General features: G+C 72.5%; 173 protein-coding genes and 1 pseudogene (1 of these 174 running past the window's edge). 71 read left to right on the top strand and 103 right to left on the bottom strand.

Translation table 11 applies throughout. The annotated features are described in order from the left end of the window. Positions 1-268: 268 nt before the first annotated feature. The 6 genes from ACLJPY_RS15850 to ACLJPY_RS15825 all read right to left on the bottom strand — a co-directional run bounded on the left by ACLJPY_RS15850 (position 269) and on the right by ACLJPY_RS15825 (position 5,700). Positions 269-613, bottom strand: coding sequence for an RNA polymerase-binding protein RbpA (locus tag ACLJPY_RS15850; RefSeq protein ID WP_410589181.1), 345 nt, complete (start codon positions 611-613; stop codon positions 269-271). Between the two features lie 107 nt (positions 614-720). Continuing rightward, the gene (gene secG, locus ACLJPY_RS15845) at positions 721-951 is read right to left on the bottom strand and encodes a preprotein translocase subunit SecG (protein ID WP_410569940.1); all 231 of its coding nucleotides are present in this window, start codon (positions 949-951) and stop codon (positions 721-723) included. Positions 952-1,081: 130 nt separating this feature from the next. Beyond that, positions 1,082-1,867, bottom strand: a complete 786-nt coding sequence (gene tpiA / locus ACLJPY_RS15840) for a triose-phosphate isomerase (RefSeq protein ID WP_410589179.1) — start codon at positions 1,865-1,867, stop codon at positions 1,082-1,084. Further along, the gene (locus tag ACLJPY_RS15835) at positions 1,867-3,114 is read right to left on the bottom strand and encodes a phosphoglycerate kinase (protein ID WP_410589177.1); all 1,248 of its coding nucleotides are present in this window, start codon (positions 3,112-3,114) and stop codon (positions 1,867-1,869) included. Before ACLJPY_RS15835 ends, tpiA begins: the two co-directional genes overlap by 1 nt. A 5-nt stretch (positions 3,115-3,119) precedes the next feature. After that, positions 3,120-4,124 (bottom strand): type I glyceraldehyde-3-phosphate dehydrogenase, encoded by a 1,005-nt coding sequence (gap, locus tag ACLJPY_RS15830; RefSeq protein ID WP_410589176.1) that lies wholly within the window; start codon positions 4,122-4,124, stop codon positions 3,120-3,122. Positions 4,125-4,518: 394 nt separating this feature from the next. Continuing rightward, a complete protein-coding gene (locus tag ACLJPY_RS15825) occupies positions 4,519-5,700 on the bottom strand; it encodes a winged helix DNA-binding domain-containing protein (RefSeq protein WP_410589174.1) in 1,182 nt (393 codons plus the stop codon). 72 nt (positions 5,701-5,772) lie between these two features. On the opposite strand from ACLJPY_RS15825, the gene ACLJPY_RS15820 reads away from it, so the two are divergent. Next, on the top strand, positions 5,773-6,417 hold the full coding sequence (locus tag ACLJPY_RS15820; protein WP_410589173.1) for a LysE family translocator: 645 nt from the start codon (positions 5,773-5,775) through the stop codon (positions 6,415-6,417). Here the strand turns inward: ACLJPY_RS15820 and ACLJPY_RS15815 are convergent. Next, a complete protein-coding gene (locus ACLJPY_RS15815; RefSeq protein ID WP_410589171.1) occupies positions 6,398-6,742 on the bottom strand; it encodes an ArsR/SmtB family transcription factor in 345 nt (114 codons plus the stop codon). The genes ACLJPY_RS15820 and ACLJPY_RS15815 overlap by 20 nt on opposite strands. Positions 6,743-6,777: 35 nt before the next feature. Here ACLJPY_RS15815 and ACLJPY_RS15810 point away from each other — a divergent pair, with 35 nt between their 5' ends. Next, on the top strand, positions 6,778-7,260 hold the full coding sequence (locus tag ACLJPY_RS15810; RefSeq protein ID WP_410589169.1) for a YybH family protein: 483 nt from the start codon (positions 6,778-6,780) through the stop codon (positions 7,258-7,260). Here ACLJPY_RS15810 and ACLJPY_RS15805 read toward each other — a convergent pair. From ACLJPY_RS15805 to ACLJPY_RS15790, 4 genes are read right to left on the bottom strand one after another with little or no spacing between them, the layout of a single operon-like run. After that, positions 7,257-8,042 (bottom strand): TIGR03620 family F420-dependent LLM class oxidoreductase, encoded by a 786-nt coding sequence (locus ACLJPY_RS15805; protein ID WP_410589167.1) that lies wholly within the window; start codon positions 8,040-8,042, stop codon positions 7,257-7,259. The two genes, ACLJPY_RS15810 and ACLJPY_RS15805, sit on opposite strands and share 4 nt — an antisense overlap. A gap of 38 nt (positions 8,043-8,080) precedes the next feature. After that, complete coding sequence (locus tag ACLJPY_RS15800; RefSeq protein ID WP_410589165.1) at positions 8,081-12,538, bottom strand: hypothetical protein; 4,458 nt, start codon at positions 12,536-12,538, stop codon at positions 8,081-8,083. An 11-nt stretch (positions 12,539-12,549) separates the two neighbouring features. Next, a complete protein-coding gene (locus tag ACLJPY_RS15795) occupies positions 12,550-13,350 on the bottom strand; it encodes a hypothetical protein (RefSeq protein ID WP_003077197.1) in 801 nt (266 codons plus the stop codon). Then, positions 13,350-14,825, bottom strand: a complete 1,476-nt coding sequence (locus tag ACLJPY_RS15790) for a hypothetical protein (protein ID WP_410589164.1) — start codon at positions 14,823-14,825, stop codon at positions 13,350-13,352. Before ACLJPY_RS15790 ends, ACLJPY_RS15795 begins: the two co-directional genes overlap by 1 nt. Positions 14,826-14,943: 118 nt before the next feature. On the opposite strand from ACLJPY_RS15790, the gene ACLJPY_RS15785 reads away from it, so the two are divergent. The 3 genes from ACLJPY_RS15785 (at position 14,944) to ACLJPY_RS15775 (ending at position 19,088) form a co-directional block, all read left to right on the top strand. After that, positions 14,944-15,381 carry a PPOX class F420-dependent oxidoreductase gene (locus ACLJPY_RS15785; RefSeq protein ID WP_410589162.1) on the top strand — a complete coding sequence of 146 codons (438 nt, stop codon included), beginning with the start codon at positions 14,944-14,946 and terminating at the stop codon, positions 15,379-15,381. Between the two features lie 38 nt (positions 15,382-15,419). Continuing rightward, entirely contained in the window at positions 15,420-16,241 is an 822-nt protein-coding gene (locus ACLJPY_RS15780) for a coproporphyrinogen III oxidase (protein ID WP_410589160.1), read from the top strand. Positions 16,242-16,532: 291 nt separating this feature from the next. After that, positions 16,533-19,088 (top strand): PQQ-dependent sugar dehydrogenase, encoded by a 2,556-nt coding sequence (locus ACLJPY_RS15775; protein WP_410589159.1) that lies wholly within the window; start codon positions 16,533-16,535, stop codon positions 19,086-19,088. 72 nt (positions 19,089-19,160) lie between these two features. Here ACLJPY_RS15775 and ACLJPY_RS15770 read toward each other — a convergent pair whose 3' ends face one another. Beyond that, positions 19,161-19,529, bottom strand: a complete 369-nt coding sequence (locus ACLJPY_RS15770) for a hypothetical protein (RefSeq protein WP_410589158.1) — start codon at positions 19,527-19,529, stop codon at positions 19,161-19,163. Between the two features lie 163 nt (positions 19,530-19,692). Between ACLJPY_RS15770 and ACLJPY_RS15765 the strand changes: the two genes are divergently transcribed. Continuing rightward, positions 19,693-20,805: a hypothetical protein gene (locus ACLJPY_RS15765; RefSeq protein WP_410589157.1), complete on the top strand. Its 1,113-nt coding sequence runs from the start codon at positions 19,693-19,695 to the stop codon at positions 20,803-20,805. A gap of 7 nt (positions 20,806-20,812) precedes the next feature. Here ACLJPY_RS15765 and ACLJPY_RS15760 read toward each other — a convergent pair whose 3' ends face one another. Continuing rightward, positions 20,813-21,421 carry a TetR/AcrR family transcriptional regulator gene (locus ACLJPY_RS15760; protein ID WP_410589155.1) on the bottom strand — a complete coding sequence of 203 codons (609 nt, stop codon included), beginning with the start codon at positions 21,419-21,421 and terminating at the stop codon, positions 20,813-20,815. A gap of 70 nt (positions 21,422-21,491) precedes the next feature. Here ACLJPY_RS15760 and ACLJPY_RS15755 point away from each other — a divergent pair, with 70 nt between their 5' ends. Next, positions 21,492-22,364, top strand: a complete 873-nt coding sequence (locus ACLJPY_RS15755; RefSeq protein WP_410589153.1) for a sterol desaturase family protein — start codon at positions 21,492-21,494, stop codon at positions 22,362-22,364. Here the strand turns inward: ACLJPY_RS15755 and ACLJPY_RS15750 are convergent. Beyond that, entirely contained in the window at positions 22,343-23,107 is a 765-nt protein-coding gene (locus ACLJPY_RS15750; protein WP_410589152.1) for a GntR family transcriptional regulator, read from the bottom strand. The two genes, ACLJPY_RS15755 and ACLJPY_RS15750, sit on opposite strands and share 22 nt — an antisense overlap. A 98-nt stretch (positions 23,108-23,205) precedes the next feature. Between ACLJPY_RS15750 and ACLJPY_RS15745 the strand changes: the two genes are divergently transcribed. Then, positions 23,206-23,685: a glycine-rich domain-containing protein gene (locus ACLJPY_RS15745; protein WP_410589150.1), complete on the top strand. Its 480-nt coding sequence runs from the start codon at positions 23,206-23,208 to the stop codon at positions 23,683-23,685. Continuing rightward, positions 23,682-24,536 carry a phosphotransferase family protein gene (locus ACLJPY_RS15740; protein WP_410589149.1) on the top strand — a complete coding sequence of 285 codons (855 nt, stop codon included), beginning with the start codon at positions 23,682-23,684 and terminating at the stop codon, positions 24,534-24,536. The genes ACLJPY_RS15745 and ACLJPY_RS15740 overlap by 4 nt, the downstream gene beginning before the upstream one ends. Before the next feature lies 1 nt (position 24,537). On the opposite strand, the gene ACLJPY_RS15735 is transcribed toward ACLJPY_RS15740, so the two are convergent. The 5 genes from ACLJPY_RS15735 to uvrC form a co-directional block, all read right to left on the bottom strand. Continuing rightward, a complete protein-coding gene (locus tag ACLJPY_RS15735; RefSeq protein WP_410589147.1) occupies positions 24,538-25,566 on the bottom strand; it encodes a glucosyl-3-phosphoglycerate synthase in 1,029 nt (342 codons plus the stop codon). A 224-nt stretch (positions 25,567-25,790) separates the two neighbouring features. After that, positions 25,791-26,783 (bottom strand): DNA-binding protein WhiA, encoded by a 993-nt coding sequence (gene whiA / locus ACLJPY_RS15730; protein ID WP_103354767.1) that lies wholly within the window; start codon positions 26,781-26,783, stop codon positions 25,791-25,793. Next, on the bottom strand, positions 26,774-27,769 hold the full coding sequence (locus ACLJPY_RS15725; RefSeq protein WP_410589233.1) for a gluconeogenesis factor YvcK family protein: 996 nt from the start codon (positions 27,767-27,769) through the stop codon (positions 26,774-26,776). The genes whiA and ACLJPY_RS15725 overlap by 10 nt, the downstream gene beginning before the upstream one ends. Position 27,770: 1 nt before the next feature. Beyond that, positions 27,771-28,628, bottom strand: coding sequence for an RNase adapter RapZ (gene rapZ / locus ACLJPY_RS15720; protein ID WP_003101350.1), 858 nt, complete (start codon positions 28,626-28,628; stop codon positions 27,771-27,773). A gap of 42 nt (positions 28,629-28,670) precedes the next feature. Next, positions 28,671-30,632: an excinuclease ABC subunit UvrC gene (gene uvrC, locus ACLJPY_RS15715; protein ID WP_410589145.1), complete on the bottom strand. Its 1,962-nt coding sequence runs from the start codon at positions 30,630-30,632 to the stop codon at positions 28,671-28,673. A gap of 190 nt (positions 30,633-30,822) precedes the next feature. Between uvrC and ACLJPY_RS15710 the strand changes: the two genes are divergently transcribed. Together ACLJPY_RS15710 and ACLJPY_RS15705 are read left to right on the top strand one after the other, a co-directional pair. Continuing rightward, on the top strand, positions 30,823-31,545 hold the full coding sequence (locus tag ACLJPY_RS15710) for a S1 family peptidase (RefSeq protein WP_410589144.1): 723 nt from the start codon (positions 30,823-30,825) through the stop codon (positions 31,543-31,545). Positions 31,546-31,609: 64 nt separating this feature from the next. Then, on the top strand, positions 31,610-32,386 hold the full coding sequence (locus ACLJPY_RS15705) for an exodeoxyribonuclease III (RefSeq protein WP_410589142.1): 777 nt from the start codon (positions 31,610-31,612) through the stop codon (positions 32,384-32,386). Positions 32,387-32,389: 3 nt separating this feature from the next. Here ACLJPY_RS15705 and ACLJPY_RS15700 read toward each other — a convergent pair whose 3' ends face one another. The 5 genes from ACLJPY_RS15700 to rpe all read right to left on the bottom strand — a co-directional run bounded on the left by ACLJPY_RS15700 (position 32,390) and on the right by rpe (position 36,051). Next, positions 32,390-32,833, bottom strand: coding sequence for a PH domain-containing protein (locus tag ACLJPY_RS15700; protein WP_191314254.1), 444 nt, complete (start codon positions 32,831-32,833; stop codon positions 32,390-32,392). After that, positions 32,830-33,336 carry a 6,7-dimethyl-8-ribityllumazine synthase gene (gene ribH, locus ACLJPY_RS15695; RefSeq protein ID WP_410589140.1) on the bottom strand — a complete coding sequence of 169 codons (507 nt, stop codon included), beginning with the start codon at positions 33,334-33,336 and terminating at the stop codon, positions 32,830-32,832. Before ribH ends, ACLJPY_RS15700 begins: the two co-directional genes overlap by 4 nt. Then, positions 33,333-34,661, bottom strand: coding sequence for a bifunctional 3,4-dihydroxy-2-butanone-4-phosphate synthase/GTP cyclohydrolase II (locus ACLJPY_RS15690; protein WP_410589138.1), 1,329 nt, complete (start codon positions 34,659-34,661; stop codon positions 33,333-33,335). The genes ribH and ACLJPY_RS15690 overlap by 4 nt, the downstream gene beginning before the upstream one ends. Beyond that, a complete protein-coding gene (locus ACLJPY_RS15685; protein WP_410589136.1) occupies positions 34,658-35,287 on the bottom strand; it encodes a riboflavin synthase in 630 nt (209 codons plus the stop codon). Before ACLJPY_RS15685 ends, ACLJPY_RS15690 begins: the two co-directional genes overlap by 4 nt. A 92-nt stretch (positions 35,288-35,379) precedes the next feature. Continuing rightward, positions 35,380-36,051 carry a ribulose-phosphate 3-epimerase gene (gene rpe / locus ACLJPY_RS15680; protein ID WP_410589231.1) on the bottom strand — a complete coding sequence of 224 codons (672 nt, stop codon included), beginning with the start codon at positions 36,049-36,051 and terminating at the stop codon, positions 35,380-35,382. A 122-nt stretch (positions 36,052-36,173) separates the two neighbouring features. On the opposite strand from rpe, the gene ACLJPY_RS15675 reads away from it, so the two are divergent. The 4 genes from ACLJPY_RS15675 (at position 36,174) to ACLJPY_RS15660 (ending at position 40,798) form a co-directional block, all read left to right on the top strand. Continuing rightward, positions 36,174-37,373, top strand: a complete 1,200-nt coding sequence (locus ACLJPY_RS15675; RefSeq protein ID WP_410589134.1) for a sensor histidine kinase — start codon at positions 36,174-36,176, stop codon at positions 37,371-37,373. Continuing rightward, complete coding sequence (locus ACLJPY_RS15670; protein WP_410589133.1) at positions 37,370-38,029, top strand: response regulator; 660 nt, start codon at positions 37,370-37,372, stop codon at positions 38,027-38,029. Before ACLJPY_RS15675 ends, ACLJPY_RS15670 begins: the two co-directional genes overlap by 4 nt. 174 nt (positions 38,030-38,203) lie before the next feature. Beyond that, on the top strand, positions 38,204-39,598 hold the full coding sequence (gene phoA, locus ACLJPY_RS15665; RefSeq protein WP_410589132.1) for an alkaline phosphatase: 1,395 nt from the start codon (positions 38,204-38,206) through the stop codon (positions 39,596-39,598). Positions 39,599-39,700: 102 nt separating this feature from the next. Next, positions 39,701-40,798, top strand: a complete 1,098-nt coding sequence (locus ACLJPY_RS15660; RefSeq protein ID WP_410589130.1) for a serine hydrolase domain-containing protein — start codon at positions 39,701-39,703, stop codon at positions 40,796-40,798. Between the two features lie 139 nt (positions 40,799-40,937). On the opposite strand, the gene ACLJPY_RS15655 is transcribed toward ACLJPY_RS15660, so the two are convergent. The 4 genes from ACLJPY_RS15655 to ggt all read right to left on the bottom strand — a co-directional run bounded on the left by ACLJPY_RS15655 (position 40,938) and on the right by ggt (position 45,872). Further along, positions 40,938-41,435 (bottom strand): flavoprotein, encoded by a 498-nt coding sequence (locus tag ACLJPY_RS15655; RefSeq protein WP_410589128.1) that lies wholly within the window; start codon positions 41,433-41,435, stop codon positions 40,938-40,940. Beyond that, positions 41,432-42,856 carry an RsmB/NOP family class I SAM-dependent RNA methyltransferase gene (locus ACLJPY_RS15650; protein WP_410589126.1) on the bottom strand — a complete coding sequence of 475 codons (1,425 nt, stop codon included), beginning with the start codon at positions 42,854-42,856 and terminating at the stop codon, positions 41,432-41,434. The genes ACLJPY_RS15655 and ACLJPY_RS15650 overlap by 4 nt, the downstream gene beginning before the upstream one ends. After that, complete coding sequence (gene fmt, locus ACLJPY_RS15645; RefSeq protein ID WP_410589125.1) at positions 42,853-43,779, bottom strand: methionyl-tRNA formyltransferase; 927 nt, start codon at positions 43,777-43,779, stop codon at positions 42,853-42,855. Before fmt ends, ACLJPY_RS15650 begins: the two co-directional genes overlap by 4 nt. A gap of 296 nt (positions 43,780-44,075) precedes the next feature. Beyond that, positions 44,076-45,872: a gamma-glutamyltransferase gene (ggt, locus tag ACLJPY_RS15640; protein WP_410589123.1), complete on the bottom strand. Its 1,797-nt coding sequence runs from the start codon at positions 45,870-45,872 to the stop codon at positions 44,076-44,078. Positions 45,873-46,076: 204 nt separating this feature from the next. Here ggt and ACLJPY_RS15635 point away from each other — a divergent pair, with 204 nt between their 5' ends. Further along, positions 46,077-46,886 (top strand): lysozyme, encoded by an 810-nt coding sequence (locus tag ACLJPY_RS15635; RefSeq protein WP_410589121.1) that lies wholly within the window; start codon positions 46,077-46,079, stop codon positions 46,884-46,886. 43 nt (positions 46,887-46,929) lie between these two features. On the opposite strand, the gene ACLJPY_RS15630 is transcribed toward ACLJPY_RS15635, so the two are convergent. Further along, positions 46,930-47,223 (bottom strand): hypothetical protein, encoded by a 294-nt coding sequence (locus ACLJPY_RS15630; RefSeq protein ID WP_410589119.1) that lies wholly within the window; start codon positions 47,221-47,223, stop codon positions 46,930-46,932. Positions 47,224-47,351: 128 nt separating this feature from the next. Between ACLJPY_RS15630 and ACLJPY_RS15625 the strand changes: the two genes are divergently transcribed. Together ACLJPY_RS15625 and ACLJPY_RS15620 are read left to right on the top strand one after the other, a co-directional pair. Then, positions 47,352-48,821: a hypothetical protein gene (locus ACLJPY_RS15625; protein WP_410589117.1), complete on the top strand. Its 1,470-nt coding sequence runs from the start codon at positions 47,352-47,354 to the stop codon at positions 48,819-48,821. Positions 48,822-48,903: 82 nt separating this feature from the next. Beyond that, complete coding sequence (locus ACLJPY_RS15620) at positions 48,904-50,262, top strand: hypothetical protein (RefSeq protein ID WP_410589115.1); 1,359 nt, start codon at positions 48,904-48,906, stop codon at positions 50,260-50,262. Between the two features lie 156 nt (positions 50,263-50,418). Here the strand turns inward: ACLJPY_RS15620 and ACLJPY_RS15615 are convergent, their stop codons facing one another. The 13 genes from ACLJPY_RS15615 to pyrR all read right to left on the bottom strand — a co-directional run bounded on the left by ACLJPY_RS15615 (position 50,419) and on the right by pyrR (position 65,161). Beyond that, positions 50,419-52,509: a primosomal protein N' gene (locus tag ACLJPY_RS15615; RefSeq protein WP_410589113.1), complete on the bottom strand. Its 2,091-nt coding sequence runs from the start codon at positions 52,507-52,509 to the stop codon at positions 50,419-50,421. Between the two features lie 204 nt (positions 52,510-52,713). Continuing rightward, entirely contained in the window at positions 52,714-53,916 is a 1,203-nt protein-coding gene (metK, locus tag ACLJPY_RS15610; protein WP_410589229.1) for a methionine adenosyltransferase, read from the bottom strand. A gap of 93 nt (positions 53,917-54,009) precedes the next feature. After that, complete coding sequence (gene coaBC, locus ACLJPY_RS15605) at positions 54,010-55,230, bottom strand: bifunctional phosphopantothenoylcysteine decarboxylase/phosphopantothenate--cysteine ligase CoaBC (protein WP_410589111.1); 1,221 nt, start codon at positions 55,228-55,230, stop codon at positions 54,010-54,012. Beyond that, the gene (gene rpoZ / locus ACLJPY_RS15600; RefSeq protein ID WP_072480291.1) at positions 55,223-55,492 is read right to left on the bottom strand and encodes a DNA-directed RNA polymerase subunit omega; all 270 of its coding nucleotides are present in this window, start codon (positions 55,490-55,492) and stop codon (positions 55,223-55,225) included. The genes coaBC and rpoZ overlap by 8 nt, the downstream gene beginning before the upstream one ends. Then, positions 55,489-56,142 (bottom strand): guanylate kinase, encoded by a 654-nt coding sequence (gene gmk / locus ACLJPY_RS15595; protein WP_410589109.1) that lies wholly within the window; start codon positions 56,140-56,142, stop codon positions 55,489-55,491. The genes rpoZ and gmk overlap by 4 nt, the downstream gene beginning before the upstream one ends. Then, positions 56,139-56,456, bottom strand: coding sequence for an integration host factor, actinobacterial type (mihF, locus tag ACLJPY_RS15590; protein WP_003096398.1), 318 nt, complete (start codon positions 56,454-56,456; stop codon positions 56,139-56,141). Before mihF ends, gmk begins: the two co-directional genes overlap by 4 nt. A 107-nt stretch (positions 56,457-56,563) precedes the next feature. Next, positions 56,564-57,412 carry an orotidine-5'-phosphate decarboxylase gene (gene pyrF / locus ACLJPY_RS15585; RefSeq protein WP_410589107.1) on the bottom strand — a complete coding sequence of 283 codons (849 nt, stop codon included), beginning with the start codon at positions 57,410-57,412 and terminating at the stop codon, positions 56,564-56,566. Then, the gene (carB, locus tag ACLJPY_RS15580; RefSeq protein WP_410589105.1) at positions 57,409-60,723 is read right to left on the bottom strand and encodes a carbamoyl-phosphate synthase large subunit; all 3,315 of its coding nucleotides are present in this window, start codon (positions 60,721-60,723) and stop codon (positions 57,409-57,411) included. Before carB ends, pyrF begins: the two co-directional genes overlap by 4 nt. Beyond that, complete coding sequence (gene carA / locus ACLJPY_RS15575) at positions 60,723-61,844, bottom strand: glutamine-hydrolyzing carbamoyl-phosphate synthase small subunit (RefSeq protein ID WP_410589103.1); 1,122 nt, start codon at positions 61,842-61,844, stop codon at positions 60,723-60,725. Before carA ends, carB begins: the two co-directional genes overlap by 1 nt. Beyond that, positions 61,841-62,335, bottom strand: a complete 495-nt coding sequence (locus ACLJPY_RS15570) for a transporter (RefSeq protein ID WP_410589102.1) — start codon at positions 62,333-62,335, stop codon at positions 61,841-61,843. The genes carA and ACLJPY_RS15570 overlap by 4 nt, the downstream gene beginning before the upstream one ends. Then, positions 62,335-63,621 (bottom strand): dihydroorotase, encoded by a 1,287-nt coding sequence (locus ACLJPY_RS15565; protein WP_410589100.1) that lies wholly within the window; start codon positions 63,619-63,621, stop codon positions 62,335-62,337. Before ACLJPY_RS15565 ends, ACLJPY_RS15570 begins: the two co-directional genes overlap by 1 nt. Then, a complete protein-coding gene (locus ACLJPY_RS15560; RefSeq protein ID WP_410589098.1) occupies positions 63,618-64,565 on the bottom strand; it encodes an aspartate carbamoyltransferase catalytic subunit in 948 nt (315 codons plus the stop codon). The genes ACLJPY_RS15565 and ACLJPY_RS15560 overlap by 4 nt, the downstream gene beginning before the upstream one ends. Next, on the bottom strand, positions 64,562-65,161 hold the full coding sequence (pyrR, locus tag ACLJPY_RS15555) for a bifunctional pyr operon transcriptional regulator/uracil phosphoribosyltransferase PyrR (protein WP_410589097.1): 600 nt from the start codon (positions 65,159-65,161) through the stop codon (positions 64,562-64,564). The genes ACLJPY_RS15560 and pyrR overlap by 4 nt, the downstream gene beginning before the upstream one ends. Before the next feature lie 248 nt (positions 65,162-65,409). Between pyrR and ACLJPY_RS15550 the strand changes: the two genes are divergently transcribed. Both ACLJPY_RS15550 and ACLJPY_RS15545 read left to right on the top strand, forming a co-directional pair. After that, on the top strand, positions 65,410-65,898 hold the full coding sequence (locus ACLJPY_RS15550) for a transcriptional regulator (RefSeq protein WP_003096372.1): 489 nt from the start codon (positions 65,410-65,412) through the stop codon (positions 65,896-65,898). A gap of 157 nt (positions 65,899-66,055) precedes the next feature. Continuing rightward, positions 66,056-66,454 (top strand): VOC family protein, encoded by a 399-nt coding sequence (locus ACLJPY_RS15545; RefSeq protein WP_410589095.1) that lies wholly within the window; start codon positions 66,056-66,058, stop codon positions 66,452-66,454. Between the two features lie 23 nt (positions 66,455-66,477). Here the strand turns inward: ACLJPY_RS15545 and nusB are convergent, their stop codons facing one another. From nusB to ACLJPY_RS15530, 3 genes are read right to left on the bottom strand one after another with little or no spacing between them, the layout of a single operon-like run. Continuing rightward, entirely contained in the window at positions 66,478-66,933 is a 456-nt protein-coding gene (gene nusB, locus ACLJPY_RS15540) for a transcription antitermination factor NusB (RefSeq protein WP_410589094.1), read from the bottom strand. Next, the gene (gene efp, locus ACLJPY_RS15535; protein ID WP_176176226.1) at positions 66,933-67,496 is read right to left on the bottom strand and encodes an elongation factor P; all 564 of its coding nucleotides are present in this window, start codon (positions 67,494-67,496) and stop codon (positions 66,933-66,935) included. The genes nusB and efp overlap by 1 nt, the downstream gene beginning before the upstream one ends. Positions 67,497-67,542: 46 nt before the next feature. Then, positions 67,543-68,631, bottom strand: a complete 1,089-nt coding sequence (locus ACLJPY_RS15530) for a M24 family metallopeptidase (protein ID WP_410589093.1) — start codon at positions 68,629-68,631, stop codon at positions 67,543-67,545. Between the two features lie 92 nt (positions 68,632-68,723). Between ACLJPY_RS15530 and ACLJPY_RS15525 the strand changes: the two genes are divergently transcribed. After that, positions 68,724-69,113 (top strand): B-4DMT family transporter, encoded by a 390-nt coding sequence (locus tag ACLJPY_RS15525; protein ID WP_410589227.1) that lies wholly within the window; start codon positions 68,724-68,726, stop codon positions 69,111-69,113. Positions 69,114-69,122: 9 nt separating this feature from the next. Here ACLJPY_RS15525 and ACLJPY_RS15520 read toward each other — a convergent pair whose 3' ends face one another. From ACLJPY_RS15520 to ACLJPY_RS15480, 9 genes are all read right to left on the bottom strand, one after another. After that, positions 69,123-70,592 carry a beta-xylosidase gene (locus ACLJPY_RS15520; RefSeq protein ID WP_410589092.1) on the bottom strand — a complete coding sequence of 490 codons (1,470 nt, stop codon included), beginning with the start codon at positions 70,590-70,592 and terminating at the stop codon, positions 69,123-69,125. A 264-nt stretch (positions 70,593-70,856) separates the two neighbouring features. Then, complete coding sequence (locus ACLJPY_RS15515) at positions 70,857-71,765, bottom strand: GNAT family N-acetyltransferase (protein ID WP_410589091.1); 909 nt, start codon at positions 71,763-71,765, stop codon at positions 70,857-70,859. Further along, positions 71,762-72,193, bottom strand: coding sequence for a type II 3-dehydroquinate dehydratase (gene aroQ, locus ACLJPY_RS15510; protein ID WP_410589089.1), 432 nt, complete (start codon positions 72,191-72,193; stop codon positions 71,762-71,764). Before aroQ ends, ACLJPY_RS15515 begins: the two co-directional genes overlap by 4 nt. Next, the gene (gene aroB, locus ACLJPY_RS15505) at positions 72,190-73,293 is read right to left on the bottom strand and encodes a 3-dehydroquinate synthase (RefSeq protein WP_410589088.1); all 1,104 of its coding nucleotides are present in this window, start codon (positions 73,291-73,293) and stop codon (positions 72,190-72,192) included. The genes aroQ and aroB overlap by 4 nt, the downstream gene beginning before the upstream one ends. A gap of 8 nt (positions 73,294-73,301) precedes the next feature. Continuing rightward, positions 73,302-73,826 carry a shikimate kinase gene (locus ACLJPY_RS15500; protein ID WP_410589087.1) on the bottom strand — a complete coding sequence of 175 codons (525 nt, stop codon included), beginning with the start codon at positions 73,824-73,826 and terminating at the stop codon, positions 73,302-73,304. Continuing rightward, entirely contained in the window at positions 73,823-75,010 is a 1,188-nt protein-coding gene (gene aroC, locus ACLJPY_RS15495) for a chorismate synthase (RefSeq protein ID WP_410589085.1), read from the bottom strand. Before aroC ends, ACLJPY_RS15500 begins: the two co-directional genes overlap by 4 nt. Before the next feature lie 576 nt (positions 75,011-75,586). After that, on the bottom strand, positions 75,587-76,231 hold the full coding sequence (locus tag ACLJPY_RS15490; RefSeq protein WP_410589084.1) for an anti-sigma factor family protein: 645 nt from the start codon (positions 76,229-76,231) through the stop codon (positions 75,587-75,589). Continuing rightward, entirely contained in the window at positions 76,228-76,713 is a 486-nt protein-coding gene (locus tag ACLJPY_RS15485; protein ID WP_410589082.1) for a sigma-70 family RNA polymerase sigma factor, read from the bottom strand. The genes ACLJPY_RS15490 and ACLJPY_RS15485 overlap by 4 nt, the downstream gene beginning before the upstream one ends. A gap of 31 nt (positions 76,714-76,744) precedes the next feature. Beyond that, positions 76,745-77,113, bottom strand: coding sequence for a hypothetical protein (locus ACLJPY_RS15480; RefSeq protein ID WP_410589080.1), 369 nt, complete (start codon positions 77,111-77,113; stop codon positions 76,745-76,747). 105 nt (positions 77,114-77,218) lie between these two features. On the opposite strand from ACLJPY_RS15480, the gene ACLJPY_RS15475 reads away from it, so the two are divergent. Further along, positions 77,219-77,656: a ubiquinol-cytochrome c reductase iron-sulfur subunit gene (locus ACLJPY_RS15475; RefSeq protein ID WP_410589079.1), complete on the top strand. Its 438-nt coding sequence runs from the start codon at positions 77,219-77,221 to the stop codon at positions 77,654-77,656. Between the two features lie 69 nt (positions 77,657-77,725). Here the strand turns inward: ACLJPY_RS15475 and ACLJPY_RS15470 are convergent, their stop codons facing one another. Continuing rightward, the gene (locus ACLJPY_RS15470; RefSeq protein WP_410589078.1) at positions 77,726-78,181 is read right to left on the bottom strand and encodes a PTS glucose transporter subunit IIA; all 456 of its coding nucleotides are present in this window, start codon (positions 78,179-78,181) and stop codon (positions 77,726-77,728) included. Beyond that, a complete protein-coding gene (locus ACLJPY_RS15465; RefSeq protein WP_410589226.1) occupies positions 78,178-78,417 on the bottom strand; it encodes a glucose PTS transporter subunit EIIB in 240 nt (79 codons plus the stop codon). The genes ACLJPY_RS15470 and ACLJPY_RS15465 overlap by 4 nt, the downstream gene beginning before the upstream one ends. A gap of 242 nt (positions 78,418-78,659) precedes the next feature. Here ACLJPY_RS15465 and ACLJPY_RS15460 point away from each other — a divergent pair, with 242 nt between their 5' ends. The 4 genes from ACLJPY_RS15460 (at position 78,660) to ACLJPY_RS15445 (ending at position 81,897) form a co-directional block, all read left to right on the top strand. Further along, positions 78,660-79,448, top strand: coding sequence for a GntR family transcriptional regulator (locus ACLJPY_RS15460; RefSeq protein ID WP_410589077.1), 789 nt, complete (start codon positions 78,660-78,662; stop codon positions 79,446-79,448). Next, the gene (locus ACLJPY_RS15455) at positions 79,445-80,683 is read left to right on the top strand and encodes a PTS transporter subunit EIIC (protein WP_410589075.1); all 1,239 of its coding nucleotides are present in this window, start codon (positions 79,445-79,447) and stop codon (positions 80,681-80,683) included. The genes ACLJPY_RS15460 and ACLJPY_RS15455 overlap by 4 nt, the downstream gene beginning before the upstream one ends. A 55-nt stretch (positions 80,684-80,738) precedes the next feature. Continuing rightward, positions 80,739-81,005 carry an HPr family phosphocarrier protein gene (locus ACLJPY_RS15450; RefSeq protein ID WP_043789650.1) on the top strand — a complete coding sequence of 89 codons (267 nt, stop codon included), beginning with the start codon at positions 80,739-80,741 and terminating at the stop codon, positions 81,003-81,005. A 76-nt stretch (positions 81,006-81,081) separates the two neighbouring features. Continuing rightward, positions 81,082-81,897 (top strand): serine hydrolase domain-containing protein, encoded by an 816-nt coding sequence (locus ACLJPY_RS15445; protein ID WP_410589073.1) that lies wholly within the window; start codon positions 81,082-81,084, stop codon positions 81,895-81,897. Positions 81,898-82,146: 249 nt separating this feature from the next. Here ACLJPY_RS15445 and ACLJPY_RS15440 read toward each other — a convergent pair whose 3' ends face one another. Next, the gene (locus tag ACLJPY_RS15440; protein ID WP_410589071.1) at positions 82,147-83,079 is read right to left on the bottom strand and encodes a D-2-hydroxyacid dehydrogenase family protein; all 933 of its coding nucleotides are present in this window, start codon (positions 83,077-83,079) and stop codon (positions 82,147-82,149) included. 112 nt (positions 83,080-83,191) lie between these two features. On the opposite strand from ACLJPY_RS15440, the gene ACLJPY_RS15435 reads away from it, so the two are divergent. Together ACLJPY_RS15435 and ACLJPY_RS15430 are read left to right on the top strand one after the other, a co-directional pair. Beyond that, positions 83,192-83,605 (top strand): hypothetical protein, encoded by a 414-nt coding sequence (locus tag ACLJPY_RS15435; protein WP_410589070.1) that lies wholly within the window; start codon positions 83,192-83,194, stop codon positions 83,603-83,605. 19 nt (positions 83,606-83,624) lie between these two features. Further along, entirely contained in the window at positions 83,625-84,284 is a 660-nt protein-coding gene (locus ACLJPY_RS15430; protein WP_410589068.1) for a TetR family transcriptional regulator, read from the top strand. Between the two features lie 6 nt (positions 84,285-84,290). Here ACLJPY_RS15430 and ACLJPY_RS15425 read toward each other — a convergent pair whose 3' ends face one another. From ACLJPY_RS15425 to ACLJPY_RS15390, 8 genes and pseudogenes are all read right to left on the bottom strand, one after another. Beyond that, the gene (locus tag ACLJPY_RS15425; RefSeq protein WP_410589067.1) at positions 84,291-84,503 is read right to left on the bottom strand and encodes a hypothetical protein; all 213 of its coding nucleotides are present in this window, start codon (positions 84,501-84,503) and stop codon (positions 84,291-84,293) included. A gap of 78 nt (positions 84,504-84,581) precedes the next feature. Next, positions 84,582-85,145, bottom strand: a pseudogene (locus ACLJPY_RS15420) (GrpB family protein); the annotation flags it as partial. Positions 85,146-85,208: 63 nt separating this feature from the next. Continuing rightward, positions 85,209-86,036, bottom strand: a complete 828-nt coding sequence (locus ACLJPY_RS15415; protein ID WP_410589224.1) for a shikimate dehydrogenase — start codon at positions 86,034-86,036, stop codon at positions 85,209-85,211. A gap of 16 nt (positions 86,037-86,052) precedes the next feature. Then, positions 86,053-88,434 (bottom strand): endolytic transglycosylase MltG, encoded by a 2,382-nt coding sequence (mltG, locus tag ACLJPY_RS15410; RefSeq protein ID WP_410589065.1) that lies wholly within the window; start codon positions 88,432-88,434, stop codon positions 86,053-86,055. Continuing rightward, positions 88,431-88,892 carry a Holliday junction resolvase RuvX gene (ruvX, locus tag ACLJPY_RS15405; RefSeq protein WP_360267312.1) on the bottom strand — a complete coding sequence of 154 codons (462 nt, stop codon included), beginning with the start codon at positions 88,890-88,892 and terminating at the stop codon, positions 88,431-88,433. The genes mltG and ruvX overlap by 4 nt, the downstream gene beginning before the upstream one ends. A gap of 31 nt (positions 88,893-88,923) precedes the next feature. Beyond that, positions 88,924-91,584 carry an alanine--tRNA ligase gene (gene alaS, locus ACLJPY_RS15400; protein WP_410589063.1) on the bottom strand — a complete coding sequence of 887 codons (2,661 nt, stop codon included), beginning with the start codon at positions 91,582-91,584 and terminating at the stop codon, positions 88,924-88,926. Positions 91,585-91,661: 77 nt separating this feature from the next. Next, positions 91,662-91,964 carry a hypothetical protein gene (locus tag ACLJPY_RS15395; RefSeq protein WP_410589062.1) on the bottom strand — a complete coding sequence of 101 codons (303 nt, stop codon included), beginning with the start codon at positions 91,962-91,964 and terminating at the stop codon, positions 91,662-91,664. After that, positions 91,961-92,347: a DUF948 domain-containing protein gene (locus tag ACLJPY_RS15390; protein WP_013224580.1), complete on the bottom strand. Its 387-nt coding sequence runs from the start codon at positions 92,345-92,347 to the stop codon at positions 91,961-91,963. The genes ACLJPY_RS15395 and ACLJPY_RS15390 overlap by 4 nt, the downstream gene beginning before the upstream one ends. Before the next feature lie 375 nt (positions 92,348-92,722). Here ACLJPY_RS15390 and ACLJPY_RS15385 point away from each other — a divergent pair, with 375 nt between their 5' ends. Continuing rightward, on the top strand, positions 92,723-92,962 hold the full coding sequence (locus ACLJPY_RS15385) for a hypothetical protein (protein ID WP_410589060.1): 240 nt from the start codon (positions 92,723-92,725) through the stop codon (positions 92,960-92,962). A gap of 40 nt (positions 92,963-93,002) precedes the next feature. On the opposite strand, the gene ACLJPY_RS15380 is transcribed toward ACLJPY_RS15385, so the two are convergent. The 3 genes from ACLJPY_RS15380 to ACLJPY_RS15370 all read right to left on the bottom strand — a co-directional run bounded on the left by ACLJPY_RS15380 (position 93,003) and on the right by ACLJPY_RS15370 (position 95,759). Beyond that, positions 93,003-93,848 (bottom strand): NAD(P)-dependent oxidoreductase, encoded by an 846-nt coding sequence (locus ACLJPY_RS15380; RefSeq protein WP_410589058.1) that lies wholly within the window; start codon positions 93,846-93,848, stop codon positions 93,003-93,005. A gap of 37 nt (positions 93,849-93,885) precedes the next feature. Beyond that, entirely contained in the window at positions 93,886-94,263 is a 378-nt protein-coding gene (locus ACLJPY_RS15375; protein ID WP_410589056.1) for a VOC family protein, read from the bottom strand. Between the two features lie 119 nt (positions 94,264-94,382). Then, on the bottom strand, positions 94,383-95,759 hold the full coding sequence (locus ACLJPY_RS15370; protein ID WP_410589055.1) for a replication-associated recombination protein A: 1,377 nt from the start codon (positions 95,757-95,759) through the stop codon (positions 94,383-94,385). A gap of 141 nt (positions 95,760-95,900) precedes the next feature. Between ACLJPY_RS15370 and ACLJPY_RS15365 the strand changes: the two genes are divergently transcribed. Continuing rightward, on the top strand, positions 95,901-96,596 hold the full coding sequence (locus tag ACLJPY_RS15365) for a TetR/AcrR family transcriptional regulator (protein ID WP_410589054.1): 696 nt from the start codon (positions 95,901-95,903) through the stop codon (positions 96,594-96,596). 30 nt (positions 96,597-96,626) lie between these two features. Beyond that, a complete protein-coding gene (locus tag ACLJPY_RS15360; protein WP_410589053.1) occupies positions 96,627-97,835 on the top strand; it encodes a cytochrome P450 in 1,209 nt (402 codons plus the stop codon). Positions 97,836-97,913: 78 nt separating this feature from the next. Here the strand turns inward: ACLJPY_RS15360 and ACLJPY_RS15355 are convergent, their stop codons facing one another. The 6 genes from ACLJPY_RS15355 to ACLJPY_RS15330 form a co-directional block, all read right to left on the bottom strand. Continuing rightward, on the bottom strand, positions 97,914-98,771 hold the full coding sequence (locus ACLJPY_RS15355) for an SGNH/GDSL hydrolase family protein (RefSeq protein WP_410589051.1): 858 nt from the start codon (positions 98,769-98,771) through the stop codon (positions 97,914-97,916). A gap of 389 nt (positions 98,772-99,160) precedes the next feature. After that, positions 99,161-100,342, bottom strand: a complete 1,182-nt coding sequence (locus ACLJPY_RS15350; RefSeq protein WP_410589049.1) for a phosphotransferase — start codon at positions 100,340-100,342, stop codon at positions 99,161-99,163. Positions 100,343-100,421: 79 nt separating this feature from the next. Next, entirely contained in the window at positions 100,422-101,369 is a 948-nt protein-coding gene (locus ACLJPY_RS15345; RefSeq protein WP_410589048.1) for a DUF389 domain-containing protein, read from the bottom strand. Then, positions 101,369-103,144, bottom strand: coding sequence for an aspartate--tRNA ligase (gene aspS, locus ACLJPY_RS15340; RefSeq protein WP_410589047.1), 1,776 nt, complete (start codon positions 103,142-103,144; stop codon positions 101,369-101,371). Before aspS ends, ACLJPY_RS15345 begins: the two co-directional genes overlap by 1 nt. A gap of 94 nt (positions 103,145-103,238) precedes the next feature. Beyond that, positions 103,239-103,841 carry an organomercurial lyase gene (gene merB / locus ACLJPY_RS15335; RefSeq protein WP_410589045.1) on the bottom strand — a complete coding sequence of 201 codons (603 nt, stop codon included), beginning with the start codon at positions 103,839-103,841 and terminating at the stop codon, positions 103,239-103,241. Between the two features lie 471 nt (positions 103,842-104,312). After that, on the bottom strand, positions 104,313-106,202 hold the full coding sequence (locus ACLJPY_RS15330; protein ID WP_410589044.1) for an intein-containing Rv2578c family radical SAM protein: 1,890 nt from the start codon (positions 106,200-106,202) through the stop codon (positions 104,313-104,315). A gap of 434 nt (positions 106,203-106,636) precedes the next feature. On the opposite strand from ACLJPY_RS15330, the gene ACLJPY_RS15325 reads away from it, so the two are divergent. Further along, positions 106,637-106,960 carry a hypothetical protein gene (locus tag ACLJPY_RS15325; RefSeq protein ID WP_410589043.1) on the top strand — a complete coding sequence of 108 codons (324 nt, stop codon included), beginning with the start codon at positions 106,637-106,639 and terminating at the stop codon, positions 106,958-106,960. Positions 106,961-106,963: 3 nt separating this feature from the next. Here the strand turns inward: ACLJPY_RS15325 and sthA are convergent, their stop codons facing one another. The 5 genes from sthA to ACLJPY_RS15300 all read right to left on the bottom strand — a co-directional run bounded on the left by sthA (position 106,964) and on the right by ACLJPY_RS15300 (position 114,310). Beyond that, positions 106,964-108,373, bottom strand: a complete 1,410-nt coding sequence (gene sthA, locus ACLJPY_RS15320; RefSeq protein ID WP_410589042.1) for a Si-specific NAD(P)(+) transhydrogenase — start codon at positions 108,371-108,373, stop codon at positions 106,964-106,966. An 87-nt stretch (positions 108,374-108,460) separates the two neighbouring features. Continuing rightward, positions 108,461-109,768, bottom strand: coding sequence for a glutamine synthetase (locus tag ACLJPY_RS15315; protein WP_410589041.1), 1,308 nt, complete (start codon positions 109,766-109,768; stop codon positions 108,461-108,463). Continuing rightward, complete coding sequence (locus tag ACLJPY_RS15310; RefSeq protein WP_410589040.1) at positions 109,765-111,495, bottom strand: IucA/IucC family protein; 1,731 nt, start codon at positions 111,493-111,495, stop codon at positions 109,765-109,767. The genes ACLJPY_RS15315 and ACLJPY_RS15310 overlap by 4 nt, the downstream gene beginning before the upstream one ends. Next, positions 111,492-112,769 carry a lysine N(6)-hydroxylase/L-ornithine N(5)-oxygenase family protein gene (locus tag ACLJPY_RS15305; protein ID WP_410589038.1) on the bottom strand — a complete coding sequence of 426 codons (1,278 nt, stop codon included), beginning with the start codon at positions 112,767-112,769 and terminating at the stop codon, positions 111,492-111,494. Before ACLJPY_RS15305 ends, ACLJPY_RS15310 begins: the two co-directional genes overlap by 4 nt. Continuing rightward, positions 112,766-114,310, bottom strand: a complete 1,545-nt coding sequence (locus ACLJPY_RS15300; RefSeq protein ID WP_410589037.1) for a pyridoxal phosphate-dependent decarboxylase family protein — start codon at positions 114,308-114,310, stop codon at positions 112,766-112,768. Before ACLJPY_RS15300 ends, ACLJPY_RS15305 begins: the two co-directional genes overlap by 4 nt. Before the next feature lie 144 nt (positions 114,311-114,454). Between ACLJPY_RS15300 and ACLJPY_RS15295 the strand changes: the two genes are divergently transcribed. Continuing rightward, on the top strand, positions 114,455-114,856 hold the full coding sequence (locus ACLJPY_RS15295; protein ID WP_410589035.1) for a fluoride efflux transporter FluC: 402 nt from the start codon (positions 114,455-114,457) through the stop codon (positions 114,854-114,856). Between the two features lie 58 nt (positions 114,857-114,914). Beyond that, positions 114,915-115,289: a fluoride efflux transporter CrcB gene (gene crcB / locus ACLJPY_RS15290; protein WP_410589033.1), complete on the top strand. Its 375-nt coding sequence runs from the start codon at positions 114,915-114,917 to the stop codon at positions 115,287-115,289. Here the strand turns inward: crcB and ACLJPY_RS15285 are convergent. Genes ACLJPY_RS15285 through ACLJPY_RS15260 form a run of 6 tightly spaced genes read right to left on the bottom strand, consistent with a single transcriptional unit; the run spans position 115,286 to position 120,440 of the window. Next, positions 115,286-115,663: a hypothetical protein gene (locus tag ACLJPY_RS15285; protein ID WP_410589031.1), complete on the bottom strand. Its 378-nt coding sequence runs from the start codon at positions 115,661-115,663 to the stop codon at positions 115,286-115,288. The genes crcB and ACLJPY_RS15285 overlap by 4 nt on opposite strands. A gap of 56 nt (positions 115,664-115,719) precedes the next feature. Continuing rightward, positions 115,720-116,670, bottom strand: a complete 951-nt coding sequence (locus ACLJPY_RS15280) for an LLM class F420-dependent oxidoreductase (RefSeq protein ID WP_410589030.1) — start codon at positions 116,668-116,670, stop codon at positions 115,720-115,722. Continuing rightward, a complete protein-coding gene (locus ACLJPY_RS15275) occupies positions 116,667-118,766 on the bottom strand; it encodes a prolyl oligopeptidase family serine peptidase (protein ID WP_410589029.1) in 2,100 nt (699 codons plus the stop codon). Before ACLJPY_RS15275 ends, ACLJPY_RS15280 begins: the two co-directional genes overlap by 4 nt. Before the next feature lie 20 nt (positions 118,767-118,786). Continuing rightward, positions 118,787-119,638 (bottom strand): PPK2 family polyphosphate kinase, encoded by an 852-nt coding sequence (locus ACLJPY_RS15270; RefSeq protein WP_410589027.1) that lies wholly within the window; start codon positions 119,636-119,638, stop codon positions 118,787-118,789. 17 nt (positions 119,639-119,655) lie between these two features. Continuing rightward, entirely contained in the window at positions 119,656-120,123 is a 468-nt protein-coding gene (locus ACLJPY_RS15265; protein WP_410589025.1) for an SRPBCC family protein, read from the bottom strand. After that, the gene (locus ACLJPY_RS15260) at positions 120,120-120,440 is read right to left on the bottom strand and encodes an ArsR/SmtB family transcription factor (protein WP_410589024.1); all 321 of its coding nucleotides are present in this window, start codon (positions 120,438-120,440) and stop codon (positions 120,120-120,122) included. The genes ACLJPY_RS15265 and ACLJPY_RS15260 overlap by 4 nt, the downstream gene beginning before the upstream one ends. A gap of 144 nt (positions 120,441-120,584) precedes the next feature. On the opposite strand from ACLJPY_RS15260, the gene rocD reads away from it, so the two are divergent. Both rocD and ACLJPY_RS15250 read left to right on the top strand, forming a co-directional pair. Further along, positions 120,585-121,817, top strand: a complete 1,233-nt coding sequence (gene rocD, locus ACLJPY_RS15255) for an ornithine--oxo-acid transaminase (protein ID WP_410589022.1) — start codon at positions 120,585-120,587, stop codon at positions 121,815-121,817. 329 nt (positions 121,818-122,146) lie between these two features. Next, positions 122,147-123,496, top strand: coding sequence for a DUF2252 domain-containing protein (locus tag ACLJPY_RS15250; protein ID WP_410589021.1), 1,350 nt, complete (start codon positions 122,147-122,149; stop codon positions 123,494-123,496). A gap of 34 nt (positions 123,497-123,530) precedes the next feature. Here the strand turns inward: ACLJPY_RS15250 and ACLJPY_RS15245 are convergent, their stop codons facing one another. From ACLJPY_RS15245 to ACLJPY_RS15235, 3 genes are all read right to left on the bottom strand, one after another. Then, a complete protein-coding gene (locus ACLJPY_RS15245; protein WP_410589019.1) occupies positions 123,531-124,301 on the bottom strand; it encodes an ABC transporter permease in 771 nt (256 codons plus the stop codon). Then, the gene (locus ACLJPY_RS15240) at positions 124,298-125,407 is read right to left on the bottom strand and encodes a serine hydrolase domain-containing protein (protein ID WP_410589017.1); all 1,110 of its coding nucleotides are present in this window, start codon (positions 125,405-125,407) and stop codon (positions 124,298-124,300) included. The genes ACLJPY_RS15245 and ACLJPY_RS15240 overlap by 4 nt, the downstream gene beginning before the upstream one ends. A gap of 96 nt (positions 125,408-125,503) precedes the next feature. After that, complete coding sequence (locus ACLJPY_RS15235; protein ID WP_410589015.1) at positions 125,504-126,394, bottom strand: FAD-dependent oxidoreductase; 891 nt, start codon at positions 126,392-126,394, stop codon at positions 125,504-125,506. An 84-nt stretch (positions 126,395-126,478) separates the two neighbouring features. On the opposite strand from ACLJPY_RS15235, the gene ACLJPY_RS15230 reads away from it, so the two are divergent. Next, positions 126,479-127,036: a phosphatase PAP2 family protein gene (locus tag ACLJPY_RS15230; protein WP_410589013.1), complete on the top strand. Its 558-nt coding sequence runs from the start codon at positions 126,479-126,481 to the stop codon at positions 127,034-127,036. Here the strand turns inward: ACLJPY_RS15230 and zapE are convergent. Beyond that, positions 126,990-128,009 carry a cell division protein ZapE gene (zapE, locus tag ACLJPY_RS15225; protein ID WP_410589011.1) on the bottom strand — a complete coding sequence of 340 codons (1,020 nt, stop codon included), beginning with the start codon at positions 128,007-128,009 and terminating at the stop codon, positions 126,990-126,992. The two genes, ACLJPY_RS15230 and zapE, sit on opposite strands and share 47 nt — an antisense overlap. A gap of 89 nt (positions 128,010-128,098) precedes the next feature. Between zapE and ACLJPY_RS15220 the strand changes: the two genes are divergently transcribed. From ACLJPY_RS15220 to ACLJPY_RS15170, 11 genes are all read left to right on the top strand, one after another. Next, on the top strand, positions 128,099-128,839 hold the full coding sequence (locus ACLJPY_RS15220; RefSeq protein ID WP_410589009.1) for a pyrimidine reductase family protein: 741 nt from the start codon (positions 128,099-128,101) through the stop codon (positions 128,837-128,839). Further along, on the top strand, positions 128,836-129,390 hold the full coding sequence (locus ACLJPY_RS15215) for an RNA polymerase sigma factor (RefSeq protein WP_410589007.1): 555 nt from the start codon (positions 128,836-128,838) through the stop codon (positions 129,388-129,390). The genes ACLJPY_RS15220 and ACLJPY_RS15215 overlap by 4 nt, the downstream gene beginning before the upstream one ends. Continuing rightward, a complete protein-coding gene (locus tag ACLJPY_RS15210; RefSeq protein WP_410589005.1) occupies positions 129,390-129,806 on the top strand; it encodes a hypothetical protein in 417 nt (138 codons plus the stop codon). The genes ACLJPY_RS15215 and ACLJPY_RS15210 overlap by 1 nt, the downstream gene beginning before the upstream one ends. Before the next feature lie 82 nt (positions 129,807-129,888). Beyond that, on the top strand, positions 129,889-130,326 hold the full coding sequence (locus ACLJPY_RS15205; RefSeq protein WP_410589003.1) for an Asp23/Gls24 family envelope stress response protein: 438 nt from the start codon (positions 129,889-129,891) through the stop codon (positions 130,324-130,326). After that, complete coding sequence (locus ACLJPY_RS15200; RefSeq protein WP_410589001.1) at positions 130,323-130,526, top strand: hypothetical protein; 204 nt, start codon at positions 130,323-130,325, stop codon at positions 130,524-130,526. Before ACLJPY_RS15205 ends, ACLJPY_RS15200 begins: the two co-directional genes overlap by 4 nt. A gap of 23 nt (positions 130,527-130,549) precedes the next feature. Continuing rightward, entirely contained in the window at positions 130,550-130,726 is a 177-nt protein-coding gene (locus tag ACLJPY_RS15195; RefSeq protein ID WP_013224542.1) for a hypothetical protein, read from the top strand. Next, positions 130,723-131,070 (top strand): hypothetical protein, encoded by a 348-nt coding sequence (locus ACLJPY_RS15190; RefSeq protein WP_410589000.1) that lies wholly within the window; start codon positions 130,723-130,725, stop codon positions 131,068-131,070. The genes ACLJPY_RS15195 and ACLJPY_RS15190 overlap by 4 nt, the downstream gene beginning before the upstream one ends. A 2-nt stretch (positions 131,071-131,072) precedes the next feature. After that, the gene (locus ACLJPY_RS15185) at positions 131,073-131,609 is read left to right on the top strand and encodes a DUF6286 domain-containing protein (protein ID WP_410588999.1); all 537 of its coding nucleotides are present in this window, start codon (positions 131,073-131,075) and stop codon (positions 131,607-131,609) included. Beyond that, positions 131,606-132,205 (top strand): alkaline shock response membrane anchor protein AmaP, encoded by a 600-nt coding sequence (locus tag ACLJPY_RS15180; RefSeq protein WP_410588997.1) that lies wholly within the window; start codon positions 131,606-131,608, stop codon positions 132,203-132,205. The genes ACLJPY_RS15185 and ACLJPY_RS15180 overlap by 4 nt, the downstream gene beginning before the upstream one ends. Positions 132,206-132,232: 27 nt before the next feature. Beyond that, on the top strand, positions 132,233-133,312 hold the full coding sequence (locus ACLJPY_RS15175) for an ATP-dependent DNA ligase (protein WP_410588995.1): 1,080 nt from the start codon (positions 132,233-132,235) through the stop codon (positions 133,310-133,312). A gap of 70 nt (positions 133,313-133,382) precedes the next feature. Beyond that, the gene (locus ACLJPY_RS15170) at positions 133,383-134,930 is read left to right on the top strand and encodes an alpha/beta hydrolase (protein ID WP_410588994.1); all 1,548 of its coding nucleotides are present in this window, start codon (positions 133,383-133,385) and stop codon (positions 134,928-134,930) included. A gap of 129 nt (positions 134,931-135,059) precedes the next feature. Here ACLJPY_RS15170 and ACLJPY_RS15165 read toward each other — a convergent pair whose 3' ends face one another. The 4 genes from ACLJPY_RS15165 to ACLJPY_RS15150 all read right to left on the bottom strand — a co-directional run bounded on the left by ACLJPY_RS15165 (position 135,060) and on the right by ACLJPY_RS15150 (position 137,473). After that, entirely contained in the window at positions 135,060-136,229 is a 1,170-nt protein-coding gene (locus ACLJPY_RS15165) for an RNA polymerase sigma factor (RefSeq protein ID WP_410588993.1), read from the bottom strand. 4 nt (positions 136,230-136,233) lie between these two features. Then, positions 136,234-136,671 carry a VOC family protein gene (locus tag ACLJPY_RS15160; protein WP_410589222.1) on the bottom strand — a complete coding sequence of 146 codons (438 nt, stop codon included), beginning with the start codon at positions 136,669-136,671 and terminating at the stop codon, positions 136,234-136,236. Between the two features lie 11 nt (positions 136,672-136,682). Next, the gene (locus ACLJPY_RS15155; protein WP_410588992.1) at positions 136,683-137,093 is read right to left on the bottom strand and encodes a YciI family protein; all 411 of its coding nucleotides are present in this window, start codon (positions 137,091-137,093) and stop codon (positions 136,683-136,685) included. 137 nt (positions 137,094-137,230) lie between these two features. Further along, positions 137,231-137,473: a DUF2630 family protein gene (locus ACLJPY_RS15150; protein WP_410588990.1), complete on the bottom strand. Its 243-nt coding sequence runs from the start codon at positions 137,471-137,473 to the stop codon at positions 137,231-137,233. An 85-nt stretch (positions 137,474-137,558) separates the two neighbouring features. Here ACLJPY_RS15150 and trxA point away from each other — a divergent pair, with 85 nt between their 5' ends. Next, positions 137,559-137,930, top strand: a complete 372-nt coding sequence (trxA, locus tag ACLJPY_RS15145) for a thioredoxin (protein ID WP_410588989.1) — start codon at positions 137,559-137,561, stop codon at positions 137,928-137,930. A 51-nt stretch (positions 137,931-137,981) separates the two neighbouring features. Here trxA and ACLJPY_RS15140 read toward each other — a convergent pair whose 3' ends face one another. After that, positions 137,982-138,911, bottom strand: coding sequence for a proline dehydrogenase family protein (locus ACLJPY_RS15140; protein WP_410588988.1), 930 nt, complete (start codon positions 138,909-138,911; stop codon positions 137,982-137,984). 13 nt (positions 138,912-138,924) lie between these two features. Next, positions 138,925-140,553, bottom strand: coding sequence for an L-glutamate gamma-semialdehyde dehydrogenase (gene pruA, locus ACLJPY_RS15135; RefSeq protein WP_410588986.1), 1,629 nt, complete (start codon positions 140,551-140,553; stop codon positions 138,925-138,927). A gap of 118 nt (positions 140,554-140,671) precedes the next feature. On the opposite strand from pruA, the gene ACLJPY_RS15130 reads away from it, so the two are divergent. Together ACLJPY_RS15130 and ACLJPY_RS15125 are read left to right on the top strand one after the other, a co-directional pair. Further along, positions 140,672-142,225, top strand: a complete 1,554-nt coding sequence (locus tag ACLJPY_RS15130; RefSeq protein ID WP_410588985.1) for a PucR family transcriptional regulator — start codon at positions 140,672-140,674, stop codon at positions 142,223-142,225. A 19-nt stretch (positions 142,226-142,244) separates the two neighbouring features. Next, positions 142,245-142,901 carry a maleylpyruvate isomerase N-terminal domain-containing protein gene (locus tag ACLJPY_RS15125; protein ID WP_410588984.1) on the top strand — a complete coding sequence of 219 codons (657 nt, stop codon included), beginning with the start codon at positions 142,245-142,247 and terminating at the stop codon, positions 142,899-142,901. A 79-nt stretch (positions 142,902-142,980) separates the two neighbouring features. Here ACLJPY_RS15125 and ACLJPY_RS15120 read toward each other — a convergent pair whose 3' ends face one another. The 3 genes from ACLJPY_RS15120 to ACLJPY_RS15110 all read right to left on the bottom strand — a co-directional run bounded on the left by ACLJPY_RS15120 (position 142,981) and on the right by ACLJPY_RS15110 (position 145,657). Continuing rightward, complete coding sequence (locus tag ACLJPY_RS15120; RefSeq protein ID WP_410588983.1) at positions 142,981-143,973, bottom strand: LLM class flavin-dependent oxidoreductase; 993 nt, start codon at positions 143,971-143,973, stop codon at positions 142,981-142,983. Between the two features lie 36 nt (positions 143,974-144,009). Continuing rightward, entirely contained in the window at positions 144,010-144,402 is a 393-nt protein-coding gene (locus ACLJPY_RS15115; RefSeq protein WP_410588982.1) for a DUF6221 family protein, read from the bottom strand. Between the two features lie 238 nt (positions 144,403-144,640). Next, on the bottom strand, positions 144,641-145,657 hold the full coding sequence (locus ACLJPY_RS15110; RefSeq protein WP_410588981.1) for a DNA polymerase domain-containing protein: 1,017 nt from the start codon (positions 145,655-145,657) through the stop codon (positions 144,641-144,643). Between the two features lie 45 nt (positions 145,658-145,702). On the opposite strand from ACLJPY_RS15110, the gene ACLJPY_RS15105 reads away from it, so the two are divergent. From ACLJPY_RS15105 to ACLJPY_RS15070, 8 genes are all read left to right on the top strand, one after another. Then, positions 145,703-146,365 carry a TVP38/TMEM64 family protein gene (locus tag ACLJPY_RS15105; protein ID WP_410588980.1) on the top strand — a complete coding sequence of 221 codons (663 nt, stop codon included), beginning with the start codon at positions 145,703-145,705 and terminating at the stop codon, positions 146,363-146,365. Between the two features lie 119 nt (positions 146,366-146,484). Then, the gene (locus ACLJPY_RS15100) at positions 146,485-148,158 is read left to right on the top strand and encodes a protein kinase domain-containing protein (protein ID WP_410589220.1); all 1,674 of its coding nucleotides are present in this window, start codon (positions 146,485-146,487) and stop codon (positions 148,156-148,158) included. Between the two features lie 53 nt (positions 148,159-148,211). Continuing rightward, on the top strand, positions 148,212-148,517 hold the full coding sequence (locus ACLJPY_RS15095) for a hypothetical protein (RefSeq protein WP_410569727.1): 306 nt from the start codon (positions 148,212-148,214) through the stop codon (positions 148,515-148,517). A gap of 19 nt (positions 148,518-148,536) precedes the next feature. Next, positions 148,537-148,959, top strand: a complete 423-nt coding sequence (msrB, locus tag ACLJPY_RS15090) for a peptide-methionine (R)-S-oxide reductase MsrB (protein ID WP_410588979.1) — start codon at positions 148,537-148,539, stop codon at positions 148,957-148,959. A gap of 82 nt (positions 148,960-149,041) precedes the next feature. Beyond that, complete coding sequence (locus tag ACLJPY_RS15085; protein ID WP_410588978.1) at positions 149,042-149,950, top strand: TIGR04222 domain-containing membrane protein; 909 nt, start codon at positions 149,042-149,044, stop codon at positions 149,948-149,950. Positions 149,951-150,016: 66 nt separating this feature from the next. After that, a complete protein-coding gene (locus ACLJPY_RS15080; protein ID WP_410588977.1) occupies positions 150,017-150,934 on the top strand; it encodes a TIGR04222 domain-containing membrane protein in 918 nt (305 codons plus the stop codon). After that, positions 150,927-151,727 (top strand): DUF692 domain-containing protein, encoded by an 801-nt coding sequence (locus ACLJPY_RS15075; protein ID WP_410588975.1) that lies wholly within the window; start codon positions 150,927-150,929, stop codon positions 151,725-151,727. The genes ACLJPY_RS15080 and ACLJPY_RS15075 overlap by 8 nt, the downstream gene beginning before the upstream one ends. Beyond that, positions 151,724-152,062, top strand: a complete 339-nt coding sequence (locus ACLJPY_RS15070) for a hypothetical protein (protein WP_410588974.1) — start codon at positions 151,724-151,726, stop codon at positions 152,060-152,062. Before ACLJPY_RS15075 ends, ACLJPY_RS15070 begins: the two co-directional genes overlap by 4 nt. 383 nt (positions 152,063-152,445) lie before the next feature. Here ACLJPY_RS15070 and ACLJPY_RS15065 read toward each other — a convergent pair whose 3' ends face one another. The 4 genes from ACLJPY_RS15065 to hemE form a co-directional block, all read right to left on the bottom strand. Further along, positions 152,446-153,786, bottom strand: coding sequence for a CoA transferase (locus tag ACLJPY_RS15065; RefSeq protein WP_410588973.1), 1,341 nt, complete (start codon positions 153,784-153,786; stop codon positions 152,446-152,448). After that, positions 153,786-154,478: a hydrogen peroxide-dependent heme synthase gene (gene hemQ / locus ACLJPY_RS15060; protein WP_410588971.1), complete on the bottom strand. Its 693-nt coding sequence runs from the start codon at positions 154,476-154,478 to the stop codon at positions 153,786-153,788. Before hemQ ends, ACLJPY_RS15065 begins: the two co-directional genes overlap by 1 nt. Before the next feature lie 504 nt (positions 154,479-154,982). Beyond that, entirely contained in the window at positions 154,983-156,383 is a 1,401-nt protein-coding gene (gene hemG / locus ACLJPY_RS15055; protein ID WP_410588970.1) for a protoporphyrinogen oxidase, read from the bottom strand. Next, a complete protein-coding gene (hemE, locus tag ACLJPY_RS15050) occupies positions 156,380-157,450 on the bottom strand; it encodes a uroporphyrinogen decarboxylase (RefSeq protein ID WP_410588969.1) in 1,071 nt (356 codons plus the stop codon). Before hemE ends, hemG begins: the two co-directional genes overlap by 4 nt. Before the next feature lie 88 nt (positions 157,451-157,538). On the opposite strand from hemE, the gene ACLJPY_RS15045 reads away from it, so the two are divergent. The 4 genes from ACLJPY_RS15045 (at position 157,539) to ACLJPY_RS15030 (ending at position 162,103) form a co-directional block, all read left to right on the top strand. Next, entirely contained in the window at positions 157,539-158,102 is a 564-nt protein-coding gene (locus tag ACLJPY_RS15045; RefSeq protein WP_410588967.1) for a DUF3000 domain-containing protein, read from the top strand. A 735-nt stretch (positions 158,103-158,837) separates the two neighbouring features. Next, complete coding sequence (locus tag ACLJPY_RS15040) at positions 158,838-159,554, top strand: response regulator transcription factor (protein WP_033291604.1); 717 nt, start codon at positions 158,838-158,840, stop codon at positions 159,552-159,554. A 98-nt stretch (positions 159,555-159,652) separates the two neighbouring features. Further along, complete coding sequence (locus tag ACLJPY_RS15035; protein WP_410589218.1) at positions 159,653-160,876, top strand: HRDC domain-containing protein; 1,224 nt, start codon at positions 159,653-159,655, stop codon at positions 160,874-160,876. Between the two features lie 90 nt (positions 160,877-160,966). Further along, positions 160,967-162,103 carry a toll/interleukin-1 receptor domain-containing protein gene (locus tag ACLJPY_RS15030; RefSeq protein ID WP_410588966.1) on the top strand — a complete coding sequence of 379 codons (1,137 nt, stop codon included), beginning with the start codon at positions 160,967-160,969 and terminating at the stop codon, positions 162,101-162,103. Here ACLJPY_RS15030 and ACLJPY_RS15025 read toward each other — a convergent pair. After that, entirely contained in the window at positions 162,100-162,723 is a 624-nt protein-coding gene (locus ACLJPY_RS15025; protein WP_410588964.1) for a TetR/AcrR family transcriptional regulator, read from the bottom strand. The genes ACLJPY_RS15030 and ACLJPY_RS15025 overlap by 4 nt on opposite strands. A 222-nt stretch (positions 162,724-162,945) precedes the next feature. Between ACLJPY_RS15025 and ACLJPY_RS15020 the strand changes: the two genes are divergently transcribed. The 8 genes from ACLJPY_RS15020 to ACLJPY_RS14985 form a co-directional block, all read left to right on the top strand. Beyond that, positions 162,946-164,415, top strand: a complete 1,470-nt coding sequence (locus tag ACLJPY_RS15020; protein WP_410588963.1) for an amino acid permease — start codon at positions 162,946-162,948, stop codon at positions 164,413-164,415. 10 nt (positions 164,416-164,425) lie between these two features. Continuing rightward, a complete protein-coding gene (locus ACLJPY_RS15015; protein WP_410588962.1) occupies positions 164,426-165,259 on the top strand; it encodes an urea amidolyase associated protein UAAP1 in 834 nt (277 codons plus the stop codon). Then, positions 165,256-165,891: an urea amidolyase associated protein UAAP2 gene (locus tag ACLJPY_RS15010; protein WP_410588961.1), complete on the top strand. Its 636-nt coding sequence runs from the start codon at positions 165,256-165,258 to the stop codon at positions 165,889-165,891. The genes ACLJPY_RS15015 and ACLJPY_RS15010 overlap by 4 nt, the downstream gene beginning before the upstream one ends. Beyond that, positions 165,888-169,436 carry an urea carboxylase gene (uca, locus tag ACLJPY_RS15005; protein ID WP_410588959.1) on the top strand — a complete coding sequence of 1,183 codons (3,549 nt, stop codon included), beginning with the start codon at positions 165,888-165,890 and terminating at the stop codon, positions 169,434-169,436. Before ACLJPY_RS15010 ends, uca begins: the two co-directional genes overlap by 4 nt. Further along, entirely contained in the window at positions 169,433-171,034 is a 1,602-nt protein-coding gene (locus tag ACLJPY_RS15000; RefSeq protein ID WP_410588958.1) for an allophanate hydrolase, read from the top strand. Before uca ends, ACLJPY_RS15000 begins: the two co-directional genes overlap by 4 nt. Before the next feature lie 85 nt (positions 171,035-171,119). After that, positions 171,120-171,749: a DUF998 domain-containing protein gene (locus ACLJPY_RS14995; RefSeq protein ID WP_410588957.1), complete on the top strand. Its 630-nt coding sequence runs from the start codon at positions 171,120-171,122 to the stop codon at positions 171,747-171,749. 131 nt (positions 171,750-171,880) lie between these two features. Then, the gene (locus ACLJPY_RS14990) at positions 171,881-173,071 is read left to right on the top strand and encodes a thiolase family protein (protein WP_410589216.1); all 1,191 of its coding nucleotides are present in this window, start codon (positions 171,881-171,883) and stop codon (positions 173,069-173,071) included. Beyond that, positions 173,071-173,664: the beginning of a 3-hydroxyacyl-CoA dehydrogenase NAD-binding domain-containing protein gene (locus ACLJPY_RS14985; protein WP_410588955.1), read on the top strand. Its footprint extends 1,518 nt past the window's final position; 594 of the gene's 2,112 nt are visible here — the first part of the coding sequence; the start codon lies at positions 173,071-173,073; the stop codon falls past the right edge of the window. Before ACLJPY_RS14990 ends, ACLJPY_RS14985 begins: the two co-directional genes overlap by 1 nt.

Below are 173,664 nucleotides of genomic sequence, written 5' to 3'. Positions count from 1 at the left end.
CGAGTTGACCAGCTCGATCGCATCGTGCCGGAACTGCTCCGGATACTTCGACCTGCGAGACACCAGGACATCCTCCCTCCAGACCACCGTCTGGAATCAAGGTGTCCGGCCCCAGGGGGCAACTCCAGGTGATGCCCCTCGGGACACGCGTGGAACCCGCCTGGTCACGCGTGATGCCGTTGCGTGCACGGACGAGGCGGGTTTTGGGCGCGCAGAAAGCCACCTCGAGGGGGTCCGCTTCCCTCGGGGTGGCTTTCGGTGTGGAACGCTAGAGGATTTCCCGGCGCTTGCGCAGGCGGTCGAGCGCCTCCGCCAGGATGGCCTCGCCGTCGGCGTCGCTGCGCCGCTCCTTCACGTAGGCCAGGTGCGTCTTGTACGGCTCGGTCCGGGGCGCGGCCGGCGGGTTCTTCTCGTCCTGCCCGCCCGGGAGCCCGCAGCGGGGGCAGTCCCACTCGTCGGGAATTTCCGCGTCGAGCGAGAACGACGGCCGTGCCTCGTGCCCGTTGGCACACCAGTAGGAGATGCGGCGTCGCGGCGCCGACTCACCCCGTTCCGATTCGCCCGTAGGACCGGCACCCACCCGGGTGCCTCGAATCGCGTTACCGCCAACCATGAATCCTCACACCTAGGAATCGGCGGCGCGCCCCCCAATAGGCACGCCGAATCGCTGCGCCCCGCCGCCTGGACCCGGTCGCGGCCGGCGACGGAACGCCGGACGCCTCACAACTTGAGCAGCAGACCCAGGCCCACGATGCTGATCAGCCAGACCGCGCCCAGCCCCAGGGTGATCCGGTCGAGGTTCTTCTCGGCCACGCTCGACCCGGCCAGGCTCGACTGCATCCCGCCGCCGAACAGCGACGACAGGCCACCGCCCCGGCCACGGTGCAGCAGCACAGCGACCACCAGCAGGACGCTGGAGACGATCAACAGGATTTGCAGGAACAGCTTCATGTCATCCTCTGGGCTCTAGGAGAATGCAGGGGTACGGCATGGTCGTTTCCGACGACCACCACCGTACCCCTGGACTCGTCCACTGCTGTGTGACGGACCGGATACACAGGCTACCCGGTCGTGGCCTCGATCAGGGCAGCGGCCCGCCCGCAGCGAGTGCGCAGAGTTTCGTGAACTCCTCGCCGTCGAGGCTCGCTCCGCCGACCAGGGCACCGTCGATGTTCTCGCAGCCCACCAGTTCGGCGATGTTGCCCGACTTCACCGATCCCCCGTAGAGCACCCGGACGGACGAAGCGACCTCGTCGCCGTACTTCTCCTGGAGGGTGGCGCGGATGGCCTTGCAGACCTCTTCGGCATCCGCGGACGACGCCACCTTGCCGGTGCCGATCGCCCAGACCGGCTCGTACGCGACCACCACGCCGGAGACCTGCTCGGCCTTGAGGCCCTTCAGGCCCTCGATCAGCTGCGTCGTGGTGTGGTGGATGTGCTCGCCGGCCTCGCGGACCTCGAGCTTCTCCCCGATGCAGAGGATCGGCGTGATGCCGTGCTTGAGCGCGGCCTTGACCTTCTTGTTGACCAGTTCGTCGGACTCGGCGTGGTATTCGCGCCGCTCCGAATGCCCGACCGTGACGAACTTGCAGCCCAGCTTGGCCAGCATCGGACCCGAGATGTCGCCGGTGTACGCGCCCGAATCCTGCGGCGCGACGTCCTGCGCGCCGTAGGTCAGCGACAGCTTGTCGCCGTCGACCAGGGTCTGCACGCTGCGGATGTCGGTGAACGGCGGCAGCACCGCCACGTCGACCTTCGCGTAGTACTTCTCCGGCAACGCGAACGCGATCTTCTGGACGAGCGCGATCGCTTCGAGGTGGTTCTGGTTCATCTTCCAGTTGCCGGCGATGAACGGCTTGCGTGCCACTAGTTCGACCCCTCCAGCGCCACGACGCCCGGCAGTTCCTTGCCCTCGAGGTACTCCAGCGAGGCCCCGCCGCCGGTGGAGATGTGCGAGAAGCCGTCCTCGGGCAGGCCCAGCTGCCGCACCGCGGCCGCCGAGTCGCCGCCGCCGACCACGGTGAACGCGTCGCTCTTGACGAGCGCCTCGGCCACGGCGCGGGTGCCGCCGGAGAACGCCTCGAACTCGAACACGCCCATCGGGCCGTTCCAGAACACCGTCTGCGCGTCGGCCAGCTTGCTCGCGAACAGCTCACGCGTCTTCGGGCCGATGTCCAGGCCTTCGCGGTCGGCCGGGATGGCCGTGGCCTCGACGACCTCGTGCTCGGCGTCGGCCGCGAACCCGGTCGCGGCGAGGACGTCGACCGGCAGGACCAGTTCGACGCCGCGCTTCTCGGCCTCGGCGAGGAAGCCCTTCACCTGGTCGAGCTGGTCGGCCTGCAGCAGCGAGTTGCCGACCTCGTGGCCCTGGGCCTTGAGGAAGGTGTACGCCATCCCGCCGCCGATCAGCAGCCGGTCGACCTTGGTGAGGAGGTTCGCGATGACGCCGAGCTTGTCGGACACCTTCGCGCCGCCGAGCACGACCACGTACGGCCGCTTGACGTCGTCGGTCAGCTTCTTCAGCACGTCCAGCTCGGCCAGCACCAGGCCGCCCGCGTACGCCGGCAGCACCGACGCGACCTCGTAGACCGAGGCCTGCTTGCGGTGCACGACGCCGAAGCCGTCGGAGACGAACGCGCCACCCGGGACAAGCGCGCCCAGCTCGGCGGCCAGCTCGGAGCGGTCCACGGCGTCCTTGCTGGTCTCGCGCGCGTCGAAGCGCACGTTCTCCAGCAGGACGACACCGCCGTCGGCGAGGCCGCCGGTCAGCGCCTTCGCGGACTCGCCGACCAGGTCACCGGCCAGCGCGACCTCGGCGCCGAGCAGCTCGGAAAGCCGCTTCGCGACGGGCGCGAGGGTGTACTTCGGGTCCGGCTCGCCCTTCGGGCGGCCGAGGTGCGCGGTGACGACGACCTTCGCGCCCGCGTCGGCGAGCTTCTTGATCGTCGGCAGCGCGGCGCGGACCCGGCCGTCGTCGGTGATGCGGTCAGCGACGGTCGCTTGCGGGCCGGAGCCATCAGCACTGCCGAGCGGGACGTTCAGGTCGGACCGCACGAGCACGTACCGGCCCTGAACGCCCTCGCCCAGCAGGTCGTCGAGGTTCTTGACGCTCATCTGGTTCAGGACAGCTTCGAACCGACGAGCTTGACCAGGTCGGCGAGGCGGTTGGAGTAGCCCCACTCGTTGTCGTACCAGCCGACGACCTTGACCTGGTTGCCGATGACCTTGGTCAGCGGCGCGTCGTAGATGCAGGACGCCGGGTCGGTGACGATGTCCGAGGACACGATCGGGTCGTCCGAGTAGCGCAGGATGCCGGCGAGGGGACCCTCGGCGGCGGCCTTGTAGGCGGCGTTGATCTCCTCGACCGTGGCGGCCTTGGTCAGGGTGACGGTGAGGTCGGTCGCCGAGCCGGTCGGGATCGGGACGCGCAGCGCGTAGCCGTCCAGCTTGCCCTGCAGCTCCGGCAGGACGAGGCCGATGGCCTTGGCGGCACCGGTCGAGGTCGGGACGACGTTCAGGGCGGCGGCGCGGGCGCGGCGCAGGTCCTTGTGCGGGGCGTCCTGCAGGTTCTGGTCCTGGGTGTAGGCGTGGACCGTGGTCATCAGGCCCTGCTCGATGCCGAAGGCGTCGTTGAGGACCTTGGCCAGCGGGCCGAGGCAGTTGGTGGTGCAGGACGCGTTGGAGATGATGACCTGCGAGCCGTCGTACTTGTCGTCGTTGACGCCGAGGACGACGGTCAGGTCCTCGCCCTTGGCGGGCGCGGAGATGATGACCTTCTTGGCGCCGCCGGCGATGTGCGCCTTGGCGGCGTCGGCGTTGGTGAAGAAGCCGGTCGACTCGAGGACGACGTCGACGCCCAGGTCGCCCCAGGGCAGGTTGGCCGGGTCGCGCTCGGCGAGGGCCTTGATGGTCTTGCCGTCGACGACGATGCCCTCGTCGCTGACGCTGACCTCACCCGGGAACCGGCCCAGGATGGAGTCGTACTTCAGCAGGTGGGCCATCGTGGCGACGTCGCCGAGGTCGTTGAACGCGACGACCTCGATGTCGTGGCCGCTGGCCTGCACGGCGCGGAAGAAGTTGCGGCCGATGCGGCCGAAGCCGTTGACACCTACGCGAACGGTCACTGCTGCCACTCCTTTGAGGGTCGGCCGGCACTCCGGCCGTGACTTGCGGGCTCGCGGCCACCCTAGCGTGCGGGCATGCGCGTCCCTGACTGCCCTGACGAGACTTCCACCACTTGGCGAACGGGTCAAGAATCGATTAAGAAGCGAAGCCGCTCCGGAGCGTTTTCACCGGGTGGACCACGGCGGACCGGTGACGGCCGCCGGTTCGGCCGCCGGGACCGGTCCCGGCTGATCAACGCCGGTGCCCCGCGTCCACCGGAGCGATCGGCGGCGGGCGGCGGAGCGGATCTTGAACGATTCAGCCAACTCCCCCCTCCCTGCGGGCGCGGGAGCGGTCCGCGGGACGGCGAGTGAGGTCGATGACTCGACCGATCCAGCGACGCGCTTAGGAGTCTCATCCGGCCAGCTCCCGTTCCAGCGGGGTGCGGAACCGCGGCGTCGCCCGGACCTCGCCGAACCACCGCGCGCACTCCTGCGCCTCCGCCGCCACCATCGCGCGGGTTTCCGCGCCCACGTCCTCCAGCAGCCGGAACACCACCTCGCCCGAGGCGCGCTGGGCCCAGCCGCCGACCACGCGGCCGGACGCCCAGACCGTCGGGCCGATGTTGCCGCTGCGGTCGAACAGGGGCGCCCGGTGCGGGCCGAGGAACCAGTCGCGCTCCTGCCAGCCCATCGGGGTCGGGTCGAGCGCCGGGAGGAACGCCACCCACGGTTCCGGCTCCGGCACCGGCTCGAGATCGTCCGGCAGGACCACCCCGGGCCCGCCGTCCAGGTCGACCTCGACCGGGGCCAAGGCGGCGAGGGCCTGCTTCGCCTGACCCGCCGTCCAGCCCGTCCACCACCGCAGGTCGGACACCGGGGCCGGGCCGTACGCGCGCAGCCACCGGCGGGCCAGCTCCACCCGCGCTCCTTCCGGCTCCCACGCCCGCAGCCCGCCCGGGACCCACTCGTCGAGCGGGTGCCAGACGTATTGCGTGCTGGTCCAGCTGCCGCGAGGCCGGCCACGCACGATGCGGCCGCCCGCGGCCAGCAGGAACAGCACGCGGCTCGTCACGTTGCCGATCGCTTCGTACGGTTTGCCCGCCGCCATCAGCAGCTGCTGACGCAGGCGGGGCTCGTCTTCGCTCAGCTGCTGCGCCGTCGCCGAACCGCGGGCCCGCAGAGCCGCCTCGACCGACGCCTCGACGTCCTTCAGCCACCTGCCGGGCTCGGGCACGTTCTCCGGGTGCCCCTGCTGCCCGAGGTGCTGTTCGAGCAGTTTCCGCTGCTTGACCTCGATGTCCGCGGCGCAGCCCGCCTGCACGAGCGCCGCGGTGTCCAGGTCCGTCACGAACACCGTGCGGCGCATGCCGAGCAGGCGCAGCAGCGAACGCTCGTCGTAGAGGGCGCGCTCGACGTCGGCGATCGCCGGGGCCGCGAGCCGGGCGGACGCCGACAGGTGGACGGTCGCCGGGTCGGTGGCGTGCAGCGCGACGACCCCGGCGACGGCGTCGGTCACCGAGGCCGCGGGCGCGGCCAGGTGGTGGCGGACGGCGAGGCGGGCCCGGCGCTGGTCGGTGCTGATCTTCGGAGGCACCCGGATTTGATACCACCCGGCACCGACAAAAACGCCTGGTTGTGCCGGGCGACCAGGCGATAGCCTCGCGAAATGGTCTCCGGTGCGCACTTCGCGGCCTTCGCCGCCTTGACGTTCCTCATGGTCGTCGTCCCCGGGCCGAGCGTGCTGTTCACCATCAGCCGCGCGCTCACGGTCGGGCGGCGCGACGCGCTGCTCACCGTCGTGGGCAACTCCGCGGGCGTGTACACGCAGGTGGTCGCGGTGGCCTTCGGGCTCGGCGCGCTGGTGACGACGTCGGCGGCGGTGTTCACCGCGATCAAGGTCGCCGGCGCGATCTACCTGGTGTACCTGGGAATCCAGGCCGTGCGGCACCGGCGGCGGCTGACCGACGCGATGGCCGCGAAGGTGCGGGACAAGCCGGGCCGCGTGCCGGCGGTGCTGCGCGACGGCTTCGTCGTCGGCTTCGCGAACCCGAAGTCGATCGTGTTCCTGGCGGCACTGCTGCCCCAGTTCGTCGACCCCGCGGCCGGGTCCGTGCCCGCCCAGATGTTGGTTCTCGGCCTGTGCCTGCCCGCCATCGCGCTGGCCACCGACAGCGCGTGGGCGCTGGTCGCGGGCACCGCCCGCGCGTGGTTCGCGCGCTCGCCGAAGCGCCTGGAGCTGGTGGGCGGCACCGGCGGGCTGGTGATGATCGGCCTGGGCACCACCCTGGCCTTCACCGGCCGGGGTGACTGAGCACCAGGTCGAGCAAGCCGGGGAAGGCCGCGTCGAATTCGGGCCGCCGCAAGCGGTTCAGCCGCCGCGGGCCTTCGTCGCGCTGTTCGATCAGGCCCGCCGCGCGCAGCACGGCGAAGTGGTGGCTGCGGGTCGCCTTGGCCACCGGCAGGTCGAACGTGCCGCAGGCCTTCGTCCACTCCGGCACGGCCGCCAGCTCGCGCAGGATGCTGCGGCGCACCGGGTCGGCGACCGCGGCCAGGGCGTCCTGCAGCGAAACCTGCGCCGGGCGCGCGTGCGTGAGCCCGCGCGCCCGCGCAGTGTTCGATGATTGTCGTACACTCATCAGGTCGACCTCCGTCGAACACTCTAGGAGCAGCCGTGCCGCGACACCTCGACACGACCTTCGGCCCCGACGCGCGCAACCGGCTCGGCGAAGCCACCGAGCCCGGTCGCGAAGGCGCGCTGGCCGCGCTCGAATCGTTCTACTACGCCTTCAACCAGCGCGACCTCGACGTGTTCCGCCGGGTGTGGACGACCGATCCGCTGGCCCAGCTCAACAACCCGCTCGGCGGCATCCTGCGCGGCGGCGAGGCGATCACCGGGCTGTACGAGCGGGTCTTCCACGGTCCCGCCCGCGTCACCGTCACCCTGGGCGACATCGTCGAGTACTCCGGCGACGGCCACGCGGTCTTCGCCGGCCGCGAGACCGGCGAGTACCACGTGACCGAAACCGTCCCCCTCAGCATCCGCACGACGCGCTTCTTCGCCTACGAGAATGGCCGCTGGGTGCAGATCCACCACCACGGCAGCATCGACGACCCCGGCGAGCTCGCCGCGTACCAGCGGGCGATCCGCGGCTAGGCGAGAGCCGTCACCAGCTCCGGCCACCACTCGCGCGGCAGGCCGTCGAGCCGGACGACGACCTGGTCCGCGCCCGCCGCGCGGTACTCCCGCAGCCTCGCGACGACGGCGTCGAAGCCGCCCCACACCGCGACGCCGTCGACGAGCCGGTCCGAGAGGTCCGCGAGGTCGCCGTCGGTGAAGCCCATGCGGCGCAGGTTCGCCGCGTAGCCCGGCAGCCCGGTCAGGAACCGCAGGCCGCCGCCGCGAACGGCGTCCCGCGCCGCCGTGGCGTCCGTTTCCGCGACGACGTTGAGCAGCACGGCGAGCTGCTTGCCGGCGCCCAGGGTTTCCCGGGCCGAGGCGATGTAGTCCGGCGTCACGAGGTAGGGGTACGCGCCCGCCGCGCGGTCGCGGGCCAGCTCGAGCATCCGCGGGCCGAGCGCCGACAGGATCCGGGCGGACGGCGGCACGACGTCCTCGATCTCGTCGAGGTAGTCGCCGAGCGTGGCCAGCGGCCGCGGGCCGTGCGCCCCGCCCAGGCCGACCACGAACCGCCCGGGCGGCAGCTCGGCGTACGCCGAAGCCACGGCCGCCGACGGCACCCGGTCGACCGACAGGATCCCGCTCGCCACCTGGATCCGCGAAGTCCCGCGGACGACTTCGGTGATCCGCGGCAGGTTGTTGCCCTGGCCGCCGGCCAGCCAGAGCGTGTCGTAACCGAGCTCTTCGAGCTCGACGGCCACGGCCGTGTCGGTGTCCAGTGCGGAGTGGGTGGCCCCCAGCGGCCCCAGTTTCGTCATGCGCCCGGCAACTCCGGGCGACGCCGCGTTGTTCCGCCTCAGGCCGTCTGTTCGTCCTCAGCGGAATCCGCTTCTCCGGAAACCCGGGTGAACATCCGGGTCGCCGAGAGGCGCGCGACGCCGTCGGGCTCGCCCAAGTCCTCCAGGGAGTTGCGGATCGTCGAGTCCACCGACAGGTACTTCCGGCCCGCGCGCAGGTCGGCGTCGTTGCGCAGCCGCACGATCAGCGGGAACTCCGACAGCGCGCCCGCGTCGAACAGGCCCGTCGTGTAGATGAGCTGCACGCCCAGCGCCTCGGCGACCGCCCGCTGCAGTTCCAGCAGGTACCCGGCCGACGCGCGGCCGATCGGGTTGTCGAGGAACAGCACGCCCGAGTGCCGGTTGCGGACCTTCCCGCGGTTGTTGGCGCGCAGCGCGGCCAGGGTGCAGTAGAGGATGATCGCCGCGGTGAGCTGCTGGCCGCCCGAAAACACGTCGCGGATCTCCGAGACGCGCTGGCGTTCGGTGCGCAGCACCGAGTCCGGCTTGAGCATGTCGACGCGGAAGCCCTTGGGTGCCGCCGCCCGGACTCCGCGCAGGACCAGGGAAAGCCCGTCGCGCTTGACGTCCCGGCCGTCCGCCGTCTTGCCCACGGCGGCCTCGTCGACGACCTCACCAAGCTTCTCGGTGAGCGCGTTGTCCTCCAGCTCGGTGAAGCGGATGCGGAGGAACTCCTGCCCGGACCAGTCGCCGAGGCCGTCCGGCAGCCGCGAGACCCGCTGCGCGGACCGCAGGGTCCGCAACGCGCCGTCGACCATGCCCTGCAGGCGGGTGATGATGCCGCCGCGGTGCCGGTCGATCTGCGCGAGGTCGTCGGTCAGCGAACGCAGGCGCGGCCGCAGCGCTTCGGCCCACTCGGCGGCGTGCGCCGGGAGCTGGTCGCGCTTGACCGAGATGACCTGCTGGCGCACCGGCGTGCTGAGCTTCTCGAACCGCTTCTCCGTCGCGTACTGCGCGAGCTGGTCCGCGGCCGCGCGCACCCGGCGGTCACCGGCGTCGGCGGCTTCCTGCGCCTGGTTGAAGGTGGCGTTCAGCCGGGCGTGCTGGGCGCGCGCGGTGTCGACGTCGCCGTCGTAGGCCGCCGCGTCCGAGTCGGTCACCAGGTGCGCCATCGACTCGGCGAGCAGCGCGAAACCCGACGCCGAAGTGCGGGCCGACTCCAGGGTGGCTTCCGCCGCGGCCCGGCGTTCCTGCAGCTCTTCCCACTTCCGCGCGGCCGCCGACGCTTCCAGCCCGGCCGCGTCGATCAGCTCCAGGCCGTGCTCGATGTGCCGCGGTTTCTCGCCGTTGACGCCGTTCTGCAGCGGCAGCGCGTCCAGTTCGGCGCGGCGCGTCGAGACGAGCCCGATCGCTTCGGTGCGCTCGTCTTCGAGGCCGTCGACGACCCGGCGGGCGCGGGCCAGTGCGGCCGCGCGGGCCGACGCGTCGGAGCCGTCGGGGGTCTCCAGCAGCTCGGCCGCCCGGGCGCGGACGGCCTCGTCGAGCGACTCGACGGCCGAGCCAGCGGCAGCTTCGGCCGACTCGGCCTGTTCCAGCTCGCTGCGCAGGTCGCTGCCGACCTCCACCTTCGCGTACGCCTCGGAAGCCGACGCGTACGTGCGCCGCAGGGCATCGACCGGCTCCGACGGCACCGGGCCGTCGGCCGCCTCGGCCGCGCCGGGCACTTCGGCGAGTTCGGCGCGCGCGGTCGTCGCCGTCCGGCGGTGGCCGTCGGCGGTGCGCTGCTCCTCCCCCGCCTGCTCGCGCAGCCGCGCGGCCTTGCCCGCCGCGTCGGACGCCTGGAGGTCGGCCCGCTCGGCGATCTCGGTCGCGCGTTCGGCTTCTTCGGTCCACTCGGCGATCCGCGCGCTGCGGACGCCGAGCTCACCGAGCCGCCGGGCCTTCTCCTCGGCTTCCGCGGCGGCCGCCCGCAGTTCCGGGACACGCTCGCGCAGGGCGACGGCCTTCTCGCTCAACCGCGCGAACTCCGCCTCGGCCTGGTCCAGCGCCGTGCGGGCGGTCTCCCGCGCGGTGCGCGCCGCCTGGGCCTGCTCGGCCAGGGTCGCGACGGCGCCGGGCGGGTAGTCCTCGCGCCAGGTCGTCAGCTTCCACGTCAGTGCGCCGTCCGCGGACAGCTTGGCGGCCAGCGCTTCCAGCCGTCGCTGCCGCTCGGTGTGCCGCCGCGCCACGGCTTCCCGCTCGGCGTCGGCGGCTTCTTCGTCGTACATCGCCGGGTTGGGCGGCACGAGGAACTCGACGCCGGGCGCGGACGGCGTCTCGGCCAGCAGCGCCTCCGTCGTCCCGACGGCGATGATCGCGCTGGGCAGCAGCCGCCGCTTGGTAAGCACCTCGCGGGCGCGGGCGGTGTGCGCGGCGTCGTTCAGGAGCACGCCGGACACCAGCTGCGGCAGGCTTTCCAGGACTTCGGCCCGCCGGGCAGCGTCCAATTTGGACAGATACCGCCACCCGGACCACGCCGTGATCCCGGCTTCTTCCAGGGCGTCCAGCGCCGCCTGGACGTCCTCCGGCGGCGGCAGCAGCCCGCCGGACCCCAGCGCGGCCAGGGCCCGCTCGTCGGCGGACTCCTCCATCCGCAGTGCGGTCTGCTCCTTCTCGACGGCCGCGCTCGCCTCGCGCAGCCGCTCCAGCAGCACCGGGAGGTCGCTCTCCAGGTTGACGTCGTCGGCGCCGAGCAGCTCGACCAGGCGGCCTTCGGCGGCGAGGGCGTCGGTCCGGCGGTGGGCGCGGCCGAGGTCCTCGGTGGCGCGTTCCAGGCGGTCCTGGGTGGTGCCGGCGAGCTGGTGGGCCTCGTTCACGGCCCGCTGCGCCGCTTGCAGGTCCGCGCTGACGCGGTCGAGCTCCTGCTCGCGCCGCGTCAGTTCCGAGGAGGCCTGCTCGGCGGCCGTCCGCGCGGCTCGCGAAGCTTCGGCGACGTCGGCGCCGGAGGACAGCAGCCCCGCGCGGACCGCGGCTTGGACCTCTTCGCGCAGCTCGGTGATGCGCGTGGTCAGCCCGCGCGCTTCTGCCCGGCGGGCGGCCGCGAGGTTCGCGGCTTCGTCGCGTTCGGTCTGCGCCTTCTCGGCTTCGGCACGCAACGCGCCCGCGTGCGCTTCGGCCTTGTCGGCCTGCCGCTGGGCGTCCTGCGCCAACGCGTGCAGCCCGCGAGCCAGCGCCGAAGCGGCGTCGTTGCGCGCCGTCAAGGCGGGACGCGCCTTCTCCTCGCGGCTGCCGACGAGTTCGCGCAGGTCCTTCGCCTTGCGGGCGGCGTTCAGGGCGTTGAGCACGGTCGCCGTCTCGCGCCAGGCCTCCGCCTCGGTCTTCGCCGCGGCGAGCTCGGCGTCGACGCGCTTGCGGGCCTCCTGGGCTTCGTCCAGCCGCAGCACCGCGACCAGGCGGCGCAGCTCGGTGACGGCCGCGGCGAGCCGCCGGTGGTCGCCCTCGGCGAGCTTCTCCGCGGACTTGACCTCGGTGACGTGGTCCTCGAGCCCGGACAGCCGCGCGTTCTCGAGCTCGTTGCGCGCGACGACCCGCCCGGCCAGCTCGGCCATGTCGGCCTTCGCGGCATCGGCGATCTTCCGCGACTCCGCGGCAACACCTTCTTCGGCCGCCAGCGGTCCCAGCAGGTCCAGCGCGCCGGCCACGAAGTCGCGCTCCGACAGCAGATCCCCGCGCTGGGCGAGGTTGTGGGCGTAGGTCGCGACGACCTCGGCGAGGTCCTTCGGCTCTTCTTCGGAAATGACCGCGCGCAGCAGGAACTCGACGAAAGCGTCGTCGGTGCCGAACGCGAACGCGTCCGCCGCCTCGCCTTCGCCCGCGTTCATCGCGCGCTGGTACCGGAAGAGCTCGGTGTCGAGGCCGAGGCTGTCCAGCCGGCCGGTCCACTCGTGGTGGCGGCGGGTCCAGGACAGCTCCAGCTCGGGTTCGGCGAGCTGGGCCGCGGTGAGCTTGTCGTGGAAGCCGGACATGGTGAGCAGCCGGCCGTCCTGGGTCATCGGCAGGGAATCGAGCCCCAGCGCGGCGGTCGGGCGGAAGCAGTACCAGGAGTCGACGAGGTTCTCGGAGTCGGCGGACACGACGTGCCCGCGCCACTCCGAGACCTTGCCGGTGATGATCCGGTGGCCGCTTTCGACGTGCAGCCACTCCAGCACGACGTGCGAGACGTCCTTGGCCGCGACGAACTTCTCGAGCACCTTGGTGCTGGTGGTGCCGACGACCTGGCGGCGGCCGGGCAGCATCACCGAGAAGATGAGCTTGATGAGGACCGACTTGCCGCCGCCGTTCTCGAGGAACAGCACGCTCGCCGGCGACGGGCGGCGCAGCTCGGCCGGCCCGGTCGCGTGGATGCCCGCGCTGAACAGCGCGTCCTGCTGCGGCGCGGTGATCTTGGCGCCGACACCGCTGAAGTCGAGCACGACGTCCTGGTAGCGGGCACCCGCCGGGCCCACCGAGTGCAGGCGGACCCGCGAAAGCTCGTACATCGATTCCCCTCTTAAAGCGTGTCCGAGGCCGCCGCGCGCAGCGTGCCCCCGGCGTTCGCGACGGCGACGACGTCGAGTGCGAGCAGGTCGTCGAACGCGGCGTCCGCGGCGAGCTCGCGGACCTGGATCTGGTAGCGCGGGGTGGTCCGGTAGGTGCCGCCCTGCTCGTCGCTCACCGGGACCAGGAAGCCCTGGTCGGCGAGGAAGCGCAGGGCGCGGCTGACCATGCCGCGGGTGGTGTCGGCGGCCAGCCTGCCGTCCTTCGTGGCGGCGGCCGCGGGACGGCGGGCGTAGGCGCGCCACGCCTGTTCGAGCTCGGGCGCGTCGGCCAGGGGGTCGTTGTTGGCCTCGGCGGCCGCGGCGCGTTCGTCGAGCATCCGGGCGGCTTCGCGGACCATCGCGTCGACCTGCTCGACGCTGACGCGGCCGATGTAGGTGTCGTTGGCCAGGTCGTCGGGGCGCGGGTAGCCCAGTGCGGCGGTGGCGAGGTGGATGAGGCCGTGCAGGACCTTCTCCGTCTCGCGGCGTTCGCGGATCTTGGCCTGGCGGGCGTAGGAGTCCATCTTGATCTCGAAGACGGACTCGTCGGTGGCCGCGAGGACCGCACCCGCCTGCTGGTTGACCTCGAGGACCATCAGCCCGAGCCCGGCGGCGACGGCGTGGGTGAGCGCCTTGAACGCGTTGTCCTCGCCGTAGCGGCGGACCAGGTCGCCGTAGACGACGTCACGCGCGGGCAGCTGCTTCGGCCGCATGCCGAAGGCGACCAGCCGGGCCGCGGCTTCGGCGTCCACGCTGCTGTGGGACAGCGCCATTACGCGACTTCCTCTTCTTCGTCGGCCCGCTCGACGGCGGCGGTGGACAGGAGCAGGTCGGCGCCGCCGAAGTCCGGGTCGTCCAGGAGCGTGCCGTCGTCGACGGCGAGCAGGACCGAGCGGTCGCCCTGGCGGCGGGCCGCGCCGATCCCGGGACTGTAGGCGTGGACCGCGCGCAGCGCGACCAGGGCGGCGAGCCCGGGCTGACGGCTCCGGCGGGCTTCTTCGAGCAGGCCGGAGAGCCGTCGCGGCACCTCCGGCAGGTCGAGGAGTTCGTCGGCGGCACGCCAGACGTCGTCGCCGAACTTGTCGGTGACCTCGGCGGGCATGAGCTCCGGCTCGGGGATTTCGCCGACGAGCTGGTCGCGTTCCGGGGCCGGGCGCAGGAGCAGCGAGACGAGGCTGGACAGGGAGGGCACCACGGGCGCCGAGATGCCCGCGACGGCGTGGAAGAAGTGCTCGGCCGGGGCGACGGCATCGGCCAGCGGCAGGCCGAGGGTGGGCACGAGGAGCTGGCCGAAGAGGTCGATCGTGGCGCGTTGCGGCGGGCCGGAGAACTGCTGGCGGTCCTGTTCGGCGCGGAAGACCGCGCCCGCGTCGGCGAGGCGGGACTGCAGGCGGGTGTGGCGGCGGATGCAGTCGCCGACGATGTCGACGAGCTCGGCGGCGCGGCGCTTGCGGTCGAGGTCCTCGGTCTCGTCGCGGGCGGTGGTGATGTTCTTGAGGATGGCGTTCTCGGCGCGGAAGCGGGCTTCGATGTGGCTCAGCGCGCTGTCCAGCAGCTCCGGCACCTCGCGTTCCCAGTCGACCGAGCGGACGTCGCGGCGGGTCGCGTCGAGCTTCGCGCGCAGCGTCTCGCCGTACTGGACGGTCCGGTAGCGGGCCTGTTCGGCGGCGAGCTTGGCGTCGGCGAGCCGGCCGCGGTTGATCAGGTTCTCGAGCTTGACCTCCGCGGCGATCTGCGCGGATTCGACGTCGGTGTCGAGCGCGCCGACCAGGACGTTGATGGCCTCGTCGGTGGCGCGCAGGTAGACCTCGCCGTCCCGGGCGGCCAGCTCGACGAGCAGCTTGAAGTCGAACTGGCGGCGCTGGTAGCCGCCGGGGCCCATCGAGCCGTAGACGCGCCGGAAGCCGCGGTCGGTGGTGCCGACGTTGATCAGGTTGTCCAGCACCCACTTGGCCACCCGGACGTGCTCCTCGGGCATCCGCGACGGCGCCTGCTGCGCGATGAACGGCAGCAGCCGGTCGATGACCTCGTCGTGGCCGGCGCCGGTGTCGAAGTCCATCGCGATGGTGACCTGGTCGATCGTGTGCAGCGCGATCTCGGCCATCTGGTAGACCGTGGCGTCGGCCCAGTCGAGCTTGGCCTTGCGCGCGTCGAGGTCGTGCAGCGGCGCGGTGCAGGCCAGCGCCTTGAGGCGGCGGGTCAGCCCCTCGTCGGCCAGGCCGGTCGTCCCGCTCTCGTCGTCTCGCACAGCAGGCCAGGCTAGTCGGCCACCCTCTGCGCACGCGCGGGTGACTCCATCCATGCCCCCACCACCACCCTCAAAGGTGGCGCTGACGCGCCGCGGTGTTTGCATTAACGTCGCTCACATGCGTGAGATGAGCCGTGACGAATGGTGGCAGTTCGCTTCGGAAGGCACCCGGACGGGGATGTTGGGACTGGTCAGGAAGGACGGCTCGCCCATCGTGACGCCGATCTGGTTCCTGCTGAACGAGGGCCCGGACGGCGACGAGCTGATCTTCACGACCGGCACCGAGACGCTCAAGGGCAAGGCCATCGCCCGCGACGGCCGGATCTCCCTGGCCGTCGAAGACCAGCGGCCGCCGTACTCCTACGTCCAGTTCACCGCCGAGGCGCGGCTGACCCACGACCTGGATGACATGCTCACCTGGGCCACCCGCCTGGGTGCGCGGTACATGGGCGCCGAGCGCGGCGAGGAGTACGGCAAGCGCAACGCCGTCCCCGAGGAATCCCTCGTCCGGGCGACCATCACCAAGGTGATCGCCCGCGCCGACATCGCCGGCTGACCCCGGTTCGCTGGTAATCTGCCCCTGGGGGTGGGGGCATGCCTTCAGGGGACAGACGCGACGCCGTCAAGGCGATCTTCAGCGCGGGCCAGCGGGAGCTGGTCGCCGAACTGGAACGCCTCGACGGCGGGCGCTTCGGCCGGTCCGGGCGCACACGGCTGCTCGAAAACGGTGACGTCTTCGAGCGCGCCGCGGTCAGCGTGACCTTCTCGGACGAGTTCTTCGCGGCCGGCCTGTCGGTCGCGCTGCACCCGCGCAACCCGTACGTCCCGGCGTTCCAGGCGGAGTTCCACTACCGCGAAGCCGCGGACGCGTGGTGGTTCGGCGGCAGCGTCGACCTCCTCCCCTGCTACGGCTTCGCCTCGGACGCCACGCACTTCCACCGCGTGCTGAAGAACCACTGCGACACGCTCGACCCGGCGTTCCACGCCCAGGCGAAACGCGCCTGCGACGACCGCTTCCGGCTCCCGCACCGCGACGAGGCCCGCGGCATCGGCGGCATCCACTTCGACCACCTGCGCCTGCCCGGCCCGGACGGGTGGCGGCGCTCGGCCGCCTTCGCGGCGGCGAGCATCGCCACCGTCGCGCCCGCGTACTTCCCGATCGCGCGGCGGCGCAAGGACGTGCCGTACGGCGAACGCGAGCGGCAGTGGCAGCTCCACCGCCGCGGCCGGTACGTCGAGTTCACGCTCGTCCACGACGCGGCGCGGGCCGACGCGGAAGCGGTCCTGACGGCGCTGCCGCCGTCGGCGCGGTGGCAGTCGGAGTGCACGCCCGAGCCGGGGAGCGCGGAAGCGGAGCTGGCTTCGTTCCTGGTGCCGCGCGACTGGGCGGCCGAAGCCCCCGTGACAGCAGGCTGAACCCAAGCGCCCCAAGGCGGCCTTGGGTGCGTCTGACGCACCCAATGTGGCCTTCGGTGCGTGAGACGCACCGAAGGCCACATTGGGGCGCTCTGGGTGGCGCACTCGTGCCGCTGAGCGGGAAACCGTTGGCACGCCGGGTGAGCCGCCGTGTCGAGTATTGACAGCGCCCGCTCGGAGGGTGTGTGATCTGACCCATAGATAGGAAACTTTCCTAACTATTGCCGCCGGTGGTCCGCCGACCATTCCGCCCCGGTCACCCCCTGTCCCCGACAACGCAGGAGGCTCCCAGTGGCACCCCGTCCACCGTGGCGCGCGGTACTGGCCGGTACCGCCGTCGCGGCGCTCGGCCTCACCGTCGTCAGCCCGGTAACCGCTTTCGCGGCCGACACCGGCTACGAGTCCGAGAACGCCACCATCTCCCAGGGCGCGGTCGAGTCGAACCACGCCGGCTACTCCGGCACCGGGTTCGTCAACTTCGACAACGTCGCCGGCAGCTACGTCGAATACTCCGTGAACGCCGCGCAGGCGGGCACGCACACCCTGACCTTCCGCTACGCCAACGGAACCACCGACAACCGGCCGGTGAAGCTGACCGTCGACGGCGGCGACAAGGGCACCGTCGACTTCCCCGGCACCGGCGCGTGGACGACCTGGAAGACCGTCACCGCGACCGTCCAGCTCACCGCCGGCGTCAACAAGGTCCGCACCACCGCGACCACCGCCAACGGCGGCCCGAACGCCGACAAGCTCACCGACACCTTCACCGCGCCCACCGACGGCGAGCCGCCGTCGCCGCCGTCGAACCTCAAGGCGAGCAACGTCCTCCCCACCGCGGCCACCTTCTCCTGGACCGCCGCGACGGACAACGTCGGCGTCGTCCGCTACGAGATCAACCGCGGCGGCAACACCCTCAAGACCGTCGACGGGAACACCACGAGCGCGACCGTCGACAACCTGACCCCGAACACGGCCTACGACATCTCGGTCGGCGCGTTCGACGCCGCCGGCAACCCGTCGCAGCAGAGCAACGTGGTCACCTTCACCACGCCGCCGAGCAACGACACCACCCCGCCCACCGTGCCGGGCAACCTGCGCACCACGAGTGTCACCGCGAACAGCGTGTCCCTGGCGTGGAACGCGGCCACGGACAACGGCGGCACCATCGCGGGCTACGACGTCTACCAGGGCACCACGAAGGTGGCGACGACGACGTCACTGAGCACGACGGTCACCGACCTGACCCCGAACACCTCCTACACGTTCACGGTCAAGGCGCGCGACCCCGACGGCAACAGCTCGGCGGCCAGCAACGCCGTCACGGCGAAGACGAGCGCTCCGGGCGGCGCCGGGGGCATCCCGGAGTACGACCGGGACATCGCGAAGGTCGACCTCGGCTGGGCGGTGGACTTCCTGCCGAACGGCAACGCGCTGGTGACCGAGCGGGACCGCTTCGAGGTGCTGCTGGTGACGCCGTCCGGGCAGAAGACCACGCTGGGCAAGGTGCCCGGCGCGGTCACGACCAACGGCGAAGGCGGCCTGCTCGGCCTGGCGATCTCGCCGAACTGGGCGGCCGACCACGCGATCTACCTCTACCACACGGCGTCCGGGGACAACCGGATCGTGAAGATGACCTACGACGGCAGCACGCTGTCCTCGACGTCGACGCCGGTGCTGACCGGGATCGCGAAGAACCGCTACCACAACGGCGGGCGGATCAGGTTCGGCCCGGACGGCAAGCTCTACGCCACCGTCGGCGACGCCAAGAACAGCGACAACGCGCAGAACAAGAGCTCGCTCAACGGCAAGGTCCTGCGGCTCAACCCCGACGGCTCGGCACCGGGCGACAACCCGTTCTACGCCACCGGCGGCAACGCCCGGTACGTCTGGAGCTACGGCCACCGCAACCCGCAGGGCCTGGCCTGGGACTCCCGTGGGCAGCTGTGGGCGGCGGAGTTCGGCGAAAGCAGCCAGGACGAGCTCAACCTCATCCAGAAGGGCGGCAACTACGGCTGGCCCAGCTGCGAGGGCACGCAGGGCAGCTGCAGCGGCTTCATCGCCCCGAAGAAGACCTGGCCGACGTCGCAGGCCGGGCCGAGCGGGGTGGAGATCGTCAACGACTGGATCTACATCGCCGGCGTAACCGGTGAGCAGCTGTTCGCGACGCAGATCAACGCCGCCGGCACCGGGGTCGGCACGGTGTCGACGCTGTTCTCCGGCCGCTGGGGCCGGCTGCGCTCGGTGACCAAGACCCCCGACGGCGGGCTCTGGCTGACCTCGACGAACAACGACAAGAACGGCGGCACGCCGTCGGTGCTGGACAACGTGATCGTGCGGCTGAAGTTCCCGGGCGGCAGCGGGTTCAAGCTGACCAGCTCGGCCTTCGCCGACAACGCCACGATCCCCGACAAGTACACCTGCGCCGGCGACGGCACGGCGGGCCAGGACCCGTCGCCGCCGCTGGCGTGGGGTGCCGCCGACGGCGCGAAGGGCTACGCGGTCGTGTTCGCCGACGTCGCGGGCGGCGGCACCAAGCTGCACTGGGCGATCTGGGACGTTCCGGCGGCCACCCGGTCGCTGCCGGAGGGGCTCGGGGCGGGCTACACCGTGCCCGACCAGGGCGGGGCGAAGCAGAAGGCCATGGGCAGCGGGGCGACCGCGCAGCAGTTCTTCGGTCCCTGCCCGGGCGGTTCGAGCCACCCGTACACGTTCACTCTCTACGCCTTGAACACCGCCACGGTCCCCGGCCTGACGCCGTCCTCGACGCTGGCGCAGGTGGAAACGGCGGTCAAGGGCGCGTCGACGGCGAGCGTGGTGCTGCGCGGCAAGTCCGGCGCGGCCGCCTGAAAGCCGCGGCAGGGGTGACCGGAGCGGCGCCGGTCACCCCTGCCGCCCTCACCCGAGCCGGCTCGGCCGGGCTCAGGTCGGTTCGGCGATCCGGCGCAGGTGGGCGTCGACGTCGAAGCCGTGTTCCTCCAGCCGGCGGCGGGCCAGCAGGAGCTCGTCGGCGGTGAACAGCTCGGCGTACTCCTCGCGGAGCATGGTCGCCTCGGAACTGCGGCCGAGCTGGTTCTTCTCCCAGAGCACGGTGAACCCGCCCGCGGTGCCCGCGCCGCGCAGCAGCAGCCGGGCGGCTTCGACGCCGCCGTGCTCGCGGACCATGCGTTCGAACTGCGCGGGCCGGTAGCCGTAATCCTTGGCCAGGACCCGGCACCCGTCGAGCAGATCCTCGGTGAACCGCGCGGCGAGCCGGGGATCGGCCGGGACGGATGCGGCTGGTTCGGGCATGGGGCAACCTCTCGACGCGACGGCTTCCCAGATTAATCGCGAACCGGACCGGTTTCGCTACGCCATCCGAGCAACGAATCTGTGAAGCGCACTCTCCGTGTCGCCGATCCGGGCAAACAGGGCAAACCGAAAACTGTCGGTGGGGCCTGCCATGCTGACCGGCATGCGCACCGCGGTCGACGGCGAGATTCACGTCCACTATGGACAGATTTACGTCCACGACGAGCGCGGCGAGCCGTTCGAGGGCGACCTGGCGGCCTGCTTCACCGGGCAGCGCAACGGGTTGTGCGGGGCCGCCGTGCCCGGCCACCTGTTCCTCATCACCGGCTTGCACACCGGTCAAGTCGGCTTCACCGCCGAAGTGCACTCGTCCGAGCCGCCGGACGGCGGCGGGGAGGACGTCGTCGAGGCGTCCTTCCACGCCGAGGGCCGGACGCAGCTGGTCACCTGGGGTGGCGAGGGCCGGTGGGACCTCGGACTGGCTGCCGGCGACTACCGCGTCCGCTACAGCGGCACGGCGATGGACGCGGGCCGCGAGCGCGACACCCGGCTCGACGGCGAACCCCGGCAGGACAGCTACCTGCTGCAGCTCTGGCCCGCACCACCGGGGCCGGACGTCGTCGTCCGCGAAACGAGTGCGATCGCGGCGTACTGGCACGGGTTCGCGCGGGACTTGCCCCCACCGCCGACCGACGAGGAGCTCGCAGCGCGATGGGAAGCGCGCCGGCGGGCCGAAGAGGAGTCGCGGGCGCAGGCGCGACACGAGCAGCTGCTCCGGGAGTGGGGCGGCGTGCTCCCGGACCCGCCGATCCTCGCCCTGCCGCCGGGTTCGCTGCGGGAGTTCGCGAAGGTCGACCGTGACCTCGTCGGTGCCGCGATCGCCGCCGGTCCGGAGGTCCGGCGCGCGCTCGCCCGCCGGGTGGCCCACCTCGCGTTCGCGCGGGCCGGGCTCGACGGCGTCGGCTGGATCGCCGCGGGCCTGCGGGCGCTTGACGAAGGGAAGGCGTTGCCACCGCCGTTCGACGATGGGTCGGCGGCATGGGACCGGCTGTTGTCCGACCCGGCGGTTCCGCACACGCTGGTGCGCACCCCGGACGGGCGGCACGACAACGCGTTGCAGCAGGCCATGGCGTTCCCGGCGATCTTCGCCGCGACCCGCGAAGACGAGTCGGAGGCACTGGGCCGGGCGTTGTCGGCGGCGAAACACACCTACGGGGACGACCGGTTGTCCGCCGACGTGCGGGCAGCGTTGGCCGAGCTGACCGGGACCGGCTGACCGGGGGTCACCAGCCGAACAGGCCGCCCATGATCCGGGCGCAGCGGGCCGTCATCGCGGCGGCGTCTTCGTCCGGGCGGTCGATCCACCAGCTGATCAGCGAGTCGACCACGCCGGTCCACACCTGCGCGACGGCCTCGATGTCGGCCGGGTCGGCCAGGCCGCGCGAGGTCAGCAGCTGCGTGGCGCCGAGCACGGCGAACGCGTCGAGCCGGCGGCGGTAGTCCGCAGCCGCCGCGGCGATGTCCCCGGTCGACGGCACGGTCGCGTCACGCAGGAGGCGCCACGCGTACCGGTCGTGGTCGAACGTCGTGAAGATCGCCGAAAGCACCTTCAGCGGCATCTGGTCGGGCTCGCCGCCGGCCGCCATGGTCGTCGCGACGCCCTCGGTGAGCCGGCCGCCCGCGCGGTGCAGGCAGGCCAGGTAGAGGCCGTCCTTCGAGCCGAAGTACTGGTACAGCAACGGTTTGGTGACCCCGACCCGGCGCGCGATCTCGACCATGGAGGCGCCCGCGTACCCGGCGCGGCCGAACTCCTCGGTGCCCGCCGCGACGAGCTGGGCCTCGCGCTCCTCGCGAGGCATCCCCTTGGTCCCCACCGGCCTTGACTCCGTCACGGGCCAGAGCCTACCGTGCGTAAAGTGACCCCAGGGTAAGTTACCGTCAGGTCAGATCCGAGGAGGCGACGTGGCCGAGTTCCTTGCGCACCTGCGCGACCCCGTGCTGTTCGCGGTTCCGGTGTTCCTGCTGTTCGTGACGATCGAAATCGTGGCGGTGCACGTCCTCGGCCACGACGACAACGTGCTCGGCTACAGCGTCGCCGACACGCGCACGAGCATGCTGATGGGCACGGTCGCCGTCGGCGTCAACGCGCTGTTCCGGCTGGTGATGCTGGTGGTGTTCGCGGCCCTGTTCGAGCTGGCGCCGGTCCGGCTCGACCCGCGCCACTGGTGGACGTGGGCACTCATGCTGCTCGGCCAGGAACTGGTGTTCTACGACTACCACCGCGCCAGCCACCGCGTGCGGCTGCTGTGGGCCGGGCACCAGGTGCACCACTCCAGCGAGCACTACAACTTCTCGACGGCGCTGCGCCAGAAGTGGACGCCGTACTTCCAGCTGCCGTTCTGGTCGGTGCTGGCGCTGTGCGGCATCCCGCCGTGGCTGATCCTGACCGGGCTGTCGATCGACCTCGTGTACCAGTTCTTCGTGCACACGGAGAAGGTCGGCAAGCTGCCGCGCTGGTTCGAGTACGTGTTCAACACCCCGTCCCACCACCGCGTCCACCACGGCAGCGACCCGGAGTACTTGGACGCGAATTACGGAGGCATCCTGATCATTTGGGACCGGATGTTCGGCAGCTTCGTCCCGGAGGGCAGGCGGCCGACGTACGGGCTGACGAAGAACATCGAGACGTACAACCTGCTGCGGGTGGGCTTCCACGAGTACGGCTCGATCCTGCGCGACCTGCGCGGGGCCCGGACGTGGCGCGAGCGCGCGGGGTACGTGTTCGGGCCGCCCGGCTGGCAGCCCGCCGGTCTTCAGTCAGCGGCCCACTCGTAGGACAGCTGGTAGCGGTCCGCCGCGAGGACCATGTCGTTCATCTCCGCCGGTACGCCGTCCTCGCGGTAGGCCACCCGCGTCACGGTCACGACCGGAACGCCCTCGGCGAGCTGCAGGAGGGAAGCCTCGTCCGGCGTCGGCATTCGCGCACCGACGTGCTCGGTGAACGACGCCAGCCGGTGCCCGGCTTCTTCCAGCCGTGCGTAAGTGCCACCCGGTCCGGTGTCGACCTGCTCGATCGCGGTGCCGCGAGTGAGCTCCCGAGGAAGCCGTGACACCGCGAGCTGGACCACGAGCCCGTCGGCCCGCATCACCCGGTCTCGAACCGTCACTTCCGTTCCGGGTTCGACCGCGAGGTAGCCGGCAACCCGGTCATCAGCGCGCTCGAAGCGAACACTTACATCGGCAGAAGGCGTGAAGCCGCGCGCCGCTGCGTCGGCCATGAAGGCACCACCGGTCCAACGGCGCGCTTCCCTGGAAAGCCGAGAGCGAGCAACTCGCTTGCCGAGACTTGCGGGCTGCCGAACGAAAACCCCACGCCCGTGCTCCGAATTCACCAGCCCCTCGGTTCTGAGGAGGTTGACCGCATCGCGGATCGTCGGCCGTGAGACACCGTACTGTTCGACCAGGTCACGCTCGCTGGGGAGCCGCTCACCGGTGGCCAGCCGGCCGGAGGTGATCCTGTCGCGCAGATCAGCAGCGACTTGCCGGAAGGCAGGGACTCCGCTTCGGCGATCCACCATGCGTCCATCCTTCCACTGGGTAACTCGTCTTGACCAGTTGGCCGCCACCTGCCACCGTACTGGTACTGACGTCCTTACCAGTTGTGCGGGGAGAAGCCATGACCATCGTCGCCGGGACCATCGCTGCCCGATCGCTCATTTCGGGCGAACTGTTCGACCGCCTGACCGATCGGATCGCCGTCACCGACGACCTGCCCCACGCTCTCGCGGAACGGATCGTGGACCAGGCGCTGGCTTTTTTGTGCGCGTGCGCGACCGAGCGGGGTCCGGGCCTGGCACCATCTCCGCTCGTCGACCTCGGATGGCACGCCTTCATCCTGCACACCGAGGAATACACCCGGTTCTGCGATCGGGTCGCCGGACGCTACATCCACCACGTACCCGAACCGGAGCGGGACGTCTCGATCGCGGACCGGCACGCCGACCTGACCCGTGCGATCTCCGCGATAGCGGCGGCCGGGTTCCCGGTCGATCCTGACCTGTGGTCGCTGCGGGCAGCGAACTGCACCAGCGGAGACGACGGGTGTCGCGCGTCCGGCAAGGACGGCAACCAGAACACCGACACGAACGGAAGGTGACGGCTCTGTACGACTGGAGCGGGCTGCCCGCAGCGGTTCGTGACGCGGTGCACGACCGTCTCGGGCCGATCAGCGAAGCTGTGCCGGTAGCGGCGATGCAGAGCGCGAGCGTGGCTTTGACCCTGCGGCGCCCCGGCCGCCCGTCCGTTTTCCTCAAGGGTGTCGAGGGCGTGTCGACCGCGATGCGGTGGCTGCGCAACGAAGCCGAAGTCGCGCCGCTTCTCGGCGGGCTCGCACCGGAGGTGCTGTTCCACCAGGACGTCGGCGAATGGCTGGTCGTCGGGTTCGCCCACGTCGACGGGCGGCCCGCGGCCCTCGAACCGGGGTCACCGGATCTTCCCGCCGTCGCCACCGCCGTGAACCGGATCGGCGCGATCGAGGCGCCTCACCTGCGATCGCTGGCGGAGCGCTGGAAAACCCGTTGGTGGCCGCGTTTGGCCACCGACCGGCCGGAGCTGTCCGGTGCCGATGTGCGCCGGCTCGCCGCCTGGGAGGGGAAAGCGCCCGAGCTGCTGGCCGGAGACTGCCTCCTGCACACCGATCTGCACGCCGGCCAGTTCCTGCTCGGTGCCGCCGGGAGCACCCACGTCGTCGACTGGGGCTGGCCCGCATCCGGGGCGCCGTGGATCGACCCGGCGTTCCTGGTCATCCGGCTCGTCGCCGCCGGTCACCGCCCGGCGGACGCCGAAGCCTGGGCGCGTGCGCACACACGCTGGGCTTCGGCGCCTCCCGGATCCGTGACGGCGTTCGCCGCCGCTGTCGCGGGGCTCTGGACCGGCAAGGCCGCCGCCGAATCCCTGGCCCGGACGGCCCGGGACTACGCGAGCTGGCGGCTGGCGCTCACCCCATGAGCTACGCGGTGTCCTGCAGGGTCCGCTCGTTCTCCGGGCGCAGCGTCACCGGCAGGCTCGCCAGCGGCGGGCGCTGCCGGGACGTCAGGTCGGTCAGCACCAGTTCCCGCTCGACGCCGTCCGCCGACGCGCCGCGCTGGAACTGGGCCAGCATCGTGGCCGGCGGGATGGCCGTGACCAGCCGGTCGTAGCGCTCCAGGCGGTCGAACAGCGTCTGCATGATCTGCCCGGACATCCGGCCGAGCGCCTGCGTGCTCTGGTGCCGGTGCACGCGGTGGCCGAGGTCGACCTGGGCCAGCGCGTCGAGGCCGCGCAGCTCCACCAGGTCGATGAGGTGCCCGATCTCGACGCCGTAGTTCACGACGAACGGGATGCCCTCCAGCACCTCGCGCCGCCCCGCGTACTCGCCGGCCAGGGGCTGGACGAACCCGGACAGCTCCGGCCAGAACATGTTGAGCAGCGGCCGGGCGACCAGCTCCGTGACGCGGCCGCCGCCTTCGGGTTCGCTGCCCGCCGCGCCGTTGAGGGGCCGGTGGTAGAAGCCCTTGACGTAGGCCACGGACGGGTCCGTGAGCAGCGGGCCGAGCAGCCCCGTGACGTAGCTGGTGGTGAAGTCGTAGAGGTCGCCGTCGACGAAGACGACGAGGTCGCCGGTCGTCGCCGCGACCCCCTTCCACAGCGCCTCGCCCTTGCCCTGCAGGCCGTCGAGGGCGGGGAAGACGGCGTCCTGGGCGACCACGCGCGCCCCGGCCGCGGCGGCCACCTCGGCGGTGGCGTCGGTCGAGTGGCTGTCCACGACGAGGATCTCGTCGATCAGCCGGTGGTGTTCCTGCAGCTCTTCGCGGATGGCGGTGACGATCGCACCGACCGTGGCTTCCTCGTTCCGGGCCGGGATGACGACGGAAACGGTGGTGCCGCGTTTGGCCGCGACCAGGTCCTCGGCCGTCCAGTCGCCCGCTTTGCTGCTGCGCCGGGCGAGCCAGGTGCCGACCTCCGGTGACACCTGAAGCCGCGCGTTGTTCGTGCGCATGCCTACCCCTTCCCTCGTTCGGCGTATCCCTCCCGACCGAGGTTCGAGGGCCCGCGTTTCCGCGGCCACTCCCCGGTGCTACCGGGGTGTTACGAGATGGGCCCGGCAGCACCGATCCCGTTAACACGACGACCCGCCGCGAGATCGCGCTGCGGAGGAACAAAACCACTGGGAGAATCGCTCCCCGGCTCTCGGAAACCCCGGCCGCGCGCACCCTGCGGTGGCTACGCGTCCTCTTCCTCCAGCATCTCCGGCGTGACCGCGGACTCGGTGTCCGGGATGTTCAGGTCCTTCGCGCGCTTGTCCGCCATCGCCAGCAGCCGGCGGATGCGGCCCGCCACCGCGTCCTTCGTCATCTGGGGGTCCGACAGCTGGCCCAGCTCCTCCAGGGACGCCTGCCGGTTGGACAGCCGCAGCCGGCCCGCCGCCAGCAGGTGGTCCGGGGCCGTTTCGCCCAGGATCTCCAGCGCCCGCTCCACCCGGGCCGCCGCCGCCACCGCCGCGCGGGCGGAGCGGCGCAGGTTCGCGTCGTCGAAGTTGGCCAGGCGGTTCGCCGTCGCGCGGACCTCGCGGCGCATGCGGCGCTCTTCCCACTGCAGGACGCTCGCGTGCGCGCCCAGGCGGGTCAGCAGCGCGCCGATCGCGTCGCCGTCGCGGACCACCACCCGGTCGGCTCCGCGCACTTCGCGCGACTTCGCCTGGATGCCCATCCGGCGCGCCGCGCCGACCAGGGCCAGCGCCGCCTCCGGACCGGGGCACGTCACCTCGAGCGACGACGAGCGGCCCGGCTCGGTCAGCGACCCGTGGGCGAGGAACGCGCCCCGCCACGCCGCTTCCGCGTCGGCCACGCCGCCGGACACCACGGCCGCCGGCAGCCCGCGCACCGGGCGGCCGCGCTGGTCGATCAGCCCGGTCTGGCGGGCCAGGCCCTCGCCGTCCTTGACCACGCGCACGACGTACCGGGTGCCCTTGCGCAGCCCGCCGCTGGCGGTGATCACGTGGACGTCGGAATGGTGGCCGTACAGCTCGTGGATCTCCTTGCGCAGCCGTCGCGCGACCGAGCCCGTGTCCAGCTCCGCCTCCACGACCACCCGGCCGGCCACGATGTGCAGCCCGCCGGCGAAGCGAAGCAGCGACGCGACCTCCGCCCGGCGCGGCCCGATCTTCGTGATCTCCAGCCGGCTCAGCTCGTCCTTCACCGCGGCGGTCATCGCCATTGCTGCCCCTCCCTGCCTTTCGCTCCTCCCCCGTGCTCCCCGCCGAGACCGAGAGCCTCCCGCATGCACAACGCGAGCGCATCAGGATCATGCCGTCCCGGCACTTCGGGGTCGGCCACCGCCCCCAGGTGCGCCCGGCCGCCGAGCCGCTGGGCCGCGCGCCGGAGATTTGCCGGGTCGGGCACGGAATCGCGGTCCGCGATCACCGCGTCGACCCGCAGATCCGGCGCGTGCTCGAAGAGTACGTCGAGGTGGCGCTCCGGGGAGAATCCCGCGGTTTCCCCCGGCTGGGGGACAAGGTTGAGCACCAGGGCCTTCGTCGCGGCCGTCCGCACCAGCGCGTCGCGCAGCCCGGGCACGAGCAGGTGGGGCAGCACGCTCGTGAACCACGAGCCCGGCCCGAGGAACACGACGTCGGCGTTCAGCACCGCTTCCACGGCTTCCTCGCACGCCAGCGGCGGACGGCCCGCCCGGCCCGGCGAGCGCAGGCTGACGCGGCGCACCTGACCCGGGGTGGTGGCCACCGCGACCTGGCCGCGGATCGTGCGCAGCGCGGCCGGGTCCTCGCTGTCGAGGCCGCTGACCTGGCCCTCGATCTCGAGCGGCTCGGGCGACATCGGCAGCACGCGGCCCGAGACGCCCATCAGCCGGCAGGCTTCGTCGAGCGCCGCGACCGGGTCGCCGAGGACCTCGAAGAGCCCGGCCAGCAGCAGGTTCCCCACCGCGTGGCCGGCCAGTGCGCCGTCGCCGCCGAAGCGGTGCTGGAAGACCTCGGCCCACAGCGTGCCGCCGTCTTCCGCGGCGAAGGCGGCGAACGCCTGCCGCAGGTCGCCGGGCGGCAGCAGGCCGAGTTCGCGCCGCAGCCGTCCGGACGATCCGCCGTCGTCGGCCACGGTCACGACCGCGGTGACGTCGGGGGTCACCCGCCGCACCGCGGACAGCGTGGCGTGCAGTCCGTGGCCGCCGCCGAGGGCGACCGCGCGCACGTTATTCACGACCAAGGTCGCGGTGCACCACCTTCACGGCCATTCCGTCCTCTTTGGACAGACGCTGGGCGAGCTCGACCGACAGCGCCACGCTGCGGTGCTTGCCGCCGGTGCAGCCGACGGCCAGCGTCAGGTACCGCTTGCCCTCGCGCTTGTAGCCGGCGCCGATCAGCCGCAGCAGCTGGTGGTAGCGGTCGAGGAACTCCTCGGCGCCCTCCTGCGAGAGGACGTAGTTGCGGACCTCGCCGTCGAGGCCCGTGTGTTCGCGCAGCTCCGGGATCCAGAACGGGTTCGGCAGGAACCGGACGTCCATCACCAGGTCGGCGTCCATCGGCAGGCCGTACTTGTAGCCGAAGGACAGCACGGTGACCCGGGTCTGCGTGCTGGCTTCCGAGCCGAACGCGTCCTCGATCTTGGCCCGCAGGTCGTGCACCGACAGCGACGACGTGTCGAGCACCAGGTCGGCCTCTTCGCGCAGCGGCTCCAGCAGCGTCCGCTCCGCGGTGATGCCGTCGGCCAGCCGGCCGTCACCCTGCATGGGGTGGCCCCGGCGGACGGCCTCGAAGCGCCGCACCAGCACGGCGTCGGTCGCCTCCAGGAACAGCACGCGCGGCTTGTAGCCCCGGGCGTCGAGGTCCTTGATCACCGAGGCCAGGTCGTCGGTGAACGCGCGCGAGCGCACGTCCATGACGACGGCCACCTTCGTGATCGCGCCGCGCGCCTGCGCGCCCAGCTCGACCATGGTGGCGATCAGCTCCGGGGGCAGGTTGTCGACGACGAACCAGCCCAGGTCCTCCAGGCACTTGGCCGCTGTGCTGCGACCCGCCCCGGACAACCCGGACACGACCGCGACCTCCATGCCGGAGCCGCGGATCTCCTCTTGCGCACTCACTGTGTTTCCCTACTCCCCTGCTCCTGTGCCGTTGCTCGCGCCGGACTCCCCGGCCAGCGCGGCGACCACGGCTTCCGCGGTGCGCCTGCCGAAGCCGGGCACCGCCTCGATCTCTTCGACCCTGGCCTGCTTGAGCTTCTTCACCGAGCCGAAGTGCTTGATCAGCGCGGTGCGGCGAGCCTGCCCCAGCCCGGGCACACTGTCCAATTCGGACGTGATCAGCCGCTTGGAGCGCTTCTCGCGGTGGTAGGCGATGGCGAAGCGGTGGGCCTCGTCCCGCAGGCGCTGCAGCAGGTACAGCCCCTCCGACGTGCGGGGCAGGATCACCGGATCGGGGTCGGCGGGCAGCCAGACCTCCTCCAGCCGCTTGGCCAGACCGATCACGGAGATGTCGGTGATGCCGAGCTCGGCCAGCACGTCCGCGGCCGCCGTGGCCTGCGGGCCGGCACCGTCGACGACCAACAGGTTCGGCGGGTAGGCGAACTTCTTCGGCCGCCCGGTCTCCGGGTCCAGGCCCGGCTTCGACGAGTCCGTTTCCTCGGCGGTTTCCTTGAGGTAGCGGTAGAACCGGCGGCGGACGACTTCGGCGATCGAGGCGACGTCACCCTCCGTGGCCGCCTCCCGCAGCGCGAAGCGCCGGTACTCCGACTTGCGCGCGAGCCCGTCCTCGAACACGACCAGCGACGCCACGACGTCGCTGCCCTGGATGTGGCTGATGTCGATGCACTCGATGCGCAGCGGCGCGGTGTCCAGGGCGAGGAACTCCTGCAGCTCGGTGAGCGCTGCCGAGCGCGCCGTGAGGTCGCCCGCCCGGCGCAGCTTGTGCTGGGTGAACGCCTCCCCGGCGTTGCGCTGCACGGTCTCGGCCAGCGCCTTCTTGTCACCCCGCTGCGGCACCCGCAGCTGCACCCGCGAGCCGCGCAGCCCGGACAGCCACTCCGCGACCGCGTCCGCGTCGGCGGGCAGCTCGGGCACCAGGACCTCGCGCGGGACGACCGGGCCGGAGTCGACGTCGTCGCGGGCGTCGAGCTCGGCTTCGTCGCCGTAGAACTGGGTGAGGAAGTGGTCGACCAGCGCCGGGACGTCCATCTCCTCGGCCTTGTCGATGACCCAGCCGCGCTGGCCGCGGACCCGGCCGCCGCGCACGTGGAAGACCTGGACGGCGGCTTCGAGGTCGTCGTGGGCGAAGGCGACGACGTCGGCGTCCGTGCCGTCGCCGAGCACCACGGCCTGCTTCTCCATGGCGCGGCGCAGCGCGCCGAGGTCGTCGCGCAGCCGGGCGGCGCGCTCGAACTCGAGCTCCTCGGACGCCGCGGCCATCTCGGCTTCGAGGCGCTTGATCATGACGTCGGTCTTGCCGGCCAGGAAGTCGCAGAAGTCCTCGACGATGTCGCGGTGCTCGTCGGCCGAGACGCGGCCCACGCACGGCGCCGAGCACTTGTCGATGTAGCCGAGCAGGCAGGGCCGGCCGATCTGGCCGTGCCGCCGGAACACCCCGGCCGAGCAGGTGCGCGCCGGGAAGACGCGCAGCAGCAGGTCGAGCGTCTCGCGGATGGCCCAGGCGTGCGCGTACGGGCCGAAGTAGCGGACGCCCTTCTTGCGCGGGCCGCGGTAGACGTGCAGCCGCGGGAATTCCTCGTTCAGCGTCACCGCGAGCACCGGGTAGCTCTTGTCGTCGCGGTAGCGGACGTTGAAGCGGGGGTCGAACTCCTTGATCCAGTTGTACTCGAGCTGGAGCGCCTCGACCTCGGTGGTGACGACGGTCCATTCCACGCTCGCCGCCGTCGTCACCATCTGGCGGGTGCGCGGGTGCAGGCCGGAGAGGTCGGCGAAGTAGGAGTTCAGCCGGCTGCGGAGGCTCTTGGCCTTGCCGACGTAGATGACCCGCTTGGTCGCGTCGCGGAATTTGTACACGCCAGGGGCATCCGGGATGCTCCCCGGCGAGGGACGGTAGGTGGTCGGGTCAGCCACCACCCCAGCCTATTTGGCACCACCGACAGTTCTCGCACACCCCCGCCTGCCGGCGGCTTCCGAGCACCTGCTGTCCGATCCGCCGGAAGTCGGGTCTTCGCCCGGTTCCGACCTTCGTCGGTGTCCGCGCCGGTGACGCGGTGGTTACTTTCCGACGGCGATCCGGTCCCCCACCGAAAGGATCACCACCGTGAGCTTCCTCCGCTCCCTCGGCGCCGTCTCCGCGGCCGCCGTCGCCCTCACCCTCGCGGGCGGCGCCGTGGCCTCCGCGGGTGTCCAGCCGAACATCGTCGGCGGCAGCACCGCGCCGACGGTCTCCTGGGGTGCCCAGGTGTACGTCAACACGCCCGGCCGCGACTACCAGGGCTTCAACTGCTCGGGCACGGTCGTCGCCAGCCGCTGGGTGCTGACCGCGGTGCACTGCCTCGACTCCGACGGCTCGGGCATGTACGTCCGGGTCGGCAGCAACACGCTGCTCTCGGGCACGAAGATCGCCGTCGACAACGAGTACCAGTCCCCGAACGGCGACATCGCGCTGCTGCACCTGGCGTCGGCGACGAGCGCGGCGCCGATCTCGCTGGGCAGCTCCGACCCGGCCACCGGCAGCACCAACCAGATCTACGGCTGGGGCCGCACCACCCCGACCGGGCCGCCGGCGACGTCGCTGAAGACGGCGAACGTCCAGGTCACCGGCCGGTCGACGGACGCCTACGGCGGCCGCGCGATCCAGAGCGTCGGCGTCAACGGCTCGGCGTGGAAGGGCGACTCGGGCGGGCCCCAGGTCTCCGGCGGGGTCCAGGTCGGCGTGGCGTCGACGGTGCAGAACCAGAGCGGGTCGAACACGCGCGGCACGAACAACTACGCCAGCGTGGCGGCGAGCCGGTCCTGGATCCGGACGACCGCGGGCGTGTGAGTTCCCGGGGCGGCGCCGCGGCGCCGCCCCGGTTCTGTCGGTGGCCTGTGGGATGCTCGCGGGCATGCGGATCGCCACCTGGAACGTGAACTCCATCGTCCCCCGCCTGCCCCGCGTGCTGGAGTTCCTGGAGGAGACGGCGCCGGACGTGCTGTGCCTGCAGGAGCTGAAGACCACGACGGAGAAGTTCCCGCTGGCCGAGGTCGAGGCGCTGGGGTACGAGGTGGCGGCGTACGGGCTGGGGCGCTGGAACGGCGTCGGGATCGTGTCGCGGGTGGGCCTGTCCGACGTCGTCCGCGGCCTGCCGGGCGAGCCTTCGTTCGAAGGCGCCGCGGAAGCGCGTGCGGTGGGCGCCACCTGCGGGTGCGTGCGGGTGTGGTCGGTGTACGTGCCGAACGGGCGTGAGCCGGACAACCCGCACTACGCGTACAAGCTGGAGTGGCTGTCGTCGCTGCACTCACTGGTGGCTTCGGAGATTTCGTCGGGGCCGTTCGCGGTGCTCGGGGACTTCAACGTGGCCCCGACGGACGCCGACGTCTGGGACATCGCGCTGTTCGCGGAGTCGACGCACGTGACGAAGCCGGAGCGCGACGCCCTCGCCCGGCTGCGGGACCTGGGCTTGTCGGACGTCTTCCCGCGGCCGCTGAAGTACGACCACCCGTTCACCTACTGGGACTACCGGGCCGGGAACTTCCCGAACAACAAGGGCATGCGGATCGACCTGGTGTACGGGAACTCGGCGTTCACCGATGCGGTGACGGATTCCTATGTGGACCGCAACATGCGCAAGGGCAAGGGCCCGTCGGACCACGCCCCGATCGTGGTCGACCTGGACCTCTGAGGCTCAGCCCCCGGTGGCGGCGCGGTGCAGCTTCCGCAGCGCGCGCACCGCCTCCACCGCCCGGTCCCGGTCCACGGCCTGCACCGCCATCACCGCGTGGTACTCGTCGTCCGGCAGCTCCAGCCGCGCCCACGAAGCGCCGTCCGGGAAGCTCACCGACAGCACCTCGCTCCACGCGAACCGCCGCGTGATGAGCACGTTCCGGACCTCGATGCCCTCGGCGTCCGCGCGGACGCGGGCGATCGCGAACAGCATCACCCCGCAGGCCAGCAGGATGCCGATGCCCACCATCGCCGCCTGGTCGGAGCGCTGGAACCGCACGCCCGTGTCGCCGTTGCGCAGCAGCACCGCCACCACGACGAAGACGGCCAGCAGCGCCACCGCGAGCACGCTGCACATGATCATCGCCCGGCGCGGGCGGATCACCAGGGAAGTCGCCACGCTCACTGGAAACCCCGCTCGGTCCACGGCTGGCGCAGGCCCCGCAGCACGTGCGCGGAGTCCAGAGCCGCCACCGTCGCCTCGTAGCCCTTGTCCTCCTTCGACCCCGGCCGCCCCGACCGGTCGACCGCCTGCTCGTGCGTGTCGCACGTCAGGACGCCGTTGCCGACCGGGGTGCTCTCGTCGAGCGCGACCCGGGTCAGGCCCGCCGTCACCGCGTCGCACACGTACTCGAAGTGCGGGGTGCCGCCGCGGATGACCACGCCCAGCGCGACCACCGCGTCGTGGTGACGGGCCAGCGCCTGCGCCACCACCGGGAGCTCGACCGCGCCCGCGACGTGGACGACCGTCGGCTCCTCTTCGAGCTCGGCCTCGCGCGCGGCCACCAGCGCCCGCTCCAGCAGCACGTCGGTGATGTCCGCGTTCCAGCGGGTGGCGACGATGCCGAGCTTCAGCGACTTGCAGTCGGAGAGGTCCAGCTTGGCCTCGGGACGGCCTTCGCCGCTCACAGTGCTCCTCCGTCGGGGTGCTCGGTGCTCGCGCCGACCTGGTCGTAGTGCTCCAGCTGGGCCAGGTCGTGGCCCATCCGGTCGCGCTTGGTCTTCAGGTAGCGCAGGTTCTCCGGGTTCGGCGAGATGGGCAGCGGCACGCGCCCGGTGACGCGCAGGCCGTAGCCCTCGAGGCCGATCCGCTTGGCCGGGTTGTTCGACAGCAGCCGCATGGTGCGGACGCCGAGGTCGCAGAGGATCTGCGCGCCGGTGCCGTAGTCGCGGGCGTCGGCCGGGACGCCGAGCGCGAGGTTCGCGTCGACGGTGTCCGCGCCGTCGTCCTGCAGCTGGTAGGCCTGCAGCTTGTGCAGCAGGCCGATGCCGCGGCCTTCGTGGCCGCGGATGTAGAGCACGACGCCGCGGCCTTCGGCGGCCACCGCTTCCAGCGCCGCCTCCAGCTGCGGGCCGCAGTCGCAGCGCAGCGAGCCGAAGACGTCACCGGTGAGGCACTCGGAGTGGACGCGGACCAGGATGTCCTGGCCGTCGCCGATCTCGCCGTAGACGAAGGCCACGTGCTCGATGCCGTCCAGCAGCGAGTCGTAGCCGACCGCGCGGAACGTGCCCGCGGCCAGCGGGATCCGCGCTTCGGCGACCCGCTCGACCTGCTTCTCGGTGCGACGGCGGTAGGCGATCAGGTCGGCGATGGTGATGATCGCGAGGTCGTGGTCGGCGGCGAAGACCTCGAGCTCGTCGCGGCGGGCCATGTCGCCTTCGTCCTTCTGCGACACGATTTCGCAGAGCACGCCGGCGGGGGCGAGCCCGGCCATCCGGGCCAGGTCGACCGACGCCTCGGTGTGGCCGGGGCGGCGCAGCACGCCGCCCTCCTTGGCCCGCAGCGGCACGACGTGCCCGGGACGGCGGAAGTCCTTCGCCGTGGACGCCGGGTCGGCGAGCAGCCGGATGGTGTGCGCGCGGTCGGCCGCGGAGATGCCGGTGCTGATGCCCTCGGCGGCGTCGACTGTGACGCTGTACGCGGTGCCGCGCGCGTCCTGGTTCGTGTGGTACATCGGCGGCAGGTCCAGCCGGTCCGCTTCGGCCTCGGTCAGCGCCACGCAGACGTACCCCGAGGTGTAGCGGACCATGAAGGCCAGCAGCTCCGGCGTCGCCTTCTCGGCGGCGAAGATGAGGTCGCCCTCGTTTTCGCGGTCTTCGTCGTCGACCACGACGACCGGACGGCCCGCCGCGACGTCCGCGATCGCCCGCTCGATGGCGGCGGCGTCGAACACCGCACCGGCGCCGCAGGGCGTCCAGCCCGTTTCGGGCTCTGCCGCGCTCGTCTCACTCATGACCGCTCCTCCGTGCCGCCGTCCCGATTGTGCATCTGGTCGCGGATATGCGCCTCGGCCAGCTTTTCCACGTACTTCGCGACCACGTCGACCTCGAGGTTGACCAGGTCGCCGGCCTCGCGGCCGCCCAGCGTCGTGGCTTCCAGCGTGGTCGGGATCAGGGCGACCGAGAACTGCTCGCCGGCGATCGCCGCGACCGTCAGCGAGACGCCGTCGACCGCGATCGAGCCCTTTTCGACCACGTACCGGGACAGGTGCTTCGGCAGCGCGAACGCCGTGACGCCGTTCTCGTCGCGGCCGAGGAACACGCCGGTCCCGTCGACGTGGCCCTGCATGATGTGGCCGCCGAGCCGGCCGCCGGCCGGGGTGGCGCGCTCGAGGTTGACGCGGTCGCCGACCGCGACCTTGGCCAGGCTCGACCGCTGCAGCGTCTCGTTGACGACGTCGACGGTGAACTCGCCGCCCGCCACCTCGACGACGGTCAGGCAGACCCCGCTGACCGCGATCGAGTCGCCGTGCCCGGCGTCACTGGTGACCAGCGGCCCGCGTACCCGCAGCCGGGCCGCGTTCGTCAGCTGCTCGACCGCGGTGACTTCGCCGATCTCCTCGACTATGCCGGTGAACACGTGCGCTGCCTCCTAGTGAGCCGGTCGGTGAGCCGGTCCTTCCATCCAACACCCGCCGCGGCCCGGTGGCTTCTCCGGTGCCGCCGCGAGCGTCAGCCGGCCCGGCCGCGGGCCGCCTGCTCGCGCAGCGCGGCGACCGCCTTGCCCGGGTCGGCGGCGCCGTAGACGGCGGATCCGGCCACGAAGCAGTCGACTCCGGCCTCGGCGGCCTGCTCGATCGTGTCGGCGTTGATGCCGCCGTCGATCTCGACGAGCAGCTTCAGGTGCCCGGTGTCGACCAGCCGCCGCGCGGCGCGGACCTTCTCGAGGACGTCGGCGATGAACGACTGGCCGCCGAAGCCCGGCTCGACCGACATGACCAGCAGCGTGTCGTAGTGCTTGAGGGCGTCGAGCCACGGCTCGAGCGCGGTGCCCGGCTTGATCGACAGGCCCGCCTTCGCGCCCGCGGCCCGCAGGTTCTTGGCCAGCGCGACGGGGTCCTTCGCGGCCTCGGCGTGCACGGTGACGTTGTAGGCGCCGGCCTCGGCGTACCCGACCGCCCAGCGGTCCGGGTCGTCGATCATCAGGTGGCAGTCGATCGGCAGGTCGGTGCTGTCGATCAGGGCCTTGGCGACGGGCAGGCCGAGGGTCAGGTTCGGCACGAAGTGCGCGTCCATGACGTCGACGTGGACCCAGTCGGCGCGGTTCTCCCCGGCGCCGGCCACGGCGGCGATCTCCTCGCCGAGCCGGGCGAAGTCCGCCGCGAGGATGCTGGGTGCGATCAAAGGTCGGTCTGCCACGTCCCGAGTGTAGGAGGACGGCGCTAACGGTCGCTAACGGGTTGTGACCAGGATCTGGCTCCCGAGAGGGAGGTCACGGACCACCGGCGCGCCCTAACCTCGGCCGCATGCCCGGATTCCTGACGTCCCTGGCGCGGATCGGCAGCTACCGCAGCCTGCCCTACGCCCTCGCGTGCGCCGTCCTCACGGTGCCCGTGTCCCCGTTCGCGCTCGCCGCGGCGGTCTCCGTCGAAGCCGAGTCCCGCGTGCGGGCCCTGCTCGCGTTACTGGCCCTCGCGGTGCTGATGGGGCTGCTGGGTCTGCTGGGACCGGTCCGGCGGATCGGCATCGGCCTGGCGAACACCCTGCTCGGGACGGCGATCCCGGCCCCGGACGGGCGCCCCGGCGCCCGCTCGCGGCTGCGCTCGGGTCTGTGGCTGGCGCTGCACACGGCGGCCAGCGGCCTGTTGCTCACCGTGCTCGCCTTCCTCGGCCTGGGCCTGCTCGTGCCCGCCGTGTGGCTGACCGGCGGCCAGGACTCGATCAGCCTCTTCTGGGACGACGTCCCGCTCGGGGCGTGGACGGTTCCGTTCGCGGTCGTGCTCCTGTTCGCGGCGCTGGCGCTCGCCGCGGGAGCCACCCGCGGCTTCCGGGCCGGCGCGGCGGCGCTGCTCGGCCCGTCCGGCACCGAACGCGCCGCGCTCGCCGAGCGGCGCTCGGCCGTGCTCGCCCAGCGCAACCGGCTGGCCCGCGAGCTGCACGACTCGATCGGGCACACGCTCACGACGTCGACGATCCAGGCGGCGGCCGCGGCCGAGCTGGTCGAGGCGGACCCGGCCCAGGTCCGGCGCGCACTCGGCACGATCGAAGAAGCGTCCCGGACCGCCCTCGAGGACCTCGACCACGTCCTGGGCCTGCTGCGCGAGGAGCCGGCGGTCAAGGCACCGGCGCGCACGCTGGCCGAAGTCGACGTGCTCGCCGTCCGCGCCCGCGAAGCCGGGCTCGACGTCCGGCTGACCGTCGCCGGGCCGGTCGCCGCGCTGCCCGCGACGGTGTCGCGCGAGGGCTACCGGATCGTCCAGGAGGGCCTGACCAACGCCTTGCGCCACGCCGGCCCCGGCGCGGTCGACGTGCGCGTCGAGGCCGGGCCGGACCGCCTCGGCATCGCGGTCGTCAACGCGCTGCCCGGCGACGGGCCGCGGACCGGGCGGCGCGGGCTGGCCGGGCTCGCCGAGCGCGTCGAAGCGCTGCGCGGGGAGCTCGACGCCGGCCCGGACGGGCAGCAGTGGCGGCTGCGCGCGACCATCCCGCTGCGGGCGGGCACGTGACGCCGTCGGTGCTGCTCGCCGACGACGAGCCGCTGGTCCGCACCGGCCTGCGGGCCCTGCTGGAGCAGCAGGGCCTGCTGGTGGTCGGCGAGGCGGCCGACGGCGGCGAGGTCCTCGAAGCGGTGCGGCGGACCCGCCCGGACGTCGTGCTGATGGACGTCCGGATGCCGCGCGTGGACGGCATCGAAGCCACCCGGCAGGTGCTCGCGGCGCTGGCCGAACCGCCGAAGATCCTCGTCGTCACGACGTTCGACAACGACGACTACGTGCACGAAGCCCTGCTGGCCGGGGCCAGCGGCTTCCTGCTGAAGCGGGCGCGCAAGGAGGAGATCGCGCACGCGGTGCGGACGGTCGCGACCGGCGAGTCGCTGCTGTTCCCGGAGGCGATCCGGCGGCTGGTGAGCGGCCGTCCGGCGGGCGGGAAGCACGCGCGGGCGGCGAAGACGCTCACCCGCCGCGAAGCCGAGGTGCTGCGGCTGATCGCCACCGGACTGTCCAACCAGGACATCGCGGCGGCGCTGGTGATCAGCCTGGAGACGGTGAAGACGCACGTGGGCAACATCTTCGCCAAGCTCGGCGCCGGCAACCGCAGCCAAGCGGTCGTCATCGCGTACGAATCGGGTGTCGTCCGGCCGGGGCACCTCGGCGGTCAATAACCGACGTGCTCCCGGTCACCCGCGGGGAGCCATGAGTTCGGCCAGCGGACACCCGGCCGTCACCTTCAGTCCCTCCGCGGCACACATGCGGGAGGACTAATAGCCCGTGTCCGAAATCCGGGCCGTAACTCCCGAAGTCCCCGAAGTCCCCGAAGTTCGCGAATGAGGAGAAACATGGCTTCGCTGTTCACCGGCCGCCGCCGGTGGCTGGTCGCGGGCGCCCTCGGCGCCGCGCTGGTCGCCGCCGCCCCGGTCGCCCTGGCCACCAACGGCTCCGACAACGCCGACGCGCGTTCGGCCGCCGGCACCGGTGACCGCACCGCCGACGTCCGCGCCGCGGTCCAGGGCGGCCACGCCCGCAACGTCATCCTGTTCATCGGCGACGGCATGGGCCAGTCGGAGATCACCGCCGCCCGCAACTACGAGCGCGGCGCCGCCGGCCGGCTCGCGATGGACGAGCTGCCGCTGACCGGCGACTACACGACCTACGCGGTCGAGCAGAACAACCCGGGCAAGCCGAACTACGTGACCGACTCGGCCGCGTCCGGCACCGGCTGGGCCACCGGCACCAAGACCTACAACGGCGCCATCTCCGTCGACGCCTACGGCAACGACGTCCCGACGATCCTCGAGATCGCCAAGCGCAACGGCCTGCGCACCGGCGACGTCACCACCGCCGAGGTCCAGGACGCGACCCCGGCCGTGCTCGGCTCGCACGTGGTCAACCGCGACTGCAAGGGCCCGGTCGAGACGACCGCGAAGTGCGCGAAGAACGCCAAGGAGAACGGCGGCCTCGGCTCGATCGCCGAGCAGCTGGTGCAGACCCGCCCCGACGTCCTGCTGGGCGGCGGCGCGAAGTACTTCAACCAGCAGGTCACCGCGGGCAAGTTCAAGGGCAAGACCGTCCTCGACCAGGCCAAGGCGGCCGGCTACACCGTCGTCAACAACGCGGCGGACCTGGCGGCGGCGAAGAAGGGCAAGCCGGTCCTCGGCCTGTTCGCCGACGGCAACATGCCGGTGAACTGGAGCGGCCCGGCGGCCGTGCACGGCGGCACCGCGCCCACCCGCTGCGCCCCGAACCCCAAGCTGCCGGCGACCCAGCCGAAGCTGGCCGACCAGACCCGCAAGGCGCTGGAGCTGCTGGACGACCGCCGCAGCGACAAGGGCTTCTTCCTGCAGGTCGAGGGCGCGAGCATCGACAAGCAGGACCACGCGGCCGACCCGTGCGGCCAGATCGGCGAGACGGTCGACTTCGACGCGGCGATCGCGGCGGGCACGGCGTTCGCCCGCAGCCACCCCGACACGCTGGTGCTGGTGACCGCGGACCACGGCCACAGCAGCCAGATCGTCGAGCCCACCGCCACGCCGGGCCTGACCGCGACCCTGATCACCAACGAAGGCGCGAACATGACGCTGGCTTATGGCACCGCGGAAACGGGCGGCTCGCAGTCGCACACGGGTACGCAGGTGCGCATCGCGGGTCTCGGCCCGCAGGCGGCGAACATCGTCGGCCTGACCAACCAGACCGACCTGTTCGGCACCTTGAAGCGGGCGCTGAAGCTGCGCTGAGTGGTGGGGTGCACCCCCGGGTTTTTCCGGTGGTCTCCCCGATACCCCCTGGTGTCCGGTTTCCCTAGCGTGGGCGAGACCGAGACACCAGGGGGTTTTCTCATGCGGAAGTCATTGCGGGCCGTCACGGCCGGCACACTCGTGGCGCTGCTGGCCGCCACCACGGCGGCACCGGCGCTCGCCGCGGGCACGAGCCCGGTCCAGGCGAGCCTGGACGTGCTGACGGCCCAGGACGGCGTGCCGGGCGCGGAGGCGGTCGTCCAGGACGGACGGCGGACCGAGGTCACCCGCAGCGGCAAGGGCGACGTCGTCACCGGAAAACCGTTCCCGCGCAACGGTTCCTTCCGCGTGGGCAGCGTGACGAAGTCGTTCGTGGCGACGGTGGTGCTGCAGCTGGTGGCCGAGGGCCGGGTGCGGCTGGACGCGCCGGTTTCGCGGTACCTGCCGGGCCTGCTGCCGGACGAGCGGATCACCGTCCGGCAGCTGCTGCAGCACACGAGCGGGCTGTACAACTACACGGACGCGCTCGACCTGACCGACCCGGAGGCCCTGCGCCACCGCGGTGCGGAGCCGGCCGAGCTGGTGGCGCTGGCGCTGGCGCACCCGGCGTTGTTCCCACCGGGCACGAAGTGGTCGTACTCGAACACGAACTACATCGTGGCCGGGATGCTCGTGGAACGCGTGACCGGACATCCGCTGGACGCGGAGATCGCCCGCCGCATCACCCGCCCGCTGGGCCTGCACGACACGTACCTCCCCCGCCGCGGCGACGAAGAGCTCCCGGCCCCGCACGCGGTCGGCTACCTGCCGTTCGGCGGGAAACTGGTGGACTTCAGCGACTTCGACGCCACGATCGCCTGGGCGGCGGGCGGCCTGGTCTCCACCCCGGCGGACCTGGACCGGTTCTACGGAGCGTTGCTGGGCGGCCGTCTGCTGCGCCCGGCGGAGCTGGCGGAGATGCGCCGCACGGTCCCGGCGGACCTCGGCGTCCCGGGCGCGGGCTACGGCCTGGGCTTGGGCAGCGTCCCGCTGTCGTGCGGAGTGGTGTGGGGGCACGAAGGGGGCATCATCGGCTTCACGAACTTCGCCGGAGTGGGCCCGAAGGACCGGCGGGCGACGGTGGTGCTGAACGAGAACCCGACCTTGGCGGACACGAACGGCCATCTGATCGCAGCTGTGGATGCGGCGGTCTGTTCTTGATGTCGGCGGCCCGAAACTGTCGGTGGTGGCCGGTAGAGTAGAAGACGGGGGGCGCCCCCGCGGGCCTGGTGCCGTTTCTGCCGTTTCAGCGCACGCGCCTCACGCGCGGCGCAGATCCCGCCCCGCGCAAGTCGCGTCCTCACGGCAGCAGGTCGAGGACCTCGGTCCACGGCCGGCGGACGTCGAGGCGGTGCAGCGTCACCCCGGCACTCGCGAGGGTGTCGAGGTGGCGCTGCCACGCCGGGTGGTGCACCCGGGTGTCGTGGATCTGGTACGCCACCACCATCGTGATCCCGGGCGCGCCCAGCACGTCCCCGAGCACCGTCAACGCCTGGTTGTCCGCGATCCCCAGCGCCAGCTTCGCGACCGAATTCGCCGACGCCGGCGCGAACAGGAACACCGCCGGGTCCGGGTGCGGCCGCGGCTCGCCCGGGAGCCGGGACACGCTGCGGACCGGCAGATCGGTGCACGCCTCGACCTCGGCCAGGCCGCCGGTCGACGTCAGCCAGCGGTGGGCCGTCGGCGTCAGCGTGATCGCCGGGCGCCAGCCGCGTCCGGCCGCCGGGTGGGCCAGCTCGGCGGCGAAGCGGACGTCCAGCCCGCCGCACGAGCTGGCGACCAGCCCGAGGTCGGTCACGGTTTGCGCAGCACGGCGCAGAACATCGCGTCCGTGCCGTGGCGGTGCGGCCACAGCTGGACGTACGGCCCGTCGCCGAGCTCCGGCACACCCGGGAAGAACCCGCGCGCGTCCAGCACCTCGGCCTTCAGCCGCCGCGACGTCTCAGCGAAGACGCCTTCGGTCTCGGCCAGGTGCGGCGAGCAGACGACGTAGGTCAGCGCGCCGCCGGGCCGCAGCAGCTCGTAGGCCGCGGTGAGCAGCTCGCCCTGCAGCTTGGTCAGGTCCGCGACGTCGGACGGCTGACGCCGCCACCGCGCCTCGGGCCGCCGCCGCAGCGCGCCGAGGCCGCTGCACGGCGCGTCGACGAGGATCCGGTCGTAGCCCGGCTCCAGGCCGCTCTCGCGTCCGTCGGCGACGTGCACCTTCACCGGTAACCCGCTCGTCGCCTTCTCGACGAGCTTCGCGCGGTGCGGCGCCTTCTCGACGGCGTCGACGCTGGCCCCGCTGAGCGCGGCCAGCGCGCCGAGCAGCGCGGCCTTGCCGCCGGGGCCGGCGCACAGGTCGAGCCAGCGCTCGTCGGAGCCGTCGAGCGGCACCTTCGTCGCGGCGATCGCGCAGAGCTGGCTGCCCTCGTCCTGGACCGCGGCCAGCCGTTCGCGGACCGGTTCGGCGTCGGCCGGGTCGCCGGCGCCGGCGGGCAGGCGCACGCCGTAGGGCGAGTACGGCGCCGGGTCGCCGCCGGTGATCGCGGCGAGCTCGTCGGCGCTGATCTCGCCGGGCCGAGCGACTAGGTGGACCTCGGGGCGCGCGTCGTCGGCTTCGAGAGCGGCCTTGAGACCGGCGCCCTTGTCACCGAGCGCTTCGGCGAACGACCGCGCGATCCAGCGCGGGTGCGCGGTGCGCAGCGCGTAGGCGCCGATCGGGTCCTTCGCCTCGTCCGGCGCCAGCTCGTCGAGCCACGCGGCTTCGTCCTTTTCGGACACCTTGCGCAAGATGGCGTTCGCGAAACCCGTGGCCCACGAACCGGCTTCGGCGCGCACGAGGTCCACAGTGGACGTCACCGCGGCGTGCTCGGGGATGCGCGTGCGCAGCAGCTGGTAGACGCCGAGGCGCAGCGCGTCGAGCACCGCGGGGTCCGTCTGCTTGAGCGGCCGTTCGGCGCAGGACTCGATGATCGCGTCGAGCAGGCCCTGGGCCCGCGACGTGCCGTACGCGAGTTCGGTGGCCAGCGCCGCGTCGCGGCCGGTGATCCGCCGTTCGCGCAGCAGATCCGGCAGGACGAGGTTGGCGTAGGCGTCCTTCGTCCGGACGGCCGCGAGGACGTCGAACGCGGCCTGCCGGGCCGGGTCCACCTCCGGCGGGCGGCGCGGGCCTTCCTTGCGCGGTGCCGGGCGGCCCCGCTGGGGGCGTGACGGTCGTCGTTCCCTGTGGTCGTTCACCGGAGGCGCTCTCCCTGGTCGATCCTCGTGCCGCGCGCCCAGTCGGTGGCCGCCATCCGTTTCTTGCCGGGTGCCTGGACTTCGCCGAGCTGCAGCGGCTTCGTCGCCGTCCCGACCAGCACCCGTTTGCGCTCGACGACGATCTCGCCCGGCGGCGGGCCGGGTTCGTCGAGCACCGTGACCGGGCCGAGCTTGAACCGCTCGCCGCGGAACTCCGCCCAGGCGCCCGGGTCCGGGGTGACCGAGCGGATCTGCCGGTCGACCGCGGACGCCGGGTCGGCGAAGGACACCCGAGCGTCCTCGACGGTGACCTTCGGCGCGTAGCTGACGCCTTCGGCGGGCTGCTCCCGCGCGACGAGCGTGCCGTCGGCGAGACCGTCCATGGTGGACAGCAGCAGCTTGGCCCCGGATTCCGCGAGCCGCCCGAGCAGTGTGCCGGCGGTGTCGGTGGCGCCGATGGTCTCGGTGACGACGCCGAAGACCGGACCGGCGTCCAGTTCCTTGACGATCCGGAAGGTGGAGGCACCGGTGATCTCGTCGCCGGCGCGGATGGCGGCCTGCACGGGCGCGGCGCCCCGCCACGCGGGCAGCAGCGAGAAGTGCAGGTTCACCCACCCGAGCCGCGGGATGTCGAGGGCGGCCTGCGGCAGCAGCGCCCCGTAGGCGACGACCGGGCAGGCATCCGGCGCGAGCTCGGCGAGCCGCGCGAGGAAGGCCGGATCCCCGGCGCGCGCGGGGGTGAGGACCTCGATGCCGTGGTCATCGGCGAGCGCACCGACGGGCGACCGCAGGACGCGACGGCCGCGCCCGGCCTGCGCATCGGGCCGCGTGACGACGGCAACGACCTCGTGCCGCCCGGATTCGAGCAGGGCACGCAGGGCGGGGACCGCCGGGTCGGGCGTGCCGGCGAAGACGAGCTTCATCGACCCACCCCCGGCGGAAGCGGGGATTCAGGTGGCTGGAACATCGCAGCCGAGTCTAGAAGGCCCGGGTTCGCCGGGCGCGCCCGTGCCCCGATGTGCCGATCTTGGAGGCCGGCGGGGTTGTCCACAGCGGGGTGGTGATGTGGACAACCCGGCCTCGGCGGCCCGCTTTCCCGGCTTTTCGTCGGGCCGCTCCGATAGGCTGGACAAGGGCACGCCCCCCAGGGAGGGCGGGGACCGCTTTCCGGGCCGTGGGCGGTGGCTGGTGCAGCAGACCTGCCCCAGACACCGAGCGTCTACCAGCGCACCGGCCACACCACCTGCGCTGCGCCCGTCCCCCGCCGCACCGGCTCCGCGGCCGCCAGCCAGCGGCCGTCCCTCAAACGCTCCACCCCGGTGGCCGCCCCGATCTCCGCCGGCGCCGTCGAGAACCCCTGGCCGCGGGCCTTCAGGTCCGCCGTCTCCGGCTGGTCCAGGAACGCCTGCTCCACCTGGGCCTGCGCCGAGTTCCGCTGCGACGCCCGCGGGGCCGCGATCGCGGCCTCCAGGGACAGGCCGCGGTCCAGCCGGCCCAGGATCACCTGCAGCACCGTCGTGATGATCGACGCTCCGCCCGGGGAGCCCGTCGCGAAGAACGGGCGGCCGTGGTCGAGCACGATCGTCGGGGCCATCGACGAACGCGGGCGCTTGCCCGGGCCCGGGAGGTTCGGGTCCGGCACGCCCGGCGTCACCGGCGTGAACGAGAAGTCCGTCAGCTCGTTGTTGAGCAGGAACCCGCGGCCCGGCACCACGATGCCGCTGCCGCCCTCCTGCTCGATCGTCAGCGTGTACGCCACGACGTTGCCCCACTTGTCCGCCACCGTCAGGTGCGTCGTGTTCTCACCCTCGTACGGCGTCGGCGCGGCCGTCGCGCCCGCCGCGCACGGTGCCGGGTGGCGGGGGTCGGCCGGGGCGACCGGGCTGGTCGCCGCCTTGTCCTTCGAGATCAGGCACGCCCGCGAGTTCGCGAACCGCTGGCTCAGCAGCTCGCGCGCGGGGACGTCGACGAACGCCGGGTCGCCGATCCAGCGGTTGCGGTCGGCGAACGCGAAGCGGGTCGACTCCAGGAAGTACTGCAGGTAGTCGGCCTTGCTCGCGTGCTTCAGGTCGAAGTTCTCGAGGATGTTCAGCGCCTCGCCGACCGTCAGCCCGCCCGACGACGGCGCCGGCATGCCGTAGACGTCCAGGCCCTCGTAGCGCGCGTGCGTCGGGTCACGTTCGATGGCGCGGTAGGCGGCGATGTCGGCCGCCGTCAGCTTGCCGGGCCGGACGTTCAGCGTCGAGGCCGGGTCGACCGGCGGCTGCTGCACCGTCTTGGCGATGTCCGCGCCGATCGGGCCGCGGTACAGCGCGTCGACGCCGGAGCGCTCCAGCTGCGCGTACGTGCCGGCCAGGTCGGGGTTCCGGAAGACCGTCCCCGGGGCGGGCGGCGCGCCGCCAGGTAGGTACAGCGACCGCGTCGAGGGGAACGCCGAGAAGCGCGCGGCGTTGTTCGCGACCTGCGTCTGGAACGTCTGGTCGACGACGAAGCCGTTGCGCGCGAGGTTCTCGGCCGGCTTCAGCGACTTCGCCAGCGAGCGCGTCCCCCACTTGCGGAGCGCTTCGGCCCAGGTCGCGGGCGTGCCGGGCACGCCGACGCTCAAGCCGCTGGTGACGGCGTCGGCGAACGCGAGCGGCTTGCCGTTCTCGACGAAGAGGTTCTCGTCGGCGGTCTTCGGCGCCGTTTCGCGGCCGTCGAGGGTGTGCACGCGGTGGGTCTTGGCGTCGTAGTAGACGAAGAACCCGCCGCCGCCGATCCCGGCGGAGAACGGGTCGGTGACGCCGAGCGCGGCGGCGACCGCCACGGCCGCGTCGACGGCGTTCCCGCCGTCGCGCAGCACCTGCGTGCCGATCGCGGTGGCGTCGGCGTCGATGCTGGCGACGGCCCCGCCGAAGCCGACGGCGACCGGTGACTTGGGGGTGGGCGTCGCGGCCACGGCCGGCGCGGTCACCCCGGCGGTGAGCGCGGCGGCGACGGCCAGGACGAGCGTGGTGCGGCTCCTGTGCGCGGACATGCGGGCGAGTCTGCCCCCTGCCCGGCCCGGCTACAAGACGCCAACGGGGCCGATACACCCCTATTGTCAGCTTTTCACGTGGTTCGGGGGTTCGGGAAATTAAATCACATGGAGCAGTGACGTTCCGGTATGCGCTGTAACACAATCGTGCGGCGCGGCCTGCACACCGCGCTTCGCGAGGGCAACTGGAAGGAACAACCGAAGATGACTGCACCAAGACGGACGTGGCGCCACCTGCTCGGCGCCGCGCTCACGGTCTCGACCGCCCTGCTGGTCGTGACCGCCGGCACCGCCGGAGCCGCCGGAGCCGCACCGGAGCCGGACAACCACGAGATGGGCGCCTCGATCCGGGCCCACGACGGGGTGGCCCCGGCCGGGCTCGCGCCGGCGTCGGTGGACTCGAGCGTCCCCGGCATCGACGTGAGCTCCTACCAGGGCAACGTCAACTGGGCGTCGTACTGGAGCGCGGGCAAGAAGTTCGCCTACGTCAAGGCGACCGAGGGCACTGGCTACCAGAACGCGTACTTCAGCCAGCAGTACACCGGCTCGTACAACGTCGGCATGATCCGCGGCGCGTACCACTACGGCCGCCCGGACCTCTCGGGCGGCGCGGCGCAGGCGGACTACTTCGTCGCCCACGGCGGCGGCTGGTCGAAGGACGGCAAGACGCTGCCGGGCACGCTCGACATCGAGTGGGGCCCGAACAACGCCTGCTACGGCAAGACGGCGGCGCAGATGGTGGCGTGGATCAAGGCGTTCAGCGACGAGTACCACGCGAAGACGACCCGCTGGCCGGTGATCTACACGGCGACGAGCTGGTGGAGCCAGTGCACCGGCAACACGGGCGACTTCAGCTCGACGAACCCGCTGTGGGTGGCGCGTTATGCGTCTTCGGTGGGGACGCTGCCGTACAACTGGGGCTTCTACACGTTCTGGCAGTACAGCTCCTCGCCGATCGACCAGGACACCTTCAGCGCGGACATCACGCGCCTGAAGGTGCTGGCGACCGGCTGATGCCACGGGCCGGGAGCACGCCTCGCGTGCTCCCGGCTCCCAGTCATCTCGCTGACTCGATCTGCCTGCTCAGCGCCTTCCTGACCTCTTTGAGTTTGCGCTCGTCGAGGGGCGACGGGTATTCCTCCAGAGTGCCGGATACGACCGTGTAGACATGATCGAGATCCACTTTCCACTCCGAATTCACCTCCTGTGCACGCGCCACGAGACATTCCTTGTCGGCCTTGCCGAACTTCGCGGCCAGGACCAACACGACCTCTTTTCCTTTCTGCGAGGTGAACCCGTTGCTTCCGAACGGACAGAGGTAGAAGTGTCCAGACTTCACTGGAGGGGTCATCGTGAGGTTCCTTCCGGCCGAGAACCACCGACGGTAGGTTACTTGGCTGGCTCCGGCTTCCTTTGCTGCGAAACCGGTGCACCCGATCGGCGGCGTTCCCGGCCGGCCCGGCACGCCAGAATCGGGCGATGCCACCGGCTCGGCGCGGACGACGGACCTCGCTCGGCGACGACCGGGAACCCGATCCGTGGCCACGGGTCGAACCGAGTCAGCTCGCGGCCTGGTTGCTCAAGATGTGGCGCCTGTACGGCCACGACGACATCCTGACCGTCCGGCAGCTGGCGACCTTGCTCCGGACGCCGCCCGTGGACAACGCCACCGTCTCCCGCTGGGAGAACTCCCGCGCCACCGTGCCGACGCCGGCCCTGCGCCAGTACGAGCGGCTCTTCGAACTGCCACCGGGCGAGCTGGTGGCCGTGGTCACCGCCCTTCGCCGGGACCGGCCCACGGGTCGCCGGACCGCGCCGCGGTGCGGCGAACTGCTCGAAAAATGCCTCGGCCGCGATCCTGTCTCCGCGGCGGAATGGGCGGACCTGACGGTTTCGGTGACCCAGCCGCGGCGCAAACTCGCCCGGCCGGTGTGGGACACCCTCGTCCACCGCCTGCTCACCGAAATGTGCCTTTCCGTGGGCTGGAGGTATCTGCTCCGGCTTTCCGCGCTGCAACGAGTGCACCGGCACACCGAAGGAGGCGCCGCGCTCGCCGCGGCGACCGAAGAATTCGTCACCGAACCGGCCTGCCAGCTGATCATCGACCCGATCGCCCTGCTCGCGGCGAACCGGGCACCGACGACTTCGCGCCGTCTCCTCCAGCTGCTGCATGAACCGCGCAACGATGCCGAGCAGCTCGGCGCGCTCCTGGCGTGGGCGGCCCGGCCGCCCGGTGCGGCCGACCTGGTTCGCCGTCTGGAAGCCATCTCCCGGGAGCTGTGCGCCGGCGTGTCGACCTCGCTGCCGGTCCGGGAAGCGGCTTCGGACCTCCTCGCGGCGCTGTTCCGGCACCGCCCGAGCGCGCGTTCCGCGCCCCTGGACAGAACCGGAGAGGCGGCATTCGGCCGGTTGCACGCCGCCTTGACCCGGGCGCAGCTCCGGCGGCACGAACACGATCTGCTCGGCCCGCGAATCCTCCGTCAGGCGCTGGCCAGCACCGACAGCGATCTGCGCATCCTCACCGTCAACGTCCTGCACGCATCGCCGTTTCGCGGGCTTCTCGCCGACACCCTCGCGTCGACGCTGACCGGCGGCCACTTGCGGAGCGGCTCGGCGACCCACGGCGTGCTCGTGGACCTGCTGGGCAGCCTCGGCGAGCTTCGGCACCGCCCGGTCGTCGAGAACCTGCTGCGGCGGGGCACGGCGCGGGACGCGGCGGCCGTGGCGCTGGCCCACCTCCCAGGGCGGACGGACCTGCGGCTCTGGCACCACGTGCTCACCGCGCACCCGGCCGGCGGGAGCACCCAGCGAGCCGCGCTCTACGCGGTCGGGATGAAGGGTGACTGCGACGGGCTGCGGCTCCTGCGAGCGCACGCTCCCGGCGTCCGGGCCCGCGCGAACTGGTGGCTACGGCTTCCGGCCGAAGCCACCGCGAGTGCAGCCCTGTGACGCCTCCCGACTTATGCGGGTTCCGTGGGTGACGCGGTCGGCGGAACACTCGACCGCGTCACCCACGACGTGGAGGGAAACCGTGCGCCTGACCGCCCTGCTCCCCCTGCTCACCGCCGTTCCGCTGCTCGCGTTCCCGGCCACGGCCGTGGCCGCCCCCACGCCCGGCTGCTTCGACCCCGCCGCCGCGCTGACCGTCGAGGAACAGCGCCTGACCGCGGCCCTGCCGGCGGGAGGTCCCGCCGTCGGCCCGGAACTCGTCCGGCTGGCGGGGTTCGACCCGCTCGTCGCCGAGGTGAAACGCGATCTGTGCGCGGCACGCACCTCGCGCCGCGCCGCGCGGGTCGTCGCGCAGGCCGGCGAGCGGCTGTGGCGAACCGCCGTCGACCGCGCCCAGGGTCGCCGCCCGGACCTCGGGACGCTCGACCGGTTCGACGACCGGCCGCTGTACTGGGCGCGGCTGCAGCTCAGCAGCGCGATCCGGCAGTGGCGGCCGTCGTTCCCGGCGCCGGACCGGGCTGACCTGCTCAAGGCGTTCGACCGCGGTTCGCGCGGCCTGGACGACGTCCGCTTCCCGCCGGGCCGGACGCGGCGGGTGCTGGTGAGCGGCTTCGACCCCTTCCAGCTCGACGGCTCCGGCGTCCGGATCTCGAACCCGGCCGGGGCGTCCGCCCTGCAGCTGGACGGGCGGGTGCTGGCCACGCCGTCGGGCCCGGCATTGGTGCAGGCGGTGAACTTCCCGGTGGTGTGGGGCTATTTCGACGAAGGCATCGTCGAAGCCGCGTACGGCGAGGCGTTGCGCGACCGCGTGCGGCGGCCGGACGTGATCATGACGATCAGCCAGGGCCGTCCCGGCCGGTTCGACATCGAGCGCTGGGCCGGCGCCTGGCGCGGCGGCTTCCCGGACAACAACAACGCGTCGGTCACCGGCGGCGTCCCGCCCGCGGCGGGCTGGCCGCAGCCGGACGTCCAGTTCATCGAGACGACGCTGCCGTACGCGCGGATGCTTTCGGTGACGGGTGCCTACCCGGTCAACTTCAACCAGGCGTTCTGCGTGTGGCCGGATTCCTCGCAGCCGGGGGCGGGGACGCCGGTGTGCCGGTCGGACGCCCCGGCGCCGGGCGAGATCGCCGCGTCCGGAGGCGGCGGCAACTACCTGTCCAACGAATCGATGTACCGCAGCAACCGGCTGCGCCTCGGCTTGGGCTTGAACTCCCTTCCGGGCGGCCACCTGCACACGCCGGTGCTGGGCCAGCCGACGGCGCCGGAAGCGTTGACGGACAACGATTTCGAGGCCCGTCGGCAGGCGATCGCGGCCGAAGTGGTCTCGCTGGTCACGGCCGCCGCCACCGACGACCGCCCGCCCGCCGCACCACCGCGAGCCGCGGATGCCCCGCGCGCCGCAATGGATTCCCTGCCGGGCACGGTCCTGCCAGGCTGACGCATTGCCCCGCCGATCACGCGTGATGCCTCCCGGATCACGCGAATGCGAACTCGCGCCCGGAAGCATTCAAGCAGCAAGGGGAATCAATCGTGATCGGACGGGCATCTCGCGTGATTGGAGGGGCATCACTCGTGATTGGGAGGGCGACACGAGCTAGATGAGCTCCAGGGGGTCGAGCTGGATGCGGATCGGTTCTGTCGCCTTTTTCGCGTCGCGGCGGGCTGCGGCCGCGTGGATGGCCGCCGCCAGGGTTTTGCCTTCGCTGCGGGACACGCGGACCAGTGCCCGCTCGCGGTCCGCGTTGCCCTCTTCGTCGACTTCGCCGATCGGGACCGGGCCCAGCACCTCGCCGGACTCCGGGAGCGGGAGGTCCGCCAGCAGGCCGGCCACCGCGTCCGGGCTGCCCTCCACGCTCGCCATGCGCATCGCCGGGGGGAAGCCCAGCTCGCGGCGTTCCGCCAGCTCCTGGCCCGCGTGCCACGCCGGGTCCCAGCGGACCAGGGCCTGGACCACCGCCAGGCCCGCCTCGGCGCCGACGATCACCCGGCCGCCCGAAGCGGCGGGACGCACCAACGCCGCCGCTGCCATCCAGCGGCGCAACGTCTCCTCTCCCGCCCGGAGGTCCTGGCGGCCCAGCAACGCCCAGCCGTCGAGCAGCAGCGCCGCGCCGTAGCCGCCTTCGGCGACCGGTTCCGCTCCCGGCGTGCACACCACCAAGGCCGGCTTGCCCGGCACCGTTCCCAGGACCTCCGCCGCGCCGGACGTGCGGACCGGGACGCCCGGGAACGCGCGGCCGAGCTCCTCCGCCGTCCGCTTCGCGCCGACGATCACCGCGCGCAGCCGGACCGAGCCGCACGCCGTGCAGCGGAACGCCGTTTCCGGGACGCCGCACCAGCGGCACGCCGGCGGTTTCGGCTGGCCGTCGAGCGAGCCGCCGGGCAGCGCCAGCGGCCCCGCGCACCGGCGGCAGTGGGCGGGCGTGCGGCAGTTGCCGCAGGCCAGGCCGGGTACGTATCCGCGCCGCGGCACCTGGACCAGCGCCGGGAGGTCCGCCGCGAACGCTTGCCGGGCCGCCTCGAACGCCACCGCCGGCAGGCGCGCGACCCGGGCCGCCTCGTCGCGGGCGACGTCGAAGTCCTCGCCGACCGGCGTGACGCGCGGGGCCGCGGACCGCAGCGTGGCGCGGTCCGCCAGGACCGGCGCCGCCCAGCCGGACTCGACGAGCAGCTGGGCTTCGGCCGTCCGCGCGAACCCGCCGACCAGCAGCGACCCCTTCGCCGCGTGGGCGCGGTCCATCAGGACGTCCCGGACGTGCGGGTACGGCGCGTGCTGGTCGAGGTGCAGGTCGTCGCCGTCGTCCCAGACCGCGAACAGGCCGGGGTCGTGGACCGGCGCGAACATCGCCGCCCGCGTTCCGACGACCACCCGCACCGAGCCGCGCAGCACGGCGAGCCAGCGCCGGTACCGCTCGGCCGGCCCGAGCCCGGCGATCAGCGCCACGACGGCGTCCTCGCCGACGACGTCCGCGCAGGCCGCGTGCACCCGGGTCAGGTCGCGGTGGTCCGGCACCACGAGCACCGCGCCACGCCCCCGGGCGGCCACCGTCCCGGCGGCTTCGGCGAGCCGGCGCGGCCAGTCCTCGCCCGGCAGGGCCTGCCAGACGGCGTTCGCGGGCTTGGCTTCGGCGAGGGCCTCCAGGAACGCGGGACCACGCTGGTAGCGCGCCCACGCGGCGGTGTCCGGTGCCTCCGGGAGAGCCGCGGGCGGCAGCGGCGGCTCGCCTTCGGCCTTGGCGTGCCGCGGCGGGATCGCGAGCCGCAGGACGTCGGAGAGGGTGCCGCCGTAGCGGTCGGCGACCGACCGGCAGACCGCGTGCAGCGACGGCGGCAGCACCGGCTCGGCCGACGTCACCCGGTCGAGGAACGCCAGCTTGCTGCCGTAGTCGCTGGTCTCGCCGCGCTCGATCAGGTAGCCGTCGACCAGCTGCCCGGCGAACCGGACCCGGACGCGGCAGCCGGGCACGGCAGTCTCGTGCAGCTTCTCCGGGACGAGGTAGTCGAAGGTGCGGTCCAGGTGGGCCAGCGGGATGTCGACGACGACGCGGGCGACCGGCCGCTCGGGCGCGGGCGACTGCGCCCCCTTCGGCTTCTCCCCCGGCTTCTTCCGGGCACGCGAGGGGGCCGCCTTCGGCGAAGGCGGCTTCTCCGGGAGCTCCCAGAGGGCGGCGGGCTCGGAACTGCTCACGCCGTGATCTCTACCAGACCCCACCGACAGCCGGACCGGAGAGGCCGCTCGCGTGCCCCGAGGGGCATCACACGTGATTGCCGGGGCATCTCGCGTGATTGGAACGGCATCTCGCGTGCTTGGCGGGGCATCACGCGGAATTGCCCGGCACACGAGGAAGGCCACCCCGGGCGAACCGCGGGGCGGCCTTCACCGGATCGTGCGTCAGCCGCCGGCCGCGGCCTTCAGGGCCTCGGCGCGGGACGTGCTCTCCCAGGGGAGGTCGAGCTCGGGGCGGCCGAAGTGGCCGTACGCCGACGTCGGGGCGTAGATCGGGCGCAGCAGGTCGAGGTCGCGGATGATCGCCGCCGGCCGGAGGTCGAAGACCTCGGTGATGGCCTGCTGGATCTTCGACGGGTCGACCGTCTCGGTGCCGAACGTCTCGACGAACAGGCCGACCGGGGCCGCCTTGCCGATCGCGTAGGCGACCTGGACCTCGGTGCGCTGGGCCAGGCCCGCGGCGACGACGTTCTTGGCCACCCAGCGCATCGCGTACGCGGCGGACCGGTCGACCTTGGACGGGTCCTTGCCCGAGAACGCGCCACCGCCGTGGCGGGCCATGCCGCCGTAGGTGTCGACGATGATCTTGCGGCCGGTCAGGCCGGCGTCGCCCATCGGGCCGCCGATGACGAACCGGCCGGTCGGGTTGACCAGCAGGCGCGCGCCGGAGGTGTCGATGCCCAGGCCCTCGATCTCCGGGCCGACGACGTGCTCCTTGACGTCGACGCTGAGCATGCGCTCGAGGTCGATGCCGTCGGCGTGCTGCGAGGACACCACGACCGTGTCGAGGCGGACCGGCTGGTCGCCGGCGTACTCGATGGTGACCTGCGTCTTGCCGTCCGGACGCAGGTACGGCAGCACGCCGTCCTTGCGGACCGCGGTCAGCCGCTTGGACAGCCGGTGGGCCAGCGCGATCGGCAGCGGCATCAGCTCGGGGGTGTCCGAGCAGGCGTAGCCGAACATCAGGCCCTGGTCGCCGGCACCCTGGCGGTTGATCTCGTCCTCGTCCGACTCCACCCGCGACTCGTACGCGGTGTCGACGCCCTGGGCGATGTCGGGCGACTGCGAGCCGATCGCCACGTTGACGCCGCAGGAGTTGCCGTCGAAGCCCTTGGCGGAGGAGTCGTAGCCGATCTTCAGGATGACGTCGCGGACGATCGTCGGGATGTCGGCGTAGGCCTCGGTGGTCACCTCACCGGCCACGTGCACCTGGCCGGTGGTGATCAGGGTTTCGACCGCGACGCGGCTGCGCGGGTCCTTCGACAGCAGGCCGTCGAGGATCGAATCGCTGATGGCGTCGCAAATCTTGTCGGGGTGCCCTTCGGTCACCGACTCCGAGGTGAACAATCTGCTGCTAGACGCGGTCACGGTGGCCGTCACTTCCTCACCTAGACGTCGGATGCCCCGAAAGTTAGGCACCCCTTACCGATGCAAGCGTACTGACTATCGCTCCAGGGACGGTCAACGCTTCATGAAGCTCACAACAGCGTCCCACACCATGGACGCCAGTTCTGCCTTCTGCGCGAGCGGTAAGGGGTTTTCGGTGGCGTCGGACCCCAGCAACCAGCCCGAATTGTCCTCGGTGCCGAATGCCTTCCCGTCGCCGACGGCGTTGACGACCAGCAGGTCCGCGCCCTTGCGCTTGAGTTTCGCTCGAGCGTGGTCGAGCACGCTGCCGTGCTCGTCGCCGGTTTCCGCGGCGAATCCCACGACCACCTGTCCGGGGCGCCGGTTCTGCACCAGTTCCGCGAGGATGTCGGCGTTGCGGTCGAGCGTGATGACCGGGTCCGGCGCGTCGTCGGACTTCTTGATCTTGTGCTCGGCGCGGTTCGCCGGCCGGAAGTCGGCGACGGCGGCGGCCATCACGACGACGTCCGCGGACCGGGCGGCCGCGTGCACCGCCTGCCGCAGCTCCTCGGCCGTCGAGACGTGCTCGACGGCCGCGCCCGCCGGGTCGGGCAGGGCGACGGTGTGCGCGGCGACCAGCGTGACGTGGGCGCCGCGCTGGGCGGCGACGCGGGCCAGCGCGTACCCCTGCTTGCCCGACGAGCGGTTGCCGAGGTAGCGCACGGGGTCGAGGGGCTCGCGCGTGCCGCCCGCCGAGATCACCACGCGGACGCCTTCGAGGTCGCGCGGGAGGGCGTCCGGGCGGGCCAGCAGCAGCTTGGCCAGGTCGACGATCTCGGCCGGGTTCGCCAGGCGTCCCTTGCCGGTGTCGACGCCGGTCAGGCGGCCGGAGTCCGGCTCGGTGACGACCATCCCGCGCGAACGCAGCAGGGCCACGTTGTCGCGGGTCGCCGGGTGCTCCCACATCTCCGTGTGCATCGCCGGGAAGAAGGCGACCGGGCACCGGGCGGTGAGCAGGGTGTTGGTCAGCAGGTCGTCGGCGAGGCCGTGGGCGGCCTTGGCGAGGAGGTTCGCGGTGGCCGGGACGACCAGGACGAGGTCGGCTTCCTTGCCGACGCGGACGTGCTGGACCTCGGGCACCTCGGTGAACACGCCGGTGTGCACCGGGTGGCCGGAGAGGGCTTCGAACGTCGCCGCGCCGACGAAGTTCAGCGCGGCTTCGGTGGGGACCACGCGGACGTCGTGACCGGATTCGGTCAGCCCGCGCAGCACCTCACAGGCCTTGTAGGCGGCGATCCCGCCGCCCACGCCCAGGACGACGCGGGGTTTACTCACCCTCGGTGTGCTCGAGCAGGCCGCCGTGGATCTCGCGCAGCGCGATCGAGAGCGGCTTCTCGCGCGGGCCCGGCTCGACGAGCGGGCCGACGTACTCGAGCAGACCCTCGCCCAGCTGGGCGTAGTAGTCGTTGATCTGGCGGGCGCGCTTGGCCGAGTAGATCACCAGCGCGTACTTCGAGCTGACCTTCTCGAGCAGGTCGTCGATCGGGGGGTTGGTGATGCCCTCGAGCTCTTCGGTCAAGGCCACTTGGCTGGTCACTCGTGGTGCTCCACATCTTCGGAAGACTGATCAGTAATCAAGTTTAGCAAGTGCTCAGCCGCCTCCCGCACGTCGGCGTTGACGAGGCGGTGGTCGAACTCCCCCGCGGCCGCCAGCTCGCGCTCCGCTTCGGCCAGCCGGGCCTGCACCGCGGCCTCGGTTTCGGTGCCGCGGCCGGTGAGCCTGCCGACCAGTTCGTCCCACGACGGCGGCATCAGCATCACCAGCCGGGCCTCCGGCATGGCCGCGCGGACCTGGCGGGCACCCTGCAGCTCGATCTCCAGGACGGCCGGGCGGCCCTCGGCGAGGGCCTTCTCGACCGGCTCGCGCGGGGTGCCGTAGCAGTTGCCGGCGAACTCGGCCCACTCCAGCAGCCTGCCGTCGGCGACCATCGCGTCGAACTCCGCGCGGTCGACGAAGTGGTAGTGCGCCCCGTCGACTTCACCGGGGCGTGCCTTGCGCGTCGTCACCGAGACGCTGAAGTAGATGTCGGGCTCCAGCTTCCGCAGCTCGCCCACCACACTCGACTTCCCGACCCCCGAAGGCCCCGATACGACGGTGAGCCGGTGCCGGGGGAAGTCCCCCGCCACCGGCTCACCACCGCGGTCGGAACCCGGGTTCACCGGGTAGTCACGACCGGCGCCGTTCACTCGCCGCTGAACTCGGCCAGCAGCGCCTTGCGCTGCCGGTCGCCGAGGCCGCGAAGGCGACGGCTGGGGGCGATCTCCAGTCGTTCCATGGTCTGCTGCGCGCGGACCTTGCCGACGCCCGGGAGGGCCTCGAGCAGAGCCGAAACCTTCATCTTGCCGAGGACTTCGTTCTCCTCGGCCTGCTTCAGCACGTCGACCAGAGTGGTACCGCCCCGCTTCAGCCGCTCCTTCAGCTCAGCACGGATGCGGCGGGCGGCGGCGGCCTTCTCCAGCGCCGCAGCGCGCTGTTCCTCTGTCAGCTGGGGAAGTGCCACGTTTTCCTCCGGTAGTTCTCAAAACTGGGTGGGTGACGCGACGGTACCCACCCGTGAGCACCGGCCACAATGCGGGGGTGCCTGGTGGGACCCGGTTCCGGGCCCTGCTATTGGCCGTTTTCCTGCGGGTCGGCCAGCACTTCGGCGACCCGTTCGACCGCTTGGCGCAAAGCCGCTTGCTCCGGACCGTGCTTCAGGATGTCCCGGGACGACGCGGGCAGCACGCCCGGCAGGGACGCACCGAACAGGGCCCGCAAATCGGCCACCGTGGCTCCCTGGGCCCCGAAACCGGGCGCCAGCACCGGACCGTTCAACCGCGAAAGGTCGAGCTCCCCCGGCGGAACGGTGGCCCCGACGACGACACCCACATCGCCGAGCGGTTCCGCGGCTGCGTTGAGCGCCGCCGCGGAATCGACGATCGCCTGCGCGACCGTGCGCCCGTCGGGCAGCTTCGCGTTCTGCACTTCGGCCGCTTCGGGGTTCGAAGTCCGGGCAAGCACGAAGATGCCGCGGCCCGCCGCGACCGCCGTTTCGGCGCATTGGGCCAAAGAGCCGAACCCCAGGTACGGCGAAACGGTGATCGCGTCCGCGGCGATCGCCGCGCCGTCGGCGACGTACGCGGCGGTGTAGGCACCCATCGTGGACCCGATGTCGCCGCGCTTGACGTCCAGGAGCACCAGCGCGCCGGCTTCGCGGGCGGTCTCGACCACCCGTTCCAGCACCCGGACACCGGCCGCCCCGAAACTTTCGAAGAACGCCGACTGCGGCTTCACGATCGCCGCGCGGGCCGCCAGGACCTCCGTGGCGGACAGCGCGAACCGTTCCAGGCCCGAGACGTCCACCGGGAGGCCCCAGGCCTCGAGCAGGCCGGGGTGGGGGTCGACCCCGGCGCACAGCGGGCCGCGGGCCGCGACGGCCTTCGCCAGCCGCGCCCCGAACCGCTCCCGCCCGCTCACGACTTCGCCTTCAGCGCCGCCTGGAGCTCCTGCAGGGACTTGACCCCGATGTCGCCCCGGATCAGCGCCTCGATGCCGTGCACGGCCGCCGCGGCGCCCTGCACGGTCGTCACGCACGGGATGTCGCGCGACACCGCGGCGGTGCGGATTTCGTAGCCGTCGACGCGCGGGCCGCTGTTGCCGTACGGGGTGTTGATCACCATGTCGACGTCGCCGTTCAGGATGACGTCCACGATGTTCGGCTCGGCTTCGGTCGAGCCCTCGTAGTGCTTGCGCACCACCGTGCACGAGATCCCGTTGCGCCGCAGCACTTCCGCGGTGCCCGAGGTGGCGAGGACCTCGAAGCCGAGGTCCGCCAGCCGCTTCACCGGGAACACCAGCGAACGCTTGTCGCGGTTGGCCACCGAGACGAACACGCGGCCGGACGTCGGCAGCGAACCGTAGGCACCGCTCTGGGACTTCGCGAACGCCTTGCCGAAGGAGACGTCGACGCCCATCACCTCGCCGGTGGACTTCATCTCCGGGCCGAGCAGCGAGTCGACGCCGTGGCCTTCGGGGGTGCGGAAGCGGTGGAAGGGCAGGACCGCTTCCTTGACCGCGACCGGCGAGTCGGCCGGCATCCGCCCGCCGTCGCCCTCGGCCGGCAGGACCCCGCTCGCGCGCAGGTCCTTGATCGTCGAGCCGGTCATGATGAGCGCGGCGGCCTTCGCGAGCGGCACCGCCGTCGCCTTGGACACGAACGGCACCGTCCGCGACGCGCGCGGGTTGGCCTCCAGGACGTACAGGACGTCGTCCTTGAGCGCGTACTGGACGTTCAGCAGCCCGCGCACGCCGACACCGCGGGCGATCGCCTCGGTGGAGCGCCGCACCGCCTGCAGGTCGGTGTGCCCGAGCGTGATCGGCGGCAGCGCGCACGAGCTGTCACCGGAGTGGATCCCGGCTTCCTCGATGTGCTCCATGACGCCGCCGAGGTAGAGCTCCTCGCCGTCGAACAGCGCGTCGACGTCGATTTCGATGGCGTCGTCGAGGAACCGGTCCACCAGCACCGGGTGCTCGGGGTTGATTTCGGTGGCGCGGCTGATGTAGCCGGCCAGGGTTTCCTCGTCGTAGACGATCTCCATGCCGCGGCCGCCGAGCACGTAGGAGGGCCGGACGAGCACCGGGTAGCCGATCTCGTCGGCGATCCGCTTGGCGCCCTCGAACGACGTCGCCGTGCCGTAGCGCGGGGCGGGCAGGCCGGCGTCGGTGAGCACCTCGCCGAACGCGCCGCGGTCCTCGGCCAGGTGGATGGCCTCCGGCGGCGTGCCGACCACCGGGACCCCGGCGTCGGCGAGCTTCTTCGCCAGCCCCAGCGGGGTCTGGCCGCCGAGCTGGACGATGACGCCGGTGACCGTGCCGGACGCCTGCTCGGCGTGCACGACCTCGAGGACGTCCTCGAAGGACAGCGGCTCGAAGTACAGCCGGTCGGACGTGTCGTAGTCGGTGGACACGGTCTCCGGGTTGCAGTTGACCATGACGGCCTCGAACCCGGCCTCCCGCAACGCGATCGCCGCGTGCACGCAGGAGTAGTCGAACTCGATGCCCTGGCCGATCCGGTTCGGGCCGGAGCCGAGGATCAGCACCTTCGGCTTGTCGCTCTGGACGACCACTTCGGACTGGGCGTCCGGGTCGGACTCGTAGGCCGAGTAGTGGTACGGCGTCTTGGCCGCGAACTCGGCCGCGCAGGTGTCGACGGTCTTGAAGACCGGCCGCACGCCGAGGCGGTGGCGCAGGGCGCGGACGCCGTCCTCGCCCGCCAATTCCGGCCGCAGGGCGGCGATCTGGCGGTCCGACAGGCCGGTGCGCTTGGCGCGGCGCAGCAGGTCGCCGTCCAGCACCGGCGCGTCGCGGACCTCGGTGCCCACTTCGCCGATGAGGGCGATCTGGTCGATGAACCACGGGTCGATGCCGGAGGCCTCGTGCACCTGCTCGACGGTGGCGCCGAGCCGCAGCGCACGCTCCACTTCGTACAGCCGGCCTTCCTTCGGCGTGCGCAGCGAGTCCAGAGTGGACTCCAGCGTGACGCCTTCGGGGTCGGGCAGCGTCCAGAAGCCGGTCGCCTTGGTCTCGATGGACCGCATCACCTTGCCGAGCGCCTCGGGGAAGCTGCGGCCGAACGACATCGCTTCGCCGACGCTCTTCATCGTCGTGGTCAGCGTCGGGTCCGCGCCCGGGAACTTCTCGAAGGCGAACCGCGGCATCTTGACGACGACGTAGTCCAAAGTGGGCTCGAACGCCGCCGGCGTCTCGCCGGTGATGTCGTTGCGGATCTCGTCGAGGGTGTAGCCGATGGCGAGCTTCGCGGCGATCTTGGCGATCGGGAAGCCGGTGGCCTTGCTTGCGAGAGCACTGCTCCGGGACACGCGCGGGTTCATCTCGATGACGACCATCCGGCCGTCGGCCGGGTTGATCGCGAACTGGATGTTGCAGCCACCGGTGTCGACGCCGACCTCGCGCAGCACGGCGATGCCGACGTCCCGCATCACCTGGTACTCGCGGTCGGTGAGGGTCATCGTCGGGGCGACGGTGACCGAGTCGCCGGTGTGCACGCCCATCGCGTCGACGTTCTCGATCGAGCAGACGACCACGACGTTGTCGTGCTTGTCGCGCATCAGCTCGAGCTCGTACTCCTTCCAGCCGAGCACGCTCTCCTCGATGAGCACCTCGGTGACGGGAGATTCCGCGAGCCCGGTGGAGGCGAGCCGCTCGAGGTCCTCGGGCGTGTGCGCCATGCCCGAGCCCAGCCCGCCCATGGTGAAGGACGGCCGGATGACGACCGGCAGCCCGAGTTCCTTGACGGTGTCGCGCACTTCGGCCATGTCGTGGCAGACGCGGCTGCGCGGGACCTCGGCGCCGATGGTGCGCACGATGTCCTTGAACTTCTGCCGGTCCTCACCGCGCTGGATGGCGTCGATGTCGGCACCGATCAGCTCGACGCCGTACTTGTCGAGCACGCCGCGCTCGTGCAGCGCGACGGCGCAGTTGAGCGCGGTCTGCCCACCGAGCGTGGCGAGCAGCGCGTCGGGGCGTTCTTCGGCGATGACCTTCTCGACGAAGTCCGGCGTGACCGGCTCGATGTAGGTGGCGTCGGCGAACTCGGGGTCGGTCATGATGGTGGCCGGGTTCGAGTTCACCAGGGAGACGCGCAGGCCTTCGCTGCGCAGCACCCGGCAGGCCTGGGTCCCGGAGTAGTCGAACTCCGCGGCCTGCCCGATCACGATCGGCCCGGAGCCGATCACCAGCACGTGCTGGATGTCCGTCCTCTTCGGCATCAGGCCTTCTTCTCCATCAGCGAAACGAATTCGTCGAACAGGGGTGCCGCGTCGTGGGGGCCGGCTGCGGCTTCGGGGTGGTACTGGACCGAGAACGCCGGGACGTCCAACGCCCGCACGCCCTCCACCGTGTCGTCGTTGGGGCAGTAGTGGCTGATCTGCGCCGCCCCGAAGGGCGACTCGAAGCGCTGCCCCGGCTCGCCTTCGAGGGCGAAGCCGTGGTTCTGCGCCGTGATCGCCACCGACTTCGTCGCCACGTCGATCACCGGGATGTTGATGCCGCGGTGGCCGTAGCGCATCTTGTACGTCCCGAGCCCCAGCGCGCGGCCGAGGACCTGGTTGCCGAAGCAGATGCCGAACAGCGGGATCTCGCGGCTGAGGACCTGCTTGGTCAGCTCGGTCGCGTGCGTCGTCGTGGCCGGGTCGCCCGGGCCGTTCGACAGGAAGACGCCGTCCGGCTCGATCGCCAGCAGCTCCTCCAGCGACGACGTCGAGGGCAGCACGTGCACCTCGATGCCGCGCTTGACCATCTGGCGCGGGGTGTTGGACTTGATGCCCAGGTCCAGCGCCGCCACCCGGAAACGCGGCTCGCCGTCGGGCGAGACCACGTACGGCTGCGGCGTGGTGACCTGGCCGGCCAGGTCCGCGCCTTCCATCTTCGGGCTCGCCAGCACCTCGGCGACCATGTCGTCGACAGTGCCCAGCGCGTCGCCGGAGAACACCCCGGCGCGCATCGCGCCGAGCTCGCGCAGGTGGCGGGTCAGCGAGCGGGTGTCGACCTCGGCGATGCCGACGATCCCCTGGCGCACCAGTTCCTCGTCCAGCGACCGGCGGGAGCGCCAGTTGGACGGCGTGCGCGCGGGGTCGCGGACGACGTAACCGTTGACCCAGATCTTCGAGGACTCGTCGTCCTCGTCGTTCCAGCCGGTGTTGCCGATCTGCGGCGCCGTCTGCACCACGATCTGCCCGTGGTAGGACGGGTCCGTCAGCGTCTCCTGGTAACCGGTCATGCCGGTGCAGAACACCGCCTCGCCGAGGCTCCGCCCCTGCGCGCCGTAGGCGGCGCCGCGGAACACCCGGCCGTCTTCGAGTACCAGTGCGGCCTGAGCGCGCGCGTTCACTGGGCACCTCCCTTGATCCGGATCCGTTCGATCCACTGTGGATAGTCGTCGAGGTCGTCACCCCGGAAGCCGGTGTCGAGTCCGGTGTCGCCGAGCCGCCAGGTGATGACGAGCAGCGCGTCCGTGCCCATCACCTTCCCGGCGATCTTCGTGTCGCGCCGGACGCCGGTGACGGCGTCCCGCGGGATCCAGAAGTCCGGCGCTCCGCCGCGCTCGACGGCGATCCCGCCGTCGTGCAGCCGCCAGACCGCGCTGGTGCGCAGCCCCGCGCCGCGGGTGACGACCCGGTTCTGCCACTCCCCCGCGAACGTCGTGGCGAGGTAGACGCCGGTGGACTCCAACAGCACCGGGCCCGGGTCGTCCGGGACGGCGGGGAACGGCGGCACCTGCACGCTCTGCGAGCGGGCCTTGCGCCGCCAGCCGACGTACATGCCCCAGAGGCAGAGCAGGAAGAAGGCGACGATCGCCAGCACGAGCCAGAAGCGCTCCATCAGCAGATCTTCCCGTCCCGGGCGGTGAGCCGCCCGCGCAGCAGCGTGGCGGTCACCACGCCGGGCAGCCGCATTCCCTCGTACGGGGTGTTGGCCGCGATGCTGGCCAGCTCGGCGCCGTGGACCGTCCACTCCGCGTCCGGGTCGACCAGCGCCAGGTTCGCCGGCTCGCCCACCGCGATCGGCCGGCCGTGGTCGGCCAGGTTGCCGATCTCCGCGGGCCGCTCGCTCAGGACGCGGGCGACGCCCCGCCAGTCGAGCAGGCCGGTGCGGACCATGGTCTCGGTGACGATGGACAGCGCCGTCTGCAGGCCGAGCATGCCCGGCCGGGCGGCGGACCACTCGGTGTCCTTGTCCTGGACCGCGTGCGGGGCGTGGTCGGTGGCGACGCAGTCGATGACCCCCTCGGCCAGCGCCGCGCGCAGCTTCTCGGCGTCGGACTCGGTGCGCAGCGGCGGGTTCACCTTGTTGACCGGGTCGTAGGTGGCCAGCCGCTCGTCGGTCAGCAGCAGGTGGTGCGGGGTGACCTCCGCCGACACCTTCGTGCCGCGGTCCTTGGCCCAGCGCAGCACGTCCGCCGTCCCCGCCGTCGAAACGTGGCAGACGTGCAGCCGCGCGTTCGCGTGCAGCGCGAGGAGGCAGTCGCGGGCCACGATGGACTCCTCCGCCGCGGCGGGCCAGCCGGTGTAGCCGAGCCGGGCCGCGCGCTCACCCTCGTGCGCCTGGGCGCCGACGGTCAGCCGCGGCTCCTCGGCGTGCTGCGCGATGACGACGTCGAGCGCGGTCGAGTACTCCAGCGCCCGGCGCATGAGCAGCGGGTCGGCGACGCAGAGGCCGTCGTCGGAGAACACCTTCACCCGGGCCTGCGACTTCGCCATCGTGCCCAGCTCGGCGAGCTTCTCGCCCTTGAGCCCGACGGTGACCGCGCCGACCGGGTGGACGTCGACCAGGCCGACCTCCTGCCCGCGCCGCCAGACGTGGTCGACGATCACGGCGTTGTCGGCGACCGGGTCGGTGTTGGCCATGGCGAACACCGCGGTGTACCCGCCGAGCGCCGCGGCGGCGGAACCGGTGTCGATCGTCTCGGTGTCTTCGCGGCCGGGTTCGCGCAGGTGGGTGTGCAGGTCGACGAAGCCCGGCAGCAGCACCTGGCCGCTCGCGTCGAGGACTTCGGCGTCTTCGGGAACGTCGACGGCGCCGATCGCGGTGATCACGCCGTCCTCGATGAGGACGTCGACCGGGTCGCCCTCGCCGTACGGGCGGGCGCCCTTGATCACGGTGCTCACGCTGCGGCTCCTTCGCTGGCCAGGAGGTGGTAGAGGACCGCCATGCGCACGTGGACGCCGTTGCGGACCTGCTCGGTGATGGCCGAAGCCGGGGAATCGGCGACCGCCGAAGCGATCTCCATCCCGCGCAGCATCGGGCCGGGGTGCAGCACGACCGCGTGGTCCGGCAGCAGCTTCTGCCGCCGTTCCGAGAGGCCGTACGCGATGGAGTACTCCCGCGCGCTCGGGAAGAAACTCTGCCCCGGGCCCCCGCCAGCCATCCGTTCCGCCTGGACCCGCAGCATCATGACGGCGTCGACCGCGGGCAGCTCGGCGTCCAGATCGTGTGAAACGGTCACCGGCAGGCTCTCGACGCCGTAGGGCAGCAACGTCGGCGGCGCGACCAGCACCACCTCCGCGCCCAGCGCGGAAAGCAGGTGGATGTTCGAGCGGGCGACCCGGCTGTGCAGGACGTCCCCGACGATGGCGATCCGGCGGTCCTTCAGCGAGCCGAGGCGTTCCCGCAGCGTGGCCGCGTCGAGCAGCGCCTGCGTCGGGTGCTCGTGGGTGCCGTCGCCGGCGTTGACCACGGACGTGCCGGGCTCGGCGAGCCACTCCGAGAGCCGCTGGGCGGCGCCGCTGGCCGGGTGCCGGACGATCACGCAGTCGGCGCCCGCGGCGGCCAGGGTCAGCGCGGTGTCGCGAAGGGACTCGCCCTTGTTGACCGAGGAGCTGGCGGCGGAGACGTTGATCACGTCGGCGCTCATCCACTTGCCGGCGATCTCGAACGAGACGCGGGTGCGCGTCGAGTTCTCGTAGAACAGGGTGATCACCGTGCGGCCGCGCAGCGTCGGCAGCTTCTTGACCTCGCGGCCGAGCAGGGTGTGCTTCAGCTCTTCGGCGGTGTCGAGCACGGCCGTGGCCAGCGCCGGGTCCAGGCCGTCGGTGGCGAGCAGGTGTTTCACGAGTCCTCTCCAGAGGCTTCCGATGGGCGCAGCAGGACGGCGTCGCGGCCGTCGATCTCGGCCAGCAGGACCGAGACACCCTCGGTGCGGGCGGTCGGGACGTTCTTGCCCACGTAGTCGGCGCGGATCGGCAGCTCGCGGTGACCGCGGTCGACCAGCACGGCCAGCTGCACCGCGCGGGGGCGGCCGTGATCACGCAGGGCATCGAGCGCGGCCCGGATCGTCCGGCCGGAGAAGAGGACGTCGTCGACCAGGATCACGACCCGGTCGTCGATGCCGTCGGCGGGCAGCTGCGTCTGTTCGAGCGCGCGCGGCGGACGGCGGCGGAGGTCGTCCCGGTAGAGGGTGACGTCGAGGGCGCCGGTGGGCGGGCGGGCCCCGGAGAACTCGCCGATCTTGTCGGCGAGGCGGGCCGCGAGCGGCGTGCCCCGGGACGGGATGCCGAGCAACACGGGCGGGGTAGTGCTCTCCGCACCGTTCGCGGTCTTTTCGATGACCTGATGGGCCATTCGGGCGATCGTGCGCGCGACATCGCCGGCCGTCAGGAGCTCGCGCTCCCCGGCCGAACCAGCCGCGTCACGCGGGCGTGACGACAAACCTGACTCCTTCCCCGCCTCACCGGACGGGTCCTTAAAGGACGTCTGTTCCCCTGCTGGTCGGGGCTTTCCCACCGACAGTAGCAGGCACTTTGCTCAGTCTTCCGGGTGGTGTGGCGTGATTCGCGGCAAGCTTCTGCTTGACCTGGTGACAACAATGCGTAACCATTACTCTGAGTATTCGACTCAGCGAGTCCCCCGGCCCGGTCACCCCGACCGGGAGGGGGTGAAGAACGGAGAACGACCAGATGGGCGATTACGCCAAGGCGCTCGGGGCCAAGCTCCGCGGGATCCGCCAGCAGCAGGGCCTGTCCCTGCACGGGGTCGAGCAGAAGTCCGGTGGGCGCTGGAAGGCCGTCGTCGTCGGCTCGTACGAGCGTGGCGACCGCGCCGTCACCGTGCAGAAGCTGGCCGAGCTGGCCGACTTCTACGGTGTGCCGGTGGTCGAGCTGCTGCCCGAGGGCCGGGTCCCCTCCGGCGCCGAGCCCGCCACCAAGATCGTCATCAACCTGGAGCGCCTGCAGCAGCTGCCGGCCGAGAAGGTGGGCCCGCTGGCCCGCTACGCGGCGACGATCCAGAGCCAGCGCGGCGACTACAACGGCAAGGTGCTCTCGATCCGCACCGAGGACCTGCGGTCCCTGGCGATCATCTACGACATGACCCCGGGCGAGCTGACCGAGCAGCTGATCGACTGGGGTGTCCTGCCCCCGGAGGCCCGTCCTTCCAAGGAGGACTGATCGCCCGATGTGCGGCACCGACGAGGTGAGCGTTCCCCGGTGGGGCACCGGAAACGCTCACTGACTCGTCGGGGGGCTCGTTCGGGGGCGAGCCCTGCTCGCGGAGAGCGCGAGCCGCGCTCACTCCACCGTTTTCCGCGGCGCGTTAGGGTGGCCCATGCCCCTGAGCGCGCACCAAGTCAGAGCTTCGATCGCCGTGTCCGACATTCACCGGGCGGTCGAGTTCTACGAAGGCAAGCTCGGCCTGCAGGCGCTGCAGTCCGGCCCCAGCGCCCACGTCGCGGGCGGCAGCCGGACCTACGGGTCCGGTGGCGGACCGGCCCTGAACGTGTACCAATCCGTGACCGCCGGGAAGAGCCCGGCCACCCTGGCGACCTGGTACGTCGACGACATCGACGAGCTCGTCGACGAACTCACCTCGGCCGGCGTCGAGTTCACCCGCTACGACCAGCTCGAACACGACGCGAAGGGGATCACGGCCCGGGCCGGCGGCGGGCGGATCGCCTGGTTTCAGGACCCGGACGGCAACACCTTCGCCATCGAAGCCGACGTCTGAGCGGGCATGAGTTCCGGCTGCTTCTAGAGAACCGCACGCAGACGGTCGGCGATCGTGCCGATCCGGCCCAGGACGCCGTTGACGAACCGCGGCGAATCGTCCGTGGACAGTTCCTTTGCGAGCCCGACGGCCTCGTCGATCGCGACCGGGTCCGGCACGTCCTCGGCCCACAGCAGCTCGTAGACCCCGATCCGCAGCACCGCCAGGTCGACCTTCGGCATCCGCTCCAGGGTCCAGCCCTGCGCGTGCTCGGCCAGCAGCTCGTCGATCTGCGCTTTGCGGCCGGTCACGCCCTCGACCAGGCTGATCGTGTAGTCCGCGATCGGGTCGACGTCCGTCGCGCCGACCCGGTCGGCCAGCAGCGTCACCGCGTCGGTGTCGCGCTGCACGGCCTCGTACAGCATTTCCACCGCGCGGCGGCGCGCCTGCCTGCGGCTGATCGCACCGCCGCGGTTCGGGTGGGGTTTCGACGTCGGCATCAGCTGGAGACGCGGCCCAGGTAACGGCCGTCGCGGGTGTCGACCTTGATCTTCTCGCCGGTGGACAGGAACAGCGGGACCTGGATCTCCGCGCCGGTCTCCAGCGTCGCCGGCTTGGTGCCGCCGGTGGAGCGGTCGCCCTGCAGGCCCGGGTCGGTGTGCTGGACGACCAGCTCGACCGACGTCGGCAGCTCGACGTACAGCGGCTCGTTCTCGTGCACCGCGACCTGGACCTCGGTGTTCTCGAGCATGTAGTTCGCGTTGTCGCCGACGACCTCGGCCGGGACGGTGATCTGGTCGTAGGTGTCACCGTCCATGAACACGAAGTCCTGGCCCTCCTTGTAGAGGTAGGTCATGTTCCGGCGGTCCACCGTGGCCGTGTCGACCTTCGTGCCCGCGTTGAACGTCTTGTCGACCACCTTGCCGGTGAGCACGTGCTTGAGCGTGGTGCGCACGAAGGCGCCACCCTTGCCCGGCTTGACGTGCTGGAACGCGGTGACGGTCCAGAGCTGGCCGTCCAGGTTGAGGACGAGCCCGTTCTTCAGGTCGTTGGTCGTGGCCACGAGCTTGCAGTCTCCTGTGTCGATCTTCCGGTGTTCGGGGCCGCCGTCAGACGACCACGAGGTTCTTGGTGCTCAGGGTGAGGAGTTCGGGCTCCCCAGCCCGCACGACGAGCGTGTCCTCGATGCGCACGCCACCGCGTCCCGCGAGGTACACGCCGGGTTCGACGGTGACCGCCATACCGGCGGCCAGTGTACCGACGCCCGTCGCGGCGAAGCTGGGCGCCTCGTGGATCTGCAGGCCGACACCGTGCCCGAGGCCGTGCGCGAAGTGCTCGCCGTGCCCCGCGCGCCCGATCACGTCCCGGGCGGCAGCGTCCACACGGGACACTTCGGCGCCCGGCCGGACGGCGTCGACCCCGGCCGCCTGGGCCGCGTGGACGAGGTCGTAGACCTCCCGCTGCCAGTCCGCGGGCTCGCCGAGGACGAAGGTGCGGGTCATGTCGGAGTGGTAACCGTCGACGGTCGCGCCGAAGTCGAGCTTGACGAAGTCACCGCGCTCGAGCTCGGCGTGCGTCGGCTGGTGGTGCGGGATGGCCGAGTGCGCGCCGGCGGCGACGATGGAGGCGAAACTGGGCGCGGACGAGCCGTGCTCCAGCATCCGGTTCTCCAGGTCACGGGCGATTTCCAGCTCGGTCCGCCCCGGCCGGAGGCCACCGGCGGCGACCAGGTCGTCCAGGGCGCGATCGGCGGCGGCGCACGCCTGGCGCAGCGCCTCGATCTCGGCCTCGTCCTTGACTTCGCGCAGCTGCTCGACCAGGCCGGGGGTCCGCTCCAGGGCCACCTGCTTCCGGAGGGCTTCGTAGGTTTCGACGCTGACGTGCTGGCTCTCGAAGCCGAGCCGCCCGTAGGTCTTGGCGTCCTTCGCGGCCTTCGCGACGAGCGCGGCGGCGCTGGCCCGGTCGACGACGGTCTCGAGATCGGGCACCTCGGCGGCCGCCTGGGTCGTGTAGCGGCCGTCGGTGCAGAAGAGCGTCTTGTCGTCCCCGCCGGCGTGGAGCAGCACGGCGGCGTTCGAGCCGGTGAACCCGGTCAGGTAGCGGATGTTCAGCAGATCGGTGACCAGCAGCGCCTCGACACCGGCCCCGGTCAGGAGCCCGCGCAGCGCGGCACGACGTCGTCCATGGGTTTCAGGCACCCGTCCACCCTAGTGCGCGCCGCCGGGGCAACTCGCCGGTAACCTGGCCTACACTCCGCAGGATGAGCGCTTGGGTGACCCGCGGACTCGGCATGGCGCTGCTGCACGGCGTGGCGCTGACGCTGCTGGCCAAGTACGCCGTCTACCACCCGACGGACCAGACGCTGGTGACATCGCTGGCCCTGGCGGTGCTGGTCGGCGCGGCGGCGCTGTGGGCGGCGCTGGACGCGTGGCGCGACCTGCCCGACCGCGGCCGGGCGTGGTTCATCGCGGCGCTGGTCGCGGGGGTGGTGTCCGGGATCCTGTACGTGATCGGCCGCGCGGTGTTCGTGGACCAGACGGGCGTGTCCGAGCTGGGCGGCGCGTTGACCGGCGGCGCGGCGTTCTCGGCGCTGCTGGTGCTGATCCCGGCCGGGCTCGGGTTGTTCGTCGGCGGGCGGATCGGACGGTCTCCGGGTTCGGGCGAGGACCACGCCGGCTGACCGGGCGCCTCAGCCCACCAGCGACGAACCCGGCGGGTAGCCGTCCCACTGAGCCGCCGCCACCGGACGGACCGCCGAACCGTTCGTCAGCACCACCCCGCCGTCGGGAACCGGGCGGCGGTGGCCGTCGAGCACGAACGCGAAGCCGCCGCCCGGGCCCGCCACCGCCTCCGCGCCCGAGCGCAGCCGGGTCGCGAGCGGGAGCGTCGCCAGCGCCGGCGGGGTCCGGTCGAGGACTTCGCCCGCCAGCGTCACCGCCACCGCGCGCCGGTCCACGCGGATCCGCGTGCCCGCCCGGACCAGGTCCATCGTCCGCTCCGGGGAGGGCGCCGTCACGCCGTCGAACGTCGCGGCCACCCGGGCGGGGTCCGCGCACGCCTGGCTGCCCAGCAGGTCCAGGCCGAAGTGCCGCAGGTCGGTGGGAGCGCCGGCGCCGCCGAGCGTGGTCGCGCGCACGACGTCGAACGGCACCCGGTCGCACGGGTCGGCCGACGACAGCGGCGCGTGCCCGTCCGCCCGGCGCACCAGGCCCGGGCCCTCCCGCCACGGCCCGGGGACCACCACGGGCGCGAAGGGGTGCTCGGCGAAGTCCGCGGTCCAGAACGTCAGCGTCGTCCCGCCGTCGGTCTCGTGCGCGACGACGAACGCGGCGAGCGCGCCCACCCACATCAGGTCCGCGCTGAAGCCGTCGACGACCGACCGGGCGCGCGGCGCCGAAGTCGACGCCACCGGCACGAACCCGCCGACGTCGAGGGCCTGGACCCCCGACCCGAACGCCGGGTCGTGCGCGCGGAGCACGAACTGCCCCGCGCCGTTGGTGCCGGCGGCGCGGCCGGTCGTGTCGGTGAACATGAGGTAGAACCAGCCGTCGAGGTAGACGGCCGACGGCTGGCCCGCGCCGTAGACGTTCGCGCGGTGCACGTCGTGCGACGGCCCGAGGATCGGCCGCCCGCCGGCCGCGCGGGTCCAGTGGACGCCGTCGGGGCTGGTGGCGAGCCCGATGGCGTTGCCGAGCGCGTGGTCCCCGGCGGCGCCGGTGTAGTACAGGTAGTAGGTCGAGCCGACGCGCAGCACGGACGGATCGCAGGTGTGCATGCCGTCGAAGTGGCCGGGCGCCCCGGAGAACACCGCGGCCGGGATCCCGCCACCCGGTCCGGTGAACGGCCCGTCCATCGACTGCGCCTGTGCGTAGAGGATGTCGTCCCCGGCCGGCCCGGCTCCGCCGTATTGGCTGCACCACCACATCCGCGTCTGCCCCCGGTCGAGCATCACGGACGGCCCGTAGTTGTAGACGGCATCGGCCCCACCGGCGGCGATGACACCACCACTCGTCCGGGGGTCACCCGACGCGAGCCGGACGTCCGCGGGGCGGGCGGCCATCCCACCCGCGATGGCGGGCTGTCCCCCGGCCGCCTGGGGCTGGGCGTAACCCTCGGTGCAGCCCGCGAGCAGCAGTCCCGCCAGCACACTGGCGAACAAGGCACGAGCGGGTCGCCGACCCCCACGACGAAACGGGTGCACGACACCGGAGTGTAGCGAGCAGTCCCCCGTCCGGGCGGCGGCGCACCTGTTGGGGGTCGTTCGATCGTGGAGCCGACGTGGCGGCCCCGGCCGGCGGTCGGCGGTCGCCGGGGGTCGCCACCTACCGCAGCTGCAACCCGCCGCAGCCGCAGCCCGCGTAGCGCAGCCGATCGCCCAGTGCAGCCGCCGCTCGACCAGCTTGCCGCCACCACCGCACCCGACCTACGCGCCTGCGGGCGGTCCTTCCACCGCAACCAGCTCGACCTCGAACCCGGCCTCGTTCTCCAGGTACGCCGCATAGTGCTCAGTACCACCGGCGTGCGGGTACTCCTCCGCGAACAGCGGCCGCCAGCCGTGGTCCGGCGCGCGGGCCGCCAAGTCGTCGACTCCCGCGCGGGTGCCCACGTGCAGCGCCAGGTGGTTCAGCCCCGGCCGCGTGCGCTCGTGGTTCCTCGCGCTCAGCCCCGGCGATTCCTCGACCACGAGATACGTCCCGCCGAGGCGCCAGCTCACCCCCGCCGGCCAGCGCTGGAACTCGCGCCAGCCCAGCTCGCCCAGCAGCCAGCCCCAGCTGCGCTCGGCTTCGGCCAGGTCCGGCACCCACAGCTCGACGTGGTGCGGCCGCCCGTGCACCGCGGGCAGCGCCACCAGCACGCGGTGCAGGTCGCCGTAGTGCACGCCGCTGCCGACGTCCAGGAAACCCAGGCGCGCGGCCACCTTCCGGCTCGCCGCGTTCCGCTCGTGGACCAACGCCCACACCGCCGGAAGCCCCAGCGTGCCGAGGCCGTGGTCCAGCACCGCGCGCGCCGCCTCGGTGGCCAGCCCCTGGCCCGCGTGCGCGGTCGCGACGTAGTAGCCCAGCTCGGGTACCGCGCCCGGCAGCTCCCCCGAAGGACGCAGGTGCGCGACGCCGACCACGTCGCCGTCGCGCTCGATCACCCAGTGGCCCTGCCCGGCCGGTGCGCGGTAGGCCAACCGGCGGTCCACCACCGCGCTCGCCGCAGCCGGGTCGGACAAGTCCGCGGCGAAGAACCGGCTCATCTCCGGGTCGGCGAACACCCGCACGACGGCTTCGCGGTCGGCCTCGGCCAACGGCCGCAACGTCAGCCGCGCCGTGGTCAGCGAGGTCATCCCGGGTGGGCGGCCAGCCAGCGCAGAGCGAGCGGATAGCCGTCGACACCCAGACCCGCGATCACGGCCGTCGCGATGTCCGACAGCACGCTGTGGTGCCGGAACGCCTCCCGCTTGTGGACGTTCGAGATGTGCAGCTCGATCAGCGGCGCGCTCAGCTGGGCCGCGGCGTCGCGCACCGCGATCGAGTAGTGCGTCCACGCACCCGCGTTGAGGACCACCGGGTGACCGCCGTCGGCCGCTTCGTGCAGCCAGCCGACCAGTTCGCCCTCGAAGTCGGTCTGCCGGACCTCGACCTCGATGCCCAGTTCCTCGCCGGTCTTGACGCACAGCGCCGCGAGGTCGTCGTGCGTGGTCGAGCCGTAGACCGACGGCTCGCGCTTGCCGAGGCGGCCGAGGTTGGGGCCGTTGAACACGAACGCCTTCACAGCAGCACGCTCCCGGACGCCGTCTCCGCCGCGACCGCCGAGTACGCGGCGGCGAGCAGCACCGGGTCCGGGCCTTCGAGCCGGTCGGGCTTGGCGAGGCCGTCGAGGACGACGAACCGCAGCGCGCCGGAGCGCGTCTTCTTGTCGCCCTTCATGGTCTCCAGCAGCTGCGGCAGCGCGTCGGCGTCGTACGTCGTCGGCAGGCCGATGAGCTTCAGCACGGCGGCGTGGCGCTCGGCCGTGGCGTCGTCGAGCCGGCCGGCCAGCCGCGCCAGCTCGGCCGCGAACACCAGGCCGACGCTGACCGCGGCACCGTGCCGCCACCGGTACCGCTCGCGGCGCTCGATGGCGTGGCCGAGGGTGTGGCCGTAATTGAGGATCTCCCGCAGGTCGGACTCGCGCAGGTCGGCGGCGACGACGCCGGCCTTGACCCGGATCGACCGCTCGACCAGCTCGGCCAGCACTTCGCCTGCCGGGTCGAGCGCCGCGGCCGGGTCGGCCTCGATCAGCTCCAGGATCCGCGGATCGGCGATGAAACCGGCCTTGACGACCTCGGCCATCCCGGCGACGAGCTCGTTGCGCGGCAGCGTCTCCAGCGTCGCGAGGTCGACGAACACCGCGCTCGGCTCGTGGAACACCCCGACGAGGTTCTTGCCGGCGTCGGTGTTGATCCCGGTCTTGCCACCGACGGCGGCGTCGACCATGCCCAGCAGCGTCGTCGGCACGTTGACCAGCCGGACCCCGCGCATCCACGTGCCCGCGACGAACCCGGCGAGGTCGGTGACGGCTCCGCCGCCGAGCCCGACGACGGCGCCGCGGCGGTCCAGCCCGATCCGGCCGAGCACCTCCCAGCAGAAGCCCGCGACGGTCAGCGCCTTGCCGTCCTCGGCGTCCGGGATCTCGACGCGGTGGGCGTCGAGGCCCGCGGCGTTGAGCTCGTCGCGGATGGCTTCGGCCGTGGCGGTCAGCGTCGGCGGGTGGATCAGCGCGATCTTCGAGGCGTCGGCCAGGTGCTCGGTGAGGTCGCCGAGCAGGCCGCGCCCGACCACGACGTCGTAGGGCTGGGCGGTGGCGACGGGGATCCGCACCGGGTCTGACACGAAGAAACTCACTCCTTGGCTTCGGCGGGAGCGGCGAGCTCCGCCACGAGGTCCGCGACGATCTCGGAGGGCGTCCGGTCGTCGGTGACGATCTCGACGGTGGCGACCTCGCGGTAGACGGGCACCCGTTCGTCGAGCAGTTTCTTGAAGGTGGCGCGGGGGTTCACCCCGGCCAGCAGCGGCCGCGCACTCGAGAGGCCGGTGCGCTGCACACCCGCCGCGAGGCCGACGTTGAGGAACACGACGGTGTGCTCGGCCAGCCGGGCACGGGTGCCCGGGGTGAGCGGCGCGCCGCCGCCGAGGGAGAGCACGCCCTCGTGCTCGGCGAGCGCCGCGGCGACCGCGTCCGCTTCCAGCGCGCGGAAAGCGGGTTCGCCGTCTTCCGCGAAGATGTCGGAGATGCTGCGCCCGGTGCGCGCGACGACGTCGTCGTCGCTGTCACGGAACGCGACGCCGAGCGCGGCGGCCAGCAGCGGCCCGACCGTGCTCTTGCCCGAGCCGGGCGGCCCGACGATCACCGCACGCGGGCTCACCACCGCTCCTCGAGGGCCTTGAGGTACGCCTCGGCGTTGCGCTTGCTCTCGGCGAGGGAGTCGCCGCCGAACTTCTCGAGCGCGGCGTCGGCGAGGACGAGCGCCACCACCGACTCCAGCACGACCCCGGCGCGGGGCACGGCGCAGACGTCGGACCGCTGGTGGATGGCCACCGCGGGCTCGCCGGTCTTGACGTCCACTGTGGACAGTGCTTTGGGGACGGTCGAGATCGGCTTCATGGCCACGCGCACGCGCAGCGGCTCGCCGTTGGTGATGCCGCCTTCCAGGCCGCCAGCGCGGTTGGACCGGCGCGTGACGCCGACCGGGCCGGAGCCGCGGTCGATCTCGTCGTGCGCCTGGCTGCCCCAGCGGCGTGCGGTCGTGAAGCCGTCGCCGACCTCGACGCCCTTCATCGCCTGGACGCCCATCAGCGCGCCGGCCAGCCGCGCGTCGAGGCGGCGGTCCCAGTGGACGTGCGAGCCGAGGCCCGGCGGGAGGCCGTACGCGAGGACCTCGATGACGCCGCCGACGGTGTCGCCGGCCTTCCGGACGGCGTCGACCTCGGCGACCATGGCGTCGGTGCCTTCCTGGCTGAAGGAGCGCACCGGGCTCTCGTCGACGGCGGCCAGGTCGCCCGGCTGGGGCAGCGGCCCTTCGGGGGCGTCGGCGCCGCCGATCGAGACGACGTGGCTGAGGATTTCGACGCCGAGCAGCTGCTGGAGGAAGTTGCGGGCGACGGTGCCGAGCGCGGTCCGCGACGCCGTCTCGCGGGCGCTGGCGCGTTCGAGGACCGGGCGGGCCTCGTCGAAGCCGTACTTCTGCATGCCGGGCAGGTCGGCGTGGCCGGGGCGGGGCCGGGTGAGCGGTTCGTTGCGCGCGAGGCCTTCGAGGACCTGGGGGTCGACCGGGTCGGCCGCCATGACCTGCTCCCACTTGGGCCACTCGGCGTTCTCGATGTGGACCGCGACCGGGCCGCCCTGGGTGAGGCCGTGGCGCACGCCGCCGAGGAACTCGATGTGGTCGGTCTCGAAGCCCATCCGCGGGCTGCGACCGAAGCCGAGGCGGCGCCGGGCCAGCTGCTCGGTGACGTCGGCGGTGGTGACGGCAACGCCCGCGGGCATCCCTTCGAGCACGGCGGCCAGCGCGGGTCCGTGCGATTCACCTGCGGTGATCCAGCGCAACATGGGCTCAATCCTGTCACGGGCACGGTCCGGGCCGGGACATGCCTCCGGTCATCCGGCACCGGGGAAGAGGCGCACGGGTGGCGCACGGGTGGCGCACGGGTGGTGCGCGGGTGGTGCGCGGGTGGCGGGCCGGTGGCCGCGGTCGCGCCGAGGGCGGTTCGGCGAGGCGAGCGGGTGTCCCCGGAGGGTCGGCCGACGTACCTGGAGGGTCGGCCTGCGTACCTGGAGGGTCGGCCTGCGTACCTGGACGGTCGGCTGGCGTACCTGGAGGGTCGGTTCCCGTACCCGGACGGTCGCGCCCTATCCGAAGGGTCAACCCCGCGTACCCCAGAGGGTCGGTTGCCGCACCGGGACGGTCGGCTGGCGTGCCTGGAGGGTCGGTTCGCGGGATCGTAAGCGCAACTCGCGTGATCGGCGGCGAGACTCACGTGATTGGCGGCGGAACTCGCGTGATTGGGGGCGGAACTCGCGTGATTGGAGGGGCATCTTGCGTGACTGGGCGGGCATCTTGCGGGAGGGGAGGGGCATGAGGGGGTGGCTCATCCGGGGCCCCCTGCGGCCCGGATGAGCCACCGCTCAGAGGGTCAGCCGCAGCAGGGGGAGGCCGTTGCCCGCGCGGATCTCCAGGGCCGCGAGGTCGGACTGCCGCAGCGCCGTGCCGATCGACAGGCGGGCCGTGTCGTCCGGGATCGCCTTCCACGTCGCCAGTTGCGTCTCCGTCCCGGTGCGGGAGATCGCCACCAGGAGGTACTCGCCGCCGCTGTGGCCGCCCGTGTAGCTGCACGACATGTCGACCCGGGTGCCCCAGTCGAACGCCGCCAGGCGGGCGTCCGCGCGGACCGGGAACTGCCCCAGCACCGTCATCGCCACCCCGGGAGGCGGCGAAACGGGCGACGGCGCCGAGGCCACCACCGCCAGCGCCACGCAGGCCGACACCGCCAGCGCGGCCGACGCGGAGGTCACCGCCAGCCGGATCCGGCGGCCGCGCCGCACCCGCCGGAGCACCGACGGCAGCAGGTCGGGCGGGGGCGGGCCGGCGTCGGGCAGCGAAACGGGCGTGTCCACCCTGGCCAGCAGCCCGGGCAGGCCCGCCAGCTCGCGCACCGAAGCCGCGCAGCGGTCGCACGTGCGCAGGTGCTCCTCGAAGCGCTGCCGGTCCTCCGGGGCGAGCGCCCCGAGCACGTACGCGGCGTCGAACGTCGCGAAGGGGTCTTCGCTCACTGGGTCACTCCCCTCTCCTCGAGCACCAGGCGCAGCGCCCGCAACGCGTAGTGCGTGCGCGACTTGACCGTCCCCTCGGCCACCCCGAGCTTCAGCGCCGCGTCCGCCACTGAATAGCCCTGGAAGTAACACAGGACCAGCACCTCGCGGTGCCGTTCCGACAGCTCGGCCAGCGCCTCGGCGACCAGCCAGCCCTGCACCGCGCGGTCGGTGCCGTCGGCGACCGCGCGGTCCGGCGGCCGGTCCGTCGGCACCTCCGACCGCGCCGACGCCGACCGCCAGCCGTCGATGGCGATCCGCCGGGCGACCGTGAACAGCCACGCCCGCGCCGAGCCCTGCGACTGGTCCAGCACCGACGGCGACCGCCAGGCCCGCAGCAGCGTCTCCTGGACGACGTCCTCGGCCCGGATCCGGTCACCCGAGGTCAGGTGCAGCGCGTAGGACCACAGCGCGCCCGCGTGGTCTTCGTGCAGCGCTCGCATGAGCGCCTCTTCGGCGACCTCTCCCACGGACTCAGGCCGCGACCCGGCGCCGGTCCTTCACGAACAGCAGCGCGAGACCGCCCACGATGCAGACCGCCTCCGTGATGACACCCCAGTACTCGGGCTGGCTGTCGAACTGGTCGTGGTTGCCGGCGAACCCGACCGTCGCGGCCAGCACGTACGCGCCGAGCGTCAGCGCGCCGAAACCCGCCGCGCCCAGCGCCGGCAGCCAGTGCCGCCAGGCCAGGACCGCGATCGCCAGCACGAGCCCGGCGATCGCGTCGAGCAGGAACAGCGGGCCCACGATGCCCGGGTAGTCCTCGGTCCACAGGAAGTAGTGCACGCCCGCCGAACCGAGCAGCGCGGCCGCCACGACGATGCGTAGAACCCAACTCACCATGATCGTTCCTCCACTCCACACCCACTCCGGTAGATACACGGAACAGGGGGCGATCCGGTTCACCGGGAATTGAACCGAACGGGTGGCCATCTCGTTGGTATGGGCATGACAGCCGAACTGCACTCCCGCCGCACCGTCCTGTCCACCGGTGCCGCCGTCGCCGGTGCCGCCGTCGGCGCCGTCGCGCTCACCGCCTGCTCTTCGGAGCCGGGCGGCAAATCGGGCACCGCGCAGGCGCCGATCGCCGCCGGGACGCCGCTCGTCGCGCTCGCCGACGTCCCGGTCGGGCAGGCGAAGGCCGCCAAGGCCCCGGACGGTTCCGACGTCATCGTGGCCCGGCCGTCCGAGTCGGCCGCCGCCGCGTTCAGCGCCGTGTGCACGCACCAGGGCTGCACCGTCACCCCGAAGGGTGCCGACCTGATCTGCCCGTGCCACGGTTCGGTGTTCAACGCGCTCACCGGCGAGGTCAAGCAGGGCCCGGCGAAGAAGCCGCTGCCGAGCGTGCCGGTCAAGGTCGAGAACGGGAAGGTCGTCACCGGCTGACGAGCCGGGCGCACGAGAAGGGCCCTTGGGACGACCGTCCACAAGGGCCCTTCATGTGACAGAAGCGGCTCAGGCGTCCCAGGCGAACAACCGCTCGCCCGCGGTGACCGCGCGCTCGGTGTCCAACCCGGACAACACCTCCGCCGAGGCGTCCAGCGCGACGACCGGGACGATCGCCGAATAGCCCGCCGCGGTCACCGCTTCCGGGTCCCAGCTGACGATCGGCTGGCCGGCCCGCACCTGCTCGCCCTTGACGACGTGCAGCGTGAAGCCCTCGCCCTTCTCCTTGACCGTGTCGATGCCCAGGTGGACCAGCACGGCCTGGCCGTCGTCGGTGGCCACGACGTAGGCGTGCGGGTGCAGCGTCGCGACCGTGCCGTCGACCGGCGCGACCGCGTCCGCGCGCCCGCCCGACGGCTGCACCGCGATCCCCGGGCCCACCATGGCCTGCGCGAACACCGGGTCCGGGACCTCGGTGATCGGCACCACGCGCCCGGCGACCGGGCTGAGCACCTCGAGGCTCACAGCAGGTCCTCGATGTCGCTGGCGATCGTGTCCGCCTCCGGCCCGACGATCACCTGCAGAGCCGTCGATCCCAGCTTCACCACGCCCATCGCGCCGGCCTTCTTGAGCGCGCCCTCGTCGACGAGGCTCATGTCCTCGACCTCGCAGCGCAGGCGCGTGATGCAGCCTTCGACCTCGGTGAGATTGTCCGCGCCGCCGAGTGCCGCGAGGATCTTTTCGGGCCTGTCATCCGCCATCGCGGTCTCCTTGATCACTGTTTGTTCCCAACCTGACGCGAACCGCGTGTCCACCTGTACTACGCCGATCGTCGGCATGCACGCCGCCGCGGGCCACGAACGGATAACGGTGGTTGACACCCGTCCGCACGGCGGAGCATCCTGCCCCATCAGATCATTGGTCTAGACCGGAACGTACCAATGTTCCGGGCCGGACGCGAGCACCGGTCCCCGGTGGCGCGAGAACGAGGAGGGTGACGCCGATGAGCGCGGCCGCGCACGTCCCGCCGCCCGACAAGGTTGTCAACGGGCCCACGCCCAAGCACGCCCAGCTGCGGGAAATCCTCCGCCGCACGGTGGAGCGCGAGCTCCCGCCGGGTGCGCCGATCCCGTCCGAACGCGAGCTGGCCCAGCGCTACGGCGTGTCGCGGCTCACGGTCCGGTCGGCGATCGGCAAGCTGGTCGAAGAGGGCCTGCTCGCCCGGGTTCGCGGCAAGGGTACGTTCACCGCGGCCCGGCGGATGGAGCTGCAGCTTTACCTGATGTCGTTCACCGACGACATGCGGAGGCGGGGGCTGACCCCGACGACCGAGGTGGTCTCCGCGGCCACCGAGGTGCCGCCCACCGCCTCGGCACACGCCCTCGGCCTGGCCGAGGGCGCTGCCGCGCACCACCTGGTGCGGCTTCGCCACGCCGACGGCGTGCCGCTGGCCGTCGAGCGCGGCTGGTACCACGCGGGCCGGGCTCCCGGCCTGCTCGGGCTCGACCTGACCCAGTCCATCTACGCGCAGCTGGCCGAGACGTACGGTGTGCGTCCCGACCAGGCGTGGCAGACGGTCTGGGCCGAAGGCGCGGACCGCGAGACGGCCCGGCTGCTCGGCATGCGCGCCGGCAGCCCCCTGCTCGTGTTCCGGCGGGTCTCCAGCGCAGGCGGCGACCCGATCGAAGACATCACGTCCTGGTACCGGGGAGACCACTACCAGGTGACCATGCAAGTGGACCGGACCACCCCGGAACCCGGTCAACCACCCCACTATGGAGGAACCAGATGAGCACCACCACCGCGGAGGGGGCGAAGAAGAGCGGCGGCGGCCTCGCCGGTCTTCAGCGCTTCGGCCGCAGCCTGATGCTGCCGATCGCCACGCTGCCGGCCGCCGGCCTGCTGCTGCGCCTCGGCCAGGACGACCTGCTCGGCAAGGACGGGCTGGGCTGGGACAAGGTCGCCGCGGTGCTCAGCGCGGGCGGCGGCGCGCTGTTCAACTGGCTGCCGCTGCTGTTCGCGGTCGGCATCGCGGTCGGCTTCGCCCGCAAGGGCGACGGCTCGACCGGTGTCGCGGCCGTCGTCGGCTTCTTCGTCTTCACCAGCGTCATCCAGGTCTTCGCGCCGCTGAAGGACCTGCCGGGCTACAAGCCCACCGGCGGGTTCGACCTCGCCCCGATCAAGTGGCCCTACAGCGTGCTCGCCGGCGTCGTCGTCGGCCTGGTCGCCGCCGTGCTGTGGCAGCGCTACCACCGCATCAAGCTGCCCGCCTACCTGGCGTTCTTCGGCGGCCGCCGGTTCGTGCCGATCATCACGGCGCTCACGCTGCTGGTCCTCGGCGTGATCTTCGGCCTGCTGTTCAAGTACGTCAACACGGGCATCGAGAACGTCGGCGACGCGGTCACCGGCGCCCCGGTGGTCGGTGGCGGCATCTACGGCGCGCTGAACCGGCTGCTCATCCCGATCGGTCTCCACCAGCTGATCAACGTGCCGGTGTGGTTCATCTTCAAGGGCGGTGACATCACCAACTTCTTCAACGGCGACCCGAACGCCGGTGCGTTCACCACGGGCTTCTTCCCGGTCTTCATGTTCGCGCTGCCCGCGGCGGCGCTGGCGATCTGGCAGACCGCCCGCCCGGCGCAGAAGAAGATCGTCGGCGGTGTGATGATCTCCGCGGCCCTGACCTCGTTCCTCACCGGTGTCACCGAGCCGATCGAGTTCTCGTTCATGTTCGTCGCGTGGCCGCTGTACATCTTCCACGCGATCATGACCGGGCTTTCGCTGGCGATCGCCAACCTGCTGAACGCGCACCTGAGCTTCTCGTTCTCCGCCGGCGCGATCGACTTCGCCTTGAACTTCAACGCGAAGGCGGCCCACAACGTGTGGATCCTGCTCGTCATGGGCGTGGTCTACGCGATCATCTACTACTTCGTGTTCCGGTTCGCCATCCTCAAGTGGAACCTGCGGACCCCGGGCCGCGAGGACGACTCGATCGAGTCGGACCTCGAGGCGACCGCCGCGAAGTAACATCACCACCGACGGAACGTCCCGCACCGGGACAAGCACTGTGGAGAGGACGAACATGCCGGAGAAACGCGTCGCCGTGGCCAGCAAGGTGGGGCTGCACGCCCGGCCGGCCGCGCTGGTGGCGAAGGCGGCCGCGGCGCAGCCCGTCGCGGTGCAGATCGCCAAGGCCGGCGGGGACCCGGTGGCCGCCGGCAGCGTGCTCAACCTGATGACGCTGGCCGCCGGCTACGGCGACGAGGTCATCATCAGCGCCGAGGGCGAGGGTGCCGAGGAGGCCGTGGAAGCGGTCGCCCAGCTGGTCGCCACCGACCTCGACGCCTGAGGTCGCGAAACCCGCGAAGGCCCCCGCACCGGTCCCCGACACCGGTGCGGGGGCCTTCGTTTCGTAGGGTGGGCGCATGGAGAGCCTGCGCCTGATCGACGAGTGGCCGGTGGACAACGCCGCGACGGCCGTGGTGTCCGCCGACGGGACCGTCCGGGGCCGCCACGGCGACACCGCGCGGGCGTTCCGGCTGGCCTCGGTCACCAAGCCGCTGACCGCCTACGCCGCGCTGATCGCGGTCGAGGAGGGCGTCGTCGAGCTCGACACCCCGGCCGGCCCCGAAGGCTCGACCGTGCGGCACCTGCTGGCCCACACCTCCGGGCTGGCCTTCGACGCGCACAAGGCGATGGCCGCGCCGGGCACCCGGCGGCTGTACTCCAACGCCGGGTTCGAGCAGCTGGCCGACGCGCTGGCCGAGCACTCCGGCATCCCGTTCGCGCAGTACCAGGCCGAGGCGCTGTTCGGCCCGCTCGGCATGACTTCCACCAGCCTCGAAGGGTCGCCCGCGTCCGGTGCGGTGTCCACTGTGGACGACCTGGCCGCGTTCGCCGCCGAGCTGCAGGCCCCGAAGCTGCTGGACCCGGCCACCGTGGCCGAGGCGACGACGGTCGTGTTCCCCGGGCTGTCCGGCGTGCTGCCGGGCTTCGGCCACCAGAAGCCCAACGACTGGGGCCTCGGCTTCGAGCTCCGCGATCACAAGAGCCCGCACTGGACCGGCGCGAAGAGCTCGCCGCGGACGTTCGGCCACTTCGGCCAGTCGGGCACGTTCCTCTGGGTCGACCCGGCCGCGGGAGCGGCCTGCGTCGCGCTCACCGACCGCGCCTTCGGCCCCTGGGCCGCCGAAGTGTGGCCGTCCTACACCGACGCCGTCCTGGCGGAACTGGGCGCGTGAAGCGGGCTTTCCCGTTCCGCTGAACCGGCTGTGGGGGAAAAACCGGGCTCCCGCGCGGTTTCTCACTCACGGCCCGCCGTGGCGGGCCGTTCAGCCGAACGGACCGGCGAGCAGGGTCCAAAGACCCTGCCGCCGCACGGGCCCGGGTGGTGTCATCGAAAGGTGCAGGCCCGCCGCAGGGCCGGTGCGGGGACCTCGGGCCCCGGCGGGCCGCACGCCTTCTTCACCCTCGGCTTCACCGCCTGACCCTCACTCCATGACCCGGATCGGTTGCCCCGCCTGGTAAGCGGCGATGTCCTCGACCGCGTCGCCGTAGAAGATCTCGTAGACCTCGCGCGCGACGAACCCGATGTGCGGCGTCAGGACCGCGTTGTCGAGTGTCCTCAGCGGATGGTCGGCCGGCAGCGGCTCGGTGTCGTAGACGTCCAGCGCGGCCGCGCGGATTTCCTTGCGGCGCAACGCGTTCACCAGCGCCGCTTCGTCGACGATCGGGCCGCGCGAGGTGTTCACCAGCAGCGCCGACGGCTTCATCGCGGCGAGCTCGGCCGCCCCGACCAGGCCACGCGTGCGCTCGCTGAGCACCAGGTGGACGGACAACACGTCCGAGCGCGCGAACAGCTCGTCCTTGGTCACGGCGGTGACGCCGTGGGGGTCGGCCTTCTCCTGCGTCAGATTCTGGCTCCAGGCGATCGTCTCCATCCCGAAGGCCTGCCCGATCTTCGCCGCGCCCGCGCCGAGCCTGCCGAGGCCGAGCAGGCCGAGCGTCTTGCCGTGCAGCATGGTGCCGACGCCCGTCTGCCAGCCGCCTTCGCGCATGGACCGGAACTCCTGCGGCAGGTTCCGCGCCGCCGCGAGGATCAGCGCCCACGTGTGCTCGGCGGTCGGCTGCCCGAGGTAGCCGGTGGCGGACACGACGACGCCGTTGCGCCGGGCGGCCGCCACGTCGATGGCCGCGTTCCGCCGGCCCGTGCTGACCAGCAGCTTCAGGTCGGGGAGGGCGTCGAGCACCTCGGCCGGGAACCGGGTGCGCTCGCGCATCGCGACCACCGCTTCGAAACCCTGCAACTGCTTGACGACGTCGGCCAGCGGCTCGGTGAAGACCGTGATGTCGGCCTGCAGGGAGTCCCAGTCGCCGAAGGTGAGGGCGACGTTCTGGTAGTCGTCGAGGATCGCTATCCGCATGGACGTCACCGTATCCGGGCCGTGGCGCCCCCGCGGCGTGACACCGCTCTCTTGAACGTGTTCAAAAACTCGGCTACGGTCCTCTTGAACACGTTCAAAACTGGAGGGACCCATGGACCCGATCGTCCTCGCCTACGCGCTCTACCTGCTGCTCAGCATCCCGCTGACCGTGCTCGTCGCCCGGACGCTGAGCAAGCACGGCCGCACCTTCCTGACCGAGGTCTTCGCCGACAGCCCCGGCTTGGCCAACGCTGTCAACCAGCTCCTGGTCGTCGGCTTCTACCTGGTCAGCCTCGGCTTCGTGACGCTCTTCCTGACCAGCAACAGCCACGTCGTCACCGCCCGCGAGGTGTTCGAGATGCTGTCGGTCAAGATCGGCACGGTGGCGCTCGTCCTCGGCGTCATGCACCTGTTCAACGTCCTGGTCTTCAACGGCATCCGGCGCCGCCACCTGGCCCCGAAGCCGCTGCCGGTGCCCGTCGGCTACCCGGGCGTGCCGCAGGCCCCGCCCTTCCCGCAGCCCTGACGGCGCTAACGTGCACCGCGTGGCCAAGAGCGAAGAAACGCGGTCCCTGATCGTCGCGACCGCGATGCGGCTGTTCGCCGAGCACGGCTACGACCGCACGACGATGCGCGCGATCGCCGCCGAGGCGGGCGTCTCGGTCGGGAACGCCTACTACTACTTCTCGTCGAAGGAACAGCTGGTTCAGGGCTTCTACGACGAGATGGCCGGGCAGCACCTGGCGGCGGCCCGGCGGCTGCTGGCGGGCGAAACCGGCTTCGCGGCCCGCCTCAAGGCCGTGCTGCTGTGCTGGCTCGACGTCGCCGAGCCCTACCACCGCTTCGGCACGCAGTTCTTCGTCAACGCGGCCGACCCGGAGTCGCCGCTGAGCCCGTTCAGCGACGACTCCTCGGCCGCCCGCGAGGCGTCGATCGGCCTCATGCGCGAGGTCGTCGACGGCTCCGACGTGAAGCTCGACCCCGAACTGCGCGCGCAGCTGCCGGAGCTGCTCTGGCTCTACCAGATGGGCGTGGTGCTGTTCTGGGTCCACGACCGCTCGGCCGGCACGAAACGCAGCCGGCTGCTGGTCGAGCGCAGCGTCCCGCTGCTGGCCCGGCTGGCCGCGCTCTCCCGGCTGCGGGTGTTCCGCCCGGTCAGCCGGGAGATCGCCGGCCTGATCCAGGACCTGGCCAAAAGGGACTGACGCCGGTCAGTCCCGGCGGGAAACCACCTCGGTGGCACCCTTCTTGCTGAACGCGGCCCACAGGTTGAATCCGATGACGGCCACCCCGGCGAGCAGCCACAGCCAGATGAACCCGCCGGACTTGTGCCCGTTGACCAATCCGAAGATGAGGATGGCCACGCCGAAGAGGGCACCGAACACCGCCACCGGTTTCGACGGCTTCACGTTGTAAGAAGACATTCACCCACCCCTGTTCAGTGAAAGTCGGGACTATGGGGTGAATGCCCGGAATCACCCGGCTCCAAACCCGTCCCGCTCGGCCCGGGCGCGGCCGAGGATCGCCTCGACCACCTCCGTCTTCGCGTCGGCGTAGTTCTGGATGTACTTCCACGTCCGCGCGGCCAGTTCACGCTTCTTCGCCGCGTACAGCTCCCGCTCCTCCGGGTGTGAGCGCAAGCGGTCGCGGAAGAGGCGGTAGCGCGGGGTCTGGCCGTTCCCCGGCGAATAGACGTGCAGGTTGATGTTCGTGTCCGGGCCCTTGAAACAGCGGTGCTTCTCCCAGTCCGGCTCCCGGATGGTGAGCCGGTAGCCCGCCGCTTCCAGGTCCGGGACGTAGGCGTCTTCGTCGTCGGAGTCCGGTACCTCGAGGAGGATGTCGACGATCGGCTTGGCGCACAGGCCCGGCACCGAAGTGGAGCCGACGTGCTCCAGCACGAGCACCCGCTCCCCCAGCACGCCCCGGATCCGCTCGGCTTCCCGCTCGAAAAGCGCGGGCCACTGCGGGTCGTAGTCGGCGAGCGTCACGGTCGAGTTGTGCTGCGGCGCTTCGCCGACCCACGCCGCTTGGACTTCTTCGTCGCTCAATGCGTCTTGACCGGTCATTCCGGTGAACTCCCTTCTTTTGGGCAGTCCACCAGGATATCGAAGTCCGGCAACGGGTTTTTTTCAGTCGATCGGCAGGGGCAGCAGGTTCCCGGTCGCTTCGCGCAGCGCGTCGCGCATCGCCGCCCGCGGGGCCGGGCGGCCCGTGAAGTGCTCGGCCTGGCCGAACGCCTGGTGCAGCAGCATGTCCAGGCCCGTCGCCAGCCGGCCGCCGCGCGCCGCCACGGCTTCGGCCAGCGGTGTCGGCCACGGGTGGTAGATGACGTCGAGGACGTGCGCGACCGCCGCGAGCTCGCCCGCGTGCGGGCCGGCCGCGTCCGGCGGGACCGTGTTCACCAGCACCGCCGCGGACGCCAGGGCCGCGAAATCCGTGTCCGCCCACCGAAGGACGTCGACGTCGAGCGCGGCCCGTTTCGCCGCGTCCAGGGTCTCGCCGGCCCGGGCCGGTTCGCGCACGACCAGCCGCACCTCCCGCACGCCGAGGGCGGCGAGCCCGACGACCGCCGCCGCCGCGGTGCCGCCCGCGCCCAGCACCACCGCGGTGTCCCCGGGGGACGGCTCGTAGCCGCCCGCGGCCCGCAGCGCGCCGGTGACGCCCTCGACGTCGGTGCAGTCCGCGAGCCAGCCCCGCGGGGTGCGGACCAGCGTGTTGGCCGCGCCGACGGCGGCCGCCCGCGGCGTCACCTCGTCCGCGTGGTCCAGCGCCGCGCGCTTGCCCGGCATGGTGACCGAAAACCCGGCCCACTCCGGGCCGAGGCCGTCGAGGAAGCCGGGGAGCTCGTCGGCGTCCGTCTCGATCCGCTCGTACGTCCAGCCGGTCAGGCCGAGCGCGGTGAAGGCGGCGCCGTGCAGCACCGGGGACAGCGAGTGCGCCACCGGCTTGCCCAGCACGGCGGCCTTGCGCGGCTCAGAAGACGCCACGTTGCTGAGCCAGCTTGACGTTGGCCTTGTGCTCGTCGAACGAAACCGCGAAGCAGGACAGGCCGTTCTTCTCGCACTTGACGAAGTACAACCAGTCGCCGTCCGGCGGCTTCACCGCCGCCTTGATCGCGTCCGGGCTCGGCACCGCGATCGGCGTCGGGGGGAGGCCGGTGTTCCGGTAGGTGTTGTACGCCCCGGCCCGGTCTCGGTCGCTGTCGTTGGTCGCCAGCGTCGGCCGGTCCAGCACGTAGTTGACCGTGGAGTCCATCTGCAGCCGCATGGCGGGGGTGGCCTTCAGCCGGTTGTAGATGACCCGCGAGAGCTTGGGGAAGTCGGCCTTCACCGCCTCGCGCTCGATGATCGACGCGATGATCAGCGTCTGGTACGGGGTCATGCCCGGACCGGTCGACTGCGGGCCCAGCCCGGCGTTCTGGATCGCCTCGGCCGAGGTGTGCACCAGCTGCCCGAGGATCTCCTGCGCGGTGGACCCCGGCTTGACGTCGTAGACGCCGGGCGCGATCAGGCCCTCCAGCCTGCGGTCCTTGCGGTCGGCCTTGTTCGCGGGCTCGATCGCCCAGTCCGGCACGCCGAGCTGCTTGAGGTCCGCGGTGTCCACGACCTTGCGCAGGTCGTCGGCCGAGACGCAGGTGCTCTTGCCGTTGAGCTGCGCGCACGACGCCTTCGCCATCAGGCTGTACACGCCGGGCGTGACCTTGCCGTCGGGCTGGGTGATGTCGTCGAACTGCGTGTACGGCCGGATTTCCAGCTGGCCGACGCGGGACGCCGCGTCGGTGATCCGGTCGACCGCGCTGGCCCCGGACATGTGCGACTTCATCACGTAGAAGCCGTGCTGGACCCGGGCGAGCTTCGCGTTGCCCTCGCCGGCCTTCACGAACGCCTTGCTGCTGGCGACGATGCCCGCGGTGGTGAGCTTCTGGCCGATCGCCGACGTCGTGTCGCCGTCGTCGACCTGGAACACGACGTCGTCGGTGCCCGCGCCGTCGAAGTCGTCGTAACCGAAGAACTTGTTGAAGCCGTACCAGGCACCGCCCGCCAGCAGGGCGATCACCGCGATCGCGGCGACCCAGCCCAGGGCGCGCTTGCCCTTCTTCCGCGGCTTCTCCGGCTCTTCGTCGTAGTCGTCGTACTCCTCGTCGTACTCGGACTCGTCGTAGCCCTCGTACTCGCCGTACTCGTCGTAGTCCGCGTACTCGTCGTCCTCGGCGAAGAGCTCGGGCTCCTCTTCCGGCGCGCGCGGCGGTTCGGCCGGAGGCAGTGGCGCCAGCGCGGGCATGACGTCGGTGACCGGCTCCTCGCGCACCGGCGGGGCCGGCGGACGGCGGCGGGACTCGGCGCCGGGTTCGGGCACGCCGACGGAACGGTCCCCCGGCTGGGCGGACCGCCGGGGCTCGCGACGGGGGTCGGCGTCGGGCTCGGGAGCCGCCCGTCGCCGTCGCGGATCGGCCGCGTCGGGAGCAGGCCGGCGACGCGCGCCTTCGGCGGATTCGGGGGCCGCGGCTCGGCGGGCGGGTGGCTCGGCGTCGGGTTCGCCGCGGCCGCGGCGGGGCGCCGGTTCGATCCGCTCGGGTGCGGCGCGCCGGGGCAGCCTGTCCTCGGCTTCGTCGGGATCCGGAGCCGCACGCCGCCTGCCCGGCCGGACGTCGGATTCGTCGGGGTCCGGAGCCGCACGCCGCCTGCCCGGCCGGACGTCGGATTCGTCGGGGTCCGGAACCGCGCGACGCCGATCCTCGGCCCGGTCGGGATCCGCAGCCGCCCGCCGTCGACCCGCTCGGGCCTCGGCTTCCTCCGAGTCGGGAACCGCACGACGCCGACCCGGCCGCGCCTCGGCTTCCTCCGGATCCGTAGCCGCACGCCGTCGGCCGGGCCGGACGTCGGCTTCCTCCGGGTCCGGAACCGCGCGACGCCGGTCCTCGGCGTCGTCGGGGGCCGCGCGGCGCCGGCGCGGGGCCGGCTGGTCGATTTCCGAGCCCTCGTCGAGGCCGTGGCGAGCGCGGGCCGCGCGGGCCGGGGCGGCTCGCCGCTCCTGCGGGTCGAGGTCGGCGTCGGCCGGCGGCAGGGTGCCCGGCGGCTCGAGGCGGCGACGGCCGGGCGGTGTGCCGCGGCGCGGGTCGTAGCCCGGCGGATCCTCCCGGCGGGCCCGGCGGGAGGGCTGGGGCAGGTCGTACTCGCCGCTGGGTGCCTGGCCGCGGCGCGGCGGCAGCTCGTGCTGCCCGCTCGGCGTGCGGCGCGGCTCCGCGGCCCGCGGGTCACGCGGGTCGATGCGGCGCGGCGCGGGCCGGGACGGCGGGGTGGCCTCGTCCGGTTCGCGCAGGCGTCGCCGCCCGCGCTCGGGTGGCTGCTCGTTCATCGGTCTCCCTCCCGGGCGCGGTGCGCAGCGACGGCGTCGATCCAGGCCTGCAAGATCTCCACGGCGGCGGCCTGGTCGACCACCGCGCGCTGCTTGCGGCCCTTGACCCCGCGCTGGGAGAGGATGCGGGATGCGGTGACCGTGGTCAGCCGCTCGTCGCCCAGCCGGACCGGCACGGGCGCTATCCGCCCGGCCAGACGCTCAGAATACGCGATGGCCAGCTCGGCCGCCGGGCCCTGGCGGTTGGCCAGCGTTCTCGGCAGGCCCACGATCACCTCGACCACCTCGTGCTCGGTGACGAGGGCGGCCAGCTGGTCCAGATCACTGTCGTCGGTCGCATCGCGGGAGAGGGTAACCAATGGCGACGCCAGCACCGGGGCCGGATCGCTCAGCGCCACGCCGACCCGGACGGATCCGACATCCACGCCTAGCCGGCGGCCCCGGCCCGGATCGCCCACACCGGGACGGTCCGGGCCGCGGTTTCCGCGGTTAACCAATGCCGGCAATCGCCGAGCGGAGAGCGGTGACCGCGTCGGCCGCGCCGGCCGGGTTCGTGCCACCGCCCTGGGCCATGTCGGGCTTGCCGCCGCCCCGGCCGCCGATCTTCTCGGCGAACGACGGCACGAGCTTGCCCGCGGCGATGCCCTTCTCCTGGGCCGCCTTGGTCGTCGCGACGACGAAGCTCAGCTTCTCCCCGGCCGGCGAGAACAGGGCCACCACGCCGGGCCGCGCGCCGAGCCGGCCGCGGATGTCGGAGGCGAGCGCGCGCAGGCCGTTGCCGTCGACGTCCGGGACGACCTCGGCCACGACCGTGACGCCGCCGATCTCCTGCGCCTTGTCGACCAGGGCGCCCGCCGAGCCCAGCACCTGCTGGGTCTTCAGCTGCGCGATTTCCTTCTCGGCGTTCTTCAGCCGGGTCAGTACGTCGTCGATGCGGCCCGGCAGCTGGTCCGACGGCACCTTGAAGGTGTTCGCCAGCTGCGAGACCAGCAGCTGCTCCTTGCGGACGTACTTGAGCGCGTCCGTGCCGACCAGCGCCTCGACGCGGTGCACGCCCGAGCCGATGGAGGCGTCGGAGACCAGCTTGACCAGGCCGAGCTGGCCGATCCGGTCGACGTGCGTGCCACCGCAGAGCTCGCGGGAGTAGTCGCCCATGTCGACCACGCGGACGTCGTTGCCGTACTTCTCGCCGAACAGCGCGACCGCGCCGAGCTCGAGGGCCTTGTCCTTGGTCGTGGTGTAGCTCTGCACCTCGACGTTGGTCTGGAGGTAGTCGTTGACCTCCTCCTCGACCTCGGTCAGCACGTCGGACGACACCGAGCCGGGGGTGGTGAAGTCGAACCGCATCCGGCCCGGGGAGTTCAGCGAACCCGCCTGCGCCGCGCGCTTGCCGTACGCGCCGCGGACGGCCGCGTGCACCAGGTGCGTCGCGGAGTGCGAGCGCTCGATCGAGAGCCGGCGGTGCGTGTCCACCGAGCCGGTGACCTTGGAGTCCAGGCCGATCTCGCCGTCGACGACCTCGACGCGGTGCACGTACAGGCCCGGCACGATCTTCTGGACGTCCAGCACCTTCAGCTCGACGCCGTCGCCGAGCAGCACGCCGGTGTCGGCGACCTGGCCACCGCTCTCGGCGTAGAACGGCGTCCGGTCCAGGACCAGCTCCGCCTTCTTGCCCGCCGAGACGCTGCGGACCGGCTGCCCGTCTTCGAGCAGCGCGACGACCTTGGCCTCGGCCTGCAGGTCGGTGTAGCCGAGGAACTCGGTCTCGCCGTGCTGCTCCAGGACCTTGCGGTACTCGGACAGGTCGCCGTGGCCGGTCTTGCGGGCCGCCGCGTCCGCCTTCGCGCGGGTCCGCTGCTCGTTCATGAGCGTGCGGAAGCCCTCTTCGTCGACGGTCAGGCCCTGCTCGGCCGCCATTTCGAGGGTGAGGTCGATCGGGAAGCCGTAGGTGTCGTGCAGCTGGAACGCCTTGTCGCCGGCCAGCACGTCCCCGCCGCCGCGCTTGGTCTCCTCGGCCGCGAGGTCGAAGATGCGCGAACCGGAGGTGAGGGTCGAGAGGAAGGCCTCCTCCTCGATCCGGACGACCTCGTTGATGCGGTCGAAGCCGGAGACGAGCTCGGGGTAGGTCGGGCCCATCGTGTCGCGCACGACCGCCGCGAACGCCTGCAGCACCGGCTCGTGCACGCCCAGCAGGCGCGAAGAGCGGATGATGCGGCGCAGCAGGCGGCGCAGCACGTAGCCGCGGCCGTCGTTGCCCGGGGTGACGCCGTCGCCGATCAGCATGACGCCGGTGCGGGCGTGGTCGGCGATGACGCGGAAGCGGACGTCGTCGGCGTGGTTGCTGCCGTAGCGGCGGCCGGAGAACTCCTCCGCGCGGCCGATGACCGGGCGCACGAGGTCGGTCTCGTAGACGTTCTCGACGCCCTGCAGGATCGTCGCGACGCGCTCGACGCCCATGCCGGTGTCGATGTTCTTCTTCGGCAGCTCGCCGATCGGCGGGTGGCCCAGCTTGGGGCTCTGCTCGCCGCGGACGTCCTGCATGAAGACGAGGTTCCAGATCTCGATGTAGCGGTCCTCGTCGGCGACCGGGCCGCCCTCGCGGCCGTACGCCGGGCCGCGGTCGTAGTAGATCTCCGAGCACGGGCCGCCGGGACCGGGCACGCCCATGTCCCAGTAGTTGTCCTTGCCGTCGCGGGCCTGGATGCGCTCGCCGGGCAGGCCGGTGAGCTTGCGCCACAGGCCGGCCGCTTCGGAGTCGTCGTTGTAGACCGTCGCCCAGATGCGGTCCGGGTCCAGACCGAAGCCGCCTTCGCTCTGGGGCTTGGTGATCAGCTCCCAGGCCGCCTCGATGGCGCCTTCCTTGAAGTAGTCGCCGAAGGAGAAGTTGCCGGCCATCTGGAAGAACGTGTTGTGCCGGGTGGTCTTGCCGACCTCGTCGATGTCCGGCGTGCGCACGCACTTCTGCACGGAGGTCGCGCGCGGGTACGGCGGCGGCGCCTCACCGAGGAAGTACGGCTTGAACTGCACCATGCCGGCGTTGACGAACAGCAGGTTCGGGTCGTCGAGGATCAGCGGCGCGCTCGGCACGCGCGTGTGGCCGCGGCCTTCGAAATGGCGCAGGAAACGGTCGGTGATTTCGTGTGTGTCCACGGGTCAGTCCTTGTGCTGGTGGTGCAGAACGGGGTCGGCGGCTTGGCTCCGGCGAAGGGGTTCCGGGCAGGCCCGGATCAGCCCTCCGCCCGGCGAGCTCGCCGGACCGGGCGCCGGGAGGCCGCGTGGCGCCCCTCGGCGCGGGGCGCGGTCACGCCCGCCCGCTCCTCGACCATGTCGTGCAACTCCTGCTCCCGCTCGTTCATGCCCGCGCGCACCTCGGCGCCGAACGAACCCACGGCGCCCGCCAGCTCGCGCACGGCGTCCCCCAGGTTCGATGCTAACCCGGCGGGAGTGGCCTGACGAGCGGTTTCGGCGGCCTTGCGGGAGAGCACGACACCGGTGACGACACCGACGCCGAGCCAGAACAGCCGCTTCATTTCCCGGCCTTCCTGGCGGCCTTCAGTGCGCTCTTCTTCTTGCGCGCCTTGATCGCCTTGGACAGCCCGTAGGACAGCGCCGCGGTCTTGACCAGCGGGCCGCCCAGGGTCGCGGTGAACACGGACGCCAGCGCGGAGACGTTGCCGGTGACCGCCTGCGCGTTCGCGGTGATCCCGTCGACCCGCTCGAGCTGGGTGTTGACGTGCGTGATCGTCTCGTTCGCGCCGATCAGCAGCGGGTCGGTGTTGCTGTTGGTGCGCTCGATCGCCTCGGTGGCCGCGTCCAGCGTCTTGCCGAGCTTGATCAGCGGGATCGCCAGCAGGACGACCAGCACCACGAATGCTCCTGCGGCGATCAACGCGGCGATCTGCCCTGCCGACACGGGCCCTCCTCGGTTCAGGGGTCGGGATGCCGCCTGAGGTTACCGCCTGGCCGGGTTCCCGACCGTGTCACCCCGCCGCGCCCGGAAAACCCGGCGATCCGGACCGCGCGGCGGCGGCGGACGGGGTGCCCGCCGCCTTCCGCCGAGGCGGCGTCCGCGGACCGTCCGCGGCGAAACCGTCGGCCTCACCAGGGGCACAACCTGGGGAGCCGGACGAACAAGAAGCTGGCGGGCTCGGCCGTCGTCGGCGCGGCGGTCCTGGCGATCGTGGTGGCGCTGTTCGCGGGCGGCGGTGACGACGCGCCCGCGGCGATCTCCTGCTGGAGACCGACCGGCTGCCGCTCGAGCAGGAGGACCCGGTGAGCGGCCTGCGCCGTGGCCAAGGCCGCCGGCCACGGTGGCTCGGTCGTCGGGCACCCGGCGGTCGTCGACTACGACGCCGAGTGGGACTACACCGAAACCCGCGACGGGAGCCCGCGCCGGGTCACCGTGATCGGCCTCGGCGTCGGCGACCGCCTGATCACGATCCGGTTCGCGGCGCCGCTCGCCGAATCCGACCGCAACCGGGGCGTCCGCGGACCGTCCGCGGCGAAAACTGTCGGTGCCCGCCGGTAGAGTGGAAAACGGGGGGCGCCCCGGCGACCGGCGTCGGTTTTCAGCCCTCCTTGAGCACCGCGCGGTACAGCGCGGCCATGTCTTCGTCCCCGTGCCCGGCCTCGACCGCCGCCTCCAGGTGGGCCAGGGCCGCCTTCGCCCCCGCCACGTCGACGTCTTCACCTGCGGCTTCCACCACCAGGCGGGCGTCCTTCGCCGCCAGGCCCGCCGGGAACGACGGCGGGAACTCGCCCGACAGCATCGCGCCGCCCTTCGCGTGCGCGTAGCCGACGTCCAGGCCGCCGCCCTTGATCGTCTCCAGGAACAGCTGCGGGTCCAGGCCCAGGGCGCGGGCCAGGCCCAGGCTCTCCGCCGTCGCGTTCGTCAGGGCCAGCACCCACGCGTTCATCACCAGCTTCAGCCGGCTGCCGCGGCCGGCCGGCCCCAGCCAGACGGTGCGCATGCCGACCGCGTCGAACACCGGCGTCGCCGCCGGCCGGGACTCCTCCGGGCCCGAGCCCAGCACCAGCAACTGGGCCTGTTCCGCGGGCTGGCGCGTGCCGAGCACCGGCGCGTCGACGAACACCACCCCCGCTTTTTCGGCCATGGCGGCGAGGCGGTCGGTCCACTCGAGACCGACCGTGCTCATCTGCAGCCACAACGTCCCCGAAGCAGGCGAAGCGGCCTCGAAGGCCGAAGCAACCGCGGGGCCGTCGGCGAGCATCGTCACCAGCGTGTCCGCGCCCTCGGCCGCGGCGGACGGCGAATCGGCGACCGCGGCGACGTCGGACAAGGGCTCGGCCTTGGCCCGGGTCCGGTTCCAGACCCGGACGTCGAGGCCCGCCTTGGCGATGTTGGCCGCCATCGGGGCGCCCATGATCCCGGTTCCGAGAAACGCGACAGTCATCCCGCCATCGTGGACCAGGCCCGCCGTGGCCGCGCGCTCAGTAGTCGCCCAGCAGGCAGAACGGGTGGCCCGCCGGATCGGCGTAGACGCGCCAGCCCCGGCCGCCGAGGTCGGGGTCGAGCAGCCGGCCGCCGTGCGCGAGGACGGCGTGGTGCGACTCCCGGAGGTCGTCGACCTCGAAGTCGAGGTGGAACTGCTGCGGGAAGGTCGGGTCGGGCCAGCTCGGCGGCCGGTGGTCCGGTGCCCGCTGGAAACCCAGGACCATGCCGTTCACGTGCAGCGTCGACCAGTCCTCGTCCACGCGCCACCGGGGGTCGGGGCGATCGACCTCGCCGCCGAGCAGAGCCTGGTAGAAGCGGGCGAGCACCAGCGGTTGCGGACAGTCCAGGACGATGCACTGCAGCGTCGCGGGCACGGGCACGCCTCCTGCCGTCGTGGGGCCCTCCCCGGTCCGGGCCACCTGGAAGGGGGAAGTTTACGAACCCCGATGATCTTGCCCACCCCGGCCCGCAACTCCGCGAACGGCGTCCGGCGTCACTGCCCGCGGATCGTCCGCCGCAGCTTGGGGACGCGCTCGGCGAGCGTCCGCTCGGCTCCGCGCTGGCTGGGCTCGTAGTAGTCCCGGCCGACCAGTTCGTCCGGCGGGTACTGCTGCGCCAGCACGCCCTCCGGCACGTCGTGCGGGTACCGGTAGCCCTGCGCGTTGCCCAGCTTCTTCGCGCCCGCGTAGTGCCCGTCCCGCAGGTGCGGCGGCACCGTGCCGGCCAGGCCCGCGCGGACGTCCGCCAGCGCCGCGTCGATGCCCTTGACCACCGCGTTCGACTTCGGCGCCGTCGCCAGGTGCACGGTCGCCTGCGCGAGCGCCAGCCTGCCCTCCGGCATGCCGATGAACTGGACCGCGTGCGCGGCCGCGACCGCCGCCTGCAGCGCCGTCGGGTCGGCCATCCCGATGTCCTCGCTGGCGTGCACGACCAGCCGCCGGGCGAGGAACCGCGGGTCTTCGCCGGCTTCGATCATCCGGGCCAGGTAGTGCAGCGCGGCGTCCACATCGGACCCGCGGATCGACTTGATGAACGCGCTGATCACGTCGTAGTGCTGGTCGCCGTCGCGGTCGTAGCGCACCGCGGCCTTGTCCACAGTGGACTCGACGGTGGCCAGGTCGATCGTCTTCGCCTCGGTGGCCGACGCCGCGTCCGCCGCCGCCTCCAGCGCGGTGAGCGCGCGCCGCGCGTCCCCGCCCGCGAGCCGGACCAGATGGGCCCGCGCGTCCTCGGTCAGCGTCAGCTCGCCGCCCAGGCCGCGCTCGTCGGCCAGCGCGCGTTCGATCAGCTCCGTGATGTCCGCGTCGGTCAGCGGCCGCAGCTGCAGCACCAGCGACCGCGACAGCAGCGGGGACACGACGGAGAACGACGGGTTCTCGGTGGTCGCCGCGACCAGCAGCACCGTGCGGTCCTCGACCGCGCCGAGCAGCGCGTCCTGCTGGGTCTTGGAGAACCGGTGCACCTCGTCGATGAACAGCACGGTGTTCTCGGCGTTGTACTGGCGCCGCCGCCGCGCCTCCTCGATGACGCCGCGCACTTCCTTGACGCCCGCCGAGAGCGCGGACATCGCGACGAACCGGCGCCCGGTCGCGATCGAAACCAGGTTGGCCAGCGTCGTCTTGCCCGTGCCGGGCGGCCCGTAGAGCAGCACCGACGCCGGCGCGGCCCCTTCGACCAGCCGCCGCAGCGGGGCGCCTTCGCGCAGCAGGTGCTGCTGGCCGACGACCTCGTCGAGCGACCGCGGCCGCATCCGCACGGCCAGCGGCGAACTCGCCGGGTCGGCCTGCGGTTCCACGCCCGCGTTCGCCCCCGTGCGCTCCGGCGGCGGCGCGATGTCGGCGTTCACGGTGAAGAGCTCGTCCTGTGCCACACCGATGACGTTAACCGACCCCACCGACAGAACCGCTTGCCCCGGTCCCCACCTCGGCGCTACCGTCGGAGTGACCGGTTGACCGGAATGGCAATCTCGGTCAACCGGTCAAACGCTCAACGAACCCGCAGGTGGAGCCGCATGAGCCATCCCAACCGCGAACGCGCCGACCGGATCCTGGACGCGGCGGGCGAGCTGCTGCTGCGCATGGGGTACCGGAAGGTCGCCGTGGACGACATCGCCCGCGCGGTCGGCATCGGCAAGGGCACGGTCTACCTGCACTGGCGCAACAAGGAACTGCTGTTCAAGGCGCTGCTGATGCGCGAGTCGGCCGATCTGACCGACGAGCTGCTGGCCTCGATCACGGCCGACCCGGCGATGATCCTGCCTCACCGGATGATCCCGGGGTCGTTCCTGATCACCCACCGCCGTCCGCTCGTGATGGCGATGCTGCGCGGCAACGCCGAAATGTTCGGCGCGCTCGGCGACCTCGACCTGCACAAGAAGCAGGACGAGCTGCGCGTGCACTTCGAGGGGGCGATGCTGCGGCACGGGCTGATCCGCTCGGACGTACCGCACCTGAGCTACGCGCTCAGCGCCTCGACCCTCGGCTTCTACCTCGGCGACACGCTTTCGGGCGAATTCGAGGGCATTCCCCTCGACGAGAAGGCGAAGGTGCTCGCCCACGTCATCCGCACCGCGTTCGAGCCGCCCGGCGAGCCCGATCCCGCGGCGGTGGCGGAGGTGGCGGCGGAACTGAGCTCGGCGCTCGAGGAGCTCGTCTCGAGCTACCGGAAGGGGATCTACGCACACGATCCCACCACGGCCTCCGGCTGAGCCGGGGCCACACCGGGGAAAGGGGCGGAAATGACCACCACACTCGCCGACACCTGGGGACTCCACGAGGCCCAGTTCTGGCTGCGGGGGAAACAACCGGAGAAGCGGGTCGAGTTCGCCGCGGAACTGGGGATGTGGAACGTCTACGGGCACCCGGAGATCGAAGCGATCCTCCGCGACCCGGGCACGTTCTCGTCCGACACCACGCGGCTCGTGCCGAAAGACCTGATGCCCGACCCCGGCTACGACATGTCGACGGGCAGCATCCTGCAGCTGGACCCGCCGCTGCACAACAAGATGCGCAAGCTCGTCAGCCGCGCGTTCACGCCGAAGGTGGTGGCGGACCTCGAACCGAGGATCGCGGCGATCACCCGCGAGCTGCTCGACACCGTCCCGGCCGGCGACCGGCTGGAGCTGGTGGCCGACCTGGCCTACCCGCTGCCGGTGATCGTGATCGCCGAGCTGCTCGGGGTGCCCCCGGGCGACCGGCACCTGTTCAAGGGCTGGGTGGACCAGATGTTCGAGTCGTCCGACCAGGTCTCGCTGGTGAAGAAGGACGAAAAGCAGGACGCGGCGATCCGGAAGTCGATGGAGGGCCAGCGGGCGCTCGCCGACTACCTGGGCGTGCACGTCGACGAGCGGCGGAAGAAGCCGCGCGAAGACCTGCTGACGAAACTGGTCGAAGCCGAACTGGACGGCGAACGGCTGTCCCGCTCGGAGGTCGTCAACTTCGCGAACATCCTGCTGCTGGCCGGCCACATCACCACCACGATGCTCCTCGGCAACACGGTGCTGTGCCTCGACGCGCACCCGGGCTGGGACCGGCGGGTGCGCGCGGACCGCTCGCTCGTGCCGCCGGCGATCGAGGAGTCGCTGCGGTACCTCACCCCGTTCGCGGCGGTGGCCCGCACGACCGTGCGGGAGGCGGAGGTCGGCGGGGTGACCGTGCCCGCGGACCAGATGCTGCTGCTGTGGGTGTCGGCGGCCAACCGGGACGAGCGGGTGTTCCGCGACCCGGCGACGTTCGACCCGCTGCGCGAGGAGAACCCGCACCTGGCGTTCGGCCGCGGGATCCACTTCTGCATCGGCGCGCCGCTCGCGCGGCTGGAAGGCCGGGTGGCGCTGGACATCCTGTTCGACCGCCGGCCGGTGCTGCGCACCATCCCGGGTGAGCCGCCGAAGTTCCAGGTCAACCCGAACATGACCGGGGTGCGGGAACTGCCGCTGACGACGGGGTAGGCCGGTGGCGCCCCGGGCGGAAACCCTCGCCCGGGGCGCCCGGCTTGCCCGGTGCAGGTGGCACCCGGTTGCGGCTGTTCAGCGGGTGCGGAACGACTTCCACATGATGACGGCGGCGTAGGGCAGGAACTCGCGGCCGCGGCGCCAGAGCCACGGGATTCCCTTGAGCACCAGCCAGCCCACGTGCCCGGTGGCGCTCGGCTCGACCCCGCCACTGCAGGTGAGGCTCACCGGTTCGGGCACGGCGAACCCGGCGTCGGCGAGCAGCGCGGTGAAGCCGCTCGCGAGCATGCGGTGGCCCAGTTCGGAGGGGTGCAGCCGGTCGACGCTCCAGGAGGTCAGGTCGTAGGCGCCGGGCAGCCGGGCGAGATCGAGGCAGGCCACGCCTTCGCGGGCGACGACTTCGTCGATGGCGGCGTTGAGTTCGGCGACGCGGGCGCTGAGGGCGCGCTTGAGCGACGCCGGGAGGCGGAAGACCTTGCTGTGGTCGTGGAACCGCACGGGCAGCACGGTGGTACCGGCGTCCTTGAGCCGCCGGATGACTTCGGTGAGATCGGCGGCGATGCGGGCGGCGTCGAAGTCCGGCCGCAGCGTGTCGTTCATGCCGGCGACCAGCAGGGCGACATCGGGCCGGTGCGCAAGCGCGGCGGGCACCTGCTGGGTGAGCACGCACCGCATCCGCGCACCGGCGAAGGAGGGATTGAGGTAGCCACCGGCTTCGACCCCGAGCGCGGCGGCGACCAGCGGGCCGACACCCCGCCAGCCACCCCGCCGCGGCAGCGGATCCCCGAGCCCGACGGCGGTGGAGTCACCGAGCACAACGAGGCGGCGGGCAGCCAGCGGCGGAACGACGGCCAGCTGCGCGGGCCGCCGCGGGCCGGGCTCGGGAAGTTCGGGAGTGACATCGACGCTCATCACGGTCACGGTGACGACCATCGGCCACGCAGGCTCACAGGCGGTGAGGTCGAGGTAACGCGATCACGACACCGGGCCTAATTCTTGACACCCACCTCACAGCTGGTGGCTTTTGGGCGCGCCGGATCTGGGCGCCCAGCCGACTCCGGCAGAACATCCGGGAGCCAACATACCTTCCGGGAAGCCCGGCAGAACGCATCCGGGGGCCGACCACCTTCCGGGAAACCCCGGCAGAACGCATCCGCAGGCCGACCACCTTCCGGCCAGACCCCCCTGCCGACCCGATACGCAGCCGAATCAGCGGCCGCCAGGTCGTGTCAAGGCACGCTTTCCCGCCTTGACACGACCTGGCGGCCGCTGAACAATCCGGCGTTCGGGCCGGCGGGAACCCCGGCAGAGATCAACCCGCTTCAGCGAAAAGCCGGGTAGAAAGCCAGGTCGGCATGCGGCCCCAGCCGCGCCGCCAAAGCCGCCGCCACCCGGGCCGCGAACTCCGACACCGCCGCCATCCGGACATACCCCGCGTGCCTCGCCAAATCCCGCCACCAAGTCACGAACGCTGCCTCCCGGCTCACCGGGGGTGCATGGCGGGACAGGTTCAACGAGCCCATCTCTTCGCCCGTGATCAGCCAGACCCGCAGCAGCTCGCTCGACGTCAGGTGCCCGGCGAGGACCTCGTCGTCGGCGAAGGCCGGCCACACCCCGACCACCTCGGCGCGCCAAGCCGCGATCATCGCTTCGCTCATGCCCGCCGGGAGGGCGAGCGCGTCCGGCCAGCCCGCGAACGGCAGCCGCAGGTGGGCCGCGTCGACCAGGGCCGAGCGGACGCAGCCGTTTTCGAAGTCCAGGAACCGCACCCCCTGGCCCGTCACCAGGTTGTTGTCCGGGCTCAGCTCGACCGGGCTGAACGCGCGGAAGCCCGCCGCGCGGGACTGGTCGAGGGCCGCCGTCACCTGGGCGCGCACTTCGTCCGGTACCGGGATGCCCAGGCGCTTGCGGATCAGCGGTGGCACCCGCCCGCACAGCTCATCGACGTCGTCGGAGTCGCCCTTCGCCGGGCCGCCGAGGCGCCGCAGCAGGGCGTTGAAGTCCGCCTCGCGGCCGGCCGTGCTCGCGTGCAGGCGGCCCAGCGAACGGGCCCAGGACAGCAGTGCGCGCTCGGCCGCGCGGGAGTCCCGGGCGTAGAGCTTGTCCTCCAGCGTCGGCGTGCGGCCGAGGTCCTCCAGCACCAGCACGCGGTCGCGGCCGTCGTGGGCCACCAGCTCCGGGCACATCCGCTCGTCCGCGGCCAGCGCCGTGAACAGCTGGTAGCTGACCGCCTCCTGGGCGAACGGGTCGGCGCCGGACTCCGGGCGGTCCGGGTAGTGCTTGATGACGAGCGTGCGCGGCAACGCGAACGACGACACCACCCGCGCGCGGACCACCGTGGCCGGCCCGCTCCCCGCCAGGTCCTCCGGGGCGACCAGGGTGATCGCGCTGCCGAACCGGCGTGAGAGAACGGACTCGCCCGCCGCGACGGCCGCGGCGATGGCGAGCTGCTCGGCTCCTGCCCCGACTCCAGCGTCGCCGGCGGAGGAGGTGTCGACTGTCATTGTCACCGACCCTACTCGTGACTGAGCAACCATGACTACTGACATCCGGACAAAAAAGGGCATCCCACCCGAAGACGAGTCACCCGCGTGAAAGCGGACGCGTTCCCACCCGTGAACGTTGCCCATTCCGGCGCACGATCAACACAATGGCCGCAGCTGCAACGATTCCGAGAAGGTTGACCAGCAGCTGGCCGACGGACTGGAGACACCGGCTCCACTCCCCCGCCACGGCCGCGACGACCGCGTACCCCGCGGCCGGCACCGTGGTCACGGAGATGAACACGCCCACCAGGGCGGCCGACTTCGACGACGTCATGGCGAGCATCCCCGCGGCGCCGGCGAGCATCGCCACGACCAGCGACGGCGCCCCGACGGAGAACACGAAGTCGACTTCGTTGTGCTGCTGCAGCTCGAACGCCTTCTCGCCGAAGACGTCCGTCGCGCGGACGAGCAGCGCGCCGCCGAGCGTGACCAGCATGGCCAGCGGGAAGCCGGCACCGAGGGCGGCCGCGGCCTGCCGGATCAGCTGCCCGTGCCGCAGCACCAGGCCGACCGCGAGCGCGGCCAGCGGTCCGAACTCCGGCCCGACGACCATCGCGCCGACGATCGTCACCGACGAGTCGGTGAGCACACCGACCGCGGCGAGCAGGCAGGCGATGGTGAGGAACGCCAGGAAAGTCGCGTTCAGCCGCGACTCCTCGCCCGTGCGGCTCAGCAGCTCCTGCCAGACGACGGCGTCGGCCGCTTCGCCCGGCGCCGCCTCTTCCGCCCGATCGGCGGAGTCGGACAGCGCGGTGTCGAGCGCTTCGAGCGTGATGCCGCCGGTGTGGTCGAGGTCGAGCCGGCACAGGGCGTCGATGATCTCGTCCGCCGCCTCGCGCGCGATGTCGGCCTCGACCAGGTCACCGGCGGGCTCCACGGCGGCGCCGCGGTGCACGACCAGGTGCGCGGTGCCGGCGTGGGCCCGCAGGACGTCGAGCGCTTCGGCGGTCTTGTCCGGCGGGCACACGGCCCTGAGGTGCAGCACTAGTTCTGCGGCGGCGCGGCCGGTTTCGCGTCGATCCCGGCCTCCTTGCGCTGCTGCGCGGTGATCGGCGCCGGCGCCGCGGTCAGCGGGTCGTAGCCGCCGCCGGTCTTCGGGAACGCGATCACGTCACGCAGCGAGTCGGCCTTGGCCAGCAGCATGACGATGCGGTCCCAGCCGAACGCGATGCCGCCGTGCGGCGGCGGGCCGAAGGCGAAGGCGTCGAGCAGGAAGCCGAACTTCTCCTGCGCCTCCTCGTCGCCGAGGCCCATCAGGTTGAAGACGCGCTTCTGGACGTCACCGCGGTGGATACGGATCGAGCCGCCGCCGATCTCGTTGCCGTTGCAGACGATGTCGTAGGCGTAGGCCAGGGCGTTGCCCGGGTCCTGCTCGAACTTGTCGATCCACTCCGGGGTCGGCGAGGTGAACGCGTGGTGCACCGCGGTCCACTTGCCGGAGCCGACGGCGACGTCGTCGCCGATGTCCTCGACCGGCGCGAACAGCGGCGCGTCGACGACCCACACGAACGACCAGGCGTTCTCGTCGATCAGGCCGAGCCGCTTGCCGATTTCGTCGCGCGCGGCGCCCAGCAGCGGCTGCGTGCTCGACGCCTTGCCCGCGGAGAAGAAGATGCAGTCGCCCGGCTTCGCGCCCGCCGCGGCGGCGACGTTCTCGCGCTCGTGCTCGGACAGGTTCTTCGCGACCGGGCCGCCGAGCGTGCCGTCCTCGTTCACGAGGATGTACGCGAGACCCTTCGCGCCGCGCTGCTTGGCCCATTCCTGCCACGCGTCGAGCTGGCGGCGCGGCTGGTCGGCGCCGCCGGCCATGACGACCGCCCCGACGTACGGCGCTTGGAACACGCGGAACGGCGTGTCGGCGAAGAACTCCGTCATGTCGGTGATCTCGAGGTCGAAGCGCAGGTCGGGCTTGTCCGAGCCGTACTTCGCCATCGCCTCGTGGTAGGTGATCCGCGGGATGGGCCGCGGGATCTCGTGCCCGATCAGCTTCCACAGCGCGGAGACGATCTGCTCGCCGATGTCGATGACGTCGTCCTGCTCGACGAAGCTCATCTCGATGTCGAGCTGGGTGAACTCGGGCTGCCGGTCGGCGCGGAAGTCTTCGTCGCGGTAGCAGCGGGCGATCTGGTAGTACCGCTCCATGCCGCCGACCATGAGCAGCTGCTTGAACAGCTGTGGCGACTGCGGCAGCGCGTACCAGGAGCCGGGCTTGAGCCGGGCGGGCACCAGGAAGTCGCGCGCGCCTTCGGGGGTCGAGCGGGTCATCGTCGGGGTCTCGATCTCGACGAAGTCCTGGGCGTGCAGCACCTCGCGCGCGGCGCGGCTGACCTCGCTGCGCAGCCGCAGGGCCGCGGCCGGGCCGCTGCGGCGCAGGTCGAGGTAGCGGTGCTTGAGCCGGACCTCTTCGCCGACGTCGACGCGGTCGTCGATCGGGAACGGCAGCGGCGCGGACTCCGACAGCACCTCGAGCTCGGTCGCGAGGACCTCGATCTCGCCGGTGGGGATCTCGGCGTTCGCGTTGCCTTCGGGCCGCTTCGCGACCTCGCCGACGATCTTGACGCAGAACTCCGACCGCAGCGCGTGCGCGCGCTCGGCCATCTCACCTTCGCGGAAGACGACCTGGGCGACACCGCTGGCGTCGCGGAGGTCGATGAAGATGACGCCGCCGTGATCGCGCCGCCGGGCCACCCATCCGGTGAGGGTGACGGTCTGTCCGGCCTGTCCGGCACGCAGGGTGCCGGCTTGGTGGGTGCGGAGCACTGCGACTGCTCTCCTTCGGAAGGGGTGGTTCGTGCCTGCAAAGGCTAACGAACTACCCAGCTTACGACGTCGGCAGGCTTGGCTTGCGCGGCGGTCAGAGGACGTACTTGGGCCGGGCCTCGAGCGCCGAGACCAGGCGGTGGGCCTGGGCCAGGTAGGCCGCGACCTGGTAGATGCGTCCACCCGGGTTGGCGACCAGCCAGCTCGCGGCCGCGGAGGCGGAGGCGAAGAACGGCTGCCCCGCGCAGGCCACCGGTTCGACCCCGTCGAGCCCGAACCCGAGGTCGACCGCCGCGACCACCGCCGCCGGCGGGTCGACCAGGAGGATGCCCCGCGGCACCAGCTCGATGTGGATGGGCGTCCCGGTGACCGGGCAGACGGCCGCGGCGTGCACGCGCTCGCCGGTCGCGATGGCCAGCAGGAACATGTCGACCGTGCCGTCCGGGCCCGCCCCGAGGGTGCCTTCGGCGGGTTGGAGGCGGTGGTGGGCACCGCGGGGTGCCGGGCCGGTCGAGACGAGGTCGCGGTGCAGCGTGAACCCGATCAGCTCGACCAGCCGCCGGGCCTCGGCCGCGGTGACGCCAACGGTCGCGGCCAGCCTGTCGACGCCGACCGGGTGCCGGCCGGCCCGCGTCAGCTTGAGGGCGGCCCAGGCGAGCCGGGCGGCCGCGACGCGGTCGGTCTGCGAGGTCGTCACCGTCCGGCTCCTTCCGCCGATCCCTTCGACGTTAGGCGCCGGTGCGGCGGGACGACAACGACACGATCGGACATTTTGCTGCAAACCGAAGACTCGGGGCTCCGAACACCCCGAACGGCCCAGCGGGTCACCCGGGTGATCCACATCGGACCGTCAGCGGCCGGTGCGGCTGCTCCGCGGGGCCTGCGGTCCAGACCTCGCCGCCGCGGCCGCGGCCCCGCCGCCCGGTTCGGCGGGCTGCCTGCGGAAGGCTCGCAGGCAGGGCCTCAAAGCAGGCGCAACTGCTCCGCCGGAGCGGCCGCCACCGCGGGCAGCTCCGGCCACCGCGCCTCGAACCCCGACTTGCGGTCCAAACCATGCCGCCGCAGCAACGGCCGACCCGCACCCCGGTACGCGCGTCCGCGCCCTGGCCGCCAACGGCCCCGCCGCCCGGTTCGGCGGGCTGCCTGCGGAGGGCTCACAGGCAGCGCCTCAAAGCAGCCGCAACTGCTCCGCCGGAGCCGCCGCCACCGCGGGCAGCTCCGGTCCGCGCGCGTCGAACGCCGACTTGCGGTCCAAACCATGCCGCCGCAGCAGCGGCCCGACGCGCTCCGCGAGCCCCTCGCGGTAGGCCTTCCGGACATAGCTCCCACGCGCGTACAGCTCCCGGTACCGCGGCACGAGTTCCGGGTGCGTGCCCGCCAGCCAGCGGCCGAACCACTCCCGGGCGCCGGGCCGCAGGTGCAGCGCGAACGCCGTGACGCTCGTGGCGCCGACGTCGGCGAGCCGGGCGAACAGCGCGTCCAGTGCCTCTTCGGAATCGGTCAGCCACGGCAGCACCGGCGCCACCAGCACCGAGCACGGCAGGCCGGCTTCGCGGGCCTTGCGGACCAGCTCCAGCCGCGCCCGCGGGCTCGGGGTGCCGGGCTCGAGGCGGTGTTGCAGCTCCTCGTCGAGCAGGGCGATCGACACCGCGAGCCCCACCGGCACGTCCCGGGCGACGTCCTTGAGCAGCGGCAGGTCCCGCGCGAGGACCGTACCCTTGGTCAGCACCGAAAGGGGTGTTCCGGAGCGGGCCAGCGCCGTGATGATGCCGGGCATCAGCCGGTAGCGGCCCTCGGCGCGCTGGTAGGGGTCGGTGTTGGTGCCCATCGCCACGTGCTCGCGCTGCCACGACGGCTTCTTCAGCTGCGCCGCCAGCACCTGCGGGGCGTTGATCTTGACGACCACCTGGGTGTCGAAGTCGCGGCCGGCGTCGAAGTCGAGGTAGGTGTGGGTGTTCCGGGCGAAGCAGTTGTGCGACACCATGCCGTCGGCCACGAAGTCGCCGGTGCCGGTGGTGATGTCGAACAGCGGCAGTTGCAGGCCGAGCGGCTCGATCGCCTCCACGCGGCGGCGGCTCCCGCCGATCACCGCGCCTTCCAGCGACCGCTTCCACGTCACGGCCGGATTGCTCACGTGCAGGAACCGCAGCACTTCGCCGACGCCGCCGAGGAGCCGGACCTCCTGGCGCGTCGGGAACTTCGGCACCTCGTCCAGCTGGTGGGCGAAGCCGAAGCGGGCGAGCGCGGCGGTGAAGGCGTCGGCGATCTCCGGTTCGTCGTGCGCCACCGCGAGGACGCCGCGGCCGTAGTCGCCGGCGATGTCGAAGACGCCGGCGAGGAACCCGCGCTGCCAGTGGGCGTCCGGCTCCGCCGGTACCTTGAGAAAACCGACCGACGCCCCGAAGTCCGGCAGGTACCCCAGCGCCCGCGCGGCGGCGTCCGGCTCCGCGGCGAACCCGCCGGAGCGCAGCATCCCGCAGAGGTAGCCGGCCCGGTAGCCGAGCGTCTCGTCGGGCGTGGGGGCGAACCGGCCGACGCCGATCAGCTCGGTGCCGGGCTCCAGGTGCGGCCGCTGCGCGGCACCGAACTTGCTGCCGGTGACGTGCTTCCACCCCTTGCTCGTGAGGAACCGGTGGTCCCCGCCGGCGACGAGCCGGGTGCCGTCTTCGAGGGTGACCCGGTAGGCGGCGCGCAGGGTGGTCCAGTGCGCTTCGACGCGGGTCGGCACCAGCCGCCGGGAGGCGCCGTAGCCGCGGGTGCCGTAGATGGCGTCGCCGACCTTCAGGTCGGACAACGCCTTCGTCCGGCCGTCGGCCATCAGGATCCGGGTGCCGCCTTCGAGGCAGTAGGTGCAGGCGTGCGAGCAGCCGCGGTAGGGGTTGACCGTCCAGCCGAAGGGCACACCGGAGCCGGCGGGCACCTTGTTCAGCACCGACCGGGCGTGCACCTCGTGAAAGGTGACGCCGTCGAATTCCGGTGACCGCACCGATCGCACCAGGCCCTCGAGCCCGGGCAGTGCCGGTTCACCCTCCCCTGTCCGCTGCCGATCCCATCGCACGGCGCCAGTCGAACATATGTTCTAGACGAGTGTCAAACCGGTTCGGGGCAGGTGGATCACGTGGTGCTGGTGGTGTTGGTGGGACTCCCGTGACGTCCCGTACTGGATGATCACCACGGGCGAGGGTGACGGCATCGACGCTCCGGCCCCGGAGTAACTGAGGATCAACCACCGGGGAGGCCCTTCATCCCGATCGCCCATTGTGACTACGGCCGGTGGTACCGCGTCAAGGCGGGAAAGCGTGCCTTGACCCGGCACCACCGGCCGTGTTGGGGCTTCGGATCGGGATGCAGGGCGGGGTCTGGCTGCCGGTCCCCTTCCGCGGGCATCGCTCCGGCTGGGCCGACCGGGTGGCGTTCCGGCCGTCCCCTCAACCGGCTCTTCCCGGCCGGCGTGGGCGGAGTGACCCAGCCATCCACCGAAAGGCAGGACCCATGACCTGTCGAACCGCGAAGATCCTGCTCGCCGCGACGCTGACGGCCGCCGGGTTGTCCATCGCTGTGGCATCCCCCGCCGCCGCGGCGCCCGCGTACTGCACCGCCTCCCAGTCCGGCAACGGGACCACCGCCTACTGCTACGCCTCCGCTTCCGGCACGCAGTTCCGCGCCGTGGCCTACTGCCGCTACCTGACGCCCAGCGGCAGCTTCGACTACTCGAACTTCTACGGCCCGTGGCGGACGCAGGGCGACCCCCTCCACTCCACGGTGGTCTGCGGCGCCGGGTGGAGCTTCGTCAGCGCCAACGCCCAGGTGCGGTGACGCTCAGGAGAAGCGTTCCAGCGCCCGGATCTTGTTGGTCGCGTCCAAGGCCGCCACCTTGTACGCCTCCGACAGGGTCGGGTAGTTGAACACCGCGTCCACCAGGTAGTCGACCGTGCCACCGCAGCCCATCACCGCCTGTCCGATGTGGACCAGGTCGGTCGCGCCCGTGCCGAACACGTGGACGCCCAGCAGCTTCCGGTCCGTCGTGGACACCAGGAGCTTCAGCATGCCGTAGCTGTCCCCCGTGATCTGGCCGCGCGCCAGCTCGCGGTAGCGGGCGATGCCGACCTCGTACGGCACCGACGACGACGTCAGCTGGGCCTCGGTCGACCCGACGTAGGAAATCTCCGGGATCGTGTAGATACCGATCGGCTGCAGCGCGCCCAGTTCGTGCGCCGGTTCGCCGAACGCGTGGTACGCCGCGAGCCTGCCCTGGTCCATCGACGTCGCCGCCAGGGCCGGGAAGCCGATCACGTCGCCGACCGCGTAGATGTGCGGGACCGCCGTCCGGTAGTTCTCGTCGACCACCAGCCGGCCGCGCTCGTCCGCGGCCAGGCCCGCCGCCTCCAGGTTGAGCTCCGCGGTCATGCCCTGGCGGCCGGCGGAGTACATGACGCCGTCGGCCGGGATGCGCTTGCCGCTGACCAGGGTCGTGATGGTCGCGTGGTCGGACACCGCCACGTCCGCGACCTTCTCGCCGAAGCGGAACGTGACGCCGAGGTCACGCAGCTGGAACTTGAGCGACTCGACGATCTCCGGGTCGCAGAAGTCGAGCATGTGGTCGCGCTGTTCGACCACGGTGACCCGCGAGCCGAGGGCGGCGAACATCGACGCGTACTCGATCCCGATCACCCCGGCACCCACCACGACCAGCGACGACGGGATCTGCTCGAGCCGCAGGATCTCGTCGGAGTCCAGCACGCGAGCGGCGTCGAAGTCCACCTGCTTGGGCCGCGCGGGCCGGGTGCCGGTGGCGATCACGACGTGGTCGGCCGACAGCGTCCGCCGGTCGCCGCGGTGGCGGCCGTCGACCACCACGGTGTGCGGGTCGGCGAAGGAAGCGGTGCCGTCGATCAGGTCGACGTGGTTGCGCATCAGCTGCGCGCGCACGACCTGGACCTCGCGCCCGACGACGTGCTGGGTGCGGGCGAGCAGGTCGGCGATGGTGATGTCCTGCTTGACGCGGTAGCTGGCGCCGTACAGCTCCCGCTGGTTCATGCCGGTCAGGTAGAGCACGGCTTCGCGCAGCGTCTTGGACGGGATCGTGCCGGTGTTGACGCACACCCCGCCGACCATGTCGTGCCGGTCGACGACCGCCACCTTCTTGCCGAGCTTCGCCGCGGCGATCGCGGCCTTCTGCCCGCCGGGGCCCGAACCGATGACGATGAGGTCGTACTCGTGCTCGCTCACGACGTCGAGCCTGCGCACCCGGCGCTCCGCGCGCAACCCCCAGCCGGTGAAGATCCGCGCACGGCCCGCCCCGGCCCGGGCGCCCGCTCAAGCCCGCAGCGCACCCCGGAGCCGCTGGAAATCGGTCACGGAGTCCAGCCCGGCCTCGATCTCTTCGCTCAACATCGCCGCCAGCTGGGCGGCCACATCGGCCCCGAGCAACTCCCCCACCCGATCCATCAGCGACCGGGCTTCCCAAGGCGACGCGGCCAGCGAACCGACCGTCACCCCGGGCTCCGGCGGCGTCAGCCCCTCCTCCAGCCCGAACCGCCCGGCGGCCAGCAACGCGGCCACGACGAGATGCGGCTGGGCGTCGGCCCCGGCGAACCGGAACTCCAGCCGACGCCCCGACGCGGGTCCGGCCACCCGCACCGACGCGGTCCGGTCGTCGTGCCCCCACCGAACCTCCCGCGGCGAAAACGGCGCGGTCCGCAGCCGGACGTAGGAGTTCCAAGTCGGCGCGAACACCGCGGTCAACGCCCGCGCGTCACGAAGCACACCGGCGAGAAACCCACCCAGCAGATCCGGTTCCGAACCATCCACGGCGGACAACGACAGGTGCACGTGCCCGGAGTTCCCCTGCCCCGGCTCCGGCGCCGCCAGGTAGTCCGCGGTGACCCCGTGCCGCGCGGCCACCCGGCGCACCACGAGCTGCTGAAGCAGCACATCATCACAGGCAGCCAACGCATCCCGGTGTCGCAGCACGATCTCGTACTGCCCCGGATGGCACTCGGCCCGGGCGGACTCGACCCCGAGCCCGGCGTCGGCCAGCTCCTTCCGCAGATCACCCAGCAGCGGCGCCAGCCGTTCGGTACCACCGACCGCGTAGTCGACACCGTGCGCGGTGAGGGGCACGCCGTGAGCGTCCCGGAAGACGACCTCGTGCTCGATCCCCACCGACGGCACGACCCCCAACCCCTCCAGCGCGGCGAGCTGCGTCCGCAGCACCTCCCGCGGCGCGAGCTCCGCAGCGGATCCGGACGGCCATCCGGCGTCGCCGACCACCGCCCAAGTCCGCTCCCCCAGCGGGATCGCCGAAGCCGCATCCGGCCGCACCCGGAGATCCCCGAACCCTTCGAGGTAGCCGCCGAGCACACCGGACGCCGGCAGCGGATCCCGCGACGGCGTCCACGCGAAGACGTAGCTGCACACGCCATAACCGTCGTCGAGCACCGAAGCGGCGAACGGCGCAGCGAGCTCCACCGCGGCGAACCGCGCGTGCGGATCGGGCACCAGCAGAAGCAGCCGAGCCCCCTCCTCGACGAGCAGCCCCCGCAGCACGGCCTCCCCGGCCACGGCCGCCGCGCGCCGGGCGGCCAGCGACCGCGGGCCGACCGGACGCGCGAACGGCGTCACCAGGCGCCGCCCGGATCCGGGGCGTGCAGCGGGTTCGGCACCCGGCCCCACCGGACGTCGAATTCGTCGTCGCGTTCGACCTTGTCGAAGCCCTGACCGGCGAAGTGCTCCCGGTTGAGCGTCACGCGCTCGACGTCCGGGGCGAACAGGCGGCAGGCGTCGAAGCGCGCGGCCACATCCGGGTTCTCGTCGCGGTAGCGGCCGACGACCTCCCGGACCGGCGCCCAGAAGGCCGCCCGCGGCAGGCCGAGCTCGTCGAGCAGGAGCTCGGCCCAGAACCGGAACTGGCCGGAGAACACCGAGCTGAACAGCGACTGCGCGAGCAGGTGCGCGGGCCAGCGCAGCATGTCCGATGCCGCTTCGGGGGGCAGTGACGCGTAGCTTTCGAGCTGCTCGTCGAGCAGGTCGACCCCCTGGGCGAAGTCCTTGATGAGCACCCGCTGCGGCCGGCCGGCCGCGTCGACGACCAGGACGAGGTTCTGGCCGTGCGGGCAGAAGCCGACGCCGTGGCGCAGCAGCCACTGCAGCAACGGCGTGAGCAGGAGGTCGAACAGCCTCATCAGCCACGCAGCCGGGTCGCCGCCGCCGATCAGGTGCGCCAGCACCGAGCCGCCGTCCGGACCGCGGTAGGGCAGGGCCGCGAACGAGATCGCGCGCTCCCCGGCCGCGAGCCGGATGGGCTCGCGCCACAGCGCGCCCAGCGTCTCGTGGAACCGGTACGGCAGCTCTTCGAGGTGCCCGAACAGCGGGTGCCGGACCGAGACGCTCGCGACCTCGCCGAGCAGCCCGAACCGGTACTCCTGCGTCAGCAGCGGATCGGCCGCGCCGATCCGGCGCAGCCACGTCGTGACCGACGGCCCGGCGAGCGTGGCCGCCGAGTTGAGCCCGCGGTAGACGAGCGTGTTCCGCACGGACACGGCGGTCTTGACGTCGTGGCGGCCGGGCGTGCTCACGTTGGCCAGCGTCCGGACGGTCTGGTGCGGCCGGTAGGCGTCGGCGCTCTCGCCGAGGTCGATCACGACCCCGGTGGCGAGCTCGGCGGCGTAGAGGGTGCCGAGGATCTCGTCGGCCTGCCACGGGTGCACGGGCACCCAGACGTAGTCCTCGGGCGCCTTCGCGGCGAACTCGGGGCGCAGCTCGCCGAGTTCCGCGTCCAGCAGCGCGTCCCGGCTCAGCTCGCCGACGCAGCGGAATTCGGCGTGCCCGGGGTGGACGGCGAACCAGCGCAGCCGGATGTCCTCGCCCGCTTCCGGAGCGTACCGGGCCCGGTCGCGCGCGGAGAATCCCACGCGGCCCTTGTTCAGCACGAGCCGCGGGTGGCCGGTGAGGTGGCCGTCCGCGAGGTTGTAGTCCATCGTGGACAGTGCGGCCGCGGTCGGCGCGCAGCGCAGGCGGGCGGCCTCGTTGGCGACCGTCGAGGTCAGCTCGGCGAGCACGTCGGCCAGCCGCAAGCCGCTCAGGCCCAGCACTTCGCGGGCGTCGACGACGAGGGTGCGCGGGTCGTCGGCCGGCTCGCCGGACCGGCGGGCACTGCCCGGTTCGACCGTCCAGGCGTCGAACGCCCCGCGCCGGGCCCGGAACGTGTAGGTGGCGCCGGGCAGTTCCAGCCGGTATTCCTCGCCGTCGGCGACCGGCTCCAGCATGTGCTCGTAGGACAGTTCACCGAGCATCTTGTGCGTGATCAGGGCGCCGGCCGCGCGCCAGGCGGCCGCCTCGTCGAGGGTCACAGGTCCTCCAGGCCGAACGTGGTGAACGCGGTGCGGTCGGGCAGTTCGTGCACGGTCTTGCCGCAGACGGCGTTGAGGATCACGGCCGCCCGCCACGCGCCGAGGCCGAGGTCGGGAGCGCCGGGCCCGTGGGTGTGCCGTTCGGCGTTCTGCACGAACAGCGAGCCGGGCAGGTCGAGCGCGACGCGGTAGTCGGCGCCGACTTCGAGGCGGCCGCGCCGGTCGCGGCCGACGGCGTCGCCGAGCCCGGCCAGCAGGGGCCCGGTCGGCGCCTCGGCGTACCCGGTGGCCGCGACGACGGCGGCGGTGCGCACGGTGGCGCTGCGGCCCTGCTGCGCGTGCCGGACGCCGAGTTCGACCTGTCCCTCCACAGTGGACGCCGAGACGACTTCGACGCCCGGTGTCAGCACCGCTCCCGGCGGGCCGGTGATGCTGCGGCGGTAGAGCTCGTCGTGGATGGCGCCGATCGTTTCGGTGTCGATGCCCTTGTAGAGCTGCCACTGCGCGGGCAGGAGCCGGTCGCGGACCGCTTCGGGCAGGCCGTGGAAGTACGCGGTGTAGTCCGGCGTGAACTGCTCGAGGCCGAGTTTCGAGTACTCCATCGGCGCGAACGCGGGCGTCCGGGCGAGCCAGCGCAGTCCGTCCACAGTGGAGCGGCTGCGCAGGAGGTCGAGGACGACTTCCGCGCCCGACTGCCCGGACCCGACGACCGTGACGCTCTCGGCGGTGAGGAGTTCGTCGCGGCGCGTCAGGTAATCGGCGGAGTGCACGGCCAGCACGCCCGGATCGGCGACGAGGTCGCGCAGCGGCTCCGGCACCGACGGCACCGAGCCGACGCCGAGCACGACGTTGTCCGCGAGCACCGGCTCCTGGCCCGCGATCGTGAGCTCGAAGGCGTCGCCCACCCAGCGGATGCCGGTCACCTCGTGCCCGAAGTGGCACGACGGCAGCCGCGCGGCGGCCCAGCGGCCGTAGTCGTCGTACTCCACGCGCGGCGGGTGGAACCGCTCGGCGAAGTAGAACGGCAGCAGCCGGCCGCGGTCGCGCAGGTAGTTGAGGAAGGAGAACGGGTTCGTCGGGTCGACCAGCGTCACCAGGTCGGCGAGGAACGGCACCTGCAGCGTCGCGCCTTCGACGAGCAGGCCGGGGTGCCAGCGGAACTCCGGGCGCGCGTCGAAGAAGACGGCGTCGAGGCCGTCGACGGCGGTGGCCAGGGCCGCGAGCGAGAGGTTGAACGGCCCGATCCCGACCCCGGCGAGGTGGTGGCGCCTCACGAAGCGACCGGGCTTTCCCGGCCGGCGACGAGCTCGGCGCCGGCGGTGGCGACGATCCGGTCCAGCAGCGGGAGGTAGTCGGCGGCGGCGGTGTGCGGGTGCAGCAGCGTCAGCTTGAGCCACAGCTGGTTCGCCCCGCCGGGCCCGGTCGGCAACGCGGCCCGGCCGATGACGGCGGTCCCGGCCTCCAGCAGCGCCCGCCGGACGCGCGCGACGAGCTCGTCACCGCCCGTCTCGTCGGCGACGGCCGGCCGCAGGACCACTGTGGACAGTTCGGGCGCGCCCCACAGCCGCAGGCCGGGGTGGTCCTCGACGTGCCGGGCGAGGTCGGTGGCGGTGGCGCAGCAGCGTTCGACGAGCGCGCCGAGGCCCTCGGTGCCGAGTGCGTGCACGGTGACGGCCATCCGGAAGGCGTCCGGCCGCCGGGACGTCCGGATCGAGCGGCCGAGCAGGTCCGGCAGGCCGGCTTCGGTGTCGTCGTCGGCGTTGAGGTATTCGGCGCGGACGGTGAGCGCCCCGAGGTCGCCGGCCTCGCGGGCGGCGAAGAGCCCGGCGGCGACCGGCTGCCAGCCGAACTTGTGCAGGTCGAGAGCGACGGAGTCGGCTTGTTCGAGACCGGCGAGCTTGGCCTTGAGGGTGTCGCTGCAGAGCGCCATGCCGCCGTATGCGGCGTCGACGTGCAGGCGGGCCCCGTGGTCGCGGCAGATCCGGGCGATTTCCGGCAGCGGGTCGAGGGTGCCGGTGTTGGTGGTCCCGGCGGTGGCGACGACGACGCAGCCCGGGGTGAGGATCTCGTCGAGGGCGTCGGGCAGCAGCCGGTCGCCTTCGCAGGGGACGACGATCGGGGCGGGCAGCCCGAGCAGCCAGGCGGCGCGGGCGACGCTGTGGTGGGCGTTGGCCCCGCAGACCGGCTGGAGGACGCCGTTTTCGCGGGCTAAGAGGAGGCCGAGGAGGTTGGATTCGGTACCGCCGGTGGTCACGACGGCATCGGGGTCCTCGGCGTCCGGGTAGCACAACCGGGCGATCCCGGTGGTGAACTCGCGTTCGAGTTCGCTGGCGACGGGCGCTTGGTCCCAGGAGTCCATGGAGGGGTTGAGCGCCCCGGCGACGACATCGGCGGCCACGGAGACGGCCAGGGGCGGGCAGTGCAGGTGGGCAGCACAGGCGGGATCGGCCGGATCGGCGGACCCGGCGGCGAGGAGCCGGCTGAGCTGCTCCAGCGCGGCTTCGGCCCCGATCCCGCGGCGGGGCAGGGCGCCGCGACCGGAGGGTGCCGGCGAGCCGCTTTGCCCCGCTTCGGGGAGCACACCATGGTCCGGTTCACCGCCCTCGGCGGCCGTCGCGGACTCGCGGGGCCCAGCCGTCTGGCCGGGCTCGCCACGCTCCGCGACCAGCGCCGCCGCCACCGCGGCCGGCCCGCCGGCCGGCACCGGGCCGCCGCGTTCCGCCACGCCCGCCGCCATCGCGCGCAGGGCCACCGGGATCAGCTCGCCGAGCCGGTCCGCGCCGCCGTTGCCCCCGGCCAGGCCGTCTGCCCGCATGTACCCGCCTTCCTTAGGATTGCCTTGCCTACGCCGAGCCACAGTACGGCGACCGGCCGCTGCCTGTCACCCGGTCTCGTCCCAGCATGCTCGACCGGGTGGCGGGGACGCGTCGGCCATCGGGAGTAGGTTCACCGCGAGGAGGTGATCAGCGTGCCCCGGTGGGACGTCCTGGCGGCGATCGGCGCGGGCGGCGCGCTCGGCAGCCTCGCCCGCTACGGCCTGTCCACGGCGATCCCGCACGCGCGCGGCGAGTTCGCCGTCGCGACGCTGCTCACCAACGTCCTCGGCTGTCTGCTCATCGGCGTCCTGATGGCCGTCCTGACGACCACCGCCCGCCCCCACCACCTCCTCCGGCCGTTCCTCGGCATCGGGATCCTCGGCGGCTTCACGACGTTCTCGACGTTCGTCACCGACACCCTCGACGCGGCGACGACCGGCCGTCTCGTGGAATCCTTGGCGTACGTGGCCGCGTCGGTGGTCCTGTGCCTGATGGCGGTGGCGGCCGGTCTCGCGGCAACGCGTGCGGCGCGAAAGGGACGCTGATGGAAGGACCTGCCACCCGCCTGACGATCTACCTGGGCGAATACATGGGGCGGGCGGAGTGACGCTGGTCTTGGTGGCCCTCGGCGGCGCGGCGGGCTCGATCCTGCGCTACCTGACGGACCTTCGCGTGCAGCGGTGGCGTGACTCGCCGTTCCCGTTCGGCACGCTGACGGTGAACATCGCCGGCTCGTTCATCCTCGGCTTCCTGAGCGGCTGGCTCCTGCACGGCGCAGAGCCGTCATCGGTGCGCGCGCTGGTGGCGGTCGGCTTCTGCGGAGGGCTGACGACGTTCTCGACGTTCGGCTACGAGACGGTCCGGCTGTTCCTGGAGAAGACGCGGCTGTACGCGGTGGTGAACGTGGTGGTCACCGTGCTCGCCGGCCTGGCTTCGGGTGCCCTCGGGCTCGTGCTGGCCACCGGCGTCTTCGCTTAGCGGTCCGGACGCCGCATCCGTCGCTGCACCCGGCCGAGCGCCTCGTCCAGCCGCTTCGCTTGGCCGCCTTCGCGGCCCGCGCGGTAGTCGAGCTTCCACTCGACGTACTCGGCCAACGGGGTGTCGGCCCACTTGCGCTTCACCCGGGGGCGCCTGCGCAGCAGCCGCAGCTCGGCCGCCTCGGCGCGGGCTTCGTCGGGCGCCCCGGTCGCGGCCCGCAGGGCGAGGCTCTCCCGCGCGCGGTTGGCGCGGCGGGCGAACGCCTTGCTGCGCGGCAGGTTCTTGCGCGTCGACTTGGCGTTCTCGCCGTAGGCGTCGCGGCGGTCCTTCAGGTAGCTGAGCCGCTTCTTCTCCTGCGGCGACTTCCTTCTCATCCGATCCCTCCTCCGGGGTCAGGAAACACCCCGCCCCGGAGGAAGGCAACGCAATATCAGCGCGGCGCCAGACCGCGCACCTGCTCGAACGGGTCCTCACCCGTGGGCAGCAGCGCGATGATCGGCGTCGTCAGCCCGTTGTCCACATAGGACTGCACCTGCTCGCGGCACGACTCGACGCTCCCGTGGATCACCAGCTCGTCCACCACCGAGTCCGGGATCACCTGGTTCGCCTTCTGCCGGTCCCCGGCCGCCCACGCCTCGTGCATCGGGGCCAGCGCCTCCCCGCGGCCGAGCCACTCGTGGAACGCCGCGTACACCGGGACCGTCAGGTAGCTCGAGATCAGCATCCGGCCCAGGCCGCGGGCCGCCTCCGCGTCCTCCGTCGGGCAGACGAAGATGCGGGCCGCCAGCTCGACGTCCGGGCCGACGACGGACCGCACGCGAGGGACGTCCGACGCCGCCAGCCAGTTCGTGATCGCGCCGTCCGCTTCGCGCGCGGCCAGGCGCAGCATGCCCGGGCGCAACGCCGCCAGCATGATCGACGGCGGTGGGTCGGCCGGGCGCTCCAAACGGAACTTCGACACCGCGAACGTTTCGTACTTTTCGGTCACCTTCTCCCCCGCCAGCGCCGTGCGCAGGAAGCGCAGCGTGTCGCGGGAGCGGGCGAACGGCTCGTCGAAGGACGCCGCGTTCCACTGCGACACGATCACCGGGGACGACGCGCCGATGCCCAGCACGAACCGGCCCGGGGCCAGCTCCGCCACCGTTGCCGCCTGCATCGCCAGCAGGCCGGGGCCGCGCGTGTACACCGGGACGATCGCCGTGCCCAGCCGCAGCTGCGGGGCCCACTGCGACGCCAGCACCAGCGGCGTGAACGCGTCCGTGCCCGCCGTCTCGGCCGTCCACGCATCCGTGTAACCCAGGTCCGGCAGCTGTTCCACCAGCTCGCGGTGCGCCGTCAGCGGCACTCCGGTGAGCGGGATCGTGAGGCCCCAGCGACTCATGCGGTCTCCTTTTCGACGGCCGACAGTTCACGCAGGAGCCAGTCCACCTGCGTGCGCATCAGGTTCTCCGCGACCTCTTCGGCCTGCGGTGTCATGTGGGTGGCGCCCGCCAGCGGCAGGAAGACGTGCGGCCGCCCCTTCGCCAGCAACGCCGACGACAACCGGAGCGCGTGGGCGACGAACACGTTGTCGTCGGCCAGCCCGTGCACGATCAGCAGCGCCCGGCTCAGCTCGCCCGCGCTCTCGATCAGCGAGTTGTGCGCGTAGCTTTCGACCTCGTCCTCCGGCTTGCCGAGGTACCGCTCGGTGTAGTGCGTGTCGTACAACGACCAGTCCGTGACCGGCGCGCCCGCGACCGCCGCGTGGAAGACGTCCGGCCGCCGCAGCACCGCCAGCGCCGACAGGTACCCGCCGTAGGACCAGCCGCGGATCGCGACGCGCTCGGTGTCCAGCTCCGGGAACCGGGCCGCCGCCGCCTGCAGGGCGTCGACCTGGTCCTGCAGCGTGACGTCGGCGAGCCGCCCGTGGATCTCGCGCTCCCACACCGCGCCGCGGCCCGGCGTGCCGCGGCCGTCCGCGACGAGCACCGCGAAGCCCTGGTCGGCCAGCCACTGCGACGTCAGGAACGCGTTGCGGCTCTGCAGCACGCGCTGCGCGTGCGGGCCGCCGTACGGGTCCAGCAGCACCGGCAGCCTGCCTTCGCTCGGCTCGTACCCGCGCGGCAGCAGCAGCGCCGCGCGCAACCCACGCTCACCCAGCGTCAGCCAGGTCAGGTTCGGCACGATGTCCGGGTCCACAGTGGACGAATCGATCGTCGCGACCGGCGCGCCGTCCCGCAGCACCGAGACACGCGGTCCGCTGTGCTCCAGGCTCCACGACGAAAGCACGGTGACCGCGGCGGACCCGGCACCGACGTGCACGCCGTCCACAGTGGACAACCGTCGCACCGACGCACCCTCGGTCCGGAACACGTGGATCTGCGTCGGGTCGTCCTCGGAGGCGCTGAACAGGATTTCGGTGCCGACGTCGAGGACGGCCCGCAGCTGCAGCCCGGCCGGGGTGACGGCCTCGCCGCCGACGAAGAGCCGGTGGTCACCGTCGACCATGCCCTCGACGACCAGGCGGCCGTCGGGCGTCCACGCCGGGACGCCGCCGACGATGTCGATCCAGTGCTGGTCGGTGGCGGTGTGCACGACCGACGTCGTGCCGTCGGTGACGTCCACCGCGAGGACGTCCAGCCGCTTCTGGTCGCGCGGCTGCACGGCGAGCAGCGGCGCGCCGCCGGCCGACCAGTGCACCGAGGCCAGGTACTCCCAGTCGCCCGGCGCGACGTCGACGCGCGAGCCGTCCAGGCCGAGGACCGCCAGCGAGACGAGGGCGTTCGTGGTGCCCGCGGCCGGGTAGGCGACGACGTTGGCCGGGTTCTGCGGGTTGGCCGGGTCGGCGATGGTCCAGCGCGGGACCGGGCCGCGGTCGGAGCGCTCGGCCAGGATGCTGCGGCCGTCGGGCGCCCACCAGTAGCCGCGGGTGCGGTCCATCTCCTCGGCGGCGATGAACTCGGCGAGGCCCCAGGCGACGTCCTCGCCGTCCTCCTCGACGAGCACGCGGTCGTCGCCGGTGGCCAGCTCCAGCACGTGCAGCCGCCGGTTCTGGACGTAGGCGACGTGCGTGCCGGCCGGGCTGGGCCGCGGGTCGATGACCGCGCCGCCGACGCGCAGCGTCACCTCGCCCGAAGCGAGGTCCAGCGTGTACAGCTTGCCCGAGAGCGAGAACACCGCGACGGTGAAGGCCGCGTCGACGCCGTAGTGCACGACGCCGCCGCCGGTCTCGCGCGCCCGCTCGCGCCGCGCGCGCTCTTCGGCGGGCAGCTCCTCCTCGCCGGGCAGCAGCTCGGCGGCGTCGACCAGCTTCGTCTCGGCGCCGGTGGCCAGGTCCGCCGACCAGAGGCTGTGCCGGGGGTCGGTGCCCGACTCCGCGCGCAGGAACAGCACGCGGGAGCCGTCCGGGGCGACCCGGAACTCCTTCGGCGCGCCGAGGGTGAAGCGCTGGGTCCGGGCCTGTTTGCGGAGGAACGGGAGGTCGTCGACATCGGTCACGCCCGCACTCTTCCAGACGGTCACGACCGGACGCCAACACCCTTCAGCTTGGCCAGTTCGGCGCCGACGTCGTAGTCCGGTTCCGGGAAGCGCGGCTCCAGGTCGGCGAGGGTTTCGATGAGCAGCTCGGCGACGGCCCAGTTGCGGTACCACTTGTGGTCGGCGGGCACCGCGTACCAGGGCGCGTGCGCGGTCGACGTCTTCTCGAAGATGCCGGCGTACGCCTTCGCGTAGGCCGGCCAGTGCGACCGCGCCTCCAAGTCGCCCGGGTTGTACTTCCAGCGCTTCTCCGGCGTGACGAGCCGGGCCTTCAGCCGCTTGAGCTGCTCCTCCGGCGAGATGTGCAGGAACACCTTGACGACCGTGGTCCCGGCGTCGGTCAGTTCCTGCTCGAACGCGTTCAGCTCGGCGTAGCGGCGACGGCGCTCTGCCCCGGTGAGCAGGCCGCTGACCTGCGGCACGAGGATGTCCTCGTAGTGCGAGCGGTCGAAGACGCCGATCTGGCCGGGCGCGGGCAGCTGCTTGCGGATCCGCCACAGGTACTCGTGCCGCTGCTCGGCCGCGGTCGGCTTCTTGAACGCCGCGTACCGCACGCCCATCGGGTTCACCAGACCGAGCACGTGGGAGACCGTGCCGCCCTTGCCGGAGGTGTCCATGCCCTGCAGCACGAGCAGCACCCGGCGGGTGCCCCCGCCGACACCCTCGGCGTAGAGCGCCTCCTGCAGCGCGGACAGCCGCTCGCCCGCGCTTTCCAGCCCGGCGAGGGCCTTGGCTTTCTTGCCGGGCCCGACCGGGGCCGACCCCGGGTCCGGCAGCTCACCGCCGACGCGCAGCGCGTCCCGGACCCGGCTTCCGTCGTGCTTCTTGGCCATCCGGAAAAACTACCCGTTCAGGCGGCGGCTTTCTCGGCGAACAATTTCAGCAGGGCGCCGTGCCCGCCTTCACCGGAGACGCCTTCGCGCACCTTCGCGCCGGTTTCGCCGTGCCGCTCGAAGCCGCGGTGCTCCAGCTCGACGCGGGTGGAGCGCGGCCCCTCCTCGATGAACCTGACCTCGATCTCGCTGGCGTGGGCCGGGTCCGGGTCGATCCGCCAGTCGCCGTCGATGCGCCAGGACAGGACCACCCGGGCGGGTGGCTCCCAGACGAGCACTTCGCCCCACTGGCACTCGGCGCCGTCGACGGTCCGCTCGTACCAGCGGCCGCCCGCCTTCGGCTCGAGGACGGCTTCGGCGAGGTCGCCTTCGCCGATGTGGTGCTGCCGCGGCCACCAGCTGTCGAAGGCCTCGGTGTAGGTCTTGAACGCGTGCTCGCGCGAGCAGGCGACGGTGATCGTCCTGCGGATCGGGTCCAGGCTCATGACTGCTCCTCCTCGGTTGCTTCCGCCAGGTCGGCGAAGGACTTCAGCGCGTCCGACCACATCCCGTCGAGGTAGGCGCGCAGAGCGGCGATCCCGGCCGGTTCCAGCCGGTAGAGCCGCTTGGTGCCGACGGCCCGGTCGGTGACCAGGCCGGCCGCCTTGAGCACCTTGAGGTGCTGGGACACGGCCGGGCGGCTGATCGGCAGGTCGGCGGCCAGCTCGCCGACCGCCCGCGGCCCGTCCCGCAGCGCTTCGAAGATCGCGCGGCGCGACGGGTCGGCGAGGGCGGCCAGCTGGTCACTTCCGTAAGTCGCCACGAACGGTAAGTTACGGCTTACCGATATCGCCGTCAACGGCCACGCATCGTTTCGGGGGTGTTAACGCGATATTGCGCAACGAACAACGGGTGAAAGCAACGATTCCCGGCTGAACTCTGCGTGTTCTGCCTCTAACCTGAACACATGACGACGTTCGCCGGCCGGGAGACCGCCGCCCCCACCGCCGCGAGCTTCATCGAGCTCGACGAGCGGTGGAGCACGCACAACTACCACCCGCTGCCCGTCGTGATCGCCGAAGCCTCCGGCGCCTCGGTGACCGACGTCGAGGGCCGGTCCTACCTCGACTTCCTGTCCGGCTACTCGGCGCTGAACTTCGGCCACCGCCACCCGGACCTGGTCGCCGCCGCCGTCGCGCAGCTCGGGCGCGTCACGCTGACGTCGCGGGCGTTCCACCACGACCAGCTGGGTCTGTTCTGCCGCGAGCTGGCCGAGCTGACCGGCACCGAACTGGTGCTTCCGATGAACTCCGGCGCCGAGGCCGTCGAGTCCGCGGTCAAGATCGCCCGCAAGTGGGCGCACCGGGTCAAGGGCGTGCCGGACGGCACCGCCGAGATCATCGTCGCCGGCTCGAACTTCCACGGCCGGACCACCACGATCGTGTCGTTCTCCACCGACGAGACCGCCCGCGCCGACTTCGGCCCGTTCACGCCGGGCTTCGTGACGGTGAAGTACGGCGACGCGGCCGCGCTGCGCGACGCGATCACGCCGCGCACCGCCGCGGTGCTGCTGGAGCCGGTGCAGGGCGAGGCCGGTGTCGTCGTGCCGCCGGAGGGCTACTTCGCCGACGTCCGGCAGGCGTGCGACGAGCAGAACGTGCTGCTGGTCGCCGACGAGATCCAGTCCGGGCTGGCCCGCACCGGCACGGTGCTGGCGCTGGACCACGAAGGCGTCCGCGCGGACGTCTACACCCTCGGCAAGGCCCTCGGCGGCGGCATCCTGCCGGTGTCCGCGGTGGCCGGCCGCCGGGACGTCCTGGGCGTGCTGAAGCCGGGCGAGCACGGCTCGACCTTCGGCGGCAACCCGCTGGCCTGCGCGGTCGGGCGGGCGGTCGTCAAGCTGCTGAACACCGGCGAGTTCCAGCAGCGCGCCACCGAACTGGGCGCCCACCTGCACACCCGGCTCACCGAGCTGATCGGCCACGGCCTGTCGGAGGTCCGCGGCCGCGGCCTGTGGGCGGGCATCGACATCGCCCCGGGCGGCCCGTCGGGCCGCGAGGCGTCGGAGGCGCTGGCGACGCGGGGCGTGCTGTGCAAGGAGACGCACGAGCGCACCCTGCGCGTCGCCCCGCCGCTGGTGATCACCCGCGAGGAGCTGGACCGCGGCATCGACGCCATCGCCGAGGTGATCCGCCACTGAGACCACCCGGACGCCGCCGGGTGAGCCTCCCGCCCCGGCGGCGTCCGGGAGCACAACGTCCCCTTCGGTCGTTGTGCCCGGCGCGCCGACCCGCCGGGTCGCCCTCGGCCGGATCACCGACCACGCCGCCACTGTCACCGAACCGGCAAGTACCCCCGTTCCCGCGCGGCCGCCACACTGGCCGGCGCCACCGAATGCCCTCCCGCCCCGGCGGCGTCCGCGAATACGACGTCCGGCGCCCGCCCCGGCGCGCCGATCCTCGAGAACCGCCCAGGTGCGCAAGCCGACCGTCCGGGAGCACAACGTCCCCTTCGGTCGTTGTGCCCGGTATGGGAGCAGGCGAACGCCCGCTGGTGGGCACCGGAAGCGTGACACCGGCCGAGCTGTACGAACAGGGGAAGCGGCTCCGGGAGAAGACGCCGGTCACGGCGCACGACCACGCGGCCGCGGCGGACGACCGGCCGAGCGCGAAGCAGTACTTCGAAGCCACCAACGCCGGTCGGCTGCCGGAGCTGGTGCAGCTGCGGCGGGAACGCATGCTGGCCTCGCCGTTCACCTTCTTCCGCGGCGCGGCCGGGCTGATGGGCGCCGACCTCGCCGGGACGCCGGACTCGGGCCTCACCGCGCAGCTCTGCGGGGACGCGCACGCGGCCAACTTCGGGCTCTACGGCACGCCCGAGGGCAAGATCGTGATGGACATCAACGACTTCGACGAGACCGTGCCGGGCCCGTGGGAGTGGGACCTCAAACGGCTCGCCGCCAGCCTCGTGCTCGCCGGGCGCGAAGGCGGCATCGGCGAGGCCGGCTGCCGCGAGGCCGCCGAAGACGCCGTCAAGTCCTACCGCCGGACCATCCGGGCGCTCGCCGAGCTGCCGTTCCTGCGCAGCTGGAACGCCCTGCCGGACTCCTCGGTGCTGTCGAAGGCCCGAGCCGGCGAGCTGATCGACGACTTCGCCGACGCCGCCGAGAAGGCCCGCAAGAACGACAGCGCGAAGGTCTCCGCGAAGTGGACCGAGCGCGTCGACGACCACGAAACGGGCCTGGCGCGCCACCGGTTCGTCGCGGATCCACCGATCCTCGTGCACGTCGACGCGAGAACCGCCGAGGCCGTCGCTGACGGCCTTGTGTCCTATGTGGACACGCTGCGCGAGTCGCGGCGCACGCTGATCGCGCGCTACCGGCTCGCCGACGTCGCCTTCCGGGTGGTCGGCACGGGCAGCGTGGGGCTGCGCAGCTACGTCGCCCTGCTGCACGGCAACGACGACGAAGACCTGGTGCTGCAGGTGAAACAGGCCCAGCGGCCCGCACTGGCGCCGCACCTCGGCCTGCCCGCCGCGCCGCACGAAGGGCAGCGCATCGTCGACGGCGCCCGGCTGGTCCAGGCCGAGACCGACATCCTCCTCGGCTGGACGACGATCGACGGCGTCCCGTTCATCGTCCGGCAGTTCCGCAACCTCAAGGGCGACATCGACCCGGCGCAGCTGGAGAAGGACCACCTCGACGACTACGGCAGGCTCGCCGGGGCCCTGCTCGCGCGCGCCCACACGCGGTCCCTGCACCCGAAACTGCTGGCGGGCTACTTCGCCGACGACTCGGAACTGGACGAAGCCATGGGCGCGTACGCCGTGCGCTACGCCGACCGGACGGAGGCCGACCACGCCGCCTTCTCGGCGACCTGACCGGACAGGAAACTGCGGCCCGGATCGCGACGGGTCAGGCGTCGCGGTTCTTCGCCGCGGTAACGGCCAAAGCGAGCAGCGCGAAGGCAACGGCGGCGAAGTAGCCCAGCGCCCAGCCCTGGGGCAGGGGTGAGGTGGACAACGACACCGGCCCTGCGCCGTGGGCGCTCTCGTTGGAGGCCCCGGTGCCGGTGAGGACCTTGGCGGCCACGTTGAACGGCATCCACTGGTAGATGTCCTTGCCGACACCCGGGACGAGCTGGACCAGTTTCTCCGCGGCGAGTGCGTAGCACAGCAACAGCGCGATCGCGCCGGCGCTGTGCCGGACCAGAACGCCCACCGCGACCGCGATCACGGCGGCCAGCGCGTAGAGAACGCCGACGCCGGTCACGTTGATCCAGTCCGCGGTGCTGTCCAGCGCGAGATCGGCACGCGGTTGCAGCAACCTCGCCACGAACCACGAGCCGAAGGCGCTGACCTCACCGATGGTCAAGCCGAGCAGGGCCACCACCACGGCCTTGGCGAGCACGGCGGGGCTTCGCCGCGGCACGGCCTGGAAAGTCGTGCGGATCGTGCCGAACCGGTATTCGGTGGTCACCGACAACGCGGCCAGCACCATGATCACGGCCACGCCGAAGTCGTAGCCGTACTGGGTCGAGGCAACGGTGGCGGTGAACTCGGCGTCTTCGCGGGTGCCGGCGATGAGGGCCGCGAGTCCGACGCTCAGCACCAGGGCGGTCAGCGCGCACCACCACGGCGAACGCGTGGAGAACAACTTGATGCGCTCGACGGCGAGCAGTGTCATGGGTTTTCCTGTCGGCAGAAGACGTCGTCGACGAGTTCGCGATAGCCCTGCTGCGGTGTCTGCCGGGTCGCGGTGGTCAGGGACAGCTGCAGGCGGATGTGCCCGTCGCGCGTGCTCGCCAGCAGGGTGTGGTAGCCGGGGACGTCACCGGTGTGGCCCCACACCCGGACGCCGCAGGACAGCACGTCGGTGCTCAGGCCCAGGCCGTAGGGGGCGTCGGCCGGGGACAACGTGGTCATGTCCGTGAGCTGGGCGGGTGCCAGCAGCCGGCCGCCGAACAAGGCGGCGGTGAAGGTGTCGAGGTCGGCGGTGGTGGAGATGATCTCGCCCGCCGCCCAGCCCACGGACGGGTTCATCGCGGTGACGTCGACGAGTGTCCCGGCACGCTGGGCGTAGCCGTGTGCGTGCGGTCCGGGGATGGCGGTGCGGTCCCCGGGCAGCGTGGTGCCGTGGAGGCCGAGGGGGCGGATGATCCGGTCCCGGACGGCGGTGGCCCATGATCGGCTGGTGAGGCCTTCGACGAGCAGGCCGGCGACGATGTAGTCGGTGTTGGAGTACTTCGACGCGGTGCCGGGCGGGAAGTTCAGCGGGTGGGCGGTGGCCATGGCCACCAGTTGCCGGGGCGCCCAGTGCCGCTGGAGCTCGGCGGGGTCGCCGGTGAGGTCGTCGGAGTAGTTGTACAGGCCGCTGCGGTGCTGCAGCAGCATGCGGACGGTGATCCGGTCCCCGTCGGGAAGCAGGCCGGGCAGGTACCGGGACACGGCGTCGTCGAGGGCGAGCCGCCCTTCGCCGACGAGTTGCAGGACGACGGTGGCGGTGAACGTCTTGGTGACGCTGGCGATCCGGAACCGCCCGTTCACCGGCACGCCTCGGGGGGCGCCGAGCCGCGCGACGCCGCTGCGGGCGGTGAACCGCCTACCGCCGACGGTGACGCCGACCTGGGCGCCCGCGGCTCCGCCGGCGGTCATCAGCTCCAGTGCCCGAGTGATCGCTCGAGGGTCGGGGCTGTCGGCGGCGTCGGCCGTTCCCGTGGCGGTGAGCGACAGCGCGGTGACACCGGCGACGAGCGACGCGGTGAACCTGGTTCCTGGTTGTCTCGACGACATCGTTCCCCCGATCGGTGAGGCACCAGTGTCGCGGCGATCCTCGGCCGGTACATCGGGGATGCTCCCTAGTGGATCTTCCGGGACCCACGGGGACGGCTACGCGAGCACTCCGCCCGGCTGGTCGACCAAGGCGGCGACGTCCGCCGCGCAGCCCCAGGCCAGGGTGATCCCCGCGCCCCCGTGGCCGTAGCAGTGCACGACGTCGCCGACCCGCTCCAGCCGCACCGCGCGCCGGAACGGCCGCAGGCCCACCCGGGACCGCAGCACCCGCGCGTCCGCCAGGCGCGGCTCGAGTTCGCGGCAGCGGCGCAGGATGTCCGCCGCCACCGCCGGGTTCGGGTCCGTGTCGCCGCGGCCCGGTTCCTCGGTTCCGCCGCACACCACGTGGCGGCCGTGCGGGATCACGTACGTGACGCCCGGGCCCCGCCCGTCGACGACGAACTCCGGCAGGCCCGGGTCGGTCACGTGCACGACCTGGCCGCCGACCGGGACCATCCCCGGGTCGCCCGCCAGCGCGCCCGCGCCGAGGCCCGCCGCGTTGACCACGACGTCCGCGGACAGGCCCGAAAGCGACGTCAAGGACCGGTACTCCAGCCGCACGCCCAGCTCGCCCACCCGCGCGAGCAGCCAGTCGAGGTACACCGGCGGGTCGACCACCGCCGTCGTGAACGCCACGCCGTCGCCGGCCCGGGCCGGGTCTTCCACCGCCGGGAGCCACCACGGGTCCGGGTCGCCCAGGACGCGGCCGCGGCGGAAGCGCACGCCCGGCGCGTCCTGGGCGCGGAACACCGCGAGGCTCGCCGCCGTCCACCGCACGATCCGCTCGTCCGGCACCCGGATCGGCGGGTACACCACGCCGCCCGCGACCGCCGACGTCGACTCCGGCGGCGGGGCCGCCGCCACGACCGTGACGTCGTGCCCCGCTTCGGCCAGCCGGTACGCGCTGCTCAGCCCGATGATCCCGGCGCCGGTGACCGTGACCCGCATCCGTTCCTCCCGAGTCCGTCCCCCCGCATCGTGACGCACCCGCGACGCCCGGCGTTCCGCAGGGGTCCGGCTACCCTCGCGCGGGTGAGGACGATCGCCGCGGTCTGCGGCCTGCTCGCGCTGCTGCTGGGCCTGCCGTTCGCCGGCGGGACCACGCCCGGCGCGGTCGACGCCGCCGCGGCGGGGGCCGTCGCGCACCTGTCCCCCGGCGTGGTGCGGGTGCTGGTCTTCCCCACCGAGCCGTACGTCGTGCTGGCGCTCGGCCTGCTCGCGGCCGTCCTTTCCCTGCGCGCGGGGCGGCGGCTGGAGGCCGCGCTCACGCTCGCCGTGCCGGTGCTGGCGATCCTGCTGACGAGCTTCCTGCTGAAACCGCTGTACGACCGGTGGAAGAACGGCACCCTGGTCTACCCGAGCGGCCACACGGTGAGCCTGGTGGCCGTGCTGACCGTGCTCGTCCTCGTCACGCGCCGGGTCCTGGTGGTGGTGCTGGCCGCGGTGACCCTGCTCGCCGCGGCGGCCGGGCTCGTCGGCATGGGCTACCACTACCTCACCGACGTGGTGGGCGGCACGCTCTTCGCCGTCGCGGTCGTGCTGGTCAGCTGGCCGGTACGGCGTCGCGAGCCAGTGCCGTCAACCGGCTGACCGCGCGCAGGTACTTCTTGCGGTAGCCGCCGTTCACCATCTCCTCGGTGAACAGCGACGGCAGCGGCTCGCCCGACACGACCAGCGGGATCGCCCGGTCGTAGAGCCGGTCGGCGAAGGCCACCAGCCGCAGCGCCACGTTCTGGTCCGGCGCCGGGTGGATGCCGCGCAGGTGCACGCGGGTGACGTCGTCGAGCAGCCGCCCGTAGCGGGACGGGTGCAGTTCCGCCAGGTGGGCGCACAGCGCGTCGAAGTCGTCCACAGTGGACCCGTCGTGCGCCGCGGCCGACGCTTCCAGCTCCTCCGGCGGAACGGGCGGCGGCGCGTCCGGCAGGCCGCGGTGGCGGTAGTCCGGGCCGTCGACGCGGACCACGCCGAAGCGCGCCGACAGCGTCTGGATCTCGCGCAGGAAGTCCTCGGCGGCGAACCGGCCTTCCCCCAGCTTCTCCGGCAGGGTGTTCGACGTCGCCGCGACGAACACCCCGGCGTCCATCAGCTCCTGCAGCAACCGGGTGACCAGCGTGGTGTCGCCCGGGTCGTCGAGTTCGAACTCGTCGATGGCCAGGATCCGGTGCTCCGACAGCCGCCGGACGGCCTCGGCGAAGCCCAGCGCGCCGACCAGGTGGGTCAGCTCGACGAACGTGCCGTACGCCTTGGGCGAGGGCGCGGCGTGCCACGTCGAAGCCAGCAGGTGGGTCTTGCCGACGCCGAACCCGCCGTCGAGGTAGAGCCCCATCGGCCCGGGCGGCTCCGCGGACCCGCCGAAGAGCTTGAACCGCTTCTTCTCGCGCCGCGCGCCGACCTTCGCCGCGAAGGCCGAGCACGCCTCGACCGCGGCCGCCTGGCTCGGCTCGTCCGGGTTCGGGAGGTAGGTCTCGAACCGGACGGCGTCGAAGCGCGGCGGCGGCACCAGCGCGCCGATCAGCTCGTCGGCGGACAGCTCGGGACGGCGGCCGGTCAGGTGCGCGGGCATGGTCGCAGAGCCTATCCGCGCCCCGGGTGCCGGTGAGCGGGCATATCCCCCGGTAGAGACGTGATTCACGTCCGTGTTGGGATGATCGGGTGCAGAGTGTGTGGCCCGATCGGACGGGCGAACTGACCGGTTCGGACCTCGAACGGCTCTACGCCTATCCGGAGAACCCGGATAGGCCCTGGGTGCAGGTCAACTTCGTCGCGTCCGCCGATGGTGCCGTCGAGATCGACACGACCTCCGCGGGGCTCTCGCACGCGGCCGACCGCAAGGTGTTCCTGCTCGGCCGCGACCTCGCCGACGTGATCCTGGTCGGCGCCGGGACCGCCCGCGCCGAGGACTACCGCGGGGTCGTCGCGGGCCCGAACCGCCTGGAGCGCCGGCGCCGCCTCGGGTTCGCGGGCGTGCCGCCGATCGCCGTCGTGACCCGCACCGCGGACCTCGACCCGGCTTCCCGGCTGTTCACCGAGACCGCGGTGCCCCCGATCGTGGTGACCACGGACACCGCCGACACGCGCGCGCTCGAAGCCGCGGGGGCCGAGGTCCTGCGCGCGGGCACCGGAGACGTCGACCTGCCGCGCGCCCTCGACCTGCTCGCGGCCCGCGGCCTGCGCCGGATCGACTGCGAAGGCGGGCCCGGCCTCTTCGCCCGGCTCGTCGCCGACGACCTCGTCGACCAGCTGTGCCTGACCGTCGCGCCGCTGCTGGTGGCCGGCACCGCGGGCCGGATCGCCGCCGGTGCCGCCCCGGCCGTGCCGCGCCGGCTCGCGCTCGCGTCGGTCCTCGTCGAGGACGGCTTCACGCTCCTGCGCTACCGCCGGGACGCCGGGTGAGCGACGACGCCGAACTGCTCGCCAGGGCCGCGGACGGCGACGACACCGCGTTCGGCGCGCTGGTCCGGGCGCACACGCCCCGGATGTACCGGGTCGCGCTGCGGATCACCGGCAACGCCGCCGAGGCCGAGGACGTCGTGCAGGAGGCGTGGCTGGCCGCGTGGCGGTCCCTGTCCGGGTTCCGGGCCGAGTCGGCGGTGTCGACGTGGCTCTACCGCGTCGTCACCAACAGCGCGCTCGCCGTGCTGCGCCGCCGCCGTCCGACGGTCTCCCTCGACGACCCCGACCCGCAGTCCACTGTGGACAGCGCGCTGCTCGCCGCGGCCGTGCCCGGGCCCGAGGGCCGGGTCGTGCGGGCCGAAGAGGTCGACGCCGTGCTGCGGGCGATCGGCAGGCTCGAGGTGTCCCAGCGGGTGCCGCTCGTGCTGCGCGAGCTGGAGGGGCTGAGCTACGAAGAGGTCGCCGAAGTGCTCGACGTCAACGTCGGCGCCTTGCGCTCCCGGCTGCACCGGGCCAGGGTGGCGCTGCTCGCCGAGTTGAGGGAGCGGTGATGACCGCGACAGAGGATCCCGAGTCCGATCCCCGCTGGGACGCCGTGCGCGCCGCGGCCCGGCGCCGGGTGCCGACGCCGCCCGGCCTGGTCGAACGCGTGCTGCGGGCCGTCGCGCGCGGCCGCCGGACCGCGGTCGACGTGCCCGGCGGGACGGGACGGCTGCGCGTCACCGAAGGCGTCGTCGACCGGCTGGCCCGCACGATCGCCGCCGAGCGGGCCCCGGACGGCGTGCGGGTTTCGGCCGTCGCGGTCGAAGACGGCGTCGTGCAGGTGCTGGTGTCCGTCCGGTTCGGCGTCGTGGCCGACGAGGCCGCCGAGGCGCTGCGGCGCGACGTGACCGCGGAGCTGTCGCGGCAGCTGGGGGTCCCGTCGATCGTCAACGTGCACGTGGACGTCCACCGGGACGCGAATTAGCCCGATCGAGTGACCTTGCGTGAGGGTTCCGGCCCCGAGGGCATCGTAAGGGCGAGTAACCCGCCGAGAGGAGCCCGCACGCATGCACCCGGAACGGACCGAAAGCCCCGGCACGGTGACCCCGCTCAACGAAGAGGGTGCGGCCGGCCGCACCACCATCTCTTCGCTGGTCGTGCAGAAGGTGGCCGGCCTGGCCGCCCGCGAGATCGCCGGCGTGCACACGCTGGGCGGCGGCGGGGTGTCCCGCGCGATCGGCGCGCTGCGCGAGCGCATCCCCGGCTCCGGCACGGTCACCACGACCGGCGTGTCGGTGGAGGTCGGCGAGAAGCAGACCGCGATCGACCTCGACATCGTCGTCGACTACGGCGCCCGCATCACCGACGTCGCCCGCGCGGTGCGGCGCAACGTGATCACCGCGGTCGAGCAGATCACCGGCCTCCAGGTGATCGAGGTCAACATCGCGGTCAACGACATCTTCCTGCCGGGCGAGGAAGAACCTGAATCGACGCGGGTGGAATGAGCGACCGCGCGGCCTTCCGGGCCTTCGTCCGCACGCACCACCCGGACGTGGGCGGCGATCCGGCGGTGTTCGCCGCCGGCCTGGCGCGGTTCCGGCAGCCGGAGTCCCGCTACGACGCGCCGGTGACGTTCGTGGCCCGCCGCCGCGGGATCGCGGCTCTGCTCGTCCGCTTCCGCCGCCGCCCGTCGCGCGTGCGGTGACTTCCCCAGTCCAAGGAGGACATGTGAACGCAACGCAGACCGGGCTCCTGGCCGGGCTGATCCTCGGCCTGGCCGCGACCCAGGGGTTCACCGCGTTCCTGGTGACGCTGGCCGTGGGGATCATCGGCCTCGTCGCCGGCCGGGTCCTCGACGGCGAACTCGACCTCGGCGAGCTGTTCGGCAAGGGCCGCGACAAGTGAGCCCCGCCCTCGACGTGCCGCGCGAGCTCGCCGAACCGGGCGAGCGCGGCAGCCTCACCATCGGGCACGCGGTGGTCCGCAAGGTCGCCCAGCACGCGGCCGCCCAGGTACCCGGCACCGCGCGCGAGGGCAAGGGCCCGAAGGCGAAGGTCGGCGGCCACGACAACGACGTCGACCTCGCGCTGGACCTCGCCCTGCGCTACCCGGCCGCGGTCCGCGCGGTCGTCGGCGACGTGCGCGCCAAGGTGGCCGAAGAGGTCGAGCTGATCACCGGCTACCGCGTGCGGACCCTGGCCGTGACGGTGTCCGCGCTGCTGCCGGCCGCCGCGCCGAGGGTGCGGTAGCCGTGCGCCCGTTCGTCCGCATCCTCGCCACCCTGCTCGGCCTGGCCTTCGCGGCGGCCGGGGCGCTGCTCGCCCTGGAGGTCGGCTGGCACTGGTGGCGCCCGGGCGCGGCGCCGCTGCTCGTGCCGTGGCCGCGCTGGCAGGCCGGGCTCGCGTCACTGGGCTGGGACGCCTACGCGGTGCGCGTCGGCGCCGGCGTGGTCGCCGCCGCGGGACTGGTCCTGGTGGTCTGCGCGCTCGCCGCCGGCAACCGCGCGGTGCGGCTGACCGACCCGGCCGGCGACGTGAGCGTTTCGACGTCCCCGCGTTCGCTGGCCCGGCTGGTCGGGCTGACCGTGCGCGCGCAGGACAACGTCGCCGGCGCGTCGGTCACCGCGAGCGCCCGGCGCATCCGCGTCCGCGCGAAGAGCACCCTCAAAACCGAAGGTCAGCTGCGGCCGCGCCTGCTCGCCACGGTGTCCGCGCTGCTGGACGAGCTCCCGCTGGTGCGGCGGCCGAAGGTGACGGTCGTCGTCGACTCGCCGAAGGACCGCCGATGAGCAGGACGATCGCCGCGAAGGCCCTTTCCCGCTCGTACACGGGAGAACGCACGCTGACGTTCCTGGTCGGGCTCCTCGCCTTCGCGGGCGGGGCGCTGGCCCTGGTGGTCGGGTTCGGCGGGCTCGGGCGGTTCCGCGGCCGCCGCCCGCTCCTCGACCCGATCGCCGTGGACTGGCTCGGCAGCCACGCCACGCCGGCCCGCATCGCCGCGATCGTGCTCGGGGTGCTGCTGTTCGTGCTCGGGCTGCGGTGGGCCCTGCGCTCCCTGCGCCCGGAACGGCGTCCCGACCTCGACCTCGACCGCACGGAGGGCGCGGAACTGGTGGTGACGGCGGCCGCGATCGCCGGCGCGGTCCAGGCGGACGCGGAACAGCTCGACGGCGTCAGCCGCGCCCGCGTGCGCGCGGTCGGCTCCCGCACTTCTCCGGCGTTGCGCATCACCCTGTGGCTGCACGAAGGCACCGACCTCAAGGCGGTGTGGTCGGAGCTGGACACCCGGGTGCTGACCAGGGCCCGCGACTCACTCGGCCTGGCTTCGCTGCCCACCGCGGTCCGCGTGGAACTCGACACGAGCCGGCCCCAACGCGTGCGCTGAGCCGGGCTTTTCCGCAGAATGCGGGGCATGCCCCTACCGCTGCAGCCGCCGCTGAAGCCGATGCTCGCCAAGCCCGCCAAGGCCATCCCGGACTCCGGGGGCCTGCTCTTCGAACCGAAGTGGGACGGCTTCCGCTGCATCGTCTTCCGCGACGGCGACGAGCTGTACCTGCAGTCGCGCGCGGAAAAGCCGCTCAACCGGTACTTCCCGGAGGCCGTCGCGCGGCTGCGGGCGCTCCTGCCGCCGCGGGTGGTGCTCGACGGCGAACTCGTCGTCGCCAAGAACGGGCGGCTCGACTTCGACGCCCTCACCGAACGCATCCACCCCGCCGAAAGCCGGATCACGCTGCTGGCCGCCGAACAGCCCGCCGAGTTCGTCGCCTTCGACGTCCTGGCGCTCGACGACGAGTCCCTGCTGGACGAGCCGACGTCCGTGCGCCGGGACCGCCTCGCCGAGCTGGCCGGCGACCGGTTCCCGCTCACCCCGGCCACCACCGACCCGGAGACCGCGCGGCACTGGTTCGAGCTCTTCGAAGGCGCCGGCCTGGACGGGGTCATCGGCAAGCCGCTCGACGAGCCCTACACCCCCGGCAAGCGCGCGATGCTCAAGTACAAGCACCTGCGCACCGCCGACTGCGTGCTCGCCGGCCTGCGGTGGCACGTCGACGGCGGCCCGGGCGAACTCGTCGGCTCCTTCCTGCTCGGCCTGCACGACGAGAAAGGCGTGCTGCACCACGTCGGCACCGTCGGGTCGTTCCCCAAGGAACGCCGCCGCGAGCTGGCCGAGGAGCTGGCGCCGCTGGTCACCGACGGCGAAGACCACCCCTGGGGCGGCCGGGCCACCGGCGAGGCCCAGCGCATCCCCGGCGGCATCACCCGCTGGCGCGCGACCGAGCACGAATGGGTGCCGCTGCGGCCCGAACGCGTCGTCGAGGTCGCCTACGAGAACACCGAAGGCGGGATGCCGTCGCGGTTCCGGCACAACGCGCGGTTCGTGCGGTGGCGCCCGGACCGCGAGCCGGCGTCGTGCGACTACGGCCAGCTCGACGAGCCGGCCCGCTACGACCTCGACGCCGTCTTCCGCGGCCAGGTCGTGCGGACCCGCTAACCCGCGTCCCACACCGGCCGTGCGAAGCTCGGTGCAGCCTTGATCGACGTTCGACGTGAGGACCCTGCCCGTGCGCCGCGCCCGTACCCGTCTCCTGGTCGCGCTGCTCGCCCTGGCCTCCGCCGCGGGCTGCGCCGCCGGGCCGTCGGTCCGCCCGGCGCTGGTCGAGAACGACGGGAAGACGACCGGCACCACGCCGACCCGCACTCCCGGGGTCCCGTTGCCGCCGCTGGGCGAGCCGCAGTCGCCGACGCTGAAGTGGGCCGACTGCGACGACGACACGCGCCAGCGCATCGGCACCCCGGCCGTGCCGGACAGCCTGCACTTCACCTGCGCCCGCGTCACCGCGCCGCTCGACGCGCCCGGTGAGCCGCGGCGTTCGGTGGTGCGGCTGCTGGCGCTGAAGGCCGGCACCGGGCCGGTGCCGCTGGTCGTGGTCAACGACGTCGACGGCGATCCGGGCAGCGTGTACGCCGCGCGGCTGGCCGCGACCCTGCCGCCGGCGTTCCTCGAGAAGTTCTCGCTGATCGGGCTGGACCGGCGCGGCACCGGCCTGTCCGGCGCCGCCCAGTGCGTCCCGCCCGACATCCGGCACGACCTCATCGACGCCGACCCCGCGCAGGGCGGCCTGGCCGACGTGCTCGACGCGGCCCGCAAGGCCGGCCAGCAGTGCGCCATCGAGCTCGACGACTCCCAGACCGCGCTGGACAGCTGGCGCGGTGCGGGCGATCTCGACGAGCTGCGCAAGCAGCTGGGCATGGAGCGCCTGGACGCGCTCGGCCACGGCGACGGCTCGAAGGTGCTCGCCGAGTACGCGGTGCGCTTCCCCGGCCAGGTCGGGCGCATGGTCCTGGACGGCGTGCCCGACCCGGGCGCCGACACCGCCGCGGTCCTCGACGCGGTCGCCGCCGGCGCACAGTCCACTTGGGACGCTTTCGCCGCGGACTGCGCGGCGCGGCACTGCACCCTCGGCGACCCCAAAGCGGCGCTCCCGGCCCTCACCGACCAGCTGCGGCGCAGTGCGCCCTCGACCGCCGACGGCGTCCAGTTCGGCCCGGGCGTCGCGGTGTTCGCCGTCTACACGGGACTTTCGCAGCGCTCGCGGTGGCCGGAGCTGGCCGACGCGATCGCCGCGGCCCGCTCCGGCGACATCGGCCCGTTGTCCGGGTTCGTCGCGCCGGTGCTGCACGACTCGCGCGCGCAGCCGTCGCGGATCGACGCGACGATCGCGACCCGCTGCAACGACAGCCAGACCCGGCTCTCGGCCGACCAGCTCGACCAGGTCGTGGCCGGCATGCGCAGCAAGTACCCGCAGTTCGGCGCGGTCGTCGCCCAGCAGCTGGCCTGGTGCGGCCCGTGGCCGGTCCGCACCGAGCCGCTGCCGGCGCCGGGCGCACCGGGCGTCCCGCCGATCCTGGTCGCGGCCACCGCGACGGACCCGGTGACCCCCCAGGTCGGCAGCACCCGGGCGGCCGACCAGATGCCGTCCGCGGTGACGATCACCTGGCAGGGCGCGGGCCACGGCGCCCTCGGCGCCTCCCCCTGCGTCACCGACGCGGCCCGCGCCTTCCTGATCGACGGCAAGATCCCCGCCGACGGCACCCTCTGCCCCGCCTAACCCCGTAACTCGCGTGATCGGCCCCGGATCTCGCGTGATCAGAGCCGTGATCGCCGTGATTGAAGCCGGATCTCGTCAGATACGGCTCCAATCACGCGAGTTACGGCTCTGATCACGCGAGTTACGGGCTCAATCACGCGAGTTGCGGGCCTGGTCGCGGGAGTTGCGGGTGTTGAGGCGGGCGGCTTGGCGGGTCAGGTGGTCGACCTCGGCGAGGCTGGACGCCTTGGCCGCGGCCTCGGCGTAGAGCTTCGCCGCCGTCGCGAGGTCGCCGTCGCGCTCGTGGAGGTGGGCCGACACCGCCGCGTAGCGGGGCAGGGCCGGGTCCAGCTCCGCCAGGGCCGCGAGGCCCGCGCGCGGGCCGTCCGCTTCGCCGACGGCCACCGCGCGGTTGAGCCGCACGACCGGGCTGCCGGTGAGGCGGACCAGCTCGTCGTACCACTCGACGATCTGCACCCAGTCGGTCTCCGCCGCGGCCGGCGCGTCGGCGTGCAACGCCGCGATGGCCGCCTGGGCCTGGAACTCGCCCAGCCGGTCGCGGGACAGCGCCCGCTGCAGGACGGCCACGCCCTCGGTGATCAGCGCCGTGTCCCAGCGGGACCGGTCCTGCTCGGCCAGCGGGACCAGGCCGCCGCTCTCCGTGGTCCGCGAGGCGCGCCGGGCGTGGTGCAGCAGCATCAGCGCGAGCAGGCCGGCCACCTCCGGGTGGTCGATCGACGCCGCAAGCTGCCGGGTCAGCCGGATCGCCTCGGCGGCGAGGTCGACGTCGCCGGAGTAGCCCTCGTTGAAGACCAGGTAGAGCACGCGCAGCACGGTCGCGACGTCGCCGGGCTGGTCGAGCCGCACGCCGGACACGGTCCGCTTGGCCCGGCTGATGCGCTGCGCCATGGTCGCCTCGGGCACCAGGTACGCCTGCGCGATCTGCCGGGTCGTGAGCCCGCCGACGGCCCGCAGCGTCAGCGCCACCGCGGACAACGGCGTCAGCGACGGGTGCGCGCACAGGAAGTACAGCTGGAGCGTGTCGTCCACGGCCGCCGCGGGCCCGGGCGCCACCTCGGCCTCGGCGACGTCCTCGCGCTTGCGGCGGGCGGCGTCCGCCCGGGTCGCGTCGAGGAACTTGCGCCACGCCACGGTGACCAGCCAGCCCTTGGGGTCCCGCGGCGAGTCGGCCGGCCAGACGCGCAGCGCCTCGACCAGTGCCTCCTGGACGGCGTCCTCGGCCGCCGCGAAATCGGCTCCGCGGCGGACGAGGATCGCCAGGACGCCCGGGGTGAGGCTCCGGAGCAGGGCTTCGTCCACGACGTCAGCCGATCCGCTCGGCCAGCTCGACGATGATCCCCTCGGGCCCGCGGACGTAGCAGAGCTTGAAGCTGTTCTCGTACTCCACCAGCTCGCCGACGAGCTGCCCGCCGTGCGGCCGCAGCCGCGCCAGGACGCCTTCGACGTCCGACACCTCGAACAGGATGTGCCGCAGCCCGGGCGCGTTCGACGGCGCCTCCGGGTCCCCGCCCGGGCTCGACGGCGCCCGGTACCGGATCAGCTCGAGCTTCCCGTGGCCGTCCGGGGTCCGCAGCATCACCATGTCCGACCGGACGCCGCCGAGCCCGGTGATCCGGTCGACCGCCCGGCCTTCGACCGACATCTCCCCCGCCACCTCGAGGCCGAGCTCGGCGAAGAACGCCTTCGCGGCCTCGAGGTCGCCGACGACGATGCCGACGTGCTCCAACCGTGGCAGAACCATCGTGGTCCCCGTCATTCCGTGATGGTGGGCGGCGCCGCCAGGAACGGGCGCAGTTCGAGCCATTCGTGGATCGGCTCCCCGTTCGGGCCGGGCGCGGCCGAGAGCTCGGCCGCCAGCTCCAGGGCCCGCTCGTAGCTGTCGACGTCGATCACCGTCCAGCCGGCGATGAGGTCCTTGGTCTCGGGGAACGGCCCGTCGGTGACCGGCGGCCGACCCTCGCCGTCGTAGCGGACGAACGTGCCCTCCGGGGCGAGCGCCTGGTGCTCGACGAACTCGCCGGTGGCGACGAGCTTGTCGCCGAAGTCCCGCATGTACTGGATGTGCGCCCGGATCTCCTCCGGCGTCCACTGGTCGATGGTCGTGTCGCAGTTCGCCGGGGCCGGCGCGCCGCGGTAGTGCTTGAGCAACAGGTACTTGGCCATCGTGGTGCTCCCTCGGTGTCGGACGGCCCATTCTGGCCGCTGCCACCCCGGGGACGGAGCCGGTTCGCGGTTCTCGACATCCGGCGGAGAAGTTTTCTGCGGCCGCCCCGGCGCCCGGGGCGGCCGCGCAGCCGGACCTACTGCCGGTAGGACTCCACCTCCGACACCGGGCGGGCCGCGGCCTCGTCCGGGTTCTCGTCGAACTCCGTCTTCGCGCGCCGCTGGCGCAGCAGGTCCCAGCACTGGTCGAGCTGCTGCTCGACCGCGGTCAGGCGGTCCTTGTCGCCGCCGCTCAGCCCCACGCCGACCGAACGCGACCGGAGCTCGTGCTCCTCCGCGATCAGCTCGTCGATCCGGCCCAGGATCTCGCCGTCGGCCATCTGTTCCTCCTCGTCGCAGGTGCTCGGGGTCAGACGCTACCCCGGACCCGGGAATTCCCGCCGGGTCCGGATCGTTGACCAGGGCATGAGCACCGTTGAGCTGACCGCCGAGAACTTCGACCAGACGGTAACCGACAACGAGTTCGTCCTGATCGACTTCTGGGCGAGCTGGTGCGGGCCGTGCCGCCAGTTCGCGCCGGTCTACGAGAAGTCGTCCGAGAAGCACGAAGACATCGTCTTCGCGAGCGTCGACACCGAAGCGCAGCAGCAGCTCGCGGCCGCCTTCGACGTCCGCTCGATCCCGACGCTGGCCATCATCCGGGACAAGACGCTCATCTACGCCCAGCCGGGCGCGCTGCCCGAGGCCGCGCTCGAGGACCTCATCAAGCAGGCCCGCGAGGTCGACATGGACGAGGTCAAGCGCAAGGCCGCCGAAGCCGAGGCCGAACAGGCCTGACCACCACCACACGACGAAGGCCGCCCCGCGGGGGCGGCCTTCGTCGTGTTTTCAGGACTTCGTCGCGAGCCCGCGCAGGAAGAACGCCAGGTTCGCCGGGCGCTCGGCCAGCCGCCGCATGAAGTAGCCGTACCACTCGTCGCCGTAGGGCACGTAGACGCGCATGCGCGCACCCGACGCGGCGATCCGCTGCTGCTCCTCCGGCCGGATGCCGTAGAGCATCTGGAACTCGTGGTCGTCGTCCGTGCGGCCGTTCTCCTCGGCCAGCGCGGCGGCGATCCCGATCATCCGCGGGTCGTGCGAGGCCACCATCGGGTAGCCCTGACCGGCCATCAGGACACGCAGGCAGCGGACGTAGGACTTGTCCACTTCGGACTTCTCGCCGAACGCCACCGACTCCGGCTCGGCGTAGGCGCCCTTGCACAGCCGCACCCGCGAGCCGGGCCCGGCCAGGTCCCGGCAATCCTGCTCGGTGCGCCGCAGGTAGGCCTGCAGCACCGCACCCACCCACGGGTACTCGCCGCGCAGCTCGCGCAGGATGCCGAGCGTCGAGTCCGTGGTGGTGTGGTCCTCCATGTCGAGCGTCACGGTGGCGCCGACCGCCTCGGCCGCCGCGCAGATCTTCCGCGCGTTCTCCAAGGCGACGTCCTCGCCGTTCGACGGCAGGAACTGCCCGACCGCCGACAGCTTCACCGACACGTCGGCACCGGAAGCCAGGCCCTCCGCGGCCAGCGCCGACAGCACGGCTTCGTAGGCCGCGACGGTCGCCGCCGCCTGCGCGGCGTCGGTGGTGTCCTCGCCCAGGTGGTCGAGGGTGATCCGGCGGCCGTCCGCGGCCAGTTCCCCGGCCACGCGAACGGCGTCGGCGGTCTCGGACCCGGCGACGAACCGGCGCACCACGGAACGCGTGGCGGGCACGGCCTCGACGAGCCGCCGGACGCCCGTCGACCGGGCGGCGGCGAGCAGCGGGGCACGCAACATGACGATCTCCCTCTCAGCCCTGGTGCGGGTAACGCACGCTGGTCGGCGGCACGAAGGTCTCCTTGACCGAGCGGGGGCTCGTCCAGCGGAGCAGGTTGAAGATCGAGCCGGCCTTGTCGTTGGTGCCCGAGGCCCGCGCCCCGCCGAACGGCTGCTGGCCGACGACGGCGCCGGTGGGCTTGTCGTTGACGTAGAAGTTGCCCGCGGAGAACTTCAGCGCGTCGGACGCCTTCGCGACGGCCGTGCGGTCGTTCGCGATGACCGCGCCGGTCAGCGCGTACGCGGCGGAGGAGTCGATCAGCTTCAGGACGTCGTCGAAGCCGCCGTCCTCGTAGACGTGCACCGACAGGATCGGGCCGAAGTACTCGGTCGAGAAGATCTCGTGCTTCGGGTTGTCCGAGACGAGGATCGTCGGCTTGACGAAGTACCCGACGCTGTCGTCGGCGGTGCCGCCGGTGAGGACCTCCACCGAAGCGTCGTTCTTCACCCGGTCGAACAGGTCCGAGTGCTTGGTGAACGCGCGCCGGTCGATGACCGCGCCGCCGAAGTGCGACAGGTCGGTGACGTCGCCGTAGGACAGCGCCTCGGTCTCGGCGACCAGGCCGTCCTTGAGCTCGTTCCAGACGCTGCGCGGGATGTACGCGCGCGAAGCGGCGGAGCACTTCTGGCCCTGGTACTCGAACGCGCCGCGGACCAGCGCGGTGCGCAGGACGTCGACGTCGGCGGAGGCGTGCGCGAGCACGAAGTCCTTGCCGCCGGTCTCGCCGACCAGCCGCGGGTAGCCGCGGTAGCCCGCGATGTTCGCCCCGACCGTGCCCCACAGGTGCTGGAACGTCGCGGTCGAGCCGGTGAAGTGGATGCCGGCCAGGTCGCGGTGGGTCAGCGCGACCTCGGAGACGGCCTTGCCGTCGCCCGGCAGCAGGTTGATCACGCCCGGCGGCATGCCCGCTTCTTCGAGCAGCCGCATGGTCAGGTGCGCGGCGAACGACTGCGTCGGCGACGGCTTCCACAACACGGTGTTGCCCATCAGCGCGGGCGCGGTCGGCAGGTTGCCGGCGATCGCGGTGAAGTTGAACGGCGTGATCGCGTAGACGAAGCCTTCCAGGGGCCGGTGCTCCATCCGGTTCCACACGCCCGGCGAGCTGATCGGCTGCTCGGCGAGGATGCGGCGGCCGAACTCGACGTTGAAGCGCCAGAAGTCGGCGAGCTCGCAGGCGGAGTCGATCTCGGCCTGGGTCGCGGTCTTGGACTGGCCGAGCATGGTGGCGGCGTTGAGCGTGGCGCGCCACTTGCCGGTGAGCAGGTCGGCGGCGCGCAGCAGGATGGCGGCGCGGTCGTCGTACGACAGCGCGCGCCACTCGGGCGCGGCCTTCGCGGCGGCGGCGATGGCGTCGGTCGCGTCCTGCTGGGTGGCGCTGTGGATGGTGCCGAGGACGTGCGCGTGGTTGTGCGGCTGGACGACGTCGATCTGCTCGCCGCCGCCGGGGCGCTGCTCGCCGCCGATGGTGACGGTCAGGTCGACCGGATCCGCCTGGCCCAGCCGCTTGAGCGCACCCTCGAGTTCCGCGCGCTCAGCGCTGCCCGGTGCGTAGGTGAGCACCGGCTCGTTCGTCGGGGCGGGGGTCTGGGTCACGGCGTCCACGGCGGCTCCTCTGCTCTTCAGTCCTGGTGCCCCGAACGGTAACTCCGGACACGTTCTGGAGGCTTGTCCGATCGGCTAAAATCGATCGGGTGATCTTGGCCGATCGGATAACGCCACCGTGACGTCGCTGCGCCACGTCCTGGCGACGCTGGGCGAGCCGCTCGTCGAGGTCGTCGTGGCCCCGCACGGCCTCGGCGTCGACGTCACCGACGTCGTCATCCTCGACCCCGAGGACCCGCTGGAGGCCTCCCCCGGCGACCTCGCGCTCGTGATCGGCGCCCGCGGCCGGGCGGCGGCGCCGGCCATCCGCGCGGCCGGGCGCGGCGGCGCGGCCGCGGTGGCGGTCAAGGGCGGAACGGGTGCCGACGTCGCCGCCGACGCCGGCGTCGCGCTGCTCACGGTCGGCGCGGAGGCACGCTGGGAGCAGGTGGAAGCGCTGGCCCGCGGGGTCGTCGAGGCCGCCCGCGCGGGCGGCGAGGCGGCCAGCGGCGAGGTCCTCGGCGACCTGTTCGCCCTGGCCCAGACGATTGCCACGCTCACCGGCGGCCTGGTCAGCATCGAGGACACGGCGAACCGCGTGCTCGCCTACTCCCGGGCGGGCGACGAGGTCGACGAGCTGCGGCGGCTGTCGATCCTCGGCCGCGAAGGCCCGGAACGCTACCTCGCGATGCTCCGCGAATGGGGTGTCTACCAGCGGCTGCGCGCGGGCGAAGGGATCGTCCGGATCGACGAGCGGCCCGAGCTCGGCATCCGCCGCCGCATCGCCGCGGGCATCCACGCGGGCAAGCAGCCGCTCGGCACGATCTGGGTCCAGGAGGGCGCCCAGCCGCTCACCGACCGGGCCGAGACGGCCCTGCTCGGCGCGAGCCGCACCCTCGCACCGCAGCTGATCCGCGCCCGGACGCTGCCGAGTCCCGAGCTGCGCCTGCGCGAAGACCTCCTGGCCAGCCTCCTGGAGGGCCGGCTGGACGCCGAGTCGGTCGCCGACGACATCGGCGCGGACCCGGCCCGGCCGGCGCAGGTGCTGGCGTTCTCCCTGGAACGGTCCGGCCACCGGCAGCTGCGCCGGGCCGAGCTGGTCCACCTGATCGCCGTCCACACCGCGGCCTACCGGCGCAGCGCGCTGGTGAGCGTGATCGGCGGCCGCGTCTACGCGCTGCTGCCGGACCTGCCCGAGCACTCGGACGCGGCGGTGCTGGCCCTGGCCCGCGACATCACCGCCACGGCCCGCCGTCATCTGGACGTCCCGGTCCGCGCGGCACTCGGCGGCGTCGTACCGCGGCTCTCGGAGGCCGCGGCGTCCCGCGGTGACGCCGACCGCGTCCTGGCGGCGATGACGCGCGGGCACTGGGCCGCCGACGTCGCTTCGCTGGCCGACGTCCGCGCCGAGGTGCTGCTGTCGGAGGTGCTGGCGTACCTGGGTTCGCAGCCGCGGATCCGCGACCCGAGGCTGACGGCGCTGGTGGAGCACGACACCGAGCACGGCGGGATCCTGGTGCCGGCCGTGCTGGCTTGGCTGAACGCCTTCGGGGACGTCCGGGCGGCGGCCCGGGCGCTGAACATCCACCCGAACACGGTCCGGTACCGCGTCCGGCGCGCGGCCGAGGTGTCCGGAATGGACTTCGACGACCCGGCTCAGCGGCTGCTTACGGAGCTGCAGCTGCGGCTGTGAGGGTGCTAGCTTCGCGCGCGTGGAGCTGTTCTCACGCACGTGGGCGGCGTTGCGGGCCGCGGTCGCCTCGCTGCCCGGCGCCGAGTTCGCGAAGCCGTCCGGCTGCCGGGGGTGGCTGGTCCGGGACCTGGTGTGCCACCTGGTGATCGACGCGCAGGACGTGCTGATCACGCTGGCGACCCCGGCGTCCTCGGCGGTGACGCACGACGCGATCACGTACTGGGCGGTGTCTTCCTCGCTTCCTTCCGGCGAAGACCCGCTGTCCGCGCTGATCGTCCGCTTGGCGGCGGCGTACCAGGACCCGGCGTTGCTCAAGTTCCACCTGGACGACGTGGGCGCGGCGGCGGGCCGCGCAGCGGACCTGGCGGACCCGGGAACGCGGGTGGCGACGCAGGAGATGGTGTTGACGGCGGGCGACTACCTGTCGGCGTACGTGCTGGAGTGGACGCTGCACCACCTGGACCTGGTGGCGCACGTGCCGTCGGTGGCCGGGCCGCCGGCCGAGGGCCTGGCGCGGACCCGGGCGATGCTGGAGCAGGTCGCGGGGGCGGGGTTCCCGGCGTCGATGCCGGACGAGGACGTCCTGCTGGTGGCGACCGGCCGTCGCGCGCCGACGGAGGCGGAGACGACGGCGCTGGGTCCGCTGGCCGCGCGGCTGCCGTTCGTGCTCGGGTGAGGCAGTCACCCGGGAATCGCAGTACCCGCATGCGTCACCGTAATTCTCCGACGCGATATCCGAGAATCAGGAAACACTTTTACGCTAGCGCGGGAAGCTCCGCCAACCGGGCCAATGCGGCGAAAGAATCGAACCGCGCCGACTGGTCGTACGCGGCGGTGGTCGCGAGGAATTCGTCGGCATCCGTGAGCGCGGCCAGCCGGCCCAGCCGGTCCTCGACTTCGGACGGCGTCCCGGCGATCTGACCGTCCAAAGTCTCCTCGAGGCGCCGGCGTTCGCGGTCGGTCATCGGTGCCGCGAGGACGTCGCCGGGCGGGTCCAGGGGCGGGAAGACGCCGTGGGAGCGCGAGTACACCGTCGCCCAGGCTTCCGAGACGAGCAGCCGGCGCGCGTCGGCCGCCGAGTCCGCCACCGCGATCGCCGTCGACACCACGACGTACGGCTCGCGCGCCCACTCGGACGGGCGGAACCCGTCCCGGTAGCGCGACACGGCGTCGGCCAGTGCCTGCTCGCCGCGCACCGGGGCGATGACCAGCGGGAGCCCGAGTTCCGCGGCGAGGTCCGCGCCGGATCCGGTGGCCAGCAGGAACGGCGGCACGCGGAGTCCCTCGGCCGGGTAGGCGTGCACCCCGGGGTAGGCGTGCTCCCCGGTGAAGAACCCGAGCAGTTCGCGGACCTGCGCGCCGAAGTCGCCCGCGGCCTCCTTGCCGTGCCCCAGCGCCGATCGGACGCCGCCGGTGAAGCCGACGGACCGGCCGAGGCCCATGTCGATCCGGCCCGGGTGAAGCGCTTCCAGGACGCCGAACTGCTCCGCCACGACCAGCGGGCGGTGGTTCGGCAGCATCACGCCGCCGGTGCCGACGCGGATCCGGCTCGTCGCCCCCGCGACAGCGGCGGCCAGCACGGTCGGCGCGGACCCGGCGACGCCGGGCACGCCGTGGTGTTCGGACACCCAGAACCGGTGGTAGCCCAGCCGTTCCACGCCGGCGGCGAACGCGACGGTGTCCCGCAGCGCCTGCGCGGGCCCGCGGTCCCGCCGCACCGGCGACCGGTCGAGCACGGAAAACCTCACGCCGGGTGCAACGCCCGCCGTCCGGCGGGATTCCCGTCAGGGGCGCCAGCGCTCGCTGTACTCCGGGTGGTCGGCGTAGGGCAGGGCCAGCAGGCGCAGCGTGAGGCACCAGTTGGAGCCGGCCTCGTCGGCGGGCACGTGGCAGGTGTCACACCAGTATTCGCTGCCGTAGAGCGGAAAACCGGGCACCTTCTCCGACACCGTGGTGCGGTGGGCGAGCAGGATCCGCCGGGTCGCCTCGATCTCGTTGATCATCTGGTTGACGACGTCGAGTTCGAGGTCGGTGAGCCCGCGGATCTTCTGCTCCACGGCGACCTTGGTCTCGCCGCGGTTCATCGTCTCACCGGTCTTGGCCTTGTTGACGGCCTGCATGATCAACGCCTGCCGCGCGCCCACGCGCGCCGCGAGGAAAGCGATCAGGTCGTCCACGAACGGCCTCCTTCCTCGGACCCGCTCCCCGATGGTCCCGGGGAGTCGTCGATCCGGAACCGCACGTTACGCCGTCGGAGACCAAGATCGTGACACGAGCTCGGGCCGTGCAACATTTGTGACCCGAAAGGCGACAGCGGGCGCTTGGGTGATCACTCGCCGTCCCGCGGTTGGGGCATTCGGCGCAGCTCGGCTGAACATTTTCGCGCCCGCCGTGGTTTTTGTTACCCGGGAACCATCACTCGGGCCGGGCCTTGCTCGGCTGGACCCGCTTCGGCTCCCCCGGCATCTTCGGGTAGTCCGGCGGGTACGGCAGTTCACCCAGACCGTGGTCCCGCAGGTCCCGCTCGTACCACTCCAGCGCCGTCTCCAGGCCGAACGGCGTCTCCTCCATGCCCGCGTGCAGGTCGCCGTGCTCCTCGAGGAACGCAGGGATCGTCAGCACGTCGAAGTCGTCGGCGTCCACCTCGCTTAGCAGGTCCCACGTCAGCGGCGTCGACACCGTCGCGCGCGGGGTCCCGCGGACCGACCACGCCGAGGCCACCGTCCGATCGCGGGCCGCCTGGTTGTAGTCCAGGAACACGCGGCCGCCGCGCTCCTCCTTCCACCAGGAGATCGTCGCTTTGTCCGGGATCCGGCGCCCGACCTCGCGGCCGAGTGCGATCACCGCGTGCCGGACCGCGACGAAGTCCCACTCCGGCCGGATCCTGACCAGCACGTGCACCCCGCGCCCGCCGGACGTCTTCGGCCAGCCCGTCAGGCCCGCGTCCGCCAGGACGTCCCGGACCACCAGCGCCACCTCGACCGCGTCCGCGAAGCCCGCGCGGTCCGGCGGGTCGACGTCGATGCGGAGCTCGTCCGGGTGGTCGACGTCGGCGCGGCGGACCGGCCACGGGTGGAAGTCGAACGTGCCCAGGTTGGCCGCCCACGCGAACACCGCCGGCTCGGTCGGGCACACCTCCGCGGCCTTGCGGCCCGACGGGAACGTGATCTCCGCCGTCGACACCCACGAAGGTGCCCCCTTCGGCACGCGCTTGGCGTAGAACCACTCGCCCTCGACGCCGTCGACGTACCGCTTCAGCGTCGTCGGCCGCTCGCCGATCGCGCGCAGCAGCGGGCCGCCCACCGTGATGTAGTGCTCCACCACCTGCCGCTTCGTGATGCCGCGCTGGGGGAAGTACACCTTGTCGGGGTTCGTGACGCGGACCGTGCGGCCGCCGACCTCGTACTCGACCGGGTCACCGTGCTTGGGCATGCGGCCACGCTAGCGGCAAGCAGCCCGGCCGGTAGGCTGGAGCGGGTGTCCGGCCGCACCAAAGTGATCGTCGCGTTCGCCGTGCTCGCCGTCTTCGCGGCGGCCGCGGTGCTGCTGCCGATCCCGGGGCCGGCCGAACTGCGCGCCTGGGCCGCCGCCACCGGGCCCGCCACCCCGCTCCTGCTGCTCGTCGCGTACTCGCTGCTGACCGTCGCGCCCGTCCCGCGAACGGTGTTCAACCTCGCCGCCGGCCTGCTCGTCGGCACCGCGGCCGGCATCGCCATCGGCCTGGTCGCCACCACGATCGCGGCGGCCATCTCCTTCGGCCTGGCCCGCCTGCTCGGCCGCGACCTGGTCACCCGGCACCTGCACCGGTCCGCGGTGCGGACGGTCAACGACCGCCTGGCCGGCGGCGGCGTCCTCGCGATCACGTCGCTGCGGCTGATCCCGGTGGTGCCCTTCGCGCCGTTCAGCTACCTCTGCGGGGTGTCCTCGGTGCGGCTCGTCCCCTACCTGGCCGGTACGCTGCTCGGGAGCGTGCCCGGCACGGTCGCCGTGGTCGTCCTCGGCGACGCCCTGACCGGTGACACGCCGCCCGCGCTGCTCGCCTGTTACGGCGTGTTCGCGCTGGCCGGGGCGATCGGCCTGGTCAAGGTGTTCAAGAAGCGGGCACCCGCCGAACCGCAGCCCGCCGGACCGGCTGGCTGACGCGAACTCCGGCGCGGCCGACCGCTACACTCGATCGGGTGCGCGAAGCGGTAACGCGCTGAGCAGGGCCACCACCACCGGGAATTTCGTCAGGAGCAGTCGCCATCGACACCGGTCAGCTGATCGCGGGGCACTACCGCCTCGTCGAGCACATTGGTAGCGGTGCCATGGGTGTCGTGTGGCGCGCCACCGACGTGCGCCTCGAACGCACCGTCGCGATCAAGCAGATCCTGCCGCAGCCGGGCGTCTCGGAGACCGAACGCGACAACATGCGCCAGCGCGCGATGCGCGAGGCGAAGAACGCGGCCCGGTTCCAGCACCCGAACGCCATCGTCGTCTTCGACATCGCCGAGCACAACGGCGACCCGTGCCTGGTGATGGAGTACCTCAACGGGCCCAGCCTCTCCACGATCCTCTCCGAAGAGGGCACGCTGCCGCTCGGGCGGGTCGCCCGGATCGGCGAGCAGGTCGCCTCCGCGCTGGTGGCCGCCCACCGCGCCGGCATCGTGCACCGCGACGTCAAGCCGGGCAACATCCTCATCGACGAGACCGGCACCGCGAAGATCACCGACTTCGGCATCTCGCGCGCGGCCGGCGACATGACGCTGACGGCGACCGGCCTGATCGGCGGCACGCCCGCGTACCTGGCGCCCGAGCTCGCCCGCGGCGCCGACCCGGTGCCCAGCTCCGACGTCTTCGCCCTCGGCGCGACCCTCTACCAGGCGATCGAGGGCACCACGCCGTACGGCAACACGACCAACCAGCTCGCCCTGCTCTACGCGGCGGCGAACGGCCAGATCAACCCGCCGGTGCAGGCGGGCGCGGCCACCGCGCTGCTGATGAGCCTGCTGCGCAGCGAGCCGGGCGAGCGGCCGAGCATGGCCGAGGCCCGCGAACGGCTGGCCGCGCTGGCCCGGACCGAGCCGGGCGGCATGACCGCGTCGCCGCCGCTGCTCTCCGGCGGCGGGGGCCGCCAGCCCGCCGCCCCCGCGGCCACCGACGACGGCGAGCGGCCGCCGTGGCAGCGCACCGCGAGCAAGGCGCCGTCCTCCCCGCCGGTGGGCACACCCGTGCCGTCGAGCAAGGCCGCGTCGAGCAAGGCCCCGGCGAACCCGCCGCGTCCGACGGCGGCGTTCATGCCGATGCGGTCCCCGGCCGCCCCGCCGAACACCCCGCCCAGACCGGTGCCCGCGGCCGCGCCGACGGCCAGGGCCCCGCAGTACTCGTCGAACACCCCGAAGCCGGACAACAAGCGCAAGTACGCCCTGTTCGCCGGAGCGGGCGCGGCGGTCGTCGTGGTCGCGGTGATCGTGTTCCTGGTCCTGAACTCGGGCAACGGCGGTTCCGGCGGCAACCAGATCGCCCAGTCGCCGGGGAGCCAGCCGACGACGAACAAGACCGTGCCCAGCACCGGCAAGACGAGCGGGACGAACGTGCCCGCGAGCCTCGGCAGGACGCCGTCGGACACGCCGGTCACCAACTTCAGCACGGCCGGTCAGCTGGTCATCGACTACTTCAGCGACCCGGCCGCCCACTGGGACATGCTCACCCCGGCCGCCCAGCAGGTGTACGGCGACCAAGAGCGGTACCAGGCGTACTGGGCCGAGAACAAGAAGAACATCAACGGGCCGAACAAGGCGCACGCCGACTCGGGCGGCACCGAATCCGACGGCTCGCTCGTCATGAACGTCAACGTCGGCGGCAGCCGGCCCGGTTTCCGGCTGGTCAACGTCGGCGGCCGGACCCTGATCGACGCGGACACGCGGCTCGGCTCCACCGGTTCGAGCAACTGAGACGTAACGCGCGTCCGGTGGGCTGAACGGCGCGGATGGCCTACCGTGGTGGCATGGCCGACGACGGAGCTTCGCTGCCGGGCCAGAATCCTCGCTTCCACGAGGACCTGGTCGGCCTGGACCCGTACGACCCGGAGGCGCGGGCGTTCGCCGAGCACCTCGACCGCATCGAGCGCTGCGGTCCGAACTTCACCATCGAAGCCGCCCTCGACGGCGTCGCGGACTTCGCCGACTCCAGCAACCGGCTCGGCGGCCTCCGGTACTGGGTGGCCGCCCTGATCGTGGTCCTCATCGTGCTGGGCGTGATCGTGACCGCATGGGACATCGTCGTGCACGCCCTCGCCTGGCTCGCGGCGTAACGTGGATCGGGTGAAAGGTATGAAACCCGTTGTCGGCGCGACCCCGCGCGTCGTGAAGTCCGAGCAGGAATGGCGGGCGCAGCTCAGCCCCGACGAGTACGCCGTGCTCCGCCAGGCGGGGACCGAACGGCCGTTCACCGGTGAGTACACCGACGTCAAGACCACCGGCGTCTACGAGTGCCGCGCCTGCGGTGCCGAGCTCTTCCGCAGCGACACGAAGTTCGAGAGCCACTGCGGCTGGCCGTCGTTCTACGACCCGGCCGACTCCGACGCCGTGCTGCTGCGCGAAGACCGCACCATGGGCATGAAGCGGATCGAGGTGCTCTGCGGCTCCTGCCACAGCCACCTCGGGCACGTCTTCGAGGGCGAGGGCTACCCGACCCCGACCGACCAGCGGTACTGCATCAACTCGATCTCGCTGAAACTGGTGCCCCAGCCGTAACAGCCTAAATCCTCCTTAAGCGGACAACCTGCCGCCCTCCCTCGAACGTAGTCTCCGCACACGGACGAGGGAGGGCGGACTCATGACCGACACCTGGGGCATTCCCGGACCGGTGTTCACGGGGCTCTACCTGGGCTCGCTGCTGGCGGTGGGGCTGTACGGCGTCGTGCGCGGCAGGCGGATCTCGCAAGGGGAGGCCGGCCAGGCGCCGGAGCGGCCCGAGGAGTTCGCGCTGCTGGCCGGTGGGCGGGACCGGCTCGCCGACTTCGTCGTCGCGTCGCTGCTGGAGCGCGAGTTCGTCCGCATCGACGGCACGGGCAAGCTGCACCGCGTCCGCGGCACGGCGCCGGACGAGCTCGGCCGCGCCGCGCTCGCGCGCGTCGGCAAGTCCGGCACCTCCGTCGCCCGGGTGCGCGACGAGGTCGTGCAGCACGCGTCGGTGGCCGGGCTCGAGGCCGGGCTGGCCGCGCGCGGCCTGCTCACCGACGTCCGCGCGGTCCGGCGGATCTGGGCGGTCATGGCGGTCGCGTACGGCCTGCTGGGCGTCGTCGGCGCGGTCCGCCTGGGCGCTGGGTCGGCCGCAGGCCACCCGGTCGGCTACCTGATCCTGCTGCTGGTCGTGACGTCCGTGGCGCTCATCGTCACCGCCGTCTGCGCCTTGAACCGGCCGGCGGTCAAGATCACCGCCGCGGGCCGCGCCGCCCTCGAGAAGGTGCGCCGCGCGGGCACGCTCACGGCCGGCGCGGTCGGCACCGTCGCGTCACAGGGTCTGGGCGCGCACCCCGACAAGGACGTCCGGCTCGCCGTCGGCCGGGCCGTGCAGCAGGCGGCCGCACAGGTGTACCGCCGTCCCCGCAGCAGCCGGTGGGCGGCCGCCGGCGGCGCGGGCGCCGGCTACTACGGCGGCGGTTCGTGCAGCAGCGGCAGCTCGTGCGGCGGGGGCGGCAGCTCCTGCGGAGGAGGCGGCGGCGGCGGAGGTTGCGGCGGTTGAAACGCCGACGCCACCGCGTGCGTCAGACAGCTACGGTAACCGCGACGAACTGAGGGGAGACGGGCGATGGACGACCCGTGGGGCATTTCCGGACCGGATTTCGTGGTCCTCTACATCGCGTTGCTCGGCGCGGTCCTGCTGGTCAGGGTCGTCGTGTCCGGGATCGTGAACAGCCGGGCGATGCGGGCGGACGCGGCGACGGCCGGGCCGCCGCCGACGGTCTACCAGCTCGCCTTCCTCGCCGGCGGCCCCGACCGGGCCACCGACGCGGCGATCGCGGCGCTGGTGGAACGCGGGCAGCTGCGCGTCAACAGCCACAAGCAGATCAGCCGGGCCGCGAACCGGCCGGCCGAGCCGCTGGAGCGGGCCGTCTTCGACGTGGCGAAGTCGAAGACGACGGCGACCATCCGGACGTCCGTCCGCGGCTCCGCGGCGATGCGCGCGCTGGAGGAGGGCCTCGACCAGCGCGGCCTGCTGGCTTCGGCGGCGGCCAAGCGGCAGGCGCGGACGTTCGGGCTGGTGCTGCAGCTGGCCGTGCTGGCGTTCGGCGTGGCGCGGCTGGTCAACGGCATCTCCCTCGGCCGCCCGGTGGGGATCCTGGTGTTCCTGGTCCTCGTCGCGGCGGTGCTGGCGATCGTGGCGGCGGTCCGCCGGGCGAAGACGGGCGCGCGGCAGCCGTCGGCCGCGGGGCACCGCCTGCTCGGCCAGGCCCGGGCCGCGGCGAGCGGGCCGGTACCGGCCGGGATGCTGGCCGGCGGCGTGCTGCTCGGCGGCGCGGCGGCCGCGGTGGCGCTGGGCGGCTGGGCGATGTACCCGGACGAGGAGCTGAGCACGGCGCTGGCGCCACCGGTGACCTCGTTCGGCGGCGGTGGCTCGTCCGGGTCCGGGTCGTCCTGCAGCAGCGGGTCGTCGTGCTCGAGCTCGTCTTGCAGCAGCGGTTCGTCGTGCGGCGGCGGCTGCGGTGGCGGGGGCTGCGGTGGGTGAGCTGGGCATCGGGATCGGCTGGCGGCACGAGCTCGACCTGTCCATCGCGCGGCTGCCGGGCGTCGACTGGGTCGAGGTCGTGGCCGAGAACCTGCACGCCGACCACCTGCCGGAGACGCTGGTGGCGCTGCGCGAGCGGGGACTGCCGGTGCTGCCGCACGCGGTGTCGCTGTCCCTCGGCGGGGCCGAGCCGCTGGACACCGGCCGCGTCCAGCACCTCGCGGAGATCGCGCGGGCGCTGGACGCGCCGCTGGTCAGCGACCACGTGTGCTTCGTCCGCGCGGGCGGGCTCGACTCGGGGCACCTGATGCCGCTGCCCCGCACACGGGAGGCGCTGGACGTGCTGGTGGCGAACGTGCGGCTCGCCCAGTCCATCGTGGACGTGCCGCTGGCGCTGGAGAACATCGCGGCGGTGCTCGACTGGCCGGACGCGGAGCTGACCGAGGAGCAGTTCCTCACCGAGCTGACCGAGCGGACCGGCTGCCGGCTGATCATCGACGTCGCGAACCTGTACGCCAACGCGCGCAACATCGGCACCGACCCGGCGGCGTTCCTGGACGGGATCCCGTGGGAGCGCCTGGCGTACGTGCACATGGCGGGCGGCATCGAGCGCGACGGCGTCTACCACGACACGCACGCCCACCCGGTGCTGCCGGAGGTGCTGGCGTTGCTGACGGAGCTGCGCCGCCGCACGGACCCACCGGGAGTCCTGCTGGAACGCGACGACGACTACCCGAGCGACGCGGAGCTGGCGGCGGAACTGGCGGCGTTGCGGACGGCGGTGACGCGATGAGCCGCGAGGAGCTGGCCCGCCGCCAGGCGGAGTTGCTGCAGGCCCTGCTGGCCGACGGCCCACCACCGGAGGGCTTCGACCCGGCCCGCCTGCGGGTGGAGGCCCAGGTGCTGCGCCGGAAACACGGACGGGTGCTGGCGTACCAGCGGCCGGAGGTGGCGGAGGCGCTGGGCGAGCGGTACGGGCCGTTGTTCGCGTCGTTCAACGCGAGCCGGCCGAAGAGGGCGGAGGAGCGGTCGGGGGCGTATGCGGACGAGTTCGTGACGTGGCTGATCGAAGGCGGGCACCTGCCGAAACCGAAGCGCCGGCTGGTGGACTGCTTGCGGCGGCGGTGATCCGCTCCAGGCGTCCCCGACGTTTGCACACGATGGATCACCTTCGGCGCCGGTGATCCACAGGGCCCTCGGGTTGTGGACAACCACGTCGTGGCCAGGGGTTTTGTCGGCGGGGGCCGGTAGACTGGAACCGGGGCCGCCCCCAAGGGCGGGTGGGTTCTGACTCAGGCGGCCGGGCCGGTTGTTGGCCTGCAAAACCGAGGATCGATCTCTCGACGCAGCCCCCGTCTGCTGTCGGCTTGGCGGCTTTGGCAGACCGGACGGCCTGACCGAGCTGTACCTCAAGGCCGTCGAACGGCTCAGGTCCGGTCGACCACGTGACGTTCGGCCTCGTCTTCGCCCACAGCGTCCCCGGCTCCCGATCGAAACCGGACCGAGGAGACTCAGGGCGTCCAGGTCGGTTTGTCGACTCCCGGCACCCGCGTCCCGAACTCCCAGTGCGGCTCCGCCCCCGGCAACCCGCCCGCCATCCGGACCCGCGTCAGCCGGCCGTACCCGCTGTCCGCCTCCTCCAGCAGGTCCCCGTACTCGACGTCCACCGCCGCAGGATCCTTGCGCCCCAGCGAATCCAGCCATCGGCCCGTGCCCGCCAGGGACAGCCGGGCGCGCCAGGTGCCGCCGTCCGTGACCTGGCGGTGCAACGCCGTCATCACGGCCGCCGCCGTGAGCCAGCCCGTTGCGTGGTCCAGCGCCTGGACCGGCAGCGGGGACGGCCCGTCCTCCGAAAACGCCATCCCGCTCGACATCTGGACCAGGCTGTCGAACCCGCGCCGGCGCGCCCACGGGCCCTCCCAGCCGTACGCGCTCAAGTCCGCGACCACCAGGCCGGGCCGCAGCGAAGCCAGCTCCGCCGGTCCGACGCCGATGCGCTCCAGCGCCCCCGGCCGGAACGACTGGACCAGCACGTCCGCCCGGCTGATCAGCTTCTTCAGCCGGGCGCGGCCGCCCTCGGTGTCCAGGGCCACGAACGCCGAGCGCTTGCCCTGGTTCGTGTCCCGCACCAGCGCCTCGACCCGCGGCAGGTGCGCGGCCCCGATGTGCAGCACGTCGGCGCCGTGCGCGGCCAGGACCCGGCCGGCCACCGGGCCCGCGAGCACGTGCGTCAGCTCCAGCACCCGGATGCCGCCCAGCGGGCGGTCCGAATAGAACAACGTCCGCTTCGGCGCCGGCTCCAGCGGCGAAAGAGAGACCAGCGGCAGCGAGGCCACCGCTTCCCCTTGGGGATGCGCCGCCCACTCCTCGGGCGACCGCAGCTCGGCGGCCGCTCCCCCGGCGGTGACGACGGCGTGCTCGACCTCCCGCGCGCTCCGCCCGGCGATCGCCTTCTCGACCGCGCTGCGGGTCGCCGGCACGCCCAGGCCCCAGCACACCGCCGCTTCGTGGCGCGGGTAGTTGCAGTGCAGGCGCACCCAGCCGTCGGCCGTGCGGTAGTCGCCCGACAACGGCGCCCAGACGGACTCCGCGCCGACGCCGTCCACGCGCAGCAGCTGCTCACTGCGGAACGCCGCGGCCGCGTGCCGGGTGTCGGCCGTGACGACGCCGGGCTCGATGCCGCGCACCTTCAGCAGTTCCGCGGCCGCCAGGGTGGCCGCGGCGACGGACGCGGTGGCGGCGGCCGCGACCCGGTACGGCCCGGGCAGGACGTTTTCGGCGCCGGTCAGCTCGAAGGGGCCCGGCTGCGAGCCCGTGGTGGCGTGCCAGACGCCCTCGACGACGTCGCGCACTACGGGAGGGCCGCGACGAGCTCGGCGGGCGGCACGCGGGTGCCGGTGTAGAACGGGATCTCCTCGCGCACGTGCAGCCGCGCCTCGGTGCCGCGCAGGTGCCGCATGAGGTCGACGATCCGGTGCAGCTCGTCGGCCTCGAAGGCGAGGATCCACTCGTAGTCGCCGAGGGCGAAGGAGGCGACGGTGTTCGCGCGCACGTCCGGGTAGTCGCGGGCTTCCTTGCCGTGGTCGGCGAGCATCTTGCGGCGGTCGGCGTCCGGCAGCAGGTACCACTCGTAGGACCGCACGAACGGGTAGACGCAGATGTACTTGCGCGCCTCTTCCCCGGCGAGGAAGGCCGGGATGTGGCTCTTGTTGAACTCGGCGGGCCGGTGCAGCGCGGTCTGGCTCCAGACCGGCGTCGCCGCGCGCCCGAGCGGCGTCCGGCGGAACCCGGCGTAGGCGGCCTGGACCTGCTCGATCTCCTCGGCGTGCCACCAGATCATGAAGTCGGCGTCGGCGCGCAGCGCGGAGAGGTCGTACACCCCGCGGACGACGACGCCCTTGGCCTCGAGCCCGTCGAGGTACTCCGCGGTCTCGCGGCCGGCGGTCCCGCGGTCCTCACCCAGCCTGCCGGGTTCGATCCGGAAGACCGACCAGGTGGTGTAGCGGATGGTGTCGTTGAGCTCGTTGTAGTTGACCCGCGCCATGGGTCCATCCTGTCACCGCGGGCCCGCGCGCGCCGCCACGGGTCGGGGTGAGCGCACTCACGCGGTCAAGTGGGCACGTGAGCCGACTGCCTGGGTACGCAAGCCGACTGTCTGAGTACGCGAGCCGACTGCCTGGGTACGCAAGCCGACTGTCTGAGTACGCGAGCCGACTGCCTGGGTACGCAAGCCGACTGTTCGAGTACGCGAGCCGACTGTCTGAGGACGGGCTCCGACTGTTCGTGGTCTGCCGCCACCCCGACGCCTGATTGTGACTACGGCCGACGACACCGCGTCAAGGCGGGAAAGCGTGCCTTGACCCGGTGCCGTCGGCCGTGTTCTGGCTTCGGATCGGGGTTGCGGGGGGTCTGGGTGTTCTTGTGGTTCCGTTCTGCTCTCGGCTGCCGGTGGGTGGTCTGATTGCTGCCGCCGCCGGGTTCCCGAGGTCCGTTGGGTGCCTGGTGGGTCGGCTTGCCGGCGGCGGCGACCTGCGGTCGAAGCGGCTTCTCAGGCGGTCAAGTGCGCTGCGATCCGCTGTGCCGCCGTCTCCGCCGTCGCCACGCATGCCGGCAGGCCCACTCCGTGCAGCGTTGCTCCCGCCACCGCCAGGCCTGGGGTCTCCGCCACCGCCTTCTCGATCCGCTCCACCCTTTCCAGGTGGCCGGTTCCGTACTGGGGCAGCCCGCCGCCCCAGCGGGTCACCAATGTCTCCACCGGGGCCGCCGTCACGCCCGTCAGGCGGGCCAGGTCGTCGCGGACCACGCGGACCAGCTCGACGTCGTCGAACTGCAGTGCGCCCGGCTCGCCGAAGCGGCCGACCGAGCCGCGGACCAGGACCGGGCCGGTGCCGTAGTGCGCCCACTTGCGGGAGGAGAACGTGAACGCCTTGGCCGCGTACGGCTTGCCCGATGCGTCGCCTTCGCCGGCGCCGATCAGGATTCCCGACGCTTCGGGCAGCGCCGTTCCGGGTGGCAGCGCCAGCGCGACCACCGCCATCGAGGCCAGCTCGACCTCGCCGAACGCCGCCGAAGCCGCCGGGACGACGTCGGCGAGCAGGCGGCGGGCCGACGGGGCCGGGACCGCGAGCACCACCGCGTCCGCCTCGGCGACGTTGTCCGCCGGGGCGTGCGCGGTCGGGGCCGCGCCGATGCGCAGCCGCCAGCCGGTGCCCTGGCGGGCGAGCTCGCACACCGGGAGGCCGGTCCGCACCTCGGCGCCGGACGCCGTGGTGAGCCGGTCGATCACTGTGCCGAGGCCACCCGGGACGGTGCCGAACACCGGTGCCGCCGACGGGTTCGCCGGCAGCTGGGCGGCCGCCGCCGCGGTCAGCGAGCCCGCGCCCGCCGCCAGCGCCGCGGCCAGACCCGGCATGGTCGCGCGCAGGCCGAGGCCGTCGGCCCCGCCCGCGTAGACGCCGCCCAGGAGCGGGTCGACCAGGCGGTCCACCAGTTCGTCGCCGAACCGCTCGCGCAGGAGCGGTCCCAGCGGCACGTCCCCGCCCGGCAGCCGCAGCCCGGGCAGCGACGGCTCGGCCTCGACGGCCTTGCGCCCCGCCTCGGAAAGCACCCCGGCCACCGACTCCGCCGAGGCCGGCACGCCCATGACCGTGCCCGGCGGCAGCCCGGTGACGCTGCCACCGGCGTGGATCTTGGCCCGGGCCTTCGTCGGGTGGACGACGTCGAGGCCGAGCTCGCGGACCAGCGCGAGCATCTCGGGCCGCCGGACCAGGAACGCCTCGGCGCCGACGTCGTACGGCACGCCGGCGAGCTCGGCCGTGCGCAGTTTCCCGCCCGGTGCCGTCGTCTTCTCGAACACCGTGATCTCGGCGCCGGGGCCGAGCAGCCGGCGCAGCCGGTACGCCGCGGTCAGTCCGGAAACGCCGCCCCCGACGACCGCGACGCGCTTCACAGCTCGTGCACCAGCCGGGCCACCCGGGTCAGCACGTCGGGGTCGACGCCCGGCGGCACGCCGTGGCCCAGGTTGAAGATGTGGCCGTCGGCCGCCTTGCCCTCTTCGGCGATCCGCCGGACCTCCGCCTCCAGCACCGGCCAGGAGGCGTGCAGCAGCGCCGGGTCGAGGTTGCCCTGCACGACCGCGCGCCCGCCCAGGCGCCGCACGGCTTCGTCCAGGGGGATCCGCCAGTCGACGCCGACGACGTCGGCACCCGCGTCGCGCATCGCGGCCAGGAGCTCGCCGGTGCCGACGCCGAAGTGGATCCGCGGCACGCCGTGGCCGGCGACCCCGGCGAGGACCTTCGCCGAGTGCGGCAGGACGAACTCGCGGTAGTCCCGCTCGGACAGCGCCCCGGCCCAGGAGTCGAACAGCTGGACCGCGTCGACGCCGGCGTCGAGCTGCGCGCGCAGGAACGTGAGCGCGATGTCGGCCAGCCGCCCGGCCAGCTCGTGCCACACCTCGGGCGAGGTGTGCATCAGCGCCTTCGTGTGCTCGTGGTGGCGGCTCGGGCCACCCTCGATGAGGTAGCTGGCCAGCGTGAACGGCGCGCCGGCGAAGCCGATCAGCGGGGTTTCGCCGAGCCGCTCGACCAGCAGCCGGACGCCGTCGGCGACCTTCGAAACCTGCTCCGGCTCCAGCAGCGGCAGCGCCTTCACGGCGGCGAGGTCGCGCACCGGCTCGGCCACCACCGGCCCGGTGCCGGGGACGATGTCGAGGTCGACCCCCGCGGCCTTGAGCGGCACGACGATGTCGCTGTAGAGGATCGCCGCGTCGACGTCGTGCCGGCGGACCGGCTGCAACGTGATCTCGGCGAGCATTTCGGGGTCGAAGCAGGCGTCGAGCATGGGCACGCCCTCGCGCAGCGCGCGGTACTCCGGGAGCGAGCGGCCGGCCTGGCGCATGAACCAGACGGGCGGGCGTGCCGGGCGCTCGCCGCGCGCGGCGGCCAGGAACGGGGCTTCGGGCAGCTCGCGGCGGCCGGACGGGACGGACTGGCGCGGCAGGGGCGTGGTCTGAGACATCGCCGTCAATCGTGCCACGAGCCCGGCGGGGCCGTTCTCTCGGCGCGCCTGCGCCCGCAACAGGGCGTGCCCGCCCTAAAGTCGGTGCGTGACCGCGATGACGCCAGTGCCCGAGCTCTTCCGCGAAGCCGTCGCGGCGCTGCAGTCCGTCCGGCCCCGCCGGGAGGTGCTGCTGGAGCCCATGCGGGCGCCGCAGCGGCTCGCGCCGTGGTCGTACGCGGTCAGCTGTGAAGTCGCCGGGCCCGCCGACGTGCTGGCTTCGGGACGGCTGGTCCTGCTGCACGACCCGGACGGCCAGGACGGCTGGGACGGCGTGCTGCGCCTCGTCATGTACGTGCGCGCGGAACTGGACCGCGAACTGGCGACCGACCCCTTCCTGCCGGCGGTCGGCTGGTCGTGGCTGACCGACGCGCTGGAGGTGTCCGGGGCGAGCTGGAAGGCCCTCGGCGGCACGGTGACCGAGACGTCGTCGGCCCGCTTCGGCGACATCTCGGGGCCGTCCCGCACCGACGACCTGGAGCTGCGCGCGTCTTGGACGCCCGCGGACGCCGGGCTGCTGCCGCACGGGCAGGCCTTCTGCCAGGTCATGGCCAGCGTCGTGGGCCTGCCGCCGGTCGGGGTGACCCTCTTCGAGCAGCGCCAGGGCTCCTGACCCGGCCGTCCGGGCGATCTTCGGCAACGAATCGGCAACGGCGGGCCGTCGCCGGTGGTCGCGGACCCCGCACTTGTACGGATGTGAGCAAAATTCACGTCCGCTGAACGTCGTTCACCCCGTTGGCGGCGCCCGGAGCGCCCCTCGGACGTCCGCAACGACCCGGACGGTCACCCGAGCGCCCCGGGAGCGCTCCCGCAGCTCTGAGGCCGTTTCACGTCTCCTCGTTAGTGACTCGCCGCGGTCACGCACCGCAACAAGATCAAAAGGCGCGCCCGGCGGCCGCCGCACCCCGCCGACCGACACGGACAGTCACGATTCGCCCCTCCGATGGGCGTCCGGCCGTCCCCGCGGCGGGCTCGGACGAGGGTGGGCCGCGCCCCGGCCGGAGCCACAATCCGAGGGTTGGGGGAGCCCATCCGGCCCCGCGTCACTAGGCGCACCGGAAGCTGCACGGCTCATCTGCACGGCCATTTGGCCGCCGGTAACTCCATAGCATCGTGTTCGCTGGGCTATCCGTTAGCAACCGGCCGTGTACTAGCCCGATCGTGTTACTACGAACCCACTGAGTGACTGTTCGTTTGAGATAGATACCCATTCGATCCCCCCGCGAAGGGCTCAGGGCGGCTACAGTGCCTTCGACGACACCACTTTCGGTCTAAAGCTGGCGCGGCTGAACGGCCGAAGGTCCCGGTGCCGGTCGGGGGGCACGACCGACTCCAGGGAGGTAGTGACGTGGCTACCGTCGGCTTATCTCAGGCCGTCCGATCCACGCCAGCCGGTGCATTGCCGGCGAGCATGGTTCCGCACCCGCGGGAAGAGCTGTTTTCCGTGTTGGTGGTCGATGACCACCCGCTGTTGAGGGAGGCAATCGCAGCAAGACTCGCACAGATGGGTGCGGGCACCGTCCACGAAGCCGCCACGGTGGCCGAGGCGAGGGCGCGAGCACAGGCCACCGGGCCTTGTGACCTGGCGATCCTCGATCTCGGACTGCCGGACGGCAGCGGCATCGAGCTGGTTACGGAACTCCGTAGCCACGGCTGGCCGCGCGTGGTGGTCCTCGCATCCTCGGACGACCCGTACGCGGTCCGCTCGGCCTTCCAGGCCGGGGCCCAGGCGTACCTGCTGAAGTCCGCGTCGCCGGTCGTGGTGACCGACGGCGTGCGGCGCGTGCTCGAGGGCGGCGTCTACGCCGACCCGAGCGTGGCTCCGGTGCTGGCCACCGGGACCCGCGTCGCGGGCACCGACAACACCCCGCGCGAGCTGTCCGCTCGTGAGGTGGAGGTGCTCCAGCTGGTCGCCGACGGGCAGTCCAACAAGGAGATCGGCGAAGAGCTCTCGCTCTCCGCTCTCACCGTCAAGTCCCACCTGTCCCGGATCGGGCGCAAGCTCGGCACGGGCGACCGGGCGCAGATGGTGGCGCTGGCCATGCGGGCCGGCGTGATCCGCTGACGCAAGCGAACAGCCCTGCGGGGCGGGCAGACCAGGCGCGGTATGCCCGTCCCGTAGGGTCGTCAACCATGGGAAGTGCAGAGGCCGAGGACACCGGGATGGAGATCGAGTCCACGGGCGGCCCTGTGCTGCTACGCGAACCCGCCGAGGGCACGCCCCCGGTGATCACCGACGCTGCCGCGCTGGCCGAGGCCTGCGCGAAGCTCGCCGCGGGCTCGGGGGCGGTCGCCGTCGACACCGAACGCGCGTCCGGCTACCGGTACTGGCCCAAGGCCTACCTCGTGCAGCTGCGCCGCGAGGGTTCCGGCACGGTGCTGATCGACCCGATCGCGCTGGCCGACGACCTCCAGCCGCTGCGCGACGTCCTCAACTCCCTGGAGTGGGTGCTGCACGCCGCCTCCCAGGACCTCCCCTGCCTCGCCGAACTGGGCCTGCACCCGGCGGCGCTGTTCGACACCGAGCTGGCCGGACGGCTGGCGGGCTACGAACGCGTCGCGCTGGGCACCCTCGTCGAGCTGCTGCTGGGGTACACCCTCGAGAAGGGCCACAGCGCGGCCGACTGGTCGAAGCGGCCGCTGCCGGTCGACTGGCTCAACTACGCCGCCCTCGACGTCGAGCTGCTCGTCCAGCTGCGCGAAAAGCTGGAAGCGGAGCTGGGCGCCCAGGGCAAGCTGGAGTGGGCGCGGCAGGAGTTCGAAAACGTCCGGACCGCCCCGCCGCCCGCCCCGCGGGCCGAGCCGTGGCGCCGGACGTCCGGCGTGCACAAGATCCGCAGCCCGCGCGGGCTGGCGGCGGTCCGCGAACTCTGGCAGGCGCGCGACGAGCTGGCCCGCAAACGCGACCGCGCGCCGAGCCGGATCCTGCCGGACAGCGCGATCGTCAACGCCGTCACGGCCGACCCGAAGACGGTCGAGGAGCTGCAGGCGCTGCCGGTGTTCAGCGGCCGCGTCCAGCGCAAGTACACCGCGAGCTGGCTGCGGCACCTGCAGGTGGCCCGCGCGTTGCCCGCTTCCGAACTCCCGTCGCCTTCGCAGCCGACCGACGGCCCGCCCCCGGTGAACCGCTGGGCGGACAAGGACCCGGACGCGGCGGCCCGCTTGGCCGCGGCGCGCGCGGCACTGGCGGCCATCGCGGAGGACCGGCGGCTGCCGGTGGAGAACCTGCTGCTGCCGGACCTGGTCCGCCGCACGTGCTGGCGCCCGCCGGCCGAGACGGACGAGGACTCGGTCGCCGAGGTCCTGCGCGCGGGCGGCGCCCGGCCGTGGCAGGTCGAGCTGACCGCGCCGGCGCTGAGCAAGGCCCTGCAGGCCACCGCTTCCTGACAGATCCGGGACAGTTCCCCCAACCGTCGGGTCCGGGTCACCGGCTGCCCTAGGCTGCGCCGGAAAAGCCGCAGCGCCCGAAGGTCTCCGATGCCCGATTTCATGTCCGACCAGCCCGCCGTGCAATGCTTTCTCAGCTTCACGCACGAAGATGACGGTTTCCTCAATTTCGTCACGCCACTCAAGAATTCGCTCGAAAAGTTCTGCGCCTCGGCACACGGGCGCAAGATCGAGGTCTTCGTCGACCGCGAAACCATCGGGTGGGGCGAGGACTGGCGGACGAAGATCCAGGACGGGCTCAACGCCGCGATGGTCTTCATCCCGGTCATCTCGATGAACTACTTCTACGAAAGCAGCGCCTGCCGGGAAGAGCTGACCGCCTTCTACGCCAAGGCGAACGAGCTCGGCCTCACCCAGCTCATCCTGCCGCTGATCGTGCTGGGGCACGAGCTGATCACCGGCCAGAGCGACGACGCCAACATCCGGATCATCGAGAAGCTCCAGTACGTCGACATCAAGGAGGCGGTACTGGCCGGCGCCGGCACCGCGGAATGGCGGCGCACGATGGACCTGGTGGCGGACCGGCTCATCAAGGCCATCCGCTCGGCGGAGGCGGCGCTGGAAAAGCTCAAGAAATGCGACCGACTGCTGCTGGCCGGCGTCAGCCCGGAAAAGGACGGGCCCGGGCTGCAGGAATACAAGGAAAACCTCACGAAGATCGGTGAACTGCTGGAGCGGCAGTTCGACGCGATCAGCCACTCGCTGGACGAACTGGCCGAGGAAATGCGCCAGGTGACCGGCGACGTGGCCGGGCTGGCCCCGGAGGCGATCAAGGCGCGGGTGGTCCGCGCGGCCGACACGATCAAGCCGATGGCGGTCAACATCCAGCAGGTCGGCACGGCGTTCGAAACGACGGTCGCGGAAACCGATTCGACCATCCGCTCGTACATGCGGCTGATGGACTCGCACATGACACCGGACCTGCTCGACCGCGCCCGCCGCGAATACGACGAATTCGTGGAAATGCTGACCGGGCTGATGGAACTGGAGGCGCGGATCACGGAGTTCCTGACGCAGATCCGCCCCTTGGAGGCGATCAACGCCCCGTTGCGCGCGGCGATCCGGCCCCTGCGCGTCGGCGCGCAGTCGATGGAACTGGGGATCCGCACGATGCGCGAAATGTCGAGGATCATCAGCAACCTGCTGGGCGGCCCGCCCCGCCCCTAGTCCGGGAGCGCCGCCAGCAGGGCGTGCGCCTCGGCGCGCAGCCCGTCGGTGGGCTCCGGCAGGCCCACCAGCCGGACCACGCCGTCGGCGCCCTCGCGGACGTGGGCCTCGACGTCCAGTGCCGGGTCGTCGCGGCGGATCACCGCGATGCTCTCCACCAGGCCGAACACCAGGTCCGTCCGGATCGCCAGGGCCGAAGGGGCCACGCCCGAAGCCGCCACCAGCCGGCCGTAGGCCGCCTTCAGTTCCGCGCGTTCGGTGCGGAACTTCGCCAGGTTCGGCGATGCGACTTCCGGCAGCAGGTACAACGCGCCCAGGTTGTGCCGGGCGCCGCCCAGCAGGCCGATGTCCGCGTACGCCAGCGCCCACAACCGGACCGCCACCGGGGCCTCGCCGGCCGCGAGCCGGGCCGCCAGCGCCAGTGACGGGCGGACCGTCTCGGCCAGCAGCGCCGCGAGGATGTCTTCCTTCGCCGGGAAGTGGTAGTAGAGCGACGCCTGGCGCAGGCCCGCGCGTTCGGCGATCGCCCTCGTCGTCGTGGCCGCGTACCCGGCGCCGGTGAACAGTTCCCCCGCCGCGTCGAGCACCGCCGCGCGGGCGTCCGGGCGGTTCGCCGCCACTCCGCTCGCCCTCGGCCTGCCGACTCCCGACCCGTTGCCCACGCGCGTGATCTTGCCAGGTTTCCCGCGGCAAATCGCGCGCGGAAGGGCGGTTACGCCCGGATTTCTTCATTGACGCCGTGTCGATGCGACCGTTAACGGGCCCCTAACACGGCGGAGATCACCGCGTCGCGGCCCCGGCCTAATTTCTGTCGTGCGATCGAAACCAGGTCAGGAGCGCGCATGACCCCACCCGACGAACTCGCCGCTTTCGGTTACCGCCAGGAACTCCGCCGGTCGCTCGGCGGGTTTTCCGCCTTCGCCGCCGGCTTTTCCTTCGTTTCCATCCTCACCACCGTCTTCCAGCTCTTCGGCTTCGGCTACACCTTCGGCGGACCGCTGTTCTTCTGGACGTGGCCGGTCGTCCTGGCCGGCCAGCTGCTCGTCGCGCTGGTCTTCGCCGAACTCGCGGCGCGTTACCCGCTCGCCGGATCCGTGTACCAGTGGGCGAAACAGCTGACCAAGGGCTTCCTGGGCTGGCTCGCCGGCTGGATGATGCTGCTCGGCTGCGTCGTCGCCCTCGCCGCGGCCGCGATCGCGCTGCAGGTCGTGCTTCCCTCGGTGTGGGACGGCTTCCAGTTCGTCGGCGGCGACCCGTCGGTGACGTCGCCGACCGGTGCGGCCAACGCCGTGCTGCTCGGCACCGTGCTGCTCGTCTTCACCACCGCCGTCAACACCGGCGGCGTCCGGCTGATGGCGCGGATCAACGACGTCGGCGTCGCGGCCGAGCTGCTCGGCGTCGTCGTCCTCATCGGCAGCCTGACGCTGTTCGCCGTGCGCGGTCCGCAGGTCGTGCTGCACGACGCACCGGGTACCAGCGCGGGGATCGGTGGCGTGCTCGCTTCGGCGCTCATGGCCGCGTACGTCCTCTACGGCTTCGATACCGCGGCGTCGGTGGCGGAGGAGACGAAGGACGCGCGCAAGGCGGCTCCGCGGGCGGTGCTGCGTGCCGTGCTGGTTTCCGGGATCGGCGGCCTCGCGGTCGTCGTCACCGCGCTGATGGCCGCGCCCAGCCTCACCGACGGGCAGCTCGCCGGCAAGGGCCTGCCGTACGTGATCACCGCCGTCTTCGGCGACACCCTCGGCCGGGTCTTCCTCGCCGACGTCGCGATCGCCGTCGTCGTCTGCACCCTGACCATCCAGACCGGCACCGTCCGGCTGATCTACGCGATGGCCCGCGACGGCGCGCTCCCGGGGTCCGCCCGCCTGGCCGGCGTCAGCCCGCGCACCGGGACGCCGGTCGCGCCCGCGCTGCTGTCCGGGGCGCTGGCCATCGGGCTGCTGCTGCTCAACGTCGGCAACCCGACCCTGTTCAGCACGATCACCGGGACGTCGGTGGTGGTCGTCTACCTGGCCTACCTGCTCGTGACGGGCCCGCTGCTGGTGAAGCGGCTGCGCGGGCGGTTCCCCGCCGAACCCGGCCGGTTCTCCCTGGGGCGCTGGGGGGTACCGCTGAACGGCGCAGCCGTCCTGTACGGGATCGCCATGATCGTGAACATCGCCTGGCCGCGCGCGGAGATCTACGACCTCACCGGTTCGGGCTCGCCCTGGATGCTCTTGTTCCCGATAGAGTTCGTCGGCGGCGCACTGGTGATCGGCTGGCTCTGCTGGCTGCGGCTGCGCCCTGCTCCCGCCCTCGAACCCGCGATCTGAGAGGACGACCATGAGCACCACCGCGACGACCTACGGAGCCCGCGACCACGCCCGCGCGCAGGCCGGCACCGTGGTCGACACGATGCCGTCGATCCCGGCGAGCACCTGGCCCGCCCCACCGGCCGGGGTCGCCCCCGAAGCGCTGACCTGGGCCGAAACCGTGGCCGGCGGCGGGTACACGCACAAGGTGCTGGCCCGGGGCACGCGGCTGCGCCTGACCGACGTCGACGGCGACGCCTGCGCGCACCTGCTGCTGTTCAACGCCGACCAGCCGTGGGAACGGCTGAACGTCGCGGACACGGTGAAGGTGCAGTGGAACGCCTACCTCGGCGAGTCGGTGGCGCTGCTGTCGGACCAGGGCCGGGTGCTGGCCACGATCGTCGCGGACTCCGGCGGCCGCCACGACGCGCTCTGCGGGACGTCCACAGTGGACGGCAACACCGAGCGGTACGGCGACGGGTCCCCGCAGGGCCCCTCCCCCGCCGGGCTGCCGCTGTTCACCCTGGCCGCGGCGAAGAACGGCCTCGGCCCGCGTGACCTGCCGCCCAGCCTGTCGTTCTTCCAGGGCGTGCGCGTCCAGCCGGACGGCCGGCTGGACTTCACCGGGTCGGCGGGCGCGGGCAAGGCCGTCGACCTGCGGATCGAGGTTCCGTCGATCGTGCTGGTCGCGAACGTCGCCCACCCGGTCGACCCGCGCCCGGACTACACCGCGACCAAGCTCGAGGTCCTCGCCTGGCGGGACCGGCCGACCACCCCGGACAGTCCCGAGTGGACACACACGCCGGAAGCGCAGCGGGCCTTCGAGAACACCGCCGACTACCTGACCGCACGGGGGATCGCATGAGCGCGGCGTACGAGTCCCAGCTCGAAGTCAGCTTCGACGTCCCCGCGCGGGCGCCGTTCTCCACGGTGCTGCAGGCGGGTCAGGAGCTGGCGATCATGGACCTGGGCGGCAACCAGGCCGTCGACTTCCTCTGCTACGACGCGCACGACACTTCGAAGCGCTACAGCGCGGCCGCGACGATCGCCGGCCAGTGCAACATCTTCCTGACCACCGGCAGTGTCCTGCGCACCCAGGAGGGCGCGCCGCTGCTGACCGTCGTCGCCGACACGTGCGGGCGCCACGACACGATCGGCGGCGCGTGCAGCAAGGAGTCCAACAGCCTCCGCTACGGCCAGCACACCCGCTTCCAGCACGCCTGCGTCGAGAACTTCCTCATCGAGGGCGCCAAGTGGGGCCTGGGCAAACGCGATCTGGTCAGCAACGTCAACTGGTACATGAACGTGCCGGTCGAAGAGGACGGCACGCTCGGCATCGTCGACGGCATTTCGGCGCCGGGGCTGGAGGTCCGGCTGCGCGCCGAAACCGACGTGCTGGTGCTCGTCTCGAACTGCCCGCAGATCAACAACCCCTGCAACGGCTTCGACCCGACGCCGGTGCGGATGATCGTCATCTCCCCGGGAGGCGGCGAGTGAGGCTGCTCGTCGCCAACCGCGGCGAGATCGCGGTCCGGATCCTGCGCAGCGCGAAAGCACTCGGGCTCGAAACGGTCGCGGTGTACTCCGACGCCGACCGCCTCGCCCCGCACGTGCGGCTCGCCGACCGGGCCGTCCTGCTCGGCCCGGCGCCCGCGGCGGAAAGCTACCTGCGGGCCGGCGCGATCATCGCCGCGGCGCTGGAGACCAGCTGCGACGCCGTCCACCCCGGCTACGGCTTCCTCTCGGAGGACGCGGCGTTCGCCCGGGCCTGCGAGGACGCCGGGATCGCGTTCGCCGGCCCGGCCCCCGGGCACCTGGAGGTGTTCGGCAGCAAGCACACCGCGCGTGAAGCGGCCATCGCGGCGGGCGTGCCGCTGCTGGCCGGCACCGGCCTGCTGTCCGATGTGGACGAGGCACTGGCGCGCGCGGCGGACATCGGCTACCCGGTGATGCTCAAGGCGACCGGTGGCGGCGGCGGGATCGGCATGCGCGCCTGCGCGTCGCCGGAGGAGCTGCGCGCCGCCTGGGACACCGTGCGCAGCGTCGCGGCCAAGAGCTTCGCCAGCTCCGGTGTGTTCCTCGAGCGCCTGGTGACGCGCGCCCGGCACGTCGAGGTCCAGGTGTTCGGTGACGGCCTCGGCGAGGTCATGGCCCTGGGCACCCGAGACTGCTCGCTGCAGCGGCGCAACCAGAAGGTGATCGAGGAGTGCCCGGCACCCGAACTGCCCGACGCCGTCCGGAAGCAGCTCGTCGATTCGGCCGTCACGCTGTGTTCGTCGGTGCGGTACCGCTCGGCGGGCACGGTCGAATACGTCTACGACGCCGAGCGCGGCGAGGCGGCGTTCCTCGAGGTCAACACGCGGCTGCAGGTCGAGCACCCGGTCACCGAAGCCGTCTACGGCGTCGACCTGGTCGCCTGGATGCTCCGGCTCGCCCAGGGCGACCGCGGGATGTTCCGCGCGGTCCCGGTCCCGCGCGGGCACGCCGTGGAGGCACGCGTGTACGCCGAAGACCCGGGCGCCGGGCACCGGCCGAGCGCGGGCCTCGTCACCCGGGTCACGCTGCCCCCGGACACCCGGGTCGACACGTGGGTCGAGCCGGGCACGGCCGTGACCACGCACTACGACCCGCTGCTCGCGAAGCTGGTCTGCACCGGCGCCGACCGCGCCGAGGCCCTGGCCAACCTGCGGGGAGCGCTCGCCGCGACCCGGTTCGACGGGGTGCAGACCAACCTCGGGCAGCTGCGGGCGGCGGCCGCGGACGCGACCTTCGGCGCGGCGGCGCACGACACGTCTACTTTGGACGCGGTGACCGACGCCGAGCCGCGGATCGACGTCCTGCGCGGCGGCACGATGACGACCGTGCAGGACTGGCCGGGCCGTACCGGGTACTGGGCCGTCGGGGTGCCGCCGAGCGGGCCGATGGACGACCTTTCGCTGCGGCTGGGCAACCTCGCGCTCGGCAACCCGGAAGGCGCACCCGGCCTGGAGTGCACTGTGGACGGTGTCGCCCTGCGGTTCTCCCGCGCCACCGAGGTGTGCGTCACCGGCGCGCCCACGACCGTCCTCGTCGACGGCACCGAGTTTCCCTTGTGGACACCCATCGAGGTGCCGGCGGGCGCCGTGCTCGACGTCCGGGCGTGCACGGCCGGGCTGCGCAGCTACGTGCTGGTCCGCGGCGGCATCGACGTGCCGGAGTTCCTCGGCAGCGCGGCGACGTTCACGCTGGGGAAGTTCGGCGGGCACGGCGGCCGCGCCCTGGCCGCCGGGGACGTCCTGCGGCCCGGGCCGGCGCCGGCGGACCCGGTGGCGGGCCCGGTCCCTGAACCGGACCGTCCGGCGTTCGCTCCGCACTGGACGATCGGTGCGCTCGAAGGCCCGCACGCGGCCCCGGAGTTCTTCACCCCGGATGACGTCGACACGTTCTACGCCACGGACTGGCAGGTGCACTTCAACTCCGCGCGCACCGGCGTCCGGCTCGTCGGCCCGCGGCCCGAATGGTCCCGCGCCGACGGCGGCGAGGCGGGCCTGCACCCGTCGAACATCCACGACACGCCGTACGCGATCGGTGCCGTCGACTACACCGGCGACCTGCCGATCCTGCTCGGCCCGGACGGGCCGAGCCTCGGCGGGTTCGTTTGCCCGGCGACGGTCGCCACCGGGGAGCGCTGGAAGCTCGGGCAGCTGCGGCCGGGCGACACCGTGCGGTTCGTGCCGATCGGCACCGACCACGCGGCGGCGCTGCGCACGCGGCCCGCGGCGGCGGTCGAGCCGAGCCGGGCGGCCCGCGACGACGGCGGTGTCCTCGCGCGACTGTCCGGTTCGGACGGTTCGGGAGCTTCGGACGAGCCGTCGGTCACCTACCGGCGCAGCGGCGACGACAACCTGCTCGTCGAGTACGGCGAGATGAAGCTCGACCTCGCCCTGCGGATGCGGGTGCACGCGCTGGCCGAGCGCCTGGCGGCCGAGGGTGCGCCGGGGATCGTGGACCTGACGCCGGGCATCCGGTCGCTGCAGGTGCACGTCGACCCGGACGCGCTGCCGGTCGGCAAGGCCCTCGGGCTGGTGCGCGAGCTGGAGCGGGACCTGCCGCCGACGCACGACCTCGTCGTGCCGAGCCGCAGCGTGCGGCTGCCGCTGTCGTGGGACGACCCGGCCACGCGCGAGGCGATCGAGCGGTACATGACCGGCGTCCGCGACGACGCGCCGTGGTGCCCGTGGAACATCGAGTTCATCCGGCGCGTGAACGGCCTGTCCAGTGTGGACGACGTGTACCGGACGGTGTTCGACGCGGAGTACCTCGTGCTCGGCCTCGGCGACGTCTACCTCGGCGCCCCGGTGGCGACGCCGCTGGATCCGCGCCACCGCCTGGTCACGACCAAGTACAACCCGGCCCGGACGTGGACGGCGGAGAACTCGGTCGGCATCGGCGGCGCCTACCTGTGCATCTACGGCATGGAAGGTCCGGGCGGCTACCAGTTCGTCGGGCGGACGGTCCAGGTGTGGAACAGCTGGCGCGGCGGGGACCAGCCGTGGAACCTGCGGTTCTTCGACCGGATCTCCTGGTACCCGGTCTCGGCCGAGGAGCTGCTGGACCTGCGGGCGCAGAGCGCGTCCGGGACGCTGGCACTCGACACCACCGAGGGCGCGTTCGCCCTGGCGGATTACCAGGAGTTCCTCGCGGACAACGCCGAGAGCATCGCCGGCTTCCGGGCGACGCAGGCGGCCGCGTTCGAGGCGGAACGGCAGGCGTGGGCCGCGGCGGGCGAGTTCGACCCGAAACCGGAGCCGGTCACCCGGCCGCCGGCCCGGGTCGAGGCGCCGCCGGGCGGGCAGGTCGTCGAGGCGCCGTTCGCGGCGACGGTGTGGCGGGTCGACGTCTCCGCGGGCGAGCGCGTCGAGCACGCGCAGTCGCTGGTGACGCTGGAGGCGATGAAGACCGAGGCGCGCATCCCCGCGCCTGCGAGCGGTGAGGTGGTCGAAGTGCTCGTGTCCCCCGGTGACCAGGTGGCCCCCGGCACCCCGCTCGTGGTGCTCGGATGAGCGCCGTCGAAGAACGAGTGCGAGCGGCTTACCGGCGGATCGAGCAGGTGGACCGGCCGGAGCTCTGGATCGACCTCCGGCCGGAAGCCGACGTCCTGGCCGAAGCCGCGGCGCTGGAGGAACGCGGGCGGCCGTTGTACGGCAAGCTCGTGGCGGTCAAGGGCAACATCGACGTCGCGGACCTGCCGACGACGGCGGGCTGCCCGGACTACGCGTACCAGCCGGAGGCCGACGCGCCGGTGGTCGTGCGGCTGCGGGCGGCCGGGGCCCTGGTCCTCGGCACGACGAACCTGGACCAGTTCGCGACCGGCCTGGTCGGGACGCGCAGCCCCTACGGCGCGGTGCGCAACGCCGTCGACCCGGCGTACGTCTCGGGCGGCTCGAGTTCGGGTTCGGCGGTCGCGGTCGCGCTCGGCATCGTGGACCTGGCTCTCGGTACCGACACCGCGGGCTCGGGGCGGGTTCCGGCGGCGTTCAACGGGATCGTCGGCCTGAAGCCGACCCCGGGTCTGCTGCCGACTCTCGGCGTGGTGCCCGCGTGCGCGAGCATCGACTGCGTGACGCTGTTCGCGCGGACGGTCGAGGAGGCCGCGTTCGCGCTGACCTGCCTCGCCGAGCCTACGCGGGTCCACCCGGGACGGTTCCGGCTCGGCGTGCCGTCCCCGGACCAGCTCGGCCCGCTGGCCGACGGCTGGGCGGAGGCGTTCGACGCCGCCGTGTCGGACTACGCCGCGGCGGGCGCCGAAGTGACCACAGTGGACATCTCGGCGTTCCTGGCGGCGGCGCAGCTGTTGTACGGCGGCGCGTTCGTCGCCGAGCGGTACACGGCGGTCGGCGAGTTCATCGACAAGCACCCCGACGCCGTCGACCCGGTCGTGCGGTCGATCATCGGGCCGGCGCGGGACATCCCCGCGCACCGGCTGTTCGCCGATCAGGCCACCCTGGCGGAACTGCGGACCGAGGCCCTCGCGGAACTGGCGGGTGTCGACGCGATCCTGCTCCCGACGACGACCGAGCACCCGACGTTGGCGGAGGTGGCGGCGGACCCGGTGGCGGTCAACGCCCGCCTGGGCCGGTTCACCAACGCCACCAACCTGTTCGGGCTGTCCGCGCTGGCGGTCCCGGCGGGCTCGGTGGCCGGGCGGCCGTTCGGCGTGATGTTCCTGGGCGCCCCACACGACGACCTGAAGCTGGCGGCCCTGGCGAAACTGCGGCGCCGGCGGATCCCGATCGTGGTGGTCGGGGCCCACCTGCGGGGCCAGCCCCTGAACCACGAGCTCACGTCCCGCGGCGGCCGGTTCGTGTCGCCGGTGTCGACGGCGGCCGCGTACCGGCTGTACGCGCTGGACACCGTCCCGCCGAAACCGGGCCTGGTCCGGGTCGCCTCCGGCGGGGTTTCGGTCGCGGCGGAGGTGTGGGAACTGCCGGCGGAAGGGTTCGGCGAGTTCGTGGCCGGCATCCCGGCCCCCTTGGCCATCGGCAAGCTGGAGCTGTCGGACGGCACGCGGGTGTCCGGCTTCCTGTGCGAACCGGCGGCCGTCGAAGGCGCGGAGGACATTTCGGCGAAGGGTGGTTGGCTGGCCCATCTCCGCGGGTAACGATCAGCTGCCCGGCGCGGTAACGAGCCTTCAGTCACCGCGCCGGGCGTGCCGATGTACCCGGCAGCGACCCCCGGAGGCGGCCATGACGACAGCGACCCGGTCCCCGCAGACCACCCTCGTCCACTCCTACCTGTTCCTGCGACGCGCCATCGGCCTGATCGGCCTGGCCCTGCCGCTGGTCCTCGTCCTCGGCAAACAGCTCGCCCAGGGCGGCGACCTCATCGGCTCGTTGAGCGGCTACTACTACATCGACCTTCGGGACGTCCTCGTCGGCGCGATGTGCGCGGTCGGCGTGTTCCTGCTCGCCTACTACGGCCACGACTCGATCGACAACATCGCCAGCACCGTCGCCGGGCTCGGCGCGATCGGGCTCGCGCTGTTCCCCACCACCCCCGACCACGACGTCACGGCGTGGGACCGGACCGCCGGAGTCCTGCACCTCGCCTTCGCGGCGGTGTTCTTCCTCTCCCTCGCCTACTTCTGCCTCCGCCTGTTCCCGCACGACGGCGAGCAGCCGGAGCGCTTCGGCGCGCTGTACCGGGTGTGCGGCGGCGTGATCCTCGCCTGCCTGGTGCTGATCGCCCTGTCGAAGTACCTCGGCCTGACGCCGTCGCTGCACCCCGCGCTGTGGCTGGAGGCCGTCGCGGTGGAGGCGTTCGGCGTCGCCTGGCTCGTGAAAGGACGGTCGCTCGAGCCCAAGAGTGTGCGGTAGCCCACTCGACCGGGCCACACCACTGGTTACCCACGGGTAACAAGGGCTATCGTGCGGAGAGGAACCCCTGTCTATCTCCTGGAGCATTCGTGGCCACAGCAGCAACGCCGCTCGCGCCGACCGCGCGGGGCGTGCGCACCGTCGCCTTCGTCGAGGGGGTCCGCACCCCCTTCGGCAAGGCCGGCGACAAGGGCATCTACGCCGGCACCCGCGCCGACGACCTCGTCGTCAACACCATCCGCGAGCTGCTGCGGCGGCACCCCGAACTGCCGCCCGAGCGCGTCGACGAGGTGGCCATCGCCGCCACCACCCAGACCGGCGACCAGGGCCTGACCATCGGCCGCACCGCCGCGCTGCTGGCCGGGCTGCCCAAGTCGGTGCCCGGCTTCGCCATCGACCGCATGTGCGCCGGCGCCATGACGGCCGTCACGACCGCCGCGTCCGGCATCGGCTTCGGCGCCTACGACATCGCCATCGCCGGTGGCGTCGAGCACATGGGCCGCCATCCGATGGGCGAGGGCGTCGACCCGAACCCGCGGATCATCGCCGACAAGCTCGTCGACCCGACCGCGCTGGTCATGGGCCAGACCGCCGAGAACCTGCACGACCGCTTCCCGGCCATCACCAAGCAGCGCACCGACGCCTACGCGGCGCGCAGCCAGGAGCGCTACGCCGAAGCCGTCAAGACCGGCAAGATCGGCCCCGAGCTGGTCCCGGTCGCCACCCGATCGAAGGAGCTGGGCTGGGGCCTGGCCACCGAGGACGAGCCGCCGCGGCCCGGCACCACGCTGGAAACCCTCGCGAACCTGAAGACGCCGTTCCGCCCGTTCGGCCGGATCACCGCGGGCAACGCGGCCGGCCTCAACGACGGTGCCACCGCCTCGCTCCTCGCCGACGAGGAGACCGCCCGCGAGCTGGGCCTGCCGGTCGCGATGCGGCTGGTCGGCTACTCCTTCGCCGGCGTCGAGCCGGAGGTGATGGGCATCGGCCCGGTGCCGGCCACCGAGAAGCTGTTCAAGCGCACCGGCCTGACCATCGACGACATCGGCCTGTTCGAGATCAACGAGGCCTTCGCCGTGCAGGTGCTGGCCTTCCTCGACCACTTCGGCATCGACGACGAAGACCCGCGCGTCAACCAGTGGGGCGGCGCGATCGCCTGCGGCCACCCGCTGGCTTCGTCCGGCGTCCGCCTCATGACGCAACTGGCCCGTCAGTTCGCCGAGCGGCCCGACGTGCAGTACGGCATGACCACGATGTGCATCGGCATCGGCATGGGCGGCACCGTGATCTGGGAGAACCCGGCGTTCGAGGGGACGAAGTAATGACGTTCACCGCTGAAGAAGCGAAGGCCGCGTTCCCGGACGAGGTCGTCACCAACGCCGTCACGCGGCTGGTGAAGGTGCCCGGGCTCGCGAAGCCGGTCGCCCTGATCACGCTCGACAACGGCCACGACCACACCCGGCCGAACACCTTCGGCCCGCAGGGGCTCGTCTCGCTGAACACCGCGCTGGGCAAGGCGTTCGAGGCCGAGCCCGCCGCGATCGCCGTCACCGGCAAGCCGTTCATCTTCGCCGTCGGCGCCGACCTGTCCGGCGTCGAGGCCGTCAGCGACCCGAAGCTGGCGCGCGAGATCGCCCAGACCGGGCACGACGTCTTCCGCCGCCTCACCGAGTCTTCGATCCCGACGTTCGGGTTCGTCAACGGCGCGGTCATGGGCGGCGGCCTGGAGCTGGCCCTGTCCTGCCACTACCGGACGCTGTCGGAGAACACCGCCGCCATCGCGTTCCCCGAGGTCTTCCTCGGCCTGTTCCCGGGCTGGGGCGGCACGCAGCTGCTGCCGAACCTCATCGGCGCCGACGCCGCCGTCACGGTGATCATCGAGAACGCCCTGGCGCAGAATAAGATGCTCAACGTC

This window comes from Amycolatopsis sp. lyj-23 (assembly GCF_046549135.1).
Lineage (GTDB): Bacteria > Actinomycetota > Actinomycetes > Mycobacteriales > Pseudonocardiaceae > Amycolatopsis.
This window is presented reverse-complemented; position numbering and strand designations above follow the sequence as displayed.

Bases quoted from the DNA above. Each gene is read 5' to 3' on its own strand.
- ACLJPY_RS15850 (WP_410589181.1), bottom strand. From the start codon at position 613: ATGGTTGGCGGTAACGCGATTCGAGGCACCCGGGTGGGTGCCGGTCCT.
- secG (WP_410569940.1), bottom strand. From the start codon at position 951: ATGAAGCTGTTCCTGCAAATCCTGTTGATCGTCTCCAGCGTCCTGCTG.
- ACLJPY_RS15835 (WP_410589177.1), bottom strand. From the start codon at position 3,114: ATGAGCGTCAAGAACCTCGACGACCTGCTGGGCGAGGGCGTTCAGGGC.
- ACLJPY_RS15820 (WP_410589173.1), top strand. From the start codon at position 5,773: ATGGTCTCCGGTGCGCACTTCGCGGCCTTCGCCGCCTTGACGTTCCTC.
- ACLJPY_RS15815 (WP_410589171.1), bottom strand. From the start codon at position 6,742: ATGAGTGTACGACAATCATCGAACACTGCGCGGGCGCGCGGGCTCACG.
- ACLJPY_RS15805 (WP_410589167.1), bottom strand. From the start codon at position 8,042: ATGACGAAACTGGGGCCGCTGGGGGCCACCCACTCCGCACTGGACACC.
- ACLJPY_RS15800 (WP_410589165.1), bottom strand. From the start codon at position 12,538: ATGTACGAGCTTTCGCGGGTCCGCCTGCACTCGGTGGGCCCGGCGGGT.
- ACLJPY_RS15795 (WP_003077197.1), bottom strand. From the start codon at position 13,350: ATGGCGCTGTCCCACAGCAGCGTGGACGCCGAAGCCGCGGCCCGGCTG.
- ACLJPY_RS15785 (WP_410589162.1), top strand. From the start codon at position 14,944: ATGCGTGAGATGAGCCGTGACGAATGGTGGCAGTTCGCTTCGGAAGGC.
- ACLJPY_RS15780 (WP_410589160.1), top strand. From the start codon at position 15,420: ATGCCTTCAGGGGACAGACGCGACGCCGTCAAGGCGATCTTCAGCGCG.
- ACLJPY_RS15770 (WP_410589158.1), bottom strand. From the start codon at position 19,529: ATGCCCGAACCAGCCGCATCCGTCCCGGCCGATCCCCGGCTCGCCGCG.
- ACLJPY_RS15765 (WP_410589157.1), top strand. From the start codon at position 19,693: ATGCGCACCGCGGTCGACGGCGAGATTCACGTCCACTATGGACAGATT.
- ACLJPY_RS15750 (WP_410589152.1), bottom strand. From the start codon at position 23,107: ATGGTGGATCGCCGAAGCGGAGTCCCTGCCTTCCGGCAAGTCGCTGCT.
- ACLJPY_RS15745 (WP_410589150.1), top strand. From the start codon at position 23,206: ATGACCATCGTCGCCGGGACCATCGCTGCCCGATCGCTCATTTCGGGC.
- ACLJPY_RS15735 (WP_410589147.1), bottom strand. From the start codon at position 25,566: ATGCGCACGAACAACGCGCGGCTTCAGGTGTCACCGGAGGTCGGCACC.
- whiA (WP_103354767.1), bottom strand. From the start codon at position 26,783: ATGGCGATGACCGCCGCGGTGAAGGACGAGCTGAGCCGGCTGGAGATC.
- rapZ (WP_003101350.1), bottom strand. From the start codon at position 28,628: ATGGAGGTCGCGGTCGTGTCCGGGTTGTCCGGGGCGGGTCGCAGCACA.
- ACLJPY_RS15705 (WP_410589142.1), top strand. From the start codon at position 31,610: ATGCGGATCGCCACCTGGAACGTGAACTCCATCGTCCCCCGCCTGCCC.
- ACLJPY_RS15690 (WP_410589138.1), bottom strand. From the start codon at position 34,661: ATGAGTGAGACGAGCGCGGCAGAGCCCGAAACGGGCTGGACGCCCTGC.
- ACLJPY_RS15675 (WP_410589134.1), top strand. From the start codon at position 36,174: ATGCCCGGATTCCTGACGTCCCTGGCGCGGATCGGCAGCTACCGCAGC.
- phoA (WP_410589132.1), top strand. From the start codon at position 38,204: ATGGCTTCGCTGTTCACCGGCCGCCGCCGGTGGCTGGTCGCGGGCGCC.
- ACLJPY_RS15660 (WP_410589130.1), top strand. From the start codon at position 39,701: ATGCGGAAGTCATTGCGGGCCGTCACGGCCGGCACACTCGTGGCGCTG.
- fmt (WP_410589125.1), bottom strand. From the start codon at position 43,779: ATGAAGCTCGTCTTCGCCGGCACGCCCGACCCGGCGGTCCCCGCCCTG.
- ggt (WP_410589123.1), bottom strand. From the start codon at position 45,872: ATGTCCGCGCACAGGAGCCGCACCACGCTCGTCCTGGCCGTCGCCGCC.
- ACLJPY_RS15635 (WP_410589121.1), top strand. From the start codon at position 46,077: ATGACTGCACCAAGACGGACGTGGCGCCACCTGCTCGGCGCCGCGCTC.
- ACLJPY_RS15630 (WP_410589119.1), bottom strand. From the start codon at position 47,223: ATGACCCCTCCAGTGAAGTCTGGACACTTCTACCTCTGTCCGTTCGGA.
- ACLJPY_RS15625 (WP_410589117.1), top strand. From the start codon at position 47,352: ATGCCACCGGCTCGGCGCGGACGACGGACCTCGCTCGGCGACGACCGG.
- carB (WP_410589105.1), bottom strand. From the start codon at position 60,723: ATGCCGAAGAGGACGGACATCCAGCACGTGCTGGTGATCGGCTCCGGG.
- ACLJPY_RS15570 (WP_410589102.1), bottom strand. From the start codon at position 62,335: ATGGAGCGCTTCTGGCTCGTGCTGGCGATCGTCGCCTTCTTCCTGCTC.
- ACLJPY_RS15550 (WP_003096372.1), top strand. From the start codon at position 65,410: ATGGGCGATTACGCCAAGGCGCTCGGGGCCAAGCTCCGCGGGATCCGC.
- ACLJPY_RS15545 (WP_410589095.1), top strand. From the start codon at position 66,056: ATGCCCCTGAGCGCGCACCAAGTCAGAGCTTCGATCGCCGTGTCCGAC.
- nusB (WP_410589094.1), bottom strand. From the start codon at position 66,933: ATGCCGACGTCGAAACCCCACCCGAACCGCGGCGGTGCGATCAGCCGC.
- ACLJPY_RS15525 (WP_410589227.1), top strand. From the start codon at position 68,724: ATGGCGCTGCTGCACGGCGTGGCGCTGACGCTGCTGGCCAAGTACGCC.
- ACLJPY_RS15515 (WP_410589091.1), bottom strand. From the start codon at position 71,765: ATGACCTCGCTGACCACGGCGCGGCTGACGTTGCGGCCGTTGGCCGAG.
- aroC (WP_410589085.1), bottom strand. From the start codon at position 75,010: ATGTTGCGCTGGATCACCGCAGGTGAATCGCACGGACCCGCGCTGGCC.
- ACLJPY_RS15485 (WP_410589082.1), bottom strand. From the start codon at position 76,713: ATGCGAGCGCTGCACGAAGACCACGCGGGCGCGCTGTGGTCCTACGCG.
- ACLJPY_RS15480 (WP_410589080.1), bottom strand. From the start codon at position 77,113: ATGGTGAGTTGGGTTCTACGCATCGTCGTGGCGGCCGCGCTGCTCGGT.
- ACLJPY_RS15475 (WP_410589079.1), top strand. From the start codon at position 77,219: ATGACAGCCGAACTGCACTCCCGCCGCACCGTCCTGTCCACCGGTGCC.
- ACLJPY_RS15465 (WP_410589226.1), bottom strand. From the start codon at position 78,417: ATGGCGGATGACAGGCCCGAAAAGATCCTCGCGGCACTCGGCGGCGCG.
- ACLJPY_RS15460 (WP_410589077.1), top strand. From the start codon at position 78,660: ATGAGCGCGGCCGCGCACGTCCCGCCGCCCGACAAGGTTGTCAACGGG.
- ACLJPY_RS15455 (WP_410589075.1), top strand. From the start codon at position 79,445: ATGAGCACCACCACCGCGGAGGGGGCGAAGAAGAGCGGCGGCGGCCTC.
- ACLJPY_RS15450 (WP_043789650.1), top strand. From the start codon at position 80,739: ATGCCGGAGAAACGCGTCGCCGTGGCCAGCAAGGTGGGGCTGCACGCC.
- ACLJPY_RS15445 (WP_410589073.1), top strand. From the start codon at position 81,082: ATGGAGAGCCTGCGCCTGATCGACGAGTGGCCGGTGGACAACGCCGCG.
- ACLJPY_RS15440 (WP_410589071.1), bottom strand. From the start codon at position 83,079: ATGCGGATAGCGATCCTCGACGACTACCAGAACGTCGCCCTCACCTTC.
- ACLJPY_RS15435 (WP_410589070.1), top strand. From the start codon at position 83,192: ATGGACCCGATCGTCCTCGCCTACGCGCTCTACCTGCTGCTCAGCATC.
- ACLJPY_RS15425 (WP_410589067.1), bottom strand. From the start codon at position 84,503: ATGTCTTCTTACAACGTGAAGCCGTCGAAACCGGTGGCGGTGTTCGGT.
- mltG (WP_410589065.1), bottom strand. From the start codon at position 88,434: ATGAACGAGCAGCCACCCGAGCGCGGGCGGCGACGCCTGCGCGAACCG.
- ACLJPY_RS15395 (WP_410589062.1), bottom strand. From the start codon at position 91,964: ATGAAGCGGCTGTTCTGGCTCGGCGTCGGTGTCGTCACCGGTGTCGTG.
- ACLJPY_RS15380 (WP_410589058.1), bottom strand. From the start codon at position 93,848: ATGACTGTCGCGTTTCTCGGAACCGGGATCATGGGCGCCCCGATGGCG.
- ACLJPY_RS15365 (WP_410589054.1), top strand. From the start codon at position 95,901: ATGAGCCATCCCAACCGCGAACGCGCCGACCGGATCCTGGACGCGGCG.
- ACLJPY_RS15360 (WP_410589053.1), top strand. From the start codon at position 96,627: ATGACCACCACACTCGCCGACACCTGGGGACTCCACGAGGCCCAGTTC.
- ACLJPY_RS15355 (WP_410589051.1), bottom strand. From the start codon at position 98,771: ATGGTCGTCACCGTGACCGTGATGAGCGTCGATGTCACTCCCGAACTT.
- ACLJPY_RS15350 (WP_410589049.1), bottom strand. From the start codon at position 100,342: ATGACAGTCGACACCTCCTCCGCCGGCGACGCTGGAGTCGGGGCAGGA.
- ACLJPY_RS15325 (WP_410589043.1), top strand. From the start codon at position 106,637: ATGACCTGTCGAACCGCGAAGATCCTGCTCGCCGCGACGCTGACGGCC.
- ACLJPY_RS15300 (WP_410589037.1), bottom strand. From the start codon at position 114,310: ATGCGGGCAGACGGCCTGGCCGGGGGCAACGGCGGCGCGGACCGGCTC.
- ACLJPY_RS15285 (WP_410589031.1), bottom strand. From the start codon at position 115,663: ATGAGAAGGAAGTCGCCGCAGGAGAAGAAGCGGCTCAGCTACCTGAAG.
- ACLJPY_RS15280 (WP_410589030.1), bottom strand. From the start codon at position 116,670: ATGAGTCGCTGGGGCCTCACGATCCCGCTCACCGGAGTGCCGCTGACG.
- ACLJPY_RS15270 (WP_410589027.1), bottom strand. From the start codon at position 119,638: ATGGCCAAGAAGCACGACGGAAGCCGGGTCCGGGACGCGCTGCGCGTC.
- ACLJPY_RS15265 (WP_410589025.1), bottom strand. From the start codon at position 120,123: ATGAGCCTGGACCCGATCCGCAGGACGATCACCGTCGCCTGCTCGCGC.
- rocD (WP_410589022.1), top strand. From the start codon at position 120,585: ATGACGACGTTCGCCGGCCGGGAGACCGCCGCCCCCACCGCCGCGAGC.
- ACLJPY_RS15250 (WP_410589021.1), top strand. From the start codon at position 122,147: ATGGGAGCAGGCGAACGCCCGCTGGTGGGCACCGGAAGCGTGACACCG.
- ACLJPY_RS15245 (WP_410589019.1), bottom strand. From the start codon at position 124,301: ATGACACTGCTCGCCGTCGAGCGCATCAAGTTGTTCTCCACGCGTTCG.
- ACLJPY_RS15240 (WP_410589017.1), bottom strand. From the start codon at position 125,407: ATGTCGTCGAGACAACCAGGAACCAGGTTCACCGCGTCGCTCGTCGCC.
- ACLJPY_RS15235 (WP_410589015.1), bottom strand. From the start codon at position 126,394: ATGCGGGTCACGGTCACCGGCGCCGGGATCATCGGGCTGAGCAGCGCG.
- zapE (WP_410589011.1), bottom strand. From the start codon at position 128,009: ATGCCCGCGCACCTGACCGGCCGCCGTCCCGAGCTGTCCGCCGACGAG.
- ACLJPY_RS15210 (WP_410589005.1), top strand. From the start codon at position 129,390: ATGACCGCGACAGAGGATCCCGAGTCCGATCCCCGCTGGGACGCCGTG.
- ACLJPY_RS15205 (WP_410589003.1), top strand. From the start codon at position 129,889: ATGCACCCGGAACGGACCGAAAGCCCCGGCACGGTGACCCCGCTCAAC.
- ACLJPY_RS15200 (WP_410589001.1), top strand. From the start codon at position 130,323: ATGAGCGACCGCGCGGCCTTCCGGGCCTTCGTCCGCACGCACCACCCG.
- ACLJPY_RS15180 (WP_410588997.1), top strand. From the start codon at position 131,606: ATGAGCAGGACGATCGCCGCGAAGGCCCTTTCCCGCTCGTACACGGGA.
- ACLJPY_RS15175 (WP_410588995.1), top strand. From the start codon at position 132,233: ATGCCCCTACCGCTGCAGCCGCCGCTGAAGCCGATGCTCGCCAAGCCC.
- ACLJPY_RS15160 (WP_410589222.1), bottom strand. From the start codon at position 136,671: ATGGTTCTGCCACGGTTGGAGCACGTCGGCATCGTCGTCGGCGACCTC.
- ACLJPY_RS15155 (WP_410588992.1), bottom strand. From the start codon at position 137,093: ATGGCCAAGTACCTGTTGCTCAAGCACTACCGCGGCGCGCCGGCCCCG.
- ACLJPY_RS15150 (WP_410588990.1), bottom strand. From the start codon at position 137,473: ATGGCCGACGGCGAGATCCTGGGCCGGATCGACGAGCTGATCGCGGAG.
- trxA (WP_410588989.1), top strand. From the start codon at position 137,559: ATGAGCACCGTTGAGCTGACCGCCGAGAACTTCGACCAGACGGTAACC.
- ACLJPY_RS15140 (WP_410588988.1), bottom strand. From the start codon at position 138,911: ATGTTGCGTGCCCCGCTGCTCGCCGCCGCCCGGTCGACGGGCGTCCGG.
- ACLJPY_RS15110 (WP_410588981.1), bottom strand. From the start codon at position 145,657: ATGCCCAAGCACGGTGACCCGGTCGAGTACGAGGTCGGCGGCCGCACG.
- ACLJPY_RS15095 (WP_410569727.1), top strand. From the start codon at position 148,212: ATGGCCGACGACGGAGCTTCGCTGCCGGGCCAGAATCCTCGCTTCCAC.
- msrB (WP_410588979.1), top strand. From the start codon at position 148,537: ATGAAACCCGTTGTCGGCGCGACCCCGCGCGTCGTGAAGTCCGAGCAG.
- ACLJPY_RS15085 (WP_410588978.1), top strand. From the start codon at position 149,042: ATGACCGACACCTGGGGCATTCCCGGACCGGTGTTCACGGGGCTCTAC.
- ACLJPY_RS15080 (WP_410588977.1), top strand. From the start codon at position 150,017: ATGGACGACCCGTGGGGCATTTCCGGACCGGATTTCGTGGTCCTCTAC.
- ACLJPY_RS15070 (WP_410588974.1), top strand. From the start codon at position 151,724: ATGAGCCGCGAGGAGCTGGCCCGCCGCCAGGCGGAGTTGCTGCAGGCC.
- hemQ (WP_410588971.1), bottom strand. From the start codon at position 154,478: ATGGCGCGGGTCAACTACAACGAGCTCAACGACACCATCCGCTACACC.
- hemE (WP_410588969.1), bottom strand. From the start codon at position 157,450: ATGTCTCAGACCACGCCCCTGCCGCGCCAGTCCGTCCCGTCCGGCCGC.
- ACLJPY_RS15035 (WP_410589218.1), top strand. From the start codon at position 159,653: ATGGAGATCGAGTCCACGGGCGGCCCTGTGCTGCTACGCGAACCCGCC.
- ACLJPY_RS15030 (WP_410588966.1), top strand. From the start codon at position 160,967: ATGCCCGATTTCATGTCCGACCAGCCCGCCGTGCAATGCTTTCTCAGC.
- ACLJPY_RS15020 (WP_410588963.1), top strand. From the start codon at position 162,946: ATGACCCCACCCGACGAACTCGCCGCTTTCGGTTACCGCCAGGAACTC.
- ACLJPY_RS15015 (WP_410588962.1), top strand. From the start codon at position 164,426: ATGAGCACCACCGCGACGACCTACGGAGCCCGCGACCACGCCCGCGCG.
- ACLJPY_RS15010 (WP_410588961.1), top strand. From the start codon at position 165,256: ATGAGCGCGGCGTACGAGTCCCAGCTCGAAGTCAGCTTCGACGTCCCC.
- ACLJPY_RS15000 (WP_410588958.1), top strand. From the start codon at position 169,433: ATGAGCGCCGTCGAAGAACGAGTGCGAGCGGCTTACCGGCGGATCGAG.
- ACLJPY_RS14995 (WP_410588957.1), top strand. From the start codon at position 171,120: ATGACGACAGCGACCCGGTCCCCGCAGACCACCCTCGTCCACTCCTAC.